Below are 230,686 nucleotides of genomic sequence, written 5' to 3'. Positions count from 1 at the left end.
AGATTGAGCTGCCGCCCCATGTTCCGCACCCGAGAGTGAAGGAAGGGGTAAGACCAGTGCTCACGCCGGTGCCGCCGTGCGTGCCGCCTGTATTCACCAAAATTCTGGATGAAGGCTTTACACTGAATTCTTTTACGATATTTTCATCTTCAGTATGCAGGCTCATTGTGTGCCCGATACCGTTCTGAAGCAGCTTAATGCTCAGCTTACATGCTTCGTGCCAGTCCTTAACGGTGTAGAACGCAAGTACTGTGGTGAGCTTTTCAAACGAGAGCGGGAAGCCATCCCCGACATCTTGCTGTTCGCCCATCAACACTCTTGTTCCTTCCGGAATGGTAATCCCTGCGGCTGAAGCAATAACTTGCGGAGCTCTGCCCACAAATTGTGCATTCATCACATGGCCATTTTTAAACAGCAATGAACATACTTTCTGTGTCTCTTCAGCAGACATGAAGTACGCACCCTGTTTTTTAAACTCAGCAACAGCAGCGTCTTTATTGCACTCTTCAACGATTACAGATTGTTCTGACGCGCAGATCGTACCGTAATCAAAGGTTTTACTGGCAATAATATTCTTCACAGCCTGAGGAATATTCGCTGTTCTTTCGATGTACGCTGGAGAGTTACCGGCACCCACACCAAGAGCAGGTTTACCTGCGCTGTATGCGGCTTTGACCATACCGGGACCACCCGTAGCGATAATCATTTTGATTTCTGTAGAATGCATCAGCTCTTTTGTAGCAGGCATTGAAGGCTTGGAGACACAGGAGATAATACCCTGCGGTGCTCCAGCACTGACTGCCGCTTCGCACATGAGCCGTGCAGCTTCCATGGTGCATTTGCATGCAGCAGGATGCGGTGCAAAAACAATGGCGTTACGTGCTTTAATAGCAACCATTGCTTTATAGATTGTTGTGGAGGTAGGGTTTGTTGAAGGTGTAATCCCCATAAGCAAACCAACCGGTTCTGCTATTTCGATAACCTTACGAGCCCTGTCTTCACTAATAACGCCGACTGTTTTCATGGGCTTGATTGCGTCATACAACAGCTGTGAAGCCATATGGTTCTTGTATGTCTTATCAGGCACATTGCCGAAGCCGGTCTCTTCAACTGCTAAACGGGCAAGTCGTACCGCATTCTCTCTTGCCACCTGCACCATGCAGCAGAGAATAGAGTCAATTAACTCATCGGTGTAACTTGCAATTTTTTCAGCAGCTATACTGCCCTGGCGGGCTAAATCCCGCGCTTCCTGGACAGATAATAGATCGTAGTCCATTTTGTAGCTCCTCTAACATCTCATCATTTATTCAACGAAGCGTAGTAACGCTTGAAAACTTCCACCAGTGTGCGCTTTTTCACTTTGGAAAGTTTTTTGGATTCAATAGGGAGATCGGGATATTCACGAGCTAAGATTCGCAGTTTTGCTAATGTCAGCTTGGTTAATCCGGCAGCTACCCCATCAGCACCCTGCTCTGTCCACAATGCATCCACGTCTTTTTTACGTGCGACTGCACCCTTGGACATAACTGGCGCTTTTACGTTTTCCGGTTTGGAAACCGCAGATGTCTGCCCAGCGGAAGCAAGGGCAGGCTTAGTTTTTTCAGAATCATTACCAGAAGGTTTGCCATCATTCTTGGTAGTGAGCTCTGTTACAGCAGGCGTTGTCGTATCCTTCGAAGTTGGTGGGAGTTCTGGCGTTACTTCAACAGAATCCTTCTTCGGTTCCGTAGAATCAACTTTCATTGATTCTACTTTTGACAACTCAATTTTTGATTGCTCAATACTTTGAGAATCTACTTTTTTAGATTCAACGTTTACCGTTTCAGGCTTGGTTGATTCAACCTGAGTTGGTGCGATCTTTTCCTGTGCAGCGTTGTTGACTTCAGGCTTATCCTTTTCAGGGTTAGCAGGAGTCTCTTTCGTTACAACCACAGTTTCTTTTGACTCAGTCACTTTTGCCTCAGCGACTTCAGTCTTAGTCAGATCGGATTTGACCAACTCAAATTCTGGTTCCGAGTCATTTACCTGTGCTTCAACAACACCGGACAGTTCTGCGTCAGCATCATGTTTATTCTCTTCGCTTCTGCCAATCAGCGCTGAGCTAAACATACTGTCGAACACTTCTTCATCCGGACGAGGAATCACATGACTGGAGTACAATGCATTAGCATCCAACTGTAATAGAGCCGCCTTGGCAGCATCTACAGCAGCTGAAACCGCAGCCACATCGCCAGTTACGGAAACAGAAACTAGTCCCGCACCGACGCAAGTTCTACCCAAAAGGCGAACGTTCGCGGCCTTCAGCATTACATCCGCACACTCAATGGCAGGGAGAAGTCCTTTTGTTTCAATCAAACCAAGTGACTTCATCTGTTATCCCTTTGACTGTGGAAATCTGGAATAAAACAAACGAGCTTTGCCTGCTGCGTCCCAAACTACTTTTGCACCTGCTGGAATATAGAAAACGTCACCGGTTTCTGCTTTCACAGTCTGACCGTTAATGGTGATGTTTACTGTTCCTTCAAGTAAATGGCAGTTTGCTTCACAAGCAAAATCCTGTTCGAATCGGGAATGATCAATTTCAAAAAATCCAGAATGAATTCGACCATCGCCTTTACCGATCACTTCCTGAGAACACGCTTTTGCACCGGCTGTTCCGGTCTCAAACCGTTCCATCTCAACAGAATTACCCCGAACGATTTTTCCGCCGCCAACTGCTTCAGAAGTGAATCCCTTTCGAGTTAAATCTTTCAGAAATGCGTCAAGCATTCCTCGCTCATACATTGCTTTTAATGCTGAATAGATCAGATCACTGCTGATAGCCCCATCACAAGAAGATGCGGGAGTAGAGTCATGTTCACATGCACGTTGCTGTGGTGCACCTACAACAATTTCTACGGCAGCGAGTTTTGCAGCATCTTTCGCAGAGGGGGTCAAAATAGTATTCGCATCGACATACAGTGTTGATTTGCCTTGTTCGATAAGGGTCTCAACGTCCTTTGCACAAACGACTTTTTTCATTTCTTCATACCTCCTTCTCTGTTTCTGCGCCCATAAAATTCAAACACATCTGTCACGGTACTTTGCTTACAGCAGTGCAGGTATCAACTTCTCTGAAGGGGAAGGAATAACCTCTGCATTTACCAGCAAGCCTTTTGTTTTCATTACTTCTTTTGCCTGATCAACGCCTGCGCTTACCGCAGCCACATCACCGGTAAAAGTAAAGAATGCCTTGCCGCCCAAGCCTTGACCCAAGCGCAATTCAATAGGCTCTACATTCACAGCTTTAAGGACTGCGTCTGCAGCAATAACCATGGTTGATATGGAGAAAGACTCCACAATACCGATGGCACCCATATGTTCAGGCATTGTCGCGCCTGAAAGTGCAGGGAAAAGCTCCTGAGAAATGTTAGGGATCATGATAAAGTCGACCAGATATTCTCCGGCGTGCTCTTCACCGACCCTTACTGAGTTTTCCACTGAAGCAACGTCACCTGTGACAATGACAAAATATTTACCCGGACAAGTAGATACTGCGGTAACAACATCAACTTCAGCGACCTTGATCATCTGATCGACGGTGTAGATACCCTTTGCAATACTTGTAAATTCAACCATTCCGATTGCGTTACCCATCTCAACCCCTTCTTATGGCGATGTGATTATTCTCAATTCCGATAACGATTCCGGCAATGCTTGAATGAACCGGAGCGCCGAGTTTGCCTTCAGCAGCAACGCCAATACACTGACCAGCCTGCACATGGTCTCCAACAGAAACAGTCGGAACAGCAGGTGCACCCACATGGGAATTAATCGGAATACAAACAGCCTCCGGCGTACAAACAACATCCTGCAAAGGAGCAGCCTTGTCGTACGTGCTTAATCCCAGCCGTGCTGTCAGACGCTTGCTCGGCACCTGACGGTATTCACGATTCTGCCGTGCAGTCGGCTCATTGCCGCTTGCCTGATATCGAATATTCTGCTCTGCAAGATCACGCCTCAGCGCATCGTTTGCGAGCTTCGGATGCAATCCGGCAGGACAGGAGAACAATTCGCAAAGGTTACACATGCAACAAAGCTGCGCATGGCTTTTGCCTTCAACATCATTAAGCCCATAGTTTTGAATTCGCATGGACTTATGAGGCTCGACATTATGCCCGATAAGGTAACGAGGGCATAAATCTGTACACATGCGACACTGCGCACATGCTGAAATATTAATGTGTCTTGCTTGTTCAATCGTGGTTGTTTTTTTGCGGATAAGAGAATGATCCTTTTTAAGAATCACAAACCCCTTATGCTTTTTACCAACATGACCACTCAGGTCAGTCATGACAGGTCCCATCATAGGGCCGCCGTCAATCACTGCGTAGTCGTCGAAAGAATCAAGACCGCTCTGCTTCAACACATCCATAATCGGCGTGCCGACCGGAACTTTCACCGTAACTCTGTTCGGGATGTCCCCTGCAACGGTGATGAACTTTTCTGTTACCGGCAGACCTTTTGACGCGTTGAAAATGTTGAGGGCTGTTTCAGAGTTGATAACAACACACCCGACATTCAGCGGTATGCCCGCTTCCGGTACGGAACGTCCGGTCACGGTGTAGACTAAAATTTGTTCGTCGCCAGCAGGGTACACATCAGGAAGCGGTGTCACTTCTACAAACGGAGAGGCATTAAGTGCTTCAATGCGTTCCCGTAAAATGGAAATGACTTTCCCGTGCTTTTCTTTGATGCACAGGTACGCTTTCTTTGCTCCTACGGCTTTTCCCGCACTCTGGAATCCCAAAATAATTTCATCTGGGTAGATTTCCATTAACTGCTGATCCACTCGCAGCAACGGCTCGCACTCTGCGCCGTTAAGCAAAATGAATTCTGCGGTAGCGGAGAGTTTTACGTGTGTTGGAAATCCAGCACCACCTGCACCAATTACGCCTGCGTTGTTAACTTGCTCAATCAGATTCACATGCATCTCCAAAACTTGGCAGCTCACAGTCATCATCGATAATGCCGACAATTACGGCATCCACAGGGATATTGTCATCTTCCAGCATTCTTCGGGCAGAAGATCCGGTTGTAATGATAACTCTGTCTCCGATTCCGGCACCGATGGTATCCACAACCATCATGCGCTCTCCGTTACGGCTTCCACCAAGAAGTTCTACAAGCATCAGCTTAAAGCCTTTCAAGGTTTCAGCTTTGCGAGTTGACCAAACGCTGCCTATGAGTTCTGCAACTAGCATGCGTAATGTCCTTCTTTAAGCTTGAACTTAATCTCTGCCATTGCAGCTTCAACGGAAGCTGTGTCGCCCATAATGGCAAGCAGGATCATGTTCTGCGGGCAGTTGCCTTTAATATCTTCCACAACAACCCCAACGCTCTTCTCAGCAATATCTGATGCAACAACCATATCGATCATTTTGCCCTGAATAAGGCCGACCGCGTCGATTGGTTCATCTATTTCTGATTTACCGGAGCCTCTGCGCCGTAACAGAATGCTCAATGCTCCAGGAGACGGTGATTTAATTATGCGAAATTCCATAATGATACCCTTCTGAGCTATGCTTCCGCCTTACAGCTAAGAGCGATTCCTAACGGTGTGACGAACATTGGATTTTTTGGTTTATGCGTGTAGATGCCAGTTCGTTTTTCAATGACGTCTTCAATCCCCGCCAAGCAGCATGTGCCGCCAACGAGAGAAATCTCCTGAACATCGTACCCTTCGATATGGGTGTTGATGATGGTCGACATTTTTTCGATAACTGGTCGTAGAACTGGGAGAAGCTCTTTATGATTTTTAGCGTCGCGCTTAAAAGCATCAGCTTCATCAAAAGGCATTTTATATGCCCCGGAAATAACGAGGGAGAAATGGGTACCGCCCGTTGCTTCATCAGCAACATAGATAACTTTTCCATCCTTCAGGATGGAGATGCCGGTAGTGCCGCCACCGATATCAACCACGGCTCCATTTGAAATTTTAAGTACTTCGTTCGCTGCGGTCGGCTCATCAAGAAGCTGAGTCAATTCAAAGCCAGCGCTTTCCACAACGTTTCTGATTGCACCGGAATCCAGCCCGTCTGTTCCCGGAGGAATCGCAGAGGCAGCATAGAGTAATTCTGTGCCGAGTTTTTCTTCAACTTCTTCTTTCAACTCGCGGACAAGCTGCACAGCGCCGATATAATCCACAACCATTCCGTCGCGAACTACATCTGCGTATCTGTACGCACCGGCAACAGGTTTACGGTTCTCATCAAGTACAGAGATAACCACACACGCTGTGCCCAAATCCACTCCTGTGTAATAGACAGAAGATTTGTTCTTAATCGGCTTTTCAACTGCGTCTTCAAACTCTTGAACGAGCTGGTCGCAGAATTCAAAATTTACTCTTTTCTCTGACACTCTGTTCCTCCCAGTGCTGTGCAAATCATTTGCGACAGAACATTTCGAATCTGGTTGACCCGAACGCAGAAGTTGTTTTCATCGAGGCGAGTTCCGTAAAGTTCCAAAACGGATGCTTCCAGCATGTGCATGGCACAACGCAATTTATTCAGAAGCAAAATCTCTTTGCCATTGGGTGGACGCATATGTTCCGGAGTAATTTCGAAACAGTCCTCCAACGGGCTGGAAAAGTTTTCTTTTGTGATGCCGTTGCATTCTTCAAATTCCAGATCCTGCAACTGTGCATCTTCATCAAGAATGGTCTGCATTGCAGCAACTTCTCGTTCGAGAGCAACAACACTCTGAGAAAGTGTGATGTCTCGACCCTGTAATTCACAGGCAATAAGAAGAAAGGTATTGGCGATGGATTTAAGCTCACTGCGAAGTCGCTTCTTTTTCCAATCGGGCTCAACTTCAGTAGGCGCAACAGCCGCGACAGCAGGCTTTTCAGCAGTTGAAGCTTGAAAATACGTTGAAGGAGAAGATTCAGCGTGCTCAGAAGGAACACCGTCGATAAGGATGGTAATTCTTCTGTCATTCAGGAACTGGCGTGCACCGGGAGTGAGTTTCATGTCCTTCGTAACATCGAAGTCCGTAAGGGCTTCTTTTCTATGCAATGCACGAAGGTCGTCTTCGGTAATAAACTTCATCTACTGTTCCTTTCACGTACGAGCATCAAACAGATGCTGTAATAACTCCGGAATCCCGCTTCCATTTGCCACACTGACATTGAAATATGGTTCCGAAACGCCAAAATGCTGTAACTGCTTCAGGCAAAATGCATTGTTTTCCGGCTTTACATCGCACTGGGTCACAACTCCGGTAACTGGGCATCCGAACACTTTTGCAAGTCCCGGAGCACCGGCAACTGAACGCTGTGACTGGCTGACAACAAACACCACATGGGATGCATTGTTCTGCGCTATGGAAATAAGATGGTTGTACATCCACGGGGTATCAAAATATCCCCCCGGCACATCCACTGTATGTTTTCCATAAACAACTTCCTGCCCGCAGCGAACAGGTGAGCATCCAGAAAAAGGCACGTCACCGTGAACAGAGTCACCATGCTGATTAAGCACGTTGGCAAGTGTAGTTTTACCGCTACCTGTTGCCCCGATGAGCATGATTCGTCGTCGTATCATTCGCCGTATTACCAAACAGCCTAGGAGCGGGTAACCGTACCGGCAGTAAAGCCAAGATTGCGAGCAAGCACGTCCACAACAGCCTGTAATGCAGTTTCCACGCTTTCAACGCTGCCGGTAAGAACAACAGAGCCGGTGAAACGGTCTAAAAAGCCGATCTCCACGTCTGCTGTTTTGGTGGCAATATCAGCGGCAATAATTGCGGTTTCAAAAGGAGACAGGGTCAAAATGCCCAGTGCGCCTTTTTCTTCCACGCCTAATCGCTCGTAAATATCCGGCATCGGAGCCGCGATTACGTGGGCGATTGTTACCTGCTTGCCGGGAACGGTTTCTTGAATGATTCGTTCCAACTCTTGGGATTGATTACTTTGCATCGTGAACTACCCTTAAATTTACCAACAAATTTACTCGCCATCCGGTTTTAACCCCACCCTCTCACCACAAATTCGCGGTCAAGGGGGCGTCCCCCTTGCGGGTGCTTGCGCCAGTAGCCGTTCACGAGGAACGAGTGGTATGGATACCAGTTTCTTGTGGAGGCAGAGCCCTTGCCCGTCGGAGACTCGCCGAAGGCATGTTGCTTAATGTCGAATTACAGAAACTGGGAAATCGTGTGCTTTAAACTGGTTTTCAATTCTATCCAGATCAGCATCACCAAGGGCGAATTCGCCTTTCATCGGGTAATCCCAGCCCAGCTGCTTGTATTTGTTCACGCCCATTTTGTGGTACGGAAGCATATCGACACCTTTGAAATTTTTACGTCCGAGGAACGACTTTAAGAAGGCGATGAGCGCTTCAATATCCTCTGGTGCATCGTTAACATCTTTCATCAACGGCAGACGGATTTTAACGTTATGACGCTTTTCAATAAGCGCTGTTACGTTCTCCAGAATGGTTTCGTTGCGCACTCCGGTCAGTTCGTAGTGCTTTTCTGAATTCATATGTTTGATGTCAAAAAGGAACAGGTCCACGAACTCAGCAGCTTTAAGCACTGCTTCCTGTCTTGCGTATCCGCAAGTTTCGATAGCAGTGTTGATGCCCCGCTGCTTACAGGTCATCAGTACGTTAGTAGCGAACTCTGGTTGCATCAGCACTTCTCCACCGCCTAAAGTAACACCACCGCCGGATACATCGTAAAAGGCTCTATCCTCTTCGATAATATCCATCACCTCTGAGGTGGTCTTCTTTTCACCGACGACGGAAAGTGCTGATGCAGCACAGACTTCTTCGCATTTACCGCAACCTATGCAGTCAATGCTGTCTGACATCTCATGCAGCGTTCCACCTGCCCCCATGGAATGAAGTCCCACAGGGCATACAGAGGCACACATGCCGCAATTGACGCAGAGATCCTGTTTGTAAAGGATCTGAAACTTACGTTTCTGGCCTTCAGGGTTTGAGCACCACTTACAACGCAACGGACATCCCTTGAAAAATACGAGGGTTCTAACTCCCGGACCATCGTACATGTTGTACTTCTGTACGTTGAAAATCAGTCCCTTTCTTTCAATCATGTCTGAATTAGATGTAGTCATGTGTACTCAAACCCCGTCTGGCTATATTTCTGTCAGCATAGTTCTGCTGATAATTTCGTCCTGAACGTCTTTGCAAAGCTCAACAAAGAATGCTGAGTAGCCTGCAACACGAACAACAAGATCACGATAGTTTTCAGGGCTCTTCTGAGCGTCGAGAAGAACATCGTTATCAAGGTAGTTAAACTGCATTTCGCCGTTGCCGAGCATGCTGGCGGTACGGATGAGAGTCAAAATACCCTCTTCACCCTGTGGTGTATCCAACAAGCCGGACATCAGCTTGAAGTTATGAACCATACCGATGTTCATGCTGTCGTTAGGCATTTTGGATACAGATTTGATGATGGCTGTAGGGCCTTTGAAATCTGCGCCATGGCTTGGGCTGATACCGTCAGAAAGAGGCATCCAAGCTGCACGACCACCAGCAGATGCGCCGGTGAGCTGACCAAATGGAGTGTTGTTGGAAATGGACAGAGTACCGTGGCTCAATACAGAGTAGAGAGTTTTAAACTTACGGTGTTCTGCTTCAGTGTAGTTAACGAGATCAGCAGCAATAAGATCTGCGTAATCGTCGTCGTTACCGAACTTAGGAGCAGCAAGACAATCAGCTTTAATCTGATCAAAACCAACAAAGTCAGCTTTGAGAGCTTCGTTCATCTGATGAAGAGTATATTTTCTTTCATCATATACGAGGCGTTTGATTGCAGCCATTGAATCTGCGTAGGTAGCAAGACCACTCCAGATTACACCAGGACCAAAGTTGTACATTGCGCCGCCTGCGGAAACATCGCAGCCGTTTTCCATACAACCTTCGTACATGATGGACATGAGCGGCTTAGGAGCAAGCTCTTTATGAATACGCTGAGAAATAACTGTAGCGATGCCACTCTTCTCAGTGATGTATTTAATCTGCGCTTTAACAGCTGCTTCGAACTGCTCGTAAGTCTGGAAGCTGCTGAGTTCGCCCATATCCGGACAAACCTGTTTGCCATACCAAAGTGGCACACCGTGGTTGAGAACAAGCTCAATACAAATAGGCCACTGGGTGTATGCGGTGGAAGTCCACTGGTAGAGACGACCGGATTTCTGCGGTTCTACACAACCCATGAGGCAGTAGTCGCGTGCGTCTTCAATGGAAACACCTTTAGCAAGCATCATCTTGATGTGGGTGTCATCAAAGTGAATTGCAGGGAAGCCCATGCCAGCGCGGATTACGTCAATAATCTTTCTGAGGTACTTCTGAGGGGACTTGTTATGTACGCGGGTTGCGAGTGATGGCTGGTACACTTTAACGTGACGAACAGCATCCATAAGCAAGTAGGTAAGTTCGTTTGTAGCATCAAGACCTTCGCGGGTTACACCGCCAACGCACATGTTTACAAACGGCTGGTAACCAGCGAAGAACTTGGAACCGCCTTCGTTAGTAATCCACATCATTTCAGACATTTTGATCAACATACAACCAGCAAGGTCGAATGCTTCATAGTCTGTCATGCGGCCAGCTTCGATATCAGCTTTGTAGTACGGGTACATGTACTGATCGACTCGACCAATAGACATACCAGTCTGGTTTTCTTCAACAACCAGAAGGGACTCAATAGTCCATACAGACTGAACTGCTTCACGGAAAGTGGAAGGCTTATGAGCAGGAACACGAGCGTTCACTTCAGAAATCTGCATCAATTCAGCTTTACGCTGAGGATTCATTTCCTGCTGTGCAAGCTGTGCTGCGTATTCTGACATTCTACGTGCGTAGATCATGATACCTTCAGCGGTATCAATCAGTGACTTGTAGAAGTAAATTTTTTCGATATCTTCAGGGTTCTTGTAGTCCAGATTTGCAAGATGTTCATTTGCTTCACGTTGAACGTCGAGCATACCTTTGTTCATCAGGATAACGTCGTAACCCGGGTTGGAGTCACCACCGCCGTTTACTGCGTGGTATGAACAATCGGATACGTAAGATTCGCCTGAAAGCTCCCAAAGGCCTGCTTCGCGGTACTGATCTTCACAATATTCATCAACGGATTTGCCAGCCCAGTACGGGAACAGCTCTTCACGCATGATCTTTTTGTCTTCTTCAGAGATGAAGAAAGGATCCTGACTACGAGTGCTGATGGTGTCGATTTCATCAGCCATCCAGCGCCATGCGATATCTGGAGAGAAAGCACCGGCACGAGGCGCGCCACAAGGTGCACCAACAACAAGTTCGTCATTCTGGATAACCAGAGGAGCAGTCTCACAACAATGCTTAAAGCATTTTGCACGAAGCAAAATTTTAGGCATGCCCGGATTTTCTTTTGCAATCTTAGTGATTGCACGAGCACGGTGAGTGGTGATGGTTGGAACCTGCTTAAGGAAGTTTTCTCTCAAGCGAACCTGACGATCTGTAGGGCCGTCAGGAATTTCGGTACCATGTGTAGTTGGAGCAAATTGAACAGGGGTGCCGTTGGCAGCCTGACGGTTCAAAATATCTTCAGTTACTTCCTCGAACATTTTTTTCAAAGAAGTACGCTCTTCCGGAGTCATGTTTTTTGTAGCTTCAGCAAGCTGATTTGATAAGTCCCGAATATCCACTACTACCTCACTTATATTTGAAATTTTTCAGAGTTAATTGTCGGCATTAGAGCTCTCCAATAGCCTCTTTCAAAATGCGATGTACTGCCTGCAATGAGTTGGAGCTGAAATCACCAGAGGATACAGGTTCGACAACCTTTGCTGCCGGAGTATCTTTATGGAAAACTTCTGCGCCCATTGATTCAACACCACGCACGCCGTATCCGACTTTGCGAAGATAAATCAGGTTCATTGGCGATACGTTATCTGATGTAAAGCCCTTGCCTGCTGAGCCGCTGCCCAGAGTCATGGAAGGGAATAAATTCGTTGTTGCGCCCATGCTGCCAAACGCCGCAGGAGTGTTCACCAACACCCTGCCCACCGGCTTTTTAAGCGCAAACTGAGTAATTACATCTTCATCTTTTGAATGGATAACCAGAGTGTGCCCGCAGCGATCGCTAAGCAGCAGCTCTATGCATTTTTCGCATGCATGCATCCAGTCCGGCTCAATATAAAAGCCAAGAACAGGACACAATTTTTCTCGAGAATACGGGTCAAATTCAGACACATACTTTCGAGCTGCGACCAATACTGTAGTGTTATCCGGTACTGAAAAACCGGCTTTACGTGCTATTTTGACGGCCGGTATCCCAATCAGATCATGATTTGGTTTTCCGTCGGAATGAAAAAGTAAAGATCCAAGCGTGCTAGCTTCGTCTTCAGACATAAAGTATGCGCCATTGCTTTGCAGTGCGCTTTTTACTTCACCAGCAATGCAACCATCGACAACAATGGATTGCCCTGCCGCTGAAACGACGCCGTAATCAAATGTTTTACTGGCGATAATGTCTTTAGCAGCCTGTTGAATATCTGCCGTGCGTTCAATAAATGCCGGACCATTGCCAGCACCGCCGTAAATAAGCGGCTTGCCGGATTTGCTTGCAGCGTCAAGCATACCGGGAACGCCCGTATTCAGAATGAGTGAGACTTCTTTGTGCTCCATCAGTTCCACGGTTCCGCTGGAAGCCACTGTATGCAAGTACGACAGTGCGCCTTCCGGAAGCCCGTGTTTTTGGGCAGCCTCAATCATAATATCAAGAGTCTTACTGATTGTTTTTTTCGCTCTCGGGTGTGGAGAGAAGACAATGGCATTGCCCGACTTAATTGCAATCAATGCTTTGTAGATTGTTGTTGAAACTGGACTGGTTGCCGGACACAACGCAACAATTACACCTACAGGAACCCCGACGTCTTTTGTCTGTTTCTCTCGGTCTTCACCGATGATGCCAACGCAGCGCATTCCTCTCAACGCTCTGCGGGCAAAGCCACAAACGAACTCGTTTTTAATGAGCTTATGTTGCCAGTCGCCATAGTCCGTTTCATCATGGGACATCATAGCGAGAGCTTGTGTATGTTGTTCAAGCTCATCGGCCATACTCTCAACAATAACGTCTAGCTTTTCCTGAGAAAATGCCGCGAGCAGCTTCTGAGCTTCATGCGCGTTTTCTGCAAGAATTCTGGCTTCCTGTATCGAGAGCAAATCATTGTCTATAATTGTCATCAAAGGCACTCCCACCAAGCTACAATCGTTCCTGAAAAACCGTATCTGCTATTACTTCGGAAGCAATTTTTCCAGAGAGTAACGATTTGTAATTTTGTAAATATCCTGATGCGGTGAAGGGATAACTATGGAGCTGTGAACTTCAGCACCAAGTCTCTGCACTGCACCAACGCCAGCTTCTACAGCGGAGTTACAAGCAGAAACATCACCCTGAACCAGTACGGAAATGTAACCGGATGCGGTGTTCTCGTAGCCAACCAACTCAACGTTTGCTGCTTTGAGCATTGCATCTGCTGCTTCCAGCACATACACGAGACCAAAAACTTCAAGTAAACCCAGTGCGCTTGCTCTACTCATTATGCTTACTCCACATCAATATCGTGCACGGAAACAATGTCGCCAACTCGTGGCTCAGGACGTGCCATTACGTTTTTTGCTGTCACTGTTCCAATTTTAGCCGCTGCAGCTGCACCAGCTTCTACAGCTGCCTGAACAGCCGCTACGTCGCCCTTTACCATTACGGTAACGAGGGTAGAACCAATGTTTTCATATGAAATCAGCTCTACGTCTGCTGCTTTAAGCATGCAGTCTGCGCCGTACAACGCTGGAACCATGCCCAGTGTTTCAATGAGACCCAATGCATTTTCACCGTGATAACGCATGAAATGTTCTCCTTTGTTGTGGTTAACTCTGCTGTAATAAGAGTGAGTTATTATAAACTTCCCCTTAGGGCAGACTTTTTGGTAAAAAACAGCGCAAGCTTTCAGGCTGATAAAAACGAAGAGCATATCTCACGTGGATATTCAGCTATTTCAGGCAGAAGCCTGAACACGACACTGCTTGTGTTTGTTTTTTATTTGGAAGCGCTAGCCGGGAGAACGGTCTCAACATCTGAATGTGGACGAGGGATCACATGAACAGACATAACCTCGCCAACACGCTGGGCAGCAGCAGCTCCGGCATCTGTTGCAGCCTTTACAGCACCAACATCACCTCTAACCATGACAGTCACTAATCCCGCACCAATGGATTCTCTTCCCACTAAGGTAACGTTCGCAGCTTTCACCATGGCATCAGCAGCTTCTATTGACCCAACCAGCCCTTTTGTTTCGACCATGCCTAACGCATCATTCTTACTCATTTGACACTCTCCTTCACTATCCGGTTACATTGTTATCGGTATGCATTGGCTCTATCAGCTTGATGCACCACCTCTTCAGCATGTCCTAACCACTCAAAATTGTGCGGAGAATACATGTTGAAAGAATAAACCAACTCACTAGTTTCATACCAAGCCGTAGCGGGTTCACATTAAAATCGTAAACAAAAAAGGATGTTACGAAGATGAATTCTGAACAGTTACAAATACAGGTACATACATAGAAAGGGGAAAACGCGGTATCGAATGCAGTGCCACTTCAGTCGCTTCTACTTTTGATCAAAAAACAATTTGATACGTGCAGAAGCCGTTAGTATCCGGCACAATTCTTACGTTTTAAACAAGTAACACTTCAAAATAGTAAAGGATTTTTCGTAAAAGATTCACGAACCTTTTTTGAGTGTGCGTAACCGTAGCCCTGCCCCCTAGGGGGAAGGTCAAGATTTTTCTCTAAAACTTTTTACTTAGACACAATAGTGTTTCTTTACAGTTAGTTATAAGAAAAGTGTTGTGAAAAAAATTTATATTGAGTTTTTTTGGAAAATTGCATGACCTCTTCTGTTTTGCTGCTTCGTTCGAGAAAAAAATCTCTATTTATGTGACAAGTAACGCATTGTTTTTAAAACAAAATGAAACTGTTATGTGCGAAAATGAAAACAATGATGCATTATGCTGTATAGAGCTTTCGAACAAAGCATAAAATCAGCGTGACGTCAGAGAGCTTCTACATAAATGCAACAAGAATAGTTTGTTACATACAACGCATTGAACAAAAAAAAGCTCTTACACTTTCGTGTAAGAGCTCGAATTGCTAACAAACCTGCACAGTACTACGACCCTGGGGCACTTGTTCCCGTGGGACTCAAAGGTTCGCCAACGGTTGACTGGCATTACTTCAAAAAATTCGGATGCTCACATAGGTCTAACCATTCTTCATTCCAGACTTTTTCTTGCACCTTGCACTGCACAAGTTTGTCTCGATCTGTTTAAAATATCTTTATCAGCAACCTCTTTATATCACTGCTACCCACTACTAACTATCTGGCTTCTGCCATACGTTGAAAATTAGTCACTAGCTCAACAGGTAGATCAAAAAAGGATGCAGACTTTCATACTACAAACTTTTCAAACTTACCCATCAACAATCTTAAGAGTGCGCATCTTGCGGAACAAGGTTTTTCGATCAATCTGAAGCGTGGTAGCTGTTGCCATACGGCGCCAGTCGTTACGCTTAAGCACATCAACAATGTATTGCCTTTCAAAACGAGCAATGGCTCGATCTAACGGTTCTTGGGGGATGGAATTCTGTCTGGCTATATCTTTTCCGCTGATTATTTGCTCTCCGCCAAGAATGAGCGTGCCAAGGTGAAGGTATTGATGCAGGGCATTTTGTAGTTCGCGAATATTCCCCGGCCAATCATAGGCAATAAAGGCATTCAGCACCTCGGTAGTAATGGACGGGCAATCGTCCTGACGGGAAAACATGCGCATGAAGTGCTCGATAAGCTGCGGAATGTCTTCTTTTCGATCCCGTAATGGCGGGATGTAGATAGGGACAACATGTATCCTGTAATAAAAGTCACTTCGCATGGCTCCATCACGCACAAGCTCCATCAAATCACGGTTTGTTGCAGCCACAATTCGTGGCTTAACATGCACAACGCCAGTTCCTCCCACAGGAGTAAACCCGCCGCCCTCAATGGCTCGAAGTAGCTTAATCTGTCCAAGGTGGCTTATCTCGCCTAGCTCATCAAGAAACAACGTACCGTTATCTGCCTGCTCCAAAAAACCTCTTCGGTTTGCAACGGCACCAGTAAACGCGCCTTTTTTATGACCAAAAAATTCACTTTCAAACAAATGCTCTGGAACGGCTCCGCAGTTTACTGGAACAAAGTTACCGTTAATTCGTGTGCTGTGATCATGCACAGCGCGCGATACCAGTTCTTTACCGGTTCCGGATTCTCCGTACACGATAACGTTGTCATCAGTTCCTGCCGCTTTAAGAATCATTTCATAGAGATTCTGCATCGGTTCAGAATCACCTACGATATTTTCAAAATAATGCGCCTGCATTTTCTTTTTCAGCACGGAGTTTTCTTTGCGGATGCCGAGCTCTTGCGTTTTACTTTTCGTCGCATCCGAAATGAAGCCCTCTACTGCATACACAGCACCGGATTCATCATACAACCCAACGCCCTGCTCACGAACCCACTTGGTTTCGCCATTTTTTAAGGCAATGCGGTATTCACACTCAAAACGTTCTTTAGCTTTCAATGCCTCCGCGATTCTGTTTCGGATACTTTCATGATCTTTCTCCAAAACAACAGACATAAAAGGCTTAGCGTTTGTGCCAGTAAAATAATCCGCAGAATACCCTGTAAGTGACTTCGTGCCCACGCTCATAAGCTGCATTGTGCGGTCATTATCCATATAGCCGCGGTATGCGATGCCAAACAAGTTATCCATCAATGTGGAGAGCTGTCTGTTTTTTTCTGAAAGCTGCTCGCTTATTATGTTCTTCTGGTGTTCTAGAACTTCACGCATGTCTTTGAGCTGAAGATGCGTTTGCACTCGCGCCATCACTTCTGTCTGATGAAAAGGCTTAGTCACATAATCCACTCCACCCGCTGCAAAAGCTCGAGTTTTTTGAAGTGGATCATGCACGCTGGAAATAAAAATTATCGGAATAGAGCTTGTTACGTCATTCTGCTGCAACTTTTCGCATACGGTGAATCCGTCCATATCAGGCAGCATAATATCCAACAAAATGATGTCTGGTGAATGCTTAAGCGCGTTTTTCAAAGCGGATTCGCCAGTTTTTGAAACCAGCAAATCGTATTCTGTCTGGAGATTTTTTACCAGCACCCGCAAATTAATAGGGTTGTCATCAACCACCAGAATAATTGGTTTATCTTTCATAGTACCATCTCTATCCATGTACTTTTGCCTGCTCACACTGCAATAAATACAAGTGTGCTTTATCGTATTCATAATCCATTACTAACGCATCCAACGTCGCAAAATCACAGGATGGCAGCAAAGGCTCTACCTGTGGAAGCAACTCTTCGATTTTTAAAGGATTGGTTAGCTCCAAAGCGCTTGCCAATTCCATAATCAGGGCAAGATCAGCGTCATTCAAAATATCGGGTACATCAGTGCGTTCTTCCGGTGTTTCTTTATCAGGAATCATGGTGTGAATTTCTTCCACAACAAATTGTAATTCCCGCTCAAGCGTTGCCAACAGTTCATCTACTGCTGACGAATTGCCGACGCCATTTGTCAGCCCGCCAGCATGTAATTCTATTCTCTTTGCCAATGCCGCACATTCTCCGGCTCCAACATTGGATGCCGCACCTGTTAATGCATGGGCTTCACTTTCCAGCCTGTCGTAGTCATGTTCAATTCGTGCGCTGTGCATCATGCTGACAGAATTTCCATGCTCTTTTGCAAACTGCTTCAAAAGCACATCATACTCATCCTGTGGGAGCCCGAGACGGCTGACCACCTCACTATCTATAGATGACGGTAAAATAAGACATGAAAGAGGTGCCTCAGGGGAAGCAACATAGTTCTCGTCAATGCTGGAGTTACCAAGCGCAGCAGTCATAACTGAATACAGAGAATCTTTCCCGAATGGTTTTGTCAGGAAAAACTCCATACCAGCCTTTTGCATACGTTGGCGGCTTCCCTTAATGGCATGGGCTGTCAACGCAACTATCGGAACATCTATGATTCCAAGCTCATTGCGAATAGCGGTAGCGGCCTCGCAACCGTCCATCCGAGGCATCTGCACATCCATCAGAATGACATCATATGTATTCTCACGCACTGCTTCCACGGCATCATACCCGTTCTCTACAAAGGTCAAATTAGCCCCTGTAGGATCAAGCAAAAGCTTCAAGATATCGCGGTTGGTCTGAGTATCCTCTGCAATAAGAACATCCACACCCTTAAATACACTTTGATCGGAATGCTCAGTAAATGGGGTTGCAACTTCCAACGGCACAAGCGGTTCCGCTCCAAAAATATTACACAGAGCATGTTGCAGCATTCTGTGCGTTAATATCTCGGTGAATAAATGTACCTGTTTGGGAAGTGATCGTTTTGAAAGAGAAAGTTTGTCATTCTTCGCTGCCAGCATCAGTACTGGAATGTCGTCATTAGCACCGGAACTGAACAACCGTTCCGGTCGCTCGGATGCAGCAATATTGTGTCCGATACAAACAACGTCCGGTTTAGGAGCGTCAGACTCCAAGCGCTGTATGGCGGCATCAACGCCGTATGCTATCTCTGCATCAACAGAAGCAAAGTTGAAATGACGTTTCATGGCCATGCCGGAACGTTCGGATTTAGTAACAAGCAACGCGGTAAGATCTGCAAGCTCTTCTGGAACAGGTGGTTGTTCCATTGCGTCTTTTTGGAGCAGCACAGGAACAGAGAATACAAACAGCGTCCCCTTGCCTTCCTCGGATTCCACTCGAATTTCACCGCCCATGCTTTCCACAAACCGTTTGCAGATACTCAGCCCCAGTCCTGTTCCGCCATAGCTGTACAAATCATTTCCTGAAAGCTGCTGGAACGGAACAAACAACTGATCAAGGGAATCCTCTGGAATGCCGATGCCTGTATCCTGCACATAGCAACGCAGCCAAATCTCCTGCTCACCTTTCATATGGTAATCGAATGACAGTGTGATCGTACCGCCGGAAGGGGTGAACTTAAGGGCGTTACTGGCGATATTCAAAATAATCTGCTGTAACTTTCCGGAATCGCCGATCAGTTTTGCAGGAACAGTTGGCGGCAGATCTACAATAAATTCTAAATCCTGCGCAGCTGCACGCGCCAAGACAAGGTTACAAACCCGCTGTACGCAGTGATCAAGCATAAACGGCACACGTTCCAGCACCACATGTCCTGCTTCAATTTTGGAAAAGTCCAGTAAGTCATTAATGATGTCCAACAGCGTGAAAGATGAATCGAGAATATTGCGCAAATATTTACGCACAACAGATGAGGATTCCAGCGAACGAACGTGTTCGGTAAATGCGATAATGGCATGAAGCGGAGTACGCAGTTCATGGCTGATACTGGTTAGGAACTGACTTTTTGCTTTTGTTGCCGCGTCTGCATCTTCTTTAGAACGCTGCAATTCTTCGTTCATACTTTGCAGATCACGGGTTCGTTCTTCAACACGTGATTCAAGCTCAAGGTTCGCCTTACTAAGCATCTCCTCGTACTGCATCCGTGTGGTAACGTTTCGGACTGAACCCACAAATTCCGTTGGCTCGCCAAAGCTATTGCGTAAATATTTACCAGTTACAGAACAACAAATTTGCTCTTCTGACGATTGAAAGACAAAGGCATAATCTTCTAGCTCACCCTCTTTACGCAGCACAGCCCACATGTCTTCCAGCACAGGCTGTTCAATAAAATCGGAGACAGAAAGACGTTGCGCTTCCTCAGGAGTGCACCCAAAAACGCGCTGCACTGAAGGACTTATTTCTAAAATTTTTCCATCCAGCGTTGCCTGAAAATACACATCCTGAATATTCTCAAAAATACGCCGGTACCGTTCTTCACTTTTTCGCAAAGCAGCTTCTACACTGTCCCGTTTTGTGAGTTCACTATTAAGTTCAAACGTCTGTTGCTCTACAATTCGTTTAAGAGAAATATTCCATAATAACGTGAAGCACGTGGCAACCATTAAACTTAAAGAACAAGCAATCATAACAGCAATGGCACTGTCTGACATGGCATTGTTTTCAGTAACTTTAACCCACTTACCCGTAATTGCGTTCTGTTCTTCCGGCGTAATGCGCTTTAAAGCTTTATTCAAAATGCCGCGCAAAATTTGGAGGTCTTTACGAACTCCCATTGTAATGCCGGAGTTCAAGGCAACACCGCCGCCCACCTGCAAGTTAAGAATGCCGCTCTGCTTAATTTTGTGGGTGATGCTGAACTGAAAATCAACCATCGCATCTGCCTGCCCGAAGGAGACGTGCTGCAACCCTTCCTGACTGTCTTCAACCACATCAAGCTTAATATCTTTATTGAATTCTTCCAGATAGTCGTGCCAGACATACCGCTTCACTACCGCAACGGTCTTTCCTTTAAGGTCGGCCAGCGTCAAATCTTCACCACTGCCGCGTTGCACAACAATAATGCCCGGCATGGCAATATATGGTTCAGTGAACGTAAGAAATTTGGAACGGCTGGGGCTCGGGGCAAGGGCTGCAAGCATATCAAGTTTGCCAGCCTTAACTTCGGCAAGGACGCTGGGCCAGTCTCCGGCAACTGAGATATTAAAACTAAGTCCGGTCAATTTTTCGAGAATACGCAAGTAGTCGCTGGCAACTCCGGTGTAACGCCCTTCGTCGTCCAGTCCCTCTATGGGAAAGAAATTTTTATCCACACCAACATTTACAGTGTAGTTTTTGGACAACCAGTCACGTTCTTCGTCTGAATAGTTTGCCCAGACGAATTCTTTATTCTCAATAATCTTTTCTACCGCAGCTTCACTATCATTAAGATGCTCCAGTACTCTCTGATACGTAAAATGTAACCCTATCAAAAGAAAGATTACGCCAAGAATAAGTAAATACCGCAACCGCATGTTGTTTCTCCTACAATCAATACAATGCCTTCGCCAAACAAGCGTTCTGTAAGCATCCTGAAAAAGGCGTACAGTATCTGCCGAAGGCATTCTATCCTTCGCTTACAGAATCCAGTCTGTAATAGATGCATCCTGCTGTAAGTAGTCCGCTATAAGCGCACAGCCACTTCCACCGGGATGAATGCCATCACTCAAATCATTCATGTATGCGTCGTTACGCACAAGATGAGAAAAAATATCCACGTACTCCACGCCATACTTGCGACAAACCGCGGCATACGCTGAATTCAGTTCTTCAACACGTCCGCAATGTTCTGCCTGAACGACAGGAAACGGGCTTAAAATGCACACGTTTTTCGCAAGATGCATGGTGGTAACGTCTTCCAGCAATGTTTCAAGATTCGTTACTGACTGCCCAAGCGGAATAAGTGTCTCGCCTTGCGGAGCCGCCATATCAACAACACCGAAACAAAACATCATGCGCACATCAGATTCAGGGAGTGCTCTGAGCTGCACTTCATCTTTCCACCGTGAAACGATGGCCTGACTGGTATGTTTTCGCACTCCCAGATTGTAAAAGGTTGTTGGTGGCACTGGCAGTCCTAAAGTAGAGGCAAAGCGCCCTGTCCAGCCCAACATGCCTTTATCGTTCACACCTAAGGTCAGCGAATCTCCAAAGAAAAAGAAAGTCTTCATAGTGTCTCCTGCTTAGTAAATTGATTCAATTGAACCATGCAAAGTAAAGCAAAGATCACACCAACCATCATTATTCAATGTCCATTGAATTTATTCAGTAAATTCTACGCTCACCGTAAACAACTCACGCGCTGAGGCTCCGTTTCAATGTCCGTTGCAGACGCAGCCAAGTGCCATGTGGCTTTTTTGCCCCGCTATGATTCCCACGTATACGACACATCCTCGAAAATGTTTTTCGAGGGGCAAATATGCCCCGTCACACATTGTGAGAATCCGTGACTTAACGGCGGAGCCTCATTTTTCAAGGGGCTTCCTTGCCCCATACGACAGGTGGAAAAAAAGAGCCACCTTGCGAGCCAGACATTCCATATTCAATAACCATCTGATTTTGTAATGAATATAACGAAAGGGACAAAGTTGGTCTCAACTTTGCTTTTAGAGAAGTGATTTCAGCATATATCTTCGGGAGCGGCATACGGGCATCATTATGGGATGAAGCTCCTGCCGTTTCCCCTAATAATGATCATGGATATCGCGCCTTACATATAAGGCTGAGTGTTTAATTGAATCATAAAAATAGGTGCGAATGCGCCTGATTAGGACATCAAGGAGTCTCTCTCATGGCAAACGAATTTTACACCATCAAGCATTATATAAACGGTGAATGGCTTCAGGAAGAAGGAACAGAATTTACTCCGCTCTACAACCCGTCCAACGGTGAAGTAATCGGCGAAGTTCCTATGGGCAGCGATGCACTCGCACAAACTGCTATCGATACTGCTGCTGAAGCTTTTAAAACCTGGAAGAATACCCCGATTGCAAAACGCATGGCGTACATCTTCAAAATGCGTGAATTGATGGAACGTGAGCAGGAAGCTCTTGCATACTCTATCGCAATTGATCAGGCGAAGCATATTTCTGAAGCACGCGGCGAAGTTCGTCGTGTTATTGAAATTCTTGAAGCGACAGCAAGCGTACCGACCCTTCTTCAGGGTGACACCCTCGACAATATTGCTATGAACATCAACGGCAAAGTTGTTAAAAAGCCGTTAGGCGTATTTGGCGGTGTTGCACCGTTTAACTTCCCTGCACTTGTGTTTGGCTGGTTTATCCCTGTTGCAATCGCAACCGGTAACACCTTCATTTACAAGCCATCAACACAGTCACCACTCTTCTTGCAAAAGATGATTGAGATTTTCATGGAAATGAAACTCCCGGCAGGTGTTGTTAACGTAATCTACGGTAGCCGCAGTGTTGCAGCCCCTTGGTATGAAGACCCACGCGTTGCCGGTGTTTGTCTCGTAGGCTCCACCCCGACAGCTAAAGCCATGGCTAAAGCAGCAGGTGGCAATGCAAAACGCTCCATGCTGCTTGGCGGCGCTAAAAACATGCTGCTCGTTATGGAAGATACCGACATGGATATCTTCATCGATAACTTCATCAACTCCTGCTACGGCTCCGCTGGCCAGCGTTGTCTCGCAGGTTCCATCATTGGTGTTGTTCCTGAAGTGTACGACGAAGTATGTGAACGCATTCTGGAAGCTTCCAAAAAAGTTGTTGTGGGTAACGCTATGGACGACGGCGTCTACATGGGTCCACTCATCAGCAAAGCTGCAAAAGAAAACGTTGAAAAATACGTTGATATCGCACTTGAGCACGGCGGCGGATGTTCCCTGCTTCTCGATGGACGTAATCCAGAAGTGCCGGAAAAAGATAAAAACGGCTTCTATGTAGGCCCTACAGTGCTCAAAGGTGTAACACCTTGTAACCCTGTATTCTCTACAGAAGTATTCGGCCCGCTTGTATCCATCGTTCAAGTAGCTGACATGGATGACGCTTTGAACCTCATCAGCAGTTCAGAGTTCGGTAACGGCGCTTGTATCTTCACTCAAAACATGCACTACGCAGAAACCTTCAGCCGCGAAGCCGAAGTCGGCATGATCGGCGTAAACGTTGGTATCTGCGCTCCGCACCCATATCTGCCTTTTGGTGGCATCAAAGGTTCCCTCATCGGAACCGACAAAGTTCAGGGAAAAGATGCAGTAGATTTCTACACCCAGAACAAGGTTGTCACCGTCCGTACATACCATCCGGATCCAGAAGTCCGCGCTGGTAAAGCAAAGCCTGCAAGTTCTAACGTACGAAGCTGCGTAGCCTCGTAGTTACTCATGAACTTCGGGGAAGCCTGTGTATTTTCACAGGCTTCCCCACTCTATTTCTATAGGCGTCTGCCCGTTACCTATGCGTATTACTGTGGATACGATTATCCACTTCTTTTTTTGAAATTGCTTATATTTCAAAGTCATGCCTTGCAACGTAGACGCTTATGAATGTTCGCCATCGGAGGAAGTATCGCGCGAAAGCGCAAACAGTATATCCAAACGGGAGTTATTAATGGCTGGAACATCTCAGAACTCAGAACGTGGCACACTAGAAAAAAGTTTATCCCCGTGGCAGGTAGGAGCGCTCGCTCTTGGCTGTATCGTAGGCTGGGGTTGCTTTGTTCTTCCCGGCATTTCGTTTCTTCCTAATGCCGGTCCGCTCGCCACAATCATAGCGTTCGCAATTGGCGGCATTGTTATGAGCGTCGTAGCACTCAGCTACAGTCACATGATTGAACACTACCCTGTCGCAGGCGGCGAATTTGCATACGCCTACGCAGGATTCGGCCCTATAGGTGCTTTTGCCTGTGGTTGGGCACTGGTACTCGGTTACCTTAGTATTGTTGGCATCAACGCCTCTGCTATTGCGTTGCTGGCACGTTTCCTTCTGCCGGGTGTATTTGAATTCGGCTATCTGTATACCATCGCAGGATGGGATGTATATGTTGGTGAAGTACTCATCATGACAGCATCTATCCTCATGTTCGGTATCATGAACTACCGCGGAGTAAGCGTAGCTGGCAGCATTCAGCTTGTTCTCGCATTTGCCCTCACCTTTGGTGTTATCGCAATGACATTCGGTGTTGTTACAACAGACACATTTGCACTTTCAAACCTTGTCCCACACTTTGCTGAAGGCAAATCCCCGATTGCATCAATCATTACTGTTGTAGCAATTGCTCCGTTCCTGTTTGTTGGTTTTGACACCATTCCACAGGCCGCAGAAGAGTTCTCTTTCTCCCCGAAAAAAGCACGTGTTCTTATGCTTGGCGCCATTGCCCTCGGTGCTATTCTCTACACAATGGTTACTTTCTGTGTCGGCAGTGTCATTCCTTACAAAGAACTTCTCGGTCAGGACCACGCATGGGCTACCGGTGCTGTTGCCCACTTAGCACTTGGTAAATACGGTAGTGTTATTCTTGGTACCGCAGTTCTCGGTGCAGTTTGTACCGGTATGAACGGCTTCTACCTTGCTACAACCCGTCTTATCTTCTCCATTGCCCGTGGTAAATTCCTGCCGCAGTGGTTCGGCGAAGTTCATCCGAAGTATCACACTCCGCATAACGCAATCCTCTTTACTATGGCTATCAGTCTGCTCACACCTTGGGCTGGTCGTGCCGTAGTCGGTTGGATTGTAGATATGTGTTCTGTAGGTACTGTTATCGCGTACCTCTTCACCTGCCTTGTCTGCTACAAAATGTTCGCTGCACGCGGTGAGAAAAACATCATCAGCATCCTCGGCGCTATTGCTTCCTTCATTATTCTCGGCATGCTCACCGTTCCTGGCTCCCCGGCCATTATCGGAACAGAGCCTTGGATTCTGATGGTTATCTGGATTGTTATGGGTGTCGGATTCTACATGATCCAAATCCAAACCGTACGAAACACTCCAGAGCTTGAAATTCGTGAAAGTATCTTCGGTGACAGCACTATTCCAGTGTTCTTTGACACAGAAGAAAAATCTGCCGCTCCACGAGCAACAGAAAACTAGCACACACGAAGCAGATCTACTGACTTTGCGACCGGAGAATCTTTAGGGAGATTCTCCGGTCGTCAACGGTGAAACCTACAAATTTTATTCAGCAAGGTAATTGATGCATTTTACCTTGCTAACATCATGTGCCCACAAGGAAAAATAGTATGAGTAATTCATTTGATCCAACCGAAGCAGTTAAGAATGACAAAGAGCGTTGCTGGCATCACATCACCCAGCACAAACCGTTTGAACAGAATGATCCGCCAGTTTTTGTAGAAGGCAAAGGCATGCGCATTACGGACGCTAAGGGAAATGAGTACCTTGATGCAGTTTCCGGCGGAGTATGGACTGTTAACGTAGGCTACGGTCGTGAATCTATTGCCGATGCAGTGCGCGATCAGCTTGTTAAGCTTTGCTACTTTGCGAACAGCGCAGGTAACGTACCTGCTGCAAACTTTGCAGAACGCTTGGTGGATAAGATGCCCGGCTTCAGCCGCGTTTACTATTCCAACTCCGGCTCTGAGGCGAACGAGAAAGCATACAAAATGATTCGCCAGCTTGCTCATTTCAATAATGACGGCAAGAAACACAAAATTATCTACCGTGACCGTGACTACCACGGAACAACCATTGCAGCCTTAAGCTCCACTGGTCAGTCAGAGCGTAAATCACAGTACGGCCCGTTCCTTCCCGGCTTTGCGGAACTGGAACACTGTTGCTGTTACCGTTGCCCGTTCGGCAAAGAATACGGCAGTTGTAATATCGAATGCGCACGTGCTTTGGAACCACTGATCCTTAAAGAAAATCCAGACACCGTAGGCGGCATTATTCTTGAACCAATCACTGCAGGTGGTGGTGTTATTCCTCCGGTTCCTGAGTACTTCCCGATTATCCGCGAAATCTGTGACAAATACGATGTTCTTCTTCACATCGATGAAGTTGTATGCGGCATCGGTCGTACCGGTAAATGGTTCGGCTACCAGCACTACGATTTCACTCCGGACATCGTAACAATGGCAAAAGGCGTTGCCTCCGGTTACGCAGCTATCTCCTGCACAGTGACCACTGAAAAAGTATTCGATCAGTTCAAAGCTGACCCTTCAGATCGCGAACGCTACTTCCGCGACATTTCCACATTTGGTGGCTGTACCGCAGGCCCTGCTGCTGCTTTGGAAAACATGCGCATTGTTGAAGAAGAAAAGCTTCTCGAGAATGTAACCACCATGGGCGCATACATGCAGGATCGTCTCTTTGAATTAAAAGACAAGTACGATGTTATCGGCGACGTACGCGGTGTTGGCCTCTTCCAAGGTATGGAACTGGTTAAAGACCGAGCAACCAAAGAGCCTGTTGATGAAACAGTAACCATGAAAATTGCCGGACACTGCATGCAGAACGGCGTCATCATCGGCCGTACAAACCGCTCTTTCGAAAAATACAATAACAACTTGTGCTTCAGCCCTGCGTTGATCTCCACCAAAACAGAGATCGATGAAATCGTTACCGCTGTAGATAATGCACTTGCAGCGTTATAAATAAACAAACCAGATTAAGGACATAGCGATGATTATTGGTATTCTTAAAGAAATTAAAGTGAAAGAAAATCGCGTCTGCATGACTCCGGCAGGCGTTGTAGCAATGAAAGCTAACGGTCATGATGTGCTTGTAGAAAAAAATGCAGGCATCGGCTCCGGCTTTAGCAATGATGAGTACGTGGCAGCCGGTGCTATCATAATCGATACTCCTGCCGAAATCTGCCAGAAGGCAGAAATGGTTATGCACGTTAAAGAACCACAGCCTTCAGAATACGGTATGCTCCGCAAAGGCCAGATTCTTTTTACCTACCTGCATCTTGCAGCGGACGAGCCGCAGACTCAGGGTCTTATCAAATCCGGCGCAACCTGCATTGCATATGAAACTATTCAAAAAGCAGACAAATCCTTGCCGCTTCTTACCCCAATGTCTGAAGTAGCAGGCCGTATGGCAATTCAACAGGGTGCAAAAACTCTCGAAGCTACCTACGGTGGTCTCGGCAAGCTTCTCGGCGGCGTGCCGGGTGTTGCACCTGCTAAAGTTATGGTCATCGGCGGCGGCGTTGTTGGCGTTCAGGCAGCTAAAATGGCGTGTGGTCTTGGCGCACAGGTATTCCTTATGGATATCAGCCTTGATCGTTTGCGTTACCTTGATGATGTGATGCCTGCAAACTGCACCACCCTCATGTCTTCTAAAGGCGCTATCCAGAACCTTCTTCCTGAAATGGATCTCGTTGTTGGTGCGGTACTCATCCCGGGTGCAAAAGCTCCGGCAGTTATCACCCGTGACGATTTAAAACTTATGAAAAAAGGTTCTGCTTTGGTTGATGTCGCAATCGATCAGGGTGGTTGTTTCGAAACATCCAAAGCAACCACTCATACAGACCCAACCTATGAAGTGGACGGAGTTGTTCATTACTGCGTTGCAAACATCCCGGGTGCAGTTCCAATGACATCCACAATGGCACTCACCAACGCAACACTTCCATATGCTATCGAAATTGCAAACAAGGGCTGGAAACAGGCCTGCATCGATAACAATGAAATCAAACTTGGCCTTAATGTTCACGAAGGCAAAGTTACCTACAAAGCAGTGTGTGATGCCTTTGATCTTACACACACACCAGTAAACGACGTTTTGTAGTTGCCTATTACAAAACAGATTATATAGATTGAGTGCCGCTTCACATTACGCCTCGACAATATGAAGCGGCCTCAGTCTTTGTTTAAGGAAAAAACACCCGTTGAGTGCTTTGCAATCAACAAAAAGCCGGCTCATACGCAGCAAAATGCGTCTGCTTTCATGTGGATATAGGTACCAAAACTACATCCCCATAGAATCAATAATCATAACCCGCTATTGATTCACAAAAGCCCCACCTGACATTTTTATTGGGGTGCATATCACAACAGCTCTTACGACACTGTCGCAAGAGCTGTTGTTTTCTAAATAAAACTCAACGTACCAGAAGGCAAACATGTTGGGTTGGGCAACACGCTTCATTGAGAACATATTTAGAATTCTAATTTGTACACTCAAAAAAATATATAGCTCGCAAGACTCATCATGAGTCAAATTGCTCTGACGCAAGGCCTAACACTTCAAGGCCTTCAATCTTCATGGAAGAATTGTGTTGCGAGGATATAAACGTAAAGGTCGTTGAGCTGTTATGATCTTCCCTACATATGTTCACATAAAAGCGCTCTACATTCATACTCCTGCTAACTGCAACAACGCCAGAGACAACTGATGAAGATTGGTATGGCCAAAACAGGTACGCCACCTTGTTTTAACCCGCTATACGTACACAACCCCATCATCAAGCGCAGAATATTGCGCCTTAAATATCGTAGAGAATCTTTCTGATAACGACTGGCTAAGAAGTCAGTTATTCTCGTACAAAAAATACTAATCCTGCTTTCTATCCAATAAACTTCATCATTTTCAAGGCAGTTTGTTGAAAACAGGTCAATTCATCATCTGAAAAACTTCCCGCAATCTCTGTCTCTAAAGAATAGACAACATCATCAAGGGGTTCTTTCAACGCTTGCCCATTATCTGTTAAAAAAACTAAAGAAATCCTCCCATCCTCTGAGGTTTTTCTCAATTCAACTAACTTTTTTTGAAGCAACTTCTTAAGAATCCTATTAACTGTCGACAGGTCTTTATTACAACGTTCAGCTAGAACGGACTGCGCAATTCCGTCTTCCATCCACAAACGATACAGCAGCGCCCATTGTTCTGTTGTAACATCATAAGGTTTTAACCTTGAGTGAAATTCTGCTTTAAACGTCGAACCTAATCGAACCACCAGCATACCGACTGACTCTAGACTATTGAATTTCATGAGCCCTGCTTGTTAAAAGATTGTCATGACAAGTATCTTTGCAAAAAACATAAGTCAACACTTACATACCTATCATCCAACAAACAGCCATCTGCTAATACTCTTTCAACTTAGGATATTTTTCAGCAGGTTCAAGTAAAATAGATTTTGAAATTTCACCTCATGAACAGCACGCTGCCGTACTCTACTAGAGTTAAAACACAGCTTGAGGCAGCTCATAAAAAACGCGAAGCAACCCCAAAAGGCAGCTCCGCGACCTAGATCCACTCTTTACTACAAATACAAATCCCGTTCACCCTGTTCGATACGCGCCAAACGGTCTTCCAAATTCTTTTGGCACGTTCCCGAGCCCTTTCCGACTTCTTCTTGAATAAGCTTGTGCCCAACATCGCGAGTAATTTCACTTGCGTAGTCTTGTAAGTATTCGTTGAACGTAAGCAGTGCATTAGGACGACAGAAATTCTGGATAAAACCGTTTTTCGCCAGCTTCATAAATTCTTCGCCGGTTCTTCCCTCGCGATAGCAAGCAGTACACCATGATGGAGTATATCCGTGCTGCACAATTTCTTGAATAACTTCATCCAAATTCCGGTTATCACCAACACAAAATTGCTGAACTTCTGGACGATCAAAATTTGGATCAGAATACGCACCAGGGTATGTGCGGGAACCCGCACTCAGTTGCGAAACACCGATATCAAGAAGCTCGCGTCGCATCTCCTTATTTTCCCGGGTACTCAGGATCAGTCCGGTAAAAGGAACCGCCAGACGCAACACCGCGACAAGACGTTTAAACTGAGTATCCGAAATCGGGTATGGAGGATTAAAGGCAATATCTGAATTCAAAGCAGGCTCAAGACGAGGGAATGACAATGTGTGCGGCCCGACACCAAAACGTTTTTCCAACTCTGCTGCGTGAGCTAACAATGCAATGGTATCAAAACGATAGTCATACAAACCAAGTAACGCCCCCATACCTACATCATCAATTCCGGCTTCCATTGCTCTATGCATCGCATGGAGTCTCCACAAGAAATGCTTTTTATGACCTCGTGGGTGAAGTTCAGCATATGTCTGCGGATGGTAGGTCTCCTGAAAACATTGGTAGGTTCCAATACCCACCTCATGCAATTTACGAAACCCTTCAACGTCCAACGGAGCACAGTTAATGTTGACGCGTCGAATCTCGCCACTCTTTTCAGAAACTGTTTCGTAAACAGTTCGCACGGTCTCCGCGATCCAGTCTCCACCAAATTTAGGATGCTCGCCGTACACCAGCAGTAAACGCTTATGACCGATGTCCTCAAGAATGCTTACTTCTTTTTTTATTTCAGCAGGATTGAGAGTTCGGCGAACGAGTTCAGTGTTGGTGTCCTTAAATCCGCAATACGCACAGCGATTACTACATTCGTTCGTAATGTAGAGAGGGGCAAAAAGAACAACACGCTTACCATAGATGGCTTGTTTGACCTTACCGGCAGTTTCTAAAATTGCCTCATTTAATTCCGGATCTTCAGTCTGTAACAAACAAGCTGTTTCTTCGAGAGTCAGTCCTTTAGCTTCAAGTGCTTTATCGAGAATTTCCTGAACGCGAACTGGGGATGCATCAGCGTTTTGATTAACAATGCCCCATATCGCTTTTTCATCAATAAAATTATCAAGACCTGTTGTATCGAGTTTCATTTCGTAATCTCCATAAAAAACTGGCTTTTCAAATGCGAAAAACCAGCATTTCCAAAAATATTGTTGCAGACTATTCCCGCCGTTTTTAGGCGTGCACGCTGCTTTATACGCTAGAGTCGCCGACTAGTTATCGTTGGCATTGCCGTCTTTTCTGTTCGAAATTCTGTAGTAAAGCATTCGAATAGATATTCCGAGCAACAACGCGGCTTGTGTCTTATTGCCGGAGGTTGCAGCCAGAGCATCGTCTATTTCTTTTTCCGTTGGCTTTTTACGTCTTTTTTTAGACTTCGATGACGGAATCACAACAGCTTGCGATGGAGCTACAACTGCATGTCCTCGATTATCGGTGAGAATTGTAGCCAGATGTTCTGGAAGCAATTTCGGTGCGTCATGCATAACCGAAACCCACTCCAACGTGTTCTTCAACTCACGCACGTTTCCAGGCCACGGATGAGCCATCAACAACTGCGCAGCGTTTGGAGATATGTCCGCAAAATTTTTGCCACGCTTTTTGGCAAAGTTGGTGAGAAAGAGTTTCGCCAGCGGAACAATATCGTCAGGTCGCTCACGCAGCGATGGAACCATGATGGAGCCTACTCGCAACCTGTAATACAAGTCTTTACGAAATAGCCCTTGTTCCATCCGCTCGTCTAAATCAAGATTAGTCGCGGCAATAATACGAATATCAGCATGAACCTTTTCCAAGCCGCCTACACGATAAAAGCTTTTGTCTTCGATGACTCGTAGCAGTTTCGCCTGCAACTCAACGGGAATTTCACCGATTTCATCAAGAAAAAGGGTGCCGCCTTTGGCAAGGTCAATCTTCCCTTTTGCCCCGCGGGAAGCACTGCCTGTAAAAGCACCCGCCTTGTATCCGAATAGTTCGCTTTCAAACAACGTGGCAGGTAACGCAGCACAGTTGATGGCAGCAAATGGAAGAGATGATTGATCAGGACCATAGTGGATTATTTTTGCCACAATATCTTTCCCGACCCCAGTTTCTCCCTGAATTAAGACCGGAAGTTCCCTGTCTTCGTGATAGCGTTTTGCCTGAGAAACAACCTGCCACATGGGTTCAGAGAAAATTCCTATATTATCAAGTCCAGCCTGCTTCTCCAAAAGCTCTTGCAGTCTTGTAAGCTCGGCTCGGAAATCGTTTGTTGCTTCGGCTACGACTTCGTCAAATTTTCTAGTCAGGCGATCATTTTCTACGAGCAAAGCCTGATGCTCTGCCACTCGATTCAAAATGGAACGGAGTTCTTCCATATTAATAGGCTTTGTCATGTAGTCATAGGCACCAACACGTAATGCCCCGATTGCCAGTTCTAAATCTGAATGGCCTGTGTACAAAACCACATCCGGAAAATATGAGCTGGACATGCTCTTAACTTCCCGAACCAATTCAATGCCTGTTTTACCCGGCATCTGTATGTCAGAAAGCACCATTTCAAAACTATGGTTGCGGCAAACATCCAAAGCACTTTCGGCATCAGAACACGAAGTAACAGCATGTCCCAACAGAGTCAGATATTCAGCAAGAGACTGACGAGTTGCCTCGTCATCATCGACAAGAAGAATACGCATACTTTTATGCACCGCTCCAGCCTGCCGAAGGCAGGGTTACCTTTATCAACGCACCGCCTTCCGGACGATTTGAGGCAGTAATGGAACCACCTGCCGCTTGAACAATAATCCGCACAATAGACAGCCCAAGCCCCATGGAAGTTCCTGAAGATTTAGTAGAGAAAAACGGTTCAAACATTTTCTCTGCCAGTCCCTCATCAAACCCCAGACCATTATCAGACACAGCAAGTTCCACTAAGCCTGACTCGCGTGAAGTCACATCAATCTGGATAATCTTTTGTTCACAGTCTGCTCCATCAAGAGCCTGCATAGCATTCGCCACAAGATTGGTGACAAGTTCCTCAAAACGAATACTCGTACCTGTTACAAATGGAAGGTTCGGAGAAATATTCACATCCAGCGTAATCCCCTTCGCACTCATCTGCGCATTAATCAGGGAAAGTGCAGAGTGAACAGCATTGCCTAAATCGCAGCTCTCAGAAATCGTGTTCTGATTCTGACGGAGATGTTCACGCAAATGATTCACAATAGAATCAATTCGATCAACCTGCGAAGCAATGTCCCCTAGCATTCTGGGCAATTCGCTCTCAGCACATTCGGAACGCTCTGCAAGTAGCTGCGCAGAAGCCGTTAAAATTCGTATAGCATTCAAAGGTTGATTTATTTCGTGTGCAATGCCACCACCGATCACCGCAAGAGTTGTAACCTTGCTCGCCTGAGCCATTGCTATACGAGCTTCTGCGAGCGTTGCTTCTGCTTCACGTTGAGCAGTAACGTCACGCCCTACGGACTGGTATTCAACAATTTTTCCGTGTTCATCAAAGATTCCCTTTGTAACGTACTGTACAAAGTGCATCCGACCATCAACGCCACGATATCTAGGTTCTGTGACAATTTCTGGATTCTCTGGAGAAATGGAATAGACCAAATGGACAATTGAATCGCGCTCTTCAGGATCAAGAAGATCCTTAAAATTTGAAGCGAGCAACTCTTCAGGCTCTTTACCGTAAAAACGGCAAAGGGCGCTGTTGACAAAAGTCAGCTTTCCATCTGGACGAAACCGACGGATAAATTCCGTCTGCTCCTCAACGACAGCCTGATAAATAGAGTTTGTACGAGTCATTGCCCAACGAGTCCTTTAATTATGCCCGAAAGATATTTGAAGTGCGCTTTGACGTCTTTTCGAGGCGGATATGTGCTTAAGCTCTTTCTTAGCTAACATCTTAAGTGCTCCAGCTGGACATACTGCAACGCAAGCTGGTCCCCCGTCACGTTCCGTGCATAGATCGCACTTATGGGCAACCGGCATATCTGAATTCCCCGGAAGATACCCCACCTGCATCGCCCCTACAGGACAAGCAGCCATACAAGCCTTACAACCGAAGCAACGTTCTGAATTCACCCGTACGGTCTTACCATCGGAAAGAATTGCTCCGGCAGGACAAGCCGCGACACACGGCGCATCTTCACACTGACGACACTGAATAGGAGCGGTAACCTCCGCCTCGTGCACAATGCTTATTCTTGGTGAAAAGGGTAACCCCTTCTCACCTGCCTGTCCCATATCTTCATCCATATGTGCGCCGACACAAGCCACCTCGCACGCACGGCAGCCTATACAGCGTGAAGGATCTGACAACACAAAAGAATGCATTATTTATGGCTCCCTACATCATCCCCGTAACAGGTATGAAGCAATTCATGGGAAAGATGTCCTAACGGCTTTTCCAAATAATTATCATACAGAGCTGTTACAGAAGGGTTCCTATGGGAGGCTCTAACTGGCAGCTCTTTGTCATGAGTATGCAAACTCTGGCGACGGCGCGCAATGGCATCTTCAATATCAATATGCGGAAGTAATTTCGGCTGTCCCCCGCCTGCTACACAACCACCGGTGCAGCACATTACTTCCATAAAATCAAAATCAGCTTGTCCTGAACGAACAGTCTCAAGAAGCTTTGCAGCATGGGCTAAGCCGGAAACAATAACTGCATGTACAGTTTTTCCTGCCACTTCTATTGTAGCTCGGCGCACACCCTCATCAGTTTGAACAAAAGTGACACCACTTTCGTTAACTTCATTTCCTGTTGTAACTGCGATTGCAGTACGAAGTGCGGCTTCCATAACGCCACCGGAAGCACCGAAAATAGTTCCTGCTCCAGAATAAAGTCCAAGAGGAGTATCAAACTCTTCTTCCGGAAGTGTGTCTAAGCGGATACCTTTGCTTTTAAGCATGGCAGCAAGCTCAGTTACGGTCAAAACCGCATCAACATCAGGTGTTCCGGTGGACTGCATTTCAGGACGACCAGCCTCAAATTTCTTTGCAGTACATGGCATAATGGCAACACTGGCAATGTCTTCAGGATTCTTGCCCGCAATATCTGCACCGTATGTTTTAAAAAGTGCGCCCGCCATTTGCTGTGGCGATTTACAACTGGAAAGATGGGAGACCTGATCAGACCATGCGGTTTCCATATAGCGAACCCAACCCGGGCAACATGACGTAAACATGGGCAGATTCTCGCCGGACTCCAGACGTTCAAGCAGTTCAGATGCTTCTTCCATAATGGTTACGTCAGCAGCAAAAATAGTGTCATATACAAAATCAAAACCAAGCCTACGTAAGGCTGCTGCAAGCTGCCCCGGAGTCAACGTACCGGGGGCAAATCCGAATTCTTCTGCAATAGAAGACCGAACAGCCGGTGCACACTGCACCATAGAAACTTTAGCTGGATCGGCAAGCATACCTGCCACGTTTTTCTTATCAATCCGAAAATGTGCAGCAAACAGTGTGGAAGTATCGTCTTCAGGCAGACCACGGTCTTTTCGAATATTCGATAAGTCCTCTGCACAATCATCAAAGGGCGACAAAAAAGCAGAACATCGTTGAACACACTGCCCGCACATTACGCAACGGGATGCATCAATCACCTGAGGTTCGTACTGTTTCCCGACAATAGCATCTACAGGACACACTTCCGCACAACGACGACAACCGGTACAAAGTAAAGGATCGATGGAAACGATTTGGGATGAAATAGTCATTAGAATTCTTCTCCAGCTCTGGCACTAAAGCCAGCCAAGGCCAGTGCTGCCTCAACATTGCGGCGGTTTTTAATTTTTGCAGGGTTGATTAACGTTAAGGCATCTTTAGGACAGGCCTCGACGCACGCCGGTCCAGCTTTCCGATCTTTGCAAAGGTCACACTTGCTGGCTAACAGAGCAGGTTCAACAGTAAAACTTTCAGGAGACTGAGGATCAGTCACTCGGCGCATGGCCGGCTTTCCTGTTTCCCAAATTTGCGCCATTTCCATAGCCCCTACTGGACAGGTAACCAGACAAGTCTTGCAACCTACGCAGCGGCTTTCATCAACCTGCACGCCATTCTCGGTGCGATAAATCGCAGCATTAGGGCACACCGCTGCACAAGGAGCATCTTCACAATGCCGACAACCGATCGGAACACGAACATCTCCAGCGCAGGTCAGGTACAATCTAGGAGTAAGGGGGGCATGAATACTTCCGACGGAAACTCCGCCCTGTACATGTGCGGCAGCACAGGCAAGCTCACATGCTCGGCAACCTATGCATCTGGAAGCTGTTGCAAGGATGAAGGGATTTAAACGGGTTGGCATGACAAGTGTTCCTCTATGTCTACTGAATTCACTGCTTGCGCATCATCAGAAATTTTACGGATAGATACAGCGCAAACTTTAAGCTGCGGAGTACCGGTCACAGGGTCGGCTGCTGATGTAGTAAGTATGTTGGCCGGACTCTCGGAAAAATGAAACGTCATGAAGACTAGTCCCGGACGAACTCGGCGAGTCACCCAAGCCCTGCCCTTTGCAGCACCACGGCGGGAACGAACCTCAAGCAATTCTCCGTCAACAATTCCATACGTTGCTGCGTCGGAAGGATGAACCTCTACCAGCTCTTCAGGCCATGTGCCTGCAAGCCCAAAGCATCGTCTGGTCATTGTTGCAGTATGGTAATGAGCAACGACACGGCCTGTTGTAAGCGTCAACGGGTATTCAGCGTCTGGAAGTTCAGCAGGTTCTCTATGAGTAAGCGGCACAAACTTGCCTGCGCCACGCATACACTGCCCTACATGTAGGATTGGTGTTCCCGGGTGCTGTTCATTCGGACACGGCCACTGAATGCCACCGCTTTCCAGCCTTTCATATGTAATGCCAGTGTGGGTTGGCGTAAGCTGACACATTTCATTAAACACAGCTTCAACATCTGCATACCGTTCCGGCCGCCCGATTCGTTCCAGCAATTCAGCAATAATTTTCCAATCTGGAAGACTGTTGCCTACGGGGGAGACAGCTTGTCGTATTCGCTGAACTCTTCTTTCTGTACTGGTAAATGTTCCATCTTTTTCCGCAAAACTAGCTCCGGGGAGCACCACATCAGCAAGCTTGGCAGTCTCTGTCAGAAAAATATCCTGAACGACCAAAAAATCGACATTCTTCAGGCAATGTTCCACATGAGTAATATCCGGATCACTTCGCATTGGGTTTTCACCAAAAACATATAAGCCCTTAAAACGATCTTCCTCAATGGCAGTAAACATTTGAGGAATGGTCATCCCAATTGCAGGTGGAAGTTCTGCGCCCCATTTTTCTTCGAAAATAGCCCTAACCGCATCGTCTTTCACTGAACGATAGCCTGTCAGCACGTTAGGCAACGCGCCCATGTCACAAGAACCCTGAACATTATTCTGTCCGCGAAGAGGGTTTACTCCTGTTTTTGGACGACCAATATTGCCAGTCAAAAGAGCGAGGTTTGAGACAGCCAGAACATTGCTTGTTCCGGTGGTATGTTGGGTGATTCCCATCGTGTAATAGAAAGCAGTATTTTTAGATCGAGCGATGCACTGTGCTGCCTTGCGTATGCCTGCAACGGATACTTCTGAAACGGACGAGACTATCTCTGCATCAAAATCTCTAAGCCCCTTACGGAACATTCCGAAACCCTCATTCTCTGCGGCTACGGTTGGGACATCAACCAGACCGGTATTAAGGATCTCGAGAGCAATAGCAGACAGTAGCGCAGTATCTGTACCAGGACGAAGCCGCAACCAGACATCTGCCTCACGAGCGAGATCTATCTCACGAGGATCAATGACAATCAGCTTAGCGCCATTGCGCTTGGCTTCCATCATTCCCAGTCCGATTACCGGATGGCATGCCGTGGTATTGGTGCCGATAATGCAAACACAATCCCCTGTACCCATATCCCACAATTCTCGAATAGAATTCGTCATAGACCCGCTTCCAAGTGATGTGGCCAGACCGGCCACTGTCGGAGCGTGTCAAAGTCGTGCGCAGTGATCGATATTATTAGTACCGAACCCTGCGCGAAAAAATTTCTGAAAAAGATAGTTCTCTTCATTGGTGCAGCGGGCACTACTGAAACCGCCCAATGCGTCTGGACCATGAGAGGAAGCAATCTGAGAAAACCGCGTTGCAACCAGTTCAAGAGCCTCATCCCATGAAGCCGGAACAAGTTCTCCGTCTTTACGAATCAGCGGTGTTGTCAGTCGATCTTTATGATGAACAAAGTCAAATCCAAACCGCCCCTTTGAACAAAGTGCACCTTGGTTAACAGAAGGCTCTGGCCCCGGAGAAACACTGACAATGCGCTCATCTTCAACATTCAAAGACAAAGCGCAGCCAACGCCGCAGTAAGGACAGGTAGTAGTAATGTGTTGCATAATTATGATATCAGCATGATTCATGCCATTTGAAATATTTAGATTAGTTCAATGAAAACAAAATATTAAACAGTAAACACAAGACAACTTCTCTGCAATATGAACAACATTGCATGCAAAAGTTCTGCAAAGAAACAAATTGCATGCAATGAGTCAAGATTATTTGATCACTCAAAGAATGTACCCGATAGATACATAACAAAAAACACCCGTAGCAAATAGATCTGCAAGTGCTTATACAAACAAGACTGGACGAATTTTGTAGCTTGATATTAGGAGGAACCGTTACTTGAGCTCCATGTGAAGCAATGGATAGGGCTTGCCAAATCCATCAACCGGCGAGCGACTTATAACTTTAAACCCCATATGCTCATAAAATTTTAGTGCGTTATGATTTTGCTCGTTCACGTCAACCTTTGTAGCTCCAAGTTCGTTGAGAGCATAATTTAGTAACAACTTACCAATGCCATTTTTAAAGCTTTTAAGGTCGACGAATAACATTTCAATATTCCCTTCTGCGACACCAAGAAAGCCGTGTATTTTTCCTTCTTCATCTTTCGCGCAACGCAGTACAACAGCTGCCAAGTATTCATTTTTAATTAGCGGCTTGAAAAATTGAATATCTTCTTCGGTTAAGAAACTATGTGTTGCTCTTACAGACGCTTCCCATAATTCAGTAATTTTTCCGTACTCTTCCTTAACTCCATTAGTAACATTCATCGACTATCTCTCATTATTTTTTGTTCTTCTGATGCTAGCTAACTAGCTTTAAGAGCGAGTTTTTTACTGAAACCTTCATAGAAGGCAGTGGGTAATTCTCATAAATTGATAGATAATGAAGGGAGACACCGTCAAGCAGTGCGAGAACCAATCGCGCTTTTTGCTGTGCTTCAGGAATTTTCAATTGCACTAACCATTCAGACACCAAGTTCAACAAAAATTCGGCTCGTTTTTTTATTACCACCCGCAAAATTTTATTTAATTCCGGTATGAGCATTAAAGTGAGCTGGAATTTCAAAAATTGCCTTTCGTTAACTAAAAAAGAAAAGAAACTGTCAATAAATAATGAGATCGAGTCTTCTAAATTCTTTGTCTTGCTCAACAGCTCGACGTTTTCTTGCATAGCTTGTGTTGCCTGTTCAAAAAGACCTATCAGCAATGACTCCTTGCTGGGAAAATAATTATAAACAAGCCCCTTAGAGACACCTGCATGTTTTGTAATTTGTTCAATTGTTGTTGCAAAATATCCCTGCTGTGCGAACAGGGTCATGGCAGAATAAAATATTTTCTGCTTTCCTTTTTGTGGTCTCAAAGTTGCCCTCCATGGAAAATTTAACTGACCAAGCAGTCAATTAAATTTTCCATGGAGTCACATTCTTTTTGTCAAGCAGCTTCATATTCCGACATTAAAATAGACCCATAAGATGAACGGTGGGGAATCTTTTAAAAAGCTAAACACGACTCTTAGAAACCAGATGAGATCAAACAATAGATATTCTCAGCACCACACACCAGTACGGAAAACAGCTTTGAGATGGCGCGAAAAAGACAGCAATAAAGATAATGCTGATGCAATCTAGAATAGACAAACAACGCCTTACACTTCGGAAATTTAAAAGCAAAAAAGCTCTTACACTTTCGCGTAAGAGCTTTTTTTGCTTAGCATCCTCAAGGAACATTCCCCCTCTGTCATCTGCGTGAAAGGAAGAGGTAATATATAGCAGATACTGTTCAGTTCTTGATTTTCAAGACTTCAACAAAAACACAGGTGGCATAAATGACATGAAAAAAAGAAAACTTACACTAAGTCTACACCTTTCAAAACACTTCATTCCATCAAAAATCTTTGCTTAACTAGCCCTACAAATTTGTCGCAGAATTATCCATGAAGGCAATTTTAAAATAAACCTGACACTTCTCATTGCTTCCTATCTATAAACAATGCAAAGAATAAATTTAAAACTATTCAAAAAACACAATAAGTTCAGCCACATTGTTAAATCTGCAGCAGAAACAACTTATGAAAAACAAAAAATCAGAATCAGACTATTTTCAAAAGTCAGATGATTTTAAGAAATCTGACATAAAGCTTTCAGTTGTTGTCCCTTTTTTCAATGAAGAAGAAGTATTGCCAGCATTCCATGAAAGGCTCACAGCTGTTCTTGATGCAATCCAAGAGAAAACAGAAATCGTTTATATCAATGATGGTAGTTACGATAACAGCCAAAAAATAATTACAAACGCCTTACCTACGTCAAGCACAGTAAGGTACGTCTGCTTAAGTAGAAATTTTGGCAAAGAGGCTGCAATGACCGCAGGTCTTCGAAACACTCGTGGGCAAGCAGTTGTCATTCTAGACGCAGACCTGCAAGACCCTCCTGAGCTCATTCCGCAAATGCTTGAACAATGGGAAAAGGGCTATGACGTTGTAAATATGCAGCGTGCCGTACGACACGGAGAAACAAAGTTTAAACGTTTTTCTGCAGCAACGTTCTATAAACTCATAAACATGCTTTCCGAACTACATATCCCTGAAAATGTGGGTGATTTTCGACTAATTAGCCGCACTGTAGTTGAACATATCAATACCCTTCCTGAAAAGAATCGATACATGAAAGGCCTGTTTTCTTGGCCTGGATTTGTTCAAACAACTCTGCAATTTGATCGTGACCCTCGATTTTCTGGAAAAACTAAATGGAATTATTTCAAACTCATGGGACTGGCCATGAATGGAATAACTTCATTTTCAATCCGCCCATTACGAATTGCAACTGTACTTGGAACGTTAATAGCCACCGGTGCTTTTACGTATGGTTTTTGGGTAATCATAAAAACACTGGCATCAGGCGAGCCAGTTCAAGGCTACCCATCATTAATGGTAGTCCAGCTAGGCTTGGGAGGGGTTCAATTGCTTTGTATAGGCCTTTTAGGCGAATACATTGGGAGAATTTTTATCGAATCTAAAGGACGTCCAACCTACGTCATTGATCAAATTCTTGATCAGCCTGCAACTCATTTAGAATATAAAGATAAACAATGGGCCTAAAAAAAATACACTTACTTGCTATCTTAGCAATTTTTCTACTGATGAGGCTTCTTTCGCTGGGCCTGTACCCACTTATGGACACAACCGAGGCACGTTATGGGGAAATGGCACGCTTGATGGTTGAAACAGGCAACTGGCTCACCCCTCAGTTTGATTACAACGTTCCATTCTGGGGCAAACCCCCTTTATTCACGTGGATGAGTGCGCTAGGCCTAAAGTTGTTTGGCCAATCCGAATTCGCAATCCGCTTTCCGCACTGGTTAGCCGGCCTTGTTACTATCGGAATGGCTATGATGTTTGCTTCCTATCATAAAATTAGCCCACTTCTCACTGGGATAGTACTCGCAACCTGTGGAATGTTCTTTATTTCCAGCGGTGCTGTGATGACAGATATGGCCCTCACGCTTTCAATTACGGTTACCATACTTTCATTTTACCTTTGCTGGAACGGGAAAAAGGCTTGGGGCTATGCTGGCTTTGTTGGTCTTGGTATAGGATTGTTAGCAAAGGGGCCTGTGGCCATTGTACTTGCAACTGTAGCGTTTTACCCGTTTCTTGCGATACAACACGGACCATTTAAAGCCTTTGTCGTATTTTGGAAGCGATTCCCTGTTATCAGTGGTACGCTTTTAATGCTCGGGATTAGCCTTCCTTGGTACCTTATGGCTGAGAAAGCAACCCCCGGTTTTTTAGACTATTTCATCATAGGTGAACACTGGAAACGCTTTACTCTTCCTGGCTGGCAAGGAGACTTGTATGGCTCAGCCCATGATCGTCCACGCGGCATGATTTGGCTTTTTTGGATATTTTCCGCATTGCCATGGTCGTTGATACTTCCAATGCTCTTATGGAAGAAATGGAAAAACTCAACTGGAACAATAAGATCTCTTCCCCCCTTGGCTTACATGCTTTTATTCTGGTTAATTTCTCCAATGATTCTCTTTACATTTGCCGGAAACATCTTGCCTACATATGTATTACCTGGACTTCCTGCGTTAGGTTTAATCTGTGCCGGATTACTTACACAAAAAGATGAAAAATGGTTTGTAATCTTCTGCAAAGTCATGCCAGCCGGAATGCTAATTGGTCTTCTGGTTGTAATGCTCACAGCGGCAAACACAAACAGTGATAAGATTCTGTTTGAAACAGCAGATAATTCCGTTCCTGCGTTTTATATCCGAAAACGTCCTTTCTCTGGCCAATTCTACAGCAACGGTAAGGCTATTGTTTTAACAAACTCTGAACAGCTGAATGAGCTTGATTCTCCCTATTATTTGTTAGGGAAGAAAAAGGATCTGGACAAATTTTTTGAGAAAAACAAAGTGGATTGTAGAATTGTTGCAGAGTCACCCAAGCGACAAAGGTATCTATGCGAATAAAGACCGTTCCCCACATATTCCTGTTTGCCTTTGTAGGTTCGGTCGGCTTTGTAGTTGATGCAGCCATATTTGCATTACTATTTGAACTTATCGGAATTACAGCACTTAAAGCGCGAATAATTGCATTTATATGTGCCGCAACAACGACATGGGTAGGCAATAGAATGTTGACGTTTAAACACCGAGTTAGATCTCCCCGACTCACGCAATGGAAAAAATTCATGGTAGCTTCCTGTTTTTCCGCTTTACCCAACCTGCTTGTATTTAAATTTTCATTAGAGCTGTTAGCACAAACACAATTCGCACCTTATCTTGCTCTAATTTTGGGCGTGTTAGCCGGAATGATAAGTAACTATGCACTTAGTTCCCACTGGGTCTTTGCAACTAAGAAGAATGTACAAACTGAAATATAAATTCAGCTCCTTACCATTTGAACGCCTCACCCAAAATTTGAATACAAAAAAAGCTCTTACACTTTCGTGTAAGAGCTTAAATTGCTTGGCGTCCCCAAGGGGATTTGAACCCCTGTCGCCTGCGTGAAAGGCAGGTGTCCTGGGCCAGGCTAGACGATGGGGACGCTTGAAAAACTTGCATTTTTATCTAAAACATACGGCATAACCGCAAATGAAAATTCAAATTGAACTAGATATAAACCTAGGAATGATTTGATTATCACCCAGCAACTTGGCCAGTTGCTGTTTTAAAAAAAAATGGTTGGGCCACAAGGACTTGAACCTTGATTAACGGAATCAGAACCCGTCGTCCTGCCAATTGAACGATAGCCCAACAAGTTGTGAGATGTGTATCTATGGAAAACACGCCCTGCTGTCAACGGAAAAACTTAAAAAAAGTACATTTCAATTCATACTTATCAGGCATCCCTTCACAGCACTAATAAATTACCCATAAAAAAAGCCCCTGTTCCCATGAACAGAGGCTTTAATTGTTTTGAGAACCTAACTTTATTTCTGGTTACGCTCTACACGTTTCCAGCTATCACGCAACGTTGCAGTACGGTTAAATACTGCTTTTTCAGCGGTCATATCGAGGTCTGCGCAGTAGTAACCCAGACGTTCAAACTGTACACGCTCACCAGCTTTGCATTCTGCAAGGCGTGGCTCAACGTACGCTGTGATAATTTTTTCAGAATCAGGGTTGATGTAATCAATGAAGGTTTTGTCTTCTTCAACCTTGTTCGGGTTTTCTTTTTCGAAAAGTGGTTCGTACAAACGAACTTCTGCCGGCACGGCGTGCTTGATAGAAACCCAATGCAAAGTACCTTTTACTTTACGACCATCTTCAGACCAGCCGCCCTTCGTTTCAGGATCGTAGGTACAATGGATTTCAATAATCTCACCGTTCTCGTCTTTCACAACGTCGGTTGCAGTAATGTAGTATGCGTAACGCAAACGTACTTCTTTACCGATTGCGAGGCGGAAGAACTTTTTGTTCGGCGCTTCTTCACGGAAGTCTGCACGCTCAATGTACAGTTCACGAGAAAACGGAACAATACGCTTGCCGTATTCTTCCAGTTCAGGATGAAGAGGCATATCAAATTCATCCACCTGATCTTCAGGGAAGTTTGTGATCACAACTTTAACTGGATCAACAACGCCCATTAGACGCGGAACAACGGCATTGAGCTTTTCACGCATGCAGAATTCAAGCATTGCTGCGTCAACCATAGAGTCAGCTTTTGCTACACCGATACGGGAACAAAATTCGCGGATAGCTTCCGGAGGGCAACCACGGCGACGCAAACCTGAAATGGTAGGCATACGCGGGTCGTCCCAACCATGAACATAATCTTCTTCAACGAGCTGAATGAGCTTACGCTTAGAAAGAACAGTATGTGTCAGGTTCAGACGTGCAAATTCAATCTGCTGCGGACGGTATACGCCAAGAGTTTCGAGTAACCAGTCGTACAATTCACGGTTATTTTCAAACTCGAGAGTACAGATAGAATGTGTGATGTGCTCCTGAGAATCAGAGAGACAATGTGCAAAGTCGTACATTGGGTAAATGCACCATGCATCACCGGTTCTGTGGTGAGTCGCTCTGCGGATACGGTACAACGCAGGGTCACGCATGATCATGTTCGGTGAAGCCATGTCAATTTTTGCACGCAGAATACATTCACCGTCAGCAAACTCGCCATTACGCATGCGATTGAAGAGATCAAGGTTCTCCTCAACACTGCGGTTACGAAACGGACTTTCAGTTCCTACCTCTGTGATTGTACCGCGCATTTCACGGATAGCTTCAAGAGTGGAATGATCTACATACGCTTTGCCCATTTCAATCAGCTTTACAGCATGGCCGAAAAGCACTTCAAAATAGTTAGAGGTGTAAAACGGTTTCTCGCCCCAATCAAAGCCGAGCCATTTAACGTCTTCCTGAATGGATTGAACGTATTCATCTTCTTCTTTCAACGGGTTTGTATCGTCAAAACGAAGGTTGCAGATGCCGCCTTCGTGCTCTTGTGCAATACCGAAATTCAAGCAGATGGATTTTGCATGCCCAAGATGCAGATAGCCGTTAGGCTCTGGCGGGAAACGGGTGTGTACGCGTCCTTCGTACTTTCCGCTCTCACAATCTTCAGCAATAATAGTACGGATAAAATCCAGACTAGTTCCTTCGTTGTTTTCTTCAGGTGCTACAGGAGCCTTACTCATGAATACGTCCTTAAATCTATTTCTTCGCAATTTTGCGATTATGAACATTTTATAAGCGGATGACATACGGGAAACAACCGCGGCGGTCAATTGGCAGCGACGTGCCTACCTTAGTTAAAAACCGGTTATTGCCACGTCGAAACATCATTATATACAAGCCGCAACAGTGCACCAAGTACAAATCACGGATTTGATAAAAACACCTCATACCATTGTGCACGTCAGCAAGCCTGCAGAACATGAGCTTCTCTCCGTTTTCTGCAAAAAGAATCAAAATCCTCCTACTTGATATTATTTGCTGTCACCTTTCGTCGATTTTCTGAAAATTTCAGCAATTAATCAAAAAATAAAAATCATATTATCAACTTTTTTAAAAATACTGAGCGCAACATCATTTTTTATCAGTGTGCCACTTTACCTGTTATATCAACAGATAATAAAAAGTATATATAAACTAAATCTGATATATTAAGTTTCTTTCATATATTTTTTACTTTTTTGATAAAAAGAGCAGTTTTCATTTTGACAATTTTAGTATTTTCGGGAACAAAGAATATGAAGGGGACGTTATTTTTTACCATTCACCCTAGACGACACACGCATCAACAACCATATTGCTAGAATAAAAGGCAATACGATTTTCAACGCTGGAGGAACATATGACATTTTCTGGTTTGGTTAAGTCCATCGTAACCGGCCTCGCCGTTACAGCATTGTGTGTACCTGCTTTTGCAGCAGACACTATCAAACTCGGTGTAGCTGGCGCACACAGTGGCGACCTTGCTTCCTATGGTCTGCCAACAGTTAACGCAGCTAAAGTTGTTGTTGAGAAAATCAACGCAGCCGGTGGCATAAATGGCAAACAGGTTGAACTGCTCATTCAGGATGACCAGTGTAAACCTGAACAGGCTACCAACGTAGCAACCAAACTTATTTCTGACGGTGCAAATGTTGTACTGGGTCATATCTGCTCCGGCGCTACTAAAGCTGCTCTGCCTATCTACACAGAAGGCAAGCTTATCGCCATGTCACCTAGTGCAACCAACCCTATGCTCACTCAGTCCGGTGACTACCCTACCTTCTTCCGCACTATCGCATCTGACGATATGCAGGCACGCCTTGGCGTCGACTTTGCTATCGACAAGCTTGGTGCAAAGAAGATTGCAGTACTGCACGACAAAGGTGACTACGGTAAAGGCTACGCGGAATTCGCACGCAAATTTATTGAAGAAGGCGGCAAAGCCGAAGTTGTTATGTTTGAAGGCGTAACACCTGGCGCTCCTGACTACTCAGCAGTAGTACAGAAAATCCGTCGCTTCAAAGCTGACACCGTTATCTACGGTGGTTACCATCCGGAAGCTTCCAAGCTTATCACCCAGATGCGTAAAAAACGTATTAAAGCAAACTTCGTTTCTGATGACGGCGTAAAAGATGACACCTTTATTAAGGTAGCCGGTAAAAAAGCTGAAGGCGTTTACGCTTCCGGCCCTATCGATGTATCTGACCTGCCAATGTACAAAGAAGCGATTGCAGCACACGTAGAAATGTTCGGTTCCGAACCGGGCGCATTCTACCCAGCCGCTTACGCAGCAACCGTAGCAATGCTTACCGCTATCGAACGTGCTGACTCAACAGATTACGATGCAGTAACTGCTAAACTGCGTGGTGAGTTTGTTGAAACCCCTATCGGTAAAATCAAATTCAACGAAAAAGGCGACGCTGAAGGCGTTGGCTTCTCCATGTACCAAGTACAGAACGGTAAATACGTAGAACTTAAATAACTCAACAAATTAGCCGCAGCACAACGGGGAGCAATCTCGCATTGTTCCCCGTTTTTTACTCAGATAATTGGCCTCGTACCTGCAACGATTTTTGCAGACAGGCACCTCTCTGACAGGGACATACACATGGATTGGGATTTTTTCATCGAATTGGGTCTTGGCGGATTAACACGAGGGAGTATCTACGCTCTCATCGCGATTGGCTACACGATGGTTTACGGTATTATTGAGCTTATTAACTTTGCCCATGGCGAAATTTACATGCTCGGTGCTTTTACCGGACTCATTGTTGCCGGAGTGATGGGTGTCTACGGATTCCCTGTTTTTGCAATCCTGCTTATGGCAATAGTCATCGCAGTATTGTATTGTGCAGCCTACGGGTACACTATGGAGAAAGTGGCTTACAAACCACTTCGCGGCGCTGCTCGCCTCTCTCCACTTATTTCAGCTATCGGTATGTCACTTTTTCTCCAGAACTACATTATTCTGGCGCAAACGTCTGACTTCTTACCGTTTCCAGAGTTAATTCCAGATTTCGAATTTATGGAACCAGTTGCACACATCTTTGGTTCTACAGATTTAGTTATCGTAGTTGCCAGCTCCATCTCTATGCTGGCACTGACGTTGTTCATCAAATTTACTAAAATGGGCAAAGCCATGCGCGCGACCGCCCAGAACAGAAAAATGGCTATGCTCCTTGGCATTAATGCTGACAAAATCATTTCTACAACCTTCATCATTGGCTCTTCACTGGCAGCGCTTGGTGGCGTGCTTGTTTCTACGCATTCAGGCCAGCTGAACTTCATGATCGGCTTTATTGCTGGTGTAAAAGCATTTACGGCTGCGGTTCTCGGCGGTATCGGCTCCATTCCGGGTGCCATGCTCGGCGGACTATTCCTCGGACTGACAGAAAGCTATGCAGCAGGGTATATTTCCAGTGACTACGAAGACGTTTTCGCCTTCTCACTGCTGGTAATCTTCCTTATTTTCCGTCCTTCCGGCATCTTGGGCAAAGCCCCTGTTGAAAAGGTATAACCGTGTTCACCCGTAACGAAAGAAGGAGTTGCAGAATTTAGTTTCTGCAGAAAAGATACAATGCAAGGACTGAAACAATCCATAATTGCTAGTTTGTGGTTCATGTTCCTTACATTTCCTATCATGGTTGTTCGAGTTAACACTATCGAGAACACCATTGAATGGAGATGGATGAACCTTGCCTACGTCGGTGTAGGAATATTCTTCATATCCTACGTATGGCGCTGGGCTCTGGCTCGTAAAGAAGCCAAACAGTACGAAACTGAATCCACAACTAAGCAAAAGAAACAACTCTGGCTCTCCCGTGCAATGGAAGAACCAGCTGTGGCTCGCCCTGCTCTTGCAGCACTTTTTGCGCTGAGCATTGCCTTACCACTTCTTGTAACAACCTATCAGACCAACATCTTCATCTCATTTTTGCTGTATGTAGTTCTTGGTCTCGGTTTAAATATTATTGTTGGTGTAGCGGGTCTGCTCTTCCTTGGGCATGCTGCGTTCTACGCAATTGGTGCATACAGCTACGCGTTGCTTAACCACTATTTTGGAATAGGATTCTGGGTGGCATTACCACTTGGCGGTCTATTCGCCTGTCTTGGCGGCATCATGCTTGCCTTCCCTGTTTTGCGCCTGCGTGGTGACTATCTCGCAATCGTAACTCTCGGATTCGGCGAGATTGTTCGACTGGTTCTGGAGAACTGGAGTTCGCTGACCGGCGGCCCTTCCGGCATCTCAAACATTGACCGCCCAGGCTTATTCGGTGTGGAGCTGTCTGTAGCGGACGCCAACATCTACATTTACTACATCGTTCTCGCGCTCGCTATCATCACCATTATCTCTGTGCAGCGATTAAAAGATTCCCGTATCGGCCGTGCTCTTCAAGCACTGCGTGAGGATGAAATCGCTTGTCAGGCAATGGGTATTGACCGCGTTAACGTTAAGCTTATGGCATTCGGGCTTGGTACAGCATGGGCTGGCTTTGCAGGCGTAATCTTTGCCGCAAAAACCACCTTTATTAACCCTGCCAGTTTTACCTTTATGGAATCGGCAATCATCTTATCCATTGTTGTTCTTGGCGGCATGGGTTCCAACCTTGGTGTAATCCTCGGTTCTGCGTTCCTCGTGCTTATGCCGGAATATCTGCGTGCATTCTCTGAATACCGTATGATCATTTTCGCATCCGCAATGGTACTGATGATGGTATTCCGCCCACAGGGACTTATTGCTCCTAAAGGACGTAAATACCACATCGATGATCCGGACCTTGTCCAAAAAGGAGATGCGTAATGTCTACAGTACTAAACGTTAATGCACTCTCCAAAAGCTTCGGTGGTCTGCGTGCACTCAACGATGTTGATCTGCAAGTGGACAGCGGCGAAATTGTTGCTCTCATCGGCCCTAACGGTGCCGGTAAGACAACATTCTTTAACTGCATTACCGGCATTTATGAACCGACTGACGGTGACGTGTTCTTTACTCCTCTTGGAGATACAGAACGGCGCGTTAATGGTATGAAGCCCAATAAAGTTACAGAACTTGGCATGGCACGTACCTTCCAGAACATTCGACTTTTTAAGAATATGACTGTGCTGGAAAACGTTATGGTAGCACGCCATTGCCGCACAAAAGCAGGCATTTTAGATGCACTGCTTCGTCCGCCGCATGTAAAGCGTGAAGAAAAAGAAAACATTGAGAAAAGCTATGAGCTTCTTAAATATGTAGGTCTTAACCAGCACTACAACGACCTTGCCTGTAACTTGCCATACGGCGATCAGCGCAAATTGGAAATTGCACGTGCTATGGCGACCCAGCCTTCGCTGCTTTTACTTGATGAACCGGCAGCAGGTATGAACCCGCAGGAAACAGAATCGCTGAAACAGCTGGTGCTTGATATTCGTGACAAGTTCAAACTTGCTATCTTGCTTATTGAACATGACATGAGCATGGTTATGAGCCTGTCCGATCGCATTTATGTTATGGAATATGGTTGCCTTATTTCTCAAGGTACTCCTAATGAAGTACGTAACGATCCACAGGTTATCAAAGCATACCTCGGGGAGGAAAGCCTTGCTTAAAATTAATGGCATCAACACATTCTACGGCAATATTCATGCTCTGCATGATGTAAGCCTACATATTGATGAAGGTGAAATCGTAACACTCATCGGCGCTAACGGTGCCGGTAAGTCAACAACCCTCATGTCCATCTGTGGTGGCACACCGCCCCGCAGTGGCGAAATTCTCTTTGAGGGAAAACCGATTCACCAAACTAAAATGGATCAAATTGTGCGCCTTGGCATCTCACAGGTACCAGAAGGCCGACTCATTTTCCCTGACTTAACCGTTATGGAAAACTTAGAGCTCGGAGCCTTTTTGCGTAACGACAAGAGTGAGATCAAGCGCGATATGGAATACGCCTTCGACCTGTTCCCAATCCTGGAAGAACGCCAGAAGCAGACAGGCGGCACACTCTCCGGTGGTGAACAGCAAATGCTCGCTATCTCCCGTGCCTTGATGGCAAGACCTCGGTTACTGCTCCTTGACGAGCCGTCTCTTGGTCTTGCACCGATTATTATCCAGCAGATCTTTCAGATCATTCAAAAGGTTAATGAGTCTGGCACCACAGTATTTCTTGTGGAACAGAATGCTAACCAAGCGCTCAAAGTTGCGCACCGCGGATACGTAATGGAAACAGGACACATTACCATGGAAGATAATGCAGCAACCCTGCTCACCAACGAGGACGTAAAAAAAGCATACCTTGGCTTATAGCCAAACCCATTCGAGAGAGGGCGACAGCTGTTGCTGCGCCCTTTTTTGGTTTCTAACGCACAAACTAACATTACACATATCCCTCTAATATCATGTATGATACGCACAAATAAACATGATACCGGAGGGGTTTCTTATGCAATTAGACATGCATTTCTACGGCACCTACGCACTTGCCCGTGCCGCTGGCATCCCGCAAAAGGATGCATACACCATCGCGTACGCAGCTCAGTACGTGGATGACTCCACAAAACAGGATAGCAAGCAGCACGAAGACGGCGGGCTTCTCTACGGCATTGCCACATCTCATGAAGGCGGCCAGTGCATCTTAAATCACCACAAAGATGTATATGGCGCACGCGAGGAACAACGCCGCGTGTGGGTTCCGTTTCACTTCCTCCCCGGTGCGCAGGGTAAAGATTTTGAGGAACAGCTTCTTTGCAAAAAAAATAGCAAACCTGCCCAGAGTATGATGCGTAACCACCTCGCCCTTGCCCAACAAAAAACATACGGTTTGGAATTGCTTGGCATTGCCGCGCATGTCTATATGGACACCTTCTCCCACTTCGGTTTTTCTGGCGTCGGCTCTTCACTAAACAAAATTATTGATGGCAGCATTAAGCCACTGGATGTCAAAGATCCTAAAATGGCTGATTACGTGCTTACTAAACTTGGACGTTTCATTAAACGGTTTAAGATTGGCAATGTAATCAGTTTTTTTGCAGAAGAAAGTACAGGCAGCCTCGGACATGGTGCCGTTGCAACTTTTCCTGACCGTCCGTATTTGAAATGGTGTTTTGAATACGAGTATCCGCATGAAAGTTCAGAATCCAATCTTCCCATTGAAGCAGAGCAAATAGAAACACGTGATAATAAGACAAACTTCTTTGAGGGATGCGAGCTGCTATACGGTTATTTCCGTCAACACGCTGAAGACGTATATGACTCGCCGGAAATCATCCCATTTGAAGACATTGCAGATGACATTAGAGCAATTATTGCAGTTGAAGAAGACTGTGACGGGCGAGTTGACGAATGGCGTGCCCTGACATGGAATAGTACACCAGTTATTGAACCCAAAGTTAGATACAACAAAAGTGATTGGGAAAATCAAAAGTTCGACTTTGAAGACAAAGAAGAATCAAAGGACAATGTTTCAACCAACGTCTATCGATTCCATCAGGCAGCAGCATATCACAGGTACTACGTGCTCAAAGATTTGCTCCCAGCCTATGGGATAGCCGTTTATTAGTGACAAGCTAACTTCATTCAGCCGCACACATGTGCGGCTTTTTTTATGTGTGCTCATTGTTGTAATTGACTTTGATTATCATCTTCAATACTCTCCGTGAAAACGTAACGGAGAAATGAATGAGACCATCCGAGATTGCATCTGCTTTAGAAACACTGCTCACAGTAAAACAACCAGCATTTATCTGGGGAGCCCCCGGTGTAGGCAAAAGCCAAATAGTCGCACAACTGGCAGCAAAAAAAGGACTTACCCTTGTGGATATCCGCGCTGTCCTTCTTGACCCTGTTGACCTTAGAGGTATTCCTCGCATTGATGATACAGGAAAAACCGCTTGGTGTGCCCCCTCTTTCCTGCCTACGGAAGGTAAAGGTATTCTCTTTTTAGATGAGCTAAACACTGCACCACCACTAGTTCAGGCCGCATGTTACCAGCTTGTTCTCGATAGAAAACTTGGCGAATACGAACTGCCCGAAGGCTGGACTATTCTCGCAGCAGGTAACCGCGAATCAGACAAAGCAGTAACCCACAGGATGCCTTCTGCGCTCGCAAACCGCATGGTGCATCTCGATTTTGAAGCAAACCTTGACGACTGGCTCACATGGGCGGACGACAACGAAGTCATCCCGTCACTCAAAGCATTTTTGCGTTTTCGTCCTAAATTACTTCATGCTTTTGATCCGAAAAAAAATGACAAAGCTTTTCCATCCCCTCGATCTTGGGAATTCGTTTCCAACATCCTCGCTGCTAGCCCTGTAGCCAATACAAAACGTGCCCTGATAACAGGCGCGGTTGGCGAAGGTGCAGCGACAGAATATCTTGCATTCATGACTGCATGTGATGAGTTACCAAGCGTCGAAGCCGTTCTCGCAAATCCTGACACAATTGAACTTCCGGACGATCCTGCTGTAGTATACGCACTCTGCGAATCAGTCGCCCGCAAAGCATCGGACGACGTAATTCCTCAGATTGCTATCCTAGCCTCGCGACTTCCTATCGAATTCAGTGTGCTGCTTATGCGTGACTCGGCCGCCACATCACCATCAATTGTGGAAACTTCTTCTTTCGCTAACTGGGCATGTGCCAACAGCGACATTCTGGTCTAACTATGCACCAAGCCGCGCAGACAAAAATGCTCAAAGCCCGCATGGAGCTTGTGCTTGATCATCCATTTTTTGCAAACCTCGCTCTCCGTTTGGAGTTCCGCGAAGACCCAACATGCCGAACAGCATGGGCAGACGGGCAAACACTTGGGTACAACCCCATCTACATTGATGCTCTCCCATTAGAGAAAGTGAAAGGGTTGCAGTGCCATGAGGTACTGCACCTTGCCTGCTGTCACCATACACGGCGTGGGCTACGGGACGTAAAGCTCTGGAACACTTCCTGCGATTACGCAATCAACCCAGTCCTTCTGGAAGCTGGAATCGAACTTCCAACTGGCTACCTTGATGATCCTAAACACCACGGAAAAAGTGCCGAGGCTATCTATTCTGCGCTCAAAAACCATAATGAAGAACTCAAGGGCGGAGCCGATGGTGGTGCTGAACAAGGCGCAGTTGCAGGAGAAGATCTGGAAGGCGGCGGTGACGGCGATGCCATGTCTGAAAGTGAAGACGAAAAATCTGCACAGGGCAGCGATGGCGAAGCACCGGAAGATCAAGGTGACGGTGCAGGAGCTGGCGATGATGGTGAGGATGATCAGGATCAGTCCGACGACAGCAACGATCCGGGAATGACCGGTGAAGTACGCGATGCGCCATCAAACGGCGGCGGAACAGACTGTGAGTCCACACAGCAACAGGAAGACGCATGGCGTTCGGCGCTCACTCAAGCTATCCACAAATCACTTGAATTTGGAGACCTTCCCGGCAATATGGAACGGCTGTTTAACAACATAATGTCTCCAACCCTCAACTGGCAGGAACTCTTGCGACAATTCATGGCAGATGCTGCAAAAAACGATTTCTCGTGGGTGCGTCCCAACAGACGCTATATCCACGCAGGGTTGTTTCTTCCCGGCATGCACAGTGAAGAGTTGCCGGAAGTTGCCGTAGCAGTGGATGTATCCGGCAGCATCACGCAGCATGAACTGGACATCTTTGCAGCAGAACTTTCCGACATTCTTGAAGAGTTCGATACAACCATCACAGCCATTGCCTGTGACACACAAATTTCGGAAGAAAAAAGACTCTCCAAATGGGATTTGCCGCTTGAGCTCACAGCTTCCGGTGGTGGCGGGACAGATTTTCGTCCACCATTTCATAGATTGGAAGAAGAAGGAATCATACCTGCATGTCTCATCTACTTAACAGACATGCAATGTAACCTATTTCCAGAAGACCCCGGATATCCTGTACTCTGGGTCAGCACAACACCACAATACAACGCTCCGCCTTTCGGCGAAGTGCTTGTTCTGGAGTAACCATGAATATTGACTGGTCCATCAGTAAAAAACGAGGCAACTTCCGCCCGATTCTGACCTATACCATTACTCTTACAGAGTTTGAAAAAAGTCTCGCCATGCCGCCGGTGCGAACAACAAGCACCATCCCAAAGCCTCCCGAGGTCGGCTGGACACACTGTTGGCCTGACCAGCATGAACGCACAGACTGGAAGCCTTCAGAGTATTATCAACTCGCGGCTCCGTCACATAAAGAAAAGGATACGCTTGTTACTCTCAAGCTTCCGTGGCGAGAGTCGAATGCGTATCCAGAAGTAGAAGAGTCGCTCACAATCCTTCGTGACGCGTTCGAAAAAGCACTCATCGCTTCCATGAACAGCACCGCAGTCAATACACAAGGCAGCCTCAAAACCTCTGCATCGGCAAAAGGCATTCTCGCCCCTACTTTTGTAGCGGAACGAATTTTACAATCGGTGGCTCGAAAAACAGCGTAACCACTCCTCGCAATTACAATTACCAAAAGGGTTGTCCTTCGTTTGAAGGACAGCCCTTTTTTCAAGAAAATTTATTTTTCTCGGAAAGTCTATTTAGATTCCTCACTAAAAGCTGTGAAGAATTCCACACGGAAATACATCTTTCAAAAAGAACAGTAAAAACTGATTCGGGGGTCAGAGCTTACTGTTAACACTCAAGAACAGCCGTACAACACACGTTACGACCATCGCCTTTTGCTTTATACAAAGCAGCATCTGCGGCCTTTATCAGTGAAAGCGTGTCTTCTTTTTGTGTCGGGACAATAGAAGCAGCGCCAACGCTTACGGTCACGTGTTCCGAAACGGGCGAACCGTCATGGGGGATAGCAAGCAACTCGATATTATTACGAACACGCTCTGCAACGTACTGCGCTCCTGCAAGTTCAGTATCCGGCAAAATTATCGCAAATTCTTCACCGCCCACACGCGCCGTTTTATCAACATCACGTTTTACGGTGTTAGATAACGACTGCGCAACCTGAACGAGACATTCATCGCCTTTAGCATGTCCGTAAGTATCATTATATGCTTTGAAAAAATCAATATCGATAAGAATAAGGGACAACCAAGACTTATTTCGGTGTGCCCGCTTCCATTCATGTGAAAAGTTTGTATTAAACTGACGCTTATTCAGTAAGCCTGTAAGGCCGTCAGTAATGGAAAGGAGGAGGAGCTGTTCGTTTGTCTGCTCCAACTGCTGTTGCAGTTCTTCAAGTTCTGCAAGCTTTTGGTCAAGCTCAAGACTCTTCTTCTCAAGCGCTTCTTTATGATGGAACAGCTCGATAAAAACGCCCACCTTACTTTTAAAAATATGAGTATCAAGCGGCTTAAACAAATAGTCTACCGCGCCGGATTCATATCCTTTAAAGACTTGGGCTTTCCCCTTTACCTCTGCCGTTACAAAAATAATCGGAATATGCTTTGTTTTTCTATTACCACGCATAAGCTCTGCCACTTCATAGCCGTCCATTCCCGGCATCTGAACATCCAGCAAAACCAATGCAAAATCATGATCAAGCATCTGGGCGAGTGCTTCCTCACCCGAGTTTGCCCGAATAATATCTATTCCAGGTTGTTCTAACAGGCCTTCCAACGTAAGGAGATTTTCTGGCCTATCATCCACTATGAGTACCTTGGCGATTCCCATGGTTATCCTCTATTACTAAGTGAATTCATAAATAGCCCGATTTCATTCAAGGGAAGAATAAAATCCGGATTTGAAGCAGCAAGTGCAGCCCTTGGCATTGCATCAAACTCCGCAGATTCCGGAGATTGAACAATCGTAAGGCCGCAGCGTTTTTGTATTGTAGACAATCCTTTTGCACCGTCAAAAGTTGTCCCTGTCAGAATAATTCCCACAAGGGATTCACAATATGCTTCTGACGCAGTCTCAAATAAAACATCAATAGATGGTCGCGAAAAATTAACCCTGTCCTGCACAGATAACGCAAGACTTTTGTCCGGTTCCACTAACAGGTGATAATTTGGTGGAGAAATATATACGTTACCTTCTCTAATTTGATCCTTATCCTCAGCTTCCTTCACTAAGCCCGTGCCGTACTGACTAAGCAAAACTGGTAGTCGACTCTCATAATTCGGGCTGACATGCTGAACAATAAGAATAGGCAGTCGAAATTTTACATCCAATTGTGAAAAAACACGGTGCAAAGCGGTGAGGCCACCTGTAGATGTTCCTATAACAATAGCTTCATATTTTCGTGTGCTCTTCTCCATCTGCTATCCTAGTGAGTAATTACATGCGTTTTTTACGATAAATTTTCTCACGTTCAGCAACCACTTCGAACTTATGTGCTACGTCTGAAAACTTAATATTCTCCTTTGACCCAAGGCATAGGAATCCCCCCGGACATAAGCTTTCGTAGAACAAGTTCAGCACTCTATTTTGCAGATCTCTATTAAAATAGATAAGAACGTTGCGACAGAAAATAGCATTCATTTCTCCAAACACGCCATCTGTCACAAGATTGTGCGAAGAGAAAAGAACCTGTTCTTTTAAAAATCTCTTCATAACAACACTGTCGTAGTCCGCAGTGTAATAATCTGAAAAAGAACTACTTCCCCCTGCCTGCTGGTAGTTTGCGGTATATTCGCGCACCAGATTCATGGGGTAAATGCCGTCCTTAGCCTTAGCTAAAACCAGTTCATTAAAGTCTGTTGCGTACATTTGCACACGCTCTTTCATGCCCTCTTCCCGCAAAACAATGCCCATGGAATAGACTTCCTGCCCTGCGGAGCAGCCTGCATGCCACACTTTAGCAAACGGATATGTTTGCAGATACGGGACAACAAACTCGCGAACCTTTTTGTAAAACCAAGGATCTCTAAACATCTCAGTTACATTAATCGACAAATCCAAAAGCAATCTGTTGAAAAATGATTCATCGTGTATAAGCAAGTGCTGCATTGCTGCCATATTAGGCAACCCTTCAATCGTACGCCTATGTTCCAGCCTGCGCTTTGTATGAGCACTTGCGTATTTTCTAAAATCATATCCGTATTTTAAATAAACAGCTTCCAGCAGAAGTTGTACCTCTAATCGCTCATTTTCGACCTGCTCAATTTCACACATACTAGTATAACCAAACACGCATCATAGAAAGAAGCTTATCGGTATTCACCGGCTTTGAAAGGTAATCGCTTGCTCCAGAATCAATACACTTGCTTCTATCACCCTTCATAGCTTTTGCGGTCAGGGCAATAATCGGCAATTTTGCATATTCCGGATTTTTACGAATCTCAGTCATTGCCTCATACCCATCCATTTTAGGCATCATAATATCCATAAGCACGCAGTCTATTGAGTCGACTTCTTCGAGTTTTTCAAGACACTCGATACCGTTTTTAGCGACAACAACATCCATATTTCTGTCTTCAAGAACACTGGATAACGCAAAAACGTTTCGCATATCATCATCCACAATCATGACTTTTTTGCCATTAAGCACAGATTCTTTATCGTGTACCAACTTGAGCATCTGCTGTTTTTCATGTGGCAGGTTTGATTCCACTCGATGCAAAAACAAAGCGGACTCATCAAGTAGTCGTTCTGGAGATTTTACCCCCTTGATGATTATGCTATCGGCATATTTGTTCAGCTGCTTTTCTTCATCATGTGTCAAATCACGACCTGTATAAATAATGACAGGCACACGCATGGAGGATTCACTCATGCGAATCTTTTCCAGCAACTCAAAGCCGGACATATCTTCCAGTCCTAAGTCCAGAATCATACAATCATAGTTGCCTCTGGAGAGTTCTTCATATGCTGCCTTGCCAGTAGCAACGTCGGTTGTTTTCACATCGCCGTTACCAATTAAGTCTTTGATGCTCTGGCATTGGATTTTATCATCTTCTACAAGCAGTAGATTACGGACTGGTTTGGAAATAACATCTTCAAGCGCGCTGAATGCTTCTTCAACATGTTCCATGGTCACTGGTTTTGCCAGATACCCGATAGCGCCCATGCGCAACGCATCCAAAGAATTGTCGTTAGCAGACATGAAATGAACTGGAATATGACGTAATTCAGGATTATCTTTCAATCGTTCCATTACAGTCCAACCGTCAATTCCCGGAAGGCCAACATCCAAAATTATTGCACTCGGTTTGTAGTAATCCGCAAAGTGCAACCCTGTTTCACCGTCCTCTGCCACAAGACACAGGAACCCGCGTTCACGACCGAAATCGCGCATAATTTTTGCAAAATTCCAATCATCTTCAATAATGAGCAGGCTTCGTGATTCCGGAGTAATGGCTACACGGTCATCCTCAACGTATTCACTCTCTTTCGGCGGAGCAGGCTTTTCTTGCACTGGTATCGAGACAACAACTGGCGCAGACAGTTGAGGCGATCCCGCTTCCCCTTCACTAGTCACTGTTTCCATTGAAGCAGGCTCAGACTTGGCAAAGCCTTCACCCCCTGCTGCAAGCGGCAGGTCTATTTTTTCAAATACGTCGGTATGTTCTGTGTTCTCTTGGTAGAATTCAGGCAGAACCACTGTAAATGTGCTTCCTTTTCCTTCATCACTTTCAAGATAAATAGCGCCCTGCAACAATCTGGTAAGTTCGCGAGAAATGGAAAGTCCAAGTCCTGTCCCGCCATAATTTCGACTCGTGCTGCCATCTGCTTGCTGGAATGCCTGGAAAATAGCGGCCTGCTTATCGCTTGCAATGCCAATTCCTTCATCAGATACAGCAAAGGCCAATGCATTGCTGGCATCAATTCCCAAATCGTCAGTCATAGCCTGAGGTGGCCTTGTGATGGATAAGGAAACTGTTCCCTCATGCGTAAACTTGAAGGCATTGGTCAGTAAATTACGTAAGACCTGCTGCAGTCTCTGGGAATCCGTTTCCAGTGCTGCCGGAACATCCTGCCCGACAGTTATTTCGAAATTAATTCCTTTATCTGCGGCAATGTCTCTATAAAGACGATTAATATCCTGAATCAAATTGGAAACGCCGACAGGCTCAATAATAAGCTCGACTTTCCCTGCTTCAATTTTTGAAAGATCCAAAATTTCATTAATAAGAGTCAGCAGATCAGAACCGGATGAATGGATCGCATAGGCAGATTCAATCTGTTTATTGCTCAGATTGCCGTCTTTATTTTGACCGAACAACTGAGATAAAATAAGAATTGAGTTCAAAGGAGTGCGTAATTCATGCGACATGTTCGCTAAAAACTCAGACTTATACTTACTTGCGACTTCTAAATCTTGTGCTTTCTGCCTTACCGCTTTCTGCGCTTTGACCAACTCGGAGTTCTTTACAGCAATGGCAGTCTTCTGCTCTTCGAGCGCTTTTGTGCGTTCTTCAAGCTCTTCGTTGATAACACGGAGCTCTTCCTGCTGTGCCTGAAGTTCCGATTCGGATTCTTTAAGAACCTTCGCCTGTCCTTCAAGCTCTTCGTTCGTTACTCGAAGTTCTTCCTGCTGTTGCTGTAATCGTGATTCTGATTCAAGCAATGCATCGGTCTGTTCTTCCAGCTCTTCGTTGGTAACACGCAGCTCTTCCTGTTGCTGCTGTGCCTGTTCCAACAACTCATGTACAAGCTGACGTGACTGCGCAGCGTTCATCAGAATCGCGAGGTTTTCTATATTCTGCTCAATAAATTTTCTATGTACTGCCGAGAACGTGCCGAGAGTTCCTAATAAAATAACTCCGACAACACTGCCCTCAAAAGCAACTGGCACTGCCATATATGCGTTTGAAAGAACTTCCCCTACGCCGTAGTTCACAGCAGGAACATCTTCAGTAACATTTGAGAACACGATAATTTCGTTTTCAAATGCTGCCTGCCCTACGATCCCTTCACCCATCGCAACACGGTTAAAGTTACCTTTGCGATCAGTAAAAGCATAACTCGCTTTCAACTCCAACATGCCATCTACCAACGCATAGACTGCACCAAGTTGTGCGCTCATGTGCTTACAAAGATATGCGATAGATGTTCGAGCTAGTTCCTGAGGCGTATGCTCCCCGCGCATAGAGTCATCCAACCCTTCCTTGCCGGACTTCAACCAATCCAGTTCCTGAAGATTACGAGCCATACTATCAAGAGAACGGGCAAGATCACCCAGTTCGTCTTGCTGATCGACCTCTATGGTCGCGTCAAGATTGCCATCTGCAATGGCTTGAGCAAATTCCATATCCGCAATGATCGGACGAGTGATTGTACGGGAAAAGAAAACCGCAAGAAGACCCACAAGAAGAAGCAAAAAGCCGGACACAATGCCGAGCACTCTATACGTCTGCCTGATAGGAGCAGTCACTTCGTATTTATTAATCTTGGAGATAAGAAACCAGCGGATACCGGCAATGCTCAGTTCATTATAGGCAACAAGAACCTCTTGACCTGAACTGTCAGTATAGGTGCTATGACCACCGGATTCTCCGGTAGCAGCAGCGTCTTTCCAGTAATCCAATGGGCTTTGGAGAGAATAGCCGACAACAAAAGCACCATTACCCATCGTGCGCAGGTTGCTACGAAATTCATATTTATTCTGCGCCAGATTAACGCCCATAAGATACGATTCACCCGTGCTTCCCATTCCCTGACGGGAATCAACAACGCGAGTAATAAGCTTAGGAGTTAACTGGAAGATAAGTACACCGACAACTTTGCCGTATTCGTCGCGAATGGGTTCTGCAATAAAAGCTGCTTCGGCTCCACCACTTGGTTCATACCGTGCAAAATCTATAAATGTTGTTTTTCCGGAAGTAATAGCACGCTTCCACGCACTGCCAAGCCCGCTATTCCCGTACTGGCCGAGCTTTAAATTTGTTCCCAGATCTTCCTCACGGGCAAGTGAAAAAAGCACGTCTCCCTCGTCAGCATCAACAAGGAACAAGTCATGGTACCCATAAGCACTAATATATTTTCTTAACGGGGATACAAGGCTTCGAAATTCTTCTTGATATTGCAGAGAATGCGCATCTTTGACCAAAGAACGATCTTTGATTTTCTCCAGACGATGTCTGGTCAGCAACCGCATCATTTCTTGAATTCGTTCAGAATCGGCTAAAATACTGATCCGAGCAAAACTTGTCGTAAAGAAATCTTCTATTTGCCCTTTACGAATCGACTGTACTGTTATCAGCTGATTAAACGATTTTTCCATCAATGCATCTGTTGCCAGCTTACTCCCCACAATGCTCACAATAAGCAAAGGAATAGCACCAACAGACACAAGTAAAAATACAAGTTTAGGTCTAATACGGATATCTGAAAGACGGATCATCAAAGCCCCCCCGAGCATACGCAAACACTTACACACGTTTCATTGAAACAATGAAACACTCTTCTTCATAGCAACAACGTATTCATAATTATTTTAAGACGTAAGATTAGACCACTGACTATGTTCTAACTTGAACAGAAAATCAATATTATTAACTCAAAACCATGTTTTTTATGAGTAAACAAGAAACCGTGGGGGGATCAGCCATCTCAAAACGCGTTGCAAAAATGCACTACGAGCACCCTGACCACTGTTCACCATTCCTGAATATCTTTTTATCATCATGTTTTTACATAGAAAATAAAAATACACATTCATAATTCCCATTACTGGATGAAATACTAAGTAAAATTTTAAATAAAAAAGCCTTTGCATGGAGTGCAAAGGCTTTTCGTTTCTTTTGAATAGATAGCAAAATTGAGTTTAGAAAGGATACGTGATCAAGTCACATTTCATCAAATACTGTAACCAGACAATACGTTCTTTTTCCTAATGTACAGAATGGAGTACGACTGAAAGTTCTTTAAAATAGACGTCAACTAAACTTCCAACATCAATATTTAAAGACTCAGTCACGTTTTTAGAAACAAGTGAACATATGCCGCTACCATCTTCCAGATGTCCCGTTACCTCAGATAAGACTTCTGTTGATGCAATACGTTCTACACTGCACGTAAATTTATTTCTGTGTCCCTCATCATTACTAGCGTATTGCTTACTAATATCAATATAAGGCGCTTTTATAGTCGCAACAACAGGAGTCCCGATACAAATTTTCAACGTACGCAAACTCTCTTCTGTGATCAGGGAGAAAATTGACATGCCGGATTCGGTTACAACCTCAACTTCGGCCATTATGCCATCAGCTGCCACTCGCGCCACATGCCCCACAAACGAGTTACGGGCACTTGTCCGGCGTTGCATTTCATTATGCGCCTTGCGGACAATCGAAGTAACATCATCACTCGTATAATTTCGAAAACTTGCAAGAACATCTGCGGATAAATGCCCGAGCACGTTACTGACGACCAGTAGCGGAACACCGCCGCGCACCATTTCCAGAGCACGGCTGTACCGCAACACTCTCGGCGTTGCCAAAGCTTTCGGCAAACCGCAATCCATGGCACGGGCATAAAAAATTCTCCGCACATACCCCGGGTCCATGTGGAAAAAATGTCCGCGAAGACTGTACCCCATGGAACTTTCGAGCACTTCCTGTATCGAATCGCTGGCAAAGGTTTCCAAAGGAACATCCCGTTTGGTTTCCCCATGCCCTAAGCAAACAATTTTACGTGAAAAATCAAATGCAGTTCTGTCATCCAGCGTCAAAACTTCCCCAAGTCTCGCTCCGGTAAATCGTAACAGCAAAAACAATGCGCGCATACGCTGACGGGAACGCACATACTCCTGCCTGTCCGTTGCCGCACACCACACGTTAAACGATTGGAGGAACACCTCAAGCTGTTGCGGCTCAAGATATCGCAACGAATCAGAAACAGTAAAAATAGTATGCGGGGATAACGATCCGGCATGTTCAGGCATGACAACTCCACGGGAAGTCACGGTTTCAAATTTTTCCGTGACGTGCTTGTTCTAAATAAGCAATCTTCATAGAAGCAGATACAAAAGTAAAGTCATGAAATTTTCAACGGTTACAAACTTCCTGTTTCTAAGAATATATGGAGACTTCGTATGAAACTACTGCTTACCCTTATGATGGTTCTTTGCGTATCTCTGCCAGCTAACGCACAGGCAGCTAATCTCGTAATTGCTCAGGCTGCGAACTTTATGCCCGCAATGCAAGAGATTATCCCTGCTTTTGAAAAAGAAACAGGGATCACAGTACAGGCAACCTACACTTCCACAGGCAAGCTGCACGGACAGATCATAAGCGGTGCTCCATTTGACATGTTCCTTGCTGCCGATACTCTCCGCCCTGAAAAATTGTTTGCTGAAAACCTTGTTCAGGAACCTTTCATCTATGCAAAGGGTCGTATTGTTCTCTGGACACGTAATGAAAAACTCTGTGGAAATTCATGGAAAGAGAACATCAGCTCCCCTGATGTTACTCACATTGCCATTGCCAATACAGAAACTGCTCCATACGGCACCGTGGCAAAGATTGCATTGAAAAAAGAACAACTCTGGACAACTGTTCAGCCAAAACTTGCCATCGGACAATCAATCTCTCAGGTGTTCCAGTATGTGGCTACTGGAGCAGCAGATGCAGGTTTTTGTGCGTACTCCTACATGTTCACACCTGAAGGAAAAAAAGGATGCTTTGTCCCAGTAAAAGAAGCACCTATGGTTATCCAGAAAGCATGTATTCTTAAAAGTACACCAAATAAACAAGCAGCAGAAAAATTTGCAGCATTTCTCGGTTCCCCAACAGTAACGGCCATCAAAAGTAAATACGGGTACGAATAAACTATGACGCTAGAGCCCCTCCTCCTCTCAGCAAAACTAGCGTTTTGTACTATGGTGCTCATTCCGTTACTTGCGTTTCCCCCTGCATATTTCCTCGCCTTTGGAAAATGCAGAGGGAAAAGCATTCTGGATGCTCTCATCACGCTGCCCATGGTTATCCCCCCAACGGTTCTCGGTTTCGGGTTGCTCATTCTTATGACACCCTCGGGAGCCGTCGGTTCAACATGGCAGAGCCTGACAGGCGACAGGCTCATATTCAGCTTTGCGGGTATCCTATTTGCGTCCCTCATTTTCAATCTACCCTTTGCAGTGCAGCCACTGCGAGCGTCGTTTGAAAAACTGGACAAACGATTACTGGAAAGTGCAGCAGTTTTAGGACTGTCTCCATTCCAAACGTTTTACCGTGTCATACTCCCAAACTGTGTAAGCGGCATCGTGGCAAGCTCCATTCTGGTGTTCGCCCACAGTCTTGGGGAGTTTGGTGTTATTCTTATGGTCGGCGGCAGCATTCCGGGGCGGACGCAGGTTGCATCTATTGCAATCTTCGAAGCAGTTGAGGCACTGCGGTATGATGACGCCATCTATATGTCTGCGGCACTGGTACCTGTATGTTTTGTATTTCTCTTGGTCATCAACGCCGTCAACGGGAGGCAGCAGTCATGACGCTCACACTTTCCGTCTCCAAGCAGCTTGAAAACATTACCGTGCAGCTTGAAACAACCTGTCCGTCAAATACGCTGACAGCGATCGTCGGCCCTTCCGGCTCTGGAAAGACAACCCTTATTCGTATGCTTGCAGGACTTGAAACTCCGGACAGCGGAACCATCAACTGTAATGGCAACGTCTGGTTTTCCAGCACATCCGGCATAGCTGTTCCCCCGCAGCGTCGGCATGTAGGACTGGTATTTCAGGACTACACACTCTTCCCGCATCTTACGGTAGAAAAGAACATTCTCTTTGCCGCAGTAAAGCCGGAAACCGTACCGGAGTTACTACAAACGTTTGGAATTGGACACATAAAACACAAAAAGCCGCACTCCATTTCAGGTGGAGAACGGCAACGGGCAGCATTCTGTCAGGCACTGGCACGAGAACCCGTGGCGCTATTATTGGATGAACCGTTTTCCGCGCTTGATGTAACCACACGTCGAAAACTTCAACATCTGCTATTAGAAATTAAAACACAACTTCCGATCCCAATTATCCATGTGACACATGATCTGGAAGAGGCTACCCTGCTTGGCGACACCATTATCGCAATGGAACAGGGGAAACTTTCTCCAAACTGGCTTAATACACAGTTGCTTGCGGCGCATCAGGCTGCTCAAAGCAACATCATGTATGAACAATGCCACCACTGTGGCATGAAACCCATAACGCCGACCACAACGTTAAGCGAGAAACAGAATGCAGGCATTAGCTAATATCCACGAGCAGGCTCTTTCCCATTGGAAAGAGCAAAATATTCTTCATGAAAAAATCGTCGTCTCCGCCAAGCCGCTCACCGCTGAAGAAGCTATCGGTAAGCCCGATGATCTGGACTACCCAATTCAGCAGGGCAAAGAGCATCTGATGGAAGCCACATTCAACGGCTACAAAGGTCAGGCTTTCACCGGCAGCCGCGGCACATTCTCCGGAACACTTGCAGATATTGCAGCCCTTCCACTGACCGACGATTTTAACCGCGCCATTTTTGTTGCCACACTCAATGCCGTAGGTTGTGCATATGACAACACAACCAACACCATCCACTGTAAAGACAATGAACCAAAAGAGTGTGCGAAACAGCTTCGCGAATATATTCAAAAAAAATACGGAAAATGCCGCATTACAATTATCGGTTTCCAGCCAATGATGACTGAAACGCTTCAGTCAGACTTTGAAGTCCGTCTTGTCGATCTTGATCCCAACAACATCGGACAAGTAAAGCGCGGCGTGATGGTAGAGGCCAAAGAAAGTACAAACGAGGCAATAGCATGGGCAGACCTGCTACTAGTAACAGGCACTACGCTTGCGAACAACTCCATCGATCTATTCCTCACCGACAAACCGGTTATCTTTTATGGAACCACCATTGCCGGTGCTGCACCATACATGAACTGGGAACGTTTTTGTCCTATGAGCAAATAAGCTTACCGACCCCAAACTTACCGAACCCAATTGAAGCAGTCTTTCATAATTTTTTGAGCTGCTTGATCCATTTTCTTTTCCGCTTCTCTATAGGATGCAATAAACCGTCTTCCAGTTTCTGTAAGGCGGTATCCTTTTTTGTTTCCACCAACTTTTGTCACCAAATCTTCCCCGATACTTTCTTCCAATTTCTTTAAGCGTCCCCACGCCCTTCTGTACGACATCCCCAACTCTTTCGACGCTCCTGAAAGAGATCCCAGCGCATCAATCTGCTCAAGCAGTACCGCACCACCTGAACCGAACAGCATTTCGCCGTCCTTTTCCAGCCACAGTTTGTATTTTACTCTCTTCGCTTGCATCGTCCACTCTCCTTATTACTGCTCTCACTCGCTTGTGAATTTTTTCTTAAGCAATTTCACACCCATGCTATTTTTTTTTAATAAAAAAATGTTTGACTTATTATGTCCTCGTGGACATAAGAAAAAGCACCAGTAATCGCCTACTCACTACTTTTTTTATCAACCTGAATCGCAAAAAGAGATTACAATGCAGGCAGTTCCAGTTCAAAATTCAATTGGTATGGTTCTTTGTCACGACATCACTCGGATCGTTCCGGGCGAGGCTAAAGGCCCTGCGTTCAAGAAAGGCCACATTGTCAAAGCTGAGGACATCCCGACCCTTCTCGATATTGGTAAAGAGCACCTATACGTGCTTAATCTTACCGAAAATCAAATTCATGAAAACGAAGCCGCTGCACGTATTGCAAAGGCCGTTTCCGGTGAAGGCATCACTCTAAGTGATGTTTCTGAAGGACGAGTAAACCTTATTGCAAACAAAGGGCTGCTGTCCATCGATGTTGAAAAAGTACATCAGATTAATGCCATTGAAGAAGTTGTGCTTTCAACAATGCACGACGGCTTGCATGTAATGACAGAGCGCCCTGTTGCAGGTACCCGCATTGTTCCTCTCGTTACCGATCGATCCAAGGTTGAAGAAGTAGAAGCTGTTTGCGCCAAGGGCGGCCCTGTTATTCAGGTTAAGCCGTTCAAACATCACAGAGTGGGCGTTGTTACCACCGGTAGCGAAGTTTACAATGGTAGAATTACAGACAAGTTCGGCCCTGTAATCCGTAAAAAATTTCACGAACTCGGGTCAAGCGTTGCGGAACAGGTTTTTGTTCCCGACGACCAGCAAATGACAACAGATGCCATCACCTCGTTCCTCGATCAGGGAATGGATTTTGTTGTTGTAACAGGCGGCATGTCTGTTGACCCAGATGACAGAACACCCGCCAGTATCCGCGACACCGGAGCAGATGTAGTTACCTACGGCTCCCCTACCTTCCCCGGTGCCATGTTTATGCTCGCCTACAAGGATGGCCGACCTATCATCGGACTTCCCGGCTGCGTCATGTACTACCGCGCCAGTATCTTTGATCTCATCGTACCACGCATTCTCGCAGGCGAAACCATTACCCGTAGAGATATTACGAACTTAGGACACGGCGGCTTTTGTGCCGGCTGCGACACATGCCACTTCCCGCTGTGTTCCTTTGGTAAATCGTCATAATAATTGGCTGGTTCTGCTGTAGAACCCTCCTGCTTTATAACCTATATGTGGTGGTACCTTTCACAGCATCAACAACCTTCGCCTTGTGTTGTATCCCGCTGTTTGATCGCCTAGGTACCCGAGAGGAGCTTCCATGTTAAAAAAAATGCTTCATGTTAACGGCGTAGACCGGATGGTCATATGCGAACAAGATGAAACACTTGCGAACGTACTTCGTGAGAATTTGAATCTTACCAGTGTAAAAATTGGTTGTGGTTCAGGCCAGTGCGGCAGTTGTACCGTTGTTGTCGACGGTAAGCTTAAGCGTACTTGTACAATTAAAATGAAGCGCATCGCAGAACACACTAAGATTGTTACTGCTGAAGGTGTGGGCACACCAGACAATCTGCATCCTATCCAGCTTGCTTGGATTGCTCATGGTGGCGCACAGTGTGGCTTCTGTACACCTGGCTTCATTATTTCTTCTTACGCACTTCTTCTTGAAAATCAGTCCCCAAGTCGTGAAGATGTTCGTGACTGGTTCCAGAAGCATCGTAACGCATGCCGTTGCACAGGTTACAAACCTCTTGTTGACGCTGTTATGGATGCTGCTGCAGTTCTGCGCGGTGACAAAACACGTGATGAGCTGATGAAAGACGTACCAGTAGAAGGCCGCATCATGGGTACAAAATACCCACGTCCGTCCGCTGTTGCAAAAGTAACCGGTACTCTTGATTACGGTGCAGACTTAGGTCTTAAACTTCCTGCAGACACTCTGCGTTGTGCTCTTGTACAGGCAGAAGTTTCTCACGCAAAAATTATCTCTATCGACACTTCCGAAGCTGAGAAAATGGAAGGCGTTGTAAAAGTAGTTACACACAAAGACGTTAAAGGTAAAAACCGCATTACCGGTCTTATTACCTTCCCAAGCAACAAAGGTGATGGTTGGGATCGTCCTATTCTGTGTGATGAAAAAGTATTCCAGTTCGGCGATGCAATTGCTATCGTTTGTGCTGATACCGAAAAGCATGCAAAAGCTGCTGCTGAAAAGGTAAAAGTAGAACTCGAAGAGCTGCCAGCATACATGAGCGCTCCTGAAGCAATGCAGGACGACGCTATTGAAATTCACCCTGGCACCCCTAACACATACTTCGTACAGAAAGTTGCCAAAGGCGACGAAACTGCACCTATCTTTAAAGACGCAGACGTTACCATTGAAGGTGACTACTACGTTGGTCGTCAGCCTCACATGCCTATCGAGCCAGACGTAGGTTTTGCATACCGCAACGATGAAGGCAAACTCGTTATCCATTCCAAATCTATCGGTATGCACCTGCACGCTGCTATGATTGCTCCTGGTCTTGGCGAAGAGCTTGATAACATCGTTATGGTTATGAACCCTGCCGGTGGTACTTTCGGGTACAAATTCAGCCCTACAATGGAAGCATTGGTTGGCGCTGCATGTATGGCTACTGGCAAACCTGTGTACCTCAACTACACATGGTACCAGCAGCAGACTTACACCGGTAAGCGTTCCCCATTCTTTATGAACGTTCGCATGGCTGCTAACAACGAAGGTAAACTCCTCGGTATGGAAACTGACTGGTCTGTTGACCACGGTCCTTACTCCGAGTTCGGTGACCTTCTTACACTTCGCGGTGCTCAGTTCATCGGTGCTGGTTACAACATCGACAACATCCGTGGTGAAGGCCGTACCGTTTGTACTAACCACGCATGGGGTTCTGCATTCCGTGGCTACGGTTCACCGCAGTCTGAGTTTGCTTCCGAAGTTCTCATGGACGAACTTGCTGAAAAAATCGGCATGGACCCATTGGAACTGCGTTACAAAAACGTATACCGTGAAGGTTCTACAACTCCTTCAGGTCAGGATCCAGAAGTATACAGCTTGCCTGAACTTCTCGACACTATCCGTCCTAAATACGAAGCAGCAAAAAAACGCGCAGCAGAACTTTCCACTGCGGAAGTTAAGCGCGGCGCAGGTATTGCTATCGGCGTTTACGGTTGTGGTCTTGACGGTCCTGATACTGCAGAAGCAGCAATGGAACTTAACGAAGACGGCATCATCACTGTTTACACCACATGGCATGACCATGGTCAGGGTGCAGACATTGGTGCCTTAACCACTGCTCATGAAGCTCTCAGCCCAATGGGTATTCCTGCTGAAAAAATCAGAGTTTGTCTGAACGATACCAGCAAATGCCCTAACGGCGGCCCTGCTGGTGGTTCCCGCTCACAGGTTGTAATCGGTCGTGCTATTAAAGCTACCGGTGAAGCAATGGTTGCAGCGATGACAAAAGCTGACGGTTCCATTTACACCCACGCAGAAATGGTAGCAGAAAACATTCCTACCCGCGTTGATGGTAAATGGTCAGCACCATGTACTGATTGTGATGAAAACGGTCAGGGTAACCCGTTCGCATGTTACATGTACGGCGTATTCCTTGCTGAAGTAGCTGTAGAACTCGCTACCGGTAAAACTACCGTAGAGAAAATAACAGCAGCATCCGACATCGGTACCATCATGAACCAGCTTGCTGTTGAAGGCCAGATGTACGGCGGTCTTGCTCAGGCTATCGGCCTTGCGCTTACAGAAGACTTCGAAGACATCAAAAAGCATTCAACCATGGTTGGTGCTGGCTTCCCATACATCAAGCAGATTCCAGACGATATGGAACTCATCTTCATTGAGTCCAAACGTCCTGAAGGCCCATTCGGTGCATCCGGTGTTGGCGAGCTTCCACTCACCAGCCCGCACGCAGCTATCATCAACGCTATCTACAGTGCTTGTGGCGCACGCATTCGTCATCTGCCTGCACGTCCTGAAAAAGTGCTCGCAGAACTTAACAAGTAATATAGAATAAAAAACCGTCCGTGCTGTTTCGGCAGCACGGACGTATTTAGTAGAGCGCTATGGAACAACACGAACTACGCCAATGGGAAGCACAGTGTACGCAAGAAGAAGCGCCACATTGCCAAGCCCAGTGTCCCCTGCACATTGATGTCCGTACCTTTTGCAAAAAATTGGCTGCGGGTAAAATTAATGAAGCATGGGCTGTTTTGTATAAAAGCATGCCTATGCCGCATATTACTGCCAACCTGTGCGACGGCTCATGTATGGAAACATGCCTGCGCAAAGACCTTGGCGGCAGCATTAATATGCCGGAGCTTGAGCGCTGTTGTGCAGCCAATGCAACCAAGAACCCGCCAGTGCGTCCTCTTCCGTCCAAAGGAAAGCGCGTTCTCATTCTTGGCGGCGGACTTAGTGCGTTAGCTGCTGCGTGGGATCTAGCTAAAAAGGGCATCAGCCCAACCATTCTCTCTACTGAAGCATACGACGACATTGCGTCCCGTATTCCTGAAGACGCATTTGCACAGCATGAACAGGCAATGGAAAAACTTGGTGTCATCTTCTCCAATGAAGAACCACCAGCAGATCTTACCAAAGCTTGCGCCGAATGGGATGCAGTTCTGTTAGCATCACCTGAAGTTGCAAATCAATATGCGTGCGAACTAAGTAATCCCAAAATATTACAAACAAATATTTCCTCCGTATTCTCCGTTCCGACCCCTTGTATTGCTACCACGATAGAACGTATTGCCCTTGGCAGAACGTTAGCATTATCTGCGGAACGGTCTATACAAAATGTATCCCTCACTGCAGGTCGAGACATGGAGGGATCGTACGGGTCCCGACTGCAAACCGCAGTCTCCACAGTCTCCTCACTTCCACAACTTCCTGCAGGTGATGAGGGATATGATGAAGCGACAGCTATGCTGGAAGCCGGAAGGTGCATACAATGCGAATGCATGCAGTGTGTAAACAACTGTGTGTATTTGGCAGAGTTCAAAAGCTATCCGAAGGTATACGCGCGGCAGATCTATAACAACGCCGCGATCATCATGGGTACACGACATGCTAACAAAATGATCAACTCCTGCATGTTGTGTGGCTTATGTGAAGAAATTTGTCCTGAAGATTTTGCAGTTCAGAACCTCTGCCTGTCAGCACGACAAGAGATGGTGGCAGCTTCCACAATGCCATCTTCTGCACATGAATTTGCGATCCGTGATATGGCGTTTGCCAATACCGCGGGTAGGCTCGCAAAGAATGCACCTTCCGCTTCCGCTAGCACGTACGCTTTCTTTCCGGGGTGTCAGCTTCCCGCAATATCACCCCATCTGGTTGAAAGTACCTATGCATACTTACGGACATCTCTCGAAGAGCCTGTAGGTTTATTCATCCACTGTTGTGGAGCCCCTGCACACTGGTCGGGGCAAAAAGATCTGACGGAAACAACAACTGCTCAGATCCTTCAGCAATGGGAAGCCATGGGAAAACCGCAGCTGATTACCGGCTGTCCGACATGTGCAACAATGTTTGCAGAACTGCTGCCGCAGATTCCAACGCGCTCATTGTGGGAAGTTATGGAAGAAGTAGGACTGCCTGCGCAAGCGCGCTTACCACAACAGCCATACGTTCTGCATGATCCATGTTCCACTCGCCATGACGAGCCTATGCGTACGCATGTTCGCTCCATCACAGAAAAACTGACAATCTCAACTACAGAGCCACATCTTTCCGGTTCATTAACTGAATGCTGCGGTTTCGGTGGCTTGCTCGATTCAGCAAACCCTAAGCTTTCACGCAAAGCATCTCAACACAGGGCGGATGTGCTCTCTCAGTGTACAGAGGATGAGCAAGACGTGCTCACATACTGCGCCATGTGTCGCGATATGCTTGCCAGAACAGGCAAACGTACAATCCATCTGTTGGATATCCTTTTTCCTGAAAGCAACCCTGCACTCACATGCTGCAATGCCGACCCTGCCGCCATTCCGGTTACTGGTTTTTCTGAACGTCGCGAAAATCGTATGCGTCTTAAAGAGCACCTGCTCACAACCTTATGGAACGAGGCAGAATCTCCAGCGGAAGAAAATGCGCCAGTAATCACGTACACAGAACAGGCTGCGGCCAACATGGAAGAGCGCCGTATTCTGCGAAGCGACATCCGCAAAGTTGTAGACCATGTTGAAGCAACCGATGAAAGTTTATTCAACACAGAAAGCAAGCTTCACGCTGCCAGCTTCCGGCCAGTAAGTGTTACGTACTGGATGGAATACACGAAGGATGAAAGTGGATACCTGATCCACAATGTATGGTCGCATCGTATGCAGATTATTCCTCCTAAATAAGAGCACCCCATGAAAACGTTACAAGTTTTACACGACGATTATTCACATTGGAAATGCACCCAGTGTAACGAGCAGCTTGTCTTCAAAGCTGTAGACTTGGTGTATCTTGAAAGTAAATTTTCGGTTGAATTGCCAGTTTGTCCAGCATGTGGATACGTACTTATACCAGAATCTCTTGCCTTAGAAAAAATGGCAGAAGTGGAAAGTTTACTGGAAGACAAATGAGTACTCCGCTTTGGCAGCATCCTCTCATGGCAACATTGGAGGATGGCGCACTTCGCCCCGGTGGTCTCGCGCTTACCCGCAAGGCCTACGATGGACTGAAGCTTTCGCCTTCCACTCGTATTCTGGATGCAGGATGCGGCACTGGAGTCACAGGCGAACTTCTTCAACAAGAATATGGCGTCCACGTCACCGGACTTGATCTTTCCGCTCAGAATACGCTGCAAACTCAGGAAAAACACATTCCTGTGGTGCAGGGAACAGTTGATCAGCTTCCTTTTTCCGACGCTGCATTTCACATTGTTAACTGTGATTGCGTTCTCTCCCTCAGCAGCTCTTTGGAAACATCAATCCTAGAATTTTCACGTGTACTCTGCGCAGGCGGCACACTTGTGTTGTCCGACCTTTACAGACGCGGAAAAAATGTCGGGCTTTCTGCTCCAACAACCTATTGTGACTTACCGCAAGAGATCGCCCGTGCAGAACGCTCCAGTTCTTCATGTGCAGTTGGAGGATGCAGCAGTTCACCGATAGAACTTAAACAACTTTTCGCTGTGCTCATGAAGGCAGGGTTTACACATACGTGCAGCACAGACTGCACAAAAGAACTTAAAGAGCTCACGGCGAAACTTATTTTTTCGGGCATTGCATCCTGCTGCCAAGGCAACACAGACACTGCCCAAAGCCCCACTGCATCATACGATAAAAGTATTGGGTACATCCAAATCAAAGCCGTTAAAAAGGAATAACACATGCTTTCCGACATCCAACTGCAATTGCTTCAATGGTCTAGCAAGGGATACTGTTGCAGCCAAATTCTCGTCGGCATGGCGCTCGAATTTTCAGGCATTGAAAATCCACCACTCCTAAGAGCGGCGGAAGGATTATGCAGCGGTATGTCCGGTTGTAACGGAACATGTGGTCTGCTTACAGGCGGATCATTACTCCTAGGTTTATACGCGGGACACGATGCTGAAACTGAAGAAAAGAACGAACACCTTCCTCTCCTGCTCGAGTCATTCACAGACTGGTTTACGCAAAAAACAACAGAGCAGTATGGCGGCATTTCCTGTGGTCAAATTCTTGGAGAAACTTGCGACTCTCCCCTGCCGGACACTTCAAAATGTGGTTCCCTGCTTGCGGAAACATTCTCCTATATTGAATCTCTACTTGCCGAATACGACTACGATATTTCTGCAGTAAAAGAGTAGTTATGTCTGATCACATTTCCCATACCGAAAGCGTTTGCCCTCAGTGCCTTCAGCGTATCCCTGCCATGCGTGTTACCAAAGGGGAAGAAACCCGCCTTGTAAAACACTGTCCGCAGCACGGCGCATTCTCGACTCCTGTCTGGCGTTCAACGCACATGGCAACTGCCTTCAAAGACTGGTTACGTCCTAAAATTCCATCCACACCGCCGACTATTTCAACATCTGTCGACAAAGGCTGTCCGTTCGACTGCGGTCTATGCGAAGAGCACCGTCAGCACAGCTGCATGGCACTTATTGAAGTGACATGGAATTGCAACCTATCCTGCCCTGTTTGCTTTGCATCAGCAGACAACAAGGGAAAGCCGTCCACTCCGAAAGACCCGACCAAAGAAGAACTCATTCAGCTGCTCGAAACCACCATGCGCACCACAGGCGGGTGCAATCTACAATTTTCCGGTGGGGAACCGACAGTACGCGATGATCTTCCAGAACTCGTTGCAGAAGCAAAACGCATCGGGTTCCCGTTTGTACAAATCAACACCAATGGAGTTCGTGCTGCACAAGATCCAGAGTATGTCGCTAAGCTTGCGGCAGCAGGTGTCGATTCCGTATTCCTGCAATTTGACGGATTACGCGAATCAACGTGGAAAGCGTTCCGCAATGCCGATCTTCGAGAAATCAAAGCAAAAGCAATTGCAGCTTGTGCAAAAGCAAACATCGGCATCGTGCTCGTACCGGTCATTTCCCCCGTCATCAACAAAGATGAAGTGGGCGACATCATCCGATTTGCCATAGACCACGCGCCTGCCGTACGTGGTGTTCATTTTCAGCCAATAAGTTATTTTGGACGCTATCCAGTTGCTCCAGCCGACACTGAGCGCATCACGCTGCCGGAGCTGGCTGAAGAACTAGAGCGGCAGACAAACAACCTTGTCGCAACAGGAGACTTTGTGCCTCCCACCTGTGAACATGCCCTTTGCTCGTTCCACGCCAATTACATTATCAATGACGACAAGACGCTTCAGCTTCTGTCTGTTCCTAAAAATTCCTGCAACTGCAAGCCAAAGCCCGCAGCTGAAGGGGCAGAAAAAGCACGTTCATTCGTACGCAGCCAATGGGCAGCAGCGGAGCATGACAAGAAACCGCAGTCGCTGGCCAACGAGCTTGATTCGTTCATTCAGCAAGCATCAACACAGCGCTTTGCCATATCAGCCATGGCTTTTCAGGATGCATGGTCTCTTGATATAGAACGGTTAAAAGGCTGCTGCATTCATGTGGTTGCGCCGGATGGAAGACTTGTTCCTTTCTGTGCATACAACCTCACAGCAGCTGACGGGACAACTTTGTATCGCGGGAAATAGTTTATTGTTTTGTTGCCTCTGGCGGGTCTCCGACGGGCAGGGCTTTGCCCCCGCACCCCACGAGAGGGACGCCCTCTCGACTGCGAGGTTGGACTACCTCTTTATGATTGTTATGAGGTTCTAAGATCTTTTGTAATGTACCGAGTGGGATAGCAAATTCCAGTAGGCTTAGTTAGGATAAATTACGGTAAGTACATTTAGGGGCACCCCCTAAAATGAAAAGCCTCTGAACAGGATCGCAATGCAAAAGACTTTCGTAGAAAATACACAGCAACGAATCGTTATCGGGGCTAACCCGCTAGACGCACCAGCTCAAGAAGATATGGGTTTTGATGCATCTGTACGCTCGTTTTCTCATGCTCACATTGAAGCATGGCAGCTTAGCAAGCTCAAAGAGGTTTGCAGTTATGCAAAAGAAAACGGACGGTTTTACGCTGAGCATTTTCGCGATCTAAGCCTTGAGTCCATCACTTCCCGTGAAGAATTTTCAAAACTGCCACGAACCACAGCAGCGGATATCAGAGAAGCACCTTTCAAATTTTTATGCACTTCGCAAGACGACATTGCACGTGTTGTAACGTTGACAACCTCTGGTTCCACAGGCAAACCCAAACGTCTCTATTTCACACAAGATGAGCTAGACGAAACTACGGCATTTTATAATCACGGTATGCGATGCCTTGTTGATGCGGGGGACACAGTTCTAGCACTCTTGCCTGCTCCCAAGCCAGACAGTGTTGGCGCATTACTCGCGGATGGGTTACGGCAATTAGGTGCAAACCCTGTACTGAATCAAGACCCTGATGACGTTGCAGCTTCGCTGGCAATGCTTAATAAACATAGCCCTGACTGTGTGGTGGGAACCTCTGCACATGTTCTTGCTTTGGCAAAATTATGGAAGCACCAAGGCGGAATGAATTCACCAGTAAAAAGTGTTTTACTCTGCTGGGATGCCAACTCCCGTTCAATTCGCAAATACATTGAAAAAATCTGGGATTGCCGAGTGCACACACACTGGGGAATGACAGAGACCGGACTCGGTGGTGCTGTAAGCTGCGCACACAGTAAAGGAATGCACCTACGCGAAACAAATTTATATCTAGAAATTACAGACCCAGAAACGGGAATGGTTCTGCCGGATGGTGAACGCGGCGAAATAGTTGTTACAACCCTTACGAGAAAAGGGATGCCGCTTATCCGATACCGCACAGGCGACGAGTCACACATTATGAAAAATGCCTGTCCGTGTGATTCCCCGTTGCGTCAACTCAGCCCGAATATTCGACGGATTGTTCAGCCGAACGATACACCGGACTGGTTCCAGTTCGTCACTCCGACGTCTATCGATAGGCTGTTACTCTCTGTTCCAAATTTTCTTGCCCAGCAAGCACAATATTGGGTGGCACCAAACAAGCTGGAAGTAACTGTTGACATGAGTGAGAACTCACCCCAACAATTAGCCAGCGTAAAGGAGCTATTATGCGATCTTGTTTCTCCGTTGCATAATGCTCCGGATATATTGTGCTTGCCGGGCAGAAATGACGGCAAAATTTCTATTGGATTCGCAAAACGCAAAATATGCGTAACGTAACGAGGTTACAATGCATTCTATTCTCTCAGATATCACCAAAAAACTATCAGCGCATAACTGCGTTCTTGCCACCGTTATATCCAGCACCGGTTCAACGCCTCGTTCATCCGGCGCACACATGCTTATTTGCCCACAAGGCGAATTTTATGGAACCGTCGGTGGTGGTCTAATCGAAGCTAAAGTTCAAGAAACTGCCGCAGAATTTCTTGTTGGCAACACAGGCGCTGCTGCCCTGCATTTCTACGAACTGGATAATACCAAAGCTGGCGCACTCGGCATGTCTTGCGGCGGCGCTCTTACCGTATTACTGGAACGACTAATTCCTGAATACCACGCTGAATTCGTACAGCTCGAAAATGATGTTCGCAAAGGCAATGCAAGCTCACGCGAAGCCTACTATCTTCAGTCCGGTGAAACTTGGAATCGTATTGATGCAACCGCACTGGCAGATGCTGAATATGCCAACGCCATGCAGTCCATAAGCACCGCTAAAGGTGCAGCAGCTAGTGGCGCTTCTCCATTACTTTTCAATGAACAGTCTCTTCAATATTTTTCTGAAACATACCATCCGTCAGCCACTGTCATTATTGCCGGTGCAGGACATGTTGCGAAACCTACAGCAGAAGTCGCCCACCTTGCTGGATTCTCTGTCACTGTACTGGATGATCGCGACGACTTTGCGAATGCCGAACGTTTTCCGAATGCACACGTTCTCGTTGTGAATTCATTGGAAGATGTGCTCTCTGAAATTACCGTTCATAAAGATTGTTATGTTGTCATCGTAACCCGAGGGCACGAGCACGACAAAACAGTGCTGCAACAAATGCTCACAACTCCTGCAAAATACATTGGTATGATCGGCAGTAAAAGCAAGCGTGATGGTTTGTATCAGCGTCTCCGCGAAGAAGGCGTAACTGATGAAGCCATAGCCCGTTGTCATTGCCCGATTGGGCTGCCACTTGGCGGCAGAACACCGGAAGAAATTGCGGTAAGCATTATGGCGGAGATCATTCAAACTAAAGCACAGGGTTAAGCGCATGCTTAAAGCCTATGCAATAATACTGGCGGCGGGATACGGTTCCCGCATGAAACAATGCAAACCAACGTTGCACCTTGGGAATAAAACCGCCCTGCAGACACTTGCAGATACTTTCATTGAGGCAGGCGTGCCCCCGCTAGTTGTCACTGGCTACGCCAGAGAAAAAGTTGACCAAGAATGCCAGCGTCTCAAGTTACGCACCATTCATAATGCAAACTTTGATGACGGAATGTTTTCCTCTGTTCAAACCGGCTGCAATGCTCTTCCTGATGATGCGGATGTATTTTTTATTACTCCGGTAGATATTCCACTTATCCGCACTCGCACTATTGCTATGCTGCTTGATAGCGCCTCAAAAACTGAAGCTGCTGTGACCCACCCTATTCTGGATGACAGTTCATTATTGGCGCTTCCTGATTTTCTTTACGCAACAGAAGCTAAACGAGGACACCCGCCATGCATGCGGGCATCCATGAAGCAGACAATTCTACAATACAATGGTGAGGGCGGACTAGCGAGTGCGTTAGACCAGCATGCCGGTTCCACCCAATACATCCCTGTTATAGACAGTGGAATGCTGCTGGATATGGATACCCCTACGGATTACGAAAATCTGTGTGCCATGCAAAAACTCTACACCGTACCCACCGTGCAGGAATGTTACGCCATCTGGAATGCAGTTTCGCTGCCCACACACATCAGGAAGCATTCAATTGCAGTCGCTGGTGTCGCCCGCGTTATGCTTGAAAAACTTCCCAATATTTCCACTCTTTTTAAACAAACAGTTATCGCCGGTGCTATGCTGCACGATATTGCGAAGGGTATGCCGCAACATGCTGCCGTTGGTGCCAGGCAAGTCACCGAATTCGGCTTTCCGGCACTTGCGTCGTGCATTGCAGACCACTCACATCTTATACCCGCAAAAGGCGCTGTCACAGAATCAGAGATCATTTTTTTAGCGGATAAGTTTGTAGAAGGCACAAACAAGTGCACTTTGGACAGAAGATATAAAGAGAAAATGGCATGTTATGCCGAGTCCCCAGAAGTTGTTGCAGCCATTCAACAAAAACTTCAGGAAGCACAAGCAGTACTAGATAAAGTGAATTTAGCAGCCAAAGTTGATTTCAACACACTGCTCACTGCAAACGGGAATACCTAGTATGATTTATCTCGTTCGCCACGGGGAGACCGTTCTCCATAAAGGAATCTGCATAGGGCAAACAGATATTCCTCTGGCTGAAAAAGGAATTGCGCATGTCTCTCAAAACACACTACCGCAATTACTTTCTCTACAACCGGAGAATCCACGGATCATTGCCAGCCCACTACGGCGTACGATGCAAACTGCTGAGATTTTGGATAACGAGCTTGGGGCGGGGATTGAAACGGAATCTGCTTTAAAAGAAATAGATATGGGAAAATGGGACGGCCTCACGTTTTCGTACATACAAAAAAACTGGCCAAAAGCTTACGAGCAACGCGGCGATGACTTTGCTCACTTTCGAACACCAAAAGGTGAATCCTTTTTTGATGTTCAACAACGGGCGCTGGAAGTAGTTATTCCACTATGCCAAGCGCCTGAATCGTTTATTTTGGTAACTCACGCCGGAGTCATACGCACCCTGCTCTGCGCCGCAAACCAGACACCATTACAAGAGCTGTTCACCTATAAGCCTGCAACGGGTTCCATCACGTTACTCAGCAAGCAAATATTCCTCGAAAAGACACTCTATCTGGAATAAAAATTTCATATAGAAATCCCCCGCCACATTGATTAGTGACGGGGGATTTTTTTATGCTGAAAGAAATTCCTGTAAGGCAGCTGTATGCTTTAATGCCATCGCATAGCCATCATCATACAATTGATACAACTTACGCTGATCCCGGCAAACACGCCCGACGCCAAGGGTACTTTCAGGACGAATCACAAAAATTTCGCCCTGCTTTTCCTTCGCCTCGATTACTGCCAGTTGATCATTATATGCTTCATGGCGATGCTCAAGTGCCCTGATCAATCCGGGAAATTGTGGATAGCGCCATTTACACAGTGCTAACGATTTGCTGGCATGTTTGCGGTAGCCTTCCGGTTGTGTGAGAACCAAAACCGGCTTTTCATCATGCTCAAGACACTGCTGAAGGGGAATAAAATTCGCAATGCCACCATCCATATATACTGCCCCGTTATATTCCACAGGCTTGGCAATAAGTGGCAAGCTAGCCGATGCCCGCATAATAGTAAGCACGTTCTCCCGACTTCCAAGCATGCTCTTTTCAAACATCACGGCTTTACCGGTATAGCAATCAGTCACGCCTATCCAGAATTTGATCGGGTTGTTTTTAAACGTTTCATAATCAATCGGTACGATATGCAATGGCATATCTTCAAAAATGAAATCCATTCCGAACAGGTCGCCGCCTTTTAACAGACGCATAAAGCTTAGATACCTTTTGTCGTTAACGAAACGTATATTCGCTATTCTGTTCCGCTCCGGCTGATTGGAAATAAGATTGGCTCCGTTACATGCCCCCATGGATACCCCGTACACAGACGAAAACGAAAAACGCATATCCATAAAATGCCGAAGTACACCAGCAGAGAAATTTCCCCGAAGTCCTCCGCCTTCAAGAACAAGTCCGGCGGTAACAGTTGATTGCATCGGTAAAACCTCCTGAGAAATTGCTTGATAAAACAACAACTCAACCTTGGAGGTGTTGTATAGTATTTGGAGAACATAATCGAAAGTGTCCTGAGAGGACAGTAGCAGAAAGAAGATTCTCTATCATGATAATTGTCTACACTAAATAACTAGTAATTTTCTTCAACACCAACGTTCACGCTAATTACATAACAAAGGCTCTCACATTTTCATGTAAGAGCCTTTGTATATATTCAAGCTTCTCTGCATTCAACACAGCGAATAGCTGTTCCTTTCACAGAATAAAGAAGTTGTTACACTATCGCTGTTCACCCCAGAATAAGGCAATAACCTTATCATTCGGAGCACGGCCAACATACGAGCCTGCAATAAAAGCGCTGAGTGCTATCAACGTAGTCGGCACAATTGCATGCACGCCGCCCATCGCCGGTTTCATAATGCTGATTGTAATGAAGGATACAACACCAAAGGTAATCGAAGCCACAGCACCAGTTGCGTTTGCACGCTTCCAGTAAAGTCCAAGAAGAATTGGCCACAGAAATACAGCTTCCAACCCGCCAAATGCAAACAAATTAATCCACACGAGCAGATCTGGCGGCTGAATAGCAGCAAAAAAGACTATCAACCCGATGATGGCAGTAGACATCAGGCTCATACGCTGAATGCTTACAGAAGGCATCAGAGAGGCATCGCCTTTTAATCTGTAATGCACATACAAATCTTTAATAATCGCGGCAGAAACAAGCAGAAGCATGGAATCAACGGTGGACATGATAGCAGCAAGAGGCCCTGCAATGAATACTCCAGCCCAGAACGGTGAGAGCAATTCCATAATCAAAGATGGCATCGCAAGGTCGCCCGCAGGAAGATCAGGAAGAATCGCACGTCCCAACGCGCCGGAGAGATGCGCACAGAGGATAATGAACCCGATGATAAGTGTACCGATGATCATAGCATCATGCATCGCGCGGGAATCTTTGTAGCCCATGCAACGTTGCGTTGTCTGCGGCAGGCCTAAGATCCCCAAGCCCACAAGAATCCATAAGGACATTGTAAAAGGCTGCGGAACAGCATTCTTGGGGCCGGTTGGAGTAATTAAACCGGGATCAATATCTTTAAGTGCAGTCATACACTGTTCCATTCCGCCACCGGCATTAATGATTGCCAGCAGAATAACGACAACAGCCACAACCATAATAATGCCCTGAATGGCATCAGTAATAACTACGGCACGGAAACCGCCCACGGCAGTATAAAGAACAACGGTAACACCAAACAGCACCAGTCCGACAATATACGGGTATCCGGTTACTGCCTGAAAAAGTCGTGCCCCGCCGATAAACTGAGCAAGCATGGCTGCCATGAAAAATACGAGTAATGCTACAGAGCAAAGAATTACAACGGCATCGCTTTTATATCGAGCGCGTAAAAAATCCGTAATAGTCATTGAATTGGTTTTACGGGCAATAATGGCAAAACGTTTACCGAGAACACCCAGTGTAAGGAAGGTGGTCGGTACCTGAATCATTGCAAGAAACACCCAGCTCAAACCGTAACGGTACGCAACCCCGGGGCCGCCAACGAAACTGCTGGCACTGGTGTAGCTTGCGATAATTGTCATAGCGAGAACAAAACCACCCATGGAGCGACCACCGATAAAGTAGTCTTCCATAAATCCCTGAGAAGATTTGGATGATGCCTTTTTACGCGCCCAGAGCGCCACAGCAAATGAAAGTGCCAGATACAGCACCACAGGGATTATTGTAATCAGCGCATCACTCATGCGATATTTCCTTTGTTGGAATCTGCGGCATGCTGTTCGCTTTCCGCAGTGCCCAATTCCTCGTCAGATACTTCATCATCAAGCGGCATTTCTTTAAAAAAGAAACGCACAATTCCCCAAAGTAGAATGGTAATGACAGGGTAGCCGACAATGCAGCTGTAAAAAAACCATTCCGGCATACCGAACACGTATTCATACTGTTCTGGATCGCCGTCGCCCATTCCGTATCCGAAAATGAACCACCAGATAAAATACAGAGCGTAGGCTCCCAAAGAAAACAACGCCTCTTTGTTGGCTTGAGCAAAACGCCAGTCCTGTGTCTGCTTATTCATATGATACACCTGTAAAATTTAAGAAACGAACACTGCAAGCAAGCCATGGACGTTAACAGTCCATTATCAATACTAAAAAAGATACCAACAGCACTTTTACACAGTGTCGGTATCAATGCGGTAAGGCGGAATAAAATTGCCTCACATTTTTGCTATGCAGTCTAAGCGTTATGCAAACTCTTTAAAAAAAGAACACTAAAGAAGATTAATTCCTTCAGCACAAAAAATAACACCAATTGCTTGAAGCCTTCTGCCCTAAAGCACTCAAGAAAACAAGCCATCGGACGCTGTTTTCATTCCCTTATTTTCCTCTTCCTGCCACAACTGCCCCACTCAATAGAGACAGCAATTCAATAAAAATTATGCAAGCCAATTTTTGCAAGCCACCCTATTTCAACGCTCCGTACTATACCAAAGCGAATAACGTTACACTTGGACAAAATTGCCCCGTCGTGCACAAAAACTATCACCCCATGACGTGGGTTATCAAAGGCAAATAAAAGCGTTCCGGTAGAATTTGAGCCTACTAGAATCAGCTGGATAGCCTTTTTTGAATCAAACGAAAGTTTTTTCAACGCAGCAAAACTGCAATCAAAATTTTATTAGATATGAAGAAATTACTATTACAGGGAGATAAAGACATGAGACATCAAACAGTTGCAGAATACACTGTTGATCGACTTTCGAAGCTTGGTATCACAGACTGCTTTGGTCTTCCTGGTGATTTTACGTTCCCATTCAATAACGCAATAGCCTCTCATCAATCGATCGAGTGGGTTGGTTGTGCTAACGAGTTAAACGCGGCCTACGCCGCTGACGGATACGCGCGCATTCGCGGAGCATCGATGCTTTGCACGACGTATGCTGTAGGTGAACTCAGCGCACTCAACGGCATAATGGGTGCCAAAGCCGAACGGTCATTAATCTTCCATTTGGTGGGTATGCCAAGCATGCGCCACCAGCAGTTACAAAGGGTTCTGCATCACACCCTTGGCGACGGCGTTTTTCAAAATTTCATCAATATTTCGGCTCAGGCTGCATGTGTGCACACTGTCCTGACACCGGATAACTGTGTACATGAAATGGAACGGGTAATTTCCACTGCAATGGCAAATCGCCAACCCGCATACATCATGGTTGCGCAAGACATGGCCACACGACCTGTCACCAGCCCACTTATTGATCCCTATCCTGAACCTAAAAGCGATATCCAAGAACTCCAAAACGCTGTAGCCACAGCTTTGAGTAAAATAGAGGATGCAAAATCCGGCTGTATCCTGCCAGCTTTCACCGTAAGTCGTTTCGGGCTTCAGGCTGAATTAACAGCCCTAATCGAAGCAAGTGGTCTGCCTTTTGCCACTACTGCGATGGATAAAGCGGTTATCACCGAAGCACACCCCCAGTTCATTGGCGGTTATTCAGGCAAGTTTTCTGCCCCCAACGTTGTTGAAGCTGTTGAAGGAGCGGATGTTGTAATTAATGCCGGTGGAGTTCTATACACCGACTTTGCGACAGCTGGTTTTTCTCAGACCATTGATCCTGCCAAAGAAATTGTGATTGGCATTGATTCAACACGAATAGACAAGAAAATTTTCAGTAATGTACGCATGCGAGATATGTTCGTAGAGCTTACTCATCAAATGCAAAGTAACGCAAAGCCCACAGTCCAAAGACCGGTACAAGCTAACGTGGTGGGGGGAGCTGGCGATCCAATCACAGCCGAATCGCTTTACCCACGATACCAACGTTTTTTCAAGCCAAACGACATCATCGTGGCTGAAACAGGTACAAGTTCCTGTGGCTGCGGGTCACTTCTCCTGCCTGACGGGGTGTCCTACCAAACCCAGACCTTATGGGGCTCTATTGGTTGGGGAACTGGGGCAGCCTTTGGGATGTCTATCGCTGACAAAAATCGGCGTATCATTCTGATCACAGGCGAAGGTTCACATCAGTTTACGGCCAATGAAATTGGTAACTTTGCGCGACATGGCTTAAAGCCGATAATTTTTGTGCTGAATAATCAGGGATTCTGTGTTGAGCGGGCGTTAGATAACAACCCAGACTGGTGCTACAACGATCTGGCACAATGGAATTACCATACCTTGCCCGCAGCACTTGGGTGCAAAAATTGGTTTACCGCTAAAGTGAAAACAAATGGCGAGCTTGAACAAGCTATGAAACAAGCAGAAAAAGCAGACACAGCATCATATATCGAGATTCTGGGTGGAAAATACGACTACCCATCAAGCGTAAAGCTCTTCCACTCAAGAATGGCAGAATTATATGACGCGTAATGGTCACAGTACCAAACCTGCCTGATTTACTTTGAGATAAATGCTTAGGACGGCTAATACCGCAAGAATAAAAACATATTATTTCAGTAAATTATCTGCAAAATTCTTCTTTAGTTAAATATTTTGCTAAATTTAGTTGACGACATCAACCTTTGTACTTATTTTCCCTTCAAGACAAACGGAGCTGACACATGAAACAATTAACTACAGCAAACACAGTTGTTGAAAACATATTAGAAATAGCGTGGCACTTTAGTTCCCGCGGTATTAATGGTGCATGTTGTGCAGATTTATCTCTTGCGGAATTCAGAGCTCTGCAAACAACTGCCATCACACCTAACTGTTCTGTTCAGCACATAGGTAAAATTTTAGACTTCACAAAAAGCGGCGCAACCCGCATCGTTAATCGATTAGAAAAGCAGCAACTGGTAACAAAAATTCGCTCCGCAGCGGATGCCAGAGTTTGTTGCGTTACTCCCACTCCCGCCGGACTAGAACTGCTGCAGGACTCAATGCAGTGTACCAATGATCGCCTTGAACAGGCTCTGCTTAAGGTAACTCCATCTGAACGGGATGATATTTCGAAGTCTTTAAATTTACTGGCAAGCACACTTGCGTCATTGGATAAATAAAGGGCTCGGCCCCCTTTTTTAAAATATTAGTTGACGATGTCAACCAAAAGGAGATCAACATGAACAACCTACAAAAGACTCTAGAATATTTTGCCTTCATAAGCGTTGAACTTACCATTCTATTCCTTGGAATCAGCACCGCAGTCGCGCTAGCTCTCATGTATATCCCACAGGAAAAACTTAAGGGCTGGATTTCCCGCAAAGGCATCTGGGGCAATATTCTCGGCGCACTGGTTGGTGGTCTGACTCCATTTTGCGCCTGCTCGACTATTCCGATGACGCTTGGTCTCCTCAATGCAGGGACACCGTTCGGGCCAGTGATGTCCTTTGTAATTGCCTCACCAATTCTTAACCCGATTATCTTAAGCATGATTGCTACTCTGCTGGGCGGAAAAGCTGCACTTATGTACGGGGTGGTCACATTCGTTGCTGCGGTAACATTCGGTCTGCTTCTAGACGCATTCGGCTTTGGTAAACTTGTTCGCAACGTACGCCTTCAGCAAAGTTGCTGTGGTGGAGAAGCTGAACCAATACCCCCAACATTTTGGGGAAAAAGCAAAGCAGCCTTTAATTCAGCTTTGGGAGATTTTAGGCGTGTGTTCTTCTACTTATTTATAGGTGTCGCCATTGGTGCAGGTATCTATGGCTACATGCCACAGGAACTCATTGTAGAGTGGGCAGGCCCTAGCAACCCGCTTGCAATACCTATCGCAGCGCTTGTCGGTATCCCTCTGTATATCCGTGCTGAAACAGCAATTCCAATTGGTTTAGCTCTTGCGGGAAAAGGTATGGGTCTTGGAGCTGTCATAGCGCTCATTGTCGGCGGTGCAGGCATGGCTATTCCTGAAATGAGTATGCTTGCTTCTATCTTTAAAAAACGCCTTGTTGCTGCCATAGTCCTAGTCATTTTTTCAACGGCTGTTGTGGCTGGCATTTCCTTCACCACCATACTGTAAGCACTCAAACAACCTTTAAAGGAGATTATTATGGAAGATACTAAGAAAAAGAGCCTTTGGGCTCGTTTAACCGGCACTGGCTCTGATTGTGGATGTTGTTGCGGAACAATCATTGAGGAAGTCCCTGAAGCTGAAAAAGAAAAAACTCAACCGGATGAGGACAAAAAAACTCAAGAAAAAAGAAACACAAAGTAACACATACAGCTGTATCCCTCTGTACATCGACTGAACCTGAACCCCAACTCACACTCAACTTACAAAGGAACTACCAATGGATACTATTTTAGCTGAAATGGAATTTGAGGCACTTGCCAGCGGCGAATTCACAACCTCTGCAGAAGGGGTTCGAAACGTTATTGGTAATGACAATGTTCTACTATTGGATGTCCGTACTGAAGCAGAAGCCGCACACTGTAGCTATCCGTTCGCGAAGAGCATTCCACTGGACAACCTTCCAGACCGCGTATCCGAACTGCCTACGGACAAGATCATTATCACGTTGGCTGCCTCTTCATTCCAAGCTGCTGTTGGCTTCTTTTACCTGCGTCAGGCTGGCTTTGAGACAGTAAAAACCATGGTCGGTGGATCAGAGCAATTGGCTACTATTTTAAAGCCTGCCCCACTCTACGCACGCATGAAAAAATCATAATTTGCCCTTCTAATTTAATACTGAAAAAAAGCTACACACGGAGACCCCCATGATCAATATACATACCCCTTTGAGAGAACTGAGCTTTGAATACTTAGCAAGTGGTAAGCACTGCGTGACCGAAAAAGAATTCCTCAGCCTCATTGCTTCCAACGATGCTTTATTTTTAGATGTACGAACAGATGAAGAACAAAATTACTCCGTGTACCCGTGGGCGACGCATATCCCACTCCATACTCTTCCAGAAAGAATTAATGAACTTCCTAAGGACAAGCTCATTGTCCCATTCTGCTCTTCAGTATTCAGAGCTTCAATCACATGGGCCTGGCTGAAATCTAAAGAATTTAAAAACGTACGTACGCTCACGCTTAGTACTGAGGAGATTGCAACGCTCATTAAGCCCACCCCTCTGTTCAATCAAGGGTAGCAAGAGATGCTCCTCTCTGCGGCAACTGCTTCTTTAGGCTTGAGTTTTACCTTTGCTCTTGGTGGTGTCGGCGCTGCTGCTGCACTTATTCCTGTATTACACAACATGGGCATGGCTCTTAGCATGGCGCGTCCGTTGGGTTTGCTCATCAACACCCTAAGTCTTTCAAGTGCATCATACGTTAATATTAAAAATGGTAACATACGAGTTCAGGACTGGGTGCCCCTCATTGGAGCGTCATTGTGCAGTGCTCCCTTAGGTGCTTATGCTTCAACAAAAATACCTGAAGAGATTCTACTCCAAGTCTTTGCGTCCTTTTTAACTATCGCAGGCTTAGTAATGCTTATCGGGATTCGTAAAGCTGGAGAAAAAGAAACAATGAACTTTTTCACACAGCTCTTTTGGGGGGCTGTGTCCGGCTTAATTTCAGGACTTCTTGGAGTTGGAAGTGGCGGTATCGTTGTACCCATTTTAGGATTGATGAACTTTAAGGCGAAACAAATTGCGTCAATAACAGCACTGGTTGTTCCGGTTTCATCTTTCTCTGGATTTCTAGCGTACCTTCAAATGGGTGACGTAACCTTCTCGGTTGCTGCAATTTGCGGAGGCATGGCAGTCATTGGGGGATATGCAGGAACCAAAGTAATGCATCGCTGCTTTTCACAAACCGCTGTCCGTAAGTTCCTTGCGTTTGTTATGTTATTTCTGGCAGGCAAAATACTTTTTAATTCCTTTTAATCAATTGGGAGGAAAAGTGTTGATGCAACTGCACCTAACAACAAGCACTTTACCTCTTACCACTTGAACCTCCATCTCGGATTTTGGACACAAAAAAAGCTCTTACACGAAAGTGTAAGAGCTTTTTTTGCATAGCGTCCCCAAGGGGGTTACCCGCAGCCGCTTGCGTGAAAGGCAGGTGCCCTCTCTTACGAAAACTACCTATTCCTTTGTTTGCAAGATTCCTGAAGAAGCACATTCAAAGCTGGCGGCATGAAAAACATGAAAACTTAGACCTATCAAAGAATTTCATGCCACCAACATATTTTGACTTAACTATAAGCCTACAAGCTTATAGCAATGTCATTCTTCTTTTTCTCAAGTAACCCATATATGTTAGAGACTATTTTATTAACGAGACATTCAAGTTACGTTATCTTGTATCTACGATAATTAACGAATCCAGACCATTGCAGTGTCCTATTTAGCAAGCCTAGTCACCGACTGGTTCGATAGTTACAGCACAGACCTTCACTTCGGCGATGCCGGATTCAGGACACTCTGCACTGTTAGTAAGCACGTTTGCAGCAGCCTCTGCAAAATGAAATGGAATAAAAACTGTTCCATCTACGGCTTTTTCTGAAAGCTGAACTTCCACCTCAATAAAACCGCGACGGGAAGATACTTTTACAAAATCCCCATCAGTTACTCCAAATTTTGCAGCATCATTGCTACTCATTTCTATATACGCTGTAGGAACTTTTGCTGCAAGCCCTTCGGCTTTTCGAGTCATAGTTCCTGTATGATATTGATACAATACGCGGCCTGTTGTAAGTATTAGCGGATACTTTTCGTCAACGACTTCAGCAGGTGCAACAAAGCTTACAGGATGAAACTTACCCTTTCCGCGAACAAATTTTTCCGTGTGTAAAATATCTGTGCCTTCACTTTCAGCATCTGGACACGGCCATTGAATACCGGATTCTTCAATACGCTTGTACGTTATACCTGCATATGAAGGCGTTACAGATGCCATTTCATCAAAGACAGCCGCAATGTTTTTTCCGTCTTCCGGTGCCAACGTTGCACCCATTTTAGCAGCGATGTTACACATAATTTGTGCATCATCACGTGCGCCTTGCGGTGGATTTACAGCCTTACGCACACGCTGAACTCGTCGTTCTGTGTTGCTGAAGGTGCCATTTTTTTCCGCAAAACATGCAGCAGGAAGTACAACATCTGCAAGCTGTGCTGTCTCTGTTAAAAAGATATCCTGCACCACAAGGAACGGAATTTTCTCTAAACAATGCACCGCATGAGCAGAATCTGCGTGGGAAACGACCGGATTCTCGCCAATAAGATACATGGCTTTTAGTGAACCTGTATCCACGGCATCGAACATTTGTCGCGATGTCATGCCATTGGAAGGAGACAATTTAACACCCCATGCCGCTTCAAAACGAGCACGGACTGCATCGTCAGTAACCTTTCCATAGGCAGGATACGTTACAGGAAGTGCGCCCATATCACAGGCCCCCTGTACGTTATTTTGCCCACGTAACGGGTTCAATCCACCACCTTTTATGCCAATGTTACCGCATAACATGGCAAGGTTTGCGAGCGCTTTTACGTTATCTGTTCCACTTACGTGCTGGGTGATTCCCATACAGTAGAGGATTGCTGCTCGCCCTTTGGCATACAACTGCGCTGCTTTTTCAAGGTCAACAACCGGAATACCGCACATCTTCTCTGCGTGCTCCGGAGTGAATGGCGCAAGGGATTGCGAATAGGCTGTGAATTCTTCTGTGCGTTCATCGATATACTCCTGATCGTGCAGACCATCGCGCAAAATAACATGCGCAAGTGCGTTAATCCAGATAACATCTGTACCCGGCTGGGCCCGTAGCCAGACATCTGCAAAGCGTACAACATCAATCTTGCGCGGGTCTGACACAATCAGTTTTGTCCCGTGCTGTGTGATTGCACGCTTAAGCGCAGCACCCATCACAGGATGGTTCTCAGTAATGTTTGAGCCTGTAATAAGTACCGTGTCGGCATTTTTCAGGTCATCAATCGGGTTTGTCGCAGCACCACTTCCAAATGCGGCAGCCAGACCGGCTACCGTAGGAGAGTGTCAGTACCGCGCGCAGTGGTCGACATTATTTGTCCCGATAACTGCGCGTGCAAACTTTTGAAAAAGATAATTTTCTTCGTTAGTACAGCGGGCAGAGGCAAGAACGCCTATGGAATCTGCACCGTTTTCTGTTTTATATCCGCCTAATTTTTCGGCAATCAGGTCTAAAGCTTCATCCCATTCTGCAGGAACCAGCTCACCGTCTTTGCGAATAAGTGGGGTCGTCAGCCGCTCGTCTGAGTTAATAAACTGCATCCCAAAGCGACCTTTAACACAAAGGCTACCGTTGTTCGGAGTAACGTCGACTCCGTTTATCATCTGCACAACATTGTCTTTTACATGCAGATTCATCTGACAACCTACGCCGCAATAGGCGCACGTTGTACGAACAACTTCAGTCTCACAAGTGCGAGGCTTCTGGCGTGCCTTCTTCAAACTAAGTGCCCCAACAGGACAAACCTGCAAACACTCACCGCAGAATACACAATCAGAATCGCCTAACGGCAGATCGCATTTTGCAATAATTTTTGCTTCACTACCGCGATATCCAAAATCAATGGCGTTGTTTACCTGCACTTCTTTACAAGCCTGAACACAACGTCCGCACAAAATACATTTGGAGAAATCACGAATTAGAAACGGATTAGAATAGTCCGGCTTATATTGAGGCTTCGCACGTTCAAAGCGTGTACCGGTTGCGTTGTAGCGGAAAGCTAAATCCTGCAAACGGCAATCACCAGTGGAAGGACAAAGCAAGCAGTCGTGGGAGCCGGAGGAAAGCAACAGTTCCAAGTTCATCCTGCGTGATTTCACAACAGGTTTGGATTCTGTTTGCACATCCATGCCTGCACCCGCTGGTGCTGTACATGCAGCGATAAGAGAACGTGCCCCTTTTACTTCCACAACACACATGCGACATGCACCTGTTGGGGAAGCATTTTTCAAATAACATAATGTCGGAATAAAAATGTCGTTTCTGCGCGCCACATCCAGAATGGTTTCACCTTGGGTGAACGCATAGCCCTTGCCATTAATGGTCAGTTCTAAGGTACTCATGTGTCACCGCCTAATCTATGGCATCAAACGGACATGCGGAGTAACAGCTCATGCACTGCACACACAAATCCGTATTGATTTTTGCAACTTCTTTCTTCTTCCAGTCCACTGCCCCGACAGGACAGACAGACGCACATTTGCCGCACTTTTTACAACGCTCATCAATTACCTTGAACTCCACTAGCGCCGGACAACGCTTGGCTGGACATTTCTTTTCAAAAATATGCGCTTCAAATTCTTCACGGAAATGACGAAGAACAGAAAGAACAGGGTTGGAAGCAGTCTGTCCCAGTCCGCATAACGCTGAACCAGTAATCATTTCAGACAACTCTTCAATCAGAGAAATATCTTCCGGTTTACCATGCCCTTCGCAAATACGTTCCAGAATTTCCAACTGCCTGCGTGTGCCCTCTCGACACGGGGTACATTTACCGCAAGACTCTTCCTGAATAAATTCAAGGAAGAAGCGAGCCATATCTACCATGCAGGTTTTGTCATCCATTACGATAACACCGCCGGAGCCCATGATGGCACCAACTTTAGCGATTTCTTCGTAGTCGACAACAACATCCATATGCTCTTCTGGAATACACCCGCCGGAAGGACCACCAAGCTGCACAGCTTTCAGTTTACGTTTCTTAGGGATACCGCCGCCAATATCGTACACAATGGAACGAAGTGAAGTGCCCATAGGTACTTCAACCAGCCCGATATTGTTTACGTCGCCGGAAAGTGCGAACACCTTTGTGCCCTTGCTGTTCTCTGTACCAATGGAGGAATACCACTTGCCGCCGTTAACCATAATCTGTGCGACGTTTGCAAGGGTTTCTACGTTGTTAAGAATGGTAGGTTTCTTCCATAGTCCCTGAGCGGCAGGAAATGGAGGACGCGGAATAGGCATACCGCGTTTGCCTTCGATGGAGCGCATAAGTGCGGTTTCTTCACCACACACAAACGCACCGGCACCCTGATAGATAAAGATGTCAAACGAGAAGCCCGTGCCCATAATATTTTCACCGAGCAAGCCCATTTCGCGAGCTTGATCAATGGCAATTTGTACACGTTTAATAGCAAGCGGATATTCTGAACGACAGTAGATATAGCCTTCTGTTGCATTAATCGCGCGTGCAGCAATGGTCATCCCTTCCAGCACAGCATGAGGATCAGCTTCCAGAATACTTCTGTCCATAAACGCGCCGGGGTCACCCTCGTCCGCGTTACAGAGTACATATTTCATGTCACTGTCGTTCTGTGCTGCAAAAGACCATTTCATGCCAGTCGGGAAACCGGCGCCGCCACGACCACGAATACCGGCCGCTTTCATCTCATCAATAATGTCAGACGGCTGCATTTCCAGCAGTACTTTAGAGAGCCCGATATACCCTTCGCGACCAATATAGTCTTCGATGGATTCAGGATTAATGATTCCCTTATTGCGCAGCGTCCATGGCTTCTGTAATGCAAAAAATGGAATATCGGAGAAGAGTGGAACCCGCTTTTTAGACTGCGGATCTTTATACATAAGACGTTCAATCGGCTTATGATTAACAAGATGCTCGCTGACGATTTCAGCAACATCATCTCTGGTCATTTTCTGATAAAAAACATTATCAGGATGAACAACCATCAACGGGCCAAGCGCACAGAAACCGTTACAACCTGTTTCGACGATACGAACAGAATCTTCCAGCCCGTGCTTTGCAATTTCTTCGTGCAGCGCATCTTTCACTTTCAAACTGCCGGTGGCATGGCAGCCTGTACCGCCGCAAATCAAAAGATGGCGAATATTCGGCTCGGAGATACGAGCAGCATATTCCTGCTGCATCTCTGTAAGCTTTTGAGGAGTTACATGTGTCATAGGCTCTCCGTTAAGAATACTTTTCTAAAATTTTCAAAACGGACTCTGCGGTCACATCACCATGGATATCCCCATCAACGACCATAGCAGGAGCCAGACCACAAGCGCCGACACAGCGGACGCCTTCAAGATCAAAGCGTCTGTCTTCGGTTGTTTCGCCTTCCGCAATGCCGTACTCGCCGGAAATTCGACCAATCACTTCGCGCGCACCTTTTACATAGCAGGCTGTACCGGTACAAACCTTAATGGAGTTGCGCCCTTTAGGCTTAAGAGAAAAGAGGGAATAAAATGAAACCACACCGAACACATCGCTTGAAGGAATATTCATCCCTTTTGCAATATATTCGATAAGCGCCTGCGGGAACCAGCCCACAACATTTTGTGCTTCTCGAAGAACTGTAATCAGCGCTCCGGGAGTTTCACGATGGCGCTCGATAACACAATCAACCTCTTTCCACATTTCTTGAGAAATTTCTTCACTGCAGCAGCTCATTGTTCCTCCACAGTAGTGCATCATGATTGCCTTCGGCGAGTCTCCGACGGGCAAAGGCTCTGCCTTGCATCCGCAAGGGGCTCGCCCTTTGACCCCTTTTTGACGCGATTCCAGTACGTTATTTATCATGTGGGGAGACGCGAAGGGAACTGACTTGCTGTTTTGTGATTTGACGAAAACAGCATTAAGGCAAAACTTTTTAGGCTGCGACTACTGTTTAAAAGACTAAGTAATAAAAGCCGCCAACTTGTTGCAGTTAGCGGCTTTACGTGGGACTAGCTACGGTCTATTGGGCTTAAAACTGTAGCCAAGTTACGCTTTTTCAATATGTTTTTTTGCCGATTTCACTGTATTTTTCATGAGCATGGCAATGGTCATAGGACCAACTCCACCAGGAACCGGTGTAATTTTTCCTGCAATCTGCTTTGCTTCATCAAAGGCAACATCGCCGCTTAAAATTGCTTTGCCGGAATCCGACATACCAATACGGTTTACACCCACATCAATGACTGTCGCCCCAGCCTTAATCCATTCCGGCTTCACAAGCCCCGGAACGCCAGCAGCAACAATAAGAATGTCTGCACGCTTACAATGTGCTTCTAAATCCTGAGTACGCGTATGCACCATAGTGACAGTGCTGTTCGCTCCCTCGCCTTTCTGCCCCATCATAATAGAGATAGGTTTGCCGACAATATTAGAGCGACCGACAACAACCGTCTCTGCGCCGCTTGTTTCTGTACCGGAACGAATGATCATTTCTTGAATACCGTAAGGGGTACATGGCAAAAAACCGTCTCTGTCGCCTAATACCATTCGTCCCAGATTTACCGGATGAAATCCGTCCACGTCCTTATCTGGATCGATAGCATTAATGATCTTCTCTTCATTGATATGCTTAGGTAGAGGCAATTGCACAAGAATACCGTGTATTGAATTGTCGTTGTTGTACTTTTCAATAAGCTTCAACAACGCCTCTTCTGTAATATCTTCCGGTTGGTCGTCTTGAATTTCATGGAAACCAAGACCTAACGCCGTTTTCACTTTCAGCGTTACATAGCTGATGGAAGCCGGATTTGCGCCGACAAGGATGGTTACCAATCCTGGAACAACGCCGTACTGCTCCTTCATATCTGCGACTTCTACACGCAATTCATCCAGAATTGCCGTCCGCATCTCGGTGCCGCTAATAATTTCCGCACTCATGATCTTCTCCTGAAAAAACTCTTCCTAGAACAAACCCTGAACTTTGCCAGTTTCGGTATCCACATCAATTCTGCGGAAAGACGGGTTAGAACCAGTGCCCGGCATCAGTGAAATAGCACCTGCTACCGGAACAAAGAATCCTGCGCCACCAAAAATAAGCACATCGCGGATGCTAAGACGCCAATTGGAAGGAACACCTTTCTTTGATGGATCATCAGACAGAGACAAATGGCTTTTAACCATGCACATGCCAAGTTTGCTCATATCATTATTCGTTTCAATAGCGGCAAGCTTTCTGAGTGCTTCTGCTGAAAAGTCTACCCCTTCCGCACCGTAAACTTCGGTAGCAACACGTTCGATACGTTCACGGGCTGGCATATCCCATGTGTATAACGGAGTGAATTCTGTTTCATCTTCACAGGCCGCAATAACTGCATCAGCAAGCTCTAACGCACCGTCGCCACCGTGTTCCCAATGACGGGAAAGTGCTACGCGGGCACCGGCTGCTTCACAAAGCTCACGTACTTTTGCAATTTCTGCGTCAGTATCGGTAACAAATGCGTTGATACAAACAACAGGAGATACACCGGACTTCTTAACGATTTTTATATGGTGCAGGAGGTTGGCACACCCTTTTTCTACCCACTCAACGTTCTCGCCGTTGTATTCAGCAGGAAGAGGTTTACCCGGGAAAGGTACTGGAGCACCACCGTGGCACTTCAGTGCACGGATAGTAGCAACAACAACTGCTGCGTCGGGCTTAAGACCTGAGTAGTGGCATTTCAAATTCCAGAACTTTTCATAGCCGATATCCGCACCAAAGCCGGATTCTGTTACGTGGTATTCAGAAAGTTTAAGACCAACCTGATCTGCGATAATGGAAGACTGACCGATTGCAATGTTTGCAAACGGACCAGCATGTACGATAACAGGCTGTCCTTCCAGAGTCTGGATAAGGTTAGGGTTAACAGCTTCTACAATCCATGCAGTCATAGCGCCATCAACTTCAAAATCTTTAGTAGTAAGCGGCTTACCATTCTTGTCGTACGCAACGATGATTTTAGCCATGCGTTCACGAAGGTCTGTAAGGTCTTTCGCTACTGCTAAAATTGCCATTACTTCAGAGGAAACAGCAATATCAAATCTGGAACGCATCATGAAACCGTCACGCTGAGCGTTTACGCCGTCAATGCCGATGATAATATTCCGCAGCGACTGACAACAGTAGTCGATTACCCAGCCCATTTCCACGCGGGTAGGATCAACATCAAGACGTCTCATTCCAGAGAGTTTTTCCAGCTTCTCATCATCGTAGTTACGCTCATGCTGCATACGTGAAGTAACAGCTACCATCGCAAGGTTATGAGCGTTCATGATGGAGTTAATATCACCGGTAAAACCAAGTGAGAAAGGTGTAAGCGGGATACACTGGGAACGCCCGCCACCGGCTGCGCCGCCTTTAACACCCATGGTAGGACCACCGGAAGGCTGACGGATAGCAGCAGAAGATTTCTTACCGCGTTTTCCGAGCCCCTGCACAAGGCCGATAGTGGTTGTAGACTTGCCTTCGCCAAGTGGAGTCGGAGTAATGGCGGTTACGTTAATATACTTACCGTTAGGTCTATCACTCAAACGACCAAGCACGGCGCGGTAGTCAATTTTTCCCATATAATGACCGTATGGGAGCAGCTCTTTTTCTGTAAGTCCCATCTCTGCTGCAATAGCATAGATGGTTTTCATCCGTGTTTCTGCATCCTGAGCAACTTCCCAATCTGCATGATTTTTCGGATCTAACGTAGTATGTTCATTTTTGAATTCAGTAGCAGTTTCTGCCATTTTTCTTCTCCGTTACATAAAAATAGATCGATGGGTTATGGTGCAAAATATGTGATCATTCGAGTCGCGGATAAGGCTAGCGAATGAAATTTACAAGAAACAAGCTGATAGCTGGGAAGAGCGTGGTGAGAATGAGGGCAAAAACCTGCACCCCAAGGAAGACCCACGACTCGCGCATTATGTTTCCTATCTTTTCCTTACAGATCGGAGCGGCAATCCACAGCTGTGGCCCCATTGGCGGTGTAACTTCACCAATGATGGAACAGAAGATCGCCAGTGCGCCGTAGAGAACAGGATCGATGCCGAGAGAATAAACACTCGGTAAGAAGAGAGGTAGCACGATGATTACCATAGGGAAGGATGAGAAAAAGAACCCCATAACGAGCAGAATGCCCTGCGCCATAAGCAGGAAGGCAACCGGCTCCAAGTTCATGTCGATAACCCACTGTGCAATAAGCTGCGGCAGACCGATGTACCCGAGAACCTTACCGAACAGCTCGCCACCGACCACGAGGAAATAGATCATACTACTGAGCCTTGCGGTACTGACGATGGAATCTACAAAGTCCTTTTTAGAGAACTTTTTGTAGATAATTTTAGCCATGAATAGAGAATAGAATACGGATACGGCAGCAGCCTGTGTAGGACTGAATTGACCGGAGTAGATACCGCCGAGCACGATGATAGGCATAAGAGCGAGTGGGAATGCTTTTTTAAAGGAATCCCAGCGCTCTGCGTTTGTGGCGACGGTGGTACTTTTGAATCCGCGCTTTTTCGAAATGACAATCGCAGTGATAATCATGAGTGTGGCTGCAAGAAGCCCGGGGCCAATGCCGCCCATGAAGAGATCTGCAATAGGGATTCGGTTTGCGGAACCGAATACAATAAAAAAGATACTCGGCGGAATAACCGCACCAAGCCCTGCGGATGTAACAGTAAGGCCGGATGCAAACGGACGCGAGTAACCGGAGCTTACCATCATAGGCACAAAGATTGTTCCGATAATGGCAAGGCAGGCAGTAGCGGAGCCGGAAACGGAACCTAAAAATGCGGCAAAAATAATGATAGCTGCTGCCATGCCACCGGGAAGGTGACCAACCATTCTGTTAAGGAAGTCACGTAAATGTTTTACGCCTTCACATCGCAGAATAACGTTACCTGCGAGAATAAAGAACGGCATGGCAAGCAACGTGTATGAGTTCATCGCAGAGAAGAATAACTGCGCAAGATTGTTAATTGGCAACCCCATGCTTTCAATAAGAATAATTATGGAGCCGAGACTGAAAGCAACCGTAAGAGGCGTGCCCATAAGAAACAACAGCGCGATGGAAGCAAGGGCGAAATATTCTAACGGACTCATGTAACTAATCCTCCCAAAGGGTAGGCTACGTGGAAGATAATGATAGTAAGTTGCTTACTCATCAGTGTATTTTTTTCTGAGATCTTGAACCGTTTTGATGATCGCACAGATAGTAAACACGCCCATTCCGATAGGAATACAGATTTCAACCATCCATTTAGGAATGGTGATAATACGGGTGAAAGCTGTATCAAATGTGTAGAGCTGTTTTACAAACATTATGCCGGAATAGGTGACGGTAGCAGCAAAGATGGTAGTAAGCAGGTTGTTAATAAAATCTAGAGCCTTTGCGGGTTTTCCAGACAATTTACTGCGGACTGCTTCGATACATAGATGCTCATTATCTAACAGAATCATTCCAGAAATAAGCACCATAGACCATGTGGTGAGCCATGTGGGTAAATCAAACATCAGATCAACTGATGAGTTGAATAGAACACGCATGACAATTTCTAAAAAGTTGATGGTGATTGCCAGGAAGAGGACATAACTGAAAAATACAATCCAACCATCTTTGAAAGCCTTACAGCGTTTTTTCCAATCAGTACTCATACGATATCCTTACAAGTCATAATGTGAACAAGATGTAGCTCTCTTGCGGTATAGCGGGGCATACGCCCCGCTACATTATTAGATGTACAGATTGCTACTCTTGAGTGCTAAGAACAGCCTGCATGAGTTCTGGTGGCAGATCCTTGGAAAATTCAACAGTGGATTTTACAAGGCTCTGGCGCCATTTTTCTTGTTCTTCTGCGCTAAGAACAACAAGTTCGGTCTCTGGGTTTTTGTCCCAATTTTTAACTTCTTCGACCTGAAGTTTTTCGAAATGCTTATAGATGCTCGGCATCTCAAGAGCCTGCACGAAAATCGCACGTTCTTCAGCAGGAAGGGATTCCCACCAACCGGTATTAACAACCATAGCCATTGGTGCGATGCCCCATGAAATTGGAACAAGGTATTTGGTGTAACGCGGCAGATCGTAATAGTCGCTAGCAAAGATTTCACTAAGCAGACCGTCTACCATGTTAGTTTGGAGGCTGGACACAACTTCAGTATATGGGAGAGCAATACCGGTTGTGTTGAATTTTTTAAGAGCAGCAGCATACCCCTGTGCACCGTTGTAACGGATTTTCTGCCCTACAACGTCTTCCATACTTTTAATAGGACCTTTGTTGGTAAAAAGGTAGAAGTCGCCGATGCTTGCCATCCATTTGATGATGGTAACACCATTTTTTTTACTCAACTTTTCTACGCGTTCTTTCCAAGCGGGGGTATCCATTGTGCGTAGGAAATGGTCAAAATCTTTAAATAGACCAGGTGCTGTAATAAGCTTCCATGCTGGATCGTACTGCTCAAGAAACTGCGGTGCAGTGTAGGTCATCTGGCCACCGCCGGATGCTACCGCAGTAAGACAGTCTGTTGGGCTGGTAAATACGTTGCCCACAAATTTGAGTTCATATTTGCCTCTAAGCTTGGAATGTTCCTTCATAAGGTAGTCCAAACCACCCAGATATGTGCTGACAGATTTACCTTCACATGTAGTTTCAAAGGCAGATGCAGGACAGGACTGCAAATACTTAACCTGTTGTCTGGCTTCTGCGCCAGTAGTCAAACATAACGCTAAAACGAAAGTACACAATAACACAGTCACTTTTCTGCAAGTCATAAAACATCTCCTTATTATAATCTGCATCGTTTCGTCTCATAGGAAAAAAGTTCATATGAGCTCCATTTTCTGGAAGTACCGAAAGCCTGTGTGTTCGTTTTCCTCCTCTGGTATCGTTACGGTTGCAGGGAAGTGACTAGCATAGCGTGTATCGTCTTGGTGTCAGGGGGTGGGAAGAAAACTTCCTCGTGTTCTTCGGCTACGTCAGCCACAACGGAATCAATGGTTGTATGTCGATTCCCGTTTCAGTTTAGGTAGTGATTGATACCGCAGCCCGATAGCTGTGTGTTTCAGGGGCGGCCTGCGGTATTGATTTCAGCAGCAGTTTCTGTGTTGCAAAACTTAGGGGCACAGGTAGCGTATTTTCGTACGTTCTATGCCTCAAGTTTTTCAGCCAGAATTTCCGCAATGTCTTTGGCAATGGCAGTTGTTTCCAGTTCACCAAGACCATCGGAGAACATTGTGAGACAGTACGGACAACCTACAGCGACAGTCTGTGCGCCTGTTTCAACGGCCTGTTTTGTGCGAACTACATTGATGCGTTCGCCTGTATCTTCTTCCATAAACATTCTGCCGCCACCGCCGCCACAGCACATGCCTTTTTCGTGGGATGCAGCCATCTCAACGATAGGTGTGTTGTTGTTAATCTGCTGAAGCAGATTTCGCGGTGCCTCAAAGATGCCGTTCCAGCGTCCAAGATAGCAGGAGTCATGGTATGTTATAGAGCCGAGATCACCGGCAGGAACAGTAAGGCGTCCTGCATTGAGGAGTTTCAATAAATATTCGGAATGGTGCACTACGTTGTAGAGGCCACCGAATTCCGGATATTCGTTCTTAAGAATATTATAAGTGTGCGGACAGGCCGTAAGAATGTTTTTTACACCGTATTCATTCAGCGCTTCCACATTGGATTGTATGGTCATTTGTGCGAGATATTCGTTACCGCAGCGGCGTGCATCATCACCGGAATCCTGTTCGTCCACACCGAGGATAGCGACTTTGACTCCGGCAGCCTTCAGCACTTTCATAAGCGCCTGAGAGACTTTTTTACCGCGATCATCAAGGCTCAGAGCAGAGCCTGCAAAGTAGATAATTTCAGCATCAGGTGCGTCTGATACATGCGGAATGTTCAAATCTTTTGCCCAGTCTCCACGGCTAGCGGTCGGAAAGCCCCACGGATTGGACTGGTTCTCGATATTTGTGAACGTGTCGTTCAACTCTGCCGGAAATGCTGCTTCCATAAGCACTTGATACTTGCGTGCTTCGAACATGATATCCAGATGTTGAATATTCACAGGACACGCTTCTTCACATGCTCTACAGGTGGTACAGTCCCATACCTGTTCAGCAAGCACATGCCCGCCTTCGCGAACCAATGGCTCAAATTCCTGTTTGCCTTCCAGCAGCGCATCAGCGTTATCGAACAGTTCAGATTTAACTGAGTGGATAAACTCACGCGGGGATAGTGCCTTACCTGTTTTAGCCGCCGGACATTGCTCTTCGCAGCGTCCGCATTCTGTACAGGCGTACAGATCCATTACCTGTTTCCAGTTCAGCTCGTTAATAAAACCAAGACCGAAGGTTTCAGCATCCTCATCTTCGATATCTGTTTTCACGATGGATTTTTCCAGCTTGGCTGGCTTGAGCACCACGTTTGGTACGGCTGCAAGCAAGTGCAGGTGTTTGGAACTAGGGATGAAGAGTAGAAACGCCATGATGGTGAGTAAATGCACCCAGTAGGTCAGCTCAAAAGTCACCTGTAAGGTAGTCGGCGACCAGCTTTGCATACCCATCAAACTTGCCACAGCACTTGAGACAGGAACGCCGCTGAGGACATGACCATTGGCAGCGTATGTTGATACGGTTGCCAATGCGTTCAAAATAAAAAATGTGACAATAATGATGGTGGTAAAGGCTATAATCACCCATGCATCCTGACTCTTAGGTAGGTATGCCGGTTTGAGAACCACACGACGGAACGCCACGTAGCCAAAGCCTATGAGGCTGGCAAAGGCAAGCCAGTCTGCAAGTGCCAGAAAAATGGTGTAGCCCGTTGGCAACAGGGAGTGGAGAGAAAATGCGGGAAAGATGCCGCGGATCATCATCTCCAGCGAATGAGGCTGAATAAGCAGGAAGCCAAAGAAAATAGCAGTATGGGCAAGACCAATGCCCAGCTTTCTTCGAACATTTGTCTGACCGAGTACGTCTGAAAACAAAATCTTGAGTCGCTCCATTGGCGGTGCGATTTCAGTGTTGGCTTCAGAAGTAGCCGGTAAAAATTGTGGTGCTTCGCCTTTAACGCTTTGCATCAGCGCGATAAGACGGCGTACTTTTATCGCAAAAAACGAAAATGAGGCAATGAGCAGTGCCGCTACGAGAAGTTGTTTAATACTGATATATAGTTCTGTCATGGTTCTTCTGTCCTGCGTATGACAGAGAAAAACTCTGTACGTGCGTCATAAGGCAATGAATTTATGTAAAAACAGTATGAGAGCTTGCGATCAGTAACAGCAGGTAAAGGGAGATTTTGCTACCACAACAACAATCAACAACCGAGTTACTGGAAGACATCATTATATCCGTTCATACGGATAGTAATGACTTTGCCAACAGTCTAATTATCCCCTTTCCAGTGCACTGATCGCAAGCATAGTTGACGGATAATCCGCCATCTTGTTGCCATTTTTAGTTGCTCTCAACATAGTTTCGAAAAGTGCTGCATACAGCGGACCCCGAAGAAGGAAGCCACATCGCAATTCCACCGTACCGCACTGCAAATGCTATTTAAGAGCGCTGGTTAACTGTGGCACAACATCAAAGATGTCCCCCACAATTCCATAGTCACATTTGTTAAATATTGGTGCGTCCTTATCGCTATTGATGGCGACAATGACTTTAGATGTCTTCATGCCTGCATAATGCTGCACAGCACCGGAGATGCCACATGCAATGTACAGGTTGGGGCTAACGGTTTTGCCTGTTTGACCTACCTGCATAGAGTGAGCTGCATAACCTGCATCAACTGCCGCGCGGGATGCGCCCACACCTGCTTCGAGGGTTAATGCCAGTTCATTTAAAATGTCGAAACCGGAAGAATCACCCACTGCGCGCCCACCTGCCACGATGACTGATGCTTCGGAAAGGTCTGTAGATGCCCCTTCGCCGCCCTGTATGTCCGTAATCACTATGCCTTCTGCTGTGACAGAAGCGATGAAATCTTCGGATACAGTTGTAGACGGTGCCGCTACTGCGGCGACTGCGTTTGGGCGCAGGCCGTAGAGGGCTATGTCACCCGGGAGAGTCAGTGTAGCCAGCGCCTTACCGGCAAAATAACTTTTCTTTACAGAGCGCTCAGTCACATCAATGGAGAGGCAGTCTGTAGTGAGTGCAGCATCGAGAGCTACAGCCATACGTGCCAGCAGGTCTTTGCCTTCCATAGAGTTAATGGCGATAACATCTGTAATGCCATGTGCCTTGATGCATTCTGCAAACGCAGCGGCGCGAGCATCGGGATGAGCATCAAGGTCACAACCGGCACTAATGCTGATAATTTGAGAGACGCCGTATTCTGCGCATGAAGCCTGAACGGAGTCTGAATTAGCGGTAGTAAGAGCAATAACATCGCCGGCAGCAGCAGCTACGGTGATGGCGGCAAATACGGCTTCTTTAACGCCGCTTGCATCTGTTTCAAGAATTACAGCAGATTTAGTCATAACAACCTCCCTTAAAGTACCCTTTCTTCTTCACGTAGTGTGCGAAGCAGCTCTGCAATTTGCGCAGAAACATCACCTTCAAGCATTTTGGCACCGGAGCGTTCCGGAACCATTTCCAGATTGTTGAGAACAGCAGACGGTGATTCACCTAAAGAAAGTGTATCCACTGGAAGCTGCTGAATTGGCTTCTTTTTAGCTTTCATAATGTCAGGTAATTTAGGATAGCGAGGCTCGTTAAGTCCGCGAGTTGCGCCGATAACGCAAGGGAGTGCGGCTGTGATAAGCTGCCGGATGCCACCACCAATTTCACGAGTGAGAGATGCAGTGCCGTCAGACAATGTAAGTCCGGTAACATCATTAATAACAGGGAGTGAAAGTTCTTTAGCAAGACGGTACGGGAACTGGCCACCTTCACTGTCGATGCTCTGCTTTCCTGTGAAAATGAGATCAGCTGTGCCGTCTTGCGTAATAGCCTGAGCGAATGCTTTTGCTATGGTTGTGGAATTGGTGAACTGTCCGTCTGTGACTACATGGATTGCACGGGTTGCACCCATCGCAAGAGCGGCACGAATCGATGAGGTAGCGCCATTGTTACCGGCACATACAATAATAACTTCTCCGCCATGTTCTTTGCTAAGTGTGAGGGCTTCTTCAATACCGTATTCGTCGAATGGGTTCGGGATAAATTTTACGTTGCCCTCTACAAAAGAGGTAGCTCCATCAAGTTCGATAAGAGCGCCGGAATCTGGCACATGCTTAACACATACATAAATCTGCATATGATTCTCCTGAGATATGCGTGCAGGCAAGGTACAAGCTTCCGCCGCGCCCGGCGGAAGCTCTGGGATACTGGAAAAAGCAGAGTTACAACTGCTTTTTCAATTTATTGGATTTGTTACTTACATGCGCACGCGCTGGTTTTTAGGATCATAGGGGGCCGCTAAGCTTGTGGAGGCAGGAATCATTTTGCCCTGTACTTCCACTTCCCATGTGCCGTCGTTAATCCATGCAAGGTCGAGCTGCTCTCCGTCTTCACGATTGGCATATGCAAAGCCGGTAGCTGCACCAAGTTTAAAGGCATAAGAACCGGAGGTAATTTCACCTATAATTTTGCCGTTCCGGTATACAGGTTCGTTGCCGTAAATTTTAGCTTTAGGGTCGCCAAGCACCACCTGAACCATACGTTTACCGAGCGGACGTGCTTTTTGAATCATCAACGCACTGCGGCCGATGAAGTCGCCTTTGGCTAATTTTACGCCAAAGCCCATGCCCGCTTCGTATGGTGTGTCGTCCGGTGTGAGATCGTTTTCCCAGTGACGATAACCTGTTTCGCTACGCAGGGAGTTAACTGCCTGCATACCAACATTGCGGATACCGAATTCTTTACCAGCGTCCATAATGCGGTCGTACATATTGAGCATAAAGTTGGTCGGCACGTAGAGTTCCCAGCCAAGTTCACCAACATAAGACATGCGGATAGCAAGCGGACGGGCGTAACCGACATCCATGAACTTCGCGGTTGCAAACGGGAAGGCTTCGTTAGAAAGGTCTTCAGAAGTAATTTTTTCAAGAACCTTACGCGAGTTAGGTCCCATAACTGCCAGCATACCCCAGCCATGGGTTACGTCTGTCACAGTTGCATTTGCGTATGCAGGGAAATTACGGCGGAAATAATCAATATCGCGTGTTGTGGTGTTGGCAGTCGAAACAATGAAATACTCATTATCCGCAATGCGGGTGACTGTGATGTCCATTTCAAAGCCACCAAGCTCGTTCACGACAGGGGTATAGGTAACTTTGCCAACAGGGCCGCTAATGTCGTTGGTGCAAACATGCTGTAAAGCTTCTTCTGCATCCTTGCCCTGCACAATGAATTTAGACATGGCACACATGTCATACACGCCTACATTATCGCGGACAGCAAGATGCTCTTCCTTCTGATAAGGAATCCAGTTTGGCGCATCCCAGTCGTATTCGTGTTCCGGTTTTACGCCTTCAGGTGCGAACCAGTCTGCGCGTTCCCAGCCAGCGACCATGCTGAATGCTGCGCCTGCTTCTACCAATCTTTCATGCAGAGGAGAGTGGATAATATTACGAGCGGTGGTGCGCTGTTTGTATGGAAGATGCTGTTCGTAGAGAATGCCTACAGATTCAGTTACGCGTTCTTCAAGGTAACTGCTGTTCTGCTGCCATGAGTAGAAGCGGCGTACATCAACAGGCCAGAGTTCTTCAGCAGGTTTGCCGTCTGTCATCCATTGGGTAATAGCGCGACCTACACCAGCGGAGGATGCGATACCAACGGAGTTCATACCACAACCGATGAAGAGGTTCTTAACGTGCGGTGCTTCACCGAGCATGAAAGCGTTATCTGGTGTGAAACTTTCCGGCACAACTTCAAGATGGCGAATTTCGGCAGTTTCCATTGCAGGGAAACGGTCAAGAGCGCATTCGAGGAACGGGTTGAATTGATCCCAATCTTCTTGAAGCGCTGTAAATTTGAAATCTTTAGGGATACCTTTTTGACCCCATGCCTTCGCAACAGGCTCAAATCCCCCAAAGAGCAAGCCACCGTGTTCTGCCTTGAAATATGTGTAGCCATCGAAATCACGGACACATGGGAAAATATCTTTGTAGCCTTCAATAGGCTTCGTTACTGCGTGCATGTGTTCTGCTGCGTGCAACGGCAGGCTGACTTTTGCCATCTTACCAATCTGACGACCCCACATACCGGCACAGTTCACAACGTACTGGCAAACAATGTCGCCCTCTTCTGTGCTTACGCCTGCAATTTCACCGTTCTTGGTAATGATGTCAGTAACAGGAGTATCTTCAAAGATGCGCACCCCGTTCATACGGGCGCCTTTTGCCAGTGCCTGTGCACTATCTTCCGGGTTAATCTGAGCATCATTCGGCAGATAAAATACCTCGTCGAGACAGCTGTCGAGGTTCATACCAGGAACCATGTCCAATGCTTCGCCTTTGCTGATCATGTGCATATCAATGCCGAACGCACGAGCACGTGCTGCGCCACGTAAGTATTCTTTAACGCGATCTTCTGTCTGGCAGACTGATATAGCACCGGTCATTGCATAGCCGGTAGGCATTCCGGTTTCTTCTTCTAGCGTGGAGTAAAGTTCTGTTGCGTATTTTACAAGGTTGGACATCTGACGGTTCTGACGGAGCTGTGCCAGCAGACCTGCTGCTGCCCATGTTGTACCGGACGCAATAGATTTGCGCTCTAGTAGAATAACATCTTTCCAGCCAGCTTTTGCGAGATGGTATGCGGTACTACACCCGACAATACCACCGCCGATAATGACGACCTGAGCATGAGTTGGAAGTTTCATATCCATTACGAACTCCTTGCGTGGTTGCGCGCTCTTTGAGTTGCGAAGGCTGAGCGCAAAAAGTAGAAAAAAGTTATGTAGAATACTCGCAACACACTTTATTTTATAATGAATTACGGTTGTAGCACTACAAACGGCTTGGACACAGAGCACTAGATTGGCGTGTGCTGTAGGAATCGCTTGAACTGCTTCGTGATATATCACCGCTAAAATAGTCGGTCAACGTTGTTTTTAAAAATTGTTGTTTAAAATCGGAAAAAAACAACAAAAAGGCCCTGAGAATCAGGGCTTCATACTATAAAAGAAATTGTCAATTAAAATGCTTCAGATATATCTTGAGGGCTAAATCAAGGGTAAGTAGACTTTTCTTGCCAACAAGTCTGTGGTACGAAGTTCCCATGGCAAAAAAAGAAAAGAAAATTTCATTACGAGAGAAAGTGTATCGGAGTATTTGTAATTCCATGGCGTTGGGCAGACTTCGTCACGGACAAATGCTTGATCAGGATCAAATTTGCGAAGAGCTTAATGTGAGTAAGGCACCGTTGCGGGATGCGTTAATTAAGCTTGAGGCACAAGGCTTTGTCTCTATTATTCCAAGACGCGGTGTGGTTGTTGAGCCTATTACAGAAGAATACATTAGAAATGCATACGACATAATCGGTTCAGTAGAAGGGACATGTGCCTACAAGGCTGCGACCCTTATTACGGAAGAGGATATTGTTAGGCTGGAAGAGCTAAATCAGGCGCAGATTCTGGCATTGGAAGAAGAAGACTATAATACATACTGCCAGTTGAATCTTGAGTTTCACCAAATATTTCTGGCGTACTCTGCAGGAGATTTACACGATTTTGTATTGGCGCCTATAAAACAGCGCTTGTACGATTTCCCCGTGCGTTCTTACATCAAAGAATGGGAGCTTATTCACCTGCATGAACATGAGCGCCTTATTGACTCATTCAAAAAGCGAAATCCTATTGCAGCAGGTACAATTGTCCGCGATGAGCATTGGTCATTCTCTGTTCATAGTAAATTTTTGAAGCAATTTTACCCCGAGCTAAGCAACGAAGAATAGTGGCAATATGATGTAAACAGTCACAGCACGATCACACCGAAAGCGGAAACTACCCCTGACAGGAATATAAGAACCGTGAAGTAGAAGACAGCCCGACATGAGGATTCCAACCATTGCCACTTGGACGTCCCACTCGAATTTTGGACAAAAAAAAGCTCTTACACTTTCGTGTAAGAGCTTAAATTGCTTGGCGTCCCCAAGGGGATTTGAACCCCTGTCGCCTGCGTGAAAGGCAGGTGTCCTGGGCCAGGCTAGACGATGGGGACGCTTGAAAACTTGCATTTTTATCTAAAACATACGGCATAACCGCAAATGAAAATTCAAATTAAAATAGATATAAACCTGGGTATAATTTGATTATCACCCAGCAACTTGGCCAGTTGCTGTTTTAAAAAAAAATGGTTGGGCCACAAGGACTTGAACCTTGATTAACGGAATCAGAACCCGTCGTCCTGCCAATTGAACGATAGCCCAACAAGTTGTGAGATGTGTATCTATGGAAAACACGCCCTGCTGTCAACGGAAAAACTTAAAAAACTTTTTCTTAATGAGCCTCTCTTGATGAGGCCCTGATTATGACCTGAGTTAGCAGATTGATAACTGTGTTCTGCCAGTATAGTTTTTCCTCAACCTCATGTTACACTTAACAAACACTTGGCGGCTCTGCTCCTATAGCAGAGTACTCAAAGAAACAATCAAGAACGACCTGTTTACCGAAAACTCATAGAGAATTTTCATTCAACAGACTTCGCCCAATGTTCTTTATTTTGCTCAAAAAAAGTGGTTACGGCATATGACGACAAGGAACGATCATGGAATATAAAAATACGCTCCGAAATCTTCTTACTAAATTTGCAGAAAATATCGATCACGAGCCATTTACTTTTGATGAAGGGGGCTACAGCCGCATCACGATCAAAGGCAAAACCTCAGTTCGCCTCGATATAGATGAGAAAAATAGATCGCTGCAACTCGTAACACTTGTTTCTTCTGACAATCCCGAAATTTATGCCGACCTTTTAGAAATAAACGCGTTTCGCAATCAATTAGCAGGAGCCAGATTTGTTCTTTTACGAGAAGAGAGAAGCATTGCTTTGCTGAAGCACATTGAAATAGAAGATCTCACCCTGCAAAAATTTGAATTGATCTTTGAAGAGTTCCTAGCCATTGCACAAAAGTGGAGAGAAACGTTTGCACTAAGAAACCCTGAAGAAACTGATAATTCTGATAAAATTCAATCTATTGTAATGGATGACATCTTTAACAGAGCATAAGTAACACGCCACCACGTGTAAGTATTTACATATTTTCCATAAGCTTATTCCTACTTTTTTGAAGGAATGAGCTTTTTTATTGCAACGCTAATGCAACAACATCATTAATTCAAATAGTTAAAAGACAAAGAATATTTATTGCTATATAAGAAATGCGGCTCGTACATTATCGTGCTTTTAGTAGTATCAGCTATTCATGCAAAATAAAATCACCACACTACTTAACAGTAGTGCTGTAATAAAATAAACTTTTACTGACTATTGCCGATCGTTTTTAAGTGAACAGCCTTCTGTTGTGTACTGTCACATCTTGCAACACGAAAATCAGAACGGCGAATATGCTAAATACTGGATTATTTTTTTCTGTATTGCAGAACTATATATCGGGAATAATATAGCTCTCCGAAGAAGGAATAACCCAATACTTATAAAGATATTCTCCGTTTAATTTTCGTTCCTATTGTCTACTTAAAAAATAGACAAACGACACAATCCTTTGCTTCCTACGGCAGAGGATGAAATTCTTTGGGGTAATTTCATGTCTATCAAAAAACTTTTACTATTGGGGTTCAGCACGGCTATCGGGTTGTCGCTGCTGATTGGAATAATCGGGTATAAATCCGCAGTAGATTCCACAGAACAAATTAACGAACTGGTTTATTATGATGTAGCACTTCGAGAACAGGCTTTGGAAATCAAAAACTCTCTGCTGCTACATCGCCGCTATGAAAAAGACATTTTCCTTAACATTGGAAACAGTCAAAAACAACAAGGATACCTTCGTAAACTGGAAAGTGTAAGTACCAAAACGCTCAAGCAAATTGCCACCATTGCAGAATTGGAATCCGGAGTTGTCGAACTCACAAGTCTGGAACGTGATGCAATCAAGAATTTTTCTTCTGCGTATACACACTACCTAACTGGTGTTCAGAAAATTGCACAACAGGCTCTTAACTCAAATATCGATCCAGCTGAAGCTAACAAGCTGATGAAACCGTACAAGCAGCCAATACATGAAATGGAAAATGCGTTGGATCAACTCGGTGAATTCAGCCACAACATACTGATCAAAGAGAGTCAGGAATCGTTAGCCCTGCTCAAGCATTCTGAAAACATGATCAAGCTGGCCTGTTTAGTTGCAATTATCCTCGGTGCGTTGATTGCCTTTATTGTGTTTCGCGCTATAAACAATCCACTTACTGAATTGACTAATTTCGCCAACAAAGTGGCAGGCGGCGATCTTAATACAAAAACAAACTGTGCCTTCTCTGGCGAGATGAGCGTTCTCCACGAAGCCATCAACCGCATGGTTCTTGAGCTCAAAGACAAGCTCGGTTTTGCAGAAGGAGTTCTGAATGCCATCCCTACTCCATGTGGTATCGTCGGCTCAGACTTCAACATGCTCTGGGCGAACCAACAGCTCTGTAGCCTGCTGGAGAAAAAAGGTACTCCGGAAAGTTACAAAGGTATTAGCTCTGGTGAATTGTACTGGGATGACAAAAACAAAGAAACTCTCTCCGATAAAGCTATTAAAGAACGCAAGCAACTTCATGTCACTTGTGAACGCCACCTATCCTCCGGACGAACTCTCTTCATAGATGTCACAACAACTCCTGTTTACGATCTAGATAAAAACATCATCGGCTCAGTATCATTTTGGTACGACCTCACCGAGCTTAATAACCAGCGTAAAGTTATTGAAGAGCAAAATGAGCGAATCAGCCGTGCAGCTCTGGAAGCAACATCCATTGCTGAGCAAGTTGCCGAAGAAGCAGGTCAGTTAGAAATTCAGATTAACCAGACCACACAAGGCGCTTCTATTCAAAGCGAACGTATCAGCGAAACAGCAACCGCTGTAGAACAAATGAACGCCACTACGTTGGAAGTTGCAAGTAATGCAGCCCGCGCAGCTGAAGATGCTGACATTGCACAGAAAACAGCATCTGACGGTGCAGGCATCGTTAAAAACGTTGTGCAGTCTACTGAAGAAGTGCAGCAATATGCTGAAGATATGCGAAACACCATTACCGAACTCGGCACTCAAGCGGATTCTATTGGCAGTATAATCAACGTAATTAACGACATTGCAGACCAAACAAACCTTCTTGCGCTCAACGCTGCCATTGAAGCGGCACGTGCTGGCGACGCTGGTCGCGGCTTTGCAGTTGTAGCAGACGAGGTTCGTAAGCTTGCAGAAAAAACCATGCAGGCAACAAACGAAGTTGAAAGCGTGGTGAATGGAATTCAACAAAGTTCCAAATCGACACTGACCCAAATGGAAAATGTAGCCACACGTATTGGAGAAAATACTGAACTTACAATGAGTGCGGGCACTGCCCTTGAGCAAATTGTTGAGGCAGGTACACAAACAGCAGACAGAGTTCGTTCCATCGCAACCGCATCCGAAGAACAATCCGCTGCGTCAGAACAAATTGCTCGCGCATCTGATGAGGTTAATACCCTTACTCAAGAAGCAGCACAGGGCATGAGCGCAGCTGCGGCTGCAGTTACCGCACTTGCCGCACTTTCACAAAAACTTGAAGTTGTTATGCGAGAAATCCAACAATAGTTCCAGGTTAAACAGAATGCCCGTTGGGAACTACATATAAGTCAAAATGCATCAGGCCCGTACCCTGTTACTTTGAAGTAGCCCGGCATCCGTACAACATTCTGTATACTAGGAACAGACTCGAACCCGATCGATCTGATTCTGTACACAAAACCTCTGAACAGCGATGTTCAGAGGTTTTTTCATATTCACACGAAAACTCGCGCCGCTTTCACGTATAAACTTTTTTCAAATATTATTGGCGTTTTATCTGCAATTTCTTTCACAACCAACACTTTGAAGCCCTTCCCATTCATAAAAACCATTTGCAATAAGCATACGGTGCAGGTCCGCACACAATATCTTTCCCACGGCTCGAACCAGCGCTCAATGCAGAAATGGCGTACAATCCACCATGCTCCATTGACGATATGACCTTCAAACGAATAGTTGCCATCCTGCGCCTTGCCGTGCCATATACTGGTTTGATCTTGAGTACCCGTGAATCAGCCGCGTTACGCCGAGAATTACTTGATATCGGTGTATCGCAAATTAGCGCTGGCTCTCGCACCTATCCTGGCGCGTACAGTGACCCTGAATTTGACCGGCCTGAAGTGCAACAACTTTGCATCAGTAACAACCGAAGTTTAGATGAAGTTATCCGCGATTAGTCGTGGATGCAGGATATCTTTCTTCATGGTGTACAACATGCTATCGCCTTGGCAGAACTGGCGAACACTTCATGGATCTGGCTAAACGGGGATTTATTCAGCAATATTGTCTGCCGAATTCGCTCCTGACTTTCCAGGAATATTTAGAGGATTACGCAACAGAATCTACCCGTAAAGCAGGCAAAGCCTGCATCAATAACGAGGTAGAAAACTGTCCCAAGGACAGACGCTCTGTCGTGGAATCCCGCCTTCAGCGCATCGAACAGGGAGAACGTGACCTCTACCTGTAGCAACTGACTTTGCTGTCTGTTCCAGACGCATAGTACGGCACGTTATTGCTATACGTCCGCAGCACTTCAGTTACATGCTTCAGCCGCCACCTTACATCTTAGGGTGTGGGCAATCCTAGCAGCGCGCAACTGCTATTCTTTAAGGAAGTTTTTTACATGTCTTTAACACGTAATGAGATTATTGAGATTTTGAAGAGTCCAGTCGCACAAGAAGGCACATCCTTCAGCGACACAGACAATTCCCTGTTTACAGCTGCAACAGCCACTGCTCGAGCATTGTTTAACAGCACTGTGTACCAACGGGGAATCATTGAGTTTTCGTCACATTGTAGAAAAAATTGTCACTATTGCGGACTTCGCAACAGCAACACAGACCTTCTACGCTACCGGCTAACCCATGATGAAATAATGCAGGCTGTAGATAATGCTGCCGCAATGGGAATGGGAACAATTGTTCTGCAAGCCGGAGAAGACGACGACGTAAACCCTCACTTTATTTACACTGTTGTCCGCGCCATTAAAGAGAAATACAATCTGGCAGTAACACTTTCTCTTGGTGACCATCCGGACGATGTCTACAGACTATGGCGTGACAGCGGCGCAGACAGGTATCTACTTAAAATAGAAACCACCGATACAGATCTCCACAGCCTCTACAGGCCGGGACAACATCTGTACGATAGACTGAACCGCATAGAATCACTACAGCGTCTCGGTTACGAAACCGGCTCAGGTATTATTATCGGGCTACCTGGAATGACAGACGAAACTCTGACTGACGACCTTTTGCTCCTCAGTACAATGGGGCTGGACATGATAGCCTGCGGGCCGTTTATTCCACATCCTCAAACACCATTGCGTCACGCAGAACAAGGCACACTTGTCGAAAGTCTGCGCGTTACCGCAATTCTTCGTCTCTTAGCTCCGGCAACGAATATTCCTGCCACAAGCGCTTTGGACTCCTTGCGTTCAGTTAAAAACAATGATGGTCGTATACTGGGCTTAAATGCAGGCGCCAATGTCATTATGCCTTCCATTACGCCAGATGCTGTTCGAAGTCGCTACGCTATCTACCCCGGTAAAAATGATCCTGCGTTACCGCAAAACTCCACCGTCAAATTACTTCAGTCCAGAGTTCAGGAAGCAGGGTTTACTCTCAGCACCCAAGCTGGCTCCAGCATGCGACGCACATTCCGGGCTCAACCGGCAATTTAGTATGAATACCAACACTGCTCCCAAAGGCGTACGCCTCATAATTACTCTTACCGGCCGTCGTAACGCCGGTAAATCTGCTCTCATCAACGCACTTGTAGATCAAGAAGTTGCTATTGTTTCCGGTCACCCCGGCACCACTACAGACCCTGTAGGCAAACATTACGAACTGCATCCCATAGGCCCTGTGACGTTTTTCGACACAGCCGGACTGGATGACTACGGTACTATCGGCCTGCAACGCATGGCTGCGACACGTAAAGTGCTGCGCCGTACAGACATCGGTATTCTTGTGGTGACAGAACAAGGCATGCAACAGGAAGAAAAACGTCTGCTCAACGAGCTTACTGAAATGAATCTTCCTGTTATTGTTGTCTTCAACAAGTCCGACCTTGCGACACCGTCGCGGGAAGATTTACGAGCCTGTTCCGGACATTCCATCGTAACAGTTTCAGCGACCACAGGTGAAAACATTGACGAGCTGAAGCGGTTCATTATCGCAACCGCTCCTAAAGAGCTCATTGAAGATCCCCTGCTGGTAAGTGACATGATCGCTCCTGCTCAAACAGTACTGCTTGTCGCTCCTATTGATGGAGCTACGCCCAAAGGGCGTCTCATCTTGCCGCAGGTTCAAGTACTGCGCGATGTACTGGATGCAAACGCTCTGGCACTTACAGTTAAAGAAACGGAGCTTCCTGCTGCGCTCAATGCGCTTTCAGAACCTCCGGCTCTTGTGGTCACAGATTCACAAGTTATCCATCAGGTGGCAGAGATCGTACCGGATTCAATTCCGCTTACAACCTTTTCCACTCTCTTTGCCCGATACAAGGGAGATCTGCCCAAGCTTGTACACGGGGCATCGTCGATAGATAACCTGAAAGACGGTGACAAAGTTCTTATGTATGAATCCTGCTCGCACCACGCGGTGGATGATGACATCGGACGCGTAAAAATTCCTAACTGGATTAAACAATACACTGGTAAGGACCTTACCTTCGAACTCTTTGCGGGTAACGATTTACCGGATAATCTAAATGACTACAGCCTCGCCATTATGTGCGGGGGCTGCATGTCCAATCGATCTGAAATGATGCGACGCATCCGCGATCTCAACGCACACAATGTACCGGCAACCAACTATGGTGTTGCCATTTCAAAAGTACAGGGCGTGCTTGAACGAGTGATTCGACCGCTTGGCATTTAGTCATACGTTCATAAAATCCCCCGCATAGTTATTCGCCATGCGGGGGATTTTCTATATTCGACAGTAAAACTCTACCCTAAGAATGATATTCCACGTCACCCCGATGGCAATAACAGTATTTCTGTAAGTAACTAACTTACTACCGCTATATTATTACATCAAAAAAAGATGTCCTCTCTACCGTAATAAGATATGTTTTTATCTATTACTGCATCGGCACCTTTACAAAAATTTCCTATGCTATCACATTGAAATAAATAGTAGTCATTATTCCCTCTGACAGCTTGCAAATAGCTGGACAGTATGCCAAAATCCGGCAGATTCAAATGCGATCAAATTGACCCTAACTCAAGCAGAGACTCTATGACTCGAGTATCATATTCCATACGCACTTTCCTGTTCTCCGCCTTGGCGCTCTGCCTATTTTGTGCGACACTGCCATCCCCTGCTCACGCCACATCTCAGGAAATGCGACTTACTGCTTTTCGTATTTCTGAAACCGATGGCGCATTGATGCTCAATTTTGGTGTTGGTGTTACTCAGCTTAACCAACTTCGGGTATTACTGAATGAAGGTGTACAGGTAGAACTAAACTGCCATGTACGCTTATCCCGACCCCGCTCATATTGGTTTAGAAAGAGTTTAGCCGAAACAACTATTACAAGCACTCTCTACTACGATACACTCACCAAAGAATATTTTCTCACCCTTCCGGACAACAAAGCACCGCACAGAAACAAAAGTCTGCGCAAATTGCTTGATGGGGCATGGAAATCCATATCTCTTCCGGTGGGAAGCACGACCTTAATGACTTCCGGTAACGAATATAGAGTTACACTCAACGTCGAGATGGTTAACACCGACGTACCGGAGTGGCTCACCAAATCATTCTTCTTCTGGTCATGGGATCCTGCACCCCCAATTCAATATTCAACGGATTTTACGTACTGATAGTACGCAGGAAGGTCTATGACCCCTAATGATCAGGGAACAATTATAGTCAACGCAATCGATGCGCGCGAGAAGAAACGTCGTAAGCGCGAACTCATTGTCGCGGCTGTAGTTTTTCTTGTTATTATTACCCTCACATGGATAGAGCTTAAATATCTTGGCGTGGATTCTTACTTTTTCCTCGCCTTGTTCAACCTAAACTTTATCCTCGTTCTGCTTATTCTCTTTATCGTTCTGCGTAACGGAGTAAAACTTATTCTGGAACGCCGCCGTAAGGTACTGGGCTCGCATTTACGAACGCGTCTTGTACTTGTATTCATGTGCCTTTCCCTTATTCCTACAGCGCTCATGTTCGTCATCAGTACGCAGTTTGTACAAACATCTGTGGACTATTGGTTTAAAAACCAAGTTGAAACGTCCATGGAGACAGCGCTGGATATCGGACAGGCCTTCTATGCAGACTCCCTGAACGACCTCGAACACTTCAGTACCAATATTATCGGGCAAATCCGCAAGCGCAACTTTGCGTGGGGCGGTAAAGGCATGGACAGTTTCCTTCAGGAGAAACGTTCCGAATACAACCTTACCGTTGTGGGCGTTATGACTCCGAAGCGCACTGAACAGAACTGGCACGGCAGAAAAGGTATTGAAAAAGTATGGGACGAAACCAAAAGCCGCATTAACTGGGGCAACTTGGAAAAAAACCCACGCTTCTGGTCACTTATCTGGCCGGGTGCCGCCTCTGACTACGCGGTAGGGGTTATGCCTGTTGATGAAGGCAAAACCGGCTATCTCGTCCTTGTTCGCAGTATCGGTAAAGATACGATGTTCAAGCTCGATCGTATTGTTCGCGGTCTCGACGAATACAAAAAGCTGAGAACCCTCAAACGTCCGCTTAAAATTACGCTCTATTTCATTCTGGGTGTAGTTACCCTGCTTATTATCCTTGGAGCCATGTGGTTCGGTTTCCGCCTTGCTAAAGAGCTTGTTGAGCCAATCCTTGCCCTTGGTAAAGCGACTGAACGCATCTCTAAAGGCGACTTATCTGTACGTCTTGAAGATACATCAAATGACGAACTTGGTGTTCTTGTGGCCTCATTTAACCGCATGGCCGGAGACTTGGAGCATAGCCGTAACAGCATCACAGATGCGAATACTAAGCTTGAAAGACAGAATCTCGATAAAGAGCAACGTAACCGCTACATTGAGGCAGTGCTCGATAACACTGCTGCGGGTGTAGTTTCCGTTGATTCTCTTGGACAAATTTCTACAATCAACAAAGCTGCTGCCAGCATGTTTGGCGTTTCTGCTCAAGCACTTATCGGGTGGAACGTCCGTACGCTCCTCCGAAGCCGTGTTGAAGGTGAACTTGTGGGTGAGCTTGTTACCCATTTCCAAAAGTCACCTGAAGCACCATGGAAGCGTGAAATTGCCGTAAACATTGGCGGGAGAGAGCTTAAATTGCTTCTCAGTGCTATTGGACTGCCTGCACACGACAGCGACCAGTTCGGCTTTGTAGCGGTAATTGAAGATATTACAGAACTTGAAAAAATGCAGCGTATGGCTGCGTGGCGAGAAGTTGCGCGCCGCATTGCGCATGAAATCAAAAACCCGCTCACGCCGATCAAGCTTTCAGCCCAGCGTCTGCAACGCAAATACGGCAAGCAAATCGAAGAGCCAGCATTCAGTCAGTGTACCAGCCTTATCGTGAAAGAGGTTGAAGAGCTGCAAAACATGGTGCAGGAATTCTCAGCTTTTGCAAAACTTCCAGAAGTAATGCTCGCACCGGGACATATTGATCCGCTACTTCAAGAGCTTGTAACTCTGTACAAAAACTCGCATAGTAAAATCAGCTGGAATTATCAGCGAATGAACGACATTCCGGTCATTCAAATGGACAGCTCAGCTCTGAAACGCGTATTTTTAAACGTTATGTCCAATGCGGCAGAGATTCTTACCAACAAGGATAACGCAACTGTTACCGTTACCCTTGAATATAAACAAGATTTAGAGCTTGTGCGTATTGATGTGGAAGACAACGGCCCCGGCCTTACTCAGGAGGAGCGGTCACGTTTATTTGAGCCATATTTCTCCCACAAAAAAGGTGGCACAGGTCTCGGTTTAACCATCGTTAAATCTATCATCAGTGACCATCGGGGGTATGTGCGTGCTAACAGTCCTGAACACGGTGGAACCATTGTCACGGTAGAGCTTCCTGTGGTATAACAATAGCGCATTCAAAATTAGAAAACGTTCCAACCCCAGACGGGAGCAAGAAACATGCGTGCTGTACTTCTTGGTGGTTCGGGTTTTATAGGCAGAGCACTTACAAGCCGTCTGCTCGAAAATGATATTCACGTGGTTGTAACATCCCGTAATCCTGAGCATGGTAGATACCTCATCCCAGAGGGACACTCCTTCCATGTTGATTTTGCGTTATGGGACGGAAAAAACCCCGAGCAATTGGCAACACATATTAAAGCAGCCGATGCAGTTATCAACTTAATCGGCTCAAATATTTCAGCAGGGCGCTGGACGGAAGAACGGAAGGAAGAGATCCGCGATTCGCGAATCTCTGCCGGTCATGCCCTATGTAAAGCTGTTTCCTTGCTTGAAGAGAAGCCGAGAGTTGTTATTCAAAGCTCGGCAATAGGATTTTACGGATCAAAACCGACTTCCCCTGAAGAAAGTTATGTGACTGAAGACAGTCCAGCTGGTCAGGGGTTTCTTGCGTCTGTATGTAAGGAGTGGGAAGATTCCACTGCCTGCATGGACGTGAGCGGAACTAGAAGAGTTATTATCCGAACCGGTCTGGTTCTCGGTAACGGCGGGGTTCTGCAAAAATTTATTCCACCATTCCGATTCGGCGCAGGTGGTCCATTAGGTAGCGGCAAGCAGGTTATGTCATGGATTCACATCCAAGATCAGGTCGATGCCATAATACACATTATGAAGACCCCAAGCTGCACTGGCGCAATCAACCTTACGTCCCCGTATCCAGAAACCATGGATGTTTTTTGTAAAACCCTCGGTGCTGTTATGGGGAAACCTTCATGGTTGCGTGTTCCGGCTCCTGTTTTGCGTATGGCTCTTGGTGAAATGGCAGAAGAACTTATTCTGCAAGGGCAGCGCGTGTTACCAGAAAAACTTCTCGAATCCGGCTTCTGCTTTTCGTACCCGATGCTGGATGAGGCGCTTGCCAATATACTCCGTCGTTAGGCGCACACTTTCTTTTCAGTTTACTTACCCCATGGAGCTCTTATGCCTCAGTCCAAGGCTCGAATATTGATTATTGATGATGAAGAGGGAATCCGCTTCTCACTGCGCGGCATTCTGGAAGATGAAAATTACACTGTAGACGAAGCAGAAAGCGGCGAGCTTGGACTAGAAGCCGTTAAAGAACTAGCTCCCGATCTTGTTTTTCTAGATATCTGGCTTCCGGGGATGGACGGCATGCAGGTGCTCACGAATATCAAACAGCACGACAAGACACTCCCCGTCATCATGATCTCAGGGCATGGCAATATTGAAACAGCCGTTAACGCCATCAAATACGGCGCGCACGACTTTATCGAAAAGCCGCTTTCTCTGGAAAAAGTTGTTATTGCTGCCGACAAGGCACTCGAATTTCAGAATCTGCGTAAAGAAAACCTCGCCCTCAAGTCACGAATCCGCATAGAACAAACAGTAGAGATTACCGGAGAATCCCCTCCAGTGGTTGATTTACGCGAGCAAATTGAACGCGTGGCACCAACTGACGCATGGGTGCTTATCACCGGTGAGAACGGCACTGGTAAAGAAATTGCCGCACGTTCCATTCATGCACATTCACGCAGAGCGGATAACCCACTCGTCGCAGTAAACTGCGCAGCAATACCGGAAGAGCTTATCGAATCTGAACTATTCGGGCACGAACGTGGCGCATTTACCGGTGCAGACCAGTCTAAAACCGGCAAGTTTGAAATGGCTGACAACGGCACTCTCTTCCTTGACGAAATCGGCGACATGAGCATGAAAACGCAGGCTAAAATCCTGCGTATCCTTCAAGAGCAGGCTTTCGAACGTGTTGGCGGCAACAAAACCATCAAGGTAAATGTTCGGGTTATTGCGGCAACAAACAAAACGTTAGAAGACGAAATTCGTGAAGGCAACTTCCGCGAAGATTTGTACTATCGCTTACGTGTATTTCCGATATACGTTCCGCCACTTCGTGTGCGCGGTTCCGACATCACATTGCTTATTCAAAATTTCATTACAGCCCTTGTGGCTGAGCACGGCTTTAAGCCTCTCGACTTCGATGAAGACGCAACAACCGCCCTGCTCCAATATGGCTGGCCGGGCAACGTACGAGAACTTAAGAACTTTGTGGAACGCATGCTCATCATGTACGGTGGACAGACCATTACCACCAAGCTTCTCCCGCCGGAATTTCTTCAGTTCATGCCGCAACCATCATCCGGAGGAGAACAGCTCATATCCGGTGGCTCAGTAGACTTTAAAGAAGCTCGCAACCACTTTGAAGCCGCATTCCTCGAAGCCAAACTCAAAGAGTACGACGGCAACATCACACGGCTTGCAGAAGCAATCGGGCTGGAACGCAGCTACCTGTATCGCAAGCTCCGGTCGTATAATATTCAATCTGAATAACGCCCCTTCATCTTTTGGGTACTACAGCTTACAGATTTACACTTTCTTCTGATTCCGAGAAGGCAAGGCATACCATTTAAGCACACAAAGGAAGCCTCGTTAGCCGTTACGGCATGCGGCTAGCCATGTCCTGAATCAACTGACCTACAAAGTACGCAAAAAGGGTGGAGTTTTTAACTCCACCCTTTTTTATTCAAATTTTGTGCTTACACAGTAACTCGTTGCTTACGCCTTATATCTCGTCTGCATGACAAGTTGTAAGTAAAGTAACAAGAACAGTTTTGCTGGCTAATCTACATGAGCTCTCTAATAGGATAGATTCGTTGCAACAGCGTAGTTTTGTTTTTTGTAATACTCACTTGCAGTGCATAAGCTTCATTCAAAAGCATGGCTTCCGGCACTTCGAAAGTAGTCACGATTCGCTTAAAGCGGTTAATGCTAAAGTTCATATCCTTTTGATTGGCATCAATAACAACCACCTTGCCCTCTTTTGAGATCAAAGAAAGTACAATGGAGCCACGGATGTTGCCTTTAGCATTTTTATTATCGAGCTTAAGGGACAGACGCATGTTCCCACCTGTAGCTCTTTGCAGCTTCAGGTTGGTAACTTCAACAAGGTCTGTATCAACTATTTTGAGAATAGAAGAAAGATCGATTGGCGGTGGTAGTTCTGTTGAAGCTGCCACGCTCATAGAAGAGAACAATGCCTGAAGTTCTTCAGGATCGTTGGATTGTAAAATTTGTTCGATATTCTCAAGGCGTTCAACATACACTTTCAAATCGCGTAATTCTTTTTGCACGCCATGACGTTGATTCATGAGGGCGGTATTCTTTTCCCAGAGTGATAAGCTCGTGAAAATTCCGCATGCTGCCACTAACACCACGCAGAACAAAACGACCAAAAGCATTCGTAAGCTAGACGAACTCACCCTGTATCGTCGTACGTTTGTATCATCACGCATTATGAGGACACTATACTTTTCACTCATCTATTAGGATCTCCACTCTTCACTTACAATGACCCAATGGTCACCTTTTGGCAGTAAGACCAGTGTCTTTCGTCCTTGGTCTGAATATCCGGTACTATCTTCATAGTATTGATTTATGCTTACTTCAAGCCCCCGCCGTGACATCTTCATTTTGACGTCAGAAAGCATAATCTTAGCAGGCTTTTTCTGTTCCCATAACACACGTTTTTGTTTTGCTATGGAATCTGAACCTCGCCGCGAACCTTGTACCGCATTGGCCGCATACTTGCTGATATATCCCTCGATTGCCCCGTTTTGCCAGTCGGTGACCCAATCATCAAGAAAGTTATGCACATTTGCAGCCACAGCGTCAAGGTACGCCTTTTCTATACCGATTTTCCTCTCTTTCCATTCCATACCAACGATTTTGAACTCACCGGCATCGTTCTTTTGCCAGTATAAACGGCGAACACCTTGAGAGACAAGGTTTGGAGCCCTATAGTACTGATCGAACCATGTAACCCAGTAGTCAGGTCCTTGAAGTACATTGACGTCATTTGCCCATGTAATAATCCAAGGCAGGCGAGAAAAAAGACGCTTTTTTCTTTCTGTAAAGGAAGAAAAAGATTCATTCATACTCTTTGAATACGCCTCGGGAGAGAACATTTGCAGAAATTCAGGAGTGCGATTCTGCCATGCGGCAAGCCACTGCTGTGTTTTTGCTTTCAGTTCCACAAATTCAGGACCGGCACGAAAGTACGGTACAACCTGTTCGGCCAAAATCACAGGTGTATTAATTGTTACCTTAGTATTTAGGTCTGCAATATCCGGATTGTTTAACGCAATACATCCTTTTGTCTCTCTTGGAACAATAGGAGTACCTCTTCCATGAATCCAAATACCATACCCGTCCTTCTTACGAAGTTTATCTACTGGGTTGGGATAATTGAGAGTATATGCTTCATCACCATACAATGCGTAATCTAACCCGCTTGTACGGCGCTTTTCTACAAAGTAAATGCCTTCAGGAGTTTTTTTATCTCCCTCACGTTGTTTATCGCCTTTTACCTGTCCGGAACTGCAAGGAACCTTATTGGACGCGAGTTCGCTGGCTTTCTGACCAAAAAATTGAGCAGATTGACTGGATTTATCGACAGTTACGAGCATGGGGAGTTTTGCGGATTCTTGAGAAACATAAGCCTGCCAACCTGCATAAGCAGGAACAACAGGAATGCTAAGACACATGCAGATCAAAAATAAGTACGAAAACAAGCGCATGAACATCCTTATTTCGAAGAAAATCCCCCCGCATACCGTGATTAGTATGAGGGTTGTACGAATTGTAAATTCAAACTGCCAAAGGACATGAGACAAGCAAACTTGTCAAGAAATTGCAGGCTAATGTAACATAAAAAAAGTGTAAAAAAAAGAGTGCCCCCATATAGGGGCACTCTATATCATCTATGTAACGAATTCGTTAGCTAGTAGCGAGCGCTACAAGCTCTTTACGATCAAAGATAGATACAAGGTTATAACCGCGCTCTGCAAGCGCTTCACGGCCACCTTCATCGCGATCAAGCACTGCACATACACAAGACACTTTGAGGCCGGAAGCTTCAATGCGTTCAATTGCAGTAATAACAGAGCCGCCAGTGGTTACTACGTCTTCAAGCATAACAACCACGTCGCCTTCTTCAAAGTTGGCGAGTCCTTCAACACCCTGACCGGTACCATGACCTTTAGGCTGTTTACGCACGATAAGTGCTGGAAGGTGTCCGCCCTTTTCATAAGAAATAACAGAAGTAGAGCTTACAAGCGGGTCTGCACCAAGTGTCATACCGCCCACGCCTTTTACTTCCGCAACATTCTCAAGGCCGGAAATCAATTCGTAAAAAAGGTTACCGATCAACCATGCACCTTCAGGGTGCAGAGCGGTCTGACGGCAGTCAAAGTAGTAATCACTCTTCTTACCTGAGGCGAGAGTGAAATCCCCTTCCTTATAAGACTTCTCGAAAAGAAGTTTTGCAAGACGTTGTTTGAGTTCTGCCATTTTCCGCTCCATAATTTTTTATCTATAAATCTAAGAATTGAATACGCGGCCGAAAATTAAATCTTCATGACGCAGGTAGTAGCTTGCATCAAAGATTTCATCCATTTTGTCAGATGCAACGCGTGCACTGATTTCTGGATCTTTTCGAACGAGTTCTTCAAACAGCTGCTTAGTATCCCAGCTTTCCATAGCGCATTTCTGCACCATTACATACGCATCCTGACGACCCATGCCGGATTCAACAAGAGCGAGGAGTACACGCTGAGAGAAGAAGAGTCCCATTGAACCAACAAGGTTGCGATCCATGTTTTCAGGGATAACGCGCAGGTTGGAAACAAGGTTGGACAAACGGTTGAGCATGTAGTTCATGAGGATAGTAGTATCCGGCATAATTACACGTTCAACAGAAGAATGACTGATGTCACGCTCGTGCCAGAGAGCCTGGTTTTCCATAGCGGAAACAGAGTTGGTACGAACAAGACGGGAGAGACCAGTCAGGTTTTCAGCAGAAATCGGGTTCTTTTTGTGCGGCATCGCGGAAGAACCTTTCTGACCTTTGCGGAAACCTTCTTCAGCTTCAAGCACTTCGGTGCGCTGCAAGTGACGCAGCTCAACACAAAGACGCTCAATACCACCTGCTGCAACAGCAAGAGCGGTAAAGAAAGCAGCGTAACGATCACGGTTAATTACCTGTGTGGAGATTGGGTCCACAGCAAGGCCAAGCACTTCACATGTGATGGATTCAACTTCCGCCGGAATCATTGCCATAGTACCTACGGCACCGGAAATTTTACCTACACGAATGCCTTCGACAGCAGCTTTGAAACGTTCATGATGACGTTTGAATTCTGCATAGAAGCCAGCCATTTTCAGGCCGAAGCTTGTTGGCTCTGCATGAATACCGTGAGTACGTCCCATGCACAGACGACCTTTGTTCTCGTGCGCAATAGTTTTCAGTGTCTCAAGCATTTTTTCAAAGTCTTTGAGAATGATATCACCTGCGCGGGAAAGCAGAACGCCGTTAGCTGTGTCCACGATATCGGAAGAAGTACAACCGAGGTGGATAAAGCGAGCCGCTGGGCCAACTTTTTCTTCTACAGCAGTGAGGAATGCGATCACGTCGTGACGTGTAGTTTCCTCAATCTCAAGAATACGGTCCACGTCAAAATCGGCCTTCTCGCGAATCTGCTTCATACTTTCATCATCGATTTCGCCAAGGCGGTGCCACGCCTCACAAACAGCGATTTCAACTTCGAGCCAGACGCGGAATTTGTTTTCAAGCGTCCAGAGCTGACCCATTTCGGGGCGAGTATAACGATCGATCATTTTAGCGTTCTCTTACATAAGGTTGTGGTTAAAGATTGCTATGCATAAAAAAGGCAGCCAATACAGGCCGCCGAAAAATCTATCAAGATGCAGAAGAGGATGAGGAATCGGAACATCCGGAAGAACCGGATGGGACGTCCTTTTTAGTGGGATTCGAAGTCGCACTATTTTTCCCATACTCAGAAACGTACCAACCACCACCTTTAAGCACAAAAGTAGTGTTGGAAATAATACGTCCGGCTTCTCCGCCGCATACAGGACATTTAATGGACTCATCGCTCTCAGAGCAGGATGTAGTCCATTCTTCAAAAATTTGTTCGCAGGCATTACAGCGATATTCATAAATGGGCATGAAACCCTCCATCAACAAAACAAAACTTAAAAAATGCTAAACAGCGGCTTCAATGTTAACAAACATGAAACCGCTGCCAAGAAAAATGCCGTTTTACAGCCTGCAAATGCAGCTGGAAAACATTATCGAATCTGTAAGCAGTCGATAATTTATCGTAAAAAAAACTATGCGTTCTTAGCAGCAATAGCTTCTTTGATACGAAGTTTTGTTGCTTCTTTACGACGTTTACGACGACGATCGAGTTCTTTCTTACGTTCGTGTTTTTTATGAGCCATTATATTTCTCCTTGCGGTCTTTTCGAAAGTCGGGATGATACAGTAGAAGACCTATGTTGTCTAGTGATGCTATAGATTCGCAACTGATTCTATTTTCGGTCGTAAAATCCGCTTACCCGTTCAGAACAGTGTATTTTTGCGGATTCAAACCCCGCGCTGCGCAGTGTTCCTTCAATGGCTTCATGGTGCTTGAGCAACACGCCTTTTTCAGCGTTTGAAACTTGAAGCAACTGCGATCCGTCATCTAAAATTCGAACTCTAAAATTTTGCAAGCCGTACCGTTTAAGCGCAACCTCGCAGTCTTCTATCTGTTGCAGAAGCTGTTCGTCCGGCGTGGAGCCATACGAAAAACGCGTAAGCAAACATGGTGTCGCCGGTTGGTCAGCATGCTCCATCCCTGTTGCAACCGCCAACGTACGCACCTCATCTTTAGTAATGGAACACAAAGCAAGCGGGCTGACAATACCCAGTTCCTCCAGTGCCTTCAGCCCCGGGCGATATTCACCAAGGTCAGATGCATTAGTGCCATCAAGAATTATAGGCTGTTCGCCATCTCCGCCGTTAACCTGCGCCATCTCTTTGATGGTTGAAAACAACAAACGTTTGCAGTGATAACAGCGGGCTTTATCGTTTGCAGCGATCTCCGGGACAGAAAGCGGCGAAAGCCGCAACGCCTGATACGGAATATTATGGGTTTGCAGCCAGTTTAAAGCTTTTGCAGACTCTGCACGCGGCACATGTTCGCCAGTAATATGCACAGCCATGAAATCAATTTCCGCACGATGCATGACATGCGCCAGAAAACGGCTGTCTACACCACCGGAAAAGGCCAGAACGGGAGAAAAAAAGCCCTTGAGTTTAGACTCAAGGGCTTCAAGTTTAGCAGTATTTACCATGCGGGTATTTTTTCCACTGGTTCGCTCAAAAAAAACTCACCCTTTTGAATCCATTCTTTGAGTTTGTCTGCAATTTCAAGTGAAATTGGGTAGCTGGTCATTGGTACAGCTTCAACCTTTTCACCCATTATCTCTACTTCACCGGATTTCAGTTCTTCGTAGGTACAATGCTGCAGTACTCGTGGTAATCCGTTTGGATAATCGTGCCCGTAATCTTTTACCGGCATCTGGATGTCGCTGTCTGCAACTCCTGTGTACCACGCCATTTCTTCATTAAGAATCGGAATCGGAATACCGACACCAACACTCATGGTGTTACCGTACCCTAAGAAACTGAGACCACGCAAGTATCTTGCATCCATCTGTTTTAAATCGCCTTTCAATTCCAGTGTTCCGGCAGGAGAAAGCGGGATTCCGCGTTCGTTACGTTTAGGGTTAGGCACATGCTGTGTACCTGCACCGATTACGTAGCCGATACCGCCACCAAGGAAGATACGAGTACCAAGCCCGATGGTTTTAAATAAAGGATCATTAAATAGTGGAGACAAGCACCCTGCGGTCGCAAAGTTTACATTGCGCATGTTCGGCTTAAGCGGCCCCATGTACGTGTAAATGATACGGCTGGTAAGGTTCACAGCAGCATTGTAGTTCTGGTAGCAGTTACGCGGGTTGAACAACTCTGCATGCGGCAAGTCTTTTAAGGTAATATCTTTTTCATACAGCTTACGCGGATAACAATCCGTCCCGTAGCCTTCAGCACGCAGAGTAACTGCACGTCCGGCAACAAGATCTTCAATTACGTTACCGCCGCCATAGTTAAACTGACCAGGGTAGACTTTGTTAAGCGGATCATCTTCCCGTGCTTCAGTTGCGCCTAAATACCCATCCACAGCGGCAAGGCCTGCATATGCAGGTACGCCGTTAAGAGTGACCTTGGATGCTTTAATGGTAGGCGGTTCCTGCTGCCCGATGTTGAAAAGAAGTCCGGATGAGCACATTGGCGAAAATGTGCCGGTAGTCACAACGTCTACCTCTTTGGCAGCCTTTTCTTTACCCATTGTACGAACAGCTTCAGTCATTTCTTCAGCGTTAAGTACAACAGCTTTACCGGAACGAATTCGCTCATTAATCTCAGAAATAGTTTTGTTTACTTTAGTGTGTGCCACTTCCGCCCCTCCTCAAGGAAGATATACTTTTTCATGGTGTGATTTGTTCTATATCAATTTTTGCAGATAACCTCAAGTAGTGCTCTTTCAAAAATGTGACTCATGAATCGTAGTGCTTTTCGAGCACATTTCCCTTTATTTTCAGTAAGAAAAAAAGGCAGCCTTCATTTCACCTGTTGTGCTAGTCTATAAAAAACTTTGCAACAACTTTGAAAAAAAGACTGCCTTTCACGTTCTCGAAGAACAAAATTTACATAAGTGATAAAATCTTTTTCGCGCCAGCATGATTCGGGTCCATAGCAAGACATATCTGCAAATGCATTTTAGCCATCACATGGTCGACCGCTTTGTAAAAAATGAGTCCCATATTGTACGCAATGGCTGTTTCTGTTCGGACAAAATCTTCGTTCAACTGGATAACTTTCTTTAAATACAATGAGGACTGTACAAACTCTTTGCCCTCCGCAGAGGCAATGGCAATGTTGTAGTACAAATTCTCATCTCGACGGGAAACCTGCAATGCCCGCTTGTATTCATAAATAGCCTCGCGCCACTTGCCCTGCTTACGCAGCACAATACCAAGGCTGTTGAACGTCTCCACATCTGCCTTATCAAGATTATCACCTTTGGCTCGCAATGCTCTACGCAAGTATTGCTCTGCCCGTGCCGGATCACGCTTTTCGTACGCGGAGGCTATCTGCTGGGAAACGTTCCCGACATAATCTATTGCCTCTTTGTTAGCCTGACGAAGCGCTCCCTCGAAATACACATCCGCACTTACATAGTTGCCAAGCTCAACATAAATATGGCCAATGTCCAGCTTGCGTTCCACGTTAAGCGGACTCATCTTATCCAACTTTGTAAGGCAATCCAGCTGCCGTTTTTTCACTCCGGCAACACCGTATAAATCTGCAAGCTTTTTAAGTGGATCAAGAAACAACGGGGCAGAATCCCCTGCTCCAAGATAACACTTGTGCGCAAGCTCATACTTTTTCAACCCTTTATACGCATCTCCCATAACAAGAAGCGCTGCTGAAAAATTAGGCTTTGCGTTAAGCACTGTTCTGCCGACCTTGGCTGCATCTTCATATGCACCCTGTTCCAGCATTGTCTTTGCAATATCAATAAGTTGTCCCATCTTACCCTGCGGCTTGATGCTATGTGCAACTTTTTCGATAAAGGTATTGATCGCAATAGGCTTAGTAATAAAGTTATCCGCGCCCAGTTCATGCAAAAGAATAAACTGTTCACGCGGTGCTTCGGTCATTGTTATGAAGACTTTGCATTGCTTAAAGTCTTTCTTAATCCTGCGGACAAGAAAGGCCATTTCTTTATCTCTATGAATACGCTCAATAAAGACTAACAGTTTTTTACCGGCGGCAAGCTCTTTTCTAATTTGTTTAAGGGCGTCTTCAACGGTACTCACTTGCGAAAAACACTTATTTCGCAATCCAAGATGCTTGTTGAGTGTTTGCCGCAAAAGTGCTGTAAAGTTGGTGTCTTCAGTCAAGACGATAGCATAGCCATTTTTTTTGGAAAAAAAGTCTACTATGCTAGCCTCGAACTTTCTAAATTCCATTTTAGCTAAAACACTTTCCATCGACATAAGAGCTCCAACCCGGGGCTAATTCTATCTGAATACTGTCACAGTTTAGCAACGGCATTTATATACAAGACAGATGTAAAGTAAGAGATCACAGCCGCAGTGACTGTACGTTATCGATCATTCTCTATTGATAACTATGCACTGTGACCTCAAAGAAAGGTCGTGGGTATATATTTTGGTTCATTTCCCAGCAATCGAGCAATCTATGTATCTTGCTTCTATGAAAGATGAAATTTTGTTTTTGTGTACTGCACGCGTGGCATGTTAATATGTGTTAATTAAAGTATCAACACCTAAAAAACACACTGTTCATCTATAGAAACACTACTACAGTGGGGCTCCACAATGCTTGCAATATACAGCGTCATGTTCATGACCACTCATTCCACAGGAACCACATGCCATTCCATGAATTTCCCTTTTCACATCAGAAAACTCTTGTGAAATAACACCGGCGAGTATCACAATCATACTGTACCCGATCAACATAATAAGTGCCGCAACGGCCTTACCTAATACAGTCTGCGGAGTAATGTCGCCATAACCTACTGTAGTCAATGTAACGATTGCCCAATAAATTGAGGTGGGGATGGATGTAAAACCATGCTCTTGACCTTCGATCACGTACATAAGCGTTCCGAAGATAACTACGAGCACCATAATCCATAAAGACAATACGGCAATCCTGCGTCGACTGTTACGTAAAATCTGCACCATTAAATGCGTATCGTTCAAATACTGCAATAACTTTACTAGACGCAGGATACGTAACACGCGGAAAAGACGTAATAACGCGAGGGAAGGGAAGAGAGGAAAGAGGATTGTAATCCATGTAGGTGCAATAGACAGGAAGTCTATCACACCGAAAGCACTGAATATATACGTTCTCGGTGACGGTGTGCACCAAATTCGAAAAATGTATTCTATGGTAAAAAGAATCGTGAAAAAAAATTCCAAATAATTTACTGCATACCAATATTCAGCCGCAACAGAGGGAATTGAATACGCAAGCACAACAAGTACTGACATCACAATACTCGCCACCAGGAAAATATTGAACACCTTTCCTAGAAGAGTATCCTGCAAGTACATCGTATCATATACTATCTGCTTTACCGATCTGCGTTTCATATGTTCTCACCGCTCTGTTAAGTAATCTCCTTTAGTAAGACATAAATACTGTTTTCTTCCAGTATTAACTCAACATATCTAGATAAAATGAAAACAGCTCTCTATAAAACCACAGACATCACAGTGCTTATTCTTGTGAAGTGATGTCCTATACAAATTAATACTCTCAGCCCCCTCACCTCAACACGCGTTAGTTCGCACGTAAAATTACTATAAACTACCATTTCATTCTAAATGTACGCCACGTTGTGCCCCATAAAAAAGAAGGCAAAACACGCCGACCTTTCGGAGCATTTTGCCTTCTAAATATTTCAATAACATCAAGTGCAATTCACGCTGATATCAGCTGGCTGCACGAACTTATCTACAATAATTACTTCTTTTTCTGCTCTTCAAGGCAATACTTCTTAATTTTACTATGCAACGTAGCACGAGTAATTCCGAGTGCACTGGCTGCATCCACTTTCTTTTTATGTTTTTTAAGTGCTGCCTGCACTGCGCGTTTTTCAAGACTCTCAAGCGAAACATCACCCAACGGCAAATCCACGCCGTCACTATTTTCACCATTCTGGTCAAGCAGCGCTTTTCGTAAGTTAGCTGGAAGCTCTCTGTCGGTAATATAGTCAGTTGTGGCCATAATAACCGCGCGTTCCATGGTGTTTTCCAACTCTCGAATATTTCCCTGCCACGGATTATTCACTAAGGCATCCATAGCCTGCGGGGAAAATCCAACAATTTTTTTGCCGTACTTTTCTGCATAAATATCCATGAAATATTCTGCCAGCAATGGAATATCTGCCTGCCGCTCCCGCAATGAAGGAACTTCCAGACCAATAACATTCAGACGGTAATACAGATCCTCACGGAACGTTTTGTTTGCTACCTCGTCCTGCAAATCCCGGTTTGTTGCCGCGATTACCCGAATATCTACATGCAAAATAGCGTCACTACCTACACGCTGCAATTCACCCTGCTGCAATACACGCAACAGTTTCGCCTGCAACGACAGCGGGATTTCGCCCACTTCATCCATAAAAATGGTGCCGCCGTCTGCTTGCCAGAACAAACCGTCACGACGTTTATCCGCCCCAGTAAAAGCCCCTTTCTCGTGCCCGAACAATTCAGACTCAAGCAGGCTTTCACTCAAGGCTGCACAGTTAATCGTTACAAAAGGCTGGCTAGAGCGCCCACTGGCGCTGTATACTGCTTTCGCAACGAGTTCCTTACCTGTGCCGGACTCTCCTGTAATTAGGATAGGTGCGTGCGTCGGAGCTACGGTTGTAATGGTTTCCACCAATTCATGCATTCGTTCGCTGCTGCCAACCATGCCGAACTGATTTTGTCCCGAGCTCTTTTCTTTCAGCGAGCGGTTCTCTTCCGCAAGACGAGTATGATCCAACATTCGCTCAATGGTGAGCTGCAACACATCAAAATCAAGCGGTTTAATAAGATAGTCATATGCGCCCTGTTTCAGGGCTAATACAGCAGTATTAATAGAAGAATATGCTGTCATAATAAGTACAGGAATCGAGGGGTTGTGCTTTGCTATATGCTTCTGGGCTGTAATACCGTCCATCCCGCCCATGCGGATATCCATAAGCACGCTGTCATACGGACGCTCCAGCGTCATAGCCACTGCTGTTTCTCCATCAGGAGCCTCAGAAACTTCGTATCCCCAGTCTTCAATAATAGTGCGGAGTACCGTGCGGTGAGAACCGTCATCATCAACAATTAGAATATGCGCTGGCATCATTACTCCTTATCTATGCAAGGTAGCTGTATCACGAATCGTGTGCCCTTCCCTTTATGGGAGAACACGCGAATAATTCCATTATGAGCTTCAATAATCTTATGTACTACGGATAGACCAAGCCCCGTGCCATGGGATTTAGTCGTAAAATATGGTTCAAAAATTCGTTCTTTTGTCTCGTCATCCATCCCCTCGCCGTTATCTTCTACAATAACGCTTATGGAGAGAGCCTCCGGCACCACTGTAACTTGTAAGTCGCCGCCTTCATCCATGGCATCAAGGCTGTTAAGACATAGATTAAGAATAACCTGCGAAAACCTATCCGTATCCAGTAAAACATGTGGTGTATCTTTCGGAATATAGACTGAAAGAAGTACATCGCGGAGTTCGGCTTCCTGCGTAATCAAGTCTGTACAATGCTCAATGACATCCCCGACAGCTACAGGCTTCATCGTTAAGTCAGAAGGACGTGAAAGGCCTATCAAGTCTGTAATAACGCGGTTCAAGCGCTCTACTTCATCAATAACAATGGTGGCTGTTTTTTCTCCGGCGCTGCCCTGTGTGAACTGTGACTTAAGATACGTTGCGCCACCTTTAATGGAGCTGAGCGGGTTACGGATTTCGTGCGCAACACCAGCAGCAAGAGAGCCGATAGCCGCAAGCTTTCCTTTACGCTCAACTTCTGTTTGCAGGCTATGCATTTCACGCAGATCTCGCATAAGAAAAACAGTGCCAATGATCACATCGTGCTCATCTTTAATAACAGAGCCGGTAACCCCAACTGGTAGTAGCGGCAGCGCTTCTGTCGAAAGTTCGATTATCTGTTCGCGACGCAATTCGCCTTCCCGTGCCCTAAGATAGTACGGCACAAGATCAGGCAACAACACCTGTGCAGCATCAAGCCCTGCGGTGATATCACCGTCACAGTGCAAAAGAATTCTGCTCAATTCGTTCATGTAGACGATCTGATCGTTACTGTCAGTCACAATCAGTCCATCCGGCAGGTTGTACATAACTTCCTGCACCATAGCCTGACTACGTCCAGCTTTTCGACGTGAGAGCTGAGCACGGTGCGCCCAATATAATGATAGGAATCCTACAACCGCCAATATGAGCACACTGCTGCTTGTGACAACGGTTTGAACAGTACTGGTACGCTGCAACTCACGAAGCGGGCGGGCATCCAGTCCCACATAAATGACTGGTTGTTCTTTATCTTCATCTGTTGTTCCAAGAAGGGAACTTACTTCTTTTGCAAGGTTCTGCGTATCGACCTTCCTCTCCACGGGGGCGACAGCTAGCGGTGAATCTTTTTTCTTCTGGAAGACCTTCAGGAACCGTTTGAGAGGTTTCAGTGTCGGCTCTTTTCGCAGTTTTTTCCAAATTTCCTTGCGTGTTAGCGGAGAGAACTCTCTGTAAGCTAGAAAAATTTGGCGTTGGTTTGCGTTATAAATGGTTGAACGTCCCTTTTCTCCTGCACGCACTAAGGCGATACGCCGTAAAAATTGCGCCTCCATACGTTGCTGCCCTTTGGTAAAGCTGCTCTGCATGATGGTGCCGTCACTAAATGTGATTGCGATAAAGAAAATTTCCGGACGGTCTGCCATTTCGTCAAGCAAGAGTTTTAGCCGGATTGTGGAGTTCATGCTCCGCAAGTCCGTACGTACTCCCGCCTCTACAGACGTAATAAGAGATGCCCCTTTATCTTCGTATAGGCGCACATACTCTTTCGTATTCTGTTGAATGGAGTTGTAAGTGAGAAAAGCTACGCCCAATCCCACAAGCAGGATAACGCCTACTATGCAATATGGTGAGAGCAGCCTGCTCGATGAAGTGTCGTTTCGTGTATTTTTTGAACGCATAGCGCCCTGTTCTCCAAGCCTATTATGCATAAAAACGTATTATTTTATGCTATTATGATTTTTTTCGTTCAATTTCTTTACGTTCTCGACAAAACGTAAAGATTTTATACATAGCGTCTCTACCCCGATATACAGGAAATAGCACTACATTTTTTATTTACCCGTAATACAAGACAAAATTTAAATCGGTAACTTTTGGCACGCAGGTTGCTAATAGAGAACTGTAAGCAAGCTAGCTCCCCCGACTGGCTGCTGAAGCGTATAGAGCGTAGCGTCACTATAATGAGTTCACCCTCTCATTGTATGGCAACAAAATTGTTTTCAGGAAACGTGACGCTACGCCCTAAAAAATATTCAGTGCAAAACCTTTTTTCCTGCTCATTATCATACCAGTTTTGCATTTTTACATATGAGGATTTCAACTATGACTATTCGTCTTTTCATTGCACTCATTCTTGTATTCTCAATCGTCAGCGGCACTATAGCCGACGCCACTGAAATTGCTGAGCACGAAAAAGCAATAGCTACTGAAGTAGAGCTATCTGCTACTCGGCAAAAAGAAGTGTACCAACGTAGTAAGGCGTACGCAGAAAAGACCCGCCCGATTCGTGAAGAATTATGGGCAAAAAAAACTATGCTTCGGGCACTCACTAATAATCCGAATGCCGAAGTTAATGATATTCAAAAGATCGTGAACGCCATGAAGGAACTCCGCGCCAAGCTGCATGCAGAGCGTGTTGTGTTCGAAGAGGGAATGATGAAAAAGTACGGCTTCATCCCCTCCAAAAGCTGGATTGATAAAAACGATGCGTTCCGAACCGCTGACACTGATACTGATACCGCAACAGAAGATTCTCAGAAAACAGATGACAGCACCCCTAAATCGAAGGGCTTCTTCTCGAAGCTCTTCGACTAAAGAAACGGATTGCAGCAACAGCGCAGGCTATGCAACCAGCAGGCCTGTTGCTGCACATCTGTGAACCTTAACGGTTCATTACTACACTACCTCACTGCAAAGTTGAGCAGGAGTTTCGATAATACGGTTTGTTCTTCACTCGTGCACCGAAGGTGCATCTCCCTGCGACGGTATTGGTAATCGCACCGCAGCGGGGGGAGAGTGAAGGGCTTGTACAAGCCGATTACCATAATCCACTTTCCCTATTGCCACATACACAATTTCAGTGCCCCTGACTTTCCCGGTCAGGGGCTTTCTGTTTTACCGATATCCCTGCCTGCGCCTGTATCTGTGCACATGAATACTGGTCTAATATATTCCCAAAGCGCATACTGAAAAAGCTACAAACTACTTTTCGAATGATATTACGCAGAAAAATTACGATGCCCAGTGCAGGCTGGTTACCTTGGGAGAAAACATGCTTGCCGCCATTCTAGAATGACTGCCAATCACAGAGATTCCTTTTACAGACACAGCCGCTACGCAGGCGATGCACTTGCAACTGGGGGGGGGACACATAACCGGAAAACAGGTTATTGTTATTGAGTAACACGGGCACACAGCCTCTTGATTCAGGAGTGTTTTATGATTCGCACAATACAAGTAATTTTAAGCATAGCTCTTCTTTCATGCACTGTTTTTTCCAGTGCATATGCAGAAACACAGGTAGCGCTTCCGCCTCCTGTCATAAAAGAGTTGATACATGAATGGCCGGTTTCCCAGACTTGGGAGACAGCGCTTTACACCTTCCACAGAGAAGAATTCATCAATCCCAAAATTGTGGAAGAGATGCAGGGACCGCTTGCTGACAGCGGACCACAGATAATCTCTATAAACTTACATAACGCCAACATCAGCAATCAATTTTTCAGTGAAGTACGAGTGCGCACTACCAAAACTATGCCGTACGTCTACTATCAGGAACAGGACAAGGAGTTTGGCTACTCCCTTGTGGGAATAACAACTTCCGGTATCCACATTGTGCACACGCAAAGCACACAGGGTGGCTCCGGCGTATTTCACACGCTTCTGTTTTTTATTTATACAGATACGGATTCCATCTCATTCGGGCTGGAGGTAATACCTTCTGTCACGCCAACGCTTACGCTAATCGGATCTCTCCCTCTTGGGGATAGATTTGCCGGGACAATCACCTTTGCAGAGGACTTACTTACTGTGCTTCCACCAAAAGGGGGGGCTCAGCCTATTCCATTTTACAGTGGCGGCATAACAGTACGATTCGAATAAAAAAAAGGATGAGCAAAGTGCTCATCCTTTTTAAACTACGCTGTGGTCATATTATTTTATAGCAAAAAACAACATCCCATTTGTTACATCCGAGCTGTTAAAGCCCGTTTCTGCAATTTTTGAAACCTGTTTAAACCCTATCTCTTCAAGCAGTGCCAGAAACTCCGTTTCCGGTATGGCGCCGCCTTGTCATTTAAACCAGCAGTCTACCGCCTGCTCGTTGCACATTGCTGCGCCAACTAAAATCTGATCAGAAACATGAAGCCTACCGCCCTTTTTAAGAACCCGGTACGCCTCTTTAAGAATGCCTGCTTTATCTACTACAAGATTCAACATCGCATTCGTTGTAACAACATCAAACTGTGCATCATCAAACGGCAACGCAGTGTCTTCCAAGACTTGAAAAGAAACGTTGGCTGTTTCTGAAAGTTCTTTATTGCTCTGCGCACGCTGAATCATCTCTTCTGAGATATCCACGCCGACAGATGTTCCGGAAGGTTCAACAAGCTTTGCAGCTAAAATCGTATCAACTCCGGCTCCACACCCCAGATCAAGAACATGTTCTCCGGGGAGGATGTCACTCAATGATAACGGATTTCCCACTCCGCAATACCACTTGGCAACATCGTCAGGTAGCAATTCAATCAGTTCTGCAGGATACTGTACTCCCTGCAATCCCTCTTTTCCAGTCGGATATTGGAACTGATGTGTAAGAGATTCAGCAACATTTTTATATTTTCTTTTTACAACAGAAGTAATTTTCTGCGTAACTTCCGCACTGGGTTTTAGCATGCTCACCGCACTCCAGTTTCTATGCGTTAATGCATCACCACACAATATAGTTGTGGTGCCCTCTTCCATGACAATTGGCGCTTATAATACCTTGTTGAAAACAAATATGTCCATGTTTCTCTACAAAAAACCCCAGATAAGTACTCACTAACAAAAGTGCCTCTACAATATTGTAGAGGCACTTATAATAGTACTGCTATTATAATAGAGTCCGGTATTACAAGATTTCAGCAACCTCTTCTATGGAATACAAGCACCTACGATAGATACCGTATCCCATGAAGCGAGAGTGAACAAATTTTACATCAACAGAGTCACGCAACATGCGTATAATGCTATGCAAATGCTTTGAGCTAATTAATTCTGCCAAATGAGAGCCTTCCGGTTCCTGATTCGCCAGATTAATAACCAGATGCGGTTTTTTATTGATAATACTGCGCAAGCCGTTCTTTTCCCCGACCTGACTACCCGGAAGCATCAGCTCTTTACGCTGATAAAACACATTCTCCACTTCTGCTGCTAATTGTTCAAGCGCGTGGGTGCCTTCCACCAGTTTAAACAGCTTTTCCAGAAACGGAACCAGACCATATGGACCGGTCAGGTTCATTGAACCAAAGCGCATTGCAAAGATTGCAAGAGCCGGATCAGGATCAATTGCTGCCCCTAACTTTGTCGGCAAATATACGCCCAGCATGTCGAAGCGCATGACAAGACCAGAGTCAAACGAGCTCTGACAGTCAATATCTGTAATATGGTAATCAGTCCGCGGTGCAACCGCCGAATATGTATTCTCCCGCATCGCTGTCTGCAAAAAATCCTTCACAACAACTTGCTCTTCGCAAGTGTACACAGTCTTTTCGTTGCAAGATAAGTACACGTCAATACACGTTTTCAACTCTGCGAAGATACCGACCCAGCGTTCTGGATCATCCATCAGTGTGTTATCAACACTAGGCAGCTCTACGTGGTAACTCTTCGTCAAATAATTCTGATTAAACAGCATGTCGTACTTACCTGTTCTCAAACGAACAATCAGTAGCGCAATGCCTCTATAGTAAATGTGCACCTCATCCGGACGAATTTGCATATCCAGAGAGGTGTCTTTCCGAACAAATTCAAGAAACGGATATAGAGGGCCTTTTTCGTGCAAGTCATTCATAAATTTACTGCTCAGTTCACGGGCCATGGCAAACTCCTTTTCATAAAAAAAACCTATTACCACTATCCCAATAACAGCAGATAAAACCTATGATAAGCCTATGTGTCTCTTTGTAATAAAAAACAAAAAAGCCCCTTACGCTAACGCGCAAGGGGCTTTTGATTATCTATCGACTGAAAAATTCGTATGCAGAATTAATGCATCATAAATTTCAGAACAAACAGACCAACAAGGATGTATGCAAGATTAGGAATCTCAGCACGACGGCCTGTGAAGAACTTCAGTACTACGTAAGAAGTAAGACCAAAGATGATACCTTCAGCAATACTGAAAGTGTATGGCATCATAACGATACAGAGGAAAGCAGGAATTGCTTCGGTGTAATCGTCAAGATCGATTTCGCGAATCGGGCTCATCATGAACATACCAACAGTAATAAGAGCAGGCGCAGTTGCCTGAGCAGGAATTACGAGGAAGATAGGAGCAACGAGAAGAGCCAGAGCAAACAATGCTGCAGTAGTAAGCGCGGTAAGACCAGTACGGCCACCTTCAGCAACGCCTGCTGCACTTTCTACGAAAGTAGTAACAGTAGAGGTACCAAGACAAGCACCTGCGGTTGTTGCGATAGCATCTGCGAACAGAGCCTGCTTTGCGTTAGGAACACGGCCGCGTTCGTCGAGCATGTTTGCTTTAGCGGTAACCCCGATAAGGGTACCAACAGTGTCAAACATATCTACAAACAAGAAAGTAAACAGAATAATGGCCATGTCCAAAGAGAACACATTGGAGAAGTCCAGCTGCATAAAGAGCGGAGACAGACTTGGAACACTGAACAAGTGGTCAGTATTAAAAGTGCTCAGATCTGTTACACCAAGCGGAATACCAATGGCGGTTGCTACGAGCATACCGATAAGCAGTGCGCCTTTAACTTTTTTAGAGAAAAGCACGCCGATAACGATAAGACCGATAATACAGACCATAGGGCCTGCAGAGGCAATGTTACCAACAGTAACAAGGGTTGGCTCGTAAGGAACAACAATACCGGCACTCTTGAAACCGATAAGCGCAATAAAGAAGCCGATACCGGCAGAAATAGCGCGCTTTAAGTTTACAGGAATACTGTTAATGATTGCTTCACGGATGTTGGTACCGGTGAGGATAATAAAGATAACACCTTCAAGGAATACTGCTGTAAGAGCAGTCTGCCAGGTGTAGCCCATGGTAAGAACTACGGTGTAGGCGAAAAATGCGTTTAATCCCATGCCCGGCGCTAACGCGAATGGCAGGTTTGCAAAAAGCGCCATAATCAATGTACCAACAGCTGCGGCCACTGCGGATGCAGTAAACACCGCAGCAGGGTCCATTCCAGCAGCTCCCAGAATAGCCGGGTTAACAGCCAGAATGTACGCCATAGTCATAAATGTAGTCAGGCCCGCAGTCACTTCTGTACTTACAGTAGTGCCGTGCTCGGACAGCTTGAACTGACGCTCAAGAAATCCCTTGCTCACAACAAGATCCTCCTTACGTAGCAACCACCGCATTTCCTTTCCTCAACACTCCGTACAGTCCCCGCACGGAATGCCGCACCTTGTCAGAAGGTGCTCCCTGAAATGCGATCCTACTCGTTAACAACAGCAAAGCCGACCATTGGAAGTGGGTCGGCTCGGACTCCATGCACCAAAACGTATAAGAGCGCAAGAAAAGAGCCAACCTTGTCTCAATGTGTTTCATGCCTTGTGTCTCAACGTGTTTCAAAAACTGCACAGGAAAAAAAGTTACCTCATTTACTCACAGTTACTATCTAACCACGTCAAGCAACCACCCTATATCTATAGAGCATCGCCTAATCACACGGCACGATCCGGCTCAGATTTATTTATTGTTCTTTTTTCTTATTGCTGTGCCCACTTTTGACTTAATAGTACACACACCTGCATTGCCTTTTCCATATCCTGAATGCTTACCCATTCGTACGGGCCATGCACATTCTGCATTCCACAAAAAATGTTCGGGGTTGGGATACCTTTTTCTGTAAGTAATGATCCGTCAGTCCCTCCGCGAATAGGCTCTTCCACCACCTGCAAACCGACTTCTTCAAATGCCTCACGCGCAATCTCTACAGGACGCATGTCATCTTCAAGCCAGTACCGCATATTTCGGTACTGTTTGCTAAAAGTGCATGTAATTTTTGCACGCGGCTCTGTTTTTGCGATCAGGTCACATGCCTCGCGAATAAGCTGACGCTGCTCTTCAAGACCATCCAACTCAAAATGACGTAAATTCATATCCAGAGAACATACAGCCGCGTTGCCTGCAATTTCATCCACAAAGATAAAGCCTTCGTAGCCGAAAGTGGTTTCTGGCGTCATTCTGTTCTGCGGCAAGGTGGTTATAAGCTTTGCAGCAAGGAACAGTGCATTAACGAGTTTATCCTTGGCTGAACCGGTATGGATTGAAACACCTTCAAAAGTCACCGTGGCTTTGTCCGCTGAAAAACTCTCATAGGTCAGTGTTCCGGGGTCTTCCCCATCGATGGTATAGGCAAAATCACATGCGAGATCTTTTATAAGCTCATCGCCGACGCCTTCGCCAATTTCTTCATCCGGTGTAAAACATACACGGATATCGCCATGCGGAAGTTCCGGATGTTCTTTCAGCCAATGAACCAATCCCATAATAACAGCTATGCCCGCCTTATCATCCGCTCCCAGCAAAGTAGTACCGCTTGCGGTAACAATGTCTTCACCCTGCTTGTCTACAAGCAGCGGAAATGCGGTAGAGGATATGACTAGCTCTAGATTATCCGGCAGCACAATGTCACTTCCGTCCCAATTTTTGTGCAACAGCGGCTTCACGCCTGTGGCATTAAAAGAGGGAGCAGTATCCGCATGTGCCACAAAAGCAATGGTAGGAACTTTGATGTCTATATTTGCAGGAATGGTAGCCAGCACCGCGCCGTAGTTGGTAACACGCGCATCATCAATGCCCAGTTCGCACAGTTCATCTGCAAGCATACGAAGCAACACGAGCTGGCATTCTGTGCTTGGACGGGAGGTTGAAGCAGCATCACTCTGGGTATCCACTTCACAATAACGAAGAAGACGTTCTGTAAGAAACGAACACAAATCTTTATTTGTCTGCATAGCAAATGCCTTTATTAAATAAGTATGAATTAAGAGACCATACTCCACTGCAATATAAAGTAAATACTCTATAAAATATTCTTTTCACATCACAATATTGTTCAAGAGCACTCCGTACAAAGAACAACTGAGTCGAACAACCATGTGACACTATTGAATCAGTCCTTTTTTGTGGACTTACGCATCCTTTTGCACTGTGATTTCCCAAATTGAGAATTCTGTGCAATACCATTCTCATCTTGGGAGGGCTGTATGCTTATTAGTGTAAAAGACCAGATTCAATACTATGCCGATACAATTTCAACAGTTACAGGACTGGATGTTGAAGTTGTAGACACAACACTTGTCCGTATTGCAGGCACAGGGGCATACGCCCATGGCGTTGGCGCCAGTATTAAACAAGCTGGCAACCTGTTGAAGGCTACGCTTAAAGGCTCAAAGCCTCTCTTTATTGAAAACCCGCGAAAAAATGAAATCTGCAAAGGATGTCAGACAAAGGTCAGCTGTAAAGAGCTGCTCTCCATCTGTGCTCCTATTTCCGATGGAAACACAACATACGGCGCCATTGAACTCGTATGTCTCTCCCCTGATGCACGCGAACGCGTTATCCCTCAACGAGATGTCTACATCAACTTTCTCCTTCTTCTTGCAAACAGCATTGCAGACCGCGTACGCGAAAAGCAAAAGCTGGAAGACATCAGTGGATTGCTTGATGCTATGTCTGAAGTCGTCAACATGAACGACAAGGGCACACTTATCTACAATGCGCGTGAAGACGTTGTGTACAACAACCAACGTGCTCAAGAAATTTTACAGAAAACACTTAATTCTCAATTTGAGAATTTTTCTATCACACCAACAGGCATTACCTTCTCCGGTCAAAACGAATATCTCGTCGAGCAAGAAGATCGTCAGCAGTTTGTTGTAGGAAAAAAGCTCAACTTAAAAGCCGCAACCAGCAGCTTTTCTTCCGTATTTGTTTTCGACACACTCCAGTCTGCCGTTTCTCATACGCAGCACGGCATTGATGATGAAAACAGCTCACTGAACCACATAGTTGGTGGCTCCCCACTCATTCATATCCTGAAAGAACAAATCCGCGCCACCGCCACCACCAACTCGTCTGTTCTAATCACAGGCGAAAGCGGCACCGGTAAAGAACTTGTCGCCCGTGCTGTCCATGCAACAAGCGACAGAGCAGGTGCCCCCTTTATTGCCATCAACTGTGGCGCTATTCCAGACACACTGCTTGAAAGCGAACTTTTCGGTTATGTTGGCGGCGCGTTTACCGGCGCACTTAGACAAGGTCAGATTGGTAAGTTTGAACTGGCAGAAGACGGCGTTCTCTTCCTCGATGAAATCTCATCAATGCCGCTCTATCTTCAGGTTAAACTCCTGCGCGTCCTACAAGAGCGTACCATCACGCGCCTTGGTGCAACACGTTCCATCTCTGTAGATATCCGTATTATTGCAGCAACAAACGATAATATTCAAGATTTGATGCGTCAGAACATGTTCAGACCCGATCTATTCTACAGGCTCAACGTATTTCCTATCCAGACACCGCCCCTTCGTAATCGCCTTGATGACCTTAATCTGCTCATCAACCACTTCACAGCAAAGTACTCCTCCTTGTTCGATAAAAAGAAGATCACACTTCCGGCATCCATCATGAATAAAATGCGTAAGTACTGCTGGCCGGGGAATATTCGCGAGCTAGAAAACGCCATTGAATACCTTGTAAACATTACCGAAGATAACGGAAAAATTAACGAACACGCGTTATATGATGGCTTTCTACAATCTCCAGTGGATGTTGGACGCATATTGCCAGACGTAGATTCACGCCCCGTTATTCCTCTTAAAGAATTAGAGAAACAAGCAATACACAGAGCGCTGGATATCTACGGGGACAGTACTCAAGGGAAAAGACAAGCTGCCTCAAGCCTCGGAATCAGTTTGGCGACCCTGTATAGAAAATTGGAACAGTAGACACGCACAGCTTGCGCCTCCACCTTCGCTATTCTCAAAATAAGAAATTTTCTCATTTTGAGAATAGACTCCTCCCTTTCGCCCCACACATCTCTTCACCCTAACTACCTATTTTTGCAAACTAAATAATGCAAAAACCCTTTTGGCACATTCTCTGCTCTACAGGCAGCAGATTAAATATTCCACAAGGGAGAACTGAGTTGTCGAAGGTTAGAATTAAATTCAACGAAAAGCCAAAGGCTCCTACTACTGGTGCTGATGTTTCTTTAATGAGTAAAGAAGTTGCTGAAAAAGTACGTACTTTTCACCGTACTTTTTCAGCATATTCTCCAACTCCGCTTGCAAGACTTACCAAACTGGCTTCCCATTTAGGGCTTGGTGAAGTGCTGGTAAAAGACGAATCTTACCGTTTTGGACTAAACGCTTTTAAAGTGCTGGGTGGCTCGTACGCTGTTGGGAAAATCCTCGCGGAGAAAATGGGCAAGGACATAAGCGAAGTAACTTGCGAATACCTTCGTTCCAAAGAAGTTTCCGATGCTGTCGGTGACATCACATTTGCTTCCACCACAGACGGCAACCACGGACGAGGGCTTGCATGGGCTGCTGAGCAGTTCAATAAAAAAGCAATCATCTACATGCCAAAAGGCTCTGCACCTGTCCGACGCGACAATATTCAAGCACACGGCGCAGAGTGTACCATTACTGAACTCAATTATGATGACTGCGTGCGTATGGCATGGGATGAAGCGCAGAAAAATGGTTGGGTAACAGTGCAGGATACCGCGTGGGAAGGATATACAGAAATCCCTAACGCAATCATGCAGGGCTACACAACACTTGCCCTCGAAGCACTGGAACAGATGCAGGAATTTGGCGTAGAACGCCCTACCCACATCCTGCTTCAAGCTGGTGTCGGTTGCTTTGCCGGCGCAATGCTTGGCTTCTTTATGTCCACATTTGGAAAAGACTGCCCAAAATTCATCATTATTGAACCTGATGCAGCAAACTGCTTCTACGTTTCAGCATGCGAAAATGATGGCAATCCCCATGCTGTAGAAGGCGATCTTCTTACCCTTATGGCCGGTCTTGCTTGCGGCGAACCAAACCTCACAAGCTGGGAAATGCTTCGCGACTACCCTGTGGCCTATGCCTCCTGCTCTGATGACGTAGCTGCAAAAGGCATGCGTATTCTCGGTGCTCCAATCAAAGGCGACGAACCTGTTACTTCCGGTGAATCCGGTGCTGCTACCGCAGGATTCCTCCAGTGGGTCATGCAGGAAGAAGAAGGCCGTGAAGCTCGTAAGCAGCTTGGTCTTGATGAAAACGCCAAAGTTCTGTGCATCAGCACAGAGGGTGACACTTCTCCTGAATTATACCGCGATGTTCTTTGGTTTGGTCGAGATTATTTGTAGCCCTTGCACTCAGTTGCCCTAACGAGGTTAAAAATGACTATTCAAGAATTTGGTTTTGTGAATGAAGAGTTTGAGGCCAGAACTGCACGTATGCAGAAGTTAATGCGCGAACGCGAGCTGGATGCAGTATTTTTTACAACCGAACCGAACATCCGCTACTACACAGGATACTACACTCAGTTTTGGGAAAGCCCAACCCGTCCGTGGTTTTTAGTAATCCCTGCTGAAGGTAAACCTATCGCTGTAATTCCAGGCATCGGTGAAAGCGGCATGCGCGGTACTTGGATTGAAGATATCCACACTTGGTCATCCCCTGCACCGGAAGACGACGGCATCTCACTTGTTGCCGGCGTTATTAACGCGCTTCCAAACCGCTTTGGTCGCATTGGTGCCACTCTTGGCCTACAGTCCTACCTGCGTATGCCAACAGCAGACTACCTTGATCTGTGCGGTCGCGTGAAAGGCAAAGAGTTCGTGGATATTGCAGAAGATGTTCACTACCTGCGTTCTATCAAAACTCCGGCTGAAGTCGCTAAAATCCGCAGAGCATGCCAGATCACTAACGATGCATTCGACGCAATCCCGTCCCACGCAAAAGTTGGCCAGACAGAACGCGACATCTGCACCCAGATGCGCATCAACATGCTTAAAGGCGGCGCTGAGTTTGTAAAATACCTCATCTCCGGTTCCGGACCTGATGGCTACAAAAGCATCATAATGGGCCCTACATCCCGTGAAATCGAAGACGGCGACGTACTGATCATCGACACCGGTGCAGTATTCGACGGCTACTTCTCCGACTTTGACCGCAACTTTGCGTTCGGCAGTTGCAGTGACGAAACCCAGCGTGTTTACGACTGCGTTTACGAAGCAACGACCGCAGGCTTCAAGGCTGCACGTCCAGGTGCAACCACTACAGATGTCTACAACGCAATGTGGTCCATCATGGAAGCAGGCGGAGCACTCGGTAACGGCGTAGGTCGTCTTGGCCACGGCCTTGGTATCCAGCTGACAGAGTGGCCTTCTAACACTGCCACAGACAATACCACTCTTGAGCCGGGCATGGTCATCACCCTTGAACCGGGTATGACCTATGAAGACGGCAAAGAAATGGTGCACGAAGAAAATATCGTTATTACAGAAGATGGTGCTGAATGGATTTCCCGACGCGCCAGTGAACATATTACCATTATCGATTAGCGAGGGGAGAGGATCACTATGTCGACTCAAATGGAAGGTATTATAGATGGTGTTGGGACAGAGTCCGCGCCGCAAATGAAGCAAGGTAAAATGCTGTTTACCAGCACGATGAGCTTTATCGTATTGGTTGTTCTTTCCGGTATAATCTTTCCGGACAAGCTTTACACTGTAGGTATTAACACCATGAACTATCTAACCGAAACATTCGGTTGGATCTACATGGCAGGCTCTTTTGCCTACATCATGGTCATGTTCTATTTTGCATTCAGCAAGTACGGTAACATCCGTTTCGGTGCTGATGACGCAAAGCCGGAGTTTAGTACGTTCTCTTGGATGGGCATGCTTTTCTCAGCTGGTATGGGTACCGTAATGTTGTACTGGGGTGTTGCCGAACCGGTATATCATTACATCAACCCGCTCTCCACTACAGGAATCACTCCTCAAACCGCCGAAGCTGCTGAATTCGCAATGAAACAGAGCTTTATCCATCAGGGAATTCAGGCATGGTCTGCATTTTCAGTAGTAGGACTCGTTCTCGGCTATCTCATGTACCGTAAAAATGAGAATGGTCTCATCAGTAACATTCTCCTCCCATGGGGTCGTGATACTGCAAACGGCAATCTTGGTAAGATTATTAACCTAATCTGTGTATTCGGCGCAATTGCAGGTATTTCGACCTCTCTTGGTCAGACAGGTCTTTCCCTGAGCGTAAGCTTCTCTTACCTTTTCGGCACACCTGATTCTGACTTAACTAAGATCGTCGTTGTTGCCATCATCACCGGTATTACTATTCTTTGTACCACCACCGGCCTTGAAAAAGGCATCAAGGTTCTTTCCGACTACAACGTATACCTGCTTGTCGGCCTCCTGCTTCTTGTTGGTGCTGTGGGCCCGACAACTAAAATGCTCAACGTGTACTTTGACACGATGGGTAACTACATGAACGACTTCTTCTCTGATGCACTCATGTTGCCAACATTTGCTGCGGAAAAAGAAGGCTCATGGATTTCCGGCTGGCCTATCTACTACTATGCATGGGCAATCGCATGGGCTCCATTTGTTGGTCCATTTATCGCTCGTGTTTCCAAAGGCCGTACTGTTCGCGAATTCATTCTCGGCTCTATGATTCTGCCTTGCCTTGGTATTTTCCTCTGGGTTGCTTTCTTCGGCACCATCGGTCTTGAAGCTTCTCCAGAAGCACTCAGTGCTGCGGCAGCATCTTCCAAAGCTGCTACCTTTATTGTGCTCGAAGGATTTCCATTCGGAACTGTTATTTCCATCGGTGTTGTGCTGGCGCTGTTCACCTGCTTTATCACCTCTATTAACAGTTCCACTTACACCCTCAGCAGCATGAGCGCTGACGGGGATTTGAACCCGAGTAACAAAATGAAAACCATCTGGACTATTGCTCAAGCAGCCATGGCTCTGACTCTCATGCTCGGCACCAAAACTGGTATTGATCTCCTCCAGAGCATCAGCCTTATCTTTGCACTGCCACTCATGTTCGTACTCTTCCTATGTATAATCAGTACATTCAAACAGTTCAGAGAAGAGTTTAACTAGCAAGAAACGGATTCCTCATTAATCCACATTGAGACTTCTAAACACAGCGGGCATGGAACTTCCGCCCATGCCCGCTGTAAAATAAAATGGTAAGCATAGCATGTTTGAAAAAATTACCGCTCGGACAAAGCACTACGCGCAAGACATTTACGATTTCGCCAGTACGCTGATTCAAATTGAAAGCCTTTCCGGTGACGAAGGGCGCGTAGCGAAATGCGTAGAAGCGAAGATGCATGAACTTGGTTTTGATTCCGTACTTGTCGATGAAATGGGCAATGTCTGTGGGACAATCGGTCACGGCAAAAAGCTCGTATGTGTAGACGGACATATGGATGTTGTCGGCAACGGTGACGAAAGCCAGTGGTCACGTGCTCCACTTTCCGGCGATCAGGATGCGGAATGCATCTACGGACGAGGCGCAGCTGATATGAAGTCCGCCATTGCTGCCATGGTCTATGCAGGCAAAGTCATCAAAGATCTCGAACTCACAGATGATCTTACATACATGGCTTGCGCAAGTGTGCAGGAAGAACCATGCGAGGGGCTCGCATGGGAATACATGATCGAGGAACGCAACCTTGAGCCGAAATTCGTTATTCTTGCAGAACCAAGCAACGACGAAATCTCTTTGGCACAAAAAGGACGTCTCGAACTCAAAATTTTTGTTTCAGGTAAAAGCGCCCACGCCTCTACCCCGCATCTGGGTGACAACGCAATCTACAAGATGGCTTCTATCATTAACGAGTTGGAAGAACTCAGCCATAATTTTGAAGTTGAAGACCCAGAACTTGGTAAAGGCTGCCTTGTGGTTTCCGAAGTTACTTCAAAAACCGCGTCCCGTTGTTCCGTTGCTGATTACTGTGAAATTTCCATCGACAGACGCCTCACATGGGGAGAATCCCCTGAATACGCACTTGGACAAATTGCAGAACTTCCTGCTGTTAAGGCTGCTGACGCACGCATCGAACTCTTTACGTTCACAGACCCATCCTACACAGGGAAGGAGTGCAACAAAGAGTGCATTTTCCCTGCATGGAAGCTGGAAAAAGACCACGATGTCACTACAGCATCCGTACAGGCATATGAAGAATTATTCGGCAAAAAAGCAACGCTTACCACATGGCCGTTCTCTACAAACGGTGTTGCCATTATGGGCAAACATAATATTCCAGTTATCGGATACGGCCCGGGCACACTTGATGCCTGCCATGTCGCTGATGAATACGTCAGCAAAAAACAGGTGCTTCATGCTGCCATGATGTACGCTGCTATTGCCACAACCTACACTAAAAATACTTTGTAAGGATCATATGATGAAAACAGAAATTTACACTGAAAAATCTCCAGCTCCAGTAGGCCCATATTCTCAGGCAATCAAACACGGTGACACCTTGTATGTTTCCGGCCAGCTTCCAATTGATCCGGAAACCGGCAAAATATGCGAAGGCTCTATTCAGGAGTGTGCTCGCCAGTCTCTTGAAAACCTCAAAGCTGTTGTTGAAGCCGCAGGCGCAACCATGGACCAGATTGTTAAAACCACTGTTCTCATGGCAAATCTTGAAGATTTTGCAGACGCAAATACCGTCTACGCGGAATACTTCAGCAAACCATACCCAAGCCGTAGTGCCTATCAGGTAGCAAAACTTCCACTCAATGTTCGCATTGAAATTGAAGCTGTTGTTGCCTTATAGCTAACCTTCCAAAAGTCCAAAAAAAAAGAGCTCTGACAAATGTTAGGGCTCTTTTTTTATGTTCTTTCCGCTCACACAAGATGTAGTTAGTACAAACAGCTCTTTGCTATCAAGCTTTCAAGAATAAGTGTGGATTAAAAAAGTCTTTCCCTTAGATCTCCCCAACACGTATATCATAAGAAACTCATCATCATAGCCTCATGGGCAAATCATATCCGCAACCTTCTTCAAAAGAGGTAACACCGGCAAGCCGTTATGGCATCTATAATAGAAAAACATAGCGCTCATTGTATGTTACAATATCGCGAGTGATATAACTGCGCCCAATTTTATAAAAAGATGTGAAAGGTCTTATGCCCGATAAAAAATTCCAAATATCTGCTGTCATCGGCACCCGACCCGAGGCCATAAAAATGGCACCGGTTCTGAAAAGTATTGCTGCCAGAACGGACATGGAAATACATCTCATTTCCACGGGGCAACATCAGTCACAACTTGATCAAGTTTTTTCTTTCTTCGATCTGACACCAGACGTTGATCTGAAGCTTATGAACGTTACTAAAAATCTTAACGAACTTTCATCAAAAGCATTGATGGGTATGGATTCGATTTTAGAAGCGACTTCGCCAGACCTCCTTTTGGTGCAGGGAGATACCACCACAGCCTTTACGGGAGCACTGGCTGCTTTTCACCGTCAGATTCCTGTTGGGCACATTGAAGCCGGATTACGTAGCGGCAACATCATGAATCCATATCCCGAAGAAGCGAATCGTAAACTTATCAGCACATTCTCAACGCTTAATTTTGCTCCGACACTCTCAGCACAGAAAAACCTTTTGGCTGAAAGCGTCACGCCATCAAGCATTGTTGTCACCGGCAACACAGTTGTTGATGCATTAAACAGCATCTCCAGCAAGGTCACAAAACTTCCTACTGCTGTAGCAAAGGTTCTCCAATCCGAACATCGTCTTGTTCTGGTAACGGCACACCGTCGCGAATCATGGGGTGAGCCACTGAAAAACATATGTGCTTCCATCAATAAAATAGTCCGCGCGTACGATGATATTGAAATTGTGTTTCCGATACACAAAAATCCGAAAGTGCGTGAAATCGCATTCGATAACATTAAAGAACATCAACGCGTGCACATTATTGAACCACAGAATTACTTTGATTTCATCTCCACCATGAAACATGCATCGTTAATTTTGAGTGATTCCGGAGGCGTGCAGGAAGAGGCACCTACTTTTGGGGTACCCGTATTGGTTATGCGCAAGACAACAGAGCGCACAGAGGCGCTTGATGCCAAACTGTCCAAACTTGTAGGCACAGACACTGACGAAATAGTCAAAGAAGCATGTGCTATTCTTAACAGCAAGCAAGGGGCAAACAAGTCGATTTCACCGACTAATCCCTTTGGAGATGGTTTAGCTTCCAAGCGCATTGTACAAGCTATTTCTGCTTGGAACAGTGGGCAGCATCCATATCTTAATGAACAAGACTCTTTTTGTTTTCCATAATTCTGAAGACTCCAATTGCACTACGAAATTTCAAGTATCACATAGGCGCAAAACAACCAGTTTCATGAAAATTAAACAATTATGGGACTCATATGTTAAACGAAGTGGGCATAATTCTTTTTTTAATACTCAAGATCGTTTTTCTTGGTGTTGCATTCATCTTTGTTATCAGCGGCATCGACGAGTTCTTCATAGACCTCTGCTATTTTTTTCGAGAAACCTATCGGAAACTGTTCATAACAAAGCACAATAAGCGCCTGACAGAAGAGCAACTACTGGCTAAGCCTGAACAAGCTATTGCCGTTATGATTCCTTGCTGGGATGAATCTGCTATCATTCGGCAAATGCTCGAAAACACCATAAAAACAATTAATTACTCAAATTATGTCATATTTATAGGCACATACCCTAATGATCCGGCTACTCAACGAGAAGTAGACTTAATACGCGAAAAATATGGCAACGTAGAACGCATTGTTACGCCCAACGACGGACCTACAAACAAAGCTGACTGCCTTAACTGGCTTTACGAAGGCATTCTAGTTTTTGAAAAAGATAACAATAAAAAATTTGAGATCTTTATCATGGAGGACTCCGAAGACATTATCCATCCACTCATGTTGAAGCTGTGCAATTACGTTATTCCCAAACTGGATATGATTCAGATTCCGGTACACCCTGTGCCGCGTCACTGGACAAATTTCACTGGTAACCACTACATTGATGAGTTTGCCGAAAACCATACACGTGATCTTATTGTTCGCGAAGCTCTTACTGGAGCTGTACCATCTGCCGGAGTGGGAACAGCACTTAGTCGCAAAACGCTTAAAATTGTTGCAGCGGCAAGAAACCATCAGCCTTTTAATACAAACTCCCTTACTGAAGACTATGAATTTGGTCTTCAGCTAAAAGAATTCGGCCTCAAGCAAGCATTTGTACGCCAATGGATTTGGCGGAACAAAATGGTCAAAGGCTTCTTTTCTCGCACCCCGAAGCAAAAGCAAGTTAAGGAATTTATCTCCATCCGCGAATTTTTTCCTAACACGCTACACACGGCAATCCGTCAGAAAACTCGATGGGTTATGGGTATAGCACTTCAAGGCTGGAGTAGCATGGGATGGCATGGCAGCCTTGCGTATCGCTACATGCTGTGGCGTGATCGCAAAACACTCGTGACCAACCTTGCGAACTTTACCGGTAACTTTTTGTTTGTCTTCATTTTAGGACTGATTATCTACAACGTCCTTTCAAAGGAATATAATCTGCCGCCATTGGTAGATGATTCTCCATGGTCAACTGCGCTTATTTCGATCTGTCTCTTTTTCCTCTTCTGGCGAATTTTCATGCGCGTTCTTTTTGTTGTACGCACCTACGACTGGTTCCAAGGCTTGTTGGCTATCCCACGCTTATTTTGGGCTAACATCATCAACTTCATCGCCACTACTAAAGCAATCGCCATATACACAAAACTACGTGCCACAGGCCAAAAAGCTGCATGGGACAAAACAGATCATGTCTATCCTTCAGAAGATGAATTGCGCGCCTACCGCCGTAAATTGGGTGATCTGCTTTTAGACCGCAGATTTTTAACAATCGAGCAGCTTGATTCCGCCTTGGAAATAAAAAACAAATCAAGCAAGCGTCTTGGTGAAGTGCTTATTGATCTGGGCTACATAACGGAAGACCAACTTATTCAGGCATTAGGCATTCAGTTTACAGTCGAAACGCAGGATATTGACCCTTACAGTACGCCACTTGAATTGCTCGATATGGTTCCGTTTAAATCTGCCGTTACATACAACGTCTACCCATTATCAATTGAAAATGATCAGCTCATCATGGCTACAAACGAGATGCTTGACGAAAAGTCGTTGCGCGATATTGAAAAGAGTGTCGGACGCTACATTGCATTACGCATTGCAGCAAAAAGCGACATAGCCTTCGCTATCCGCAGAGGCTACGAACGCCGTTTTACCTTAAAAGAGTCAAATTTTCTGGGTAAAGCACTCGTGGAAAAAAGCGAGATTTCCTCCGAAGATCTTTCAGAAGCCCTTCGGACTCAAAGACGCCGCTACCTCCCTCTGGGCGAAATCTTAATCCGGCAGGGAGTTCTCACTGAAGAGACATTCGCAAAAGCAAACAAAGAATTTTTAGAGCAAAAACAAATCAAGAGAACAGGAGAATTCCTGTTAGCCCAAAAACACATCACTCCAAAACAATTAAATGCTGCTCTTATAGAACAGGCACAGAACTGCCCATTGTTGGGTGAAGTACTTATCGAACAAGGGGTTATTACACCGAAAAATCTTGAGCATTTCCTAAGCGCTTGGGAGACTAAGTAATGTACCGAATTATCGCTATCTTCAGTCTGACACTGTGCTTTTCCATCACAGGTGTACTCTACCCGCAGTCAGCTGCTGCTGAAAGAAACTGGTTTGAGCAACAGATCATTGAACTTAAAGTCTACCCTTACAAAGACAAAGCATACGAGCATCTCAAAGAAGGAAAACTGAGTGAAGCAGCTGTAGAGTTTGCCAAAGTTCTTGAAATTGATCCCACCGACACAAACGTGCGCTTAGATTATTGTCAGGTATTATATGACCAGAGAGATTATACTCAGGCCAAAAATCAAGCTTTCGAAGTACTTAAAAGATATCCTGATAATGCCAGCGCCTTGATGCTTGCAACAAGTTCGCTACAGAAACTTGGGCGTAATACTGAAGCATTGGATCTGTTGCTAGATACTATACAAAAAAAGATTCTTACAAAACTCGCACAAGAAAATGCCTTTGTCAGTGCAGTTCACTTGCTTATTAAACAGAAAGAATATGCTCTTCTACTAAATATCCTTGAGACCGAGGGCTCTACTCTTTCACCCGCAAAGCACGCATACATTTTGGGGTTAGCCTACAAAGGAGCAAATCGTCTCGATGAAGCGCTGAAAGCCTATACAAAAGCGCTCGCCTTTACAGATTCAGACGCCCTCTCACAAAAAGATCGTTTAATCGCCTTAAGCGATATCGCAGATATTTACATGAAGGTTCGTAAGTTTGATGAGGCTCAAGAGATATTACTTAAAGCTCACAACATAGCGCCAACAGTAACGTCCATTACCTATCGTCTGGCGGAACTTTCTTACGAAACAAAGCAATACGATAAGGCTCTGGAATGGATTAACCTTTCCTTAGAAAATAGGCAGGAATCAACTCAGTTACTGCTTAAAGCATTCATTCTTGAGGAGCTGGGAAGAGGAAATGAATCCATCGAACTCTTTGATAAACTGACAAAAACAGCCGCAACAATAGATGAAAAAGCTGAGTTATTCACGAAGAAAGGGTTCGTAGCCATACGACTTGGTAATATAGATATGGCCATCGAAGCTTTTGAGCAGTCCTTAGCCATCGTACCGACTGCTGAAGCTATGGAGGCGTTAGCCACAGCTCAGGGGCTTAAAGGCGATTGGGCGAACGCTATTGAAACATACAAATTACTTATTTCAACATTGGAGTTAGGTGCGGATCAGGCTCGCGCTCATATGGAGCTTGGCACTGCTTATATGAAAGAAGGCAATAGCTCCGAGGCAATTGTTGAATTATCCAAGGCACTCAATTCCGGATTCCTTTCATCAGAAAATCAGGAAAGTGCACTCCAAAACCTCGGCTTCCTATATTATGGTTCAAAGCAATATTCTGAAGCAAAGGATGCGTTCCTTGCAGCGCTAGCAAGACACCCCGATAACGATCAAACACTGCTGGCCTTAGGACGAACGCAGCTTTACGCGGGGGAATACAAGGACGCCATTGCAACATTCCAAAAACTTGATTCTGCCAATCACGATTTCGCTACTTCCATGTTGCTGGCTTATGCTTATGAAAAAAACGGACAGCATGAACAGGCTATCAAAATCTACAAAACTATTTTGAATTCTGACCAATTACATGGTGACAATGCCATGGTTGTTTTTGAACGCTTAGCAACTCTAGAAACTCGACATGGCAAGCCTGAAACCGCAGGCGAACTCTATCTTAAAGCATATGAAGCTGCTGAGAAGAAAAAGCCATCTCTACTCCTTCGCGCTGGTGAATCTTTTTATGCAGCCCAAAAATATGACAAGACATTAAAAACTCTTCGTAGATACCTTCGCGTATCATCTGATGCGCATAATTTTGAAGCATTAAGCATGATGGGAACCATATATTCCAAACGTGGACATGCAAGCAAAGCAGCAGAGGTTTATGTTAGAGCACTTACCCACTCCAAGCTTTCACCAAAACAGCGTCAAACTCTTCTTATCAACCTTGGTTACCTCTATATCGCAATGGATAAAACCGATGTGGGGATACGCTACATGCGACAAGCCATTGCTGCGGGTGGAGAGACCCCACGCATTCGGATGGACATGGGGCTGGCTCTATATAAAGCGGAAAAATACCAAGAAGCTATTAAGGAACTTAGACGCGCAAGAAACCTTGGCATCAAATACGAGGCAGATTCAGCACTGAGTTTCTGTTTTCAAAAACTCAACAAACCCGGTCTGGCTCTGTATTATCTGAAAGAGGCTAAAAAATCCGCGCCTGCGTCTGTGCTCCAAGGCTCTGCTAAAATCTACGACCAGCTAGGGTATCTTTACACCAGCGAGGGAAGCTACACCGAATCTATTGCTAATTATAAAATTGCATTATGTATTACGCCTACCCCGCTGGGGGCATACAAGCTTGGTCAGGCACAGCGCCTAGCTGGCAATCTGGAAGATGCAGAATCTACCTTACTGACAGTGAATCCAGAACAATTGGATACGCCAAAACTCCGGGTACTGTATTACGAAGAATTGGGTCGTACATATAAAGAGTCACAACAATTTGAAAAGGCTCAAGCAGCGTTCAGTAAAGGCATTGCAGAAAAACCAAATGCCGAAGGATACTACCTCCTAGGGCAAGTTCAAGAGAGTTCTGAAGATCTTGAAGGAGCCATTAAATCCTTTCAAACAGCAGTCGAACTGGACCCTGCCAACGCATATAGAATATCACTCGGGTACGCGTATTATAAAAATGAAGAGTTTGAAAAGGCTGAAGTAATTTTTGTAGATCTTCAGAAAAAAGATCCTGATTACATTAATCTTGTAGAAGATCTCGCGTACATAACCAAGCAACTGTACGACAATGACGCATCCGTGGCTTGGTTTAAAAAGTCCATCGATAATGCCCCGTACTATCCTGAGGAAACGAAAAAATCACTCAGGAAAAAAATCTACGATTTTAAAGAAGAAGTCCGTCACATAACGAATCGCTGGGATGTTACAGCATTCTACGCGTATTCACCGGATGACGATAATTTTGTTTCCGATGCACAGGGCATTCAGGTTGGCGTTCTTGATAATACTGCCGGTGTAGAAGTCGGATATATTCCCAAAAATTTCGGCTTCAGAAATGGGAAAATCTTTTCACTCATTGGTCGAGTCAGTGTGAACCGCCTAGAAAACGGTGTGTTCGATTTTTCTGCTGAATCAACTCAGGGTGCCGCCGGAGTTCGGTACAAACCTTTTTCCGAAGCAAACATTGCCCTTGGTGTAGAACGCCTATTCAAAATAGGAGAAGACGCTGAAGACAATACTCTCTTACGGCTTATGGGGTCTGTAGATGACGGCTGGGCAATGCAAGCCGCAGAATCCAGTTGGAACTACAGCTTCCTCTACGCTGAGCTGGATGAGTATATTCAAGATGAAAAACGTACTGTGTTCTTAATTCATGGACGTCAGGGATGGACATGGAACATAGATGATGCGTGGCTTATTACCCCTCACCTCTTTGCTACATATAATGAAGTTTCTCCAGACAGAAATAATTTTAGTAGAATAGAAGGCGGACCGGCAATTTCTTTCCGCTGGCTTGAGGGAGAAGATCAGTATCTCGCCTACAAACGCGATTGGGAAATCTTAATCCGGTATCTGTATGGCAAATACACAAAAGAAAATAGCGACGACTACAATGGATTAAGTGTTGTCCTAAGACTTAACTTCTAGAGAGAGCAATATGATAAGCCGTCTTCATACTTTTCTGGCCACTGCTATTTTATTCTTGATATTCTTTTTGCCGTCTTCCGGCTTTGCTATGCAGGGCATTGCAGGAACCTTTTTGCAACCAACTAAGACCATGGAAACATGGGACAGTAATAAGTGGGATACTCTTTTCGATACATACCGAAAACTGGGTATCCGTGAAATAATAGTGCAGTGGGTAGTGTTTGAAGAAAACGCGGGAACAACAGAAGAGCCCCAAAAGCCCGAGGCTCTCGAAGAGCCAAGTGAACCAATTCAATCCGTTCCTACATATAATTTATCCGTCATCAGCAAAATATTCGAGTACGCTGAATGCAACGGTATGCTCGTTACTCTTGGTGGAGTTTTCTATAATTCTTACTGGGAGCGAATTAAATCCGAGCCGGAACTCATACAAGTTCACTTTATGCGGATACGCAAAGCAACCATGGAAGCTATTAAACCAATTGCCCAGCAGCTCCAATCTTCTCCTGTTTTTGCTGGATGGTATATTTCGCAGGAAATTGATGACCGGACATGGTTGAGCGAAGAATATAGATCTATCCTTTGTTCTTTCATCAAAGACACCCACGGAGACCTCAGCACTTTGGTTCCAAACAAACCCATATCCATCTCCGCATTTTCAAACGGATGGGCTTCACCGGAAAAACTGGGTCAATTCTGGAGAACTGTTGCTGATGAGTCAGGAATTGAACGCGTCCTCTTTCAGGATGGAGTCGGCGTAAAAAAATTGGGCATTAAAGATGTGCCGATTTATCTAAGTATCATGCAGCAGAAAATGCAGGGATCGTGTTGTACAATCCAGCCTGTGCTCGAAATATTCACTCAATTAGAGAGTGATACCTTTAAAGCAGAACCTGCATCGTTAAAACGCATCCACGAACAAATGCGGGAAGAGCTGCCGTACGCCCCACATGGCGTTATGATATTTAGCGTTGCCGAATATATGAGCCCGCTGGGTGGCGAAAAAGCAAATGCTCTTCTTCAAGAAGTTCTTTACGTCAAATAGTCAGCTCACCACGAAGCCCTGTCCCATTGGACATTACGGCTTCAGACAGTTCCGAAAAATTTGAAAATTTATTTATTACAACAAAAAGAGTTTTAAAGAATATGGTCAGGAAAAGCCCTTACAGTAAAAACTGTAAGGGCTTAATTTTTAAAAAAAACTTTTTATGCACGCTTACGCATTTCATATGCGGCTTCGACCATATTTTTCAAAGAAGCAATACACTCCGGCCAATCACGAGTTTTAAGACCGCAATCTGGATTCACCCACAACCGTTCTTCTGGGATATACGCTTTCGCATCTTCCAAAAGCTGTACCATCTCCTCTTTGGTTGGAACACGCGGGCTGTGGATGTCATAGATCCCCGGGCCGATCTCATTCGGATAATCAAAGCTCTTGAACGCATCCAGTAACTCCATTTTGCTACGGCTTGCTTCAATGCTGATCACATCTGCATCCATTGCAGCGATAGCACCAATAATATCGTTAAACTCGCTGTAGCACATGTGAGAGTGAATCTGCGTTGAATCTTCAACACACGATGTGGAAAGACGAAAACAATCCACGGCCCATGCAAGATACGCTTCACGATCTTTCTGTTTAATAGGCATACCTTCACTGAAGGCGGCTTCATCAATTTGAAGAATCTTCACGTTGGCATTTTCAAGGTCTTTCACTTCATCCCGAATTGCAAGTGCCACCTGTCGGCAAACGTCTGCACGTTCCATATCGTCACGCACAAAGCTCCAACACAAAATAGTTACAGGCCCTGTAAGCATCCCTTTCATAGGTTTTTCGGTGAGTGAGGCCGCATACGTTATCCACTTCACCGTCATTGGATTTGGTCTGCTGATATCACCATAAATGATCGGGGGCTTAACACAACGGCTTCCGTAACTTTGCACCCAGCCTGCATTTGTAAAACAAAAGCCGTCCATCTGCTGCCCGAAATATTCAACCATGTCGTTTCGTTCCGGCTCGCCATGAACCAATACATCCAGTCCAAGCGCCTTCTGCTCTTCAACTGCACGCTGAATTTCTTTCTTGATAAAGGCTTCATAATTGTCTTCTGACAACGCACCTTTTTTATAAGCACTACGCTTCGCGCGAATCTCTGCTGTCTGCGGGAATGAACCAATCGTAGTTGTCGGATATTGTGGAAGCTTCAGCCATTTCTGAGCATCTTTACGCACAGCATACGGCTGCTCGCGGCAATACATTGCATCATCAACAGCGCTTGTTCGCTTCTGAACCACCGGATTATGCACGCGTTTACTGAGCCTGCGAGAATTCATTGCAGAGGTGTTTCGATCAAGAATGGAAATACCTTCTGTACGTCCGGTACCGGTGCGTTCACTCAACAGCGTTTCAAGATCAGAAACTTCCCGACACTTCTGCACTGCAAATGACAACCAACTCTTCAGTTCTTCATCAAGCTTTGTTTCATTCTCAAGATCAACCGGACAATGCTGTAAAGAACAACTTGAACCAATCAGAACTCTATCTGAAGACAAGGGATTCAACGAGCCGTTTACCTTCGCCAGCATTTTTTCATAATCGGTCTTCCAAACGTTACGTCCATCTACAAGCCCGATAGAAAGCTTCATGGAAGACGGAAGCTTTTCAATATATGTATCCAGACTCGCACCACCGCGAGTTAAGTCAACATGAAGCCCTGCACATCCAGAGGTAAGAGCGATATCAAGGTTATCATCCAAGGCATCAAAATATGTTGTCAGTAATAAACCAGCAGACGTTACAGATGCATTTAGCACCTTGTATGCGTGAGAAAAGGCCTCTCGGGCAGCCGGAGGCATATCTGCACAAAGAATTGGTTCATCAAGCTGAATCCAACGACAAAGAGGATCAAGCTGACCGAGAATTTCTTTGTACACAGCAAGAACAGCATCCAAGCTTTGCCAGCAGTCGTACCCATCCACACCTTTAGCTAACGAAAGATATGTAATCGGCCCCACAAGCACAGGCTTTGGAGTGTAACCACACGCAATTGCTCTGCGAGTATCTTTCACCAATGCTGTTGAAGACAACGCAAACTGCTGCTTAGCTGAAATTTCAGGCACAATGTAATGGTAGTTCGTATTAAACCATTTGGTCATTTCCATTGGCGCAATATTACGGGAAGCGTCCCCGCGAGCCATACGGAAATATAGAGAGAGGTCGGCAGGGGTGCTGGAAGAATCAACAACAAAACGCTCAGGGATTGCTCCGAGCATTGCGGTTGTATCAAGCACCTGATCGTACAACGAAAAGTCGCCTGTAGAAACGTAAGAAAGACCTGCTTCATGCTGAATACGCCAATGGCGTTCTTTCAAGTCTTCGCTAACGCTTTCAAGTTCAGATGTGGAGGAAGCTCCACGCCAATAGGCTTCGAGAACCTTTTTTAGTTCGCGGCGGGCACCTATACGAGGGAACCCAAGAATGTGTTTTTCCATTTGTGTTACTCCTTTTATTGGAAAATAAAAGGAACAACGACACCTCGAAATGCTGGCAATACAAGTGCTATACCGACACAAAAGTTTATGCCGAATACCTTGTCGGATGCCTGTCCAATCGCGAGACAGTCGTGCTCCTGCATATTAAGACGTCTCCTGGCTTCCGGTCTGTTTTCCCCTAGCCTTCCCGCATGATGCAGTGACTAGGGCAGATTATTTACCGGTTACAGTGGCGCGACCGCGACGGATTTACACCGTCTTCCGTTTCTTAAATGCTTATATCGAGATTTAACAATATAGAGAGTTGATCTTTTTTGCAAGAATTTGTTAAAAATAAAATCAAAGCCTAACTGTTAACGATTGTTCCGAAATCCGCTTGCAAGAAAGGGCACAATTCTTCATATAATGACCTAAAGATTTAACAGGATTTTCCCATGCAGCATCAAACATACGCAGTACAAAAATCGAAAAAGAACTCACAAGATAGGCAAGTGTTATTTGGTATAAGAAAAACACTTCCTATTTGTTTCCCTCCGGATTCAGTCGTTAACTATGAAGAAGAACAGGTCGTTTTCTCTCCATCTTTATTCAAGACTTTGGAGTTAGGTCTGCGACCATGCTCAAAATTTACACCAGATATTTTTTTACAAGAAAATTTCATAACTGACAGTAAAGGCAAACTTGTAAATCAATCTTTAAAAATGATTTGTGATGGTTACCTGCTGGATCATTCTCTCACGGAACTTTCTAACGCACTGGGCATTACAAACAGGTATTTACGAAAGGCTTTTACGGAGGTTGTCGGTGCTCCTCCAATTTTTGTTACGCGCTACTACAAAGCACTAGTTGCCAAGCACCTATTGCTGACATCTCAACAGTCAATCACAGAGATCGCTTTTGCTGCTGGATTCGGATCCATTCGACAATGCAATGATGCGATAAAAACGATACTCCACATGACCCCAACAAAAATTCGTCAACGAAATGTCCCTGCATGGTGTCAACTCAAAAATGCTGCGTCCCAGACTCCATCCTGAAACGGAACATCACATTGCAACTAACCACTAACTCATCCTTTCTCAGGAGAAAAAATGACTGAAACCATTTCATATAAAAATGACCCATCTGTTCTTATTGAGTTAATGCGCAAGTCCATGCCGGACCTTTGTGACATTTATTTCGGGTCACTAAAAGAAATCGTATATAGTGATTCAGCGTTGAGTGAGAAAACTAAGCGCATGATGGCGTTAGGAATGGCTATTCAGGCAAACTGCAAACTATGTATGGGGTCACATACAGCCAGAGCCTTGGAGTGCGGGGCTACCCTTCCTGAAATCTTTGAGACATGCGCTCTGGCGATAAGTCTTGGCGGCACCTTTGCCATGACTAATAGCTTATCTGTTTTCGCATACCTCAAAGAACAAGAACTAATCAGCTTACCGCTAGCTTAATAAACGATTAGATCTCACCCTATTTTTGATTAAATTTTATTCTTCGTCGCTACACACATGACCAACGTATCTCCACGAAACTATATATGTTTTAGGAACTATGGTGCCCCACAGACCAATTGATTTTTCATCTCTACGTTTGAAATTTTCTATGAGGAAAACATGGAAAAGGTTGCATCTTAGATACAAATTAACGGCTTAGATCTTTTGATCTAAGCCGTTAATTTGTATTGCCCACTCTACACTCTGAAAAGAAAGGTCTTTCGAGAACATATAATATTTATCGAATGTAGTAACTACAAGCCTACTCTCCTCTTTTTGGCAGAAAACACACTCAACTTTTACAAAAAACAATCGTTGTTTTAAAAAAATCCCACTAAATATTTTTTATTTTTCATACCTTGACCCCTGTTCTTACTAGATATATTCCTATTCACTACCTACCTATTAATTAGCTTGCTAATGATCTACATATTTATTTGGAGGGCTTTCCAAAATGCCTACAAGAAATCTCTTACTTCTCATTTTGAGTATACTTTTTTCAGTGATGTTACTGGCAAGTGGGTGCAGCAATGAAACGCCTACTTCACAAGCTGCGCACACACCTCCACCACCTATGGTAAAAACAAGCATCGTCGAAAAAAAAGACGTTCCCTTAACTCGTACGTGTGTTGGTCAAACAGCAGGCTCTCGCGAAGTACAGGTACGTGCCCGCACAGGCGGTATCTTACTTGAGCGCACTTACGTTGAAGGCAGCTGGGTCACAGAGGGTGACGTACTTTTTAAAATTGACCCTAAACCGGCTCAGGCTGCTCTGGATCGGACAAAAGGCGACTTAGCAAAACTCACGGCAACACTTCAAAATACTAAAATTGAACGTAACCGAATTGGCTCTCTACGCGATGCAAAAGTAGTCAGCGAGCAGGAATATGATGATGCTGTTGCAGCATACGAAACTGCTCTTGCAAGTGTGGAAGCTGCCAAAGCACAGGTTCGCGAAGCCAAAATTAATCTTAGTTACACCAAAGTTACTGCACCTATTTCCGGTATCACAAGTAAAGAGACCCGATCCGAAGGCAGTCTCATCACTCTTAGTGAATCCGGTAGCCTTCTTACAACAATTACTGTTCTGAATCCTCTGTACGTAAACTTCTCTGTATCGGGAACAGAAGCACTTTCAATGCGCCGTATGATGAACAGCGGCAATGCAAGCCTTACAAGCGAAGGATATACTCTTAAGCTTCAGCTTGCAGACAATTCCCGTCTTGATGAAACAGGGAAAATTAACTTTGCTGACAAGATGGTAGACCCTAAAACAGGCACGATTCGCATGCGCGGACAATTTGAAAACAAAAACAGCCTGCTTCTTCCGGGTGAATTTGTACGTGTAATTATTGAAGGCGCCATTCTTAACAAAGCCGTCATGGTTCCACAAAGCGCTATTCTTTTTACAAGCAATACACCGCTCGTATATGTTTTGGATGAAAACAATGTAGCTACCTCGCGCCCTGTTACTCTTGGCAAAACAGTGGGTAGTAATTTTATTGTTCAGGAAGGTTTACAGGGAGGAGAGCGCATTATCTCCCAAGGCATCATTAAAGTTCGTCCGGGATCGCCAGTAAATCCAGTTACTGCTGAAACTGCCGATAATGGGGATGCGTAATGTTCGCACGTTTTTTTGTTAACCGCCCTGTTTTTGCGACTGTACTCTCTGTGGTGATTGTACTCGCGGGCTTTTTGGCAATGAAAACTCTGCCTATTGCGGAGTTTCCAGATATCGTTCCACCGGAAGTACAGGTTAGCGCAAGCTACCCGGGTGCAAGTGCCGAAGTTATTGCGCAAACAGTTGCAGCTCCGCTTGAACAGAAGGTTAACGGCGTAGAGAATATGCTGTACATGCGTTCTGTAAGTGCGGGTGATGGCACTCTTTCCATGTCTGTTACCTTTGCTGTAGGTACCGACCCTGACCAAAACACCATCAACGTAAACAATAGAGTACAAGCTGCGCTTACGTCCCTGCCTGAAGAGGTGCGCCGCCAAGGTGTAAACGTAAGCAAAAAATCATCCAACATGTTGCAGGTAATCAGTGTATTCTCCCCTGACGGATTATACGACACTGTATACATTAGTAACTACGCGCTTGTTAACATCATCGATGACTTAAAACGTCTTCCGGGTGTCGGGGATGCTGTGGTATTCGGCGCGCAGGATTATTCTATCCGTATCTGGATTCGTCCGGACCGCCTTGCACAATTAGGTCTCACACCTTCTGACATTGCCACAGCAGTTCGCGAACAAAACGCACAGTTTGCTGCTGGTGCAATCGGCAAAGACCCTCTCACATCACCTGTTGAGCTAAGCTATACTGTTATTACTCAGGGACGTATGACCGACCCTGAAGAATTCGGCGAAATCATTCTTCGCGCGAATCCAGATGGCACAATTCTTCGTCTAAAAGATGTTGCCCGCCTTGAACTGGGTGCGCAAAGCTATTCACTGCGTGCTAAAAACAACGGCAAGCCGTCTGTTGCTCTCGGTATTTATCTTTCTCCGGGGGCTAACGCTCTTGAAACGGCTGAGATTGTTTCCGATAAAATGGCTGAACTTTCTCAACGATTCCCTGACGGCATTACATACTCCATTCCGTATGATACAACCACGTTTGTACGTATCTCGGTAGACGAAGTAGTACACACCCTCATTGAGGCATTTGTACTTGTATTCATCATTATCTATATCTTTTTGCAAAACTGGCGAGCCACACTCATTCCATGTCTTGCGGTTCCGGTTTCCATCATCGGTACTTTTGCAGGGATGTACGTTCTCGGCTTTTCGATCAACACACTAACGCTATTTGGCCTCGTTCTGGCCATCGGCATTGTAGTTGATGACGCCATTGTTGTTCTGGAAAACGTAGAACGAATAATGAGCACGGAGAAACTGCCACCAAAAGAAGCCACAATCAAAGCGATGAACGAAGTTACAGGACCTGTAGTCGCAATTGTTCTTGTATTGTGTGCGGTGTTTGTTCCAGTAGCGTTTATGGGAGGACTTGCTGGTGAAATGTACAAACAGTTTGCGGTAACCATTGCTGTATCTGTTGTTATCTCCGGTATTGTCGCACTGACTCTGACTCCGGCTCTCTGTGCATTAATGCTCAAAGAGAACCATGGGCAGCCGCTGGCACCCTTCCGCTGGTTCAACCGTTTCTTTGAAAACGTCACAGAAAAATATACCGCAGGCGTCCGTCTTCTCTTAAAACGTTCACTCCTTACAATAGCACTCTTTGCTATGGTCATCGGCGTGACATGGAACATTTTTCAAAAAGTTCCTGGACAGCTTGTTCCTGACGAAGACAAAGGCACTCTCATTGCCATGGCTATGTTGCCGGATGGTTCTTCCCTCTCGCGAACAAACGCCATTACGGACGATTTGGTCAGCCGAATCAGAAGCACAGACGGTGTAAGAAACACTATTTCTCTCGCCGGTCTTGATCTGTTTTCAGGCAGTATGAAACCAAACGTTTCCACTACATTTATCAACCTTGATGACTGGGATAAACGCAGCGAGGACAAGTCTTCCTTTAATATCGTTAAAGGAATCTTCCGCGACACGTATTCCATTGTTGATGCATTTGTTCTGGCCTTCAACATGCCTCCAATTTCCGGCATGAGTAACACCGGCGGTTTTGAGGCTTATCTCCAGAGTCGTAGTGGTAAAGGCGTACGCGATCTTGCAGAAAAAGCTCAAATAGTCGTTAAGGCAGCCGCCAAACGACCAGAGCTTGCCAATATTGCTTCTAACTTCAGCGTTAACGCGCCACAGTTAGATATCAAATTAGACAGAGAAAAAGCCAAGTCCATGGGCGTTCCTGTCAGCCGTGTATTTGAAACGATGCAGGCAACTTTTGGTGCATACTATATTAACGACTTCAACAAGCTCGGGCGTACCTTTAAGGTACAAATCCAATCAGAATCTGATTACCGCAGAACACCGGAAGACATAAGCAACGTTTACGTCCGTTCTGACAAAGGTGAGATGATTCCACTGACTGCGTTAGTAAGAGTAAAACAGGTTACCGGACCTGAAGTTGTAGAACGTTTCAACGTATTCCCAGCAGCTAAAATCCTCGGCGGACCGGCACCGGGCTACAGTTCCAGTCAGGCACTGGAGGCTATGGGAGAAGTGGTAAAAGAAAACTTACCAGCCGAGTATACTCTTGCGTGGACAGGATCTGCGTATCAGGAGAAAGCTGCTGGCGGAGCCTCCGCACAGATTTTCATCCTCGGACTGATAATGGTTTTTCTTATTCTTGCTGCCCAGTATGAAAAATGGAGCCTCCCGCTTGCTGTTATTATGGCAGTACCATTTGCACTCTTTGGTGCAATTCTAGCCAACTTCGGTCGTGGACTGGCAAATGACGTTTATTTCCAGATTGCGCTTGTAACTCTTATTGGGCTCTCATCTAAAAACGCCATTCTAATTGTTGAGTATGCTTCCATGCTCCACAAAGACGGCATGAGTGCTTATGACGCAGCAATACAAGCTGCCAAATTGCGTTTCCGACCAATCGTTATGACCTCACTCGCCTTTATCCTCGGTGTTGTGCCTTTGGCTATCAGCACAGGGGCAGGGGCTGCGAGCCGCCACTCCATTGGTACAGGTATTATCGGCGGCATGCTTGCTTCCACATTTATTGCAACTCTTTTTATACCTTCTTTCTACCGAGCTATTATAGAGCTCACAGAGAAGTTCTTCAAAAAAAGCAATAAAACTCAGTAAGTACAATTAATAATAGGGCTGGAAATGTGCTTTTGTACATTTCCAACCCTATTTTTAACAGGAAATTTCTATGACATCTCCATTACGAACCAGTGTACACAATGAGCCAAGAGAAGGTCGAAAAAAGCTTGGACTGACGATCTGTGAAGTGTCTCGAGAATGGCGCCAGCTCTTTGACCAGAGCTTTATGCATCTGAACGTAAGCAATGCCCGCTGGACTGTACTTTTCATGCTGGACAAACTTGGTGATCCGGTTCCTCAAAAAGTACTCGCCGAACACGTAGGAGTTGAAGGACCAACCTTGGTACGAATGCTCGACCGGTTAGAACATGACGGCTTAGTCCGCAGAAAAACATCCAAAAGTGACCGACGGGTCAAGCATGTAGAGTTATGTAAAAAAACAGATGAACTACTAGACTCCATGATGGATATTGCTCACGGAATTCAACAGGAAATAACAAAAGATATTCCTGAAGAAGACCTTAGAACCTGCCACCGAGTGCTGCTTACTCTCAGGGAAAGATTACTCACTAAGCTGGATAAAAAGACTGACCTCATTTAATAGAATTTCACATAAAAAAGCCGCTGTAATACAGCGGCTTTTTCATACATTTACTATCTCGGAATATTAGCCTTGTCGGACTGGCACAATAAGTATCTCAACCCTGCGGTTTGCAGCATGTGAAGAGGATATTGGACGGGTCTCGCCATAACCGACAGCACGGATTCTTTGAGGAGCAACTCCATTACGAATTAACTCGTCTTTTACAGCCATTGCCCGACGCTCAGACAATTGCTGATTATAAGAAGCTGAACCTTTAGCATCCGTATGCCCACCAACTTCTATTGTTGTTTGCGGATAGTTGTTTAAAACATCAGCTACCCGCTTCAACTCATAATAAGCCCCGGGCTTGAGTTTGCTTTTATCAAAATCAAAATACGCTTCACCTTTGAAGGTCGCACGCAAGACATCCTGTTCTCTTCGAATACTGGCAGTCTCAGAAGCAGCAATCGCATTACGGAGCTCCTGCTCCTGATTATCCATATATCTTCCAATCTGGTTGCCAGCCAAACCACCTACTAAAGCTCCGATGCCGGCACCAATAAGAGTTCCTTTTGTATCCTTGCCAATTGCTTGTCCAACAATAGCACCTACGCCAGCACCAATACCTGCTCCATATGCAGTGCCCTTTTCTTGCCGTGTCTGCATACTCGCACAGCCAAACATAGCAACACACAAAACACACACAAAGAGCACTTTACAATATCGAACCATTCCGCGCCTCTCCTTACCACCTGTTTTATAAATAGTTAGTACTTGCACGATTAATATCACCCCGACGTGCAAAGAGTTACACCCATTTCTGTTGTATGGCGCTTGAAACAGTATGGCGCATCTAGTCATGCGCCGTGAGCAACTCTAGACTGGAAGAAGGAAATCTGCCAACTGAAAATGCTGACTCAATAGCGGTGAAGAACTACAGCCCTGACTATAGGTACTCAGCATTTCAACCAAAGATTTCCAAAAATCCCTATCAAATCTTTTTGGAGAAAATGCCTGATGGATCAAGTCAAAACTGGATAAAACTTGTCGAAAAGATCAAACCCTGCTTTCTTACAAACGCAAAAAATCTACATAACACATCGATATAAAAACGTTATCTCAACACAAACTGCATAAAATTCAAGAAACGTGAGTTTGAATATCGTCAAATGCCTTCGTTCGTTGAACCTGCTCGACATGAATTGCAAAATTGATTGTTTGAAAAGGCCGTAACATCACTTTGCATGTGAAAATAAAAAGCGAGGAAGCAATCGTAAAACTGCTTTCTCGCTATATTTTGTTATTTGATATCGAGAAGTTCTGGGGGGATCTTTTTCTTTTTACATAATGCCTCATCGTTCACATAGACGCTTATTCCACGAACTTTGGAACGCTCTAGACAATAAAAATATCCATTCGATGTAAGGTGTTCTTTATATGCAAAGCTAAATACAATATTAATAATTATTATTAAAGGAAACAAAAAGATAAGTATTTTATCCGCTCGAGTTCGATGCTGAACATTCACGTCTTTTTTTCCAACAAGTTGAATAATAAAGACTATGGTTATGGGAAGAAAAATTAATGGACTAAGTATTGTTACAAGCAACATTTCACTAAAAACAAGAACGTCGCTGCCTGAAAATAGATTTAAAAACCTTGGTAAGCCAAAAAGGAAAAGCGCGAGGGTAAAAGGGGTTATGAGAAATATCCAGATGAGTGCTTTCTTTTTCTCTGATAACTCTTCCATATTATCCTTTTTTGAACAATTTAATAAGTTTTGCTCCATTAGAAACAAAACTTACGTAATACAGTTGCAAAGGATTTCGAAGTTTGATGAGAAGCTTGCATAGTGACTGTATATCTATCGCAACTGTAGCATGAGTAAAGGTTTTGTCTTATGCATAAGAGCCTTTTAAATCTTTATAGGCAGACTTCGCAGAATCGATAAACTCATCTTCAGTTAAGGATAAAATTGTGTCTGGCTCAGTCCCGAATTGTCTTCGAGACTGAGTGTCTGGTATCTCATAAGTATTTTTAAGCCGTAACTGTTAAATTTCAGGGGCAACATGACAGTCAAGTGTTGAGTTAAAACTTCCGTGATTAGTCCAGTTATTATTCAGCATCAAAATTCATCCTTGTAGAAACCTTAATACCGATAGGTGCATCTTTAGAATAAGCGAAATCAGTTTCACCTTCCGCTGTGGTGGTGCCAGTAATCACCTCTCCAGATTCTACTTCAAGCTTATACTCAACATTAGGGATAGGGGTTCCGTCTGTATCGGTAATAATGAATTTTCGATTAAAAATAGGTGCTAACACAGGAATTCCAGCCTCGTTTACTACGTCAGCAATATTTACTGTCCCACCGCCTATAGTTACTCCGCCACAACTGACTTTACCGCCAGTGATAGCTGCTGCTTTGCCATCTATAAAAACCGTTGATGAACCCGTTGCAACGGCTCGGCCATGCTTTGGGTTTTTAGGTTTATCGTGTGGTTCCAGTGGATCTCCAACGCGTGCTGCCGGCTTGCCGTCTATAATCACCGTACCTGAACCTGCAGTAATCTTTGATGGATGAAATCCATCGTGATCAGTTCCAATATCTCCAACTCGTACAGCTTTTCCCATGTAATCCTCACTTGCAAAAATAGGTCAAAAGAAAACGCAATGAATCGATAGAATTCAAATGTGTTACTATGCCGTTTTTGGGATTACAGGTGGTTCAGGAAGCTCTCCAGCAAAGCCGGAACCTACTCCCGCAGCACCGCCGGAATTTAAGTTAATTTTAGGGCCTGACAAATGAACCCCTGCGGAATCGACAGTTACAAAACTGCCGCCAGCAGCAAGTGTAAGTTCTGCACCCGCTTCAATAACTACTTTTGCACCTGCTTTGAAGTGAACTTCTGAGCCTGTTTCAATCAAAAAGTTTTTGCCGTGCTTCATATGAGTTGAACCATCAACAGTGATAGATTGGTCTTTACCAACATGCGTACGGCTTTCACCGCCAATTGTAAGGTGATCATCTTTGACAACTTTCTGGTAACGCATGTTTTCTACGACAAGATGGGCATCATTTTTAACGTTATCTGTACGGTCGTTTTTTACAACAAGGTTCATATCTTTTTGGGCATGAACGTAAATTTCTTCTTTTGCAGCTTGATCTTCAAAACGTACTTCATTTGCCCCGCTGCCTTGATGGGTGTTTGTGCGGAGCACAGTTCGTGTCTTATGTTCAGGCAGTGTGTAGGGAGGCTGATTCTTGGCGTGGTACGTTCTGCCTGTAATAATAGGCTGATCCGGATCGCCCTCGATAAAGCTAACAATGACTTCATGACCGATTCGCGGGATTGCCATGGAACCATATTGTGCTCCAGCCCACCCCTGAGAGACTCGAATCCAACAGCTAGAATTATCGTCTACATTGCTATAGCGATCCCACATGAAATGGACTTTAACACGTCCATACTCATCACAAAAAATCTCTTCACCTTTAGGGCCAACAACAAATCCCATTTGTGGACCATCAACGCGTGGTTTTGCATTTGGTTTCGGGCGCCAAGGTCTGTTGGCTGGAATAACAGTAAATTCATTGTGATAAGTTGTAGCCCCTGTTCCACCAGCTTCTTCTAACGCCTGAGGTTGTTCACCAAAATGAAATACATCAACGAGTAACCAATCGCGGTTGCACGCATCTTCAGGGTGCTCTGCTAAATCGAATTTTGTACCGCTACTTAACTGAGAAATATTACTTTTGCCTAAAGCAGTTATTGCATCACTGCGTAGATATTCAAGACGGTATTTTGTGAAGGGTTTGCCTTGAGCATCACTTTTATAGCGACCGGGAAAATCGTAGTGTTCATATGTCCCGTGTTGGAACTCCATCTCAGTACCTTCATGAGATTGTAAGAAGCTGTAAGCAGGCTTTTTAAAGCTGTAGTCTTTAAGCTTGGCACTGGATGGTCTAATCTGTGTTTTGCGCGTAAAAGAACGAATAAACGTTGAAGGTGCGTCTCCGCCTGCAGTTGCATGATACGGCATTGGCTTTTTAAGAAAATCTGCCGTTTGTGTGCTGTCGGAAAAACGCAGCGTGTGAGTGCTGTCTGTGTGTATGAAGTGGTAGTAAATACCTTCTTCCGCAGCTAAGCGTTGGATAAATGCAAGGTCTGTTTCACGGTATTGTACGCAGAACTCTCGTTCTTCAAGTGGAGAGGTGAGGTCAAATACGAAATCCGTCGTACCCATTTCTTGCAGCAAAATGGTGATGATATCCTGAACATTGAGTTGCTGAAAAATTCGTGAGTTCTGCCGCAAATCGGAACGAAGTAATGCTGGAACTAAAGACAGTGTGTAGAAGGTGTGATGGTGCCCAGAATTACCTTGTACAAACCTACTGGTTATTCCATTAAATTTGCTTTCGATAAGACCATTACGCCATACATATAAGGTACCAGTTCTATCTACTGTTTTATCTGGTGTAATGTCTTCTTGCCTGCTCGCCAATTCAATCTCAAAGGCATACGGCGTTGATAATGACTCTTCACCAGAAAATTTAATTACTGCAAAAGTATCAGCAGGCAGGCCGTCAAGTTCAAACGTAAATTGTAAGTCTCTGTGATTCATTGTGTGCTCGCATAGGGAAGAAAGAAAGAGGGTTATTTGTTTACTCAGTCCAACATTCGAATTTTTGTGTAACCATAAGTAATTTGCAAAATATTTCGTGCCCGAAACCCATAATTGAAAAAGGAATTACAATACCACTGCCAGCATGCAAGGTGTCAAGTTTGTAATTATTTATGATAGATAACTGTATTCGAAACGGCTACTAATCAGCAAATTTTTTACCCCAATAGGGATCATCTAAAAAATCAAAATTATAGTCTGTTTCAGGGTAAAGATTGGCAATATCCTCGCTTACAGCCTCACCACCTCCATCTTCACAAATTAAATCTACAATGGTGGCACCATCTTTTTGTACAAGAATCCCAGCCCCGTAAATAGGAGTCATATAGCCTTCTTCATCCATATCTTTTGAAAGAAAACTGTAAACCGTGTACGTGGTTCTATCATTAGTTATTCTTATTTGGTGACCAAAGCCGCCAGCAAAATATTTAATCGTTTGCTTGAAATTCTTTTTTTGTTGGTTATAGGGGATTCTTAGTTCTATTTTTTTATCTTGATTTTTAAACTGATAGTAGCTCGTGCCTGTCTTTTTGTTAAAACAAACTGAGGCAGATTTTGTTCCAGTTTGGCAGATAAATAATTCTTGTTCATTGTCTTCACAAAACGAGACTGAAGATATGTTTTGTGCATAACTACAGGTACAAACACACAAAGTTAATACATATGCAAAGATTGTTTTATTCATACAATTCTATCATTAGATTGTCAGAATTAGTATTTTCATACTTTTTAAGGTAGTTGAAACTGCTATTATTCAGCAAATTTTTTACCCCAATAGGGATCATCTAAAAAGTCAAAATTATAGTCTGTTTCTGGGTAAAGATTGGCAATATCATCGTTTATATCCTCACCAGTTCCACCTTCACAAATTAAATCCGCAATCATAGTGCCATTTTTTTGCACAAGGATTCCGGCGCCGGACTTATACGTCGTATAGCCTTCTTCATCCCTACCTTTTGAAAGAAAACTGTAAACCGTGTATGTGGTTCTATTATTAGTTATTCTTATTTGGTAACCAAAACCGCTAGCAAAAGATTCAATTGCTTGCTTGAAATTCTTTTTCTGTTGGTTATAGGGGATTCTTAGTTCTATTTTGTTATTTTGATTTTTAAACTGATAGTAGCTCGTGCCTGTTGTTTTGTTAAAACAAACTGAGGCAGACTTTGTTCCAGTTTGGCAGGTAAATAATCCTTGTTCATTGTCTTCACAAAATGAGACTGAAGATATGTTTTGTGCATAACTACAGGTGCAAACACACAACGTTAACAGCACCACAAGTATTGCTTTGTTCATATAATTTATTATCACTCAATAGTTGTTACTTAATTTCTAATCAAATTTGTCTGTAGAAAAAATTATCTTGAAATAAAGCTACGCTTACTACTATATTCAGTGTGTTGTGTTCTAATGTTTACTTTACAGAAGAGGTCGTACACACCCGATGTTAAAATAAACGTGAGAACATCATCTTTAAGTTTCAATCTCGTTGCATAAGCAAATGGGTAAACTGCAATCATATCCCTATCTGAGACAGTACAATATTTTTGTATACTCCCATTATAGGAAACATAAATGCATGGATCATTTTTCAGTATGTAAGCAAAGTTGCTATTTTGATTCGATCTTTCAAGTTCAACAATTTGATCTAAAGTAATTTGAGAAGGAGCAGCATTTGTTGACGAATAGGAAGAAAAAAAGATCATAAGAAAAGTGAAAATAACCATATGTTTTTTCATTATTATCTCTTTTTACAAGTTGCATACAGACTCTTTCTATTGACTGTGCAAAAATACAAAGTTTTTTTATATAAATATTCAAATGTTCCGTCACCAATATCAGCACGTAAGCTCCCTGGAACGATGTAGAGCTCAGGGTCACTAAATAAAATTTCTTTGGAACCACATATGGTCGATGTGATGTTCTTTTCTTTAAAAAAAATACAAGGAGAGTTTTTACGTAAGTAAATCGTTGTATATTCTCTCTGTGATTTTCTGCTATAGTAACTGTCGAGTTCAAGAAGATTGTCAATGTCAGGTTCTTTTGAAAAAATAGGACTTGATACCGCAATAAATGCGACGATAAGAAGTACTATTATCTTAGTGGGTAGACTCATGAATAGTCCCAGTGGGTTTCTCTTTCTGTCCTGCCGATTGGTGTCTATCCTATCTTCGCCATGCTGTAGAGCAGTGCATAGCATTGGAAATCTCCAGTAACATCAACAGTTCTCAGAGATTACAACTGCTATTGACTGGTAAATTTATTAAACCAATAGTCATCATCATCATAATCATCATTATAGTCAGTCTCTAGATAAATCTTGGAGATACGATCTGCTACATCATCACCCATTCCATCTTCACAAATCAGATGCGCAATTATGGCACCATCCTTTTGTACAAGAATCCCAGCGCCAGAGGTAGGTGTCATATATCCTTCTTCATCAACACCTTTTGCTCGAAAGCTGTAAAGTGTATATAACGTATCGTGATTCGTTATTTGGATTTGACGCCCAAAGCCACCACTATAATACTCAATCGCCTGCTTGAAATTTTTCTTATGTTGGTTATAAGGAATAGTTAGTTCTTTTTCGCCAGTTATCTTTTTAAACTGATAGTAGCTCGTGCCTGTTTTTTCGTTAAAACATACTGACGCGAGCTTTGTCCCAGTTTCGCAGACGAACAATGTCTGCTCATTGCCTTCACAAAATGAGACTGAAGATATGTTTTGTGCATAACTACATGTGCAAACACACAACGTTAATACATACGCAAAGATTGTTTTATTCATACAATTCTGTTCTTACTTAATGATGATTACTTAATTCTTAATCGAATTTGTCTGTAGAAATATCATCATTATAGGCTGTGAAAGGAAATAATTGTCCAGCTTTACTGGAAATTCTACCGCTGGTTTCAGTGCAAAGAATATCAGCAAGAATTTGTTTGTCTTTCTGGACCAGTATTCCTGCACCTTCGATGTATTTTGTGATTTCGCCTATACTGTCAAGTTTGGTTAATGAAAAATTATACAATGTATATAGATGGTTGCCACTTGTAACTTGCAACTGTTCTCCTCCACCTCCACTATATGGTGCAGAGCTATATTTAAACGTATTTTCTCCATTAGCTGTAAGAACCAATTCTATTCTGTCTTTTTTTCCAAAACGATAAATTGTTCTGGAGAATTTATGACAAACTGAGGCAAGTTTATTTGTCGTAATACAGTTGAAAATAATTTGCTCATCATCCTTGCATAAGTTTTGATCCGAGGCTTGAATGGTGGAAACTGATAGTACTGTGCTTAATAATATAAAAATACTAGCTAGCTGAAGCTTAGACTTTTGATGCGAAGCCAACTTCTACCTGTCCCAATTACTTTTTCTGTGTATTTTGCATAGACTATAATATTCTCGCGCTTACTAACGTCAGTTAAAACAAATAACGATTTTCAAGATAGACTAGTTTTCAAATTGTTTTTCTGAAATGGGTTTCGCTAACCTAATAATATTGTCTTCAAATTCTTCAGAAGAATCTCCCACGCTGAAAATTTCATAAGTTAATGAATCAAAATGAGCGTCGTTGGTGCATATGGATTGCTTAATAATTTCACCATGTTTTACTGCAAATTGTCCTGAGCTATCATAAAACCTAGAAACACGATGGTCTTTATCGCGATAAATTTCGGAATAAGTAAAAATTAAGTATTCAATATTCTTATTCTTTATTCTTAGTTGCGCAGTATCTCCGCCACCTAGGGGGCCTGTGCTAAAAAAAATTCTTTGCTGCTCGCTTGGTGTTAATTCAATCTCACTGGCATCTTTTTCATTAGAGCGGTAGATAACTTTATTTGTTTGGTTACAAAGAGAAATAATGCTTGCTTCGGTAGTACAACTAAACAGTACTCGCTCAGGAGGAATACAGAGTGTTTTTGCAGCATAAGAGTTAGAGAATGCTAACAGTGTAAATACTGTGCAACTTAATAATATGTTCTGTATCATTCCGGTAATCCTAAAATTCTTTTAGCTTTAAGCAAATTAAGCTGCCTATTGTGAAGATGGAGTCGCTGACTATTAATTTTGACTGTAACATTGCTTATGTCGTCTATGTCACAAGGAATATTTATCTTTCTCCATGACCAATACCAAAAAGCTGATTGTACTGAGTAGCGCAAATTTGTTAAAATTAGTTCTGGCGATTCTATAAAGCTAACTTCTGATGCAGGGTTTAACCGTTGAAAATGACGATTAAATCTCGTGTAATTCTCTTTCCACGTAATTTGTAACAACCCTTTTCCACAAAAGTTGTAACCGTCTTCAGTCTCTTCTGCTCCGTTGCCATATCTATTTGCATAAACATAACTAAACAACTTTCTAGGGTTATTAAAAAACTGTCTAGGTGCACTAAATTTTGCTCGACGGCCAAAAGCATTAATGAGTGCATTCAGAGAAGAATAATTACCATTTTCTTTACAAGCTTCAAAATTACTCTCATGGCCTACTTGAGCCGCAAAATGCGCGACTCGAAGCGGAGTGTTAACTTCATATATTTTACCAAATTCATTAAGTAACGGTATTAACTCTTCAAGATATGTATCAGTTAAATTTTTATTCGTTACTGCCTGGATTAATTCTTTTGTAAAGAGCGTTGGTGGTTGACTAAGTATTGGATAGAAATGCCAAAGCCCTTTCGCAGAATCGATATCATCTAAAGAGCTCATCCATTCCAAATTGTTAATTCGCTCTTTTTCCATATCTAACGAACTAAGCTTGTCACTTATTCTTCTAATATTTTCATCTGTGTACAAGCCACGCCTTTCTTTCTCGCCAATTTTTAATCGCTCATATTTCTTCGATTCTGCATCTACCCATTTAAAAATGCCACTTCCAGCTTTAGATGCCCATTCACTTCGATGTTTCACGGCGTAATGGTGAGCAATAACATCTCGAAAATAGTTTTTAGTGTCACTTAACAAACCAGCTGTGGTTTCTTCGTGCTCAATTTCGTTCTTGGTAAGAAAATCGGAAAGAACTTCCCGAGAGTCTTTTTCGGTATAAAGTCCTGTCGCTTTCTCAGCATCAAAAGTACTTACAGGTGTATCGTCAGAAAAACTGATATCTTTTAAAAATGCTTTGGGGATCTCGCTTTCTGTAGAGAAAATTTCAATATGTACTTGTTGATTACACTTTGGAAGACCATTTTCATCTTGGACCTCGCATAACCCAAGATGCCCAACTGGATCTCCGGCATTGATCTTGATTGGAGAATCAAGCTTCTTTAACAAATTCAAAGGGTATGGTTTTCTTTCTACAATTTCAATATGTTCAGCATGAGGAGAAAGCCACATAGAAGTAGTGGGCCTGCCAGTGCTACTTGACATGTTGACTGTGGCTCGAACCATTTCAACATTAGCCTCACCAAGTTTTTGAAGCTCTATCTTTGCAGGCTCATAAGAGAATGTCGTACCAGATGGAATCGTTGTACTAGCCTCGCCAACCTTACCTTCTAAAGGATCACCTCTTCCTGTAACTCCTTCGCCGGTAGTTTTTGCTTTAATTTTCTTTGTCATCCAGCTGGGCTTTACTGGTGATACTTTTTTAAAGTTTTTTGTATGATAGTTGCCAGATGGTTCACTGTTAATTGCAATCCAAATTTCATTGCCTTGCTTAATTGGGACCACTGTTTCTGGTGCACTTGTCTCACCTTTGCTGACTATTCTGGCTTTTACTAAACGGTATGTTGATCTACCTTGGACTATACTTGCAATTTTAACATTATCATTTTGAACAACTGCCGCTGTTACGTCGTTTGAATCGACTAACTGGATTTGCTCATTTTTCTTTAATGTCGTAGATGAAGTGCCTGCGGTATAATATCCTTCAGGTTGAGGTGCATCTTTACGAACATTACGTGATTTTTTGAGCATGTATGTTGGCTTTTCATACTCATCCCAAGGTAGTAGATGCATATATAAAGAATAAAAAACAAAATCTATTTTCTCTTCAGAAGTTGCCGCTTCGGCTGTAGCTGAAGAGGCGGTTGCTGCGTCTGGTGTTGCAGATGCAGTCGATGCATCTGGTGTTGTAGATGCAGTCGATGCGTCTGATGTCGCAGGTGCATCTTTTTCACATTGTACTGTGTGTTTAATAAGACAGAAATTGTTTGAGTACTGAAGGGTATGCGTAGTATTATTAGATGTGTAACTTCCTGTTTGGTATTGTTGATTCATCCTGTAAGCAACAATTTCACCGTCACAAACGGCTCTAACGGGCTCAGTTGTGCACCAGTCAGCAGTGCGCGTACTGATATGAATTCCACCATGCCATGTATCGAAGTTTGATATAACAAATCTACCAGCTGGTTCATCATTTAGAAAATGAACCAGTTCTTCTGGAGTAAATTCAGAACCATTCTTCTTTGTAATTGGTAATACTGTTTTCATACGTTAACTCACTCAGAAAATACGTAATGTGGAATATCTAAAGGCAACTCAATTTCTGGTGGCTCTGGCTTAATAACCACCGGATCTATGCATGGGAGCTTGATATCTGAAGCAATACCGGGGAGTAATGGTAGTTCCCCATTATAGCCACTGCCTGCAACAGCTGCTCCGCCTGCGTTTAAATCAATTGCTGCACCAGAAATGCTTATTCCAGCTGCTTCTAATTTAATGAAGCTGCCTCCTGCCTTCACTGTTATCTCAGTGCCAGCCTCAATGACGACCTTTGCTCCAGACTTAATATGAATTTCTGTTCCCGCTTCCACTAGGTGCCCTGTGCCGTCTTTTATGTGGAGTGAGCCTGAAACTAAAATCGATTGGTCTTGCGTAATATGTGTTTTTTGAGCGCCCTCAACCATCTGGTGAGAGTCTTTGTTGGTTCTTACAATATTTATGTTGTCAACCAGCGTATGCCAGTCATGCTTAACATCATCAGTGCGATCGTTTTCAACAAGAAGCATAGAATTACGCTGAGCTTGAATAAAAATTTCTTCTTTATCTGCTTCGTCTTCGAACCGAACTTCGTTGTATCCCTCACCCATGTGAGTTTGTGTACGCAGCACTGTGCGCGTCTTATTAGCGGGCAAGGCGTAAGGAACTTTGTTGCTTGCATGATACGCACGACCAGTAATGATAGGCCTATCCGGATCGCCTTCCAGAAAGCTTACGATCACTTCGTGCCCGATGCGAGGGATCGCAATATGTCCGTACTGACCGCCTGCCCACCCCTGCGAGACACGAATCCAGCAACTGCTGGTGTCATCTTGCTTAGGGTTATCGATGTCCCATGGAAAATGAACTTTCACACGACCGTGTTTGTCGCAGAAAATTTCTTCCCCCTCTGGGCCGACCACAATTGCCATCTGCGGCCCGTCAACACACGGCTTTGGGTTTTGCGTTGGCTTCCACTGACGATGATCAGGAATAACGACAAAATCGTTATTGTATGTTGTCGCGCCGGAAGCTCCGGCTTCCTCTAGTGCTTGAGGCTGGGTTCCTGAGTGGGAAACGGCAGTGGTAAACCAATCGCGATTGCAGGAAGCGCTGGGGTGTTCCTTGAGAGTAAATTTGTATCCGGCAGTAAGGTCAGAGCTATTACTTGAGCCGCTGGCAGTAAGTGCATCGCTACGTAAATGTTCAAGCCTGACCTGTGAAAATTTTGTTCCGGTCTGATCTTTTTTATAGCGTCCCGGATAGTCGAAGTGTTCGTATGATAGGCGTTGGTAGTCCATCTCATCGCCATACGCATCTCCAAGTAGCGGGTTGCCTGGCGCATGGAAGCTGTAATCTTTTAATTGAACTGAAGAAGGGCGAATACGCGCCTGTTGACGAAAATCACGAACAAATGGCTTTAGACTCACCCCGCCGGACTGGGTATTATATTCCAATGCAGAAGGAAGCACGGGAGCCGTTTGCACTTCGTCTGCGAAGCAAACAGTGTGCAATGCTTCTTCGTGGCTGAAATAGTAATAAATGCCTTCTTCTGCTGCGATGCGTTCTACAAACGCCAAATCTGTTTCTCGATATTGCACGCAGTATTCACGAACTGCGGGCTCTTTTGTCAACGCAAAAGCGTAGTCGGAAATACCCATTTCAGAAAAGATACATTCGATAATTTGGGGAACTGTTAGCTCTTGGAATATTCGTGAGTTTTGACGAAGACTCAAACGTTGCAGAGCAGGAACGAGCACTACTTTGTATATTGTATGATGATGTCCGGTGTCTCCTTGGTGAAATTCACAGACGATGCCATGGCGTTGCTGTATGACAACATTATTGTACCTGATTTTCAGCACACCGGAACGATCTACTGTCTGCAAGGGCGTAATAGCTTCCAGACGGCTTGTTAGTGTAATATTGAAATGGAATGTAGACGAGAGCGCTTCCTCACCAGAAAAATCGAGTACACTGAAAGTATCGTTTGCCAGCCCGTCCAGCTGAAAAGTGAATTGCAGTCCTGTCTTATTTAGCATGTGTGTGCTCTTTTCGCAGTTTGAAATCATTGGGCAAACAGCCCCATCTCGTTTGTAGCAAAGCCCGCACAGTCATAGAGAATGTGCGGGCCTGTATAATTCGTATTCGATAAAACTAAGCTACAGGAGCACGCCAGTCGTCAGAACCAGAAGTTCCAGCAACAGTGTGTTCCCAGTCAATTTTACGGTAGGCGAGAGCTACGTTGATAAGCTGTGTGAACTCTTTGCTCTGTGCATCCTGACAATGTGGCATGTCAAAATTGATATCCACGATTGTTGCATCGGTGAGCGTGGTGGTGAAGAAGTGCTCCTGCTTACCTTCAATGGAAGTGCGGTACCATTTCAGAGTAACAGTCGGAAGCATTTCGCCGGAAGCAAGGGCGTTGTACATAAGTGGAACAGCTTTGTTGAGTGCTACAGTAAAGCGGAAAGGCTTATGCATACGCTGGCCGGAAGGCTGACCAGACTGAGGATCGGTAGGAACAGTAACAATATGTTTGAATTCCTGCACGAGCATTTCATCTTCATGACCTTCTACGTAGATGTTACCTACGGAGTCAGCAGTAAAAGCGCCTGCAGTAATGTTGCCCTGAGTTTTACCTTCAATAGCGATATAACAAGGAGTTGGCATAATATTTCCTTTTGAAAAAAGTTTTAGAATTACGCTTTCCTTATCAAATTATGTGCCAAAGTATATTTCGGCTCTATTGCTCACTTTTTTGATAAGCAATAAAGGAGTGGGCAACTTGTTGCTCGAAAAAGTGGGCAAGAAATTGCCAAATGAGCAAAAAGTTGCATTGCTCACTTTATTTCTCTAGTTACGTTCAAGTTGTAATCGTTAGCTTCCCCGTCAAGCTGACAGGTCAAAATCAGAGTTTTTTGCTTTAATAAACAAAAATTCCGGTGGGGTAAGTCCATTAAGGCCTCCGTGTGGGCATTCTTCATTGTGGGTCAATTTCCACAGCAGGTTATCTCCCAAACCTCAATAAGATTGCAAAAGAGGTACAAATTTAGAGCTTCTGTTCTATAGGTTTAGTTAAATCGTTTAATATACGCATTCTGGTTTGACTTGCTGGGTTGGATGTATTGAATATTCATTCCCACAGATTCAGCCCATGCGACAAACTCTCCTAAAAGAAATTCCGGGCCGTTAACTGGCGCAGAGTTTTCGGCATCCCCCTTTCATAGTGAAGCCGCTCAATCACGCGTATTAACCATTTTCCAATTATGGAAGTATCAATTCAATGTGTAAAAATTCTCGGTTAAAATCATAATGACGTTGAAAGTCTTAACCCGTTTCCCTGCGCAAAGAGAATCACTCATAAAATCAGCTGCCCACGTCTGGTTTGGCTGAATTGGAGTTAACAGAGGCTGTCTTGTCCGTTTTGGAAGCCGTTTCTTTGCTCCACACTTTTAATTCAATCAAAGGGTACTGTGAACTCGGCACACCTTTTTATGATTCCAAGAATGAGTACGCGTTGCGCACGGAAGCATTTCCCAAATCCCATGGTTGCGGCAGATGTCTTTAACTTTGCTGCTGCTTCGCCTTCTTCCAACATCGCAATAACCTGCGTTTCAATGAATCGTGATTCCTTCATGGACATATTCTGACTGCGTTATGCAAAAAACTCTATTTTTGACTTGTGTCTTTTTAAGGAAAGCTTACGTAAGCATCTTTAGCGTTAGTTTGCATATGCTAGCTCTTACAATGACCATTCTAAAAGAAACCTTGGTTGTTATCCCCAAGACATTGGTCTCGAGTAAATTGTGATCAAATATATAGGTGGGCTAGTCAAACCACCTATTCTGACATCCTGATATAAGTATCCATAGGTTCGTAGTCATTCTTTACCAAAATAGCAGAAAAAACGAATCAACCTTTTGATGCCAGTTCAATCCTGATTCTTAGATTTACGTCGAAGAGGATTATCAGCCCTTATCGTTTCTCATACGGACAAGTCCAGAGACCAAAGAGACATCTCGGCCAAAGAAAACATTATAGACACCATAATTAATTGAAAAAAGTAAAAACTTTCGAAACTCAGTTCATAGAAGAGAACACCACCCTTCCATGGCATCAGAAGAATACATACATTCCAGATATAGCCTGTTAAATCAAAATCCCCTGCCTTATTACTAAGACAGGGGATTGTCAGCAATCTGAGGTTCATGGATGTTCATCTATGAGCCTTTTTTCGTAATATTACTTAGTACATTCAAAGACGCATCGCTCAATCAGCCATCATATTATGACTGCATGTCATCCTTTTTTATACCAGCAACAGGCACAGGATTTTTCATAGCGTCGCGACGGAACGGCTCGCCAAGTTCCTGATTGTTAAGAATCTCCACAAAAGTAGTTTTGCCGTCTTCCATCTGTGCTTTAATAGCTGCAGAGAGTTTCTCGCGAAGTTCTTCCATGGTAGCAGCCTGACAGCCTTCAACGCCGCATGCTTTAGCAATGCTAGCGTACGAGACATTTTGATTCAACTCAGTACCAACAAAATTATCGTCGAACCACAACGTTGTATTACGTTTTTCAGCGCCCCACTGATAGTTGCGGAATACTACCATTGTAATGGCAGGCCAATCATCGCGACCACAAGCAACCATTTCGTTCATGGAAATACCGAATGCACCGTCACCGGCAAAACCGATAACTGGCACTTCAGGCTTAGCAATTTTAGCACCGAGAATAGCGGGAAAACCATACCCGCATGGACCAAACATACCCGGAGCAAGGTATTTGCGGCCTTCTTCAAATGTTGGATATGCGTTACCGATAGCGCAGTTGTTTCCGATATCAGTAGAAATGATGGAACCTTCAGGCATTAAATCTTTAATGACACGCCATGCCATACGAGCGGTTAGCTTTTCTGGCTCACGAGAACGTGCACGTTCGTTCCAAGTAGTACCCGGATCGTCTTGCTCATGATCCATAGAAGCAAGCTCTTTTTCCCATGCAGCTTTGGTTTCAGATATCATTTTCTTACGCGCTTCACGGCCTACGTCGCCAGCATTAGAAGCCAGTTTAGCAAGAATGCTCTGAGCAACCTTCTTAGCATCACCCACAATACCTACGCTCACGGGCTTAGTCAGCCCGATACGATCTGCATTGATGTCTACCTGAATAATCGCAGCATTGTTTGGCCAGTAATCAATGCCGTATCCCGGAAGAGTAGAAAACGGATTCAAACGAGTACCCAGTGCAAGCACAGCGTCTGCCTTCGAAATAAGTTCCATTGCTGCCTTAGATCCGTTGTAACCCAGAGGGCCTCCATAAAGTGGATGGCTACCAGGGAACGCATCATTATGCTGGTAACCGCAACACACAGGAGCATCAAGACGCTCTGCTAACGCCATGGAGTCTTCAATCGCACCACCGATTACCACACCACCGCCGTTAAGAATCACAGGAAACTTTGCAGTGGACAGAATATCTGCAGCACGAGAAATCGCATCTTCGCCGCCGGAAGGTAGTTCAAACTCTACGATAGCTGGCAATTCAATATCAATAACCTGAGTCCAAAAATCACGCGGGACGTTAATCTGTGCTGGTGCAGAAGCACGTTTAGCTTTTAGGATTACACGATTAAGCACTTCTGCAACACGGGAAGGATCAAGAACTTCTTCCTGATATGCAACCATATCTTCAAATACAGACATCTGAGGAACTTCTTGAAAGCCCCCCTGTCCCATGGTTTTGTTTGCTGCCTGTGGAGTGACAAGCAACAATGGAGTATGGTTCCAGTAAGCAGTTTTTACTGGTGTGACAAAGTTAGTAATACCAGGGCCATTTTGTGCAATCATCATGGACATTTTACCCGATGCACGAGTGAAGCCGTCTGCCATCATGCCAGCGTTGGTTTCATGGGCGCAATCCCAGAAGGCAATTCCTGCTTTAGGGAAAAGATCAGAAATAGGCATCATTGCAGAGCCAATGATACCGAACGCATTATCAATACCATGCATTTGAAGTACTTTTACAAAAGCTTCTTCTGTAGTCATTTTCATGATGTGTCTCCTTGCTATGGATTACTAGATTGCGACGCTGGCACTATCAGAATGTCGCACTATACATCGACCATGAACAACACCTTATTAGCTAGCTTGCTGCTTCATTCAAGACTCAACTGATTTTCAATTCAAAGCATATAAACCCTAGCTAACCTACTTAAACTATTACCTTACGTTTCAATGCAAAGCTAACAATCTGTAGAGTTAGACCTATAACACAAAACAACGGTTAAACAAAACAGTATATAACGCCCAATGTAATGGTTTTAATTTAAGCGGCAGGCTCAGTTATGCCCACCACCATCGCAATACTGGCTCCTCAACATAATTGAAATCTTGCGTAGTAGCCCCTCTGGTTCATTGAATCACTCAAGCAAGCAACTCTAGAATCAACAGAGCTCATTTAAAGAATAAAGGCTCCGAACCATCTTGGTTCAGAGCCTTTCGCTTTCGTGTCAGGAAGCCAATTCCATCCCCCATCAAGGGACTACGGAATTTTTTTAACGGCTTGTTAAGACAATCCTCGCTTGGATGCCTTAAGCGGGTTAATTTTTTTCGTTTTAGTGGTCACGAGTTTGATTTTATCACTATTAGCTTCAAACATTTCTAAAGGAGAGAAACCGAGTTTTTCCAGTCTATCTAAAAATTTTCTGCGATCCACTGCATAACGGTTAATATCTGCAAGACCTGAATCTACTCTATCTTTCGTGGTAAAATACAATCCATTCGAGTCAATAACTACAAGAAACGAGTTATCACCTTCTTCAATTTCCTGAATGACCATATCTTTCGTAGTTCCAAATCTATTAATTCCTGCCATATCTTTCTCCGGTTTTTCTGTTTTTGAAAGAATATTGAAATTGATAATCAAAGTCAACCACCTGTTCAAAAACAGCAAACGAAGTTTATGATCCCGCTACAAACGTATGGACACATAGTTTATCTACAAACAACAACGTTATTAATTGTATCTGGATGAACTATGCGCCATTTTTTTCAACTGGCTATGGAATAAGGAATCGACCTTGTAACAAAATATTATAAAATAGCTGGTTGAACGTCCGTATCAACGTTTTTGCAGGCGATGAACGCACTATGCAAACTTTGCTTTTAGAAACTCTCGCTGAACTAATTTCGCCGGAGTCTATTGGAAAACATCTACTTATAAGATCACAATGACCTAGCAAGATATGGATACAAAAAGAATCAACAAAGAGACTAACGGCATTGGCCTCAAGGGGCGTGAGTTCAACTCTCGTTATCCCGACCAGAGAGAACTACACGAGGAAGGACTGGAGAAATCTTGTCCTTCCTCGTGTTAGCTTGTTTTATTATGGAAAATTACATCCAAGAACCGTCTCCGTGAGTTATAAATAGGTAATCAAATTGAAACCTACCCCCTGTGGATCCAAAATAACACAAAAACGCCCTACTCCCGGTATTTCCGTTGGTGGTAACATTATTTGCCCCCCCGCTTTCTCAACCTTCTGGACCGAGGCATCAACGTCATCAACCGTAACATAGTTATCCCATTGAAGAGGAACATCTTCAGGCATATTCCCCTCTCTGAGCAACATACCAGCGACGGCCTTATCTCCTATCATGGCAATGACGTATTGGTTACCGTATATCGTTTCCACTTCCGTAAATTCCCATCCGAATAAATCCCCATAAAACTTTTTTGCCGATTCTAGATCCGAGGTAATCAACTCGTTCCAACTGAAAACTCCGTGTTCTCTTGATGCTCCTTGCATATTGCCTCCAATAGATTAAAATTATTACTCTTCATCGTACAAATCGTAGAAAATTACATACACTTGCATGCTTATTTTGGAAACACATTATCCTTTTGAAACTATTAAAATGTACAAGGTCGCTAAAAATTGAAAGTTACAGAATCCGTTATTAAGCGCTAAAAAAAGCTCCATAGGTACTATGTCCTATGGAGCTTTTTTGTATCCTTCAGAAGAAGTGAATCTATAACTCAAGAGTGCTTAAATAGAGGCGGTTCAATCGATGGAGCATTGGGCAGCGAGGCTTCAACCTCGATTCTTGATGTCCTTGCGCCAATCATTGAGCGGCGCATAGCAGCCCTGCCCTTCATGCTGAGATCTGCGCACCTGTTCACTATACTTGGGATCGAGCATAAGCTTACAAATATAACGGATAGCTTTTTCGTCCCACAACAGTTCAGGACACCGCTTTGTGTATCCGTACTTCTGATGGGATTCGGAACAGGGATCACGCAGACAGCACCAGCCACAACCAACACACGGCTCATGCTCCTTGGTAAGCGGATCCATCTGCCGAACATCCGAAAAAAAATCAAACTCGTCGAACATGGCTAAGCCCTAATTTCTTGTGCAGTTAGCTTCACATCAGCTCCAGCGTTAGTTTACACATGCTAGTTCTTACAATGACTATTTTCAAGTAAACCTTGCTGGCTACCTCCAACACCTTGATCTCGAATGAATTGTGACCAAACATAACAGGTGGGCTAGTCGAATCACCAGTTCTGACATCTTGATATGAATCACCACTAGTTTCGTAACCACTCTTTGCCGAAGTGATAGATAAAAAAAGAGTAAATGAATAAAAATTCACAGATGGATTATGGTTGACGTGGAAAAGCTATCAGATATGTCCTAGTAACACTTGGTAATATTACTTTAGGAGGGTGAAGTGCGTAAATTCATTTCTGTTTTCATTCTGATATGTTCTGTTGTGTCCTGTGTTCCAAAAAATTCACCCCATGTTCCAAGTGAACACATGCAGACTGCTGCATCTGACGTAAAAACAACAAACTCTGTACCGACTGAACATATTGAAGGAAAAAAAACAGAATCTAAGGTTAAATCCGTAGAAAAATATACCCCAAATGGTCGTCGTGAAATTATCCTAGTACATGATCAAAAGTATGAATATATCGGAAATGCTTTTCGGGACAGCATAGAAAATTCACAGGTGAGTAACGCTGACCAATATTCAATGATGCGCGGCTATCTTCTTAGTGAGCAGCCGGAGGTAGACAAGGGGTTTGCATACTATACATTTAAAATGGAAAATGGAAAGATTCTTTATTACCAGACGCTTAAAAACGAAAAGATTGATAAAAGCTTTGGATCGAAATACAGTGTTTTTTGGTATAAAGATTATCAGAAGTATGCCAGTAAGTGCGGAAAACCCTTTGTTGAAGGTAGTTCCATTACATATGTTTCCTATCATTACAGATTCAACTATTACCGACTGAGTAATGGGAAAGTAAAATATGTTTCAATGCTTAATTCTCTAGATGTACTGCTTTCCCAGCTTAAAAAGAACAAAACTAAGATTGCAGAAATCCTGCTTGACTGGAAAATTCGTCATGACGAGCTTGATGACTCTTTCCGCTTTAGTCATGGCACCTTTAACGGCTCTGATCTTGTGATGTACGTGACAAAAAAGAAGAATCATACAAAAGCCAACCTATTTTTCACTTACAATGGCCGCAACTGGCTGTTTGCAGATAGTATTGTTCCGCTTGTAGATGGAAAAAAGTATGCGCCTTTCTATGGTGATGCCTATAGAGATAATAACGATATGGTCTGGGAAGTTATGACTTTTCCATACAAGGATCGTATGAGCAAATTGATCAATGAAATTTCCACATCAAAGAAAGCTATTATCAGATTTCATGGTTCTCGCGGATATGAAGATTTTCTCGTTCCAGAAGAACAGAAAGAAGCTCTCCGGAAAGCAATCAATTTATATACCCTCCTGAAGGCATCTACGTAATAATAAAAATTTGCTAAAAATCGGGGCAGCGGCAGAATCTCAGACTGTCGACAATGTTTCGCCGACCAGCGATGTAACATATCTTGTCCATACAAAATAAATCCTCTTCCATGTCATGGAGGAGGACTTTTTTGTTTAATTTTGTCTGCTACAGATTCTTGTTTGACAATGAGGTTCCTCACATGTGGTGATGACTTCAATAAGCCACAAGGTCGAAGTCTCGGAAGAGGTGAACCTACCAAGCCTTCTCGTTTCATACTTCCACACCTATGCTAAAGAAATCAGTCGCTCTGAAAAACGTTTTTTTAAGAAATCTAGGAAAACAGTCACCTTTTTTGACCTATTAAAACGCTCGGAAGACAATAATGCGACGACATCGGCTGTTGCGAGTTGGTAAGAGGGAAGAACTTGTATTAATTTCCCGCTCTTAAGTTCTGATTGTACATCCCATTCAGAACGCTGAATTATCCCCTCTCCTTCTACACACCAATTTTTTATTACCTGACCAACATTGCTTGATAACACTGGAGAGATTCTGACGCTTGTAACACTCCCTGTAGCCACTTCAGTAAAACGCCACATGGTCGCATCTTCATCGTTTTCTCTAAGCGCAATGCACCTGTGATTATCCAAATCTATTGGATGGATTAATGATGGTGCAGACTGAAGATATTCTGGGGATGCCAGTAATAGTCTCCGGTTTTTTGCCAGAATTACTCTCTTTAATGTCGAGTCCTGCAAGTGACCGACGTAGAACATAATATCGAGGTTATCATGCACCGCCCATTTAGGGATGTCAGATAAATTAAGTTCAATAGTTGTCTGTGGGTATAGGTTTTGAAACTCAGCCACTATAGGACCAATGTGTTTTACTCCTAACCCTATTGGGGACATTAATCTGATTTCACCTGAAATAGATAATTTTTTGTCAGAGATATCTTGTTCTAAATTCTCTAAATCTTGCAGTAGACCGCGTCCTTTCTTTGCAAAGATTTCGCCTTCATTCGTTAATGATATGGAACGAGCACCCCTTTCTACTAATTTTACTCCCAACTTGCGCTCAATATTCTGAAGACGCTGAGAAACGCTCGGAGGCGTAACGTTGAGCTTTCTCGCAGCAGCGGCCAAAGAACGACTTGCCGCAATGGTAATAAAAAACTCAATATCCAGTGATGACAGCATTAGGTCCAACCTTAATTAAAGAGTAAGTGTCCTTTAGTTTTACTACACGCTTTTTGATGATACAAATACTACTTAGAGCAAAAACTAAAGTCGGAGTAATAAATGGAAAGTGGATTTATTTTAAGTTCTGGAGAGTGGATCTACACATTCTTGTTCGCAGTCTCAATTTTCGCGGGCATGGTGGATGCTATAGCAGGAGGTGGTGGATTGATTACTATCCCGTGTCTGATGTTATCAGGTTTACCCCTCATGACTGTTCTAGGTACAAATAAGCTTCAGGCTGTAATAGGAGAGTTAACAACGTCATTTATGTTTTTTACTAGTAAGGAAATGCCCCTTAAAGGCTTAACTCTAGGCATAATATGTACATCTCTTGGTGCGCTATCCGGTGCTTGTGCTGTGAACCTTTTTGAAAAGGAAGCATTAGAAGTCCTTCTTCCTGTATTGATGGTAGGGATCACAATTTATTCCGTTACATCTAAAAGGCTGGAGGCAACAGAGCCATCTAAAGCAAAATTGACACCTAAGAAATTTATGATGATGTGCGGGCTGCTTATTGGTTTCTACAATGGTTTTTTTGGACCAGGCACTGGTTCTTTTTGGATGCTAGCATTTGTAGTTCTACTTGGATATACAATCAAACAAGCGACCATGGCGACTAAGCCGCTAAATTTAATAGGAAATTTTGTTTCTCTTATATTATTCATCATATTAGGACAAGTGGACTACACCTTGGGGCTAATTATGGGAGTTGGGCAAATTACTGGCTCTATCATAGGCAGTAAATTTGTAATTTCACATGGTACTCGGCTGGTGCGTCCAGTGTTCATATCAGTAACTATGGTAATGACTGCGAAGTTAATCTACGAGAATGTATTTATAGGCTGGCTCGTTTAGCTATCAATTTAATGAATAGCTTGTCTTTGATGGTACTGCCACAAGCTTGTGGAAAACCAGTTAAGCTACAAAAAACAAGGCGGCTATTTAGTACCTGAGCGAGTCCTGCGTCATTTTTTTCAGCTAACTATTTGGCAGAATTTGATCTTCCAATGGACATGTTGAAAAAGAAATAGCTGGATGCCCGTAGCAAAGTGATTGCAGGTGATGAAAGCGCGATGCACGCTCTGTTCCTCGAGTTTCTCGCCGACTTAGTCGGATCGAATATATGTGAAATGGTTATTTGCAAGCCCAAGAAAAACTGTAACATGCTGATTGGAAAAATCTTATTAACGAAACCAACTGCATGGGGTTCAAAGGGGTGTGAGTTCAAATCTAGCCATCCCGACCAGAGAATACAAGGGTTTCCAATGAGTTGCGTGAACCCTTTTTTAGTGTGGCTGAATAGCTAAACTATGCTTGCTTGAAATTTACCCTAAGTCTCTATTACGAGATAAAAAAGAAGCTCCAAAGGTACTACCTATGGAGCTTCTTTTTGCTTACGCAATGTTCTATTGTTGGCTTCTTGAACCTGATAAATCTTATTTTTCACGTTTCACAGTTTGCTTGTAGTAGTCTCCCACAGCCTCGTGTAACGCGTTGGCTGCTAGCCAAGCGCAATGCTGGTCATCAGCAGGCAGACCGTCTGCCCCGCCTAAACCTTCAAGAACGGTCTCTCCCGTTATTGCAGCAAGGTCGTCACAAGACTTGCCCACGGCCAGCTCCGCAGCCATGGAACCGCTGATCGTGCTAGAGCCACAGCCATCAGTAGCGAATCCGGCATCACAGACTCTATCGTCTTCAATATACAAAAATAATCGTATAGTATCACCGCACCCACCAGTAGATACACCCTCGTAGTTGGCCTTGGCAGGTTTTCCTCTATGCGGTGGATTGCGCCAACGGTTAAACCCTGCTTGCCCAAAGGCATCAATGGCTTCACTATTAATTTTATCCTGCAATTCATTCACTATTTCATCAAAACTGAGCACTTTCACGTCCGTTTGTTAAACATTTACACTCTACCTCAATACAAGGCTCGTATGATTTTAACACCCAGCTCTTTGTTCTTCAATAACAATTGGTTATATGCCACAAAGTCTACTCTGACGGGAGGAAACGTTCATTTGTCTTATAATGAAGACACACAACTCGCTCAACAAGCTTCTAGCTGCTTAATTTAATGGATTTAAAGGTGGTCTTACGATCAAAAAGTATACGAGCATGGCTAAAGCAGACTATGCGACTGCACACTGTCCGAAACCTCAACCCCTCGCAAAAGTTAACATATTCACTTAACACGATGAGATACCATACCTGTCATCTTTACAATGCAGAACACCTAAATGTTCTGCAAATTCTAAAAAGCAACCCATGAATTACGTCAAAAATAAGGGCATCGTGTTACTGTAGGAATTGAAAGTTACTATTATGCATTATGATGAACACTTCTCGAAGCTTTTTACTTCTACCAACTCAAACAGCCTTCCACGATTCGTGACTAGAACCACAGATAGGGAATCCTGTCTTTCTTAAATGGAAAAAACAGAACAATACTCAGAATAGAAACAGTTGGGAAAGATTCGACAAACTCCTTAATCTCAAACGCTGAACACAAAAAAAGCCCTCACAGTTTGCACTGTAAGGGCTTCAATCTCAATGGCGGAGAGGGAGGGACCCCTTTGGCTCATCCATGCCTTCCAACATCAAGAAAACCTGCCCCATATTTATCAACAAAACTCACTAAAAAACTTAGACTTCGCTGCAAATGATTTCTGATAACACTACCCATAAAACCCCAAAAAAATGAAACATTCTTGATTAAGTGATCACCAACAAAAATCTCTACATATTTTGAACCTCTTTAGATGCCCGCACAAAAGACAGGGCTGTCTATACAAGCTCACATTGTCTACCTTTGAGCTTCTTTTTTTACAGAGTATTCTGGTTCAAAAACATTCCATCTATCTTTTTTTATTACATAAATATTTCATCTCTTTTTTCTTACAAAATAGATTGTGCGATCACATACTTCTTTTTTTTTCATTCTTTTTTAAGCGGTCTGTGGTGCTATTCCCTGTGATTATAAATGAGGTGTATTGTACTGCTGATGAATTTGATGATGATTGTTTGTTCAACCTCTTTTTTCTTATTTTTTTAGCGTGTTATTTACATTATTAAGGGTCCCTAAAACGATTTTAGGTAACGCTTACTTCTATAATCGTTTGTACAGAAAGCCGTTGGGCTATTAGTTTTCATTCTTTATTTACAAAGTAGGATTTCTATGGACTTTTTTTCTCAGTTACAGATGGTGGTTAGTGACCTTAGTGGTTTTGTTTGGGGTGCGCCCATGCTTGTCATGCTTATCGGCACAGGGGTGTTCCTTACGCTTAGCTTACGAGGTATCCAGTTTACCAAGCTTGCTTATTCGCTCTGGTTGGCGTTGGTAAAGCGTAAAGAAGAAGGGGCGGAAGGCGATATCAGCAACTTTCAGGCTCTCATGACGGCACTTTCTGCCACTGTTGGAACCGGTAACGTAGCCGGTGTTGCTACTGCTCTGGCCATTGGAGGCCCCGGTGCAATGTTCTGGATGTGGGTCTCCGGTCTGCTGGGCATGGCTACCAAATACGGCGAAGCTGTGCTGGCTGTTAAATACCGTGTAGTAGATGCCAATGGTGAAATGAACGGCGGCCCAATGTATTACATCAGCAAAGGGTTGAATAAATGGTGGCTTGGAGCTACATTCGCCGGTTTTGCTTCCATCGCCGCTCTGGGTACCGGTAGTATGGTACAATCCAACTCTGTTGCAGATGTACTACAAACCTCTTTTGGGGTTCCGGAATGGATTACCGGTGCTGTTCTTCTTGTTAGCTGTGCATTGGTGCTTGTTGGCGGCATTAAGAGTATCGGCCGCGTTACCGGCGTACTCGTTCCTATCATGATTGCATTTTACATTGCCGGTGCGCTGCTCATCGTGCTTATGAACCTAGATCAGGTACCTGGTGCATTCGCACTAGTATTTGAGAAGGCGTTTAATCCTACAGCTGCAACCGGCGGCTTTGCCGGTGCCAGTGTCATGCTTGCCGTGCGCATGGGGGTGGCTCGTGGTGTTTTCTCTAACGAGTCTGGTCTTGGTAGCTCTCCAATCGCAGCTGCTGCTGCACAAACAAACCACCCTGTCGGACAAGCGTTAGTTTCCATGACACAGACCTTCATCGACACATTGATCGTCTGTACGCTTAACGGTCTGGTAATTATTATTGCAGGCGGGTGGTCCAGCGGTGCTACTGGAGCAGGTATGACCGCTATGTCCTTTAAATCCCTGCTGGTGGGCGGCGATTATATTGTGTCCATTGGACTGGCGCTATTTGCATACTCCACCATTCTCGGCTGGTGTTACTATGGTGAAAAATCCATTGAATTTTTGTTTGGCGAACGTGCAGTTCTACCATACCGCTTGGTATATATTGCCTGTATCGGTGTTGGTGCTGTAATGGAATTAAATTTCCTGTGGCTGCTTTGTGATTTATTTAACGGTTTGATGGCGTTCCCGAACCTCGTTGGTCTACTTTTATTGTCTCCAGTAATTATTAAAGAAACTAAAAATTATTTTGCAGATAAGACTCGTGAATCTGCAAAAAGTGCTGCTGCAACGCAACCAGCCCGTTAGTATTACGTGTGATTGTGCTAATGCTCGGCAATCCTTTGATGCTCTTTCCCTAATTTATAGGGTTAGATACCAGACGTTATAACAAATACGTCCGGTAGCCTTACTTGGCTGCCGGACGTATTTTGATTTCGAGTTATAGTACGTGACATCTGGAATTCCATGTACGCGCCAACTGTCCTTTATCTTACCGCTTCACAATACCCTGAGTTTCAGTAAATCGTGAGCTCTTCATAGATTTCTTCTAGCTGTGTTGTGCTAGAAAACTCTATTTAGGCCCTGTGTCTTTTTAAGAGAAACTTACGGTGAATCTCAGTCATTGGACACAAAAAAAGCCCTCACAGTTTGCACTGTAAGGGCTTCAATCTCAATGGCGGAGAGGGAGGGATTCGAACCCCCGGAAGCCGCAAAGCTTCAACGGTTTTCAAGACCGTCGCATTCGACCGGACTCTGCCACCTCTCCGTGTTGATATCTCTGCGAAGCAGAGGTGGACTGTATAGAGAATTACAATTCAAAGCGCAAGTACTTAATGCATTTTTTTTATTTTTTTATATAGGCACTAATTCCGTGCAGATTCTGAAGATTCAAGTAATCCAAACAAAACCCTAAGCAAGTCATCAGGATTAATAGGTTTTCCTACATATTCATTCATACCTGCTGCAATGAATGCTTCTCTGTCCCCTTTCAGGGCATGTGCTGTCATTGCCACCACAGGTACATCAGGACGTACCCTAAATGATGTTGATTCACGAATTCTGCGCGTTGCTTCTATACCATCCATTTGAGGCATGGCAATATCCATCAGTACTAAGTCATACGCTTCTTCTTTTACAGCTTCCAATGCCTCAATACCATTGGTTGCTAAATCGACCTCAAACCCCTGCTTCTTCAAAAAGATATTCATGTACTTCAGATTTACAGCATTATCGTCGACTACCAAAACTTTTTTAGAACTGCCGAGTATTGGCTTAGCCATGGCCGTTTCGCGCGTTGCCACCTCACCCCGCTCGTTCAGCTTCCCAAGCTGGAACGGAAGAGTGAAATAGAACTCTGCCCCTTCACCCGGTGCGCTGGATACTTCTAAAGTACCACCCATTAATTCGACAAGTTTCCGGCAAATGGCCAAACCAAGACCAGTACCTTGATATTGTCGGGACACAGAACTGTCTGACTGTACGAAACGTTCAAAGATTGCATCCTGATGCTCTTTAAGAATACCAATTCCGCTATCTCTCACTGAAAATCGTAATTGAGCTCTATCACTTTCCAATTCGACCAGATCAACAGATAAATGAACGCTTCCCCCGTCTGTAAATTTTAATGCATTATCGAGTAGGTTAACGACAACTTGTCTGATCCGAGGAAAGTCGCCTATTAACACATCCGGAACATCATCCGGAACAGTGAACACCAAGCTCAAGCAACGCTCTTCTGCACGATGAAAGAACATAGTGCGCAGCGCAGAAAGGCGTTTACGAAGCCTGAAAGCCTGTTTGTCGACGACCAAAACACCCGCTTCGATCTTTGAGAAATCTAAAATTTGGTTAATGAGTACGAGTAATGACTCCGCTGAGTTTTCCACCGCCTCAAGATATTCCCGTTGCTCTGCATCAAGTTCAGTATCCAGAGCCAGATCAAGCATGCCAAGCAACCCGTTCATTGGCGTGCGTATTTCATGACTCATGGTTGTAAGAAATTCACTTTTAGCTTTATCTGCAGCCTCTGCTGCATCCTTTGCTGCCTTTAACTCGTGTGCCATTTCCTGCTCACGTGTTGCTACATTAGTATACTTCAACACCATCGGTTCCCCTTGCTCCAAATGCAAAGGTATATACTGAACCGTACGGTGTGCCCCTGTATCCTGATGCCTTTCTGTCATGGTGTGACTCCCACCCTCAGCAATGGCAGTCTGAATAGTATGTATGCGGTCACTATCGCACAAACAAAGTCCATTAATGACGGGTGCCCATAACAGATCACTTGCAGACGCAGTCGTATACACCACACATTCATCAGCAGTGTACACAGTGGCATCAGCAGGTATTGCGCATAGAATATCCTTCAACAACAATGCCTCACGCTTTGCTGCTGCTGCTTCACGTTCAAGCTTTGCAGAATGTGCTTCAAGCTCAACAATACGCTCTATAGCTGTGGTAACATCAACCGGTTTTGACATGTTTCGACCCTTGCCCGCTTCGGCGCTCAACAACGAACGGTCATCTCTAATATTCTTATCCATATGCGCCCCCAGTTCTTGCACACATACATGAAATCACACTCCTCAGTACCACAGCTTCACGAAAAAATCTTCATATTATACATCATTTGCAGATAAATTTTTCAGGGGACTTCCTGTCGAGCTATATGGCTTGGCACATGTTCAAATTCTTCTTTCATTCTTCAGCTTTCAGCACGGGCTTAATATTTTTTGCACAAGCAATAAAAAACTACTAAATCACTCTAATTTAGAAACTAACTATCTATTTTTTCATACACTTCCTCTTTGTTTGGATTTTCAAACAGTGATGTTTCAACGGTTTTTTTAGTATCAAAAACTTTATTTTTATGTTTTAGAAACACAGTTAATGGATATGCCCCACCCGCGGAAAATCTACGTTTCAGAAGGGTTAGTTGCCGCTCGTGAAATATTTCACCTTGACGCAATGCCCCCTGCAAAGTAGACACTAAACAGTGGCAATGTGGGCTTTTTTTCAATATTTTAAACCAGCTATGAGGCGAAGGGTTATGGAGGAGAGACTATTACATCCTGCCGACGGGAACAGTACGTCACGCCAATTTGGCGGCGCGGCCCCGTTCTTCGTAGGTCTGGTAGTGGCACTCATCTTTGGTTGGTGGGCTTTCCCTGGACTGCTTTTTTCAGAACAGGAACAGCCTATTAATTTCAGCCATAAGGTGCATATTCAAGACGCAGAAATGGAATGTTCTGCGTGCCATTATTTCCGTGAAGACGGCACTTTTGCCGGCCTTCCGACAACTGAAAGCTGTGCCGAATGTCACAGCGACGAACCACTCGGGGAAGATCCGGAGGAAGCACGCTTCATTAAGGAGTATGTTGAGACCGGTAAAGAAGTTAAATGGCGTGTTTATCAAGCACAGCCAGATAACGTCTTCTTCAGTCATGCTGCTCATTCTATGGAATCATGCAATTCCTGCCATGACTTCACAGAAACCGAGCTCTGCTCCCAGTGTCACATTGATGTGGCCAATATGGACAAGGCCCCGACTTACTATGAAAACAAGCTGACCAAGTACAGCAAGCAGACCATGAAGATGTGGCAATGTGAACGCTGCCATGCTCATCCAGAGCATTATGGCGTTACTCGTTCCAGCAACGCATGCTTCGTCTGTCATAAGTAAAAGGGGAGTATCCAATGGCAGTAGATAGACGAGGATTCCTTAAGTTTGTTGCAGGCGCCACGACTGGCGTTCTGGCTACTCCCGTTCCTTGGAAGCTCCTTGATGACGCGAGTATCTGGACTCAGAACTGGTCCTGGATTCCACGAAACGTAGACGGTGAAAACACCTACGTTTCAACCATCAGTAAACTATGTCCTTCAGCTGCGGGCATGAAAGTTCGTTTGGTTGGCGAGCGTCCAGTACGCGTGCTTCCAGATGATAACCACCCTCTTTCTATGGGTGGCATCACTGCTCTCGCTGCAGCAGAAGTTCAACTAATGTACTCTCCTTCCCGTGTGAAACGTCCTCTTAAGCATGCTGGTGACGGCGCTTATGTTGCGATTTCATGGGAAGAAGCAGAGAAAATGCTCAAAGAAAATCTCAGAAGAGCAGGTTCCAAAGTTGCTTATGTATCCGGTGACGAAACCGGTACTATCAACGAACTTCTTTCCGCTATGGCGAAAGAAAGTGGTTCCGATGACTTCTACGTCATGCCTTCAGAGATTCAGCCAGCAGCACTTGCTTTTGCCAATATGAACGGCAAAGGTCAGCTTGGCTATGACATCGAAAATAGCGACTACGTGTTTGCTATCGGTGCCAACATCCTTGAGTCATGGGGAACTGTGCTTCGCAACCGCGCTGCATATAAAAAGTCCCACCCTGCTGCAGAGAAGCCAACTGTTAAGTTCGTCTACGCAGGCCCTGTGCAGAATAACACTGCTGCAGGTGCAGACGAATGGTTACCAGCAAAATCCGGTGCTGAAGCAATCGTTGCAATGGGCATTGCAAACCTGCTTATCAAATCCGGCGCTTCAGTTAATGCACCAGACTTTGCAGAGTTCAAAGCGCTTGCCGCTATGTACACTCCGCAAAAGGTTGCTGCACTCGCTGGCGTTGCTCCTGCTAGGCTTAAAGCTATCACGGCAGAGCTTTCAAAAGCTCAGCGTCCTATTGTTCTTACCGGTTCTGAATTCGGTCAAGGCACAGGCGTTGCAACTGTTCTCGCTGGTACCGCGGTTAACATGCTGCTCGGTAGCTTTGGTCGCGAAGGCGGCGTAAAAGCTCTTCCTTTGGCACCGAAAGTTATTGCTTCCGGTATGGATCGTTCTGAAAGCGCTCAAAAAGACCTTGTAGCTTACCTTTCCCGCATTAGCGCAGGTAAAGTTCCAATGCCTCGTGCAATGGTCTTCTACGAAGCAAACCCAGTATACGGTCTGCCACAGCCTGCAGCTATGGCTAAAGTTATGGATAAGGTTCCTTTCAGAGTAGCTTTCACAAGCTTCCTTGATGAAACAGCGAAAGCTTGTGACCTTATCCTGCCTACTCCGCTCGGTCTTGAACGCTTCGATGACGTGGAAACACCATACGGCATCGGTCAGGCATTCTATGGTCTTGCTCGTCCAGTTGCGCCTTGCGTAATTGACGGCAAACCAGCTGCTGACGTTCTTCTGAGTGTTGCTGGTCAGCTCAACATGGACCTCGGCTTTGCAACGTTTGAAGAAATTCTTCAGGCAAAAGCAGAAGCTGCGGGTGCTGATTGGGAAAGCCTGATGGAAGGCGAATTCTTCACAAGCGATGCTGTTGCAGAACAGTCTGGTCTGCGGCTTGCCGCAGGCGTTATAGGTAAGGCACTTGCTGCTGCACCTAAGGCTGCAAAACTGAGCATTGCCCCTGTGCAGAAGCTTAACATCGGTACCCCAAACACCGCTATTCCACCTTACAACAACAAAACAATTCGTCGCTGGGAACTCCAGAAAAACGAAATGTATGTTGCGATGAACGGTGCTACGGCGCGTGAGCTTGGCGTTATGAAACATGAACGCATCAAGCTCAGCAATTCCAGTGGCAGCATCCAGGCCCGTGTGAACATCTTTGAAGGCGTTATGCCAAATACCATTGCAGTGTTAATGGGCTTTGGTCACACCGCATTCGATGAGTTCAGTAAAGGCAAAGGCGAAAACGTCATGGAGCTGCTGACTGTTGGTTATGAAGCCGGCACCGGACAGTCTGTCTGGAACGTTGCTGGTGTAAACGTCAGCAAGGCATAAGGGACGAGCGTCATGGAAACTAAAGAATTCACTATCAAATGGGGCATGGCGATTGACCTCGACAAATGTACCGGTTGTGGTGCTTGCATGGTTGCATGTCAGGCAGAAAACAACTTGGCGCCAGTCGCTGATGCTTCCAATAAAATCAAAGTAATGAACTGGATCACGGTCTACGAACTGTCCAACGGTAAACCTTACCCTGAACACGACGTAGCCTACCTGCCTCGCCCTTGTCAGCAGTGTGGTCATCCGCCTTGCGTTTCTGTTTGTCCGGTTATCGCGACAGACAAAAACGAAGAAGGCGGAATCGTCAGCCAGGTAACTCCTCGTTGCATCGGCTGTCGTTACTGCATGGCTGCCTGCCCTTACCACGCACGCTACTTTAACTGGCGTGACCCGGTATGGCCTGGTGGACTTGAAAAAGCTCTTACTCCTGACGTATCTGTACGTCCTCGTGGTGTTGTGGAGAAATGTACTTTCTGTCACCACCGCTGGATGGCTGCAAAAGACAAAGCTATCGTTGAAGGTCGCGATCCTATGGATCTGGCTGAAGGCGAATACGTTACTTCTTGTACCGAGGCATGTCCTAACGGTGCAATAACCTTCGGTGACCTTAACAACGAAGAACATGAAGTAACGAAGCTTGCCAGCTCCAAACACGCTCACAGATTGCTCGAACGTCTCGGTGCCGACACACAGGTTTACTATGTAAGCCGTCGTGAATGGGTACTGCGTCAGCTCGATAACTATCTGGAAGACGAAAAGGTTAAGGGGTAACAGTCATGGGAAAGAACTACTCTCTTCCTGCAGATCATGAACTCTTCCCGGAAGGCGCATCACGTTGCTCTCTGACGAAGTTTTCAGTCTGGATGGGACTTGTCGGTGCTGTAGCTCTTTGGGGTCTTTACGCTGCATTTAGAGTGCTCGCGGAAGGACTTGGCGTTACAGGCCTTGATGACTACTTCGGCTTTGGTCTCTGGATTACCTTTGACCTTGCTGTTATTGCTCTCGGTGCTGGTGCGTTCTTCACCGGTCTGCTCAGATACATCCTGAACATTGACCCTCTGAAGAACATCATTAACCTCACCGTGATTATTGGTTTTATTTGCTATTCCGGTGCTATGCTCATTCTCGTGCTCGACGTTGGTCAGCCGATTCGTGCATGGTTCGGGTACTGGCATGCGAACGTACACTCCATGCTTACAGAAGTTATTTTCTGTATTACTTGTTACCTGATTGTTCTGATCATTGAATATGTACCTCTGGTACTTGAGCAGAAACAGCTTAACAAGATTCCAGTACTGCATCATCTCGCGCATAACCTGCACGTTTGGATGCCTCTGTTTGCTGGTATCGGTGCGTTCCTTTCCACTTTCCACCAGGGTTCACTCGGTGGTATGTACGGCGTTCTTTTTGGTCGTCCTTACGTACTCCGTGATGGTTTCTTCATCTGGCCTTGGACATTCTTCCTCTTCGTTATTTCCGCAGTTGCTTCCGGTCCGGTATTTACCGTTCTTATCGCAACACTCATGGAAAAAATGACTGGCAAGAAACTGGTTAGCTGGGAAATCAAATCCCTTATGGGTAAAATTGCCGGTGCCATGCTGCTTGTATACCTCGTATTCAAGTTCGCAGACACCTACGCATGGGCAGTGGATGTACTGCCTCGTTCCGGTCTTACTTTTGACCAGAACTTTTACCAAACAATCTACGGCAAGTGGCTCCTGTGGTCAGAGCTGTTCCTGTGCGGCATTGTTCCGTGTGTAATCTTACTTACACCGAAACTGCGCAACACTCCTGCTCTGTTCTACTCTGCTGCTCTGCTCGATTGTGCAGGCATTACTATCAACCGTTATGTATTTACGGTTCAGGCTCTCGCGATGCCAGTAATGCCTTTCGATAGTTGGGAAATATATGCACCAAACTGGGCAGAATGGGGTGCAACAGCACTCGTAGTTGCCTATGGCGCTATTATTCTCAGCTTGTCATATCGTTACCTGCCGGTTTTCCCGCAGGAACGCGCACTGAATGCGACTAAGTCCAGCTAGGATTTAGTTACAGATAAGTAAGCTCAAAGTCAGTTGAACCCCGGCCGGACCCCACCCGTGCCGGGGTTCTTCGTTTTAAAGCTGCCGCCAGCAGAGCACAATATCTGCACTGGAACTCCGGTTGAGCTATCCCCTTCAATACTAGGGATACAATAAAAAATTTTAGCCTCCACAGCCTCACGACCTCGCTCTGCTGACGTGAATAATAAAAGAAGAACTGCCCTATCTATGGAGATAGGGCAGCTCTTCTTCATTTCAGGCAAACAGGAGGTATTAGCGGTGAGACAAAATAATAAGCGAGCTTAGCAAATGCGTCGCACGGAAACTCGTTACACCCACAGATAGAAAATGAAGGTAAACAAAATAAGCGAGCAAGCACGGATGCTCTGGTTGCAGACGACAAGCCAGAAGGCGATGCGTGACGGAAATATTCCCATATAAATTGGAATTTGGTGTCGGATAGCACGCATTGGCGATGAAAGAATATTACCAGCGAGTAAAGCCAGCACAACATCTTTTGCTTGAATCGAGCCTTCTGTAAGCAAAGCCCCTGCGGCAGCCATAGACGCTGTCATTTCGGCAGCGAGGCTAAGAATAAGTACGCCTGCGGCTTCTGGTTTAATAAATGGCAGCAGGCCGTTATTACCGCCAACCACGTCATTCAAAGCCTGAAACACACCCAATCTGTTTAAAATAAATACGACTGTGTACACAGGAATTGTGACGAGCAGAACTCGTCGGATTCTACGAATAAAAAGAGACGTCACTCGCTGAATTACTTCTTTTGCGCCGTTTGGAGCATTATCATCAAGCTCACATGTGACGCATCCCTCAGGTGTCGGCGGCAGGACAAAACGTCCGGCAATAACCGTCACCAAAGTTCGAAACAGCGCCGCTGAAACAACTACCCCGACATACCAGAATGCCGCTTGCCCTAAAAAAGGAACCGCGAGAAAAAAGAGTGATGGAAGATGCAAGAACAAAACTGGCGTGCTGTTCAGCAAATTGGAAAAAAAGAGTTCCTTTCGAACAATTTTTCCCTGCTCATATTGTTCTGCAAGATACGTATTTGCCGTGATGCTTGAAAAGAATGCCATGGTAAATGCAGCGCCTGAAACATCCTGTAAATGTGCCATCCGCACCAATGGAGCCGATATTTTTGTAAGGAAACGTCCCCAGTGCAGGGCTTCGATAATATTGCCGATAGCCAGACCGAGTGAGATCGAAACAATGAGTCTCAGCAGCGGACCAAAAAGTCCGTTCCAAAGTACGTCGAAGTCCATAAACGAGAGAAATTCTGTGTGCATACTCCATTCCTACCACAGTTTGCGGCAATAACAAATCCACCAAAAAGCTGAATCGCTTTGTATTACTTACTTTCTATCTGTCTGAAGTTTTTTTCTCCATGGTTGGAGAAAACTTTCTACAGACAATTCTTACGGGACGAGCATGTTGTTTATCAACCCATGCGACAAAACATCACAATACTGTTTCCATAAAAAAAGGCTATCCCAACTCTATGTTGAGACAGCCCTTACTGGTATTCAAATCAGCAATTAAGCTGCTTCGTGACCTACGTCGCGAGGCAGATTAGGCTTGGACGCTTCAGCCCGCGCAAGATCATCACATCGCTCGTTTTCAGGATGTCCACTGTGCCCGCGAACCCAGTGCAGAGTCACATCGTGCTTTTCGAGATACGGAAGCAGTCGCAGCCAAAGATCTTTGTTTTTGACTGGCTTTTTCGCAGCATTCTTCCAACCATTTTTCTGCCAGTTTACGAGCCACTTTTTCTCTACGGCATTTCGCACGTACTGAGAATCTGTGTAAAGATCGACTTTGCATCGCTCTTTGAGCGCGGCAAGCCCTTCGATGACTGCAAGGAGTTCCATCCTGTTGTTGGTGGTCAACGCAAAGCCACCTGAAAGTTCTTTGTCTGTATCACCAAAACGCAGAACGGTTGCCCACCCACCGGGGCCGGGGTTACCAAGGCATGAGCCGTCTGTATAAAGGAAAATATGTTTCATAATACAATTACTCGCATACTATATTGATTGAAGAAATGGACACGTAATGACCATATGCTTTTGGAACATGGGTCAACGTATGTCCAGTATGGAACATAAAAAAAGGCGTTCGGCTAGCTTTATTCATTATGAAGGCAATCCCTTACATGGATACATATTATATAGGTTGAACTCCTATCTATGAAAAAAAAGCTTACACTGCGGTGAGTTCCGGATATACTAACGACGACTTGCTCAAACAACGCGTTCGGATGCATCAATATAATGCATGGCATCAACATACCGTAATTTTACAAGGAAAAATATGATCAATACAACAGGTCTCATTAAATGGGTGTTCATCATATTCTGTGCACTCGTCCTTGCCGGCTTTCTCTTTTTTAGACAGCATGGCTCTAAATCGGCTGATATGACAGAGAAACTCGGCGTCACAAACGGCCAACTCGCTGCTATGCCGGAAACACCGAATGCCGTGTCCAGCCAGACAGATGTTACATCTAAGTATGTCGCACCGCTGCCTATGGCTGGTTCAGTGCAGCAAACGAAAGCGAAAATTTTAGAATGCTTGCAAGAGATGGGGCATAACTCAATAGTTTCTCAAAATGATGACTATATCCATGCGGTCTTTGTTACGCCGTTTATGCAATATCATGATGATGTTGAATTTTACATTGATACGGTAACGCATCTCGTACAATTCCGATCTGCTTCACGTGTCGGCAAGTCTGATTTTGGCGCAAACAAAGCGCGATACGATAGCTTTAAGAAACTCTACCTTCCTCAATAATTTCTGGTAAAAAAAGAAGAGCGGCAGGCCGGATGGCTTGCCGCTTTTTTTATATTTGTTGTTTGGGTAACGGGCTATTGTCCGCCCATGTCATCCCATAATTTTTGAAGTGCTGTTGCTAAACCAAGTTGCCACTGATTCTTTTCAAAATACGGCGTAAAATATACATTTTGCAAATTGTACATGTATTCTGCTCCCAACGCTTTTCGTAGCAAAGGAGGGAATTCAACCAGAACCTGACGAGTATACGGGTTAATACCGATAAACACAGTTTTTGTGTCCAGCTCTGCTGGCAGAACAACCGGAGTATTACGCACCTGCACACGCAACTTCAGCCCATGTGTTTCGCGCATTGCCGAAGCAAATTCACGCAACGCAGTTTGCTGGGAAGAAGTCAGCGTTTCTGTCTGATCGTACACAGATCCACGAGAACGAATCTCTTTGTAACTATGTTCGGTCTGATACCAAAATGCTGCGGCTACTGCTGCGAATACCGCCAGCAGCAACATGGCACGCAAAAAGAATTCACCAGAAGAGTTGGCTCGGATTAACGGCCCACGTCTATTTCTAAAAAATCCCATCTGCTCTCCGGTTCTACTGCAGTGCTATCCGCGCCGCAGGCTGTTATCTACTCTCCGCACTGAGCCATTTCTTTAATGGCTGTGGCGTAAAGCTTTGCTACTTCGTCCATATACTCGGTGTCAATTCCGCCTTTCCATGTAACTACTTCTGTAAAGCGTTTTGGAATTGTAACGGCATCCACATCAAATCCGGTTTTGCACTTCAACTGCCAACGCAATTTCTGAATATATTTACCGGCCTCTTCAAGGTTATCGGCAATTTTTTCAAAACCTGCTGCTGTAAGAGCTTCTTTTAATTTTTCCGGCCCGTATGTGCCGCGGGCAAAAAGACAGCCCATCATGCAGTTGATGTAAATTCGACCTCGCTCGTCTTCGAGCATAAATTCGATTGCCTTTTCTGCATTCTTCTCAGTGTTGTTCTGATCAAAGGCGTACCCGCCAGTATCAAGATGAGAATGACGGAAGCCGTAAGCTGAAGCGACAAAGAAGACTTCACCAGTTGCATAGCCCGCCATTTCCTGCCCGAGAACACAGGCAAAATCTTCGCCACCGTACAACTTCGCAGCGACCATAGAGCCACGAGAAAGAGCCTGATAAAATGCATTCTCACCAGAGGCAATAAATTTAAGTCCTTCAAGGAACCCTTTCATCTCGCCGAATTTGAGATCAGCAATGGTTTCCTCTTTGGAGATAATGCCCTTTTCGGTTGCTTCAGCTGCCCATGCAAGGGCAACACCCGCGCTCATGCAATCAAGTCCGAGCTTCTCTGTTTCATCCAGCAGAGCCAGCACATCTTCGGCAGTTGTAATGCCAAGCATACTACCCTGTGCAAAAATAGGCTCGTAATCATACGATACTTGTTTGTAGAGGAACTCGTGCTCGCTTGCAAACTGCTGACGTAACAGACCAATATGAATACACGCGACAGGACACCCTGCACATGCAGCCTGACGAAGTAAAAGCCTTTTCGCAAACGTTTCGCCTGAAATATCTTCAACACGCTCATCGTGCGTTTTTTGTAAATTGTTCCACGGCAACGCTTGCAGCTCGTTCAACGGAATCAAGTTTTGGGGAGTACCTAAGTCATGGTACTTTTTCATCTTACCTGTTTCAGTGATATCTTGATAAATATCTTTCATCATATCGGTATAGGCTTTTCCTTCCGGTAAATCGAAAGAGCCGTCACCGGAAACAATAATACCTTTAAGGTTCTTAAAGCCCATTGCTGCGCCGGAACCTAACCGTCCAAAATGACGGAAGGAGTCTACGTTGATGCAGGCATACGCCACACCACGTTCTCCAGCTAAACCGATACGGATAGAGGAACGGTGTCCTGCATTCTTTTTCCCGAATCGTCGTAAATATTTACCTGTGGCAAAAACGTCTTTTCCACGAAGATACGTAACGTTTTCCACTTCGCAGGAACGCGAGCCAACAACAAGAGCACTCAGCTTCTTTGCCTTTCCGGTAATCATCAACGCATCGTAACCGGCAAAGCGGATAGACAGAGCAAACCGCCCACCTGCGTGGCTTTCTGCCCACTCTCCAGTGTACGGAGAACGGAACCCGCACACGACTTTACTCATAAGTGGATAGAAACCTGTAAGAGGGCCTACTGCAAATATTAACGGCTGGCGCGGATCATCTGCCGGAGCATCAAAAACGCCGTACCGTTCGTATAAAACTGCCGCAAGACCACTGCCGCCGATATGCATGTGGCGGTCTTCGATCATCAACGTTTCACTTTTGCCGGTATCAAGATTTACATGCAATACGCGTGAGAAGTTTGGATCCATTTTCATAATCAGGCTCCCTTATTCTTCTTCGTGCGTCGGAATTTCACGCAGCTCTATACAGTTGTGCGGGCAAAACGGCACGCAACGTCCACAATGGATACAAAGATACGGCAGATCGCTTTCTGTCTCGTAATAAATCGCATCCACAGGGCACACTTCCGCACACTTTCCACATTTAATACACTTGTCGTGCTTTACGATAACCCCGCCGCCCTTTCGCTGTTTAAGGGCTTGAGTCGGGCATACTTCTGCGCATGGTGCCGGATCGCAAGCCACACAAAGCCGTGCTTCAAATCCGGTGGTTAAGCCGCCTGCTGAAGAAATACGGATTCCTGCAGTATTCCATGACAATTTTTTATGAACAAGCCGCGCACAGGCCAGTGAACAGGAATGACATCCAATACACTGTTCCATACGAACCGCTTCAAGTCTTTTCATACTAACTACCTGCTGTTTATCCTCTAAAGAAAAGGGTTACCACATTCCTCTATTATTACTGTGCCGCTCATTCAAATCCTTGATATTTTCACAGACGGGATACTCAACATACGTACATTTTTTCTATTTGTGCCTTTCTTCATGTGAAGAACACAAAACATACGCGTTGTGCAGTCGAGTTTATGCCAACTCCCGTCTAGTATCCGGCACAGTTAAGGAACCATTCTTGTAGGTTACCACATTTATCACGAAGCTGTGTTTGCGCATTCGTGATCTGCCTATGTTGGATTATATCACAGCTATGGCTCACTTTTAGACCTTTTTTCTTAAACACATTCCCCTATATCTCCACAAACGTGAATTCTATAGTGAAATTTATACAGGGACTTATAATAGTTACGGCGAATGCAGCTTGACCTATTCAGACAACTACCCTAGATTTCATATATTATGAATTGGGATTGGGAAAAACTGCAAGAAAAGCGGCAGAGGCAATCGGGGCAAGGGCCTAACTGGGGTGGAACACCTCCAGAAGGCAATGATTCTGACCCGATCGGCGATGGCCTAAAGAAACTCCGAGGAATTAACTTTCCTGCGGGCAAGCTCGTTCTTGCCCTAGTAGTTCTTTTTTGGCTCGCATCCGGCATTTACATTGTGCAACCTGATGAAGAAGGTGTTGTCCTCCAGTTCGGCAAATATGTTGCCACAACTGGCCCTGGACCACATTACCATCTTCCTTACCCTGTTGAGACAGTTTATAAACCTAAAGTGTCTCAAATCCGCCGTATTGAAGTCGGGTTCCGATCTACTGGTAAAGCATCGTCTTTCCAGCAGGGACAGTCCCGTACTGTAAAGGCGGAGTCACTCATGCTTACTGGTGATGAGAACATCGTCGATGTTCAGTTCATTGTTCAGTACCGCATCAGCAACGCTGTGGACTACCTGTTTAATGTTACCCAGCAGGCTGTCACTGTTAAAAGTGCTGCCGAAGCCGCCATGCGCGAAGTTATCGGCCACAACCAGATTGACAATGCTCTGACTGAAGGGAAACTGAAAATTCAGAACGACTGCCGCCAGCTGCTGCAGGATATTCTGAATCGCTACAAAGCAGGTATTCAGATTGTTGCGGTGCAAATGCAGGACGTTCATCCTCCTAAAGAGGTTGTTGACGCATTTAAAGACGTTGCAAGTGCCCGTGAGGACCGCAGCCGTATTATCAACGAAGCTGAGGCCTACAGTAACGACATTCTGCCAAAAGCACGTGGTGCTGCAGCAGAAATCGTTAACAAAGCAGAGGCATACAAAGAGTCTACCGTTAGCAAAGCTCAGGGTGATGCATCACGATTCCTTGCAATCCTTGCTGAGTATAATCAGGCTAAATCCATTACCAGAAAGAGAATGTATTTAGAAGCTATGGAAAACGTTTTCAGTGGTTCCGGAGTTAACAAAGTGATTGTACCTAACAAAGGCGTTGCTCCAACCATTCCATTTTTACCACTCAACGACAGCAGTAACAGCATGATGAAGGGGAGTAAGTAATGAAAAAAACAACTACTCCTATCCTAATTTTGCTGGTTCTTATTGTCGCTGTAGTATTCCAGTCTGCCTTTATTGTTCAGCAGACTGAAAAGGCTATTGTTCTCCAGCTTGGTAAACCGGACAATAATATCTACGGACCTGGTCTGCACTTCAAAATCCCGTTCATCCAGAACGTCATCTACTTTGATGCTCGTCTTCTGGAGTACGATGCACAGCCTGCGGAAGCCCTTACAAAAGACAAAAAAGCTCTTGTATTGGACAACTACGCTCGTTGGAGCATTGTGAACCCTCTCCTCTTCTACCAGACCGTTCGTACAATTCCGGGTGCTCAGGCACGCCTTGATGATATTGTATACTCCCAGTTGCGTGCAGCGCTTGGTCATTACACGCTTACTGAAATTGTTTCGACTGAACGTGACAACATCATGCAAATGGTTACCAAACGTTCATCAGAATTAATTTCTGCATACGGTATCAAGATTGTTGATGTGCGTATTAAACGCACCGACCTTCCACCGGAGAACCAGCGTGCTATTTTCGGACGTATGCGTGCAGAACGTGAACGTCAGGCAAAGCAGTACCGCTCCGAAGGCCAGCAGCAGTCTATTACTATTAAGTCTCTGGCAAACAGAGAGCGTACAATCATTATTGCGAAAGCAAACAAAGAGTCCGAGATCATCCGTGGTCAGGGCGACGCTACCGCAACTAAGGTTTACGCAGAATCACTTGGTAAAGATGAAGAGTTCTACAACTTCCAGCGTTCACTGGAAGCATATAAGGACAGCTTCAAAAACAATACTCGCATTATCGTGACACCGGACAACAAGTTCCTTCAAGAAATGCAGTAGAAAAAACAATGCATAAGAGCGTAGCAGCATCATTTGAAAATGCCGCTACGCTCTTTTTTATGTTTACATTTTTTCTGATGAAATTTTCAGCAATTTACACTACCCTCTCATGCAATGATGTTGTCTTGAACTTCCCGCACAACGAAGAGTTTAGGGCATCACACAGCAGGACTCACAGCATTGGTTTACAATTTTTAATGAATATCCATACGCCGTGATATTGACAAAGCATTGCAAATCCGTCCACAAAGAGTGTTTGCATATACTAAGAGTTTAAAAAACTTTTAGTCATCTTAAGACCTACTATCGGGGTTTTTTGATGGTTTTTTGCATGAGAACAATGTTTCTATTGTTTCGCAGACTGCGTTGATTGTTTCATACAATCATACCGCAGCACTACTCACAATACCCAGCAATTTTCAACGACAAGACTAGCCCCCGTAAGCTTGAGCTTATTCTAACGTCTTGGCGGGAGAGACAACGTGTCCACCTTTGATGAAGTTTTTGAACGTATAAAACTTGCTACAAACACCAGAACTCAGGTTGAACTGGCGGAAGTCCTTGATATTCGCCAATCAAGTATCTCTGACGCAAAGCGTCGTGATTCTGTTCCATCTGACTGGTACATGAAGCTATTTGAAAAGTTTGGTCTTAATCCGGACTGGCTTAAAAAAGGCGTCGGCCCTATGTACTTGCGTACAGAGGAAGACGGCTACCAGCCTGTTGAAGGCCCTGCTGCGGGACGGGTTTTTGAAAACCCTGCTAAATTTGGTGATCCAGATGCACGCAGCGCTGTCGTAACAATTCACTCCATGCAGAATGTTGAAGTTACCAATGAAGGTGAAGAGGCACGTCGCTTCACTAGTGTTGGCAAACTTTCCATCCCACAATCTTTTGCTGGTGCTACTATCCAAATTTTCCGTGTTGACGCTTGCAGCATGGAACCTCTTATCAAAAAAGGGGCTTATGTTGGCCTTGATACTGCTCAAACCAACATCCTTTCAGGTGAGATTTACGGTGTATACGTTCCGTACGAAGGTATCTCCATTAAACGCATCTTCTTAGATGCAGCAAATCAGCGTTTCATTCTGCGCAGTGAAAACCCTGCTCACCCTGAGCAGTACCTGCCAATGGACCGCTGTACAGAAGACGTTGTAGGCCGCGTTGTCTGGAATCTTCAGACCATGTAGTCACGCAAATTTCGGTTGCAAAAGGCGGTCATCTTGACCGCCTTTTTTTTGTATTTTTACTAAAAAATTCCCCATACTCCGCCTAGACAACTACATGCATTTATTGCATATACATCAAGAGCTTTACGTATTCACATCTTCATAATGGCAAACCATTGCTGTTTGAAATCTCATACGCCGCATGCGCTCAAACTGTTTTCGCATGCCAGCACGTGCGGCAGAGCGGAGAAAGACATGGCCTCTATAAGTATTCTTGTGGTTGATGATGAACGCATTGTTGCGCTTGATATTAAAGGTACACTGGAAACCCTCGGGTACAGTGTCTGTGCTGTTGCCAATACGGCAGAGAGCGCGCTGCAGGCAGCTGAAAAGCATTCCCCTGATTTAGTTCTTATGGATATCAACCTTAAGGGCGAAATGGACGGGATTGCTATTGCACATCTGTTCAACGCTAAATATGCAATACCAGTTGTCTTTCTCACCGCTTATTCAGATAGAGGCACTTTCGACCGCGCCAAGTCTTCAAACCCTTATGGGTTTATTCTCAAACCGTTTGATGCAAGAAAACTCCATTCTGCCATCGAGATTGCGCTTATTAAGCATTCCGAAGAAGCACGCCTGACAGAAGCCAGACAAAAGGCAGAGTTGGAAAACAGTGCTAAATCCAGCTTTTTTGCAAACATGAGTCATGAAATCCGCAATTCACTCAACGGGATTGTAGGTATGACAGACCTCGCCTTAGAGACAGCGCTGGACAAAGACCAGAAAGAATACATGACGACGGTGCTGGATTCAGCAGAAAATTTACTCGATATTTTGAATGACATCCTCGATCTCTCCCGTATTGAAGCACGAAAAATGTCGCTGACTCCAAAGCGGTTTGATCTTGAAAAACTTATCGACAAAATTATCCGCACACAGACACCGAAAGCTCACCAGAAAAAACTTACCATTTCCTACGATATTCCTGCTTTTGTTCCTACACTACTGAAGGGTGACCCAACCCGTGTCTCGCAAATTATTACCAACCTGCTGTCCAACGCTATCAAATTTACAGAGCAAGGAAGCATCTCACTTGAGATATCTGATCTTGCAACACTGGGTACCTATACCGAACAACAGCATATGCCTGCCTCCAAATATCGTATGCTTCTTTTTTCTGTTCGCGACACGGGCGTCGGCATTACAGAAGAAGAACAAAACTATATTTTCGAGCCATACAAACAGGTACTCGCAGAAGGAACAATTCCTATCCGCGGAACAGGACTAGGGCTTGCCATTTGCCGTGACCTTGTAGAACTCATGAATGGAACGATTTGGGTGCGAAGTAAGGCAGGCGCAGGAAGTACATTCCATTTCACCGCCCAGTTCGAACACGGCGAAACCGAAGAAAAAGTAATCGAACCGGGCCCGATTCCCGAATTCCCTCTGGGGCTTCAGGTGGCTATTGCCGATAATAATGTTGTCGGACAAAAGCTGCTTCTTGAGCTCTTGGAAAAGAAAGGGTTTACATGCCATGTAACATCAAATGGAGCAGAGCTGCTTGAATTGCTTGCCTCCGAATCCATCGATCTAGTCATTACTGAAATCAAGCTCCCCTTCCTTACAGGACTGGAAGCTATGCAACATATCCGCTCTGGAACTATTCCCGAAACCCCAACAGATTTACCGATTATCGCAGTAACAGCATTTGCTCTTAAAGGTGATAAAGAACGATTTATTGAGGCTGGCATGAACGGGTATGTCGCGAAACCGATACATGCTTCTGAGTTTTATCGTGAGATTGCTCGAGTTCTTCAACCGGAAGAACTACCGGCACAGCCCGAGCCTGAGATTGAAGAAACAGACATGACGCAGCTTCTGGACGTGAAAGGAACATTAATGCGTCTTGAAGAAGACACAGAGCTTATATGCAGGCTCTACTCTCTCTTTGTAGACGAAGTAGCGGAACGTCCGTATGGATTGAAACTCTTTTTACAGGAAAACGCCTATGATAATGCAGCACTGCATAGTCAGGCATTTGCAGCCGCAGCATTTAATATCGGGGCAAATAGTTTGGGCAACGCCCTCATGCAAGTCCACACCGCGGTAACGAATGAAAAGCACATTCCTATTGAGCAGTTGCAACAGCTTGAAGCACTTACCATTAAGACTACAAAAGAAATTACGCGCAATATAAAGAAGCTCTCTTAATACTGTTTTGTCGGGGGACCTCATGGCTCAGCTACTGCCAACTGCTACATTATCATATTCGACCTCCCAGTTGCCGGAAGCAGTTTCCAGCCTGTTGCGTCAGTTAAGCGATACGTGCGCTTCTGATCAGAGTCTCGACCTCGACTATGTGCGGAGTTTTTTTTCGTCATCATTAGGGTGGGAACGTAAAGAAGTTCTTCAAAACCTTAAAGGACAGCTCCTTGAGCCGGAAAATCTCTCAACACTTTCCCATCACATCCAGCTACAGATGGCAGGAAAGGTCAGCTCGTTTCCTTTATTTTTCCTCGACACATACGGCCAGAAAGTAACTATTCTCGTGCATCCACGTCCGTTGCGTCTACCAGATGGAACTAAGCAGATAAGCAGCACGCTGTCTTTGGGTTCAGACATCTATCCCACGCAAAAGCAATCTGACCGCCAACGCCTTAACCTGCTCGCTATACTTGATAAACTTCCAGAATTCGTAGCATTAGTCACACCCCAATTTACGTTACGGTACATCAACAAACCGTTCCGTGAACAAGTGCAGCTAACAACAGGAGACTCCTGCTACTACGCATTCACCGGAAATGCAGAACATTCCGGCACACCTACACATCCATATTTGCCGCCGTTTGATGTTTTCGAAACTGGCTCTCCGTCATTTTCTGCATGGAAAAGTCCACGTTCAGGACGTTCGTACCGTTTTTTAAGCTACCCGTTCACCGATACGGACGGGGAACAGCTCATTCTGCTTATGGGGCTTGATATTACACAGCTTACCCGTTTTCAGGAAAAACTCGCCATCACAGAACGTCAGTATCACCTGATCACCAACAACCTTTCGCTGGCAATCGCGGTTTTGGATGGTCAACGAAATATTACGGCAGCAAACCGACAGTTCCGCAAATGGTTTAAATTGCAAAATGAATCATACCCTGTCAGTTGCCCCTCCATTCTCACAACGCTGGATGAAGATGGTGAATGCCTGCTCGACAAAACCACAAGTCTCACGATTCTAGATGGTAAAGAGCATGAGTGCGAATTCTCTACTACTCTTGATGGAGCAGAAACCACATTCCGGATCACGGCATGCCCGCTGCATCGAACCAAATTATTTTCGTCAGCGATTATTCTTCTGGAAGATATTACCGAAAAGAAAAAGATAGCTCAGCGCACCCAGCAGATGCGTAAACTGGAAGCCATGAGCACTCTTGCTGCCGGTATCGCCCATGAAATCAACCAGCCTTTGTCGGCATTGCGCCTTTATGCCAGTGGGCTGGATTTAATGATTGAACAGCGAGGCAGCGTGCCAACCGAAATTTTGCAGGAACGTCTTGGGTGGATTTTACGAGAAACCGGAACCATTGAAGACATCATCACGCACATGCGCTCACTTGTAAGCCATCAAGGCTCATTCCCGCTTCAGCGGTCGGATGTGAACTATGCCGTCGTGCAATCTCTCACATTACTGCAAAGCAAGCTGGAAACCCGAAATGTCGGCATACGCGAAGAACTACAGGACAACCTGCCCCCTGTACTCGCGCTGCCGATCCAGCTGGAACAGATTGTGATCAACATTGTGATGAATGCCGCTCATGCACTTGAAAATGAAGAGGGACAGCGCAGCATTACAATTACTACCCGCGAAACAGATGACGATTACGTCCAACTCAGTATCAGGGATAACGGCCCCGGTCTGAAGGGACTTGGCGAAAAGATATTTGATCCTTTCTTTACCACAAAAGAATCCGGGAAAAATATGGGATTGGGACTTGCTCTGGTACACACCTTTGTTACCAGCTGGGAAGGAACCATTACTGCTGAGTCCCCGCTATCTGATAACCACGGGACATTAATTAAAATTTTACTTCCACAGGCTCCGGCTGCTTAAGAGATCTGTATGCGAATACTCATAGTTGATGACAATTCCACAAGCCTGCAAAGTCTGAGCGTTGTGCTCACAGACTTAGGGCATCAGCCAAGCACGTTCAGCGACCCTGTAGCAGCGCTGAATCATGCAAAAGAAAGCTACTACCCGCTTATTATTACAGACATAAAAATGCCGACACTGGACGGCCTTTCTATGCTTGCAGAACTGAAAGCATGCAAAACCAGTAAGCGCAGTGATGTAATCATTATCACCGGCCATGGGGACATGGACACAGCCATTACAGCGCTGAGAAACGGTGCGTATGACTATTTGAATAAGCCGATAAATGCACGGGAACTTGCAGCGGCGGTTGAACGCAGTTCCGAACACCAGACTCTGCTTTTCGAAAATACAGACCTGAAGCAGAATATGGAAGAAAGGGTTGCTGAGGCCAAAGAATCTTTACAGGAAGATTTAGAAAAGATGCGCTCTCAGTTGCGCAATGTATCGGGTATTGGAGAAGTTATTTCCGGATCACCGCGAATGCAGGAAATAATCCGCGATGCCACAATTTTTCATCATGAACCGGACGTCCCTGTTCTTATTGAAGGGGAAACCGGTACGGGTAAAGAAGTCATCGCGCGGCTTGTTCACCACGGGGAAACCCATTGTGACTCCCCGTTTGTTGCCCTTAACTGCTCTGCCATTGCTGAATCACTGTTTGAAAGTGAACTCTTCGGATATGAAGCAGGAGCCTACACAGGTTCCCGCGCCGGTGGTTCTGCCGGCAAACTCGAACTGGCTGGCAATGGCACACTCTTTTTAGATGAAATTGCTGAAATGCCTCTGAACTTACAGCCCAAACTGCTGCGTGTGCTGGAAGAAAGAACTTTTTATCGGGTAGGCGGCCTGCAAAAGAAGCACTTTGCTGCCCGCATCATTGGTGCAGGTAACAAAAATATCGAACTGATGGTGGAAGAAGGTCTTTTCCGCCGCGATTTGTATCACAGACTCACAGTAGGACACTTACGTCTTCCGCCATTACGGGAACGTCAAAATGACATTACGGAAATGGCTTCTTTGTTCCTGCGCAAGCAAGTGAAACGCAAAGGGAAACGTTTTGCCTCCATTGCTCCAGAAACGCATACCCTGCTCCGCGATTATCCGTGGCCGGGGAACGTGCGCGAACTGGAAAATACTATAGAACGTGCCGTTCTTATTCACGACGACATTGTGCTCCGTCCGGAACATTTAGAATTTATCACATCATCCTATGCAGCAAGAGCAGTTCAGGAAATGTCTCCATCACTGCCTTCAGCACCGCTGCTGCCATCTATTGATATTGCGTCTTCCACTATTATTTTACCGGATACGCCATTCAAGCTTGAAGATGTAACTCAGTCAGTCATTCGCAAAGCACTTTCAAAATTTGATGGAAACAAAACAAAAGCAGCTGAGTATCTGGGTATTTCCAGATATGCACTCTATCGAAAGATTTCATAACGCGTTCGATTTCGCACAATGTGCACTTTCGCACGTTCGATTTCGCACTTTTTTGCTCATTTTTCAGTACTTAGAACGAAGCAAACAACAACAAATACGTAACATGCTGTTTTATAGATTCTTTTTTGATAAGACAAAACTTAACTTTTTGGCATGATAGATGCTATAAGACAACCAGACGGTTGGATTGCCAGCGATTAGGCGTCCCCCCCCCAACGTACCAACCGTCGTGCTTAGGATCTGAATACGGTACGGACTATAACTGACTTCCCCCCCCCTACAGTTATAGTTCAATTTCCGAGGCGTAGATTCAGACCAACCTATCTTGCCCCCTGTAATCATCCCCCCCCCGATTACAGGGGGCTATCTTATGGACGCAGCAAAGCGCTCAACGCCAATGGCGAGAGTCGCATTTCAGCCCTGTCCAAGACAGCCCTAGGTTCCGTATAATTTGGTAACGTCTGCTTTAACTACTTCAGAAATATCAAGACGGGATTCAATAGCAGCCGCAAGTTGCCCCATGGAATCAAATACAGGGGAAACACTCACAAGCCATAACGCAGCCGTTCCATCAGGGTACATCCCTTCTTCAGTCACGACCACTGGTTCCTTCGAAATAAAGACTTTCGCCACAGGACAATTGCCTCCGGGGAACTCGCGGGTGCAAACATGCCGACAGGAGCGCCCTTCAGCAATGGCGAAGGTTTCCATAAATGCATTGTTAGCATGAACGATGGTGAAGGAGGTATCGACTACAGACACATAGCCCGGCATACCTTTGAAAAGAGATTCAAAATACGAACGACGTTCCGTGGCATTCTGCATTCGTCTGCTGAATACTTCACCGGAACGAACAAGCGCCATGGTCAACGCATCAAGTTCAAGCTCTTTGGGGATCTCGGTAGGAAGGGGTGCGCTACCAAGCTCTGTTGCAGTATGGGTAAGCGCTTCAAGGGGACGACACACCAGTCCTCTGCACAACTTATTAAACATGTAATAGAAGCAGGGAACAGTAAGAGCTGCACAGCAAGCCATAAGCCATAAAATGTCCATAGGCGTAAGGGGAGAGCTCGCAGCAAGCGTAAGTAATGCACAAAGCACTACCAGCCCTGAGCAACTAAAAAAAATGGCAGCTGCAACAGCAAACTTTGTTGCTATAGAAAATTTTGCATTCCGAAATAGTAACAAGAATCCCCCCTCTATGTATTCGTTGCAACATACTAGCACACAGCGGGTCAGGTGCAAAATCATCATTATACTGTTAAATATCAGGACATTAAAAAAGCGACTTTAATCTGTAATCCCAGATCAAAATCGCTTCTTGTCGTTTTTTGAATCAATTACTCAACAGCTTCAAAAAATTCTTTTTCTGCGCCGCAAAGTGGACAAACCCAATCTTCAGGCAAATTTTCAAATGAGGTTTCAGGTGGAATATTGCTTTCTATATCGCCAAGTTCCGGGTCATACACATAACCACATGGGCATTCGTACTTTTTCATTCGTTCCTCCAGAGGAAAATCTTTTACTTAGGCGCATACTATGCACAGAACAAATTACCTTAGCAAGCGAATTATCCACGATCACTTCTAGAGCTTTTCCGTACAAATTGATTCAATCTGTTTAACAACATAGGGAAGGATATTGCGCACGAGAACCTTAACACCCGCGGCATTAGGATGATGCCCGTCTTTCTGATTCAGTGAATGATCCAGAGCAACTCCTTCAAGGAAAAACGGATAAAATGCTACATTATATTTTGCAGCAAGATCAGGAAATGCTGCATCAAATTTATCCACGTACTTTTTTCCGAAATGTGGAAGCGAATACATTCCGGTAAATAGTAATCGGATATTCAGCTCCTGAATTTCACAAATCATTTCTGCCAGATTACTCTTCATGCGCGGCACACTCCGATGCTGCAACATGTCGTTCGCCCCTAACTCCAGAATGATGATGTCCGGTCTGGTCAGTAATATTTTGGGTAAACGGGCAAGCCCCTGCGCAGTTGTATTTCCTTCAACACCATCATTCTCTACAACAACAGAATACCCCAGTTCTCGCAGTGTATTCTGTAACACAACAGGAAACGAGTTCATTCCGTTATCGAGTCCGTATCCGGAAATAAGGCTGTCGCCAAAAGCGGAAATGAAAAATATTTTACCGGGCGGGCACACAAAGCCCTGCGCTTCCGGCGTGAAATGCGCCAATCCTGTTTTTGGATACACTCTCGAATGGCTAGGAATAGGGGTATACTTGGCATGCAAATGAAGTGAAGAAGCATCCGAAGGAACCGCCACAGCAACCAACGGTGAAGTCTGCTGAGCACTGTTTGCCCAGCTGCACGTGGCAAACAAAAACAGTACCAATACGCCTGCATAGATGCGTCCGCACCGCATCAGTCGATCATATCTCATCTTCTTCTCCATAATGCCATATTACGTGTTGAGTGTTGTCTGTCTCAACCAGTATACACCGGACACTACATAAAAAAATGATATGAATGGCATGCTGTTAGCGCCTCTCCGAGGGGCGGGCTCTGCCCTGCACCTGCAAGGGGGACGCCCCCTTGACCGCGAAGTTGGACTACCTTTCTATGCGATTTATTTAGGAATATAAGAGATCGTAAACAATTGGGGAGGGATAGAGGGAAAAGAAAAAAAGACAATTAACAGGCTGAAAGAACACTCTTTTTGACACGTTAGTTGTTCTCAAGTCATGAGAAGTTACAAGTGCGACAAAGAAAATGTTCCCTCAGCCTTTAAAGACATATGCTTTGTTGATTACAAATCGATCAACTCAACGTCATCAACTTCGATAGGCAGCCCGAGAAACCAGCTACCGGTTCGAGCAAAACGTGAAATATCATCTGTCGTAAGAAAGTGTGTTCTGCCGCACGATGTTTCTTTACGAAGCAGTCCGCGCGCTGAAAGCATTTTCTTCACTTCCTGCGCTGTGGTTTCTGCTGAATCAACAATATGGATAGAATCTCCCACTACATTACGAATAGATGGCGCAAGCAGAGGGAAATGAGTGCAACCGAGCACGACAGTGTCCGGTGCTTTTTTCTGTGCAGATTCAAGCGGGGAAGCAAACAGCGGATCTAGATAACGCGCCACAATACCTTCCACGAGGTCGCCATCAGTCCACCCTTCTTCTGCAAGAGGAACAAACAACGGACACGGAAGTCCTGTAACCTGAATATCTGGACGCAGCGCAAAAATTTCCCGCTGGTAGGCATTACCGCGAATGGTTGATTCTGTGGCAAGCACAACAATACTACCATTATCTGTTGCTGCACAACTTGCAGCAGCACCGGGCTTTACAACGCCCAGCACAGGAATATCTGGAAACGCCTTCTGCAATGGCTCAATAGCTACGGAGCTTGCAGTATTGCAGGCGATAACAAGCATTTTAACACCACGTTCCACTAATTTTCCTGCGGCCTGCACAGCATAGCGGACAATGGTTTCCTGACTTTTAGTTCCGTAAGGCAAGCGTGCTGTATCACCAAGATACAATATTTCTTCGCACGGCAAGGTAGAGCGCAATGCTTTAAGCACAGTCAACCCGCCAACACCGGAATCAAACAGTCCAATAGGAAGAGAAGTCATTTTATTATCTCCAACCTCTATTCATCATTATATCTGGCCACCCTGTATGGCTGCGCTGAACCTACTCCTGCTGCTAAAAAAGGCAAGTGCAGCACGTATCATCTCCAGCATCCTACAAATTCACACTATTTCTTTTATTATCAATCAATATTAGTCACATATATACCATAGCTACATAGAATCGGGGAGTAAAATAGCGCATACTTTAACATCCACTAGTCACTCTTATTCTTGCTTATTTTAGCAAAATGCCTTGCGTGCCGGAGGATAGTATGCCGCAGAACAACAAACCCGTTCTCACTGAAGAAGAATCTATATTTTCCCGATACATAGAGCTTGCCGGAAACCCACTATTGCCTGTAACTCCAGGAACTTGCATAGGAAAAATATTACGTTTTGAACATTTCCATCTCACATCAGAAGTTGGAAACAGTGAGGAAGAACTGGATCAACTGCATAATTATTCCATAGATACAGCAACAGATAAGATTTATGCGACAGCTCTTGGAGTTCTCCATGTTGATAACAACAAGATTATTGTGCGCCCTATTCTGTATCCGGCAAACGACGGCATGACTGTCTATGGTGACATCTACCATAAAGATTTTTCAGGAAACTCTCTTTTGCTCAGTAACTATGCAGCAGCTCTCTGGCAATTAGACGTCAACGCTCCCATCGATACAGCTCGTTTTAATGCCGCGTTGCGTAAAGCTATTTCAAATGAGTTGCCTGTTTGTATGGTACCAATTTGCAAAGGAAGACCTGCCATACATGAAGAACCACCCGTAATTTTGCCGCTATTACCGGAACGGGTATTACGCACTATGCAGGAATCATCCGAGCCAATTGATTTTAAGGATCAAGGTTTTTTTGCTGAAGTTCCTGCACACACGCCGGTTGCGATCAAGATGCCAACACCGGAATCATCCAACGGCTTTGATGTATACGGCAACGCATTACCTGTAATGGAACAACCCGCACCCGTAGGTATAGGAAAAGAAAAACCGGTACTAACTATCGGAGATAATTTATTCGGTATTCCTCAACATGGTGGACACACCGTGTACTATTCCGAATACAAAGGACTCATGAGCATCCGCGACGATATTTTATCCATCACCGATGTTTTACGCATTGAAGGCGATGTAAACATGAAGACTGGCAATATCGTTGTGAAGCGAGGCTCTGTGCATATTACAGGCTCAATCACAGCAGGCTTTACAGTAGAAGCACCGCAACACGTTATTGTAGACGGTAATGTGGATCAGGGGAATATCACCTGTGGTGGCGATGTGTTTGTTTCCGGTGCGATTATCATGAACAAATCAAGCAGCGTAACCTCTAAAGGTTCTGTTTATGCCAATCATATGCATAATGCAGATGTTGTTGCGGCACATAGTATTGTGACCTCCGGTTCTATTGTGAATTCTGAACTCACAGCAGGAAGTGCTATCCGTACCTGTACAGACAAGGGGACAGTGCTTGGCAGCACGCTAATAGCAGGAAGTGAAATTAACATTGCAGGAGCTGGCGGTGAAAACGGAACTCCACCCATACTTATTATTACTAATGAAGCAGACTCACCGAACGCTTTACGCAAAATAACATCTGAGGCGGAAACAGTTTTAGCGCAATCCATTACAAAACTGGATGACTGGATCAAAAAAAGTCAGGAAAAAGAGCTTACCGGCTCCATGCGCCAACGGGCAGACAAGTTGCTTCAAAAAGCAAAACGGATTCGTAAATCCATCGTCAACCGTGTTACCCCGCGCGTCACACATCCTATTCATCGCGTTATGATACGCGGTTCCGTGGCGGCAGGTACACTTGTAACTATGCACGGACAAACACTGACGATTGAACATCCGCTCCCAAAACTTTCTATGGAACTGGAAAACCATCAGCGAGCAGTTAAATCTCAACATTTAACTCATTAGGCTACGGACACAAGTACCGTTTCCATAAACGTTTTACGCTGCTCCGCAGTAATCGGACTGGATGAAATGTTTCCGGCGTAAGCTGGTACGGAAGTATGAATCCACCAGCATCAAACTCGTCTGGCGTTGCGAGGACATACTCAAGTTGCTCATCAAAAGCACCGCGTATATTTTTACGCTGCAATTCGCCCCACAACGGCATTTCATCAACAGTACATCCCAAAACAGAATACAACGCAGTATCCAAAGAGACGGGATCGCCAGCCGCACCAAGGAGCCCTAAAGAATACGGAGCTCCGCCGCTGGGTCCTGTTTTATGCATGCAGACAATACCATCCGCAACGCTCACTGCTGGCGGCAATGCCAAAGCAACATCCATGAGCAATTCTCTAAAAGCATTTGCCTTATCCCCGTGCGTAGAATGCGCAATAGCTTTACGAACTCCGCTCACGCAGCCAAATAAATTTTTCACCGCAAAAGTTGTCCGCATTTGCGTATGAGCTTTCATACGTGGAACGTTGAGCAGCATGTCGCACTCAAGCGCACTGCGGGATATGCCGATTGAAGTGCCGCTTTCAAACTTCACGCATGTTGGCGAATCCAGCGTAATGAGTGGAACATTAAGACGCTCCAACCCTTCGAGCAATCCGATACTTCGAGCAACAGACGCAGCAGAACCAAAGGCGGGAGAATCACCCACTGTAACTGAGCAACCGTATTCAAGCAGTGTTTCGCACACGGCTTCCACCACGACAGGATGCGTACAGCAAAGCCCGTTGCTATCTACCTTCAGAAAATTAGGCTTCACCAAAACCTTTGCCCCTGTCGAAGGTGCAAAGTGAATAGCCTGCAAACAATCCCTTACAGCCTCATGCACAGCGCGATATTCATACTCTACGCAATGTGTCAGTGCCACTGGAATCAATCCTTCAGCTGTTTGCTGCTCTAGTTTCGTCAATACATTCTCCATTTCTACACAGTCATACACACATATCTTGCGCCTTCTCTAATGACACAGCACACAGACACTACACTATACGGCTGAAAATCTCTCCATATGAGACAACCAACACATGTGTAGAGTGCAAAAATATTATTATCCTCACCACCTGTTCCTTGTCATCAAAAAAGCACGCACCAACCTCATAGAACTCCCATGAACTCATACCATCCGACTAAATGAGGTCAGTCTTTAAAGCAGATACACTATGAGCCTCAAAGACACTTCAACAATAACACACCAAACATACTACAGATATCTCTATTGACTTCCATGTTGCCGGCTGCTAGCTGTATACCAAATTAAATTTCGTGTTACCAAAGGAGAACGTAATGAAAAAAAATGCTATCTTCATGTGTATGGTCTTGTTGCTCGCCACAACCTCTCTTGCATACGGTCATGAATTCATCCTTGTTCCACAGCAGTGGCAGTCCTACCATGAAGGCCAGAAGCTTCCGTTCAGCCTCGCTTCTTCGCATTCCTTTATGCGCAGTGAAGAGCTTGAAGCAGCCGAAAGTGTTGTTGCTTCCTACGACGGCACCGGTGTTACTCTCCACCCTAATAAACCATACCTGACATGGGACGGCAGCGTAACGCTCAAAGCCGGAGAAGCAGCATTACTATCCGCCCATCGTAAGGGTGAAGTCTGGAGCAAGACCACACAGGGCTGGAAGAAGGGCGATAAATCAACGTTGAAGGGTGTTATCCTCTCAAAGAAATTTGAAAAATTTGCAAAATCCATTCTTCCAGTAGACGGCAAGACTGCAAAATTTGATCGCAATGTTGGGCACATGTTGGAAATTGTTCCCGTTGATAACCCGCTCACAGCTCGTGTAGGCGATGACATCCGCATCAAGGTACTTTTCAACGGAAAAACAGTAGCACCTGAAAATATTTTTGCCACATACAAAGGCTTCACCGACACCGAAAATACCTACGCATACACCACTGAGCCTTACGGTGATGGTATTGCAAAAATTCATATTTCAAATGCTGGATTATGGATGATCCGCGTACAGCACGTTGCAGAGGGTAATGGTCAAAAATACCAGAGCCACGTACTCCGCGCTACCCTAACCTTCCCGATCTCGAAGTAACATGTGTAAGCATCTGGATCTACTGACGCTCGTTTTAGCAGTAATGTGTGTCTTCGCAGCTGAATCAGCATTTGCGCACGGAGTTACGGCCAACAGCATCTCAAGCAAAACTGTAGCAGTACGCTTTGGATACGCAGGGGGCGACCCTATGTCTTATGCGGAAGTGCTTGTCTTTGCACCGACGGCAAAAGAGGGAGATGCTGAGTTCCAAAACGGTCGTACTGACGCTCTTGGCAACTTCGCCTTTGTACCGAACATCCCAGGAACATGGCGTATCTCCTCATCCGACATGGGACACAGGGCAGAAATGCAGATCAAAGTTACAGAGCAAGGGATTATACAGGCTAACGCCCCAACAGGTCTTTCTTCGCAAGCGCTACGCATAGCGCTCGGTTTAAGTCTTATCATTAACCTTCTCGCTGCATGTTTTTTACTAAAACGATCATCTCGAAAAAAACTTGTACATCAGACACCATGTGAAGAATAAAAAAGAAGCTCCATCGACAACTTGTCGATGGAGCTTCTTTTTTAATTCAAATCGAATTTATTGTCAGAGGATAAAACGAAACTTTGCGGGAAATTCATAGAATCTCAGCATCCTTCTCACTCCTCTTTCTAGCACGGTACGGCCTCGAATGCTTAGCTGAAGAAATGAGTCTACGACTTGCCTCGAGATGGTGCCTACTAAGGGATAAATCCCCCTACATAGCCCAACCTTCACCGTTGGCGCCGCAAGTCAAAACCTCTGAGCCAGTCGAAGTAACTACGATGCAGTGTTCAAAATGGGCAGACGGTTTGTTATCTTTGGTAACAATTGTCCAATGGTCCTTGAGAGTTTTATTTTCTTTAACCCCAGCATTAATCATTGGTTCCACTGCAATGACAAGCCCTTGCTTAAGCCTAAAATCTTTAAGCTCTCTGGTGTGATAATTGGGTACTTCCGGTGCTTCCCAAAGTCCTTCGCCAATGCCGTGACCTACGAGATTTTCAACAACAGAAAACCCTGCATTTCTAGCATGTTTTGCCATTTTTTTAGCAATCACACTCCATTTTATACCGGGCTTTATTTCCTTAATAGCGATCCGCAAGCAATCTTCTGTTACGGTCATAAGATTACTTTTTTCAGTATTAATTTTGCCGACAGCATGAGTACATGCACAATCTGAGCACCAGCCATTTAGACGTACGCCGATATCAATACTCAGAATATCTCCATCCACAAGTTTACGAGCAGAAGGGATACCGTGAACTACCTCTTCATTGGTAGACATGCAGCACCCCGCCGGAAATGGGACAATACCGGGAACTCCCTTAAAGAGGGGAATTGCATTGTTTGTCGTAATAAATTTTTCCACTTCCGCATTAATTTCTGCAGTGGATACTCCCGGCTCGGTCATTTCCTTAGCAACCATGTGAGCTTGATGCAGCAACAGTCCAGACTTGCGCATTAGCTCAATTTGTTTTTTATTCTTCAGTATCATTTGAGTAGCTCCAAATGGGTATTTTACGTAGCTAGGCTACTCTTAACATTGGACATGTCAACCACATTGAGCAACCACTCGAACAATACACTGTCTCAAGTTTACTGAACAAATCTAGACAAATTAAGTCGGAAAAATGCACTTAAGTAATCAGTCTTACCCACAACATATTGAATGAAGAAGGTAAAACAGAAACTAATTACATGGGATTCAATTGGGTATGAGTTTATACTTCGCTAGCTCAACTAGAGGAAAAGAAAAGCGACAAGTTATTAAAAATTACTTGTCGCTTTGGGAATGTAATAGGCTTTTATCTTAAACCAATACCCGAGACATACGCTGCCTCACTATTCTGTACGTTTTTCATTACTAAACTAGTTTTTTCAATCTATGAATCTTGCTTTTTTTTAGCCCGTTCACCTATTCTTTTACCAAACTTCCAATGCTAAATTCATGTCAAACAAAAAGCTGAAGGGCAAAATCGTAAAAAAAATACGACATTGAGACTTACAAGAAGCAAAACACACTGTTTTTCAAGTACTAACGGCACAAAACCCAACTCAGAATTGTGAAACAGCCAATTAGAGCATGGTTGATCAATCAAAAAATTATAGAATTAAATTCCAGTATAGTTAGAGCCTCTAAAAATAACTTTTGGCGTTATAAATTTAATTTAATTTTAAAATACACCTGCATTTTTCCCAAATATTCTCTAGATAAACACCGCCGCATAAGAAAATCTTTATCGCTTTACTTATTCAGATATCATAAAAAACAGATTGTGTGACCAGAGAATATTCAATTGGGAATACCACTCCTTGAAATGAACTACGTAAATCAGGTATGAGCAATTATGTAGTTAATTTTATCTACATCAAGGGCAATGAACACCTTCTTCACCTAAGCCTTCCGCCCTATTATCAGCAGGATCTATTATGACCCGACGTAGGAAAGCCGTTGTTATTGGTCTTTTTACCCTCATTATAGCAGGGTCTTGCCTGCTGTTCTTTTACATAAACCAACAGCAAGAAGATTCACTCGCCCCTACTATTTCTACAAAAGAGTGGCTCTGGCTTAATCAACACTACGATGTTTTAACTCTTACTCAAGAAAGTGAGTTGCCCCCCTTCAGCTATCTGAACCCCAAAGGCCATTGGACTGGATTAACTGAAGACTATTTGGAAATAATCGAAAGAAGGCTTGGGTTTGAATTTATTCGCAAACAATATGGAACACAACTCCAGCCTGCAACACGACAGCCCAAGCGCCCTGCCAGCATCAGAGCAGTTTACCAGCTCCCTTCAAAGCTCAAAGCAGAAGATTTAGTTACGACCAGCTATGTTTCTGTCCCACATGCAGTTTTTGTTAATACTAAAAATCGAACTCGCAAAACCTATGTTTTACAAAACATGGAAGGGCTATGCATTGCTGTTGTCATCAACAGCAGCATTCACAATTATATCAGAGAATTTTATCCAGAACTAACCTTAACTCCTACAGATTCTGAACTTAATGCGTTACTAGCACTTTCTAATGGAAGATGTGATGTAGCGTTGGTCAATGAAGCAACAGCTTACTATAAAATCCATGAGTTCAATCTGGTTGGCTTACGCAAAGTAGGTTCAGCAGGGCCTGCCTTACGTCTCGCATTCAAAATTCAAGGAAATCAGCCACAACTTCATTCTATTTTACAAAAGATGTTGCTATCAATCCCAGAAAAAACTCACGAAAAACTGGCTGCACGCTGGCTCAAGGGAGGACGCTTTGCGAATATTGCCCTCAAACGCATGAGGCAAAACTTTATTACATTTCTTGCAGTTGCAACTTGTGGTGCCTTACTCTTTTTTGTGTGGATTACAGTTTTACGCAAACAAATTAACCAAAAAACAGCCGCCCTCCAACAAGAACTGCAACTACGTAAAAACGTAGAAAAACAGTTATTCCAAGGAACAAAAATCAACAGCCTTGGGGCACTTGCTTGCGGTTTTGTGCACGACGTGAACAACATCCTCACAGCAGTATTGGGATATGCGACATTGAACCGGCATGCTCAAAAAAACAATACAGCCCAACTCCAGTACAACTTAGACAAAATTCATCTCGCTGCCAGTCGCGCACAGGATATGGCTCAAAATATTCTAAATCACTCCCGTGACCAGGATAGCCATTCAACGTTATTGCCTGCATGTAATGTAGTTCGTGACAGCATTTTATTTCTGAAGGGACTACTTCCGCCTAAAATTATATTACACAGCAAGCTAAATGGACAACAATGCATTATTAACACAAGCACTTCTCAAATAGCTCAGCTACTCCTCAATCTATGCTGGAATGCTTCTGATGCTATGCAGGGTAAGGGAAATTTATTCATCACTACCCAACATGTCATTATCACTGAAAATGATCTTCCCCCAAAAGACTCAAAGTACCTTTTGAGCTGTCCTGCTGGAGAGTTTTTTGAAATCACCGTGCGCGACACAGGGCCGGGAATCCCAGACGACAAGCTTGGTCAAATTTTTACCCCCTTTTACACCACAAAACCTACGGTGCAAGGGACTGGAATTGGACTTTTTATCGTCCGGGAAACAATAAAGCGACTGAGGGGCACCTTACGGGTCGCATCTAGCTCACACGGCGCAGTTTTCCATCTACTTATCCCGTTAGCTTGCGATACTGATGCAGCAAGCATGGATTCTACTACAGAGTCAGAATCTACAACAAGTTGGCAGCACGATACCTGTTCGCATCCCACACCTCATTCTCAAGATCGGATAACTAAAGAAAGAAACTCTGAACAACTCACTATTCTTTTAGTGTCCTCTGACAAAGCGGTTCTAGATTTTGCCAAACGCTTGTATCTCCGCCTTGGGCATATTGTACATGAAGCTACAGCAGAAAATGATGCTTTAAATTTCATCAATACATTGGATGAGCTTAGTCTTTCTCTCATTATCATAAATGAAGCTCGTGCAGATGAAGCTTCAGGGCTGAGGTTTGCGCAACGCGTTAGCGACATTGATAAGACTCTCCCTATCGTTCTTTGTACAAACCAAGAAACAGATTGCTGTGCCGATCTCACAGAACAACATAACATTTTAGAAGTTGCATATAGCCCTATAATGTTAAAAGATTATGTAAAAATGACTTCTTTAGCCCGTAAGGGGTAAGTCTCCCGCGGCGTTAAATTTCAGCTAGTGATTCTAGAAAACAATTCGATTTTGCCTACTTTTCTACATCAGCTATGGGCAAGTATTTGCATATACCACCGTAAGTGACATAACGTTAAAGACAACGGGAAAAACAATGGCACGCATTCTTATCGTAGATGATGCAGATGAAGTTCGATCTTTTTTAAACGATTTGCTGAAACAGAATGAACACACCGTAAGAACAGCAAAAAATCTTTCCGAGGCGCGCCAAGCACTTACACAGGGGCACTTTGATGTGGTGCTTCTTGATGTGATGCTTCCTGATGGCAACGGCATTGATAATATGCCGAAACTCTTAGGTGAAACAACTCCAGCTCCGAATGTCATTGTCATTACAGGTGCAGCAGACAAACATGATGCAATAAGAGCTTTACGAAACGGGGCTTGGGACTATCTGCAAAAGCCACTGACTGCCAGCGCTTTGCTCACCATGCTGGAACGGCTTATCGATTACAGATCCACCGCCCAGCTATTATTTGAACCAAGTCTTCGAGGCAGAGAAGATGTCATCGGAAAAAGTCCTGCTTGGCTTAATGCGTTGCAACAAGCGAGTATTGCCTCAAAAGGAGACGCCAACATCCACATCACAGGAGAAACAGGAACCGGCAAGGAAGTTATGTCCTTGTTGATTCATAAGAACAGCTCCCGTGCGGATTTTCCTTTTGTAACAGTTGACTGCGCAGCCCTCTCTGAAACTCTTGGGACAAGCACATTGTTTGGACACAAACGAGGGGCATTCACCGGTGCAGAAGCATCCCGCGAGGGACTTATTGCACAAGCAAATGGTGGTACACTTTTTCTGGATGAAATTGGCGATCTATCTTTAGACCTACAAAAAATGCTTCTGCGGGTTCTTCAAGAACGCCGCTATCGCCCACTCGGTGGCAAGAAAGAAAAAAACAGCAATTTCAGGCTGATTTCTGCCACTAACCGTGACCTGTTACATATGGTAACTGCCGGAACATTTCGCGCCGACCTCTATTATCGCCTTCGCGGCATATCCATCACCCTTCCCCCTCTACGCCAACGCGGAGATGACATTCGCCTCTTGGCAGAATTCCACTGCACAACCTATTGCCACGACATGAATCTTCTTCCTAAAAAACCATCTCCGGACTGCCTTGAAACGTTGGAGAGCTACACTTGGCCTGGAAATGTTCGTGAATTATTCCATGCTATTGAAGCCGGCATTCAGCGATCAGGGGAATCGC

The 230,686-nt window shown here is 45.1% G+C and carries 185 protein-coding genes, 5 tRNA genes, 1 pseudogene and 1 riboswitch (2 of these 192 cut by a window edge); of the genes and pseudogenes, 85 read left to right on the top strand and 106 right to left on the bottom strand.

Going from position 1 to position 230,686, the window contains the following annotated elements; all coding sequences use genetic code 11:
• The 20 genes from ACZ5V1_RS17635 to ACZ5V1_RS17540 all read right to left on the bottom strand — a co-directional run.
• Positions 1 to 1,276: the 5' portion of an acetaldehyde dehydrogenase (acetylating) gene (locus ACZ5V1_RS17635; RefSeq protein ID WP_464389973.1), read on the bottom strand. Its footprint begins 251 nt before the window's first position; only the first 1,276 of its 1,527 coding nucleotides appear in the window; the start codon lies at positions 1,274 to 1,276; its stop codon lies off the left edge, out of view.
• A 23-nt stretch (positions 1,277 to 1,299) separates the two neighbouring features.
• Entirely contained in the window at positions 1,300 to 2,370 is a 1,071-nt protein-coding gene (locus tag ACZ5V1_RS17630; RefSeq protein ID WP_464389972.1) for a BMC domain-containing protein, read from the bottom strand.
• Between the two features lie 3 nt (positions 2,371 to 2,373).
• Positions 2,374 to 3,021 (bottom strand): cupin domain-containing protein, encoded by a 648-nt coding sequence (locus tag ACZ5V1_RS17625; protein ID WP_464389971.1) that lies wholly within the window; start codon positions 3,019 to 3,021, stop codon positions 2,374 to 2,376.
• Positions 3,022 to 3,087: 66 nt separating this feature from the next.
• A complete protein-coding gene (locus ACZ5V1_RS17620) occupies positions 3,088 to 3,636 on the bottom strand; it encodes a BMC domain-containing protein (RefSeq protein WP_464389970.1) in 549 nt (182 codons plus the stop codon).
• A gap of 1 nt (position 3,637) precedes the next feature.
• Positions 3,638 to 4,972 carry a 4Fe-4S dicluster domain-containing protein gene (locus tag ACZ5V1_RS17615; protein WP_464391630.1) on the bottom strand — a complete coding sequence of 445 codons (1,335 nt, stop codon included), beginning with the start codon at positions 4,970 to 4,972 and terminating at the stop codon, positions 3,638 to 3,640.
• Complete coding sequence (locus ACZ5V1_RS17610; RefSeq protein ID WP_160712340.1) at positions 4,953 to 5,243, bottom strand: EutN/CcmL family microcompartment protein; 291 nt, start codon at positions 5,241 to 5,243, stop codon at positions 4,953 to 4,955. The genes ACZ5V1_RS17615 and ACZ5V1_RS17610 overlap by 20 nt, the downstream gene beginning before the upstream one ends.
• The gene (locus ACZ5V1_RS17605; protein WP_464389969.1) at positions 5,237 to 5,542 is read right to left on the bottom strand and encodes a BMC domain protein; all 306 of its coding nucleotides are present in this window, start codon (positions 5,540 to 5,542) and stop codon (positions 5,237 to 5,239) included. Before ACZ5V1_RS17605 ends, ACZ5V1_RS17610 begins: the two co-directional genes overlap by 7 nt.
• A gap of 17 nt (positions 5,543 to 5,559) precedes the next feature.
• Positions 5,560 to 6,399, bottom strand: coding sequence for an ethanolamine utilization protein EutJ (gene eutJ, locus ACZ5V1_RS17600; RefSeq protein WP_464389968.1), 840 nt, complete (start codon positions 6,397 to 6,399; stop codon positions 5,560 to 5,562).
• Complete coding sequence (locus ACZ5V1_RS17595) at positions 6,381 to 7,088, bottom strand: hypothetical protein (RefSeq protein WP_464389967.1); 708 nt, start codon at positions 7,086 to 7,088, stop codon at positions 6,381 to 6,383. The genes eutJ and ACZ5V1_RS17595 overlap by 19 nt, the downstream gene beginning before the upstream one ends.
• Positions 7,089 to 7,100: 12 nt before the next feature.
• On the bottom strand, positions 7,101 to 7,583 hold the full coding sequence (locus ACZ5V1_RS17590) for a EutP/PduV family microcompartment system protein (RefSeq protein ID WP_464389966.1): 483 nt from the start codon (positions 7,581 to 7,583) through the stop codon (positions 7,101 to 7,103).
• A gap of 20 nt (positions 7,584 to 7,603) precedes the next feature.
• Positions 7,604 to 7,957, bottom strand: a complete 354-nt coding sequence (gene eutS, locus ACZ5V1_RS17585) for an ethanolamine utilization microcompartment protein EutS (RefSeq protein WP_160712330.1) — start codon at positions 7,955 to 7,957, stop codon at positions 7,604 to 7,606.
• 204 nt (positions 7,958 to 8,161) lie between these two features.
• Positions 8,162 to 9,115 carry a choline TMA-lyase-activating enzyme gene (gene cutD / locus ACZ5V1_RS17580; protein ID WP_464389965.1) on the bottom strand — a complete coding sequence of 318 codons (954 nt, stop codon included), beginning with the start codon at positions 9,113 to 9,115 and terminating at the stop codon, positions 8,162 to 8,164.
• 21 nt (positions 9,116 to 9,136) lie between these two features.
• On the bottom strand, positions 9,137 to 11,689 hold the full coding sequence (cutC, locus tag ACZ5V1_RS17575) for a choline trimethylamine-lyase (protein ID WP_464389964.1): 2,553 nt from the start codon (positions 11,687 to 11,689) through the stop codon (positions 9,137 to 9,139).
• 46 nt (positions 11,690 to 11,735) lie between these two features.
• Positions 11,736 to 13,229, bottom strand: a complete 1,494-nt coding sequence (locus ACZ5V1_RS17570) for an aldehyde dehydrogenase family protein (RefSeq protein ID WP_464389963.1) — start codon at positions 13,227 to 13,229, stop codon at positions 11,736 to 11,738.
• A gap of 51 nt (positions 13,230 to 13,280) precedes the next feature.
• Entirely contained in the window at positions 13,281 to 13,586 is a 306-nt protein-coding gene (locus tag ACZ5V1_RS17565) for a BMC domain-containing protein (protein WP_464385201.1), read from the bottom strand.
• A 5-nt stretch (positions 13,587 to 13,591) separates the two neighbouring features.
• A complete protein-coding gene (locus ACZ5V1_RS17560; RefSeq protein WP_160712320.1) occupies positions 13,592 to 13,891 on the bottom strand; it encodes a BMC domain-containing protein in 300 nt (99 codons plus the stop codon).
• 191 nt (positions 13,892 to 14,082) lie between these two features.
• Positions 14,083 to 14,370 (bottom strand): ethanolamine utilization microcompartment protein EutM, encoded by a 288-nt coding sequence (gene eutM, locus ACZ5V1_RS17555; RefSeq protein WP_160712318.1) that lies wholly within the window; start codon positions 14,368 to 14,370, stop codon positions 14,083 to 14,085.
• Between the two features lie 1,149 nt (positions 14,371 to 15,519).
• Positions 15,520 to 17,307 (bottom strand): sigma 54-interacting transcriptional regulator, encoded by a 1,788-nt coding sequence (locus ACZ5V1_RS17550; protein WP_464389962.1) that lies wholly within the window; start codon positions 17,305 to 17,307, stop codon positions 15,520 to 15,522.
• A gap of 10 nt (positions 17,308 to 17,317) precedes the next feature.
• Complete coding sequence (locus tag ACZ5V1_RS17545; RefSeq protein ID WP_464389961.1) at positions 17,318 to 21,001, bottom strand: ATP-binding protein; 3,684 nt, start codon at positions 20,999 to 21,001, stop codon at positions 17,318 to 17,320.
• A gap of 102 nt (positions 21,002 to 21,103) precedes the next feature.
• Complete coding sequence (locus ACZ5V1_RS17540) at positions 21,104 to 21,697, bottom strand: GDSL-type esterase/lipase family protein (RefSeq protein ID WP_464389960.1); 594 nt, start codon at positions 21,695 to 21,697, stop codon at positions 21,104 to 21,106.
• Positions 21,698 to 22,317: 620 nt separating this feature from the next.
• Here ACZ5V1_RS17540 and ACZ5V1_RS17535 point away from each other — a divergent pair.
• The 4 genes from ACZ5V1_RS17535 to ald all read left to right on the top strand — a co-directional run bounded on the left by ACZ5V1_RS17535 (position 22,318) and on the right by ald (position 28,231).
• The gene (locus ACZ5V1_RS17535; RefSeq protein ID WP_464389959.1) at positions 22,318 to 23,859 is read left to right on the top strand and encodes an aldehyde dehydrogenase family protein; all 1,542 of its coding nucleotides are present in this window, start codon (positions 22,318 to 22,320) and stop codon (positions 23,857 to 23,859) included.
• A 232-nt stretch (positions 23,860 to 24,091) separates the two neighbouring features.
• Positions 24,092 to 25,570 carry an APC family permease gene (locus ACZ5V1_RS17530; RefSeq protein WP_464389958.1) on the top strand — a complete coding sequence of 493 codons (1,479 nt, stop codon included), beginning with the start codon at positions 24,092 to 24,094 and terminating at the stop codon, positions 25,568 to 25,570.
• 149 nt (positions 25,571 to 25,719) lie between these two features.
• A complete protein-coding gene (locus ACZ5V1_RS17525) occupies positions 25,720 to 27,090 on the top strand; it encodes an aminotransferase family protein (RefSeq protein ID WP_464389957.1) in 1,371 nt (456 codons plus the stop codon).
• A 28-nt stretch (positions 27,091 to 27,118) separates the two neighbouring features.
• Positions 27,119 to 28,231: an alanine dehydrogenase gene (ald, locus tag ACZ5V1_RS17520; protein ID WP_464389956.1), complete on the top strand. Its 1,113-nt coding sequence runs from the start codon at positions 27,119 to 27,121 to the stop codon at positions 28,229 to 28,231.
• A gap of 778 nt (positions 28,232 to 29,009) precedes the next feature.
• Here ald and ACZ5V1_RS17515 read toward each other — a convergent pair.
• The 10 genes from ACZ5V1_RS17515 to ACZ5V1_RS17470 all read right to left on the bottom strand — a co-directional run bounded on the left by ACZ5V1_RS17515 (position 29,010) and on the right by ACZ5V1_RS17470 (position 39,733).
• Positions 29,010 to 29,435 carry a MarR family winged helix-turn-helix transcriptional regulator gene (locus ACZ5V1_RS17515; protein ID WP_464389955.1) on the bottom strand — a complete coding sequence of 142 codons (426 nt, stop codon included), beginning with the start codon at positions 29,433 to 29,435 and terminating at the stop codon, positions 29,010 to 29,012.
• Between the two features lie 273 nt (positions 29,436 to 29,708).
• Positions 29,709 to 31,118 (bottom strand): [FeFe] hydrogenase H-cluster radical SAM maturase HydG, encoded by a 1,410-nt coding sequence (hydG, locus tag ACZ5V1_RS17510; protein WP_464389954.1) that lies wholly within the window; start codon positions 31,116 to 31,118, stop codon positions 29,709 to 29,711.
• Positions 31,119 to 31,241: 123 nt separating this feature from the next.
• Positions 31,242 to 32,702, bottom strand: a complete 1,461-nt coding sequence (locus tag ACZ5V1_RS17505; RefSeq protein WP_464389953.1) for a sigma-54-dependent transcriptional regulator — start codon at positions 32,700 to 32,702, stop codon at positions 31,242 to 31,244.
• A 4-nt stretch (positions 32,703 to 32,706) separates the two neighbouring features.
• Positions 32,707 to 33,825: a PAS domain-containing sensor histidine kinase gene (locus ACZ5V1_RS17500; protein ID WP_464389952.1), complete on the bottom strand. Its 1,119-nt coding sequence runs from the start codon at positions 33,823 to 33,825 to the stop codon at positions 32,707 to 32,709.
• Positions 33,826 to 33,840: 15 nt separating this feature from the next.
• Positions 33,841 to 34,356, bottom strand: coding sequence for a 4Fe-4S dicluster domain-containing protein (locus ACZ5V1_RS17495; RefSeq protein WP_464389951.1), 516 nt, complete (start codon positions 34,354 to 34,356; stop codon positions 33,841 to 33,843).
• The gene (locus ACZ5V1_RS17490) at positions 34,356 to 35,747 is read right to left on the bottom strand and encodes a [Fe-Fe] hydrogenase large subunit C-terminal domain-containing protein (RefSeq protein WP_464389950.1); all 1,392 of its coding nucleotides are present in this window, start codon (positions 35,745 to 35,747) and stop codon (positions 34,356 to 34,358) included. The genes ACZ5V1_RS17495 and ACZ5V1_RS17490 overlap by 1 nt, the downstream gene beginning before the upstream one ends.
• On the bottom strand, positions 35,747 to 36,337 hold the full coding sequence (locus tag ACZ5V1_RS17485) for a 4Fe-4S dicluster domain-containing protein (protein ID WP_464389949.1): 591 nt from the start codon (positions 36,335 to 36,337) through the stop codon (positions 35,747 to 35,749). Before ACZ5V1_RS17485 ends, ACZ5V1_RS17490 begins: the two co-directional genes overlap by 1 nt.
• Positions 36,322 to 38,421 carry a formate dehydrogenase subunit alpha gene (gene fdhF / locus ACZ5V1_RS17480; RefSeq protein WP_464389948.1) on the bottom strand — a complete coding sequence of 700 codons (2,100 nt, stop codon included), beginning with the start codon at positions 38,419 to 38,421 and terminating at the stop codon, positions 36,322 to 36,324. The genes ACZ5V1_RS17485 and fdhF (ACZ5V1_RS17480) overlap by 16 nt, the downstream gene beginning before the upstream one ends.
• Before the next feature lie 285 nt (positions 38,422 to 38,706).
• Positions 38,707 to 39,141, bottom strand: a complete 435-nt coding sequence (locus ACZ5V1_RS17475; protein ID WP_464389947.1) for a GNAT family N-acetyltransferase — start codon at positions 39,139 to 39,141, stop codon at positions 38,707 to 38,709.
• Positions 39,142 to 39,175: 34 nt separating this feature from the next.
• Positions 39,176 to 39,733 carry a TetR/AcrR family transcriptional regulator gene (locus tag ACZ5V1_RS17470; protein ID WP_464389946.1) on the bottom strand — a complete coding sequence of 186 codons (558 nt, stop codon included), beginning with the start codon at positions 39,731 to 39,733 and terminating at the stop codon, positions 39,176 to 39,178.
• Between the two features lie 708 nt (positions 39,734 to 40,441).
• On the opposite strand from ACZ5V1_RS17470, the gene ACZ5V1_RS17465 reads away from it, so the two are divergent.
• Genes ACZ5V1_RS17465 through ACZ5V1_RS17455 form a run of 3 tightly spaced genes read left to right on the top strand, consistent with a single transcriptional unit; the run spans position 40,442 to position 43,259 of the window.
• Complete coding sequence (locus ACZ5V1_RS17465) at positions 40,442 to 41,467, top strand: glycosyltransferase family 2 protein (RefSeq protein ID WP_464389945.1); 1,026 nt, start codon at positions 40,442 to 40,444, stop codon at positions 41,465 to 41,467.
• A complete protein-coding gene (locus ACZ5V1_RS17460) occupies positions 41,458 to 42,846 on the top strand; it encodes an ArnT family glycosyltransferase (RefSeq protein WP_464389944.1) in 1,389 nt (462 codons plus the stop codon). The genes ACZ5V1_RS17465 and ACZ5V1_RS17460 overlap by 10 nt, the downstream gene beginning before the upstream one ends.
• On the top strand, positions 42,837 to 43,259 hold the full coding sequence (locus tag ACZ5V1_RS17455; RefSeq protein ID WP_464389943.1) for a GtrA family protein: 423 nt from the start codon (positions 42,837 to 42,839) through the stop codon (positions 43,257 to 43,259). Before ACZ5V1_RS17460 ends, ACZ5V1_RS17455 begins: the two co-directional genes overlap by 10 nt.
• An 86-nt stretch (positions 43,260 to 43,345) precedes the next feature.
• Here the strand turns inward: ACZ5V1_RS17455 and ACZ5V1_RS17450 are convergent.
• The 3 genes from ACZ5V1_RS17450 to ACZ5V1_RS17440 form a co-directional block, all read right to left on the bottom strand.
• Positions 43,346 to 43,423, bottom strand: a tRNA-Glu gene (locus ACZ5V1_RS17450).
• 134 nt (positions 43,424 to 43,557) lie between these two features.
• A tRNA-Gln gene (locus ACZ5V1_RS17445) sits at positions 43,558 to 43,632 on the bottom strand.
• Positions 43,633 to 43,808: 176 nt separating this feature from the next.
• Positions 43,809 to 45,521, bottom strand: coding sequence for a glutamine--tRNA ligase/YqeY domain fusion protein (locus ACZ5V1_RS17440; RefSeq protein ID WP_464389942.1), 1,713 nt, complete (start codon positions 45,519 to 45,521; stop codon positions 43,809 to 43,811).
• A 659-nt stretch (positions 45,522 to 46,180) separates the two neighbouring features.
• On the opposite strand from ACZ5V1_RS17440, the gene ACZ5V1_RS17435 reads away from it, so the two are divergent.
• From ACZ5V1_RS17435 to ACZ5V1_RS17395, 9 genes are all read left to right on the top strand, one after another.
• Positions 46,181 to 47,302, top strand: a complete 1,122-nt coding sequence (locus tag ACZ5V1_RS17435; RefSeq protein WP_464389941.1) for a branched-chain amino acid ABC transporter substrate-binding protein — start codon at positions 46,181 to 46,183, stop codon at positions 47,300 to 47,302.
• 126 nt (positions 47,303 to 47,428) lie between these two features.
• Positions 47,429 to 48,337, top strand: a complete 909-nt coding sequence (locus ACZ5V1_RS17430; protein ID WP_464389940.1) for a branched-chain amino acid ABC transporter permease — start codon at positions 47,429 to 47,431, stop codon at positions 48,335 to 48,337.
• Between the two features lie 60 nt (positions 48,338 to 48,397).
• Complete coding sequence (livM, locus tag ACZ5V1_RS17425) at positions 48,398 to 49,621, top strand: high-affinity branched-chain amino acid ABC transporter permease LivM (RefSeq protein ID WP_464389939.1); 1,224 nt, start codon at positions 48,398 to 48,400, stop codon at positions 49,619 to 49,621.
• Positions 49,621 to 50,409, top strand: a complete 789-nt coding sequence (locus ACZ5V1_RS17420) for an ABC transporter ATP-binding protein (RefSeq protein ID WP_464389938.1) — start codon at positions 49,621 to 49,623, stop codon at positions 50,407 to 50,409. The genes livM and ACZ5V1_RS17420 overlap by 1 nt, the downstream gene beginning before the upstream one ends.
• Complete coding sequence (locus tag ACZ5V1_RS17415; protein WP_464389937.1) at positions 50,402 to 51,106, top strand: ABC transporter ATP-binding protein; 705 nt, start codon at positions 50,402 to 50,404, stop codon at positions 51,104 to 51,106. Before ACZ5V1_RS17420 ends, ACZ5V1_RS17415 begins: the two co-directional genes overlap by 8 nt.
• 136 nt (positions 51,107 to 51,242) lie before the next feature.
• Positions 51,243 to 52,358 carry a DUF6765 family protein gene (locus tag ACZ5V1_RS17410; protein ID WP_464389936.1) on the top strand — a complete coding sequence of 372 codons (1,116 nt, stop codon included), beginning with the start codon at positions 51,243 to 51,245 and terminating at the stop codon, positions 52,356 to 52,358.
• A gap of 119 nt (positions 52,359 to 52,477) precedes the next feature.
• A complete protein-coding gene (locus tag ACZ5V1_RS17405; protein ID WP_464389935.1) occupies positions 52,478 to 53,461 on the top strand; it encodes an AAA family ATPase in 984 nt (327 codons plus the stop codon).
• A gap of 26 nt (positions 53,462 to 53,487) precedes the next feature.
• On the top strand, positions 53,488 to 54,780 hold the full coding sequence (locus tag ACZ5V1_RS17400) for a vWA domain-containing protein (RefSeq protein WP_464389934.1): 1,293 nt from the start codon (positions 53,488 to 53,490) through the stop codon (positions 54,778 to 54,780).
• 2 nt (positions 54,781 to 54,782) lie between these two features.
• Positions 54,783 to 55,253 (top strand): hypothetical protein, encoded by a 471-nt coding sequence (locus ACZ5V1_RS17395; protein ID WP_464389933.1) that lies wholly within the window; start codon positions 54,783 to 54,785, stop codon positions 55,251 to 55,253.
• Positions 55,254 to 55,440: 187 nt separating this feature from the next.
• On the opposite strand, the gene ACZ5V1_RS17390 is transcribed toward ACZ5V1_RS17395, so the two are convergent.
• The 5 genes from ACZ5V1_RS17390 to ACZ5V1_RS17370 form a co-directional block, all read right to left on the bottom strand.
• Positions 55,441 to 56,439: a GGDEF domain-containing response regulator gene (locus ACZ5V1_RS17390; protein ID WP_464389932.1), complete on the bottom strand. Its 999-nt coding sequence runs from the start codon at positions 56,437 to 56,439 to the stop codon at positions 55,441 to 55,443.
• A 2-nt stretch (positions 56,440 to 56,441) separates the two neighbouring features.
• Entirely contained in the window at positions 56,442 to 57,026 is a 585-nt protein-coding gene (locus ACZ5V1_RS17385; RefSeq protein WP_464389931.1) for a chemotaxis protein CheB, read from the bottom strand.
• 19 nt (positions 57,027 to 57,045) lie between these two features.
• Complete coding sequence (locus ACZ5V1_RS17380) at positions 57,046 to 57,882, bottom strand: CheR family methyltransferase (RefSeq protein ID WP_464389930.1); 837 nt, start codon at positions 57,880 to 57,882, stop codon at positions 57,046 to 57,048.
• 1 nt (position 57,883) lies between these two features.
• On the bottom strand, positions 57,884 to 62,053 hold the full coding sequence (locus ACZ5V1_RS17375; RefSeq protein ID WP_464389929.1) for a response regulator: 4,170 nt from the start codon (positions 62,051 to 62,053) through the stop codon (positions 57,884 to 57,886).
• 489 nt (positions 62,054 to 62,542) lie between these two features.
• Positions 62,543 to 63,595, bottom strand: a complete 1,053-nt coding sequence (locus tag ACZ5V1_RS17370) for a TOBE domain-containing protein (RefSeq protein WP_464389928.1) — start codon at positions 63,593 to 63,595, stop codon at positions 62,543 to 62,545.
• A 150-nt stretch (positions 63,596 to 63,745) separates the two neighbouring features.
• Here ACZ5V1_RS17370 and modA point away from each other — a divergent pair, with 150 nt between their 5' ends.
• Genes modA through ACZ5V1_RS17350 form a run of 4 tightly spaced genes read left to right on the top strand, consistent with a single transcriptional unit; the run spans position 63,746 to position 66,610 of the window.
• On the top strand, positions 63,746 to 64,480 hold the full coding sequence (gene modA, locus ACZ5V1_RS17365; protein WP_464389927.1) for a molybdate ABC transporter substrate-binding protein: 735 nt from the start codon (positions 63,746 to 63,748) through the stop codon (positions 64,478 to 64,480).
• A 3-nt stretch (positions 64,481 to 64,483) separates the two neighbouring features.
• Entirely contained in the window at positions 64,484 to 65,143 is a 660-nt protein-coding gene (gene modB, locus ACZ5V1_RS17360) for a molybdate ABC transporter permease subunit (RefSeq protein WP_160717234.1), read from the top strand.
• Positions 65,140 to 65,904, top strand: coding sequence for an ATP-binding cassette domain-containing protein (locus tag ACZ5V1_RS17355; RefSeq protein WP_464389926.1), 765 nt, complete (start codon positions 65,140 to 65,142; stop codon positions 65,902 to 65,904). Before modB ends, ACZ5V1_RS17355 begins: the two co-directional genes overlap by 4 nt.
• Positions 65,888 to 66,610 (top strand): Rossmann-like domain-containing protein, encoded by a 723-nt coding sequence (locus ACZ5V1_RS17350; protein ID WP_464389925.1) that lies wholly within the window; start codon positions 65,888 to 65,890, stop codon positions 66,608 to 66,610. The genes ACZ5V1_RS17355 and ACZ5V1_RS17350 overlap by 17 nt, the downstream gene beginning before the upstream one ends.
• Positions 66,611 to 66,627: 17 nt before the next feature.
• Here the strand turns inward: ACZ5V1_RS17350 and ACZ5V1_RS17345 are convergent, their stop codons facing one another.
• Positions 66,628 to 66,969 carry a winged helix-turn-helix domain-containing protein gene (locus ACZ5V1_RS17345; RefSeq protein WP_464389924.1) on the bottom strand — a complete coding sequence of 114 codons (342 nt, stop codon included), beginning with the start codon at positions 66,967 to 66,969 and terminating at the stop codon, positions 66,628 to 66,630.
• A gap of 187 nt (positions 66,970 to 67,156) precedes the next feature.
• Between ACZ5V1_RS17345 and ACZ5V1_RS17340 the strand changes: the two genes are divergently transcribed.
• The 11 genes from ACZ5V1_RS17340 (at position 67,157) to ACZ5V1_RS17290 (ending at position 80,538) form a co-directional block, all read left to right on the top strand.
• Positions 67,157 to 68,179 (top strand): molybdopterin-binding protein, encoded by a 1,023-nt coding sequence (locus ACZ5V1_RS17340; protein WP_464389923.1) that lies wholly within the window; start codon positions 67,157 to 67,159, stop codon positions 68,177 to 68,179.
• A 133-nt stretch (positions 68,180 to 68,312) separates the two neighbouring features.
• Entirely contained in the window at positions 68,313 to 71,030 is a 2,718-nt protein-coding gene (locus ACZ5V1_RS17335) for a molybdopterin-dependent aldehyde oxidoreductase (protein WP_464389922.1), read from the top strand.
• 59 nt (positions 71,031 to 71,089) lie between these two features.
• On the top strand, positions 71,090 to 73,372 hold the full coding sequence (locus ACZ5V1_RS17330) for a pyridine nucleotide-disulfide oxidoreductase/dicluster-binding protein (protein WP_464389921.1): 2,283 nt from the start codon (positions 71,090 to 71,092) through the stop codon (positions 73,370 to 73,372).
• A gap of 9 nt (positions 73,373 to 73,381) precedes the next feature.
• On the top strand, positions 73,382 to 73,597 hold the full coding sequence (locus ACZ5V1_RS17325; protein ID WP_160717248.1) for a DVU_1557 family redox protein: 216 nt from the start codon (positions 73,382 to 73,384) through the stop codon (positions 73,595 to 73,597).
• The gene (gene trsM, locus ACZ5V1_RS17320) at positions 73,594 to 74,343 is read left to right on the top strand and encodes a DVU_1556 family methyltransferase (protein ID WP_464389920.1); all 750 of its coding nucleotides are present in this window, start codon (positions 73,594 to 73,596) and stop codon (positions 74,341 to 74,343) included. Before ACZ5V1_RS17325 ends, trsM begins: the two co-directional genes overlap by 4 nt.
• A 3-nt stretch (positions 74,344 to 74,346) precedes the next feature.
• Positions 74,347 to 74,805, top strand: a complete 459-nt coding sequence (locus ACZ5V1_RS17315; RefSeq protein ID WP_373793037.1) for a DVU_1555 family C-GCAxxG-C-C protein — start codon at positions 74,347 to 74,349, stop codon at positions 74,803 to 74,805.
• A gap of 2 nt (positions 74,806 to 74,807) precedes the next feature.
• A complete protein-coding gene (gene trsS, locus ACZ5V1_RS17310; protein ID WP_464389919.1) occupies positions 74,808 to 76,166 on the top strand; it encodes a radical SAM (seleno)protein TrsS in 1,359 nt (452 codons plus the stop codon).
• Between the two features lie 241 nt (positions 76,167 to 76,407).
• Positions 76,408 to 77,757, top strand: coding sequence for a DVU_1553 family AMP-dependent CoA ligase (locus ACZ5V1_RS17305; protein ID WP_464389918.1), 1,350 nt, complete (start codon positions 76,408 to 76,410; stop codon positions 77,755 to 77,757).
• A gap of 10 nt (positions 77,758 to 77,767) precedes the next feature.
• Positions 77,768 to 78,790, top strand: a complete 1,023-nt coding sequence (locus ACZ5V1_RS17300; RefSeq protein ID WP_464389917.1) for an XdhC family aldehyde oxidoreductase maturation factor — start codon at positions 77,768 to 77,770, stop codon at positions 78,788 to 78,790.
• A gap of 4 nt (positions 78,791 to 78,794) precedes the next feature.
• Positions 78,795 to 79,955: a DVU_1551 family NTP transferase gene (locus ACZ5V1_RS17295; protein ID WP_464389916.1), complete on the top strand. Its 1,161-nt coding sequence runs from the start codon at positions 78,795 to 78,797 to the stop codon at positions 79,953 to 79,955.
• 1 nt (position 79,956) lies between these two features.
• Positions 79,957 to 80,538 carry a histidine phosphatase family protein gene (locus tag ACZ5V1_RS17290; RefSeq protein ID WP_464389915.1) on the top strand — a complete coding sequence of 194 codons (582 nt, stop codon included), beginning with the start codon at positions 79,957 to 79,959 and terminating at the stop codon, positions 80,536 to 80,538.
• Positions 80,539 to 80,589: 51 nt separating this feature from the next.
• Here the strand turns inward: ACZ5V1_RS17290 and ACZ5V1_RS17285 are convergent, their stop codons facing one another.
• The 3 genes from ACZ5V1_RS17285 to ACZ5V1_RS17275 all read right to left on the bottom strand — a co-directional run bounded on the left by ACZ5V1_RS17285 (position 80,590) and on the right by ACZ5V1_RS17275 (position 83,568).
• Complete coding sequence (locus ACZ5V1_RS17285) at positions 80,590 to 81,453, bottom strand: patatin-like phospholipase family protein (RefSeq protein WP_464389914.1); 864 nt, start codon at positions 81,451 to 81,453, stop codon at positions 80,590 to 80,592.
• A gap of 298 nt (positions 81,454 to 81,751) precedes the next feature.
• Entirely contained in the window at positions 81,752 to 83,236 is a 1,485-nt protein-coding gene (gene panF / locus ACZ5V1_RS17280) for a sodium/pantothenate symporter (RefSeq protein ID WP_464389913.1), read from the bottom strand.
• Positions 83,233 to 83,568 (bottom strand): YhdT family protein, encoded by a 336-nt coding sequence (locus tag ACZ5V1_RS17275; RefSeq protein WP_464389912.1) that lies wholly within the window; start codon positions 83,566 to 83,568, stop codon positions 83,233 to 83,235. Before ACZ5V1_RS17275 ends, panF begins: the two co-directional genes overlap by 4 nt.
• A 641-nt stretch (positions 83,569 to 84,209) precedes the next feature.
• On the opposite strand from ACZ5V1_RS17275, the gene ACZ5V1_RS17270 reads away from it, so the two are divergent.
• The 7 genes from ACZ5V1_RS17270 to ACZ5V1_RS17240 all read left to right on the top strand — a co-directional run bounded on the left by ACZ5V1_RS17270 (position 84,210) and on the right by ACZ5V1_RS17240 (position 89,264).
• Positions 84,210 to 85,862: an alpha-keto acid decarboxylase family protein gene (locus ACZ5V1_RS17270; RefSeq protein WP_464389911.1), complete on the top strand. Its 1,653-nt coding sequence runs from the start codon at positions 84,210 to 84,212 to the stop codon at positions 85,860 to 85,862.
• A 191-nt stretch (positions 85,863 to 86,053) separates the two neighbouring features.
• On the top strand, positions 86,054 to 86,494 hold the full coding sequence (locus ACZ5V1_RS17265; protein ID WP_464389910.1) for a MarR family winged helix-turn-helix transcriptional regulator: 441 nt from the start codon (positions 86,054 to 86,056) through the stop codon (positions 86,492 to 86,494).
• A gap of 59 nt (positions 86,495 to 86,553) precedes the next feature.
• Positions 86,554 to 87,450, top strand: a complete 897-nt coding sequence (locus ACZ5V1_RS17260) for a permease (RefSeq protein WP_464389909.1) — start codon at positions 86,554 to 86,556, stop codon at positions 87,448 to 87,450.
• A gap of 30 nt (positions 87,451 to 87,480) precedes the next feature.
• The gene (locus ACZ5V1_RS17255; protein WP_464389908.1) at positions 87,481 to 87,645 is read left to right on the top strand and encodes a hypothetical protein; all 165 of its coding nucleotides are present in this window, start codon (positions 87,481 to 87,483) and stop codon (positions 87,643 to 87,645) included.
• Between the two features lie 76 nt (positions 87,646 to 87,721).
• A complete protein-coding gene (locus ACZ5V1_RS17250) occupies positions 87,722 to 88,099 on the top strand; it encodes a rhodanese-like domain-containing protein (protein WP_464389907.1) in 378 nt (125 codons plus the stop codon).
• Between the two features lie 49 nt (positions 88,100 to 88,148).
• Positions 88,149 to 88,526 carry a rhodanese-like domain-containing protein gene (locus ACZ5V1_RS17245; protein ID WP_464389906.1) on the top strand — a complete coding sequence of 126 codons (378 nt, stop codon included), beginning with the start codon at positions 88,149 to 88,151 and terminating at the stop codon, positions 88,524 to 88,526.
• A gap of 6 nt (positions 88,527 to 88,532) precedes the next feature.
• Entirely contained in the window at positions 88,533 to 89,264 is a 732-nt protein-coding gene (locus ACZ5V1_RS17240) for a sulfite exporter TauE/SafE family protein (protein ID WP_464389905.1), read from the top strand.
• 472 nt (positions 89,265 to 89,736) lie between these two features.
• On the opposite strand, the gene fdhF (ACZ5V1_RS17235) is transcribed toward ACZ5V1_RS17240, so the two are convergent.
• From fdhF (ACZ5V1_RS17235) to ACZ5V1_RS17180, 12 genes are all read right to left on the bottom strand, one after another.
• Complete coding sequence (gene fdhF, locus ACZ5V1_RS17235) at positions 89,737 to 92,433, bottom strand: formate dehydrogenase subunit alpha (RefSeq protein ID WP_464389904.1); 2,697 nt, start codon at positions 92,431 to 92,433, stop codon at positions 89,737 to 89,739.
• Positions 92,434 to 92,443: 10 nt separating this feature from the next.
• On the bottom strand, positions 92,444 to 94,291 hold the full coding sequence (gene nuoF, locus ACZ5V1_RS17230; protein WP_464389903.1) for an NADH-quinone oxidoreductase subunit NuoF: 1,848 nt from the start codon (positions 94,289 to 94,291) through the stop codon (positions 92,444 to 92,446).
• 10 nt (positions 94,292 to 94,301) lie between these two features.
• A complete protein-coding gene (locus ACZ5V1_RS17225; RefSeq protein WP_464389902.1) occupies positions 94,302 to 94,784 on the bottom strand; it encodes an NADH-quinone oxidoreductase subunit NuoE family protein in 483 nt (160 codons plus the stop codon).
• A 312-nt stretch (positions 94,785 to 95,096) separates the two neighbouring features.
• Positions 95,097 to 95,987, bottom strand: a complete 891-nt coding sequence (folD, locus tag ACZ5V1_RS17220; protein WP_464389901.1) for a bifunctional methylenetetrahydrofolate dehydrogenase/methenyltetrahydrofolate cyclohydrolase FolD — start codon at positions 95,985 to 95,987, stop codon at positions 95,097 to 95,099.
• A gap of 24 nt (positions 95,988 to 96,011) precedes the next feature.
• Positions 96,012 to 97,823, bottom strand: a complete 1,812-nt coding sequence (locus ACZ5V1_RS17215) for a formate--tetrahydrofolate ligase (RefSeq protein ID WP_464389900.1) — start codon at positions 97,821 to 97,823, stop codon at positions 96,012 to 96,014.
• Positions 97,824 to 97,899: 76 nt separating this feature from the next.
• A complete protein-coding gene (locus ACZ5V1_RS17210) occupies positions 97,900 to 99,183 on the bottom strand; it encodes a TRAP transporter large permease (RefSeq protein ID WP_464389899.1) in 1,284 nt (427 codons plus the stop codon).
• A 54-nt stretch (positions 99,184 to 99,237) separates the two neighbouring features.
• A complete protein-coding gene (locus ACZ5V1_RS17205) occupies positions 99,238 to 99,735 on the bottom strand; it encodes a TRAP transporter small permease (RefSeq protein WP_464389898.1) in 498 nt (165 codons plus the stop codon).
• 94 nt (positions 99,736 to 99,829) lie between these two features.
• A complete protein-coding gene (locus ACZ5V1_RS17200) occupies positions 99,830 to 100,849 on the bottom strand; it encodes a TRAP transporter substrate-binding protein (RefSeq protein ID WP_464389897.1) in 1,020 nt (339 codons plus the stop codon).
• Between the two features lie 374 nt (positions 100,850 to 101,223).
• The gene (locus tag ACZ5V1_RS17195; protein WP_464389896.1) at positions 101,224 to 103,260 is read right to left on the bottom strand and encodes a (Fe-S)-binding protein; all 2,037 of its coding nucleotides are present in this window, start codon (positions 103,258 to 103,260) and stop codon (positions 101,224 to 101,226) included.
• Between the two features lie 369 nt (positions 103,261 to 103,629).
• Positions 103,630 to 104,562 carry an electron transfer flavoprotein subunit alpha/FixB family protein gene (locus tag ACZ5V1_RS17190; protein ID WP_464389895.1) on the bottom strand — a complete coding sequence of 311 codons (933 nt, stop codon included), beginning with the start codon at positions 104,560 to 104,562 and terminating at the stop codon, positions 103,630 to 103,632.
• Positions 104,563 to 104,573: 11 nt separating this feature from the next.
• A complete protein-coding gene (locus ACZ5V1_RS17185) occupies positions 104,574 to 105,341 on the bottom strand; it encodes an electron transfer flavoprotein subunit beta/FixA family protein (protein WP_464389894.1) in 768 nt (255 codons plus the stop codon).
• A gap of 120 nt (positions 105,342 to 105,461) precedes the next feature.
• The gene (locus tag ACZ5V1_RS17180; protein ID WP_464389893.1) at positions 105,462 to 107,915 is read right to left on the bottom strand and encodes a GcvT family protein; all 2,454 of its coding nucleotides are present in this window, start codon (positions 107,913 to 107,915) and stop codon (positions 105,462 to 105,464) included.
• A 392-nt stretch (positions 107,916 to 108,307) separates the two neighbouring features.
• Between ACZ5V1_RS17180 and ACZ5V1_RS17175 the strand changes: the two genes are divergently transcribed.
• Entirely contained in the window at positions 108,308 to 108,982 is a 675-nt protein-coding gene (locus ACZ5V1_RS17175) for a GntR family transcriptional regulator (RefSeq protein WP_464389892.1), read from the top strand.
• Positions 108,983 to 109,170: 188 nt separating this feature from the next.
• On the opposite strand, the gene ACZ5V1_RS17170 is transcribed toward ACZ5V1_RS17175, so the two are convergent.
• Together ACZ5V1_RS17170 and ACZ5V1_RS17165 are read right to left on the bottom strand one after the other, a co-directional pair.
• Positions 109,171 to 109,248, bottom strand: a tRNA-Glu gene (locus tag ACZ5V1_RS17170).
• Positions 109,249 to 109,381: 133 nt separating this feature from the next.
• A tRNA-Gln gene (locus tag ACZ5V1_RS17165) sits at positions 109,382 to 109,456 on the bottom strand.
• Between the two features lie 338 nt (positions 109,457 to 109,794).
• Here ACZ5V1_RS17165 and ACZ5V1_RS17160 point away from each other — a divergent pair.
• From ACZ5V1_RS17160 to ACZ5V1_RS17115, 10 genes are all read left to right on the top strand, one after another.
• Positions 109,795 to 110,256, top strand: a complete 462-nt coding sequence (locus ACZ5V1_RS17160; RefSeq protein ID WP_464389891.1) for a type III secretion system chaperone — start codon at positions 109,795 to 109,797, stop codon at positions 110,254 to 110,256.
• Between the two features lie 538 nt (positions 110,257 to 110,794).
• Entirely contained in the window at positions 110,795 to 112,825 is a 2,031-nt protein-coding gene (locus ACZ5V1_RS17155) for a methyl-accepting chemotaxis protein (RefSeq protein ID WP_464389890.1), read from the top strand.
• 377 nt (positions 112,826 to 113,202) lie between these two features.
• Positions 113,203 to 113,475 carry a hypothetical protein gene (locus ACZ5V1_RS17150; protein WP_464389889.1) on the top strand — a complete coding sequence of 91 codons (273 nt, stop codon included), beginning with the start codon at positions 113,203 to 113,205 and terminating at the stop codon, positions 113,473 to 113,475.
• 2 nt (positions 113,476 to 113,477) lie between these two features.
• The gene (locus ACZ5V1_RS17145) at positions 113,478 to 113,765 is read left to right on the top strand and encodes a hypothetical protein (protein ID WP_464389888.1); all 288 of its coding nucleotides are present in this window, start codon (positions 113,478 to 113,480) and stop codon (positions 113,763 to 113,765) included.
• A 156-nt stretch (positions 113,766 to 113,921) separates the two neighbouring features.
• On the top strand, positions 113,922 to 114,980 hold the full coding sequence (gene hydE / locus ACZ5V1_RS17140) for a [FeFe] hydrogenase H-cluster radical SAM maturase HydE (protein WP_464389887.1): 1,059 nt from the start codon (positions 113,922 to 113,924) through the stop codon (positions 114,978 to 114,980).
• A 1-nt stretch (position 114,981) separates the two neighbouring features.
• On the top strand, positions 114,982 to 116,181 hold the full coding sequence (hydF, locus tag ACZ5V1_RS17135) for a [FeFe] hydrogenase H-cluster maturation GTPase HydF (RefSeq protein WP_464389886.1): 1,200 nt from the start codon (positions 114,982 to 114,984) through the stop codon (positions 116,179 to 116,181).
• Positions 116,182 to 116,544: 363 nt separating this feature from the next.
• Positions 116,545 to 117,132 carry a DUF4390 domain-containing protein gene (locus tag ACZ5V1_RS17130; protein ID WP_160712248.1) on the top strand — a complete coding sequence of 196 codons (588 nt, stop codon included), beginning with the start codon at positions 116,545 to 116,547 and terminating at the stop codon, positions 117,130 to 117,132.
• A gap of 18 nt (positions 117,133 to 117,150) precedes the next feature.
• A complete protein-coding gene (locus tag ACZ5V1_RS17125; protein WP_464389885.1) occupies positions 117,151 to 119,358 on the top strand; it encodes a sensor histidine kinase in 2,208 nt (735 codons plus the stop codon).
• 54 nt (positions 119,359 to 119,412) lie between these two features.
• Positions 119,413 to 120,351: a TIGR01777 family oxidoreductase gene (locus tag ACZ5V1_RS17120; RefSeq protein WP_464389884.1), complete on the top strand. Its 939-nt coding sequence runs from the start codon at positions 119,413 to 119,415 to the stop codon at positions 120,349 to 120,351.
• A gap of 42 nt (positions 120,352 to 120,393) precedes the next feature.
• Positions 120,394 to 121,779 (top strand): sigma-54-dependent transcriptional regulator, encoded by a 1,386-nt coding sequence (locus tag ACZ5V1_RS17115; protein WP_464389883.1) that lies wholly within the window; start codon positions 120,394 to 120,396, stop codon positions 121,777 to 121,779.
• 293 nt (positions 121,780 to 122,072) lie between these two features.
• Here the strand turns inward: ACZ5V1_RS17115 and ACZ5V1_RS17110 are convergent, their stop codons facing one another.
• The 11 genes from ACZ5V1_RS17110 to ACZ5V1_RS17060 all read right to left on the bottom strand — a co-directional run bounded on the left by ACZ5V1_RS17110 (position 122,073) and on the right by ACZ5V1_RS17060 (position 135,161).
• On the bottom strand, positions 122,073 to 122,768 hold the full coding sequence (locus ACZ5V1_RS17110; RefSeq protein WP_464389882.1) for a hypothetical protein: 696 nt from the start codon (positions 122,766 to 122,768) through the stop codon (positions 122,073 to 122,075).
• Between the two features lie 3 nt (positions 122,769 to 122,771).
• Positions 122,772 to 124,025 (bottom strand): L,D-transpeptidase family protein, encoded by a 1,254-nt coding sequence (locus tag ACZ5V1_RS17105; protein WP_464389881.1) that lies wholly within the window; start codon positions 124,023 to 124,025, stop codon positions 122,772 to 122,774.
• Between the two features lie 199 nt (positions 124,026 to 124,224).
• Entirely contained in the window at positions 124,225 to 124,797 is a 573-nt protein-coding gene (gene pyrE / locus ACZ5V1_RS17100; RefSeq protein WP_464389880.1) for an orotate phosphoribosyltransferase, read from the bottom strand.
• Between the two features lie 30 nt (positions 124,798 to 124,827).
• Positions 124,828 to 126,123: an adenylosuccinate lyase gene (gene purB, locus ACZ5V1_RS17095; protein ID WP_464389879.1), complete on the bottom strand. Its 1,296-nt coding sequence runs from the start codon at positions 126,121 to 126,123 to the stop codon at positions 124,828 to 124,830.
• 82 nt (positions 126,124 to 126,205) lie between these two features.
• Complete coding sequence (locus tag ACZ5V1_RS17090) at positions 126,206 to 126,475, bottom strand: FmdB family zinc ribbon protein (protein ID WP_464389878.1); 270 nt, start codon at positions 126,473 to 126,475, stop codon at positions 126,206 to 126,208.
• 364 nt (positions 126,476 to 126,839) lie between these two features.
• Positions 126,840 to 127,646, bottom strand: a complete 807-nt coding sequence (gene larE / locus ACZ5V1_RS17085; protein ID WP_464389877.1) for an ATP-dependent sacrificial sulfur transferase LarE — start codon at positions 127,644 to 127,646, stop codon at positions 126,840 to 126,842.
• Entirely contained in the window at positions 127,640 to 128,812 is a 1,173-nt protein-coding gene (locus ACZ5V1_RS17080; RefSeq protein ID WP_464389876.1) for a homocysteine biosynthesis protein, read from the bottom strand. The genes larE and ACZ5V1_RS17080 overlap by 7 nt, the downstream gene beginning before the upstream one ends.
• A gap of 250 nt (positions 128,813 to 129,062) precedes the next feature.
• Positions 129,063 to 130,418: a tetratricopeptide repeat protein gene (locus tag ACZ5V1_RS17075; RefSeq protein WP_464389875.1), complete on the bottom strand. Its 1,356-nt coding sequence runs from the start codon at positions 130,416 to 130,418 to the stop codon at positions 129,063 to 129,065.
• Positions 130,419 to 130,745: 327 nt separating this feature from the next.
• Positions 130,746 to 131,549, bottom strand: a complete 804-nt coding sequence (locus tag ACZ5V1_RS17070; RefSeq protein ID WP_464389874.1) for an ion transporter — start codon at positions 131,547 to 131,549, stop codon at positions 130,746 to 130,748.
• Between the two features lie 373 nt (positions 131,550 to 131,922).
• Positions 131,923 to 133,302, bottom strand: a complete 1,380-nt coding sequence (locus ACZ5V1_RS17065; protein WP_464389873.1) for a sigma-54-dependent transcriptional regulator — start codon at positions 133,300 to 133,302, stop codon at positions 131,923 to 131,925.
• Positions 133,302 to 135,161, bottom strand: a complete 1,860-nt coding sequence (locus ACZ5V1_RS17060) for an ATP-binding protein (RefSeq protein WP_464389872.1) — start codon at positions 135,159 to 135,161, stop codon at positions 133,302 to 133,304. The genes ACZ5V1_RS17065 and ACZ5V1_RS17060 overlap by 1 nt, the downstream gene beginning before the upstream one ends.
• Positions 135,162 to 135,585: 424 nt before the next feature.
• On the opposite strand from ACZ5V1_RS17060, the gene ACZ5V1_RS17055 reads away from it, so the two are divergent.
• A complete protein-coding gene (locus ACZ5V1_RS17055) occupies positions 135,586 to 136,077 on the top strand; it encodes a hypothetical protein (protein ID WP_464389871.1) in 492 nt (163 codons plus the stop codon).
• A 624-nt stretch (positions 136,078 to 136,701) separates the two neighbouring features.
• Entirely contained in the window at positions 136,702 to 137,364 is a 663-nt protein-coding gene (locus ACZ5V1_RS17050) for a hypothetical protein (RefSeq protein WP_464389870.1), read from the top strand.
• Positions 137,365 to 137,415: 51 nt separating this feature from the next.
• Here ACZ5V1_RS17050 and ACZ5V1_RS17045 read toward each other — a convergent pair whose 3' ends face one another.
• From ACZ5V1_RS17045 to pepT, 4 genes are all read right to left on the bottom strand, one after another.
• Positions 137,416 to 138,156, bottom strand: a complete 741-nt coding sequence (locus ACZ5V1_RS17045) for a methyltransferase domain-containing protein (protein WP_464389869.1) — start codon at positions 138,154 to 138,156, stop codon at positions 137,416 to 137,418.
• Between the two features lie 217 nt (positions 138,157 to 138,373).
• The gene (locus ACZ5V1_RS17040; RefSeq protein WP_464389868.1) at positions 138,374 to 139,342 is read right to left on the bottom strand and encodes a hypothetical protein; all 969 of its coding nucleotides are present in this window, start codon (positions 139,340 to 139,342) and stop codon (positions 138,374 to 138,376) included.
• A 167-nt stretch (positions 139,343 to 139,509) separates the two neighbouring features.
• Positions 139,510 to 140,856: an NCS2 family permease gene (locus tag ACZ5V1_RS17035; RefSeq protein WP_464389867.1), complete on the bottom strand. Its 1,347-nt coding sequence runs from the start codon at positions 140,854 to 140,856 to the stop codon at positions 139,510 to 139,512.
• A gap of 351 nt (positions 140,857 to 141,207) precedes the next feature.
• Positions 141,208 to 142,458: a peptidase T gene (gene pepT / locus ACZ5V1_RS17030; RefSeq protein WP_464389866.1), complete on the bottom strand. Its 1,251-nt coding sequence runs from the start codon at positions 142,456 to 142,458 to the stop codon at positions 141,208 to 141,210.
• Positions 142,459 to 142,710: 252 nt separating this feature from the next.
• Between pepT and ACZ5V1_RS17025 the strand changes: the two genes are divergently transcribed.
• The 10 genes from ACZ5V1_RS17025 (at position 142,711) to ACZ5V1_RS16980 (ending at position 158,900) form a co-directional block, all read left to right on the top strand.
• Positions 142,711 to 144,450: a sigma-54 interaction domain-containing protein gene (locus ACZ5V1_RS17025; RefSeq protein WP_464389865.1), complete on the top strand. Its 1,740-nt coding sequence runs from the start codon at positions 142,711 to 142,713 to the stop codon at positions 144,448 to 144,450.
• A 200-nt stretch (positions 144,451 to 144,650) separates the two neighbouring features.
• Positions 144,651 to 145,862 carry a diaminopropionate ammonia-lyase gene (gene dpaL / locus ACZ5V1_RS17020; protein WP_464389864.1) on the top strand — a complete coding sequence of 404 codons (1,212 nt, stop codon included), beginning with the start codon at positions 144,651 to 144,653 and terminating at the stop codon, positions 145,860 to 145,862.
• Positions 145,863 to 145,895: 33 nt separating this feature from the next.
• On the top strand, positions 145,896 to 147,062 hold the full coding sequence (locus ACZ5V1_RS17015) for a M24 family metallopeptidase (RefSeq protein WP_464389863.1): 1,167 nt from the start codon (positions 145,896 to 145,898) through the stop codon (positions 147,060 to 147,062).
• An 18-nt stretch (positions 147,063 to 147,080) separates the two neighbouring features.
• Entirely contained in the window at positions 147,081 to 148,625 is a 1,545-nt protein-coding gene (locus tag ACZ5V1_RS17010; protein ID WP_464389862.1) for a BCCT family transporter, read from the top strand.
• A gap of 100 nt (positions 148,626 to 148,725) precedes the next feature.
• Positions 148,726 to 149,928 carry a YgeY family selenium metabolism-linked hydrolase gene (locus tag ACZ5V1_RS17005; RefSeq protein ID WP_464389861.1) on the top strand — a complete coding sequence of 401 codons (1,203 nt, stop codon included), beginning with the start codon at positions 148,726 to 148,728 and terminating at the stop codon, positions 149,926 to 149,928.
• A 10-nt stretch (positions 149,929 to 149,938) separates the two neighbouring features.
• Positions 149,939 to 150,316, top strand: coding sequence for a RidA family protein (locus ACZ5V1_RS17000; protein ID WP_464389860.1), 378 nt, complete (start codon positions 149,939 to 149,941; stop codon positions 150,314 to 150,316).
• A gap of 353 nt (positions 150,317 to 150,669) precedes the next feature.
• Complete coding sequence (gene wecB / locus ACZ5V1_RS16995) at positions 150,670 to 151,836, top strand: non-hydrolyzing UDP-N-acetylglucosamine 2-epimerase (protein ID WP_464389859.1); 1,167 nt, start codon at positions 150,670 to 150,672, stop codon at positions 151,834 to 151,836.
• A 92-nt stretch (positions 151,837 to 151,928) separates the two neighbouring features.
• Positions 151,929 to 154,178, top strand: coding sequence for a glycosyl transferase family protein (locus tag ACZ5V1_RS16990; RefSeq protein ID WP_464389858.1), 2,250 nt, complete (start codon positions 151,929 to 151,931; stop codon positions 154,176 to 154,178).
• On the top strand, positions 154,178 to 157,855 hold the full coding sequence (locus tag ACZ5V1_RS16985; RefSeq protein WP_464389857.1) for a tetratricopeptide repeat protein: 3,678 nt from the start codon (positions 154,178 to 154,180) through the stop codon (positions 157,853 to 157,855). The genes ACZ5V1_RS16990 and ACZ5V1_RS16985 overlap by 1 nt, the downstream gene beginning before the upstream one ends.
• Positions 157,856 to 157,865: 10 nt before the next feature.
• Positions 157,866 to 158,900, top strand: coding sequence for a DUF4434 domain-containing protein (locus tag ACZ5V1_RS16980; RefSeq protein WP_464389856.1), 1,035 nt, complete (start codon positions 157,866 to 157,868; stop codon positions 158,898 to 158,900).
• A 161-nt stretch (positions 158,901 to 159,061) separates the two neighbouring features.
• Here the strand turns inward: ACZ5V1_RS16980 and metE are convergent, their stop codons facing one another.
• Entirely contained in the window at positions 159,062 to 161,350 is a 2,289-nt protein-coding gene (gene metE / locus ACZ5V1_RS16975; RefSeq protein ID WP_464389855.1) for a 5-methyltetrahydropteroyltriglutamate--homocysteine S-methyltransferase, read from the bottom strand.
• A 129-nt stretch (positions 161,351 to 161,479) separates the two neighbouring features.
• Positions 161,480 to 161,661, bottom strand: a riboswitch (cobalamin riboswitch).
• 123 nt (positions 161,662 to 161,784) lie between these two features.
• Here metE and ACZ5V1_RS16970 point away from each other — a divergent pair.
• From ACZ5V1_RS16970 to ACZ5V1_RS16950, 5 genes are all read left to right on the top strand, one after another.
• The gene (locus ACZ5V1_RS16970) at positions 161,785 to 162,387 is read left to right on the top strand and encodes a helix-turn-helix domain-containing protein (RefSeq protein ID WP_464389854.1); all 603 of its coding nucleotides are present in this window, start codon (positions 161,785 to 161,787) and stop codon (positions 162,385 to 162,387) included.
• 54 nt (positions 162,388 to 162,441) lie between these two features.
• On the top strand, positions 162,442 to 162,801 hold the full coding sequence (locus ACZ5V1_RS16965; RefSeq protein ID WP_464389853.1) for a carboxymuconolactone decarboxylase family protein: 360 nt from the start codon (positions 162,442 to 162,444) through the stop codon (positions 162,799 to 162,801).
• A 496-nt stretch (positions 162,802 to 163,297) separates the two neighbouring features.
• Positions 163,298 to 164,464, top strand: a complete 1,167-nt coding sequence (locus ACZ5V1_RS16960; protein ID WP_464389852.1) for an efflux RND transporter periplasmic adaptor subunit — start codon at positions 163,298 to 163,300, stop codon at positions 164,462 to 164,464.
• Positions 164,464 to 167,583, top strand: a complete 3,120-nt coding sequence (locus ACZ5V1_RS16955) for an efflux RND transporter permease subunit (protein WP_464389851.1) — start codon at positions 164,464 to 164,466, stop codon at positions 167,581 to 167,583. The genes ACZ5V1_RS16960 and ACZ5V1_RS16955 overlap by 1 nt, the downstream gene beginning before the upstream one ends.
• 70 nt (positions 167,584 to 167,653) lie before the next feature.
• Positions 167,654 to 168,145, top strand: a complete 492-nt coding sequence (locus ACZ5V1_RS16950; protein WP_464389850.1) for a MarR family winged helix-turn-helix transcriptional regulator — start codon at positions 167,654 to 167,656, stop codon at positions 168,143 to 168,145.
• A gap of 66 nt (positions 168,146 to 168,211) precedes the next feature.
• On the opposite strand, the gene ACZ5V1_RS16945 is transcribed toward ACZ5V1_RS16950, so the two are convergent.
• The 19 genes and pseudogenes from ACZ5V1_RS16945 to ACZ5V1_RS16855 all read right to left on the bottom strand — a co-directional run bounded on the left by ACZ5V1_RS16945 (position 168,212) and on the right by ACZ5V1_RS16855 (position 187,637).
• Positions 168,212 to 168,859, bottom strand: coding sequence for a YiaD family glycine zipper/OmpA-like lipoprotein (locus tag ACZ5V1_RS16945; protein ID WP_464389849.1), 648 nt, complete (start codon positions 168,857 to 168,859; stop codon positions 168,212 to 168,214).
• A gap of 568 nt (positions 168,860 to 169,427) precedes the next feature.
• The gene (locus ACZ5V1_RS16940; protein ID WP_464389848.1) at positions 169,428 to 169,877 is read right to left on the bottom strand and encodes a DUF1240 domain-containing protein; all 450 of its coding nucleotides are present in this window, start codon (positions 169,875 to 169,877) and stop codon (positions 169,428 to 169,430) included.
• Between the two features lie 365 nt (positions 169,878 to 170,242).
• A complete protein-coding gene (locus ACZ5V1_RS16935; protein ID WP_464389847.1) occupies positions 170,243 to 170,758 on the bottom strand; it encodes a type VI secretion system PAAR protein in 516 nt (171 codons plus the stop codon).
• 66 nt (positions 170,759 to 170,824) lie between these two features.
• Positions 170,825 to 172,750: a type VI secretion system Vgr family protein gene (locus ACZ5V1_RS16930; protein WP_464389846.1), complete on the bottom strand. Its 1,926-nt coding sequence runs from the start codon at positions 172,748 to 172,750 to the stop codon at positions 170,825 to 170,827.
• Positions 172,751 to 172,952: 202 nt separating this feature from the next.
• On the bottom strand, positions 172,953 to 173,495 hold the full coding sequence (locus ACZ5V1_RS16925) for a hypothetical protein (protein ID WP_464389845.1): 543 nt from the start codon (positions 173,493 to 173,495) through the stop codon (positions 172,953 to 172,955).
• A 65-nt stretch (positions 173,496 to 173,560) separates the two neighbouring features.
• Positions 173,561 to 174,103 (bottom strand): hypothetical protein, encoded by a 543-nt coding sequence (locus ACZ5V1_RS16920; protein ID WP_464389844.1) that lies wholly within the window; start codon positions 174,101 to 174,103, stop codon positions 173,561 to 173,563.
• A gap of 445 nt (positions 174,104 to 174,548) precedes the next feature.
• Positions 174,549 to 175,007, bottom strand: a complete 459-nt coding sequence (locus ACZ5V1_RS16915; protein WP_464389843.1) for a hypothetical protein — start codon at positions 175,005 to 175,007, stop codon at positions 174,549 to 174,551.
• Positions 175,008 to 175,051: 44 nt separating this feature from the next.
• Positions 175,052 to 175,597, bottom strand: a complete 546-nt coding sequence (locus tag ACZ5V1_RS16910; protein WP_464389842.1) for a hypothetical protein — start codon at positions 175,595 to 175,597, stop codon at positions 175,052 to 175,054.
• A 37-nt stretch (positions 175,598 to 175,634) separates the two neighbouring features.
• Positions 175,635 to 176,165, bottom strand: a complete 531-nt coding sequence (locus tag ACZ5V1_RS16905) for a hypothetical protein (RefSeq protein ID WP_464389841.1) — start codon at positions 176,163 to 176,165, stop codon at positions 175,635 to 175,637.
• A gap of 102 nt (positions 176,166 to 176,267) precedes the next feature.
• Positions 176,268 to 176,807 carry a hypothetical protein gene (locus ACZ5V1_RS16900; protein ID WP_464389840.1) on the bottom strand — a complete coding sequence of 180 codons (540 nt, stop codon included), beginning with the start codon at positions 176,805 to 176,807 and terminating at the stop codon, positions 176,268 to 176,270.
• Positions 176,804 to 179,248: a glycoside hydrolase family 19 protein gene (locus ACZ5V1_RS16895; RefSeq protein WP_464389839.1), complete on the bottom strand. Its 2,445-nt coding sequence runs from the start codon at positions 179,246 to 179,248 to the stop codon at positions 176,804 to 176,806. The genes ACZ5V1_RS16900 and ACZ5V1_RS16895 overlap by 4 nt, the downstream gene beginning before the upstream one ends.
• Before the next feature lie 8 nt (positions 179,249 to 179,256).
• The gene (locus ACZ5V1_RS16890; RefSeq protein WP_464389838.1) at positions 179,257 to 181,278 is read right to left on the bottom strand and encodes a type VI secretion system Vgr family protein; all 2,022 of its coding nucleotides are present in this window, start codon (positions 181,276 to 181,278) and stop codon (positions 179,257 to 179,259) included.
• A 115-nt stretch (positions 181,279 to 181,393) separates the two neighbouring features.
• Positions 181,394 to 181,909: an Hcp family type VI secretion system effector gene (locus tag ACZ5V1_RS16885; protein ID WP_464389837.1), complete on the bottom strand. Its 516-nt coding sequence runs from the start codon at positions 181,907 to 181,909 to the stop codon at positions 181,394 to 181,396.
• A 219-nt stretch (positions 181,910 to 182,128) separates the two neighbouring features.
• Positions 182,129 to 182,784: pseudogene (locus tag ACZ5V1_RS16880) on the bottom strand (transposase); the annotation flags it as partial.
• The gene (locus ACZ5V1_RS16875) at positions 182,697 to 182,876 is read right to left on the bottom strand and encodes a hypothetical protein (RefSeq protein ID WP_464391631.1); all 180 of its coding nucleotides are present in this window, start codon (positions 182,874 to 182,876) and stop codon (positions 182,697 to 182,699) included. The pseudogene ACZ5V1_RS16880 and the gene ACZ5V1_RS16875, both read right to left, overlap by 88 nt.
• A gap of 649 nt (positions 182,877 to 183,525) precedes the next feature.
• Positions 183,526 to 185,292 carry a sulfoacetaldehyde acetyltransferase gene (gene xsc, locus ACZ5V1_RS16870; protein ID WP_464389836.1) on the bottom strand — a complete coding sequence of 589 codons (1,767 nt, stop codon included), beginning with the start codon at positions 185,290 to 185,292 and terminating at the stop codon, positions 183,526 to 183,528.
• A 514-nt stretch (positions 185,293 to 185,806) separates the two neighbouring features.
• Positions 185,807 to 186,115, bottom strand: a complete 309-nt coding sequence (locus ACZ5V1_RS16865) for a hypothetical protein (RefSeq protein WP_464389835.1) — start codon at positions 186,113 to 186,115, stop codon at positions 185,807 to 185,809.
• A 547-nt stretch (positions 186,116 to 186,662) separates the two neighbouring features.
• A complete protein-coding gene (locus ACZ5V1_RS16860; RefSeq protein WP_464389834.1) occupies positions 186,663 to 187,049 on the bottom strand; it encodes a VOC family protein in 387 nt (128 codons plus the stop codon).
• A gap of 285 nt (positions 187,050 to 187,334) precedes the next feature.
• Positions 187,335 to 187,637, bottom strand: a complete 303-nt coding sequence (locus ACZ5V1_RS16855; RefSeq protein WP_464389833.1) for a hypothetical protein — start codon at positions 187,635 to 187,637, stop codon at positions 187,335 to 187,337.
• 427 nt (positions 187,638 to 188,064) lie between these two features.
• On the opposite strand from ACZ5V1_RS16855, the gene ACZ5V1_RS16850 reads away from it, so the two are divergent.
• Entirely contained in the window at positions 188,065 to 189,069 is a 1,005-nt protein-coding gene (locus ACZ5V1_RS16850) for a hypothetical protein (protein ID WP_464389832.1), read from the top strand.
• Between the two features lie 267 nt (positions 189,070 to 189,336).
• Here ACZ5V1_RS16850 and ACZ5V1_RS16845 read toward each other — a convergent pair whose 3' ends face one another.
• The gene (locus tag ACZ5V1_RS16845; RefSeq protein WP_464389831.1) at positions 189,337 to 190,251 is read right to left on the bottom strand and encodes a LysR substrate-binding domain-containing protein; all 915 of its coding nucleotides are present in this window, start codon (positions 190,249 to 190,251) and stop codon (positions 189,337 to 189,339) included.
• Between the two features lie 102 nt (positions 190,252 to 190,353).
• Here ACZ5V1_RS16845 and ACZ5V1_RS16840 point away from each other — a divergent pair, with 102 nt between their 5' ends.
• Positions 190,354 to 191,148: a TSUP family transporter gene (locus ACZ5V1_RS16840; protein WP_464389830.1), complete on the top strand. Its 795-nt coding sequence runs from the start codon at positions 190,354 to 190,356 to the stop codon at positions 191,146 to 191,148.
• Positions 191,149 to 191,729: 581 nt separating this feature from the next.
• Here ACZ5V1_RS16840 and ACZ5V1_RS16835 read toward each other — a convergent pair.
• A complete protein-coding gene (locus tag ACZ5V1_RS16835; protein ID WP_464389829.1) occupies positions 191,730 to 192,179 on the bottom strand; it encodes an iron-sulfur cluster assembly scaffold protein in 450 nt (149 codons plus the stop codon).
• 1,292 nt (positions 192,180 to 193,471) lie between these two features.
• On the opposite strand from ACZ5V1_RS16835, the gene ACZ5V1_RS16830 reads away from it, so the two are divergent.
• Positions 193,472 to 194,857 carry an alanine/glycine:cation symporter family protein gene (locus ACZ5V1_RS16830; RefSeq protein ID WP_464389828.1) on the top strand — a complete coding sequence of 462 codons (1,386 nt, stop codon included), beginning with the start codon at positions 193,472 to 193,474 and terminating at the stop codon, positions 194,855 to 194,857.
• Between the two features lie 368 nt (positions 194,858 to 195,225).
• On the opposite strand, the gene ACZ5V1_RS16825 is transcribed toward ACZ5V1_RS16830, so the two are convergent.
• Both ACZ5V1_RS16825 and ACZ5V1_RS16820 read right to left on the bottom strand, forming a co-directional pair.
• Positions 195,226 to 195,317: transfer RNA gene (locus tag ACZ5V1_RS16825), tRNA-Ser, on the bottom strand.
• A 97-nt stretch (positions 195,318 to 195,414) separates the two neighbouring features.
• Positions 195,415 to 197,094, bottom strand: a complete 1,680-nt coding sequence (locus ACZ5V1_RS16820; RefSeq protein WP_464389827.1) for an ATP-binding protein — start codon at positions 197,092 to 197,094, stop codon at positions 195,415 to 195,417.
• A 506-nt stretch (positions 197,095 to 197,600) separates the two neighbouring features.
• Here ACZ5V1_RS16820 and qrcA point away from each other — a divergent pair.
• From qrcA to qrcD, 4 genes are read left to right on the top strand one after another with little or no spacing between them, the layout of a single operon-like run.
• A complete protein-coding gene (gene qrcA, locus ACZ5V1_RS16815; RefSeq protein ID WP_464389826.1) occupies positions 197,601 to 198,233 on the top strand; it encodes a menaquinone reductase multiheme cytochrome c subunit QrcA in 633 nt (210 codons plus the stop codon).
• 14 nt (positions 198,234 to 198,247) lie between these two features.
• On the top strand, positions 198,248 to 200,320 hold the full coding sequence (gene qrcB / locus ACZ5V1_RS16810; RefSeq protein WP_464389825.1) for a menaquinone reductase molybdopterin-binding-like subunit QrcB: 2,073 nt from the start codon (positions 198,248 to 198,250) through the stop codon (positions 200,318 to 200,320).
• A gap of 12 nt (positions 200,321 to 200,332) precedes the next feature.
• Positions 200,333 to 201,097, top strand: coding sequence for a menaquinone reductase iron-sulfur cluster-binding subunit QrcC (gene qrcC, locus ACZ5V1_RS16805; protein ID WP_464389824.1), 765 nt, complete (start codon positions 200,333 to 200,335; stop codon positions 201,095 to 201,097).
• Positions 201,098 to 201,102: 5 nt separating this feature from the next.
• Positions 201,103 to 202,368: a menaquinone reductase integral membrane subunit QrcD gene (gene qrcD / locus ACZ5V1_RS16800; protein ID WP_464389823.1), complete on the top strand. Its 1,266-nt coding sequence runs from the start codon at positions 201,103 to 201,105 to the stop codon at positions 202,366 to 202,368.
• A gap of 329 nt (positions 202,369 to 202,697) precedes the next feature.
• On the opposite strand, the gene ACZ5V1_RS16795 is transcribed toward qrcD, so the two are convergent.
• A complete protein-coding gene (locus tag ACZ5V1_RS16795) occupies positions 202,698 to 203,675 on the bottom strand; it encodes a hypothetical protein (RefSeq protein ID WP_464389822.1) in 978 nt (325 codons plus the stop codon).
• A gap of 249 nt (positions 203,676 to 203,924) precedes the next feature.
• On the bottom strand, positions 203,925 to 204,392 hold the full coding sequence (gene rnhA, locus ACZ5V1_RS16790; protein ID WP_464389821.1) for a ribonuclease HI: 468 nt from the start codon (positions 204,390 to 204,392) through the stop codon (positions 203,925 to 203,927).
• Positions 204,393 to 204,696: 304 nt separating this feature from the next.
• Between rnhA and ACZ5V1_RS16785 the strand changes: the two genes are divergently transcribed.
• On the top strand, positions 204,697 to 205,179 hold the full coding sequence (locus tag ACZ5V1_RS16785; protein WP_464389820.1) for a DUF1499 domain-containing protein: 483 nt from the start codon (positions 204,697 to 204,699) through the stop codon (positions 205,177 to 205,179).
• A 74-nt stretch (positions 205,180 to 205,253) separates the two neighbouring features.
• On the opposite strand, the gene ACZ5V1_RS16780 is transcribed toward ACZ5V1_RS16785, so the two are convergent.
• Genes ACZ5V1_RS16780 through ACZ5V1_RS16770 form a run of 3 tightly spaced genes read right to left on the bottom strand, consistent with a single transcriptional unit; the run spans position 205,254 to position 207,994 of the window.
• On the bottom strand, positions 205,254 to 205,760 hold the full coding sequence (locus tag ACZ5V1_RS16780) for a TPM domain-containing protein (protein ID WP_464389819.1): 507 nt from the start codon (positions 205,758 to 205,760) through the stop codon (positions 205,254 to 205,256).
• 47 nt (positions 205,761 to 205,807) lie between these two features.
• Positions 205,808 to 207,562, bottom strand: a complete 1,755-nt coding sequence (locus ACZ5V1_RS16775; RefSeq protein ID WP_464389818.1) for an aldehyde ferredoxin oxidoreductase N-terminal domain-containing protein — start codon at positions 207,560 to 207,562, stop codon at positions 205,808 to 205,810.
• 12 nt (positions 207,563 to 207,574) lie between these two features.
• Positions 207,575 to 207,994: a 4Fe-4S binding protein gene (locus ACZ5V1_RS16770; RefSeq protein ID WP_160712128.1), complete on the bottom strand. Its 420-nt coding sequence runs from the start codon at positions 207,992 to 207,994 to the stop codon at positions 207,575 to 207,577.
• 450 nt (positions 207,995 to 208,444) lie between these two features.
• Between ACZ5V1_RS16770 and hflK the strand changes: the two genes are divergently transcribed.
• From hflK to ACZ5V1_RS16740, 6 genes are all read left to right on the top strand, one after another.
• The gene (gene hflK / locus ACZ5V1_RS16765; RefSeq protein ID WP_464389817.1) at positions 208,445 to 209,533 is read left to right on the top strand and encodes an FtsH protease activity modulator HflK; all 1,089 of its coding nucleotides are present in this window, start codon (positions 208,445 to 208,447) and stop codon (positions 209,531 to 209,533) included.
• Entirely contained in the window at positions 209,533 to 210,381 is an 849-nt protein-coding gene (hflC, locus tag ACZ5V1_RS16760; protein ID WP_464389816.1) for a protease modulator HflC, read from the top strand. Before hflK ends, hflC begins: the two co-directional genes overlap by 1 nt.
• Before the next feature lie 482 nt (positions 210,382 to 210,863).
• Entirely contained in the window at positions 210,864 to 211,571 is a 708-nt protein-coding gene (locus ACZ5V1_RS16755) for a LexA family transcriptional regulator (protein ID WP_464389815.1), read from the top strand.
• A 234-nt stretch (positions 211,572 to 211,805) separates the two neighbouring features.
• On the top strand, positions 211,806 to 213,764 hold the full coding sequence (locus ACZ5V1_RS16750; protein WP_464389814.1) for a response regulator: 1,959 nt from the start codon (positions 211,806 to 211,808) through the stop codon (positions 213,762 to 213,764).
• 22 nt (positions 213,765 to 213,786) lie between these two features.
• Positions 213,787 to 215,658: a PAS domain-containing sensor histidine kinase gene (locus ACZ5V1_RS16745; RefSeq protein ID WP_464389813.1), complete on the top strand. Its 1,872-nt coding sequence runs from the start codon at positions 213,787 to 213,789 to the stop codon at positions 215,656 to 215,658.
• 9 nt (positions 215,659 to 215,667) lie between these two features.
• On the top strand, positions 215,668 to 217,140 hold the full coding sequence (locus ACZ5V1_RS16740) for a sigma-54-dependent transcriptional regulator (protein ID WP_464389812.1): 1,473 nt from the start codon (positions 215,668 to 215,670) through the stop codon (positions 217,138 to 217,140).
• Between the two features lie 435 nt (positions 217,141 to 217,575).
• Here the strand turns inward: ACZ5V1_RS16740 and ACZ5V1_RS16735 are convergent, their stop codons facing one another.
• The 4 genes from ACZ5V1_RS16735 to murI form a co-directional block, all read right to left on the bottom strand.
• A complete protein-coding gene (locus ACZ5V1_RS16735; protein WP_464389811.1) occupies positions 217,576 to 218,328 on the bottom strand; it encodes a PAS domain-containing protein in 753 nt (250 codons plus the stop codon).
• A 152-nt stretch (positions 218,329 to 218,480) separates the two neighbouring features.
• Positions 218,481 to 218,639, bottom strand: a complete 159-nt coding sequence (locus ACZ5V1_RS16730) for a rubredoxin (protein ID WP_160712112.1) — start codon at positions 218,637 to 218,639, stop codon at positions 218,481 to 218,483.
• 87 nt (positions 218,640 to 218,726) lie between these two features.
• Positions 218,727 to 219,554 (bottom strand): arylesterase, encoded by an 828-nt coding sequence (locus ACZ5V1_RS16725; RefSeq protein WP_464389810.1) that lies wholly within the window; start codon positions 219,552 to 219,554, stop codon positions 218,727 to 218,729.
• Positions 219,555 to 219,920: 366 nt separating this feature from the next.
• Positions 219,921 to 220,751 (bottom strand): glutamate racemase, encoded by an 831-nt coding sequence (gene murI, locus ACZ5V1_RS16720; protein ID WP_464389809.1) that lies wholly within the window; start codon positions 220,749 to 220,751, stop codon positions 219,921 to 219,923.
• A 272-nt stretch (positions 220,752 to 221,023) separates the two neighbouring features.
• Here murI and ACZ5V1_RS16715 point away from each other — a divergent pair, with 272 nt between their 5' ends.
• Complete coding sequence (locus tag ACZ5V1_RS16715; RefSeq protein WP_464389808.1) at positions 221,024 to 222,688, top strand: FapA family protein; 1,665 nt, start codon at positions 221,024 to 221,026, stop codon at positions 222,686 to 222,688.
• 1 nt (position 222,689) lies between these two features.
• On the opposite strand, the gene ACZ5V1_RS16710 is transcribed toward ACZ5V1_RS16715, so the two are convergent.
• The gene (locus ACZ5V1_RS16710; RefSeq protein WP_464389807.1) at positions 222,690 to 223,646 is read right to left on the bottom strand and encodes a DUF362 domain-containing protein; all 957 of its coding nucleotides are present in this window, start codon (positions 223,644 to 223,646) and stop codon (positions 222,690 to 222,692) included.
• 374 nt (positions 223,647 to 224,020) lie between these two features.
• Here ACZ5V1_RS16710 and ACZ5V1_RS16705 point away from each other — a divergent pair, with 374 nt between their 5' ends.
• Positions 224,021 to 224,785, top strand: coding sequence for a DUF4198 domain-containing protein (locus ACZ5V1_RS16705; RefSeq protein WP_464389806.1), 765 nt, complete (start codon positions 224,021 to 224,023; stop codon positions 224,783 to 224,785).
• A gap of 1 nt (position 224,786) precedes the next feature.
• Positions 224,787 to 225,272, top strand: a complete 486-nt coding sequence (locus tag ACZ5V1_RS16700) for a hypothetical protein (RefSeq protein WP_464389805.1) — start codon at positions 224,787 to 224,789, stop codon at positions 225,270 to 225,272.
• 214 nt (positions 225,273 to 225,486) lie between these two features.
• Here ACZ5V1_RS16700 and map read toward each other — a convergent pair whose 3' ends face one another.
• Positions 225,487 to 226,266, bottom strand: coding sequence for a type I methionyl aminopeptidase (gene map, locus ACZ5V1_RS16695; RefSeq protein WP_464389804.1), 780 nt, complete (start codon positions 226,264 to 226,266; stop codon positions 225,487 to 225,489).
• Between the two features lie 935 nt (positions 226,267 to 227,201).
• On the opposite strand from map, the gene ACZ5V1_RS16690 reads away from it, so the two are divergent.
• Both ACZ5V1_RS16690 and ACZ5V1_RS16685 read left to right on the top strand, forming a co-directional pair.
• Positions 227,202 to 229,433, top strand: coding sequence for an ATP-binding protein (locus ACZ5V1_RS16690; RefSeq protein WP_464389803.1), 2,232 nt, complete (start codon positions 227,202 to 227,204; stop codon positions 229,431 to 229,433).
• A gap of 136 nt (positions 229,434 to 229,569) precedes the next feature.
• A protein-coding gene (locus ACZ5V1_RS16685) for a sigma-54-dependent transcriptional regulator (protein WP_464389802.1) crosses the window boundary here: on the top strand, positions 229,570 to 230,686 show its 5' portion. It continues 326 nt past the right edge of the window; the window shows 1,117 of its 1,443 coding nt (coding positions 1–1,117); it begins with the start codon at positions 229,570 to 229,572; its stop codon lies off the right edge, out of view.

Source organism: Halodesulfovibrio oceani subsp. galateae, from assembly GCF_055397225.1.
This window is presented reverse-complemented; position numbering and strand designations above follow the sequence as displayed.

Coding starts and splice junctions, on each gene's coding strand:
- map (WP_464389804.1), bottom strand. CDS start 226,266: ATGATACTGAAGAATAAAAAACAAATTGAGCTAATGCGCAAGTCTGGA.
- ACZ5V1_RS17185 (WP_464389894.1), bottom strand. CDS start 105,341: ATGCAGATTTATGTATGTGTTAAGCATGTGCCAGATTCCGGCGCTCTT.
- ACZ5V1_RS17570 (WP_464389963.1), bottom strand. CDS start 13,229: ATGACAATTATAGACAATGATTTGCTCTCGATACAGGAAGCCAGAATT.
- ACZ5V1_RS16745 (WP_464389813.1), top strand. CDS start 213,787: ATGGCTCAGCTACTGCCAACTGCTACATTATCATATTCGACCTCCCAG.
- ACZ5V1_RS17515 (WP_464389955.1), bottom strand. CDS start 29,435: ATGAAATTCAATAGTCTAGAGTCAGTCGGTATGCTGGTGGTTCGATTA.
- purB (WP_464389879.1), bottom strand. CDS start 126,123: ATGATCGATCGTTATACTCGCCCCGAAATGGGTCAGCTCTGGACGCTT.
- ACZ5V1_RS16725 (WP_464389810.1), bottom strand. CDS start 219,554: ATGAGATATGATCGACTGATGCGGTGCGGACGCATCTATGCAGGCGTA.
- ACZ5V1_RS17505 (WP_464389953.1), bottom strand. CDS start 32,702: ATGCGTATTCTTCTTGTCGATGATGACGAGGCAACTCGTCAGTCTCTT.
- hydF (WP_464389886.1), top strand. CDS start 114,982: ATGAATACCAACACTGCTCCCAAAGGCGTACGCCTCATAATTACTCTT.
- ACZ5V1_RS17195 (WP_464389896.1), bottom strand. CDS start 103,260: ATGACAGAACTATATATCAGTATTAAACAACTTCTCGTAGCGGCACTG.
- ACZ5V1_RS17120 (WP_464389884.1), top strand. CDS start 119,413: ATGCGTGCTGTACTTCTTGGTGGTTCGGGTTTTATAGGCAGAGCACTT.
- qrcA (WP_464389826.1), top strand. CDS start 197,601: ATGGAGGAGAGACTATTACATCCTGCCGACGGGAACAGTACGTCACGC.
- ACZ5V1_RS16730 (WP_160712112.1), bottom strand. CDS start 218,639: ATGAAAAAGTACGAATGCCCATGTGGTTATGTGTATGACCCGGAACTT.
- ACZ5V1_RS17160 (WP_464389891.1), top strand. CDS start 109,795: ATGGAATATAAAAATACGCTCCGAAATCTTCTTACTAAATTTGCAGAA.
- ACZ5V1_RS17290 (WP_464389915.1), top strand. CDS start 79,957: ATGATTTATCTCGTTCGCCACGGGGAGACCGTTCTCCATAAAGGAATC.
- ACZ5V1_RS17630 (WP_464389972.1), bottom strand. CDS start 2,370: ATGAAGTCACTTGGTTTGATTGAAACAAAAGGACTTCTCCCTGCCATT.
- ACZ5V1_RS16900 (WP_464389840.1), bottom strand. CDS start 176,807: ATGATACAGAACATATTATTAAGTTGCACAGTATTTACACTGTTAGCA.
- ACZ5V1_RS17000 (WP_464389860.1), top strand. CDS start 149,939: ATGAAAACAGAAATTTACACTGAAAAATCTCCAGCTCCAGTAGGCCCA.
- ACZ5V1_RS17370 (WP_464389928.1), bottom strand. CDS start 63,595: ATGCCTGAACATGCCGGATCGTTATCCCCGCATACTATTTTTACTGTT.
- ACZ5V1_RS17490 (WP_464389950.1), bottom strand. CDS start 35,747: ATGACTATTTCATCCCAAATCGTTTCCATCGATCCTTTACTTTGTACC.
- ACZ5V1_RS16895 (WP_464389839.1), bottom strand. CDS start 179,248: ATGAAAACAGTATTACCAATTACAAAGAAGAATGGTTCTGAATTTACT.
- ACZ5V1_RS17540 (WP_464389960.1), bottom strand. CDS start 21,697: ATGAAGACTTTCTTTTTCTTTGGAGATTCGCTGACCTTAGGTGTGAAC.
- ACZ5V1_RS17190 (WP_464389895.1), bottom strand. CDS start 104,562: ATGACTAAATCTGCTGTAATTCTTGAAACAGATGCAAGCGGCGTTAAA.
- ACZ5V1_RS17325 (WP_160717248.1), top strand. CDS start 73,382: ATGAAAACGTTACAAGTTTTACACGACGATTATTCACATTGGAAATGC.
- hflC (WP_464389816.1), top strand. CDS start 209,533: ATGAAAAAAACAACTACTCCTATCCTAATTTTGCTGGTTCTTATTGTC.
- wecB (WP_464389859.1), top strand. CDS start 150,670: ATGCCCGATAAAAAATTCCAAATATCTGCTGTCATCGGCACCCGACCC.
- ACZ5V1_RS17375 (WP_464389929.1), bottom strand. CDS start 62,053: ATGATCCGTCTTTCAGATATCCGTATTAGACCTAAACTTGTATTTTTA.
- ACZ5V1_RS16980 (WP_464389856.1), top strand. CDS start 157,866: ATGATAAGCCGTCTTCATACTTTTCTGGCCACTGCTATTTTATTCTTG.
- ACZ5V1_RS16740 (WP_464389812.1), top strand. CDS start 215,668: ATGCGAATACTCATAGTTGATGACAATTCCACAAGCCTGCAAAGTCTG.
- ACZ5V1_RS17380 (WP_464389930.1), bottom strand. CDS start 57,882: ATGTGTGAAATTGAGCAGGTCGAAAATGAGCGATTAGAGGTACAACTT.
- panF (WP_464389913.1), bottom strand. CDS start 83,236: ATGAGTGATGCGCTGATTACAATAATCCCTGTGGTGCTGTATCTGGCA.
- ACZ5V1_RS17285 (WP_464389914.1), bottom strand. CDS start 81,453: ATGCAATCAACTGTTACCGCCGGACTTGTTCTTGAAGGCGGAGGACTT.
- ACZ5V1_RS16770 (WP_160712128.1), bottom strand. CDS start 207,994: ATGAAAAGACTTGAAGCGGTTCGTATGGAACAGTGTATTGGATGTCAT.
- ACZ5V1_RS17175 (WP_464389892.1), top strand. CDS start 108,308: ATGGCAAAAAAAGAAAAGAAAATTTCATTACGAGAGAAAGTGTATCGG.
- ACZ5V1_RS17625 (WP_464389971.1), bottom strand. CDS start 3,021: ATGAAAAAAGTCGTTTGTGCAAAGGACGTTGAGACCCTTATCGAACAA.
- ACZ5V1_RS17465 (WP_464389945.1), top strand. CDS start 40,442: ATGAAAAACAAAAAATCAGAATCAGACTATTTTCAAAAGTCAGATGAT.
- ACZ5V1_RS17090 (WP_464389878.1), bottom strand. CDS start 126,475: ATGCCCATTTATGAATATCGCTGTAATGCCTGCGAACAAATTTTTGAA.
- ACZ5V1_RS17105 (WP_464389881.1), bottom strand. CDS start 124,025: ATGCGCTTGTTTTCGTACTTATTTTTGATCTGCATGTGTCTTAGCATT.
- ACZ5V1_RS17410 (WP_464389936.1), top strand. CDS start 51,243: ATGCAATTAGACATGCATTTCTACGGCACCTACGCACTTGCCCGTGCC.
- ACZ5V1_RS16840 (WP_464389830.1), top strand. CDS start 190,354: ATGGAAAGTGGATTTATTTTAAGTTCTGGAGAGTGGATCTACACATTC.
- ACZ5V1_RS17055 (WP_464389871.1), top strand. CDS start 135,586: ATGACTATTCGTCTTTTCATTGCACTCATTCTTGTATTCTCAATCGTC.
- cutD (WP_464389965.1), bottom strand. CDS start 9,115: ATGACTACATCTAATTCAGACATGATTGAAAGAAAGGGACTGATTTTC.
- ACZ5V1_RS17395 (WP_464389933.1), top strand. CDS start 54,783: ATGAATATTGACTGGTCCATCAGTAAAAAACGAGGCAACTTCCGCCCG.
- ACZ5V1_RS16985 (WP_464389857.1), top strand. CDS start 154,178: ATGTACCGAATTATCGCTATCTTCAGTCTGACACTGTGCTTTTCCATC.
- qrcC (WP_464389824.1), top strand. CDS start 200,333: ATGGAAACTAAAGAATTCACTATCAAATGGGGCATGGCGATTGACCTC.
- ACZ5V1_RS17255 (WP_464389908.1), top strand. CDS start 87,481: ATGGAAGATACTAAGAAAAAGAGCCTTTGGGCTCGTTTAACCGGCACT.
- ACZ5V1_RS16785 (WP_464389820.1), top strand. CDS start 204,697: ATGATCAATACAACAGGTCTCATTAAATGGGTGTTCATCATATTCTGT.
- ACZ5V1_RS17025 (WP_464389865.1), top strand. CDS start 142,711: ATGCTTATTAGTGTAAAAGACCAGATTCAATACTATGCCGATACAATT.
- ACZ5V1_RS16940 (WP_464389848.1), bottom strand. CDS start 169,877: ATGGAAGAGTTATCAGAGAAAAAGAAAGCACTCATCTGGATATTTCTC.
- ACZ5V1_RS17065 (WP_464389873.1), bottom strand. CDS start 133,302: ATGATGCCAGCGCATATTCTAATTGTTGATGATGACGGTTCTCACCGC.
- ACZ5V1_RS17385 (WP_464389931.1), bottom strand. CDS start 57,026: ATGGAGAAGAGCACACGAAAATATGAAGCTATTGTTATAGGAACATCT.
- ACZ5V1_RS17300 (WP_464389917.1), top strand. CDS start 77,768: ATGCATTCTATTCTCTCAGATATCACCAAAAAACTATCAGCGCATAAC.
- xsc (WP_464389836.1), bottom strand. CDS start 185,292: ATGAAAATGACTACAGAAGAAGCTTTTGTAAAAGTACTTCAAATGCAT.
- ACZ5V1_RS16945 (WP_464389849.1), bottom strand. CDS start 168,859: ATGGTTCGATATTGTAAAGTGCTCTTTGTGTGTGTTTTGTGTGTTGCT.
- ACZ5V1_RS17420 (WP_464389938.1), top strand. CDS start 49,621: ATGTCTACAGTACTAAACGTTAATGCACTCTCCAAAAGCTTCGGTGGT.
- ACZ5V1_RS17115 (WP_464389883.1), top strand. CDS start 120,394: ATGCCTCAGTCCAAGGCTCGAATATTGATTATTGATGATGAAGAGGGA.
- ACZ5V1_RS17200 (WP_464389897.1), bottom strand. CDS start 100,849: ATGACTTGCAGAAAAGTGACTGTGTTATTGTGTACTTTCGTTTTAGCG.
- murI (WP_464389809.1), bottom strand. CDS start 220,751: ATGACTTCTCTTCCTATTGGACTGTTTGATTCCGGTGTTGGCGGGTTG.
- ACZ5V1_RS16845 (WP_464389831.1), bottom strand. CDS start 190,251: ATGCTGTCATCACTGGATATTGAGTTTTTTATTACCATTGCGGCAAGT.
- ACZ5V1_RS17180 (WP_464389893.1), bottom strand. CDS start 107,915: ATGGATATGAAACTTCCAACTCATGCTCAGGTCGTCATTATCGGCGGT.
- ACZ5V1_RS16965 (WP_464389853.1), top strand. CDS start 162,442: ATGACTGAAACCATTTCATATAAAAATGACCCATCTGTTCTTATTGAG.
- ACZ5V1_RS17435 (WP_464389941.1), top strand. CDS start 46,181: ATGACATTTTCTGGTTTGGTTAAGTCCATCGTAACCGGCCTCGCCGTT.
- ACZ5V1_RS17620 (WP_464389970.1), bottom strand. CDS start 3,636: ATGGGTAACGCAATCGGAATGGTTGAATTTACAAGTATTGCAAAGGGT.
- larE (WP_464389877.1), bottom strand. CDS start 127,646: ATGGTAAATACTGCTAAACTTGAAGCCCTTGAGTCTAAACTCAAGGGC.
- trsM (WP_464389920.1), top strand. CDS start 73,594: ATGAGTACTCCGCTTTGGCAGCATCCTCTCATGGCAACATTGGAGGAT.
- ACZ5V1_RS16910 (WP_464389842.1), bottom strand. CDS start 175,597: ATGAATAAAACAATCTTTGCGTATGTATTAACGTTGTGTGTTTGCACA.
- ACZ5V1_RS17275 (WP_464389912.1), bottom strand. CDS start 83,568: ATGAATAAGCAGACACAGGACTGGCGTTTTGCTCAAGCCAACAAAGAG.
- ACZ5V1_RS17260 (WP_464389909.1), top strand. CDS start 86,554: ATGAACAACCTACAAAAGACTCTAGAATATTTTGCCTTCATAAGCGTT.
- ACZ5V1_RS16795 (WP_464389822.1), bottom strand. CDS start 203,675: ATGCACACAGAATTTCTCTCGTTTATGGACTTCGACGTACTTTGGAAC.
- eutM (WP_160712318.1), bottom strand. CDS start 14,370: ATGAGTAAGAATGATGCGTTAGGCATGGTCGAAACAAAAGGGCTGGTT.
- trsS (WP_464389919.1), top strand. CDS start 74,808: ATGTCTGATCACATTTCCCATACCGAAAGCGTTTGCCCTCAGTGCCTT.
- ACZ5V1_RS17560 (WP_160712320.1), bottom strand. CDS start 13,891: ATGCGTTATCACGGTGAAAATGCATTGGGTCTCATTGAAACACTGGGC.
- ACZ5V1_RS17265 (WP_464389910.1), top strand. CDS start 86,054: ATGAAACAATTAACTACAGCAAACACAGTTGTTGAAAACATATTAGAA.
- ACZ5V1_RS17500 (WP_464389952.1), bottom strand. CDS start 33,825: ATGACTCGTACAAACTCTATTTATCAGGCTGTCGTTGAGGAGCAGACG.
- ACZ5V1_RS17295 (WP_464389916.1), top strand. CDS start 78,795: ATGCTTAAAGCCTATGCAATAATACTGGCGGCGGGATACGGTTCCCGC.
- ACZ5V1_RS16860 (WP_464389834.1), bottom strand. CDS start 187,049: ATGCAAGGAGCATCAAGAGAACACGGAGTTTTCAGTTGGAACGAGTTG.
- modB (WP_160717234.1), top strand. CDS start 64,484: ATGACGCTAGAGCCCCTCCTCCTCTCAGCAAAACTAGCGTTTTGTACT.
- ACZ5V1_RS17590 (WP_464389966.1), bottom strand. CDS start 7,583: ATGATACGACGACGAATCATGCTCATCGGGGCAACAGGTAGCGGTAAA.
- ACZ5V1_RS17210 (WP_464389899.1), bottom strand. CDS start 99,183: ATGAGTCCGTTAGAATATTTCGCCCTTGCTTCCATCGCGCTGTTGTTT.
- ACZ5V1_RS16920 (WP_464389844.1), bottom strand. CDS start 174,103: ATGAACAAAGCAATACTTGTGGTGCTGTTAACGTTGTGTGTTTGCACC.
- ACZ5V1_RS17015 (WP_464389863.1), top strand. CDS start 145,896: ATGACTATTCAAGAATTTGGTTTTGTGAATGAAGAGTTTGAGGCCAGA.
- ACZ5V1_RS17485 (WP_464389949.1), bottom strand. CDS start 36,337: ATGCCAACCCGTTTAAATCCCTTCATCCTTGCAACAGCTTCCAGATGC.
- ACZ5V1_RS17530 (WP_464389958.1), top strand. CDS start 24,092: ATGGCTGGAACATCTCAGAACTCAGAACGTGGCACACTAGAAAAAAGT.
- hflK (WP_464389817.1), top strand. CDS start 208,445: ATGAATTGGGATTGGGAAAAACTGCAAGAAAAGCGGCAGAGGCAATCG.
- ACZ5V1_RS16890 (WP_464389838.1), bottom strand. CDS start 181,278: ATGCTAAATAAGACAGGACTGCAATTCACTTTTCAGCTGGACGGGCTG.
- ACZ5V1_RS17010 (WP_464389862.1), top strand. CDS start 147,081: ATGTCGACTCAAATGGAAGGTATTATAGATGGTGTTGGGACAGAGTCC.
- modA (WP_464389927.1), top strand. CDS start 63,746: ATGAAACTACTGCTTACCCTTATGATGGTTCTTTGCGTATCTCTGCCA.
- ACZ5V1_RS17315 (WP_373793037.1), top strand. CDS start 74,347: ATGCTTTCCGACATCCAACTGCAATTGCTTCAATGGTCTAGCAAGGGA.
- ACZ5V1_RS16830 (WP_464389828.1), top strand. CDS start 193,472: ATGGACTTTTTTTCTCAGTTACAGATGGTGGTTAGTGACCTTAGTGGT.
- ACZ5V1_RS17550 (WP_464389962.1), bottom strand. CDS start 17,307: ATGAAAGATAAACCAATTATTCTGGTGGTTGATGACAACCCTATTAAT.
- ACZ5V1_RS17070 (WP_464389874.1), bottom strand. CDS start 131,549: ATGAAACGCAGATCGGTAAAGCAGATAGTATATGATACGATGTACTTG.
- ACZ5V1_RS16915 (WP_464389843.1), bottom strand. CDS start 175,007: ATGCTATGCACTGCTCTACAGCATGGCGAAGATAGGATAGACACCAAT.
- pepT (WP_464389866.1), bottom strand. CDS start 142,458: ATGCAGACAAATAAAGATTTGTGTTCGTTTCTTACAGAACGTCTTCTT.
- ACZ5V1_RS16690 (WP_464389803.1), top strand. CDS start 227,202: ATGACCCGACGTAGGAAAGCCGTTGTTATTGGTCTTTTTACCCTCATT.
- ACZ5V1_RS17075 (WP_464389875.1), bottom strand. CDS start 130,418: ATGTCGATGGAAAGTGTTTTAGCTAAAATGGAATTTAGAAAGTTCGAG.
- ACZ5V1_RS17495 (WP_464389951.1), bottom strand. CDS start 34,356: ATGCATTCTTTTGTGTTGTCAGATCCTTCACGCTGTATAGGCTGCCGT.
- ACZ5V1_RS17150 (WP_464389889.1), top strand. CDS start 113,203: ATGGCGTACAATCCACCATGCTCCATTGACGATATGACCTTCAAACGA.
- ACZ5V1_RS17535 (WP_464389959.1), top strand. CDS start 22,318: ATGGCAAACGAATTTTACACCATCAAGCATTATATAAACGGTGAATGG.
- livM (WP_464389939.1), top strand. CDS start 48,398: ATGCAAGGACTGAAACAATCCATAATTGCTAGTTTGTGGTTCATGTTC.
- ACZ5V1_RS17125 (WP_464389885.1), top strand. CDS start 117,151: ATGACCCCTAATGATCAGGGAACAATTATAGTCAACGCAATCGATGCG.
- ACZ5V1_RS17455 (WP_464389943.1), top strand. CDS start 42,837: ATGCGAATAAAGACCGTTCCCCACATATTCCTGTTTGCCTTTGTAGGT.
- ACZ5V1_RS16925 (WP_464389845.1), bottom strand. CDS start 173,495: ATGAATAAAACAATCTTTGCATATGTATTAACTTTGTGTGTTTGTACC.
- ACZ5V1_RS17330 (WP_464389921.1), top strand. CDS start 71,090: ATGGAACAACACGAACTACGCCAATGGGAAGCACAGTGTACGCAAGAA.
- ACZ5V1_RS16930 (WP_464389846.1), bottom strand. CDS start 172,750: ATGAATCACAGAGACTTACAATTTACGTTTGAACTTGACGGCCTGCCT.
- ACZ5V1_RS16885 (WP_464389837.1), bottom strand. CDS start 181,909: ATGCCAACTCCTTGTTATATCGCTATTGAAGGTAAAACTCAGGGCAAC.
- ACZ5V1_RS17610 (WP_160712340.1), bottom strand. CDS start 5,243: ATGCTAGTTGCAGAACTCATAGGCAGCGTTTGGTCAACTCGCAAAGCT.
- hydG (WP_464389954.1), bottom strand. CDS start 31,118: ATGAAACTCGATACAACAGGTCTTGATAATTTTATTGATGAAAAAGCG.
- ACZ5V1_RS17595 (WP_464389967.1), bottom strand. CDS start 7,088: ATGAAGTTTATTACCGAAGACGACCTTCGTGCATTGCATAGAAAAGAA.
- ACZ5V1_RS16775 (WP_464389818.1), bottom strand. CDS start 207,562: ATGAAAATGGATCCAAACTTCTCACGCGTATTGCATGTAAATCTTGAT.
- ACZ5V1_RS17405 (WP_464389935.1), top strand. CDS start 52,478: ATGAGACCATCCGAGATTGCATCTGCTTTAGAAACACTGCTCACAGTA.
- ACZ5V1_RS17035 (WP_464389867.1), bottom strand. CDS start 140,856: ATGCGGTGGTTGCTACGTAAGGAGGATCTTGTTGTGAGCAAGGGATTT.
- ACZ5V1_RS17525 (WP_464389957.1), top strand. CDS start 25,720: ATGAGTAATTCATTTGATCCAACCGAAGCAGTTAAGAATGACAAAGAG.
- ACZ5V1_RS17460 (WP_464389944.1), top strand. CDS start 41,458: ATGGGCCTAAAAAAAATACACTTACTTGCTATCTTAGCAATTTTTCTA.
- hydE (WP_464389887.1), top strand. CDS start 113,922: ATGTCTTTAACACGTAATGAGATTATTGAGATTTTGAAGAGTCCAGTC.
- ACZ5V1_RS17225 (WP_464389902.1), bottom strand. CDS start 94,784: ATGAGCTGCTGCAGTGAAGAAATTTCTCAAGAAATGTGGAAAGAGGTT.
- ACZ5V1_RS17305 (WP_464389918.1), top strand. CDS start 76,408: ATGCAAAAGACTTTCGTAGAAAATACACAGCAACGAATCGTTATCGGG.
- folD (WP_464389901.1), bottom strand. CDS start 95,987: ATGAGTGCGGAAATTATTAGCGGCACCGAGATGCGGACGGCAATTCTG.
- ACZ5V1_RS17615 (WP_464391630.1), bottom strand. CDS start 4,972: ATGCATGTGAATCTGATTGAGCAAGTTAACAACGCAGGCGTAATTGGT.
- ACZ5V1_RS17400 (WP_464389934.1), top strand. CDS start 53,488: ATGCTCAAAGCCCGCATGGAGCTTGTGCTTGATCATCCATTTTTTGCA.
- ACZ5V1_RS17350 (WP_464389925.1), top strand. CDS start 65,888: ATGCAGGCATTAGCTAATATCCACGAGCAGGCTCTTTCCCATTGGAAA.
- ACZ5V1_RS16960 (WP_464389852.1), top strand. CDS start 163,298: ATGCCTACAAGAAATCTCTTACTTCTCATTTTGAGTATACTTTTTTCA.
- ACZ5V1_RS17430 (WP_464389940.1), top strand. CDS start 47,429: ATGGATTGGGATTTTTTCATCGAATTGGGTCTTGGCGGATTAACACGA.
- ACZ5V1_RS17060 (WP_464389872.1), bottom strand. CDS start 135,161: ATGCGTTCAAAAAATACACGAAACGACACTTCATCGAGCAGGCTGCTC.
- ACZ5V1_RS17270 (WP_464389911.1), top strand. CDS start 84,210: ATGAGACATCAAACAGTTGCAGAATACACTGTTGATCGACTTTCGAAG.
- ACZ5V1_RS16705 (WP_464389806.1), top strand. CDS start 224,021: ATGAAAAAAAATGCTATCTTCATGTGTATGGTCTTGTTGCTCGCCACA.
- ACZ5V1_RS17605 (WP_464389969.1), bottom strand. CDS start 5,542: ATGGAATTTCGCATAATTAAATCACCGTCTCCTGGAGCATTGAGCATT.
- qrcB (WP_464389825.1), top strand. CDS start 198,248: ATGGCAGTAGATAGACGAGGATTCCTTAAGTTTGTTGCAGGCGCCACG.
- ACZ5V1_RS16715 (WP_464389808.1), top strand. CDS start 221,024: ATGCCGCAGAACAACAAACCCGTTCTCACTGAAGAAGAATCTATATTT.
- ACZ5V1_RS17565 (WP_464385201.1), bottom strand. CDS start 13,586: ATGAGTAGAGCAAGCGCACTGGGTTTACTTGAAGTTTTTGGTCTCGTG.
- nuoF (WP_464389903.1), bottom strand. CDS start 94,291: ATGACACATGTAACTCCTCAAAAGCTTACAGAGATGCAGCAGGAATAT.
- ACZ5V1_RS17215 (WP_464389900.1), bottom strand. CDS start 97,823: ATGGCAGAAACTGCTACTGAATTCAAAAATGAACATACTACGTTAGAT.
- ACZ5V1_RS17205 (WP_464389898.1), bottom strand. CDS start 99,735: ATGAGTACTGATTGGAAAAAACGCTGTAAGGCTTTCAAAGATGGTTGG.
- ACZ5V1_RS16950 (WP_464389850.1), top strand. CDS start 167,654: ATGACATCTCCATTACGAACCAGTGTACACAATGAGCCAAGAGAAGGT.
- eutS (WP_160712330.1), bottom strand. CDS start 7,957: ATGCAAAGTAATCAATCCCAAGAGTTGGAACGAATCATTCAAGAAACC.
- ACZ5V1_RS16700 (WP_464389805.1), top strand. CDS start 224,787: ATGTGTAAGCATCTGGATCTACTGACGCTCGTTTTAGCAGTAATGTGT.
- ACZ5V1_RS16750 (WP_464389814.1), top strand. CDS start 211,806: ATGGCCTCTATAAGTATTCTTGTGGTTGATGATGAACGCATTGTTGCG.
- ACZ5V1_RS17245 (WP_464389906.1), top strand. CDS start 88,149: ATGATCAATATACATACCCCTTTGAGAGAACTGAGCTTTGAATACTTA.
- ACZ5V1_RS17440 (WP_464389942.1), bottom strand. CDS start 45,521: ATGAGTAAGGCTCCTGTAGCACCTGAAGAAAACAACGAAGGAACTAGT.
- ACZ5V1_RS17040 (WP_464389868.1), bottom strand. CDS start 139,342: ATGGCCCGTGAACTGAGCAGTAAATTTATGAATGACTTGCACGAAAAA.
- ald (WP_464389956.1), top strand. CDS start 27,119: ATGATTATTGGTATTCTTAAAGAAATTAAAGTGAAAGAAAATCGCGTC.
- ACZ5V1_RS16850 (WP_464389832.1), top strand. CDS start 188,065: ATGCAGACTGCTGCATCTGACGTAAAAACAACAAACTCTGTACCGACT.
- ACZ5V1_RS17345 (WP_464389924.1), bottom strand. CDS start 66,969: ATGCAAGCGAAGAGAGTAAAATACAAACTGTGGCTGGAAAAGGACGGC.
- qrcD (WP_464389823.1), top strand. CDS start 201,103: ATGGGAAAGAACTACTCTCTTCCTGCAGATCATGAACTCTTCCCGGAA.
- ACZ5V1_RS16875 (WP_464391631.1), bottom strand. CDS start 182,876: ATGAAGGAATCACGATTCATTGAAACGCAGGTTATTGCGATGTTGGAA.
- rnhA (WP_464389821.1), bottom strand. CDS start 204,392: ATGAAACATATTTTCCTTTATACAGACGGCTCATGCCTTGGTAACCCC.
- ACZ5V1_RS16955 (WP_464389851.1), top strand. CDS start 164,464: ATGTTCGCACGTTTTTTTGTTAACCGCCCTGTTTTTGCGACTGTACTC.
- ACZ5V1_RS16970 (WP_464389854.1), top strand. CDS start 161,785: ATGCAGCATCAAACATACGCAGTACAAAAATCGAAAAAGAACTCACAA.
- pyrE (WP_464389880.1), bottom strand. CDS start 124,797: ATGGCAGAACTCAAACAACGTCTTGCAAAACTTCTTTTCGAGAAGTCT.
- ACZ5V1_RS16865 (WP_464389835.1), bottom strand. CDS start 186,115: ATGGCAGGAATTAATAGATTTGGAACTACGAAAGATATGGTCATTCAG.
- ACZ5V1_RS16820 (WP_464389827.1), bottom strand. CDS start 197,094: ATGGATAAGAATATTAGAGATGACCGTTCGTTGTTGAGCGCCGAAGCG.
- ACZ5V1_RS17545 (WP_464389961.1), bottom strand. CDS start 21,001: ATGCGGTTGCGGTATTTACTTATTCTTGGCGTAATCTTTCTTTTGATA.
- ACZ5V1_RS16855 (WP_464389833.1), bottom strand. CDS start 187,637: ATGTTCGACGAGTTTGATTTTTTTTCGGATGTTCGGCAGATGGATCCG.
- ACZ5V1_RS16780 (WP_464389819.1), bottom strand. CDS start 205,760: ATGGGATTTTTTAGAAATAGACGTGGGCCGTTAATCCGAGCCAACTCT.
- ACZ5V1_RS16935 (WP_464389847.1), bottom strand. CDS start 170,758: ATGGGAAAAGCTGTACGAGTTGGAGATATTGGAACTGATCACGATGGA.
- ACZ5V1_RS17475 (WP_464389947.1), bottom strand. CDS start 39,141: ATGAATGTTACTAATGGAGTTAAGGAAGAGTACGGAAAAATTACTGAA.
- ACZ5V1_RS16990 (WP_464389858.1), top strand. CDS start 151,929: ATGTTAAACGAAGTGGGCATAATTCTTTTTTTAATACTCAAGATCGTT.
- ACZ5V1_RS17155 (WP_464389890.1), top strand. CDS start 110,795: ATGTCTATCAAAAAACTTTTACTATTGGGGTTCAGCACGGCTATCGGG.
- metE (WP_464389855.1), bottom strand. CDS start 161,350: ATGGAAAAACACATTCTTGGGTTCCCTCGTATAGGTGCCCGCCGCGAA.
- ACZ5V1_RS17240 (WP_464389905.1), top strand. CDS start 88,533: ATGCTCCTCTCTGCGGCAACTGCTTCTTTAGGCTTGAGTTTTACCTTT.
- ACZ5V1_RS17050 (WP_464389870.1), top strand. CDS start 136,702: ATGATTCGCACAATACAAGTAATTTTAAGCATAGCTCTTCTTTCATGC.
- ACZ5V1_RS17110 (WP_464389882.1), bottom strand. CDS start 122,768: ATGAGTGAAAAGTATAGTGTCCTCATAATGCGTGATGATACAAACGTA.
- ACZ5V1_RS17130 (WP_160712248.1), top strand. CDS start 116,545: ATGACTCGAGTATCATATTCCATACGCACTTTCCTGTTCTCCGCCTTG.
- ACZ5V1_RS17250 (WP_464389907.1), top strand. CDS start 87,722: ATGGATACTATTTTAGCTGAAATGGAATTTGAGGCACTTGCCAGCGGC.
- ACZ5V1_RS17390 (WP_464389932.1), bottom strand. CDS start 56,439: ATGGGAATCGCCAAGGTACTCATAGTGGATGATAGGCCAGAAAATCTC.
- ACZ5V1_RS17355 (WP_464389926.1), top strand. CDS start 65,140: ATGACGCTCACACTTTCCGTCTCCAAGCAGCTTGAAAACATTACCGTG.
- ACZ5V1_RS17340 (WP_464389923.1), top strand. CDS start 67,157: ATGCAGGCAGTTCCAGTTCAAAATTCAATTGGTATGGTTCTTTGTCAC.
- ACZ5V1_RS17005 (WP_464389861.1), top strand. CDS start 148,726: ATGTTTGAAAAAATTACCGCTCGGACAAAGCACTACGCGCAAGACATT.
- ACZ5V1_RS17335 (WP_464389922.1), top strand. CDS start 68,313: ATGTTAAAAAAAATGCTTCATGTTAACGGCGTAGACCGGATGGTCATA.